This is a genomic window from uncultured Methanospirillum sp., from assembly GCF_963668415.2.
Classification (GTDB): Archaea; Halobacteriota; Methanomicrobia; order Methanomicrobiales; family Methanospirillaceae; genus Methanospirillum.
In genome coordinates this window covers 1,094,226-1,324,911 of record NZ_CAXXDL010000001.1, presented here as the reverse complement: position 1 = coordinate 1,324,911, position 230,686 = coordinate 1,094,226, and the positions used below count along the sequence as shown (strand labels likewise).

General features: G+C 46.8%; 208 protein-coding genes, 8 tRNA genes and 3 rRNA genes (2 of these 219 only partly in view). 118 read left to right on the top strand and 101 right to left on the bottom strand.

Annotated features, from left to right (window positions below; translation table 11 throughout):
• Positions 1-335, top strand: partial view of an anaerobic ribonucleoside-triphosphate reductase gene (gene nrdD / locus ACHZA2_RS06120; RefSeq protein WP_319578962.1) — the 3' portion only. The gene continues 1,861 nt to the left of window position 1, outside the view; 335 of the gene's 2,196 nt are visible here — the last part of the coding sequence; the start codon falls outside the window, past its left edge; it ends in the stop codon at positions 333-335.
• 35 nt (positions 336-370) lie between these two features.
• Here the strand turns inward: nrdD and ACHZA2_RS06115 are convergent, their stop codons facing one another.
• The 5 genes from ACHZA2_RS06115 to ACHZA2_RS06095 form a co-directional block, all read right to left on the bottom strand.
• A complete protein-coding gene (locus tag ACHZA2_RS06115) occupies positions 371-1,708 on the bottom strand; it encodes an NAD(P)/FAD-dependent oxidoreductase (protein ID WP_319578961.1) in 1,338 nt (445 codons plus the stop codon).
• Between the two features lie 66 nt (positions 1,709-1,774).
• The gene (locus ACHZA2_RS06110; RefSeq protein WP_319578960.1) at positions 1,775-2,206 is read right to left on the bottom strand and encodes a CS domain-containing protein; all 432 of its coding nucleotides are present in this window, start codon (positions 2,204-2,206) and stop codon (positions 1,775-1,777) included.
• Positions 2,187-2,819, bottom strand: a complete 633-nt coding sequence (locus ACHZA2_RS06105) for an ArsR family transcriptional regulator (protein WP_319578959.1) — start codon at positions 2,817-2,819, stop codon at positions 2,187-2,189. The genes ACHZA2_RS06110 and ACHZA2_RS06105 overlap by 20 nt, the downstream gene beginning before the upstream one ends.
• Before the next feature lie 47 nt (positions 2,820-2,866).
• On the bottom strand, positions 2,867-4,327 hold the full coding sequence (gene guaB / locus ACHZA2_RS06100; protein WP_319578958.1) for an IMP dehydrogenase: 1,461 nt from the start codon (positions 4,325-4,327) through the stop codon (positions 2,867-2,869).
• 1 nt (position 4,328) lies between these two features.
• Positions 4,329-5,015: a (5-formylfuran-3-yl)methyl phosphate synthase gene (locus ACHZA2_RS06095; RefSeq protein WP_319578957.1), complete on the bottom strand. Its 687-nt coding sequence runs from the start codon at positions 5,013-5,015 to the stop codon at positions 4,329-4,331.
• Between the two features lie 42 nt (positions 5,016-5,057).
• Between ACHZA2_RS06095 and ACHZA2_RS06090 the strand changes: the two genes are divergently transcribed.
• The gene (locus ACHZA2_RS06090) at positions 5,058-5,729 is read left to right on the top strand and encodes a HisA/HisF-related TIM barrel protein (RefSeq protein WP_319578956.1); all 672 of its coding nucleotides are present in this window, start codon (positions 5,058-5,060) and stop codon (positions 5,727-5,729) included.
• Positions 5,723-6,319: a dTMP kinase gene (gene tmk, locus ACHZA2_RS06085; protein ID WP_319580946.1), complete on the top strand. Its 597-nt coding sequence runs from the start codon at positions 5,723-5,725 to the stop codon at positions 6,317-6,319. Before ACHZA2_RS06090 ends, tmk begins: the two co-directional genes overlap by 7 nt.
• On the opposite strand, the gene ACHZA2_RS06080 is transcribed toward tmk, so the two are convergent.
• The 4 genes from ACHZA2_RS06080 to ACHZA2_RS06065 all read right to left on the bottom strand — a co-directional run bounded on the left by ACHZA2_RS06080 (position 6,297) and on the right by ACHZA2_RS06065 (position 13,658).
• Entirely contained in the window at positions 6,297-8,030 is a 1,734-nt protein-coding gene (locus ACHZA2_RS06080; RefSeq protein WP_394698505.1) for a hypothetical protein, read from the bottom strand. The genes tmk and ACHZA2_RS06080 overlap by 23 nt on opposite strands.
• Before the next feature lie 118 nt (positions 8,031-8,148).
• Complete coding sequence (locus ACHZA2_RS06075; RefSeq protein ID WP_319578954.1) at positions 8,149-9,723, bottom strand: hypothetical protein; 1,575 nt, start codon at positions 9,721-9,723, stop codon at positions 8,149-8,151.
• A gap of 174 nt (positions 9,724-9,897) precedes the next feature.
• Positions 9,898-12,495: a valine--tRNA ligase gene (locus tag ACHZA2_RS06070; protein ID WP_319578953.1), complete on the bottom strand. Its 2,598-nt coding sequence runs from the start codon at positions 12,493-12,495 to the stop codon at positions 9,898-9,900.
• Positions 12,496-12,581: 86 nt separating this feature from the next.
• Positions 12,582-13,658 (bottom strand): tetratricopeptide repeat protein, encoded by a 1,077-nt coding sequence (locus ACHZA2_RS06065; RefSeq protein WP_319578952.1) that lies wholly within the window; start codon positions 13,656-13,658, stop codon positions 12,582-12,584.
• Between the two features lie 88 nt (positions 13,659-13,746).
• Here ACHZA2_RS06065 and ACHZA2_RS06060 point away from each other — a divergent pair, with 88 nt between their 5' ends.
• Positions 13,747-14,949: a TIGR00297 family protein gene (locus tag ACHZA2_RS06060; RefSeq protein WP_319578951.1), complete on the top strand. Its 1,203-nt coding sequence runs from the start codon at positions 13,747-13,749 to the stop codon at positions 14,947-14,949.
• 55 nt (positions 14,950-15,004) lie between these two features.
• On the opposite strand, the gene ACHZA2_RS06055 is transcribed toward ACHZA2_RS06060, so the two are convergent.
• Positions 15,005-15,850, bottom strand: coding sequence for a hypothetical protein (locus tag ACHZA2_RS06055; protein ID WP_319578950.1), 846 nt, complete (start codon positions 15,848-15,850; stop codon positions 15,005-15,007).
• A gap of 2 nt (positions 15,851-15,852) precedes the next feature.
• A complete protein-coding gene (locus ACHZA2_RS06050) occupies positions 15,853-16,443 on the bottom strand; it encodes a pyruvate kinase alpha/beta domain-containing protein (RefSeq protein WP_319578949.1) in 591 nt (196 codons plus the stop codon).
• Positions 16,444-16,480: 37 nt separating this feature from the next.
• Between ACHZA2_RS06050 and ACHZA2_RS06045 the strand changes: the two genes are divergently transcribed.
• From ACHZA2_RS06045 to ACHZA2_RS06035, 3 genes are read left to right on the top strand one after another with little or no spacing between them, the layout of a single operon-like run.
• On the top strand, positions 16,481-17,650 hold the full coding sequence (locus ACHZA2_RS06045; RefSeq protein WP_319539678.1) for a redox-regulated ATPase YchF: 1,170 nt from the start codon (positions 16,481-16,483) through the stop codon (positions 17,648-17,650).
• A 44-nt stretch (positions 17,651-17,694) separates the two neighbouring features.
• The gene (locus ACHZA2_RS06040; RefSeq protein ID WP_319578948.1) at positions 17,695-18,015 is read left to right on the top strand and encodes a hypothetical protein; all 321 of its coding nucleotides are present in this window, start codon (positions 17,695-17,697) and stop codon (positions 18,013-18,015) included.
• Between the two features lie 50 nt (positions 18,016-18,065).
• Positions 18,066-19,244, top strand: a complete 1,179-nt coding sequence (locus ACHZA2_RS06035; protein WP_319578947.1) for an NDP-sugar synthase — start codon at positions 18,066-18,068, stop codon at positions 19,242-19,244.
• Here the strand turns inward: ACHZA2_RS06035 and ACHZA2_RS06030 are convergent.
• Entirely contained in the window at positions 19,241-20,068 is an 828-nt protein-coding gene (locus ACHZA2_RS06030) for a CBS domain-containing protein (protein ID WP_319539681.1), read from the bottom strand. The genes ACHZA2_RS06035 and ACHZA2_RS06030 overlap by 4 nt on opposite strands.
• A gap of 159 nt (positions 20,069-20,227) precedes the next feature.
• Between ACHZA2_RS06030 and ACHZA2_RS06025 the strand changes: the two genes are divergently transcribed.
• Positions 20,228-20,935 carry a hypothetical protein gene (locus ACHZA2_RS06025; RefSeq protein ID WP_319539682.1) on the top strand — a complete coding sequence of 236 codons (708 nt, stop codon included), beginning with the start codon at positions 20,228-20,230 and terminating at the stop codon, positions 20,933-20,935.
• Positions 20,936-20,940: 5 nt separating this feature from the next.
• Here ACHZA2_RS06025 and ACHZA2_RS06020 read toward each other — a convergent pair whose 3' ends face one another.
• Positions 20,941-21,522, bottom strand: coding sequence for an HVO_0476 family zinc finger protein (locus ACHZA2_RS06020; protein WP_319539683.1), 582 nt, complete (start codon positions 21,520-21,522; stop codon positions 20,941-20,943).
• A gap of 30 nt (positions 21,523-21,552) precedes the next feature.
• On the opposite strand from ACHZA2_RS06020, the gene ACHZA2_RS06015 reads away from it, so the two are divergent.
• Positions 21,553-22,041, top strand: a complete 489-nt coding sequence (locus ACHZA2_RS06015; protein WP_319539684.1) for a DUF371 domain-containing protein — start codon at positions 21,553-21,555, stop codon at positions 22,039-22,041.
• Between the two features lie 64 nt (positions 22,042-22,105).
• Entirely contained in the window at positions 22,106-22,285 is a 180-nt protein-coding gene (locus ACHZA2_RS06010; protein WP_319578946.1) for a hypothetical protein, read from the top strand.
• A gap of 54 nt (positions 22,286-22,339) precedes the next feature.
• Here ACHZA2_RS06010 and ACHZA2_RS06005 read toward each other — a convergent pair whose 3' ends face one another.
• Genes ACHZA2_RS06005 through ppsA form a run of 5 tightly spaced genes read right to left on the bottom strand, consistent with a single transcriptional unit; the run spans position 22,340 to position 27,795 of the window.
• On the bottom strand, positions 22,340-22,954 hold the full coding sequence (locus ACHZA2_RS06005) for an METTL5 family protein (RefSeq protein ID WP_319578945.1): 615 nt from the start codon (positions 22,952-22,954) through the stop codon (positions 22,340-22,342).
• Entirely contained in the window at positions 22,951-23,892 is a 942-nt protein-coding gene (gene dph2 / locus ACHZA2_RS06000) for a diphthamide biosynthesis enzyme Dph2 (RefSeq protein ID WP_319578944.1), read from the bottom strand. The genes ACHZA2_RS06005 and dph2 overlap by 4 nt, the downstream gene beginning before the upstream one ends.
• Complete coding sequence (gene hpt, locus ACHZA2_RS05995; RefSeq protein WP_319578943.1) at positions 23,876-24,424, bottom strand: hypoxanthine/guanine phosphoribosyltransferase; 549 nt, start codon at positions 24,422-24,424, stop codon at positions 23,876-23,878. The genes dph2 and hpt overlap by 17 nt, the downstream gene beginning before the upstream one ends.
• Positions 24,405-25,514, bottom strand: a complete 1,110-nt coding sequence (gene mfnA, locus ACHZA2_RS05990) for a tyrosine decarboxylase MfnA (protein ID WP_319578942.1) — start codon at positions 25,512-25,514, stop codon at positions 24,405-24,407. The genes hpt and mfnA overlap by 20 nt, the downstream gene beginning before the upstream one ends.
• Positions 25,504-27,795, bottom strand: coding sequence for a phosphoenolpyruvate synthase (gene ppsA, locus ACHZA2_RS05985; protein ID WP_319578941.1), 2,292 nt, complete (start codon positions 27,793-27,795; stop codon positions 25,504-25,506). Before ppsA ends, mfnA begins: the two co-directional genes overlap by 11 nt.
• Before the next feature lie 152 nt (positions 27,796-27,947).
• On the opposite strand from ppsA, the gene ACHZA2_RS05980 reads away from it, so the two are divergent.
• The 6 genes from ACHZA2_RS05980 to ACHZA2_RS05955 all read left to right on the top strand — a co-directional run bounded on the left by ACHZA2_RS05980 (position 27,948) and on the right by ACHZA2_RS05955 (position 32,231).
• Positions 27,948-28,053: transfer RNA gene (locus ACHZA2_RS05980), tRNA-Tyr, on the top strand.
• 10 nt (positions 28,054-28,063) lie between these two features.
• Positions 28,064-28,136, top strand: a tRNA-Asp gene (locus ACHZA2_RS05975).
• Between the two features lie 78 nt (positions 28,137-28,214).
• Positions 28,215-29,054 carry a hypothetical protein gene (locus ACHZA2_RS05970; RefSeq protein ID WP_319539691.1) on the top strand — a complete coding sequence of 280 codons (840 nt, stop codon included), beginning with the start codon at positions 28,215-28,217 and terminating at the stop codon, positions 29,052-29,054.
• 63 nt (positions 29,055-29,117) lie between these two features.
• Positions 29,118-29,549, top strand: coding sequence for a hypothetical protein (locus tag ACHZA2_RS05965; protein WP_319578940.1), 432 nt, complete (start codon positions 29,118-29,120; stop codon positions 29,547-29,549).
• Between the two features lie 11 nt (positions 29,550-29,560).
• A complete protein-coding gene (locus ACHZA2_RS05960) occupies positions 29,561-30,235 on the top strand; it encodes a PKD domain-containing protein (protein ID WP_319578939.1) in 675 nt (224 codons plus the stop codon).
• A 43-nt stretch (positions 30,236-30,278) separates the two neighbouring features.
• Positions 30,279-32,231 (top strand): tetratricopeptide repeat protein, encoded by a 1,953-nt coding sequence (locus ACHZA2_RS05955; RefSeq protein WP_319578938.1) that lies wholly within the window; start codon positions 30,279-30,281, stop codon positions 32,229-32,231.
• Positions 32,232-32,279: 48 nt separating this feature from the next.
• Here ACHZA2_RS05955 and thiL read toward each other — a convergent pair whose 3' ends face one another.
• From thiL to ACHZA2_RS05940, 3 genes are read right to left on the bottom strand one after another with little or no spacing between them, the layout of a single operon-like run.
• Positions 32,280-33,140, bottom strand: a complete 861-nt coding sequence (gene thiL / locus ACHZA2_RS05950; protein ID WP_319578937.1) for a thiamine-phosphate kinase — start codon at positions 33,138-33,140, stop codon at positions 32,280-32,282.
• Positions 33,133-35,082 (bottom strand): DUF460 domain-containing protein, encoded by a 1,950-nt coding sequence (locus ACHZA2_RS05945; RefSeq protein ID WP_319578936.1) that lies wholly within the window; start codon positions 35,080-35,082, stop codon positions 33,133-33,135. Before ACHZA2_RS05945 ends, thiL begins: the two co-directional genes overlap by 8 nt.
• A complete protein-coding gene (locus ACHZA2_RS05940) occupies positions 35,079-35,936 on the bottom strand; it encodes an RIO1 family regulatory kinase/ATPase (RefSeq protein ID WP_319578935.1) in 858 nt (285 codons plus the stop codon). Before ACHZA2_RS05940 ends, ACHZA2_RS05945 begins: the two co-directional genes overlap by 4 nt.
• Positions 35,937-35,985: 49 nt before the next feature.
• Here ACHZA2_RS05940 and ACHZA2_RS05935 point away from each other — a divergent pair, with 49 nt between their 5' ends.
• Both ACHZA2_RS05935 and ACHZA2_RS05930 read left to right on the top strand, forming a co-directional pair.
• Positions 35,986-36,642 carry a hypothetical protein gene (locus ACHZA2_RS05935; protein ID WP_394698504.1) on the top strand — a complete coding sequence of 219 codons (657 nt, stop codon included), beginning with the start codon at positions 35,986-35,988 and terminating at the stop codon, positions 36,640-36,642.
• A gap of 17 nt (positions 36,643-36,659) precedes the next feature.
• Positions 36,660-37,427, top strand: a complete 768-nt coding sequence (locus ACHZA2_RS05930) for an NAD+ synthase (protein ID WP_319578933.1) — start codon at positions 36,660-36,662, stop codon at positions 37,425-37,427.
• Here ACHZA2_RS05930 and ACHZA2_RS05925 read toward each other — a convergent pair.
• The gene (locus tag ACHZA2_RS05925) at positions 37,418-38,122 is read right to left on the bottom strand and encodes a glucose-6-phosphate isomerase family protein (protein ID WP_319578932.1); all 705 of its coding nucleotides are present in this window, start codon (positions 38,120-38,122) and stop codon (positions 37,418-37,420) included. The two genes, ACHZA2_RS05930 and ACHZA2_RS05925, sit on opposite strands and share 10 nt — an antisense overlap.
• Positions 38,123-38,168: 46 nt before the next feature.
• Positions 38,169-38,915: a DUF128 domain-containing protein gene (locus ACHZA2_RS05920; protein WP_319539701.1), complete on the bottom strand. Its 747-nt coding sequence runs from the start codon at positions 38,913-38,915 to the stop codon at positions 38,169-38,171.
• Between the two features lie 62 nt (positions 38,916-38,977).
• Between ACHZA2_RS05920 and ACHZA2_RS05915 the strand changes: the two genes are divergently transcribed.
• Entirely contained in the window at positions 38,978-39,922 is a 945-nt protein-coding gene (locus ACHZA2_RS05915; RefSeq protein WP_319539702.1) for a hypothetical protein, read from the top strand.
• Here ACHZA2_RS05915 and ACHZA2_RS05910 read toward each other — a convergent pair whose 3' ends face one another.
• Positions 39,923-40,408, bottom strand: coding sequence for a peroxiredoxin (locus ACHZA2_RS05910; protein WP_319578931.1), 486 nt, complete (start codon positions 40,406-40,408; stop codon positions 39,923-39,925).
• 41 nt (positions 40,409-40,449) lie between these two features.
• Here ACHZA2_RS05910 and ACHZA2_RS05905 point away from each other — a divergent pair, with 41 nt between their 5' ends.
• Complete coding sequence (locus ACHZA2_RS05905; protein ID WP_319578930.1) at positions 40,450-40,929, top strand: 23S rRNA (pseudouridine(1915)-N(3))-methyltransferase RlmH; 480 nt, start codon at positions 40,450-40,452, stop codon at positions 40,927-40,929.
• A gap of 73 nt (positions 40,930-41,002) precedes the next feature.
• Here ACHZA2_RS05905 and ACHZA2_RS05900 read toward each other — a convergent pair whose 3' ends face one another.
• On the bottom strand, positions 41,003-41,659 hold the full coding sequence (locus tag ACHZA2_RS05900) for a transglutaminase-like domain-containing protein (RefSeq protein WP_319578929.1): 657 nt from the start codon (positions 41,657-41,659) through the stop codon (positions 41,003-41,005).
• A gap of 126 nt (positions 41,660-41,785) precedes the next feature.
• On the opposite strand from ACHZA2_RS05900, the gene ACHZA2_RS05895 reads away from it, so the two are divergent.
• The 3 genes from ACHZA2_RS05895 to hisH all read left to right on the top strand — a co-directional run bounded on the left by ACHZA2_RS05895 (position 41,786) and on the right by hisH (position 44,303).
• Positions 41,786-41,953, top strand: a complete 168-nt coding sequence (locus ACHZA2_RS05895; RefSeq protein ID WP_319578928.1) for a hypothetical protein — start codon at positions 41,786-41,788, stop codon at positions 41,951-41,953.
• 284 nt (positions 41,954-42,237) lie between these two features.
• Entirely contained in the window at positions 42,238-43,701 is a 1,464-nt protein-coding gene (locus ACHZA2_RS05890) for a phosphoadenosine phosphosulfate reductase family protein (RefSeq protein WP_319539707.1), read from the top strand.
• A gap of 2 nt (positions 43,702-43,703) precedes the next feature.
• Positions 43,704-44,303, top strand: coding sequence for an imidazole glycerol phosphate synthase subunit HisH (gene hisH / locus ACHZA2_RS05885; protein WP_319578927.1), 600 nt, complete (start codon positions 43,704-43,706; stop codon positions 44,301-44,303).
• 18 nt (positions 44,304-44,321) lie between these two features.
• Here hisH and ACHZA2_RS05880 read toward each other — a convergent pair whose 3' ends face one another.
• From ACHZA2_RS05880 to ACHZA2_RS05870, 3 genes are all read right to left on the bottom strand, one after another.
• Positions 44,322-44,699, bottom strand: coding sequence for a response regulator (locus ACHZA2_RS05880; RefSeq protein ID WP_319539709.1), 378 nt, complete (start codon positions 44,697-44,699; stop codon positions 44,322-44,324).
• A gap of 124 nt (positions 44,700-44,823) precedes the next feature.
• A complete protein-coding gene (locus ACHZA2_RS05875; RefSeq protein ID WP_319578926.1) occupies positions 44,824-45,501 on the bottom strand; it encodes a 2,5-diamino-6-(ribosylamino)-4(3H)-pyrimidinone 5'-phosphate reductase in 678 nt (225 codons plus the stop codon).
• Positions 45,502-45,503: 2 nt separating this feature from the next.
• A complete protein-coding gene (locus ACHZA2_RS05870; protein WP_319539711.1) occupies positions 45,504-45,782 on the bottom strand; it encodes a DUF1894 domain-containing protein in 279 nt (92 codons plus the stop codon).
• Between the two features lie 199 nt (positions 45,783-45,981).
• Here ACHZA2_RS05870 and ACHZA2_RS05865 point away from each other — a divergent pair, with 199 nt between their 5' ends.
• A complete protein-coding gene (locus ACHZA2_RS05865; RefSeq protein WP_319578925.1) occupies positions 45,982-46,182 on the top strand; it encodes a hypothetical protein in 201 nt (66 codons plus the stop codon).
• A 121-nt stretch (positions 46,183-46,303) separates the two neighbouring features.
• Positions 46,304-46,909: a hypothetical protein gene (locus tag ACHZA2_RS05860; protein ID WP_319578924.1), complete on the top strand. Its 606-nt coding sequence runs from the start codon at positions 46,304-46,306 to the stop codon at positions 46,907-46,909.
• A gap of 96 nt (positions 46,910-47,005) precedes the next feature.
• Here ACHZA2_RS05860 and ACHZA2_RS05855 read toward each other — a convergent pair whose 3' ends face one another.
• Positions 47,006-47,305: a YciI family protein gene (locus tag ACHZA2_RS05855; protein WP_319578923.1), complete on the bottom strand. Its 300-nt coding sequence runs from the start codon at positions 47,303-47,305 to the stop codon at positions 47,006-47,008.
• A gap of 143 nt (positions 47,306-47,448) precedes the next feature.
• Between ACHZA2_RS05855 and ACHZA2_RS05850 the strand changes: the two genes are divergently transcribed.
• Entirely contained in the window at positions 47,449-49,476 is a 2,028-nt protein-coding gene (locus ACHZA2_RS05850) for a M13 family metallopeptidase (protein ID WP_319578922.1), read from the top strand.
• Here ACHZA2_RS05850 and ACHZA2_RS05845 read toward each other — a convergent pair.
• Positions 49,440-51,701 carry a CHASE4 domain-containing protein gene (locus tag ACHZA2_RS05845; RefSeq protein ID WP_319578921.1) on the bottom strand — a complete coding sequence of 754 codons (2,262 nt, stop codon included), beginning with the start codon at positions 51,699-51,701 and terminating at the stop codon, positions 49,440-49,442. The two genes, ACHZA2_RS05850 and ACHZA2_RS05845, sit on opposite strands and share 37 nt — an antisense overlap.
• Positions 51,702-51,945: 244 nt before the next feature.
• Here ACHZA2_RS05845 and ACHZA2_RS05840 point away from each other — a divergent pair, with 244 nt between their 5' ends.
• From ACHZA2_RS05840 to ACHZA2_RS05820, 5 genes are all read left to right on the top strand, one after another.
• The gene (locus ACHZA2_RS05840) at positions 51,946-52,590 is read left to right on the top strand and encodes a hypothetical protein (protein ID WP_319578920.1); all 645 of its coding nucleotides are present in this window, start codon (positions 51,946-51,948) and stop codon (positions 52,588-52,590) included.
• 591 nt (positions 52,591-53,181) lie between these two features.
• A complete protein-coding gene (locus ACHZA2_RS05835; RefSeq protein WP_319578919.1) occupies positions 53,182-53,973 on the top strand; it encodes an aminoglycoside phosphotransferase family protein in 792 nt (263 codons plus the stop codon).
• Between the two features lie 30 nt (positions 53,974-54,003).
• Positions 54,004-54,615, top strand: coding sequence for a DUF308 domain-containing protein (locus ACHZA2_RS05830; RefSeq protein ID WP_319578918.1), 612 nt, complete (start codon positions 54,004-54,006; stop codon positions 54,613-54,615).
• Positions 54,612-55,244: a hypothetical protein gene (locus ACHZA2_RS05825; RefSeq protein WP_319578917.1), complete on the top strand. Its 633-nt coding sequence runs from the start codon at positions 54,612-54,614 to the stop codon at positions 55,242-55,244. The genes ACHZA2_RS05830 and ACHZA2_RS05825 overlap by 4 nt, the downstream gene beginning before the upstream one ends.
• Before the next feature lie 197 nt (positions 55,245-55,441).
• Entirely contained in the window at positions 55,442-55,954 is a 513-nt protein-coding gene (locus tag ACHZA2_RS05820; protein WP_319578916.1) for a DUF308 domain-containing protein, read from the top strand.
• A gap of 112 nt (positions 55,955-56,066) precedes the next feature.
• Here the strand turns inward: ACHZA2_RS05820 and ACHZA2_RS05815 are convergent, their stop codons facing one another.
• From ACHZA2_RS05815 to ACHZA2_RS05805, 3 genes are all read right to left on the bottom strand, one after another.
• Positions 56,067-56,210 carry a YHS domain-containing protein gene (locus tag ACHZA2_RS05815; RefSeq protein ID WP_319578915.1) on the bottom strand — a complete coding sequence of 48 codons (144 nt, stop codon included), beginning with the start codon at positions 56,208-56,210 and terminating at the stop codon, positions 56,067-56,069.
• Between the two features lie 50 nt (positions 56,211-56,260).
• On the bottom strand, positions 56,261-57,514 hold the full coding sequence (locus ACHZA2_RS05810; RefSeq protein ID WP_319578914.1) for a PAS domain-containing protein: 1,254 nt from the start codon (positions 57,512-57,514) through the stop codon (positions 56,261-56,263).
• A 367-nt stretch (positions 57,515-57,881) separates the two neighbouring features.
• Positions 57,882-58,382, bottom strand: a complete 501-nt coding sequence (locus ACHZA2_RS05805) for an HD domain-containing protein (RefSeq protein ID WP_319578913.1) — start codon at positions 58,380-58,382, stop codon at positions 57,882-57,884.
• A 273-nt stretch (positions 58,383-58,655) separates the two neighbouring features.
• Between ACHZA2_RS05805 and ACHZA2_RS05800 the strand changes: the two genes are divergently transcribed.
• On the top strand, positions 58,656-59,621 hold the full coding sequence (locus ACHZA2_RS05800; RefSeq protein ID WP_394698501.1) for a hypothetical protein: 966 nt from the start codon (positions 58,656-58,658) through the stop codon (positions 59,619-59,621).
• 289 nt (positions 59,622-59,910) lie between these two features.
• Here the strand turns inward: ACHZA2_RS05800 and ACHZA2_RS05795 are convergent, their stop codons facing one another.
• Genes ACHZA2_RS05795 through ACHZA2_RS05785 form a run of 3 tightly spaced genes read right to left on the bottom strand, consistent with a single transcriptional unit; the run spans position 59,911 to position 62,574 of the window.
• Positions 59,911-60,669: an ABC transporter ATP-binding protein gene (locus ACHZA2_RS05795; RefSeq protein WP_319578911.1), complete on the bottom strand. Its 759-nt coding sequence runs from the start codon at positions 60,667-60,669 to the stop codon at positions 59,911-59,913.
• Entirely contained in the window at positions 60,666-61,436 is a 771-nt protein-coding gene (locus ACHZA2_RS05790; protein WP_319578910.1) for an ABC transporter permease, read from the bottom strand. The genes ACHZA2_RS05795 and ACHZA2_RS05790 overlap by 4 nt, the downstream gene beginning before the upstream one ends.
• Positions 61,420-62,574, bottom strand: coding sequence for a hypothetical protein (locus ACHZA2_RS05785; protein WP_319578909.1), 1,155 nt, complete (start codon positions 62,572-62,574; stop codon positions 61,420-61,422). The genes ACHZA2_RS05790 and ACHZA2_RS05785 overlap by 17 nt, the downstream gene beginning before the upstream one ends.
• A gap of 134 nt (positions 62,575-62,708) precedes the next feature.
• On the opposite strand from ACHZA2_RS05785, the gene ACHZA2_RS05780 reads away from it, so the two are divergent.
• Positions 62,709-62,921 carry a hypothetical protein gene (locus ACHZA2_RS05780; protein ID WP_319578908.1) on the top strand — a complete coding sequence of 71 codons (213 nt, stop codon included), beginning with the start codon at positions 62,709-62,711 and terminating at the stop codon, positions 62,919-62,921.
• Here ACHZA2_RS05780 and ACHZA2_RS05775 read toward each other — a convergent pair.
• Positions 62,895-63,065: a hypothetical protein gene (locus tag ACHZA2_RS05775; protein ID WP_319578907.1), complete on the bottom strand. Its 171-nt coding sequence runs from the start codon at positions 63,063-63,065 to the stop codon at positions 62,895-62,897. The two genes, ACHZA2_RS05780 and ACHZA2_RS05775, sit on opposite strands and share 27 nt — an antisense overlap.
• A 297-nt stretch (positions 63,066-63,362) precedes the next feature.
• Here ACHZA2_RS05775 and ACHZA2_RS05770 point away from each other — a divergent pair, with 297 nt between their 5' ends.
• On the top strand, positions 63,363-64,784 hold the full coding sequence (locus ACHZA2_RS05770; protein WP_319578906.1) for a DUF1254 domain-containing protein: 1,422 nt from the start codon (positions 63,363-63,365) through the stop codon (positions 64,782-64,784).
• 193 nt (positions 64,785-64,977) lie between these two features.
• Entirely contained in the window at positions 64,978-65,571 is a 594-nt protein-coding gene (locus ACHZA2_RS05765; RefSeq protein WP_319578905.1) for a nuclear transport factor 2 family protein, read from the top strand.
• A 285-nt stretch (positions 65,572-65,856) separates the two neighbouring features.
• On the opposite strand, the gene ACHZA2_RS05760 is transcribed toward ACHZA2_RS05765, so the two are convergent.
• From ACHZA2_RS05760 to ACHZA2_RS05725, 8 genes are all read right to left on the bottom strand, one after another.
• Positions 65,857-67,536 carry a hypothetical protein gene (locus ACHZA2_RS05760; RefSeq protein WP_319578904.1) on the bottom strand — a complete coding sequence of 560 codons (1,680 nt, stop codon included), beginning with the start codon at positions 67,534-67,536 and terminating at the stop codon, positions 65,857-65,859.
• A gap of 718 nt (positions 67,537-68,254) precedes the next feature.
• A complete protein-coding gene (locus ACHZA2_RS05755; RefSeq protein ID WP_319578903.1) occupies positions 68,255-68,518 on the bottom strand; it encodes a hypothetical protein in 264 nt (87 codons plus the stop codon).
• Positions 68,519-68,559: 41 nt separating this feature from the next.
• On the bottom strand, positions 68,560-69,033 hold the full coding sequence (locus tag ACHZA2_RS05750; protein WP_319578902.1) for a hypothetical protein: 474 nt from the start codon (positions 69,031-69,033) through the stop codon (positions 68,560-68,562).
• Between the two features lie 224 nt (positions 69,034-69,257).
• On the bottom strand, positions 69,258-69,512 hold the full coding sequence (locus tag ACHZA2_RS05745) for a type II toxin-antitoxin system RelE/ParE family toxin (protein WP_394698500.1): 255 nt from the start codon (positions 69,510-69,512) through the stop codon (positions 69,258-69,260).
• Positions 69,512-69,655: a hypothetical protein gene (locus ACHZA2_RS05740; RefSeq protein WP_319578901.1), complete on the bottom strand. Its 144-nt coding sequence runs from the start codon at positions 69,653-69,655 to the stop codon at positions 69,512-69,514. The genes ACHZA2_RS05745 and ACHZA2_RS05740 overlap by 1 nt, the downstream gene beginning before the upstream one ends.
• Before the next feature lie 151 nt (positions 69,656-69,806).
• Entirely contained in the window at positions 69,807-69,956 is a 150-nt protein-coding gene (locus ACHZA2_RS05735) for a hypothetical protein (RefSeq protein ID WP_319578900.1), read from the bottom strand.
• Positions 69,957-70,316: 360 nt separating this feature from the next.
• Positions 70,317-71,414: a transposase gene (locus ACHZA2_RS05730; RefSeq protein WP_319578110.1), complete on the bottom strand. Its 1,098-nt coding sequence runs from the start codon at positions 71,412-71,414 to the stop codon at positions 70,317-70,319.
• A 394-nt stretch (positions 71,415-71,808) separates the two neighbouring features.
• On the bottom strand, positions 71,809-73,530 hold the full coding sequence (locus tag ACHZA2_RS05725) for an RNA-binding domain-containing protein (protein WP_319578899.1): 1,722 nt from the start codon (positions 73,528-73,530) through the stop codon (positions 71,809-71,811).
• A gap of 248 nt (positions 73,531-73,778) precedes the next feature.
• On the opposite strand from ACHZA2_RS05725, the gene ACHZA2_RS05720 reads away from it, so the two are divergent.
• On the top strand, positions 73,779-76,010 hold the full coding sequence (locus ACHZA2_RS05720; protein WP_319578898.1) for an AAA family ATPase: 2,232 nt from the start codon (positions 73,779-73,781) through the stop codon (positions 76,008-76,010).
• A gap of 136 nt (positions 76,011-76,146) precedes the next feature.
• Here the strand turns inward: ACHZA2_RS05720 and ACHZA2_RS05715 are convergent, their stop codons facing one another.
• The 4 genes from ACHZA2_RS05715 to ACHZA2_RS05700 form a co-directional block, all read right to left on the bottom strand.
• A complete protein-coding gene (locus tag ACHZA2_RS05715) occupies positions 76,147-77,451 on the bottom strand; it encodes a type II restriction enzyme (protein ID WP_319578897.1) in 1,305 nt (434 codons plus the stop codon).
• Complete coding sequence (locus ACHZA2_RS05710) at positions 77,441-78,397, bottom strand: DNA adenine methylase (protein ID WP_319578896.1); 957 nt, start codon at positions 78,395-78,397, stop codon at positions 77,441-77,443. The genes ACHZA2_RS05715 and ACHZA2_RS05710 overlap by 11 nt, the downstream gene beginning before the upstream one ends.
• A gap of 601 nt (positions 78,398-78,998) precedes the next feature.
• A complete protein-coding gene (locus ACHZA2_RS05705; RefSeq protein WP_319578895.1) occupies positions 78,999-79,157 on the bottom strand; it encodes a hypothetical protein in 159 nt (52 codons plus the stop codon).
• Positions 79,158-79,547 carry a hypothetical protein gene (locus tag ACHZA2_RS05700; protein WP_319578894.1) on the bottom strand — a complete coding sequence of 130 codons (390 nt, stop codon included), beginning with the start codon at positions 79,545-79,547 and terminating at the stop codon, positions 79,158-79,160. It lies immediately after the preceding gene.
• Between the two features lie 364 nt (positions 79,548-79,911).
• On the opposite strand from ACHZA2_RS05700, the gene ACHZA2_RS05695 reads away from it, so the two are divergent.
• Positions 79,912-81,279, top strand: a complete 1,368-nt coding sequence (locus tag ACHZA2_RS05695) for a tyrosine-type recombinase/integrase (RefSeq protein ID WP_319578893.1) — start codon at positions 79,912-79,914, stop codon at positions 81,277-81,279.
• Between the two features lie 342 nt (positions 81,280-81,621).
• On the opposite strand, the gene ACHZA2_RS05690 is transcribed toward ACHZA2_RS05695, so the two are convergent.
• Positions 81,622-82,470 (bottom strand): hypothetical protein, encoded by an 849-nt coding sequence (locus tag ACHZA2_RS05690; protein ID WP_319578892.1) that lies wholly within the window; start codon positions 82,468-82,470, stop codon positions 81,622-81,624.
• 456 nt (positions 82,471-82,926) lie between these two features.
• Between ACHZA2_RS05690 and ACHZA2_RS05685 the strand changes: the two genes are divergently transcribed.
• From ACHZA2_RS05685 to ACHZA2_RS05650, 8 genes are all read left to right on the top strand, one after another.
• Entirely contained in the window at positions 82,927-83,094 is a 168-nt protein-coding gene (locus ACHZA2_RS05685; RefSeq protein WP_319578891.1) for a type II toxin-antitoxin system CcdA family antitoxin, read from the top strand.
• 493 nt (positions 83,095-83,587) lie between these two features.
• Positions 83,588-84,505, top strand: a complete 918-nt coding sequence (locus ACHZA2_RS05680) for a hypothetical protein (RefSeq protein ID WP_319578890.1) — start codon at positions 83,588-83,590, stop codon at positions 84,503-84,505.
• On the top strand, positions 84,502-86,724 hold the full coding sequence (locus ACHZA2_RS05675; RefSeq protein ID WP_319578889.1) for a hypothetical protein: 2,223 nt from the start codon (positions 84,502-84,504) through the stop codon (positions 86,722-86,724). The genes ACHZA2_RS05680 and ACHZA2_RS05675 overlap by 4 nt, the downstream gene beginning before the upstream one ends.
• Complete coding sequence (locus tag ACHZA2_RS05670) at positions 86,717-87,187, top strand: hypothetical protein (RefSeq protein ID WP_319578888.1); 471 nt, start codon at positions 86,717-86,719, stop codon at positions 87,185-87,187. The genes ACHZA2_RS05675 and ACHZA2_RS05670 overlap by 8 nt, the downstream gene beginning before the upstream one ends.
• 64 nt (positions 87,188-87,251) lie before the next feature.
• Positions 87,252-87,677 (top strand): hypothetical protein, encoded by a 426-nt coding sequence (locus ACHZA2_RS05665; protein WP_319578887.1) that lies wholly within the window; start codon positions 87,252-87,254, stop codon positions 87,675-87,677.
• Positions 87,674-88,474, top strand: coding sequence for a terminase large subunit domain-containing protein (locus tag ACHZA2_RS05660; protein ID WP_319578886.1), 801 nt, complete (start codon positions 87,674-87,676; stop codon positions 88,472-88,474). Before ACHZA2_RS05665 ends, ACHZA2_RS05660 begins: the two co-directional genes overlap by 4 nt.
• A complete protein-coding gene (locus ACHZA2_RS05655) occupies positions 88,471-89,085 on the top strand; it encodes a hypothetical protein (protein ID WP_319578885.1) in 615 nt (204 codons plus the stop codon). The genes ACHZA2_RS05660 and ACHZA2_RS05655 overlap by 4 nt, the downstream gene beginning before the upstream one ends.
• A 546-nt stretch (positions 89,086-89,631) precedes the next feature.
• Positions 89,632-90,501: a hypothetical protein gene (locus tag ACHZA2_RS05650; RefSeq protein ID WP_319578884.1), complete on the top strand. Its 870-nt coding sequence runs from the start codon at positions 89,632-89,634 to the stop codon at positions 90,499-90,501.
• Between the two features lie 79 nt (positions 90,502-90,580).
• Here ACHZA2_RS05650 and ACHZA2_RS05645 read toward each other — a convergent pair whose 3' ends face one another.
• Complete coding sequence (locus ACHZA2_RS05645; RefSeq protein ID WP_319578883.1) at positions 90,581-91,063, bottom strand: tetratricopeptide repeat protein; 483 nt, start codon at positions 91,061-91,063, stop codon at positions 90,581-90,583.
• 250 nt (positions 91,064-91,313) lie between these two features.
• A tRNA-Phe gene (locus ACHZA2_RS05640) sits at positions 91,314-91,387 on the bottom strand.
• A gap of 51 nt (positions 91,388-91,438) precedes the next feature.
• Between ACHZA2_RS05640 and ACHZA2_RS05635 the strand changes: the two genes are divergently transcribed.
• Positions 91,439-92,467: a phosphoesterase gene (locus ACHZA2_RS05635; protein ID WP_319539752.1), complete on the top strand. Its 1,029-nt coding sequence runs from the start codon at positions 91,439-91,441 to the stop codon at positions 92,465-92,467.
• A 10-nt stretch (positions 92,468-92,477) separates the two neighbouring features.
• Here ACHZA2_RS05635 and ACHZA2_RS05630 read toward each other — a convergent pair whose 3' ends face one another.
• Positions 92,478-93,257, bottom strand: coding sequence for a hypothetical protein (locus tag ACHZA2_RS05630; RefSeq protein ID WP_319578882.1), 780 nt, complete (start codon positions 93,255-93,257; stop codon positions 92,478-92,480).
• Between the two features lie 43 nt (positions 93,258-93,300).
• Here ACHZA2_RS05630 and metG point away from each other — a divergent pair, with 43 nt between their 5' ends.
• Positions 93,301-95,292 carry a methionine--tRNA ligase gene (gene metG / locus ACHZA2_RS05625; protein WP_319578881.1) on the top strand — a complete coding sequence of 664 codons (1,992 nt, stop codon included), beginning with the start codon at positions 93,301-93,303 and terminating at the stop codon, positions 95,290-95,292.
• 15 nt (positions 95,293-95,307) lie between these two features.
• On the opposite strand, the gene ACHZA2_RS05620 is transcribed toward metG, so the two are convergent.
• The 5 genes from ACHZA2_RS05620 to ACHZA2_RS05600 form a co-directional block, all read right to left on the bottom strand.
• On the bottom strand, positions 95,308-95,790 hold the full coding sequence (locus tag ACHZA2_RS05620) for a HEAT repeat domain-containing protein (protein ID WP_319578880.1): 483 nt from the start codon (positions 95,788-95,790) through the stop codon (positions 95,308-95,310).
• A gap of 11 nt (positions 95,791-95,801) precedes the next feature.
• A complete protein-coding gene (locus ACHZA2_RS05615) occupies positions 95,802-96,629 on the bottom strand; it encodes a hypothetical protein (protein ID WP_319539756.1) in 828 nt (275 codons plus the stop codon).
• 186 nt (positions 96,630-96,815) lie between these two features.
• Positions 96,816-99,011: an elongation factor EF-2 gene (locus ACHZA2_RS05610; RefSeq protein WP_319578879.1), complete on the bottom strand. Its 2,196-nt coding sequence runs from the start codon at positions 99,009-99,011 to the stop codon at positions 96,816-96,818.
• 45 nt (positions 99,012-99,056) lie between these two features.
• Positions 99,057-99,644 carry a 30S ribosomal protein S7 gene (locus ACHZA2_RS05605; RefSeq protein WP_319539758.1) on the bottom strand — a complete coding sequence of 196 codons (588 nt, stop codon included), beginning with the start codon at positions 99,642-99,644 and terminating at the stop codon, positions 99,057-99,059.
• Between the two features lie 5 nt (positions 99,645-99,649).
• A complete protein-coding gene (locus ACHZA2_RS05600; RefSeq protein WP_319539759.1) occupies positions 99,650-100,078 on the bottom strand; it encodes a 30S ribosomal protein S12 in 429 nt (142 codons plus the stop codon).
• 158 nt (positions 100,079-100,236) lie between these two features.
• On the opposite strand from ACHZA2_RS05600, the gene ACHZA2_RS05595 reads away from it, so the two are divergent.
• The 5 genes from ACHZA2_RS05595 to ACHZA2_RS05575 are packed head-to-tail and all read left to right on the top strand — an operon-like array spanning position 100,237 to position 103,287.
• Positions 100,237-100,650, top strand: a complete 414-nt coding sequence (locus tag ACHZA2_RS05595) for a 6-carboxytetrahydropterin synthase (protein ID WP_319578878.1) — start codon at positions 100,237-100,239, stop codon at positions 100,648-100,650.
• Positions 100,637-101,245, top strand: a complete 609-nt coding sequence (locus tag ACHZA2_RS05590; protein WP_319578877.1) for a radical SAM protein — start codon at positions 100,637-100,639, stop codon at positions 101,243-101,245. The genes ACHZA2_RS05595 and ACHZA2_RS05590 overlap by 14 nt, the downstream gene beginning before the upstream one ends.
• Complete coding sequence (queC, locus tag ACHZA2_RS05585) at positions 101,246-101,908, top strand: 7-cyano-7-deazaguanine synthase QueC (protein ID WP_319539762.1); 663 nt, start codon at positions 101,246-101,248, stop codon at positions 101,906-101,908.
• A 4-nt stretch (positions 101,909-101,912) separates the two neighbouring features.
• Positions 101,913-102,413, top strand: a complete 501-nt coding sequence (locus ACHZA2_RS05580) for an NUDIX hydrolase (RefSeq protein ID WP_319578876.1) — start codon at positions 101,913-101,915, stop codon at positions 102,411-102,413.
• Complete coding sequence (locus tag ACHZA2_RS05575) at positions 102,367-103,287, top strand: alpha/beta hydrolase (protein ID WP_319539764.1); 921 nt, start codon at positions 102,367-102,369, stop codon at positions 103,285-103,287. Before ACHZA2_RS05580 ends, ACHZA2_RS05575 begins: the two co-directional genes overlap by 47 nt.
• A gap of 42 nt (positions 103,288-103,329) precedes the next feature.
• On the opposite strand, the gene ACHZA2_RS05570 is transcribed toward ACHZA2_RS05575, so the two are convergent.
• Positions 103,330-103,920 carry an acetate uptake transporter gene (locus ACHZA2_RS05570; RefSeq protein WP_319578875.1) on the bottom strand — a complete coding sequence of 197 codons (591 nt, stop codon included), beginning with the start codon at positions 103,918-103,920 and terminating at the stop codon, positions 103,330-103,332.
• Between the two features lie 286 nt (positions 103,921-104,206).
• On the opposite strand from ACHZA2_RS05570, the gene prf1 reads away from it, so the two are divergent.
• From prf1 to ACHZA2_RS05545, 5 genes are all read left to right on the top strand, one after another.
• Entirely contained in the window at positions 104,207-105,478 is a 1,272-nt protein-coding gene (gene prf1 / locus ACHZA2_RS05565; protein ID WP_319539766.1) for a peptide chain release factor aRF-1, read from the top strand.
• Positions 105,478-107,145, top strand: coding sequence for an arginine--tRNA ligase (gene argS, locus ACHZA2_RS05560; RefSeq protein WP_319578874.1), 1,668 nt, complete (start codon positions 105,478-105,480; stop codon positions 107,143-107,145). The genes prf1 and argS overlap by 1 nt, the downstream gene beginning before the upstream one ends.
• Positions 107,146-107,185: 40 nt before the next feature.
• A complete protein-coding gene (twy1, locus tag ACHZA2_RS05555) occupies positions 107,186-108,067 on the top strand; it encodes a 4-demethylwyosine synthase TYW1 (protein WP_319578873.1) in 882 nt (293 codons plus the stop codon).
• A 7-nt stretch (positions 108,068-108,074) separates the two neighbouring features.
• Complete coding sequence (sepS, locus tag ACHZA2_RS05550) at positions 108,075-109,655, top strand: O-phosphoserine--tRNA ligase (protein WP_319578872.1); 1,581 nt, start codon at positions 108,075-108,077, stop codon at positions 109,653-109,655.
• A 210-nt stretch (positions 109,656-109,865) separates the two neighbouring features.
• Positions 109,866-112,592 (top strand): PKD domain-containing protein, encoded by a 2,727-nt coding sequence (locus ACHZA2_RS05545; protein WP_319578871.1) that lies wholly within the window; start codon positions 109,866-109,868, stop codon positions 112,590-112,592.
• Positions 112,593-112,719: 127 nt separating this feature from the next.
• Here ACHZA2_RS05545 and ACHZA2_RS05540 read toward each other — a convergent pair.
• Both ACHZA2_RS05540 and ACHZA2_RS05535 read right to left on the bottom strand, forming a co-directional pair.
• Positions 112,720-112,793, bottom strand: a tRNA-Val gene (locus ACHZA2_RS05540).
• Positions 112,794-112,801: 8 nt separating this feature from the next.
• Positions 112,802-112,872: transfer RNA gene (locus tag ACHZA2_RS05535), tRNA-Gly, on the bottom strand.
• A 100-nt stretch (positions 112,873-112,972) separates the two neighbouring features.
• Between ACHZA2_RS05535 and ACHZA2_RS05530 the strand changes: the two genes are divergently transcribed.
• The 20 genes from ACHZA2_RS05530 to ACHZA2_RS05435 all read left to right on the top strand — a co-directional run bounded on the left by ACHZA2_RS05530 (position 112,973) and on the right by ACHZA2_RS05435 (position 130,055).
• A complete protein-coding gene (locus tag ACHZA2_RS05530) occupies positions 112,973-113,749 on the top strand; it encodes a TIGR01458 family HAD-type hydrolase (RefSeq protein ID WP_319578870.1) in 777 nt (258 codons plus the stop codon).
• Positions 113,750-113,861: 112 nt separating this feature from the next.
• Positions 113,862-114,974 (top strand): SufD family Fe-S cluster assembly protein, encoded by a 1,113-nt coding sequence (locus tag ACHZA2_RS05525; protein ID WP_319578869.1) that lies wholly within the window; start codon positions 113,862-113,864, stop codon positions 114,972-114,974.
• 3 nt (positions 114,975-114,977) lie between these two features.
• Positions 114,978-115,625, top strand: a complete 648-nt coding sequence (locus ACHZA2_RS05520; protein WP_319578868.1) for a protein-L-isoaspartate(D-aspartate) O-methyltransferase — start codon at positions 114,978-114,980, stop codon at positions 115,623-115,625.
• A gap of 63 nt (positions 115,626-115,688) precedes the next feature.
• Positions 115,689-116,297 carry a hypothetical protein gene (locus tag ACHZA2_RS05515; protein WP_319578867.1) on the top strand — a complete coding sequence of 203 codons (609 nt, stop codon included), beginning with the start codon at positions 115,689-115,691 and terminating at the stop codon, positions 116,295-116,297.
• A gap of 28 nt (positions 116,298-116,325) precedes the next feature.
• Positions 116,326-117,582, top strand: a complete 1,257-nt coding sequence (locus ACHZA2_RS05510; protein WP_319578866.1) for a phosphopentomutase/phosphoglucosamine mutase — start codon at positions 116,326-116,328, stop codon at positions 117,580-117,582.
• Positions 117,583-117,631: 49 nt separating this feature from the next.
• A complete protein-coding gene (locus ACHZA2_RS05505) occupies positions 117,632-118,789 on the top strand; it encodes a glycosyltransferase (RefSeq protein WP_319578865.1) in 1,158 nt (385 codons plus the stop codon).
• On the top strand, positions 118,786-119,859 hold the full coding sequence (locus tag ACHZA2_RS05500) for a glycosyltransferase (RefSeq protein ID WP_319578864.1): 1,074 nt from the start codon (positions 118,786-118,788) through the stop codon (positions 119,857-119,859). The genes ACHZA2_RS05505 and ACHZA2_RS05500 overlap by 4 nt, the downstream gene beginning before the upstream one ends.
• Positions 119,860-119,913: 54 nt before the next feature.
• Positions 119,914-121,191: a GDP-mannose 4,6-dehydratase gene (locus ACHZA2_RS05495; RefSeq protein ID WP_319578863.1), complete on the top strand. Its 1,278-nt coding sequence runs from the start codon at positions 119,914-119,916 to the stop codon at positions 121,189-121,191.
• Positions 121,188-123,731, top strand: coding sequence for an oligosaccharyl transferase, archaeosortase A system-associated (locus ACHZA2_RS05490; protein WP_319578862.1), 2,544 nt, complete (start codon positions 121,188-121,190; stop codon positions 123,729-123,731). The genes ACHZA2_RS05495 and ACHZA2_RS05490 overlap by 4 nt, the downstream gene beginning before the upstream one ends.
• Before the next feature lie 41 nt (positions 123,732-123,772).
• Positions 123,773-124,063 carry a DUF2098 domain-containing protein gene (locus tag ACHZA2_RS05485; protein ID WP_319539783.1) on the top strand — a complete coding sequence of 97 codons (291 nt, stop codon included), beginning with the start codon at positions 123,773-123,775 and terminating at the stop codon, positions 124,061-124,063.
• Positions 124,064-124,183: 120 nt separating this feature from the next.
• Positions 124,184-125,419: a translation initiation factor IF-2 subunit gamma gene (gene eif2g / locus ACHZA2_RS05480; protein WP_319539784.1), complete on the top strand. Its 1,236-nt coding sequence runs from the start codon at positions 124,184-124,186 to the stop codon at positions 125,417-125,419.
• Entirely contained in the window at positions 125,416-125,799 is a 384-nt protein-coding gene (locus tag ACHZA2_RS05475; RefSeq protein ID WP_319539785.1) for a nucleotide-binding protein, read from the top strand. The genes eif2g and ACHZA2_RS05475 overlap by 4 nt, the downstream gene beginning before the upstream one ends.
• Before the next feature lie 2 nt (positions 125,800-125,801).
• Positions 125,802-126,383 carry a DNA-directed RNA polymerase gene (locus ACHZA2_RS05470; RefSeq protein ID WP_319539786.1) on the top strand — a complete coding sequence of 194 codons (582 nt, stop codon included), beginning with the start codon at positions 125,802-125,804 and terminating at the stop codon, positions 126,381-126,383.
• Between the two features lie 2 nt (positions 126,384-126,385).
• Positions 126,386-126,589, top strand: coding sequence for a transcription elongation factor subunit Spt4 (spt4, locus tag ACHZA2_RS05465; RefSeq protein ID WP_319539787.1), 204 nt, complete (start codon positions 126,386-126,388; stop codon positions 126,587-126,589).
• On the top strand, positions 126,589-127,086 hold the full coding sequence (locus ACHZA2_RS05460) for a GTP-dependent dephospho-CoA kinase family protein (protein ID WP_319578860.1): 498 nt from the start codon (positions 126,589-126,591) through the stop codon (positions 127,084-127,086). The genes spt4 and ACHZA2_RS05460 overlap by 1 nt, the downstream gene beginning before the upstream one ends.
• A gap of 46 nt (positions 127,087-127,132) precedes the next feature.
• Positions 127,133-127,465 (top strand): 30S ribosomal protein S24e, encoded by a 333-nt coding sequence (locus ACHZA2_RS05455; RefSeq protein WP_319539789.1) that lies wholly within the window; start codon positions 127,133-127,135, stop codon positions 127,463-127,465.
• A 12-nt stretch (positions 127,466-127,477) separates the two neighbouring features.
• Positions 127,478-127,666 carry a 30S ribosomal protein S27ae gene (locus ACHZA2_RS05450; protein ID WP_109968427.1) on the top strand — a complete coding sequence of 63 codons (189 nt, stop codon included), beginning with the start codon at positions 127,478-127,480 and terminating at the stop codon, positions 127,664-127,666.
• Positions 127,666-129,240: a bifunctional N(6)-L-threonylcarbamoyladenine synthase/serine/threonine protein kinase gene (locus tag ACHZA2_RS05445; RefSeq protein WP_319578859.1), complete on the top strand. Its 1,575-nt coding sequence runs from the start codon at positions 127,666-127,668 to the stop codon at positions 129,238-129,240. Before ACHZA2_RS05450 ends, ACHZA2_RS05445 begins: the two co-directional genes overlap by 1 nt.
• Positions 129,237-129,773: an RdgB/HAM1 family non-canonical purine NTP pyrophosphatase gene (gene rdgB, locus ACHZA2_RS05440; RefSeq protein ID WP_319578858.1), complete on the top strand. Its 537-nt coding sequence runs from the start codon at positions 129,237-129,239 to the stop codon at positions 129,771-129,773. Before ACHZA2_RS05445 ends, rdgB begins: the two co-directional genes overlap by 4 nt.
• Before the next feature lie 135 nt (positions 129,774-129,908).
• The gene (locus ACHZA2_RS05435; protein ID WP_109968424.1) at positions 129,909-130,055 is read left to right on the top strand and encodes a 50S ribosomal protein L40e; all 147 of its coding nucleotides are present in this window, start codon (positions 129,909-129,911) and stop codon (positions 130,053-130,055) included.
• 4 nt (positions 130,056-130,059) lie between these two features.
• Here ACHZA2_RS05435 and ACHZA2_RS05430 read toward each other — a convergent pair whose 3' ends face one another.
• Entirely contained in the window at positions 130,060-130,710 is a 651-nt protein-coding gene (locus ACHZA2_RS05430; RefSeq protein ID WP_319539792.1) for a putative phosphothreonine lyase domain-containg protein, read from the bottom strand.
• 105 nt (positions 130,711-130,815) lie between these two features.
• Entirely contained in the window at positions 130,816-131,295 is a 480-nt protein-coding gene (locus ACHZA2_RS05425; RefSeq protein WP_319578857.1) for a hypothetical protein, read from the bottom strand.
• Between the two features lie 151 nt (positions 131,296-131,446).
• Between ACHZA2_RS05425 and ACHZA2_RS05420 the strand changes: the two genes are divergently transcribed.
• Positions 131,447-132,130 (top strand): HAD family hydrolase, encoded by a 684-nt coding sequence (locus tag ACHZA2_RS05420; RefSeq protein ID WP_319580945.1) that lies wholly within the window; start codon positions 131,447-131,449, stop codon positions 132,128-132,130.
• A 928-nt stretch (positions 132,131-133,058) separates the two neighbouring features.
• Here ACHZA2_RS05420 and ACHZA2_RS05415 read toward each other — a convergent pair.
• Positions 133,059-134,861 carry a S8 family serine peptidase gene (locus ACHZA2_RS05415; RefSeq protein WP_319578856.1) on the bottom strand — a complete coding sequence of 601 codons (1,803 nt, stop codon included), beginning with the start codon at positions 134,859-134,861 and terminating at the stop codon, positions 133,059-133,061.
• Positions 134,862-135,358: 497 nt separating this feature from the next.
• On the opposite strand from ACHZA2_RS05415, the gene ACHZA2_RS05410 reads away from it, so the two are divergent.
• Positions 135,359-135,559, top strand: coding sequence for a hypothetical protein (locus ACHZA2_RS05410; protein WP_319539795.1), 201 nt, complete (start codon positions 135,359-135,361; stop codon positions 135,557-135,559).
• 42 nt (positions 135,560-135,601) lie between these two features.
• Here the strand turns inward: ACHZA2_RS05410 and cofE are convergent, their stop codons facing one another.
• Genes cofE through glyA form a run of 4 tightly spaced genes read right to left on the bottom strand, consistent with a single transcriptional unit; the run spans position 135,602 to position 139,252 of the window.
• Positions 135,602-136,381: a coenzyme F420-0:L-glutamate ligase gene (cofE, locus tag ACHZA2_RS05405; RefSeq protein ID WP_319578855.1), complete on the bottom strand. Its 780-nt coding sequence runs from the start codon at positions 136,379-136,381 to the stop codon at positions 135,602-135,604.
• 2 nt (positions 136,382-136,383) lie between these two features.
• The gene (gene folP / locus ACHZA2_RS05400) at positions 136,384-137,190 is read right to left on the bottom strand and encodes a dihydropteroate synthase (RefSeq protein ID WP_319578854.1); all 807 of its coding nucleotides are present in this window, start codon (positions 137,188-137,190) and stop codon (positions 136,384-136,386) included.
• Positions 137,172-138,011: a bifunctional methylenetetrahydrofolate dehydrogenase/methenyltetrahydrofolate cyclohydrolase FolD gene (folD, locus tag ACHZA2_RS05395; protein WP_319578853.1), complete on the bottom strand. Its 840-nt coding sequence runs from the start codon at positions 138,009-138,011 to the stop codon at positions 137,172-137,174. The genes folP and folD overlap by 19 nt, the downstream gene beginning before the upstream one ends.
• Positions 138,008-139,252, bottom strand: coding sequence for a serine hydroxymethyltransferase (glyA, locus tag ACHZA2_RS05390; protein ID WP_319578852.1), 1,245 nt, complete (start codon positions 139,250-139,252; stop codon positions 138,008-138,010). The genes folD and glyA overlap by 4 nt, the downstream gene beginning before the upstream one ends.
• 233 nt (positions 139,253-139,485) lie before the next feature.
• Between glyA and ACHZA2_RS05385 the strand changes: the two genes are divergently transcribed.
• The 14 genes from ACHZA2_RS05385 to ACHZA2_RS05320 all read left to right on the top strand — a co-directional run bounded on the left by ACHZA2_RS05385 (position 139,486) and on the right by ACHZA2_RS05320 (position 154,740).
• The gene (locus ACHZA2_RS05385; protein WP_319578851.1) at positions 139,486-139,935 is read left to right on the top strand and encodes a hypothetical protein; all 450 of its coding nucleotides are present in this window, start codon (positions 139,486-139,488) and stop codon (positions 139,933-139,935) included.
• 9 nt (positions 139,936-139,944) lie between these two features.
• Positions 139,945-143,394: a chromosome segregation protein SMC gene (gene smc, locus ACHZA2_RS05380; protein ID WP_319578850.1), complete on the top strand. Its 3,450-nt coding sequence runs from the start codon at positions 139,945-139,947 to the stop codon at positions 143,392-143,394.
• A complete protein-coding gene (locus tag ACHZA2_RS05375) occupies positions 143,387-144,097 on the top strand; it encodes a ScpA family protein (RefSeq protein ID WP_319578849.1) in 711 nt (236 codons plus the stop codon). Before smc ends, ACHZA2_RS05375 begins: the two co-directional genes overlap by 8 nt.
• Before the next feature lie 464 nt (positions 144,098-144,561).
• Positions 144,562-146,028, top strand: a 16S ribosomal RNA gene (locus tag ACHZA2_RS05370).
• Between the two features lie 75 nt (positions 146,029-146,103).
• Positions 146,104-146,176 (top strand) — tRNA-Ala (locus ACHZA2_RS05365).
• A 118-nt stretch (positions 146,177-146,294) separates the two neighbouring features.
• Positions 146,295-149,225 (top strand): 23S ribosomal RNA (locus ACHZA2_RS05360).
• A 66-nt stretch (positions 149,226-149,291) separates the two neighbouring features.
• Positions 149,292-149,363 (top strand) — tRNA-Cys (locus ACHZA2_RS05355).
• A gap of 3 nt (positions 149,364-149,366) precedes the next feature.
• A 5S ribosomal RNA gene (gene rrf, locus ACHZA2_RS05350) occupies positions 149,367-149,488 on the top strand.
• Together the 16S, 23S and 5S rRNA genes with 3 tRNA genes alongside form the textbook arrangement of a ribosomal RNA operon.
• Before the next feature lie 13 nt (positions 149,489-149,501).
• Positions 149,502-149,576, top strand: a tRNA-Glu gene (locus ACHZA2_RS05345).
• Positions 149,577-150,203: 627 nt separating this feature from the next.
• Complete coding sequence (locus ACHZA2_RS05340) at positions 150,204-151,142, top strand: substrate-binding domain-containing protein (protein WP_319578848.1); 939 nt, start codon at positions 150,204-150,206, stop codon at positions 151,140-151,142.
• A 33-nt stretch (positions 151,143-151,175) separates the two neighbouring features.
• On the top strand, positions 151,176-151,862 hold the full coding sequence (locus tag ACHZA2_RS05335; RefSeq protein WP_319578847.1) for an ABC transporter permease: 687 nt from the start codon (positions 151,176-151,178) through the stop codon (positions 151,860-151,862).
• Positions 151,863-151,865: 3 nt separating this feature from the next.
• Positions 151,866-152,954 carry an ABC transporter ATP-binding protein gene (locus ACHZA2_RS05330; protein ID WP_319578846.1) on the top strand — a complete coding sequence of 363 codons (1,089 nt, stop codon included), beginning with the start codon at positions 151,866-151,868 and terminating at the stop codon, positions 152,952-152,954.
• Between the two features lie 15 nt (positions 152,955-152,969).
• Positions 152,970-154,079, top strand: a complete 1,110-nt coding sequence (locus tag ACHZA2_RS05325) for a putative sulfate/molybdate transporter (RefSeq protein ID WP_319578845.1) — start codon at positions 152,970-152,972, stop codon at positions 154,077-154,079.
• A gap of 118 nt (positions 154,080-154,197) precedes the next feature.
• Positions 154,198-154,740 carry a hypothetical protein gene (locus tag ACHZA2_RS05320; RefSeq protein ID WP_319578844.1) on the top strand — a complete coding sequence of 181 codons (543 nt, stop codon included), beginning with the start codon at positions 154,198-154,200 and terminating at the stop codon, positions 154,738-154,740.
• A 12-nt stretch (positions 154,741-154,752) separates the two neighbouring features.
• On the opposite strand, the gene ACHZA2_RS05315 is transcribed toward ACHZA2_RS05320, so the two are convergent.
• The 4 genes from ACHZA2_RS05315 to glp form a co-directional block, all read right to left on the bottom strand.
• On the bottom strand, positions 154,753-156,003 hold the full coding sequence (locus ACHZA2_RS05315; RefSeq protein ID WP_319578843.1) for a Coenzyme F420 hydrogenase/dehydrogenase, beta subunit C-terminal domain: 1,251 nt from the start codon (positions 156,001-156,003) through the stop codon (positions 154,753-154,755).
• Positions 156,000-158,072 carry a formate dehydrogenase subunit alpha gene (gene fdhF / locus ACHZA2_RS05310; RefSeq protein WP_319578842.1) on the bottom strand — a complete coding sequence of 691 codons (2,073 nt, stop codon included), beginning with the start codon at positions 158,070-158,072 and terminating at the stop codon, positions 156,000-156,002. Before fdhF (ACHZA2_RS05310) ends, ACHZA2_RS05315 begins: the two co-directional genes overlap by 4 nt.
• Positions 158,073-158,197: 125 nt before the next feature.
• A complete protein-coding gene (locus tag ACHZA2_RS05305) occupies positions 158,198-160,075 on the bottom strand; it encodes a molybdopterin biosynthesis protein (RefSeq protein WP_319578841.1) in 1,878 nt (625 codons plus the stop codon).
• On the bottom strand, positions 160,069-161,271 hold the full coding sequence (gene glp / locus ACHZA2_RS05300; RefSeq protein WP_319578840.1) for a gephyrin-like molybdotransferase Glp: 1,203 nt from the start codon (positions 161,269-161,271) through the stop codon (positions 160,069-160,071). Before glp ends, ACHZA2_RS05305 begins: the two co-directional genes overlap by 7 nt.
• Before the next feature lie 1,258 nt (positions 161,272-162,529).
• Between glp and ACHZA2_RS05295 the strand changes: the two genes are divergently transcribed.
• The 7 genes from ACHZA2_RS05295 (at position 162,530) to ACHZA2_RS05265 (ending at position 170,999) form a co-directional block, all read left to right on the top strand.
• Entirely contained in the window at positions 162,530-162,931 is a 402-nt protein-coding gene (locus ACHZA2_RS05295) for a molybdopterin dinucleotide binding domain-containing protein (protein ID WP_319578839.1), read from the top strand.
• Positions 162,931-164,250, top strand: a complete 1,320-nt coding sequence (locus ACHZA2_RS05290) for a formylmethanofuran dehydrogenase subunit B (protein WP_319578838.1) — start codon at positions 162,931-162,933, stop codon at positions 164,248-164,250. The genes ACHZA2_RS05295 and ACHZA2_RS05290 overlap by 1 nt, the downstream gene beginning before the upstream one ends.
• An 11-nt stretch (positions 164,251-164,261) precedes the next feature.
• Entirely contained in the window at positions 164,262-165,959 is a 1,698-nt protein-coding gene (locus tag ACHZA2_RS05285; protein ID WP_319578837.1) for a formylmethanofuran dehydrogenase subunit A, read from the top strand.
• A 15-nt stretch (positions 165,960-165,974) separates the two neighbouring features.
• Positions 165,975-166,985, top strand: coding sequence for a formylmethanofuran dehydrogenase subunit C (locus tag ACHZA2_RS05280; protein ID WP_319578836.1), 1,011 nt, complete (start codon positions 165,975-165,977; stop codon positions 166,983-166,985).
• 105 nt (positions 166,986-167,090) lie between these two features.
• Positions 167,091-167,306, top strand: a complete 216-nt coding sequence (locus tag ACHZA2_RS05275) for a rubredoxin (RefSeq protein WP_319539816.1) — start codon at positions 167,091-167,093, stop codon at positions 167,304-167,306.
• Between the two features lie 382 nt (positions 167,307-167,688).
• On the top strand, positions 167,689-169,755 hold the full coding sequence (fdhF, locus tag ACHZA2_RS05270; RefSeq protein ID WP_319578835.1) for a formate dehydrogenase subunit alpha: 2,067 nt from the start codon (positions 167,689-167,691) through the stop codon (positions 169,753-169,755).
• Positions 169,756-169,757: 2 nt separating this feature from the next.
• A complete protein-coding gene (locus tag ACHZA2_RS05265) occupies positions 169,758-170,999 on the top strand; it encodes a Coenzyme F420 hydrogenase/dehydrogenase, beta subunit C-terminal domain (protein ID WP_319578834.1) in 1,242 nt (413 codons plus the stop codon).
• A 343-nt stretch (positions 171,000-171,342) separates the two neighbouring features.
• Here ACHZA2_RS05265 and ACHZA2_RS05260 read toward each other — a convergent pair whose 3' ends face one another.
• A complete protein-coding gene (locus tag ACHZA2_RS05260) occupies positions 171,343-171,690 on the bottom strand; it encodes a PDGLE domain-containing protein (protein ID WP_319578833.1) in 348 nt (115 codons plus the stop codon).
• Positions 171,687-172,328 (bottom strand): cobalt transporter CbiM, encoded by a 642-nt coding sequence (cbiM, locus tag ACHZA2_RS05255; RefSeq protein WP_319578775.1) that lies wholly within the window; start codon positions 172,326-172,328, stop codon positions 171,687-171,689. The genes ACHZA2_RS05260 and cbiM overlap by 4 nt, the downstream gene beginning before the upstream one ends.
• Positions 172,329-172,732: 404 nt before the next feature.
• Between cbiM and ACHZA2_RS05250 the strand changes: the two genes are divergently transcribed.
• Together ACHZA2_RS05250 and ACHZA2_RS05245 are read left to right on the top strand one after the other, a co-directional pair.
• The gene (locus ACHZA2_RS05250) at positions 172,733-173,596 is read left to right on the top strand and encodes a hypothetical protein (protein ID WP_319578832.1); all 864 of its coding nucleotides are present in this window, start codon (positions 172,733-172,735) and stop codon (positions 173,594-173,596) included.
• Between the two features lie 104 nt (positions 173,597-173,700).
• Entirely contained in the window at positions 173,701-173,907 is a 207-nt protein-coding gene (locus tag ACHZA2_RS05245) for a histone family protein (RefSeq protein WP_319578831.1), read from the top strand.
• Positions 173,908-173,974: 67 nt separating this feature from the next.
• Here ACHZA2_RS05245 and ACHZA2_RS05240 read toward each other — a convergent pair whose 3' ends face one another.
• On the bottom strand, positions 173,975-176,983 hold the full coding sequence (locus ACHZA2_RS05240) for a beta-propeller fold lactonase family protein (protein ID WP_319578830.1): 3,009 nt from the start codon (positions 176,981-176,983) through the stop codon (positions 173,975-173,977).
• A 269-nt stretch (positions 176,984-177,252) separates the two neighbouring features.
• On the opposite strand from ACHZA2_RS05240, the gene ACHZA2_RS05235 reads away from it, so the two are divergent.
• Positions 177,253-177,639 (top strand): metallophosphoesterase family protein, encoded by a 387-nt coding sequence (locus ACHZA2_RS05235; RefSeq protein WP_394698497.1) that lies wholly within the window; start codon positions 177,253-177,255, stop codon positions 177,637-177,639.
• Here the strand turns inward: ACHZA2_RS05235 and ACHZA2_RS05230 are convergent.
• From ACHZA2_RS05230 to ACHZA2_RS05195, 8 genes are all read right to left on the bottom strand, one after another.
• Entirely contained in the window at positions 177,596-179,215 is a 1,620-nt protein-coding gene (locus tag ACHZA2_RS05230) for an IS1634 family transposase (RefSeq protein WP_319578363.1), read from the bottom strand. The genes ACHZA2_RS05235 and ACHZA2_RS05230 overlap by 44 nt on opposite strands.
• 432 nt (positions 179,216-179,647) lie before the next feature.
• Complete coding sequence (locus ACHZA2_RS05225; RefSeq protein WP_319578829.1) at positions 179,648-180,598, bottom strand: ABC transporter substrate-binding protein; 951 nt, start codon at positions 180,596-180,598, stop codon at positions 179,648-179,650.
• A 95-nt stretch (positions 180,599-180,693) separates the two neighbouring features.
• Complete coding sequence (locus tag ACHZA2_RS05220) at positions 180,694-181,419, bottom strand: ABC transporter permease (RefSeq protein WP_319578828.1); 726 nt, start codon at positions 181,417-181,419, stop codon at positions 180,694-180,696.
• Positions 181,416-182,420 carry an ATP-binding cassette domain-containing protein gene (locus ACHZA2_RS05215; protein ID WP_319578827.1) on the bottom strand — a complete coding sequence of 335 codons (1,005 nt, stop codon included), beginning with the start codon at positions 182,418-182,420 and terminating at the stop codon, positions 181,416-181,418. The genes ACHZA2_RS05220 and ACHZA2_RS05215 overlap by 4 nt, the downstream gene beginning before the upstream one ends.
• A gap of 21 nt (positions 182,421-182,441) precedes the next feature.
• Positions 182,442-183,254, bottom strand: coding sequence for an ABC transporter ATP-binding protein (locus ACHZA2_RS05210; protein ID WP_319578826.1), 813 nt, complete (start codon positions 183,252-183,254; stop codon positions 182,442-182,444).
• A 10-nt stretch (positions 183,255-183,264) separates the two neighbouring features.
• Positions 183,265-184,350: an iron ABC transporter permease gene (locus ACHZA2_RS05205; protein WP_319578825.1), complete on the bottom strand. Its 1,086-nt coding sequence runs from the start codon at positions 184,348-184,350 to the stop codon at positions 183,265-183,267.
• Positions 184,351-184,494: 144 nt separating this feature from the next.
• Positions 184,495-185,226: an ABC transporter permease gene (locus ACHZA2_RS05200; RefSeq protein ID WP_319578824.1), complete on the bottom strand. Its 732-nt coding sequence runs from the start codon at positions 185,224-185,226 to the stop codon at positions 184,495-184,497.
• The gene (locus ACHZA2_RS05195) at positions 185,223-186,179 is read right to left on the bottom strand and encodes an ATP-binding cassette domain-containing protein (protein ID WP_319578823.1); all 957 of its coding nucleotides are present in this window, start codon (positions 186,177-186,179) and stop codon (positions 185,223-185,225) included. The genes ACHZA2_RS05200 and ACHZA2_RS05195 overlap by 4 nt, the downstream gene beginning before the upstream one ends.
• Positions 186,180-186,320: 141 nt before the next feature.
• On the opposite strand from ACHZA2_RS05195, the gene cobN (ACHZA2_RS05190) reads away from it, so the two are divergent.
• From cobN (ACHZA2_RS05190) to ACHZA2_RS05180, 3 genes are all read left to right on the top strand, one after another.
• Positions 186,321-190,154 carry a cobaltochelatase subunit CobN gene (cobN, locus tag ACHZA2_RS05190; protein ID WP_319578822.1) on the top strand — a complete coding sequence of 1,278 codons (3,834 nt, stop codon included), beginning with the start codon at positions 186,321-186,323 and terminating at the stop codon, positions 190,152-190,154.
• Positions 190,155-191,297 (top strand): ABC transporter substrate-binding protein, encoded by a 1,143-nt coding sequence (locus ACHZA2_RS05185; RefSeq protein WP_319578821.1) that lies wholly within the window; start codon positions 190,155-190,157, stop codon positions 191,295-191,297.
• Between the two features lie 207 nt (positions 191,298-191,504).
• On the top strand, positions 191,505-192,371 hold the full coding sequence (locus ACHZA2_RS05180) for an ABC transporter substrate-binding protein (RefSeq protein WP_319578820.1): 867 nt from the start codon (positions 191,505-191,507) through the stop codon (positions 192,369-192,371).
• A gap of 330 nt (positions 192,372-192,701) precedes the next feature.
• Here the strand turns inward: ACHZA2_RS05180 and ACHZA2_RS05175 are convergent, their stop codons facing one another.
• Genes ACHZA2_RS05175 through ACHZA2_RS05160 form a run of 4 tightly spaced genes read right to left on the bottom strand, consistent with a single transcriptional unit; the run spans position 192,702 to position 195,495 of the window.
• Positions 192,702-193,394, bottom strand: coding sequence for a type IV pilin N-terminal domain-containing protein (locus tag ACHZA2_RS05175; RefSeq protein ID WP_319578819.1), 693 nt, complete (start codon positions 193,392-193,394; stop codon positions 192,702-192,704).
• A gap of 3 nt (positions 193,395-193,397) precedes the next feature.
• Positions 193,398-194,105, bottom strand: coding sequence for a type IV pilin N-terminal domain-containing protein (locus ACHZA2_RS05170; RefSeq protein WP_319578818.1), 708 nt, complete (start codon positions 194,103-194,105; stop codon positions 193,398-193,400).
• A 5-nt stretch (positions 194,106-194,110) separates the two neighbouring features.
• Positions 194,111-194,812: a type IV pilin N-terminal domain-containing protein gene (locus ACHZA2_RS05165; RefSeq protein ID WP_319578817.1), complete on the bottom strand. Its 702-nt coding sequence runs from the start codon at positions 194,810-194,812 to the stop codon at positions 194,111-194,113.
• Positions 194,813-194,817: 5 nt separating this feature from the next.
• Positions 194,818-195,495: a type IV pilin N-terminal domain-containing protein gene (locus ACHZA2_RS05160; RefSeq protein WP_319578816.1), complete on the bottom strand. Its 678-nt coding sequence runs from the start codon at positions 195,493-195,495 to the stop codon at positions 194,818-194,820.
• Positions 195,496-196,267: 772 nt separating this feature from the next.
• Between ACHZA2_RS05160 and cobN (ACHZA2_RS05155) the strand changes: the two genes are divergently transcribed.
• A complete protein-coding gene (cobN, locus tag ACHZA2_RS05155; protein ID WP_319578815.1) occupies positions 196,268-200,098 on the top strand; it encodes a cobaltochelatase subunit CobN in 3,831 nt (1,276 codons plus the stop codon).
• A gap of 212 nt (positions 200,099-200,310) precedes the next feature.
• Positions 200,311-201,309: an ABC transporter substrate-binding protein gene (locus ACHZA2_RS05150; protein ID WP_319578814.1), complete on the top strand. Its 999-nt coding sequence runs from the start codon at positions 200,311-200,313 to the stop codon at positions 201,307-201,309.
• A 2,245-nt stretch (positions 201,310-203,554) separates the two neighbouring features.
• On the opposite strand, the gene ACHZA2_RS05145 is transcribed toward ACHZA2_RS05150, so the two are convergent.
• The 3 genes from ACHZA2_RS05145 to ACHZA2_RS05135 all read right to left on the bottom strand — a co-directional run bounded on the left by ACHZA2_RS05145 (position 203,555) and on the right by ACHZA2_RS05135 (position 207,560).
• Positions 203,555-204,013, bottom strand: coding sequence for a hypothetical protein (locus ACHZA2_RS05145; RefSeq protein ID WP_319578813.1), 459 nt, complete (start codon positions 204,011-204,013; stop codon positions 203,555-203,557).
• Between the two features lie 137 nt (positions 204,014-204,150).
• A complete protein-coding gene (locus ACHZA2_RS05140) occupies positions 204,151-206,250 on the bottom strand; it encodes an NHL repeat-containing protein (protein WP_319578812.1) in 2,100 nt (699 codons plus the stop codon).
• A gap of 89 nt (positions 206,251-206,339) precedes the next feature.
• Positions 206,340-207,560 (bottom strand): Yip1 family protein, encoded by a 1,221-nt coding sequence (locus ACHZA2_RS05135; protein WP_394698495.1) that lies wholly within the window; start codon positions 207,558-207,560, stop codon positions 206,340-206,342.
• Positions 207,561-207,750: 190 nt separating this feature from the next.
• On the opposite strand from ACHZA2_RS05135, the gene ACHZA2_RS05130 reads away from it, so the two are divergent.
• The gene (locus ACHZA2_RS05130; protein ID WP_319578810.1) at positions 207,751-208,686 is read left to right on the top strand and encodes a DUF4013 domain-containing protein; all 936 of its coding nucleotides are present in this window, start codon (positions 207,751-207,753) and stop codon (positions 208,684-208,686) included.
• A 665-nt stretch (positions 208,687-209,351) separates the two neighbouring features.
• Here ACHZA2_RS05130 and ACHZA2_RS05125 read toward each other — a convergent pair.
• Positions 209,352-209,735, bottom strand: coding sequence for a DUF5658 family protein (locus ACHZA2_RS05125; RefSeq protein WP_319578809.1), 384 nt, complete (start codon positions 209,733-209,735; stop codon positions 209,352-209,354).
• Positions 209,736-210,332: 597 nt separating this feature from the next.
• On the opposite strand from ACHZA2_RS05125, the gene ACHZA2_RS05120 reads away from it, so the two are divergent.
• Complete coding sequence (locus tag ACHZA2_RS05120; RefSeq protein ID WP_319580944.1) at positions 210,333-211,925, top strand: IS1634 family transposase; 1,593 nt, start codon at positions 210,333-210,335, stop codon at positions 211,923-211,925.
• Positions 211,926-212,707: 782 nt separating this feature from the next.
• On the opposite strand, the gene ACHZA2_RS05115 is transcribed toward ACHZA2_RS05120, so the two are convergent.
• Together ACHZA2_RS05115 and ACHZA2_RS05110 are read right to left on the bottom strand one after the other, a co-directional pair.
• Positions 212,708-214,660: a putative cobaltochelatase gene (locus ACHZA2_RS05115; RefSeq protein WP_319578808.1), complete on the bottom strand. Its 1,953-nt coding sequence runs from the start codon at positions 214,658-214,660 to the stop codon at positions 212,708-212,710.
• 17 nt (positions 214,661-214,677) lie between these two features.
• Positions 214,678-215,745: an AAA family ATPase gene (locus tag ACHZA2_RS05110; protein WP_319578807.1), complete on the bottom strand. Its 1,068-nt coding sequence runs from the start codon at positions 215,743-215,745 to the stop codon at positions 214,678-214,680.
• 188 nt (positions 215,746-215,933) lie between these two features.
• On the opposite strand from ACHZA2_RS05110, the gene cobN (ACHZA2_RS05105) reads away from it, so the two are divergent.
• The 4 genes from cobN (ACHZA2_RS05105) (at position 215,934) to ACHZA2_RS05090 (ending at position 221,434) form a co-directional block, all read left to right on the top strand.
• The gene (gene cobN, locus ACHZA2_RS05105; RefSeq protein WP_319578806.1) at positions 215,934-219,755 is read left to right on the top strand and encodes a cobaltochelatase subunit CobN; all 3,822 of its coding nucleotides are present in this window, start codon (positions 215,934-215,936) and stop codon (positions 219,753-219,755) included.
• A gap of 170 nt (positions 219,756-219,925) precedes the next feature.
• On the top strand, positions 219,926-220,531 hold the full coding sequence (locus ACHZA2_RS05100; protein ID WP_394698494.1) for a hypothetical protein: 606 nt from the start codon (positions 219,926-219,928) through the stop codon (positions 220,529-220,531).
• A 253-nt stretch (positions 220,532-220,784) separates the two neighbouring features.
• Entirely contained in the window at positions 220,785-220,997 is a 213-nt protein-coding gene (locus tag ACHZA2_RS05095) for a nucleotidyltransferase domain-containing protein (RefSeq protein ID WP_319578804.1), read from the top strand.
• Positions 220,998-221,197: 200 nt separating this feature from the next.
• On the top strand, positions 221,198-221,434 hold the full coding sequence (locus ACHZA2_RS05090) for a DUF86 domain-containing protein (protein ID WP_394698637.1): 237 nt from the start codon (positions 221,198-221,200) through the stop codon (positions 221,432-221,434).
• Between the two features lie 133 nt (positions 221,435-221,567).
• Here the strand turns inward: ACHZA2_RS05090 and ACHZA2_RS05085 are convergent, their stop codons facing one another.
• From ACHZA2_RS05085 to hmd, 8 genes are all read right to left on the bottom strand, one after another.
• Positions 221,568-221,777 (bottom strand): hypothetical protein, encoded by a 210-nt coding sequence (locus tag ACHZA2_RS05085; protein ID WP_319578803.1) that lies wholly within the window; start codon positions 221,775-221,777, stop codon positions 221,568-221,570.
• Positions 221,778-222,047: 270 nt separating this feature from the next.
• Entirely contained in the window at positions 222,048-222,578 is a 531-nt protein-coding gene (locus ACHZA2_RS05080) for a hypothetical protein (RefSeq protein WP_319578802.1), read from the bottom strand.
• A gap of 537 nt (positions 222,579-223,115) precedes the next feature.
• Complete coding sequence (locus ACHZA2_RS05075; RefSeq protein ID WP_319578800.1) at positions 223,116-223,949, bottom strand: class I SAM-dependent methyltransferase; 834 nt, start codon at positions 223,947-223,949, stop codon at positions 223,116-223,118.
• Positions 223,946-224,503, bottom strand: coding sequence for a hypothetical protein (locus ACHZA2_RS05070; RefSeq protein WP_319578799.1), 558 nt, complete (start codon positions 224,501-224,503; stop codon positions 223,946-223,948). The genes ACHZA2_RS05075 and ACHZA2_RS05070 overlap by 4 nt, the downstream gene beginning before the upstream one ends.
• 120 nt (positions 224,504-224,623) lie before the next feature.
• Positions 224,624-224,962 carry a P-II family nitrogen regulator gene (locus ACHZA2_RS05065; RefSeq protein ID WP_319578798.1) on the bottom strand — a complete coding sequence of 113 codons (339 nt, stop codon included), beginning with the start codon at positions 224,960-224,962 and terminating at the stop codon, positions 224,624-224,626.
• Between the two features lie 351 nt (positions 224,963-225,313).
• Positions 225,314-225,793 carry a methyl-coenzyme M reductase operon protein D gene (locus ACHZA2_RS05060; protein ID WP_319578797.1) on the bottom strand — a complete coding sequence of 160 codons (480 nt, stop codon included), beginning with the start codon at positions 225,791-225,793 and terminating at the stop codon, positions 225,314-225,316.
• 136 nt (positions 225,794-225,929) lie between these two features.
• Positions 225,930-226,526 carry a coenzyme F420-reducing hydrogenase, FrhD protein gene (gene frhD / locus ACHZA2_RS05055; RefSeq protein ID WP_319578796.1) on the bottom strand — a complete coding sequence of 199 codons (597 nt, stop codon included), beginning with the start codon at positions 226,524-226,526 and terminating at the stop codon, positions 225,930-225,932.
• 113 nt (positions 226,527-226,639) lie between these two features.
• Positions 226,640-227,689, bottom strand: coding sequence for a 5,10-methenyltetrahydromethanopterin hydrogenase (gene hmd / locus ACHZA2_RS05050; RefSeq protein WP_319578795.1), 1,050 nt, complete (start codon positions 227,687-227,689; stop codon positions 226,640-226,642).
• A 282-nt stretch (positions 227,690-227,971) separates the two neighbouring features.
• Here hmd and hmdB point away from each other — a divergent pair, with 282 nt between their 5' ends.
• The 4 genes in view from hmdB to ACHZA2_RS05030 are tightly spaced (at most 29 nt apart) and all read left to right on the top strand, a layout consistent with a single transcriptional unit that may run on beyond the window.
• Positions 227,972-229,021 (top strand): 5,10-methenyltetrahydromethanopterin hydrogenase cofactor biosynthesis protein HmdB, encoded by a 1,050-nt coding sequence (gene hmdB / locus ACHZA2_RS05045; RefSeq protein ID WP_319578794.1) that lies wholly within the window; start codon positions 227,972-227,974, stop codon positions 229,019-229,021.
• A 29-nt stretch (positions 229,022-229,050) separates the two neighbouring features.
• The gene (locus ACHZA2_RS05040; protein ID WP_319578793.1) at positions 229,051-229,542 is read left to right on the top strand and encodes a DUF3236 domain-containing protein; all 492 of its coding nucleotides are present in this window, start codon (positions 229,051-229,053) and stop codon (positions 229,540-229,542) included.
• Positions 229,539-230,336, top strand: a complete 798-nt coding sequence (locus tag ACHZA2_RS05035) for an SAM-dependent methyltransferase HcgC family protein (RefSeq protein ID WP_319578792.1) — start codon at positions 229,539-229,541, stop codon at positions 230,334-230,336. The genes ACHZA2_RS05040 and ACHZA2_RS05035 overlap by 4 nt, the downstream gene beginning before the upstream one ends.
• On the top strand, positions 230,333-230,686 hold the 5' end (the start) of the coding sequence (locus ACHZA2_RS05030) for a Nif3-like dinuclear metal center hexameric protein (RefSeq protein ID WP_319578791.1). 447 nt of this gene lie beyond the right edge of the window; only the first 354 of its 801 coding nucleotides appear in the window; its start codon is at positions 230,333-230,335; the stop codon falls past the right edge of the window. The genes ACHZA2_RS05035 and ACHZA2_RS05030 overlap by 4 nt, the downstream gene beginning before the upstream one ends.

Genomic DNA, 230,686 nt, shown 5'->3' with positions numbered 1-230,686 from the left:
GTGATCTCCCGATCTACTACACGAACGGGACCCACGTGGCTCCAGGGGCAGATATCCCCCTGGCACGACGGGCAGAACTGGAACATGTCTTCTTCCCGATTGTCGACGGGGGAAACATCTTCCATATATGGCTCGGGGAGGCACGACCTGATCCCCGCGGGCTTATGGATATGGCGATGAAACTCTGTCGTAACACCCAGATTGGATACTTTGCCTTCACCAGGGATCTCACCGTCAGTCTTCACCAGTTTACCGAGTACAAAGGAAAGAAAACCCCGGTCTCATCATTTGAGACCCCACATACACCAGCCGATCACCAGGTACTGGTCTCCTGATTATGCCTGGCTCCCTGGCTGGTTTTAACTGAATCCTAACTTTCTTTTCTCTCAGCAATTGTTTCAGCAAGGTACCTGCCGATCCACCCGGTACCGTCAGCAGATGGATGAACCTCAATGAACCGTTCCATCTGGTCGATGGATACACCTGCGTTGATCAGCAGGGCATGGTATGCCGCGATCACCGAGGCATACGGGGACGCTTCTGCCATACCAAGGATCTCGCCAGAATCCGGATCTGCTGTCATCGAAGCCTTACCTGTGGCCCGGTCAGGGATAGCCCAGAAACTTCCCGGTCCGGCAGGTGAGGGTATGGTCACCTTCAGGCCTCCCTGGTCATGATGACCGCAGAAGGCGAGATCATTCCTGAGTTTTATCGCCTGTGGGACGGTTTTAAGAGGAGCCGGAGGCTCTCCTCCGAGTATGATATCAGCAGCAGTCCTCCCCTGCCACCGTGCAACAGGGGTCAGCGACGAGGTCCCGGTCACATCTCCGACTGCATATACACCCGGAACTCCTGTCTCCATCCTCTCATTCACTCTGATGAATCCGCCATGAGTGAGAGAAACCCCACTGATGGCACTCACCTCTGCCTCAGTTCCTGAAGCAATAAGCACGGTGTCTGCCCCGATGACGCTGTTGCCTTCAGAGGTTCTGATCTCAACCCCTGAGACATGATCTTCTCCCATGATCCTGATTACTGCTGCCTGCTCGTTGATGTTTACCCGACGTAGTTCCCGTTTTGCCTCTTTTACCAGGATATCGGGAAACTCTTTGAGCAGGGTCGTTCGGGCAAGGATGGTGACTTGAGAACCGAGGAGTGAGAAGATGTATGCAACCTCTGCTGCGATGACCCCGCCACCGATGATGACCAGTCTCCTGGGAAGGGTGGGGAGTGTGAAGAGTGATTGAGAGGTCTCCACCCCGGGGAGTTCCTCTCCTGGAATGTTCAGTCTTCGTGGATGCGTTCCTGTCGCGATGATGACCGCTTCAGGCTCCAGGCGTTCTCCACTGATAATGACCGTCCGCCCTTCAACACGTGCTTCACCGCTGACGATCGTTACTCCAGCAGTCCGGGTCTCCTCTGCGATAACCCCTGCTATCGTGCTGATGATCTCACGCATCTTTGCGATGAGGGTAGGGTAGTCTAATCCCGGCACACCGGTGATGACACCTGATCGGTGGAGCACATCAAGGTGTTCCATTGTTCTCGCCACGTCGTTCAGGGCACAGATAACCATGCATCCCTGATGAAGGCACTGGCCCCCAAGCCCGTCGCTGCGTCGGTCTGCGAGCAGTACATCTTTGCCTGCACCGGCAAGCCTCATGGCTGCATATCTTCCAGCCGGGCCTCCCCCGACCACCACAATCATGAAGTGTGGTATGCTCTCTCCGGTGATAACTGATGAGTTTCCGAAATGACGTGAAGTAAAAAAAGATTATTCTGTGATATCGGCAGGAATTACTGCTTTAGTGAGGGTGATATCCACGACCCCGTTTGTGATGGTAAACGAGCATGATTCAGGGACGATCTGAAATGAAAGATCGACTGGTGCCCGGGCACCTCCTGCTGTAATAAACACCTTCTCTGCATCGAACTCGATCTCAGGAAGTTCTGAAAGTGATGACGGGAGTGCAATGGTCAGGTATGCAACCTCTCCTGCATCTACGATCTCGTACCCGACTTCGAACGGTTTTTTGAGCGGGATCTCCTGATCAGATGTTTCACTGGTGATGATGGCGCACCCGATGATCCGGGGTGCTTCATACTCATTGTCTCCTGGGTAGCGCATATTCTGGTCGAGACCTGTGACCTGCTCTATCAACCGGGCAAGGTTTTTCATCAGGTCATCATAAGGGTTGTTCGGCATAGTTTCCTCTCAGTCGATAACTCGATCCTGTTCTGCATGCGATTCCCTGTTCAACGAGCGCTTCTATGGCTTCTTCCACGGTAGAAGTATCAAGATCAGTCAGATGTGAGATCTCCTCAACGGTCCGTGCGCCATGGGCAAGTGCAACCGCGACCATCAGCCCGGTATCCCCGTTCCCGGCAAGACGACCCTGTCTGAGTGCCTCGCTGATCTGCTGATCGATCTCCCGTTCCAGCTCCTCCAGCCGCAGAGTGATCTGCTGACGTGCAGAGATCATCTGCCAGAGTTTCAGCAGGGAGATTATGAACTTCTGATCCTCGCTCAGCACGAGGGGAATGAGACCCTGTTGCTGTCTGTCGAGATGTACCTGGATATTGATATCATGTGCCAGGTAGTAATACTTCCTCCGTTTTTCATCATGCCTGAATGAGAGAATACTGGCCTCTTCAAGCATCTGGAGGTGATCTATTACTGCCTTTGGTGATATCATCAGTTTTTCTGATATCTCGGTGACAAAGCATGGCTTATCCCTTATTAATTCAATAATACGCCTGCGATTCCGATTTCCCAGAATATCGAGCAGCAGGGAAAGTTCAGCCTCTTCGTCACTCACTAACGTATAGTTAGTGTCATATTTATAAAAATAATTGGTTGCGTTGATCAGATACGGTAGTTCGGAGCCTCATCAGTGATCGTAATATTATGCGGGTGACTCTCGAGGTACCCTGCCTGTGTGATCCTGATGAACCTCGTTTTTAAGTGCATCTCCTGGATGTCAGCTGAGCCGGTATATCCCATCGCTGACTTGAGTCCGCCGATCATCTGGTAGATGACGTCCTGCACCGGACCCACATACGGGGTAACTCCTTCGACTCCTTCTGGCACGAACTTTGTCCGTCCGATCTCCTTCTTCTGGAAGTACCGGTCACTGGAGACACCGCTGCTCATCACACCAAGGGAACCCATGCCCCTGTACTGCTTGTACTTGCGCCCCTGAATTGTGACCAGGGACCCCGGTGCCTCGTCGGTGCCGGCAAACATGTTACCCATCATCACCGAGTCTGCACCAGCTGCAATCGCTTTGGCAACATCTCCGCTGTACCTGATCCCACCGTCCGCGATAACCGGGACACCGGCAGGAGATGCTATCTCAGCAACCTGGGCGATCGCGGTAATCTGGGGAACGCCTACTCCGGCAACCACACGGGTTGTGCAGATCGATCCGGGACCAATTCCGACCTTCAGACCGTCAACGGTATCTGCGAGTGCCTCTGCAGCTGCCCTGGTGGCAATGTTACCTGCAACAACATCGCAGGAGAGGCTCGCCTTGATCTCTTTAACTCCCTTTACCACGTTCAGGTTATGTCCGTGTGCACAGTCCACCACGATCGCATCTACACCAGCATCTGCCAGCATTGATGCTCTCTTCTGATCGAACGGACCCACTGCTGCTGCAACCCTGAGATTGCCATTTTCGTCCCGTATTGCTCCCGGAAACTGGCTCTTCTCAAGAAGGTCCTGCATTGAGATGATCCCGATCAGGCTCTTGTCTTTGCCAACCACTGGAAGGCGCTCGACCTTGCGTGAATACATCAGATCAAAGGCCTCATCAAGGGTGATCTCTTCGGTTGCAACTAGGGGCTCGTGTGTCATAATTGATGACACTCTTTCTGAGCCACGGCGGCTTGCGATCGCCCTGATATCACGACGGCTGACGATCCCGATCACCTTCCCATTATCGACAACCGGTACCCCACCGATTCCGTGGAACACCATGAGACGTTCAACCTCGGTAACCGTGACCTCAGGACCAACAGTCAGCACGTCCCGCTCGATGATCTCGGCCTCACGCTTGACAGCCCTGACCTCTTCGACCTCCTGCTCGGCTGACATGTTCCGGTGAATGACGGATATACCGCCAGCGCGTGCCAGGGCGATCGCCATTGTCGAGGTGCTGACCGTATCCATTGCCGCACTCACGAGTGGGATATTGAGTGAGATATTGCGGGAAAATTTCGTACAGACTGAGGTCTGGTCAGGTTCAACCTCTGAAGCTGCTGGTTCCAGCAGTACATCATCAAATGTGAGACCCTTTGGTGCTTCCAATTTTTCCAGAAACATGTTAGTGAACCATGCTGATCGCTTTCATAACTAATTCCTCTCTGACTGTAGCCCTGCGGTCTCCTCCACAGACCATCCCTCTGACTCCGATGATCTCGGGATTTATCCGTTTCAGAGTCTCCAGGTCTTCGAACTTGAGTGAGCCCGCTAACGCGGTCTGTAGACCATATTCGCGGTTCATTGCCGTGAACCGGGTGAGGTCTGCCTCGTTCATGAACTCGAAGGTTGACTTCCCATCTTTTATTCCGGTATCAACCATCGAAATATCTGCTCCTGCATCGGCAGCGATAGGAACCAGGTCAAACGGTGATATGGTCTCAAGACGTTTCCAGTCTGAGTAGGCAGCAATCACAACGGTCTTTTCAGGATAGGTATCTTTGACTGCCCTGACAACGGCTTTTATTAATTCACGGGCTTCTTCTTTCCCGTCAAACATCAGACCGATCTTGATATAATCTGCACCTGCTGCTGCAGCACCAAGGGCTGTGAGGGCAGCACCTCCGGGTTTGTAATCAAAATCGCCGATAGCTGCACTGACGGGTTTATGAGTGAGATCTTTGATCGCCCGAATTATCCAGGGAAAAGAAGCACCGAGCGATCCCTCCTCAGGGCGTTTTACGTCAACAATATCGGCAGCAAGCGCCATTTTGGCTTCTTCTATGCTGGCCGGGCTGACTAATAACTGCATACATTTTATGCAACTGGTATCTAAATAGTGATTACGTTTGATATGGACCTTATCCTCGCGGCTGACCTGAAAAGTGGCAGTATTGTTCACGGAAAGAGTGGGAGACGGGACGAGTACCGGCCTGTTCAGACCCCTCTCGCCTCGACTGCCGAACCGATCGGGTATCTAGAGGAGATCAGACCGCGGTATCTGTACATCGCTGACCTGGATCGGATCACCGGTGTCGGGAGTCATGACTCTATTATACCTGCTCTCGCTAGGGAGGTGAAGACCCTCTATCTCGATCGGGGATGCAGATCTCCTGATGATGTGCTGGACTGCCCCGGTGTGATACATATTATCGGAACCGAGACAGCGGGATCAGATCTCTCTGTATTCTCAGGAGGGTTTCTCTCAGTTGATATGAAAGACGGACGTGTGGTTCCCGAAGGGACAGATCCGGTTCAGGCCCTTGTAAATGCGGGTGATTGTGCGTTTGAAGGGTGTATCCTGCTTGACATCGGTGGTGTCGGCACCAGGAGAGGACTTGATCCTGCATTTCTGGAACGCTGCCGGACAGCGTACCCAGGCCGTCTCTTCTGGGGCGGAGGGGTTGCCGGAATGCAGGACCTCACTCTCCTTGACAACTGTGGTTTTGATGGGGCCATCATCGCGACTGCTCTTCATTCCGGTGCGATACCTCTGGAGATGATACGAGGGGGATGCCTGTGCTGATAACGATTGAAGGGATAGACGGGTGTGGGAAGAGTAGCCTGCATGAAGCCCTCGCGGGCAGGCTCAGGGATCTCTCACCGGTGATGACACGCGAGCCGGGTGCAACCTGGATTGGGGACCAGGTACGGCGTGCGATAGCAGAACAGGTTGACCCTATTGCAGAAGCCCTCCTTTTTGTCGCCGATCACGCAGCCCACCTCCGTGAGGTGGTGCGGCCCGCTCTCGCAGATGGAAGGCTGCTCATATCTGACCGGTACATTGACAGCAGGTTCGCCTACCAGGAGGTCTCGCTCTCCGGATTCTTGCCTGACCCGCCTGGCTGGCTTTCAGCGGTGCACAACGGCTGGACGATCATTCCAGACCTGACCTTTCTACTCGTGTTGCCGGTGGAGACCGCCCTCGCCCGGACACAGAAAAGAGGTGCTGCAGAGCATTTTGAGAAGACAGAGGTGCTCACAAAAGTTCAAAACAATTACCTGAACCGTGCCAGGGCAGAGCCCGGACGGTTTGTGATCATTGACGGAGCACTAGCACCAGAAACGATCCTGAATTTTGTCGAAAGTAAGATCAGGAAGAGGGCAGGGAAGTAACTACCCCTGATTGGATTGGGACTACGCGGTAATCTCCGTAACTCAATACCTGTTCTCCTTTTTGTGCCTTTGTAATCAGCCATGATCTTCCGGATGGCTGGGTTTTTTGATCAAGTTCAGATACCCTGTCCCCGAGCCAGAACTTGAGAGTGTAATAGACCATCTTATCCCAGCCGTCTGTCTCTGATGATGTATCCCAGAGGACACCCATCTGGTCGCCAGGTAATGAGTAGATTGCCTGGCAGAAGGGGAGTGTGGATCCAAAACTTCTTGCGGTCTGGATCTCCCAAGCGGTGATCGCCACCGAACTGAAAAGAGTAAGCAGAATTATCAGAACTAGATACGGAACAATCCCTTTTCTGAACCTGATGACAATTCCACAGAGAAGGGTCAGGACCCCCCCTATAAGCAGAGAGAGTAAGGTTATCAGATTCCCTGAAACCAGGGAGTACAGGTAAAATATTGCAGCATTGTTGTTCGGCTGATGAGCGAAGGGGAGCATGACTGCTAAAGTTATGATTACTGTAACGATGAGACTGGCAAGAGCAGGTTTCAGGAAAGTGGTTGTGTCTCCTGCACAAGTCAGTCGATCAAGCCCGATGATCCCTCCGATGATGATCAGCGGGATGATAGCGTCAACATACCTCCCACAGATCGAGTATTCGTATGAGAGGTTACACATGTGGGCGATTGTGAATAAGAACAGAATAATGGAGAAGACAGAGCAGTACAAGAGGGCTGGGATGCTCCCTGATCTGGCAATCTGTTCTTTCTGCCCTGGTGAATATGACCCGAACGCTGGTCGCATATATGAGTATCCTGCGAGAATTGCCAATATCGGAAAGATGATGAACGATCCAAGCAGGAGATAGTCCAGATGCTGCAGGAAGACATAGACCAGATGGACAGGATTGCGGGTCAGCGCCTCAGTTATCAGAGTAGTATAGTAACTGGTACTGTAACCTGACGGGAGTGAACCCTTCATAAGTAACTGATCGACGACCCACATCAGATATAATAGCAATCCCGGACCTGCGATCAAAATCAGTTTTTTCTGCATTGTCTTTGTGACCTGCAGATACCCTTTAAGAAACAACCAGGCCATAGTAAGAACCAGGGCTATTACCATGGAGATACCGGTTCCACGGGTGAAGTAGAGAATAAAAACTGATAGTCCTGTAAAAATATCCCATCTGCATGGATTATCTGTTGAGAATGATTCTTTAACAAACCAGACTGAAAAAAGGGTCAGGGGTATGAACAGTGCCTCGCTCATGAGGACATAGGTGTTCATGGTGACTGCGGGGAGGAGGGCAACAAGCAAGGCTCCTGAAAATGCTACTCCTCTTGATGTTACTGATTTCAAGAGATAATATGCAGGGAAGATGATGCTGGTTGTCAAAATGGCATTGATGGCCAGCATGTTATGATATACAACGTACTTATCGGGACTGAAGAGGTATGCGAGGCTGGCAACAAATGAATATCCGGGTGAGAACGGCCATGGGGGATACGGCAGATGAGTGGTGAGCAGGGCCCCGTTGTAGACCTGCCTGGCAATGATATCATACACCAGTTCATCTTCGAAGATCTGCGGGCTTACTATCAATCCGGATAACAGGATCCTGACACCTGCAATGACCCCGAAAAGACATAACAGAATAATAAACGAACTTTTCTCGCCTACTTTAGAGAGAAGGCTGTCGGGCATCGGTTCTGACATATCCATCGTCTGTTACTAATGGTATGAGGTGAACATCTGATATAATGCACCATGGCATGTGCATAAAAGCCTGACAAATCGCAGCAGAGACAGTCATCCTGAAAAATCAGGATGATTCGGGTCTCCTTGTGAGAAGGGTAATCTTCTCTAGAATTCTTGACATGCCGATATTTGTAGAGCCTAGTCTCTCCCGCCAATTCTTTGGAACATCTGTAAACGCTGTCTGATTCAGGGAGTCATACTGCACGACTGAATAAAAGTCAAGATCATTAAACCTGTCTGGTGGATTTTTAGAGATAAATGACAATAAATCGCCGGGATCAGAATTTTTGATTATCAGTGTCAATGGCATCTCATCCATAGTATGCCGTTCAAACCATCTGATATTCATTGCCCCTCCTATGAATGGTGCAAGTATCCCAGTGTACTCGACTGATCTGACTGTGAGAGTGTCATGGGAAAGATACGTGATTACATTTGCATCCCAGAAATTGGCATAAGCGAATCTCACTCCGTTCTGAGACAAGGTATCTATTAATTTATATTGCTCCTCATTTGGTGATGTATTCAAACCGACAGTCAGGCCTGCCATCATGACAAGGTTCACTGTTACCAGAAATATGAGGAGATATTGTGCCCATGCAATCCTGCTATGTGAGTGATAGATAACGATTATTGCAGCAAGATACGCCAGAACCGGTATCTGACTGATGTAGGCCCATGCATCCATCTCTGAGAAGACAATGATGATTCCCATTGTGCAGACGATGGACAGGAGTGAGAAGATCACAAGTCTTTTGTCAGTTTCCGGTAGGGCTGTTCTTTTAATATAAAATGTAAGAACCACAAGAACTGCCATAATCACTACAATGAGTATTGTTCTTGGAATCTGACCCGGATAGAAGAGATCAGGTATGAGGTATGACTGGAGAATAGTAAAGAAATTTGAGAAATCAGTCTCTGTTCTTGAGAACAGTTTGAAGGTAAAGTCTCCGTACTCAAACAGCATCGGGTTAAAATACTTGATAAAATGTGCCAGTATCGATGCAATCCCTGCAGATGCCACAAAAATCAGTCTGGGCTGGTAGTCTGTGTTCCAGAAAAGAACATACATTACAGCCAGGGGAACCACAAACCAGATCACCAGTAACGAGTCTGATATCGTCACGATGATCAGTATACAGATTGGAATTATTATCCTGGGAAAGGTGTCCCACTTCTTTACAAACGTGAGATACATCAGGATACCAAGGAAGATAACCGTAGAGTTATGAAAGACCGGGAGGAGGTATTTACTGGCGTAATAATACAGATGCCAGATCTGTGTGGACGGACAGCATGAGGCCATCAGGGCGATGAACAGAAGGACCGCAGTTTTATTCTTAAGAACAGAGTATAGAATCAGAGAAAAAACCAGGATTATTGCCAGGAACTGAACATAGCCGGTTAATTTAAGGACGAGAGGACTGAAGTCTGACAAAACCTGGGGGATGAAGAAAAAACAGATATCTTCGAGAATATTTGGATCCGGAGCAGGTAATACAAAATCATTCAGTAACGGATTTCCATGGTTCCAGATCTCCATAGCCATGAGTCCGGGAACGACAGTGTCTGACGTGAGCGGCTGTAACACAGCAACAAGACACTTACAGATCAGTCCGATGACGCAGCATATACACAAATACCCCGCAATCAGTGCCCGGCTATGGGTGCTGCAAAAATCGACCGTCTGTTTCCTGATTTGAAAAAAAACTGAATCCATTTTATATGTAGGTTCTGCTTCAGGATCCCTGAAAGATCTGAAAAAATTTTACTGGTTAATCATCCCTTATCCGGACCGTCACCAGATCAGAAATTATTCTTTCTGCTCAACCGTGATGATAAGATCATCCTGGGCAGTGATGATCTCGACAGCTGCACCAGCCACGGTATAGGACATCTGGGGGATCACTGATCCCTCAGGCACTGCTATCTCTTCTCCTCCCACATTCACGGTCTTGGGGAGCTGAACCAGTTGTTCCTTTGGCAGTGCCTCGATCGCCTGCATGAATCCTTTTGCCTGACCACGGAGTGCCGGGCCGATGATCCCCATATTGAAGGAGACGCCGGTTGCAACCTGCCTGAGTTCAGGCTTCCCTGCCATATATTTCAAGGAACAATTCAGAGCCAGGCTTCCGTCCCCGGCATCATCGATCAGATTCGCAGTGTATACCGTCACGGTTCCGAGCGGGGCATTTAACGCTAGATTTTTGTCATGCTTGTACCTGCGGACCTCGGTGACGATCCGAACAAGCATCTGCCCGTCAGCGAGTGCCTGCGGATCAGCATAGGTGAAGTCAACCCAGGGCTGCTTGTGCACCGAACCTTCAAACGCTGCTGACCATATCTCCTCAGCAAAGTATGGCGTGTACGGGGCCATCATCCGGCAGAGGCTGTTTAATGCGGTCTGAATTGCGACACAGGCACCATCCCTGCCTGAACCGCCGTATAACCTTCCTTTGACGATCTCGATGTAGTTGTCTGCGAGAACATCCCATGCAAACTCTCTGATGGCGCGAAGTCCTCTGTCGAACTGGTATGTCTCGAAAGCATCAGAGATGTCACGGACCGCCTGATCGAGCCGGGCTAAAAGCCAGCGATCTGCGAGGGCCGTAACCGGGGCTTTTTCATTGTAGGGCTCGCGGGAGAGTTGCATCAGGGCGAACCGGGAGATGTTCCACATCTTGGTCAGGAACCGGTTGGCAGCCACAACATCGTTCCAGTTGAACTGGATATCAGAACCGGTTGCAGCACCGGCAGCAGCCCACTGACGCAGTGAGTCTGCCCCGTACTGGCTCAGAATCTCCTCAGGTACCGTGACATTGCCCCGGCTCTTGCTCATCTTGAATCCGTCTTCACCAAGCACCATCCCGTTGACCAGGATCTGATCCCAGGGTCTGCCGCCTACAAGTGAGACCGCACGGAGGATAGTGTAAAATGCCCATGTCCTGATGATGTCATGCCCCTGGGGCCGAATCTGGGCGGGGAAGAGTGGCGGTTTTGTCTGGCTCCCGTCCCAGCCGGTTACATGAAGGACCGATATCGAGGAGTCCATCCAGGTATCAAGCACATCTGTTTCAGCAGCAAACGAGGTGCTGCCACATTTCGGGCAGGGCTTCTTTGGCTTGTCGACGGTCGGATCAACGGGCAGGTCAGCCTCTTCAGGGATTATGACCTCGCCGCAGTCCTTGCAGAACCAGATCGGGATTGGAGTGGCAAAGAGCCTCTGGCGTGAGATACACCAGTCCCACTCCATCTGCTCGATCCAGTTCTCCATCCGCAGGAACATGTGCTCTGGATACCACTTCACCTCTTTTGCGGCCTTGAGCGCTGCCTCGTGTGGGATCCTGACGAACCACTGATTCTCAGACAGGATCTCGATGGGAGTCTTGCATCTCCAGCAGGTTCCTACCCGCTGTTCAAGCGGCTGCTGCCTGATCAGGATACCCTGGTCCTGCATCTCAGCAAGGATTGCTTTCCGGCAGTCTCCTGAAGTCATGCCGGAATACTTTCCAGCGATACCGGTCATCTTCCCGCTCTTATCGATGGCCTTGCGCAGGGGCAGGTTATGTGTCCTCCACCAGAGCACATCCTGCTTGTCACCAAAGGTACAGATCATGACCGCACCTGATCCGAAGGCTGGATCCACAGCCTCGTCGGTGATTATCGGAACCTCATGCCCGAAAAGGGGGACCTTCAGGGTCTTGCCGCCTTTTCCTGCGTACCGTTCATCTGCAGGATGAACTGCCACAGCGACACAGGCTGCAAGAAGTTCAGGCCTGGTTGTTGCGATCTCTACACCGTCAAAATTGAAGAAGTTCAGGGACGTGGTCCTGTCGCTGTAATTGACCTCAGCAAATGCTATAGCAGTTTCACAACGGGGACAGAAGTTTACCGGATGGTTACTCTGGTAGATCTGCCCGGCTTTGAACATCCGCAGAAATGAGAGCTGGGTCTTGCCGTAGTAATACGGCATCATCGTGATGTACTCGTGCGACCAGTCTATCGAGAATGCCATGCGGCGCATGGATGCCCGCATCTTCTCGATGTTTCCGATCGTAAGAGAACGACACATCTCCCTGAACTGCTGGCGGGGCACATCGTTCTTGGTTATTTTATGGGTCTCTTCGACCTTGACCTCGGTCGGCAGTCCGTGACAGTCCCACCCCTGGGGAAACATCACGTTGTACCCTTTCATTCTTTTGTATCTAGCGAGAAAATCGATGTAACACCAGTTGAATGCGTTGCCGATATGGAATTCCCCGGTCGGGTATGGCGGGGGTGTATCTATGACAAATTGGGGTTTATCTGAGTTCTCCTGGAAGTAATGGTCTTCATCCTTCCAGGTTTTCTGCCATCGCGCCTCAACCTCGCGATAATCATAATTTTTGGGAAGTGGATCGGACAAGGGCATTTCTTATCCGTTTGTGGGCTATGGGTAATGTATCTGATGGAAACCTGTCTGGCAGAAATTTCCATCATGCAGAAAAAGGGGATGCCTTATCCCATGGCCCCGCCGGCTGTGCAATGGATGGCAGTGTCAATGTTGGACACATATAATTTTCCCTGCATACTCCGGGCCGTCGCAATTGCTGCTTCAGCATCCGCGTTACGTCCTGCCTTTCTGAGAGCCTCCCCATAACTGATGTACATATCAGCACCTGAAACGCCCTGGGCTATCGCCTTTTCATACGCAGTGATCGCATCGGTGCTCCTTTCTGCTGACATCAGGACATCCCCGTACTCTTTCCAGACAGACGGCTGTGATGCCTCAAGATCAACTGACTTCTGGTAAGCAGTCGCAGATTCATTCACCTGTTTGAGTCCCTTGTAAGCCCGGCCGGATCCTGCCCATGCACCCGGGTTTGTTGTCTCCATTGCAAGTGACTGGTTGAACGCGGCAAGAGCCACATCAAATTTCTTCAGCTGGACGAGGGCATTTCCATATGCATTCAGCACATCTTTGTCCTGTTTGATGGCTAGTGACTGATTATAGGCATTTTTTGCTTCTTCCCAATGTGAGAGGCCAACAAGGATATCTCCGTATTTTGCCAGGAGCTGTGGATCTGATCCTGACTTCTGGATTGCACCCTTGTATGATGTTGCTGCATAATCGTACAGGCCAAGGTTGTAGAATACAGTCCCCTGTTTAATGAGATCTTCAAGACTAAGACCGTCTGACTTCACATCAACCTTTACATCAGTCGGAGTCTGCGGGGTATCGTCGATGCCTTTGAACACCGCATTTTCAGGGACGATTTTACCGAAAGAGTAGGTCACCGTCGCTCCGGGAAGGGTGCATACACAAATCGGGTAAAAGAAACTCATTCTTGTGTATGAGTATGACGGACTGGCCTCTGTTGAGGTGTTCCCGTCACCGAAATCCCATTTTACTGAATCACAACTCTCGCCACCCGGGAGAGTGAACTGCACCTTAAGCGGTATCTTTCCCTCATTGGGGGAGAACGACGGGGTGGCCGTGGTTATTGCGGTAAAGAAGATAAGCAGAGTCAGGGGCACGAGAAGCCACCTGGCAGGCGGGCAGCCTTTGCAGACATGCCGGTGTTCAACGTTCATTGAGGGGTACCGTTTGAGGTATCCGGATAAAGGGTTTCTATCGCTGGATCCTGATACCTTCATCTGATGTATACTCCTATTATGTACTATGATACTACCGGGGAGATGGCAGGCTTTCCTTGCTGCCGTCGTTCTCACCCTTCTTGTTCCTCATATGCCCCCCGGAATGGCGGGATTTTTCCTTATCCTCACCTCCGCGTTCATCTGCATCAGGGTACATGATCTTGCCCTTCCCCTCGCCCTGTTCATCCTGGGGATACTCAGTTTCTTCGGGTTTGTTCCTGCGTTTGTTCTCTGTGCGACCCTCCTGATCGTATCAACAAGGGAACTCATCTTCTTCTATTCGGGTGGAAGACCTGTCGAGTATGCACTCGCTCTCATCGGCGGTCTGCTGGTAAGCGCCCTTGTGATCTTTTACATGACTGCGGGAACCTGGCTTTCTGCGGTTGTTGGTGTGACCGTAGCGATTCTGCTGTATTCAATCCTACAGAAAAACCCCTATGCAATAACCGGTGAACTGATCGGTGTCGCATTAGCCATGCTACTGATCGAGAACCTTGAGTTTCAGGCCGATCTCCCGCTTGTCGCGACCGCTGCATTCATCTCATTCGGGTTTGCGTATTTTGCATACCGTCTCAAGACTGCGGATATAGCCGGTCTCTTCTCAGCCGCACTCGTCGGGATCCTCCTCATCGTGTTTGCCGGAATATCGTGGTTTCTGATCATGCTGGCGTTCTTTATCCTTGGTGCAGCGGCCACCCGGTACCAGATGGAGTATAAAAAGAGCCTTCATGTCGAGCAGGAGAGCGGTGGTGTCAGGGGATACATCAATGTCTTTGCCAACGGACTGGTCTCGGTCGTTGCGGCGGTGTGCTTCGGTGTATCCCAACACCCTGTATTCATCGCTGTTTACCTGGGAAGTGTGGCAACCGCTGCATCTGATACCGTTGCAGGAGAGATCGGTGTCTGTTCAGGACGGCCGTACCTCATAACCACCTTAAAGCCAGTCCCAGAAGGAACGAACGGTGGTGTCTCTCTGACCGGTGAAATTGCAGGCCTGTTTGCCGCAGTCTTCATTGCTGCGTGCGCAGTGCTTCTCGGTGTTGCTGATATGCCGGTATTTCTTGCCAGCGTTGTTGGAGGACTTATCGGTGCAAACATCGACAGTCTGATCGGCGAAATTTTAGAGAACAAAAAGATAATCGGGAATGCAGGGACGAACTTCCTGGCAACCCTTGGAGGTGGGGTCGTAACCGCCCTCCTCTGGATTGTTCTCTCTCCACTCTTCTAATCCTGCCTCTTCATTAAAAAAATTTTGATCTGGTAATGATACGCGAATTGACGCGCTAATACTTGTACCATCGTCCCTTCTCGTCATACTCTCCTGTTTGAGGCATTACCGGGGCGGGGATTGAAAGGACAGAGAGGTAACACTGCTGTTTGTACACGATAAAGAACGAGACCAAAATTATCAGGCTGACTCCCAGCATTCCAGCAGTAACGATGAGGCCTTCAGGGCCGAGGATCCCCTGCCAGTCAGAGAGTGTAAATCCTGCAAAGATCTTCTGCTGTTCTGCAGCCCCGAGATCCATATACTGTGTGAACTTGTCTGCAAGGATCATCCCCCAGACTGTCGCCAGGATCGTTCCCAGTGCCCCTGCAGTAACCATGCTGAAGACAACACAGGTGATGATGGTGGTTATCGATCTCGACGCGATCATCATGCTCTGCCTCAGCGTGGCAAAGATGGCAAGGCCCTCCGAGACTGCAACATTGTCAGCAAAAAATGCAAAGATCACAACCGGGATCGTGATGCCGATGAACAATCCTGCGATCATGGATGGATCGCTCTGCCCGGCGATGGAGAAAGGAATGCTAAAGAGTATGAGCAGCAGGATTACTATCGCACCGGCTACTATAGCAGGAAGCAGAACCGGGAAGAAGAACCTGATTGCAGATCTTCCAAAGACTGCTATAGTATATTCCCCGGATTTCATGCATCCGAGTGCCCCTGCAACAAAGAATGGAAAGAGAACTGCCCCGAGGAAAAGCAGTTTTCCAGCGATAAACTCTCCTCCCGAGAAGGCCAGCCATATGAATGCCGCAATCAGTGCTCCTGCATACAGGCCGGGCAGCCAGAGCACTGGCTTTTTAAGGAGGCTGATTGCATCGGCGAATGGTCTTCCAGCCATGATCACCTGTCCCGTGGCATAGCTACGATCTCTCTGACCTGCAGATCGAAGAACCGGTTCGTGTGTGACGGTCTGATTACGCAGACGGTGTCCACCCCGCTGGCTGTTCCTCCGAGTGCGATCACCTCTTCGGTAACCGGGACTGCTCCCTGATCAGCAGCAATCAGCGTGCACTCAACCGCGACCTTGAGGCCGACAGCGATTACTCTCCTCAGTGCCTCAGCCACAGCCTCGCTCCTGGAGCCGCCGCCGACTTTTGGCGAGGATGAGAACGCGCGTTCAAGGCCTGAAAGGACATGTGTCCCGGTTACAATCTTCACCCCTTCCGCCCTGAGTTCTTCTGCGACCCTGGTGTCAAACTCCCAGACTCCCGGGCTTGAGAACCCTACAGCATGGGTCACAACGATCAGGGAGATTCCGGTTCCCCGCAGCGTATCTGCTGCTATTTTTGCGGTATCACCGCTGGAACTCGGTACAATCAGGTATCGTATTCCAAGTTCTTTTGCCCGCTCGGCAGCTATCTTGAGGGCATCCTGGGTGTTCCCGCTACCGGGTTTATCAAAATACCAGATCTTTTTGGTAGAGTACCCCATACATATCGGTTAGACCGCATAGGTTAAGGTACGAGCTATGATCACCCTTGCACTGGCAGGCAAACCAAACTGCGGAAAATCAACCCTGTACCGGGCGGCTACCCTTGCTCCGGCAGAAATTGCAAACTATCCCTTCACCACGATCGATGCAAACCGGGGGGTCGCATATGTGCGGGTACCCTGTCCCTGTACTGCTCTTGAGCACCGGTGCGGTGTCTGCGTCGACGGGATACGGTATGTCCCGGTCCACCTGATCGATGTGGCAGGGCTGGTCCCTGAAGCTCACACCGGGAAGGGCCTTGGCAACCAGTTCCTCGATCATCTCAGGCAGGCGGATGCCATCATCAACGTTATCGACGCGAGCGGTGCAACCGATATCGAGGGCGCCCCTGATGATATCGGATCACATGATCCGCTTGAAGAGATCCCGATGCTTGAGACTGAAATGACGATGTGGCTGTTCGGGATCATCGAGAAGCACTGGCCAAAGATGCAGCGTCAGGCCCAGGTTAAAAATTACAATATGTATGCAGGCCTCGCCGAACTGCTCGCTGGTCTCTCAATCAGGGAAGAGTTCGTGGTAGATGCCGAACGCGAATCAGGCATCACCTTCAGGTCTGCCCAGTCCGCTGACCTTCAAAAGTTTGCAAGGATCCTTCTGAAATATTCAAAGCCGATGATCCAGGCAGGCAACAAGGCAGACCAGGCACCAGCAGAGCTCGTTGCCAAGGTAAAGGCTGCAGGAATCAGCCTCATCTCGGGCGCAGCAGAACTCGCACTCCGCTCCGCAGCCGAGCATAACCTGATCGTCTATCATCCTGGTGATGCATCCTTTACTATTGCTGATGGTGTGACACTCAACGCTGCCCAGCAGGATGGTCTATCCAAGATTCGTGGATTCATGGATACGTATGGGGGCACCGGGGTGCAACAGATGATCAACCAGGCTGTCTTTGGACTTCTCGATCAGATCGTGGTCTACCCGGTTGAGGACGAGACCCATCTCACCGATGCAAAAGGGCGGGTGCTTCCTGATGCCTTCCTGATGAAGAAGGGTTCAACACCGCGTGATCTCGCGTACCAGGTCCATACCGACATCGGGAAGGGCTTTTTGTATGCCATCGACGCAAAGACAAAGATGAGGATCAAGGAGACCACAGTGCTCAAGGATGGGGATATCATCAAGATCGTGAGCACTGCGAAGTAACATTCGCCACATTTTTATACTATCCACAAGATAAATCCACAAACATGGGAGGTGAGATCTTTCAGGCCCAGGTTCTCAGGAACTTCTTTGATACCATTACGGGGACCGATCGAAATCTCACCAGAATATACATGTGTGTTATCAGCCTCTCCCGACTCCGAGGAGAGGACCCTGACACCATCAGCCGTCTGGCGGAGCAGATGCGGCAGAGCAAGATCAAGAAAGAACTCTCTATCGATGTGCTCGATTACATGTGTGCTGTCGCATCAGAACTTGAGATATCGGCTGTAAAGACTGCATTTGGTGTCAAGGATATAAGTGAAGTAGTGCAGGACTTTGACGGCATCAGCCTCGACTCTCTCTGACTTTTTTCTCCGAGTTCATATATTCGGGCAGGGCAAATACTGATACAAGCATGAAGGTCTGCATTATGTGCGGGGGAGAAGGGACACGACTGCGTCCTCTCACCTTCGAACGCCCGAAACCCTGTATTCCGATCGTCAATAAGCCTTCCATCGAGCATCTGGTATCCCACCTTTCCAATCTTGGTTTTCATGATGTGGTTATCACCCTGGGATACAAAGGCGATGCCATCGAGCAGTCGCTCGGCGATGGAGCCCTGCTTGGTGCCAACATCACCTACGTGTATGAAGAGAGCAAGCTCGGGACCGCAGGCAGTGTTCATAACGCCAGGAAGTACCTCGGTGATAAACCGTTTCTCGTCGTTGGCGGGGATCATGTCACCGATCTCAACCTCCTTGAGTTCTATCGTGAACACCTGAAGAGTGCAGCCATCGTCACCATCGGGCTTATCAGCATCGATGAACCGTCAGAGTACGGTATCGCAGAGATAGATGTTGAGAACCGAATCCGCAGGTTCAGAGAGAAACCGGGACCCGGCGAAATCTTCTCAAACCTGGCCTCGACCGGGATGTACGTCTGCTCACCTGATATATTCGAGTACATCCCTGCAGGAGTAAAGTTTGATTTTGCAAAGAACCTCTTCCCACTCCTGATGGAGAAGAACCTCCCGCTCAACGGCTGGCTGGCACGGGGTAACTGGTCCGATGTCGGGAGTCCTGCCTCGCTCAGGCAGGCCGAGAAGTGGAAGCTGCAGGAGATGAGGTATGCGAACATCAGCGGGGACCTTGACGTGAAGAATGCCAATATCCAGGGTCCTGTAGATTTCGGGAGCTCGATCTACCTTGGGAACAACAGCAGGATAGTAGGGCCGGTAGTGATCGGTTCAGGAACCTCGATTGGAGACAACGTGCTCATCGGCCCGTACACCTCTATCGGCAAGAACTGCGTGATACGAAATAATGTGAGGCTCCTCTCGTCCTCGATCTACAACCGGGTGGTAATCGGGCAGGGCTCTTCTGTCTCCGGAACGATCGTGGATAACGAGACCATGATCGGTGACGGATGCAGCGTGGAGCACGGTTCTGTGATCGGACCACGCTGTGTTATCCGCAACCGGGTGACCGTTCATTCAAACACCCGTATCTGGCCTGATGTCGTGATCGCGGACGGAACAATCGTCACCGAGCATGTGCTCAACGATGACTACGACACCAGGTGCGAAGGCTCTTAATCCCTTTTTTCAGGCGTCTGGACCTGGTCTCCCCCGACCACTATGGCCCCGCCGAACCGGTGTGTCCCTGCAACAAGCGGATGACGGGCGTAATCCATGATCTGGATATCATCTACGGTCCTGAGTTTCATTGTCCGTGCAGTCCGTTCGAGACCTAATTCAAAGTTCTCCGATATCTCTATCAGGTAAGCTTCCAGGATCTTGATCCCGAGTTTTTTGGCAGCAACCGCCCGGTGATGCCCGTCTACGAGAATATTCTGGTCTGGTTTTTTGATAACGATGACCGGTTCTGCAAGCCCTTTCTTTATCTCGTACATCCTCCCCTCAAGCTCGTCCATGTAGATCCTTGACTGGGTCGGAAGGAGTGAGTTGACCATAACCGGCCCTTTTGAGAGGTGAGGCTTGATACCGTGGAGCCTCTCGATGGTGTCCATCAGCTTGTAGACCTTATCAGGAGAAACGTGCTCGATCTGTGACCTGACCACATCGGTATTTGAGATGATCCCGAGGAGTTCGTTCTTCTCGTTCACTACCGGCAGTTTCTGAATCCCTGATCTGATGATCACCCGTGCAACATCTCCGATAGCCATCTCGGGATCTGCAACGATCAGATGCTGGCTCATGATCTCCCTGACCGGTGTTTCAGGGTGAGCGAAGAGGAGGTCCCGGGCCGAGATGTACCCGATGACCACGTTCCCGTCAACAATGGGAAACCCGTCATGCGATGTGACCTTGATGGCATTGATCACGTCACGCGCGATCTGATTCATATTGATCGTATCAACATCGGCGGTCATGTAGTCTCTGACCCGCTTCTTATCCATATTACTGGTAATTCAGTCTTGTCAGACTTCAAGACTTCGGTTCTTATGGGGTAATGCCCTGATCATTTTCTGATCCCTTTCATTTCCTGCGATCTTCCGGTTGATCTGGTCTGAAAATACGGTATTATGTTTATCATATTGCAGAGTGACATACTAGAGATGAAAGGATTCCGGCATAAGACTGTGGAAAAGAAGGAGGAAGTAAACTGGACAAAATATGTGGTTGTTGCTGCATGTGTCCTGTTGGCTGTCTTCATGGTCTTCTCCATGCTCGGTACGTCCTGGCTCAATATCTTCAGTCAGGCAAAACCCGGCAACAGTGCGACAGTTGATTTTACCATCCGTGATGCACAGAGCCGTCCGGTTGTAACCACCACGTCCAATATCTATCTCCAGGCTCAGAACACAGGCGATCTCGTTGTAATGAGTGATAAACTTCCGATCAGGGTGAACATCTCTGAAAACCGTGATCTGGTTCCGATCCAGGTTATGAACCCGTCCAACACCGGTGGTCTCATCGACTTCGGACTCTTCAGACCCGAACTTGATGCAATATCATACGGGCTTGTCGGCATGAAGGTAGGAGACACCAAGACGCTGGAGATCCCGGGTGCTTCCCAGATGACCAGGACGATGTCAAAAGATCAGTTTGCTAATATCACCGGTGACTCCTTTGCAAAAGCAAAAGTAGGATCCCAGGTTCCGATCGCATTCAGCGAGACTCCGCAGATTGCAGTCGACAACACGACCCCGTCCACGTACCTGAGGACCTCGACGATCACGGCTATGTCTGAAGAGAACGTCACCATCAACTACGGATACCCAACGATTGATATTACCTTAACCGAGCTTTCTACCTCATCATAAGGTAATCAAAGCCGGTATGCATATATCCGTTTGATGGTGTTTGCAACCTCAAACTTTCCTCTTCTTTTGGTGACCGAACCATTTCTCATTCTGATGTGCCCGATCCGTGCCTTAACTCCCTTGATGACGTACACATCACCGACGACGAACTTCTCGTCCCCTTCGCACCTGACATAGAGCGGGAGGGTGTGCCATCCGTCATGTACTGAGAAACGGACAACGACCTGATCGATGACCCTGGTCCAGAGGGTATCAATATCCTTTCCAAGAGCCTTGGTGAGTCGCTTATCACCTGACTCTATTGACATCACCTCGACACCGGTGCCTTCACCGTCATCAGATTCGGCTATCAGGAAGTCACCCTCTGCAATCTCCTCGTCCTCTGCAATCTCACATCTGCAGACTGACGAAGTCCCCTCCTTGCTGACAATCGCTTTAATCTGCAGTAGCGTGGGCTCTTTCTGCACCGGGATGCGTGAGACCGTCCCGCATACCGTGCACTTGATCACCTGGTTTGTTGTCCTGCTGAGAACCTCATGCTCGGTCTCTTCGCCGCAGGTGGTACAGAACATATCAATCTGATCCATTCATTATCAATGGAAGATATCTCTGTATAAATGGCAAGGGCAGTTGAACGGTTCTCAGCATTCGGACATCCCGAAGTGACCGCAACACACAGGACCACCTTTGAGATCACTGCTGAAGAGCACCTCTCGCCATCAGGAACCTGCATCATCGCGGTGCGCTCTGAAAAGGGAGCAGCCGATCTATCAGACCGGTTCAGGGAACTGATGCAGTCTCCCGGCTGCCGGCTCACCACCGAACTCAGGTGTGGAGAAGTTATAGCGACTATCAGATCTTCAGGTTCTCCTGATCTCCTGCTTGATCACCCGACTGATCTGGTCTGGCGGAGATCCTCGTTCACCTGCGGACGAACCATCGGTCTGTACAGTGATTACACGGCAGGAACACTTCCCCGTGAACTGATCGCCCTTCTGAAGCAGGGGGAACGTCTTGACGTCACGCTCACAATAGAACTGGATCCTGACTGCGGTGAAGGGGCCGTGAATCGTGTGCTGCCCGGATTTCACCTTCTTGACGAATAAATACGGGACGATTTTATTAGGATCCAGCAATCAATATGTACTCCGAATATTGGAGGATATGAATATGGACAAAATGGGACTTGGAATGCTTATTGTCGGTATTGTTCTGATTCTGGGAGGTGCATACGGCATCTGGTTCTTCCTCCCTGATGTTATCAACGTGGTCAAGGGTGGCATCGGAATCGTGTCCCTCCTTGCCGGCATCATGTTCGCAGGAATCGGTTTCATCCTGGTCAAGGATTAAACCTGTATATCTCCTTTTTTTCGTCGTTGAAAAATTTTCCCAGCCTTTCAGAGGTCAGGCTCTGCGTTTCAGTACCAGGATCTCAACCGGGATATCACGCTTATCCTCAGTATGAAAGAAGAATGTCCTGGGAATGGAGAATTCTGCTGCAATCACGCTGGTAATTTCGGCACGGTCTGCGATATACTGCCTGATAAACTGCTCTGATCCTGCGTTGAATATCCCATACACCACCTCAGCCCGTGCGAGTGCGAGGTCGATGAATGGCCTGTCAGCGTGCTCAACCTGTGCCCCGAATGGCGGGTTCATGATGACTGTGTCAGCCTCAGGAACCTGATTCCAGGTACCGGAATCAGCCAGGTCAGCCCCGATAAATGAGATACCGACTCCAAGTTTCTCTGCGTTCTTTTCTGCTATCAGGGTCGCATCCTGATCGATCTCGACTCCAAGCACCTCACCGGCCCCGAGGAGGGCTGCCCCGATCCCGAGAATGCCTGTGCCAGAGCCGAGTTCAAGCACCCGGATCCCGCTGATGTCACCGGCAAGAAACGCGGTGTAGAGGAGTCGTGCGGCAAGTGGTGCCGGAGTCTGGTACTGCTCCCGCTCTGGGACGGGATGGGAAAATCCTGATACCTGTTCGAGCAGCATCTCGAGTCTGCGCAGTCTCATCTGATCTCGTCGACCTCGTACTCTTCAAATTTCCTGACACCGCAGAGGATCTCAAACTCCTGGGGTGTGAGCACCGGGACCGGCCACCTGACCTGATCATCGTAGGCGAGTCTTGGGCAGGCGGTGTTTACGTAACAGGGTAGTCCCAGATTGAGAAGTTGATCTGCCGTCACCTCCCTGAGCTGGATGAGGGTGGCTTTCGGAGAGAGGGACGCGAGCTCTGCAGCAAGATCTCTTCGTGCCTGACCACTTTTAGGCGAGACGAGAATCCCAATCTCTTCAGCCTGTTTTGCCTTCTCAATGAGTGCATGCCGCCTTCTGAGCAGCCTCTCCCCGTTGATCTCTTCGATGGTCTTTGTATAGGGATCACAGGCGATCACCCGTGCACCTGTTGCGATCTGCACTCCCAGGGGATGAAACACCCCGGTCCCAAGGTAGAGGATCTCTGATGCCCCGGTTCTTCTGGCAGCCTCAAATGAACATCCGAGGATCTGCCCGGGATAGGGGGTCCGGTCTGTTCCCTCTGCAACCGTCACCGTGATCCCTGCCTCTTCAAGAATACAACTGACTGCAGGGATCAGGTGTACATGCTGCACCGTAGTGACGAGGCCGACTCTGCGGGTTGTAAAGAATGGAACCGCTTCCAGAACCACGGTAGGATCGAAGTCCATCCTGAAGATGTCGTAGATGACCCGGTCAGTGCTATCCACCGGGGCATGGCCTAGATGAATAAGCACGTCTGTGTCCCTAAGAAGTTCCAGGTCAAGATCACAGGCCCCGTAGCAGGGATCGCCACTGACAAGGACAGTAAACCCTGCAGACCGCAGGTCCCCGGCAAGTTCAGAGAGACGGCGCTTCAGCCCTTCAGGTGCCTGGAGGGTAACCCTGCATGCCCTCCGCTGTTTCAGTTCTGCGATCAGCTCAGAGCTGGCGATCAACGATCTTCACCGTGTCTGCCACTTCGATCGCGACAAGATAATGGTATGACATGGCTATCTCGGGTATACCCTTCTTGATCGCAAAACAGATCCCGGCAACCTCAACTCCCATCTCTTGTAGTGTTTGAAGGATGCCGTTCACGGTCCCTCCCGTGCTTATCACGTCGTCTACAATGACAACCCGGTCTCCGCGTGATAAGCCGTTGATGAACATCTTCCCCTTTGAGTACCCGGTCTGCTGCATGACCTCCTGCTCACCGGGAAGCCCGTAACTGCGCTTGCGGATGATGTTTACCGGGATATCAGTCATGAGTGAGATTGCTGTTCCGATCGGGATTGCCATCGCCTCTGCGGCCACGATATACTGCACATCACGCAGATCAAGAAAGTGTATCATCCCGACCGCGACCTCCCTGAGCACGACCGGGTCTATCTTTGGAATCCCGTCTGTGATCGGGTGAACGAAGTAATTATACTCACCCTTTTTAACGATCGGGCAGGTCTCAAGTGACTTAATCAGATGTTCGATCATGAAATTCTCCAAATTCTGCAAGGAACTTCTCCACTACATCACGGTGGACATGAGGCATACACACGATCCGCAGATCCCCGCTCCTGGTGTATGAGACAGCCCAGGGTTCAGGTACCTCAGTATTCTCGAAGGTGGCCACGTTCACATCAGGTGTGATCTTCCTTTTGACACCGTATGCCTCCATTCCCTCGGTGAGCCGTCTTGTGTTCTCCATGCAACCTGCAACAACCGCCTCCATCCCGTCCTTTCCAAGATGGGTGAGCACCGCGTATGCACCTGCGACCGAGGCTCCGGGCCTGGTCCCCGTCAGGCTGTAACTCTGCTTTACCGTAAGGTATGGCGTGTCCACCAAAAGGTTACAGAAACAGGACTCATCCCTGACCATCAGCACTCCGGCAGGGATAGTGCTCATACCCATCTTATGGGGGTCCACCGAGATCGATCCTACTCCGGGAACCTTGAAATCAAACAGTGGGGCGTCTTTCAGGAACGGAAGTACGAGCCCGCCGAATGCCGCATCCACATGGAAATGTACATCCTCTTCTTCGGCAAGTCTGCCAAGTTCCGGGATGGGATCTGTCATACCGTACTCGGTGGTTCCTGCAATGCCGATGATACAACAGGTGTTTTTGTCCACGAGTTCTGCTGTCTTTCCGATGTCCATCCTGTACTGCCCGTCAAGCGGCGCAACCCGCATCTCGATCCCCATCATTCTGCAGGCCTTTTCAAAAGAGAAGTGGGCAGAAGCCGGAACGATGATGTTGGGCCTGTCAGACTTCTTGCGTGCCTTGGTGAACCTGAGTACCTGGATATTTGACTCGGTACCACCTGATGTTGAGCAGCCACCTGCATCCGGAGCATGAAAGAGATCTCCGAACCAGTGGATCAGAAGTTCATCAAGCTGGGCAGTGCCTGGAAAGAGACCCGGATCCCCGAGATTCGTCTCCATGAAGAGATTATGCGCACGGACTGCCACCGGATGAGGTGGTGTGCACATCGAGGAGAGGATGTGATCCCAGCAGATGTCCCTGCTACGGTACTCTTCAAGAAGACAGAAGAGGGATTCTGATGAGATACCATCAGAGACCATAGTTCTTTCGTGCACCCTCAAGGATGATGCGCTGCTCGGTGCGGGCCACTGTCTCACGGATCTTTGCTATTGCATCGATGTTGGACGAGACACTGGTGATTCCGTGCTGGACAAGCCAGGTGACCATCTCTGGTTCACTTCCAGCCTGTCCGCAGATTGAGACCTCAACCCCGCCCTCGCGGCATGCCTTGATGGCCCGGTCGATGAGTGCCAGAACTGCCGGGTGCTTTGGCCAGTACATATCTGTCACGTTCTCATTGTTCCGGTCGATGGCGATGGTATACTGGATGAGATCGTTCGTGCCGAAAGATGCGAACCTGATCCCGGCTTTGATGAAGTCCTCAATGATAACAGCACTTGCCGGGATCTCGATCATAATACCGAGGTCTACATTCTCAACGTCAACTCCGGCATTCCTGAACTCTTCCTTTGCCTTGATGAACTCGTTCGGATGAGAGACCATCGGGAACATGATCCCAAGGTTGTCGTATCCGAGGTCCCAGAGCCTCTTGAATGTCTCTATCTGGAGTCTGAACTGCTTCGGGCTCTGGAGGTCACGCCTGATCCCTCTCCACCCGAGCATCGGGTTGTGCTCTATCGGCTCACTCTTGCCGCCCTGCATGTTCCTGAACTCATCGGTTGGTGCATCAAGAGTCCGGACCCAGACCGGTTTTCCAGGAAATGCGTCCAGCACCACTTTGATACCGTTCAGGAGTTCCTGGATAAACTCTTCTTCCCGGTGATTCTCAATAAACCAGCCTGGTGTCTTGTTGAGGCCGAGGATGAGGTGCTCGATTCTGAGCAGACCCACACCGTCTGCGCCGGTGGCTGCTGCACGGGCTGCTGCCTCAGGCATCGAGACGTTCACCTTGACCGAGGTTGCGGTGATGATCTTTGACGGACCTGTAGCAACTGGAGCAGCTGAACTTGCAGTCTCCTGCTTCACGGTCTCGATGACGCCGTCGTATATGAGGCCCTTCTCCCCGTCTACGGTGACGACCTGCCCCTCTTTCAGAAGCTGGGTTCCGATCTTTGTGCCGACAACGGCAGGAGTTCCTAGTTCACGGGAGACGATCGCAGCATGGCAGGTCATCCCTCCTTCGTCGGTGACGATGGCAGAGACCTTTCTCATCGCGGGAACCATGTCCGGATTTGTCATCCTGGTGACCATGATATCCCCATCCTTCACCTTTCCGATGTCCTTAACATCGTACACGATGGCAACCTTCCCGCTTGCGATGCCTGGCGAGGCACCCTGACCCTGCAGGATCACCTGGTCTGCGCTGCCAGTTGATACACTCTGCCCGTTCTTCTTGGCACCCGCCTTGATCGTGGTGATGGGCCGTGACTGGAGCACAAAGATCTGGTCCCCGACAATCCCCCACTCCATATCCTGGGGAACGCCGTAATGTTCTTCAGAAACGATTCCGTAGGTGGCAAGCCGCTTCACATCCTCGTCAGAGAGGACCTGCATCTCCTGGCGGTCAGGTTTTATCTCAAGGGTCTTTGTTCCGTACTCCCCGTCTGCCACGATCTCGGTCCGTTTGGTTGCAATGAACTTGTCAACAATCCGCTCGGTCCGCTGATCAAAGACGTATTTGTCTGGAGAGACCGAGCCTGAAACAACTGACTCTCCAAGTCCCCATGATCCCTCGATGATCGTCATGGACTCACCGGTTACCGGATGGGAGGTGAACATAACCCCTGCCTTCTCTGACGGGACCAGGCGCTGCACGACCACTGCGATATTTACGGTATGGTGATCGAACCCCTGCTTTGCCCGGTAGTATATTGCCCGTGCCCCGTAGAGAGATGCCCAGCAGACCTGCACTCCCTTGAGCAGGTTCTCGATCCCTTTGATATTGAGGATTGTCTCCTGCTGTCCTGCAAAACTTGCATCTGGCAGGTCTTCTGCGGTCGCACTTGATCGTGCGGCAACGATATCGCCGCCGCGTGACATCTTCTGATATGCCCGGGCGATGGCATCCTTCAGATCCTTTGGCATCGGTGAGTCATTGACAAGTTTTTTCGCCTTTTCAGCAGCCTCTTCTAACTGGTCATTATTATCGACATCCAGACCTTCAAGAAGCGCATAGAGTTTATCTTCAAGATTGGTTGCAACCAGGAACCGGCGAAATGCCTGACTGGTTACAACAAACGCGGGAGGAACCGGGAGGCCGATGGATGCCATCTCGCCAAGTGATGCACCTTTGCCTCCGACAGAGGAAATATCCTCCTTACGTATCTCTTCAAGCCACAGAATATCTGGAATACCTGTCATGCACACACCAAAATTACTCTATATACTATTCCTCTACAGTGCGGTAAAAGTGTTGCCTGATCAGAAGGAATAAAATCCCTTCTGAAACGGACGAATGCAGGGCATCGCCGATACATATATATGCGAATTGTACTAATCTATTGAGGCAATATCCCGCCTTAACTCAGACTGGTAGAGTGCGCGGCTGTAGTTTGGATTGCCGCTTGAGGTAACTGCGCAGCTACCGCGATGTCCCCGGTTCAAATCCGGGAGGCGGGATCCTTGTAATGCCCAGATAGTGTAGTGGCCTATCATGTCGGCCTGTCACGCCGACGACTCGGATTCGAATTCCGATCTGGGCGTCTTTCTTTTTGAACACCAGCATCTTATTAACCGCTCTGGAAAAACTATACTCAGCATTTATTCCGGGGTTCATACCTATGATAAAATACGGAACACTATCATTCGTTCTCATTCTGCTGATCCTTGCAGGCTCTCTGGTTGCTGCAGACCGGCTCCCGAATGTGAGCAAGACAACCAATATGCAGGTTCCGGCAACAACGAACCTTCAACTGGTGGGTATGATGGACTCACAGACCCAGGTCCAGATCAATACCCGGAATTTTAACGGGACCGATGCAGAGAGCCAGGGTTTCCTTTCTCCCGGTGCTGTTGAGTCAGATCTTATCTATAAGAATGACATGATGACCAACGGCGGATACCTTGCCCTTGCAAAAGACCAAACCTTCGATGAGGGGAACCAGAATAAGAGGGGATACAACGTTGACTCTGCAATCGTCTCAACGTATGCAACCGATCCTGACAAGGGGTCCCGGATGAGTACCTCCGAGCAGCTCACTCTCACCACCTCTGGAAACTGGACTCCCTTTAACCAGTCTATCCATAACGCTCTGGTCTCCTCTATCGTCAACCGGTACATCGGCGGCTTCAACAGCAACTATGATGCCAGATCGGATGTGAGTCTGACTACCGGCCAGCTGGCAACGATTGCACAGGGCAGATCCACCGGTTATGACAACACGGTACCTGCGGGAATGAGATACACGCTTGGAATCCATCCGGATATGTCCACAGGCCTGCCATACGCCCAGGGTAGTGCATCCACCAACTTTGTGATCACGAACGAGGAAGGATACGAGAACACCACGAACCTCTCATCGACCAAGACCTTTGCCGATTCAACCAAGGTCAGCGGCCTGATCTTCAAGTTTGGAAAGGACTTCAATGTTGAGTCCGGTGTCGAGGTAGGGGCCTCCTAACCCTCCTCTTTTCTGCACTCTGAACAAACTATTTGGACTTATCCCCGAAACTAATCCTGAAAGATGAAGACCGAGTTTTTTGACAGGTATGGCATCTGGCTTCTCATGATCCCGTTTCTGTCTGCCTGTGTGTCGTGTTCCCAGGGGGCATCTGTAACAACCCCGCCATTTGACACCTCGGTCATTGCTTCATCGTCTGTTGCAAATATCCAGAATGTTGCGTATGAGTCACATCTGGGGTCGACAGTTCTTGGTGAGGATGAGAATGTTCCTGCTGACGTGAAGTACTCAGTCAGCATAACCGGTGTAAACCGGACTGATGGTAAGGGCGCTGAGGGAATTGCCAAAACCCGGTTTGTTGTCTCAGTGCTTGAAGGTCGTGGGACTGAACTGAATGCATCATCAGAACACGTATGGCGCGATGAGACTGAAGTGGCCGGCACTATCAGGAATCTAATGAAAAATTTCGAGTATAAATCAGGTATCAGGATCTAGGGGAGTAGTAGATGGCGAAAATATGGGTTGTTGCCCTGTTAGCAGTTATGATAGCGGTTCCCTGCACTGTACTGGCTTATGAGTTCAAAGCAGGTGAACTGGGATACCCTGACGGGTTCATCTGTCATCCTGACTGGAAGTACTTCAGTGCGAGTGAGATGGCATCGAATTTCACCGCTGATCGCGTGAAAGGGGACGTCCCGTTTACTGTCCAGTTCTTTGACACCTCGTATGGTGATCCTGAGTTCTGGTCATGGGACTTTGGTGACGGGAACTCGTCAGATGAACAGAATCCGGTTCACACCTATCTGCTGCCCGGCTCGTATGATGTTGCACTCAAGATCGGCAAGGCATATAACTACGAGACCTCCCTTGCCACCTACAATAACACCAGCCTCGGGCAGTTCACTGATATGAGCTGGTCAAGCACAGCCAGGGAACTGAATTATATCAATGCCTCTCCTGAAGGTTCAGGAACTGATCAGCCGGTTCCTGAAAACTTTTACCCAGAACCAAAGAAAGGGGTAGTTCTTCCGTCAGGACAGATGGGAGTTGTGGGGAGTGCACAGTATGATGCAGCCACCATCACAATGACCCCGAGCACCCAGAAGGGATTCACCGATACCCTGAATATCAACGGTGCGTACAAACTCTCGAAATTTACTCCCTACAATGATGCCTACTAACCTTTTTTCTGACTGAACAGGTGATCCTATATCTTCTGAACGATTGAACAATCCCGGCAGGTATCAGTACCTGAACCCGGTCACCCGACTCCTCCCTGGGATCTCTGTACTTGTCATCCTGCTCGGTGTGCTGACCGCAGGGTGCATAACAGACAAACCTGTCAATATCACATCAGTCCAGGGCAGCCTGAGCTCTGCAGGGGAAGATGCTTCAGTATCTGGTGATGATTCGAAAGCCATTTCACTGGTTGATGCAGCCCTCAGTCTCAACAGCACAAACCCTGACCTCTGGGTACGATCCGGTGATCTCCTTGCGAAGGCAGGGGAGCAGAACGAAGCTCTGTCCGCGTACGATCAGGCACTTGTGCTGGATCCTGTCAACTCTTCGGCTCGGACAGGCCGTGGTCAGATCCTGATCGAATCAGGAGAGCCCGAAAACGGAAGTGCAGAACTTCAGAAAGTCATCAGGGATGATCCCGGGTATGTTCCCGCCTATACTGCACTGGCAGATTTCTATACCGCAAACAAACAGTATGCCGATGCCCTTGCCCTGTACAACAACATCACCAACCTCTCCCCCAACAACTCCCGGATCTGGGTTCGCAAGGCCGAACTCTACATGAACATCAGTAGGTATAACGAAGCAGCAAAGGCCTATGATCGTGCCCTCATCGAGAACAAGAGTGATGCAGACTCCTGGCGTGCTCTCGGCAACCTGCTCAAGTCATCGAAGCGATATGCAGAAGCAGCGGTTGCATATGGCCAGGTGAACGGCCTCAGACCAGGAAACCTGTCAGATCAGAAGACAGAAGCTGACCTGCTTGTGAAAGGCCTCAAACTGGAGAAAGCAGTGGCTGCGTACCATACGCTCTACGAACAAAACCCGAATGACATGGATGTTCTCCTGGCATACAGCAGAATCCTGAACTCGGTTGGCGAGTATGCCCTCTCTCTCAATATCTCCCAGGAGGCACTCAGGCTTGACAATAACTCGGCAGATGCCTGGTCAAGCATCGGATTTTCATACGCGAACCAGCAGAAGTTCAACGAGTCCCTCTCTGCGTTCAACCGGTCGCTCAAACTCAATCCCGCCAACGATGCAACCCGCTCAAACATCGGGTTCCTGCTGCTTCAGGAGAAGCAGTACGACAGAGCACTTGGCGAATTTGAGAATGCGACCCGCATGAATCCTGAAGATGCATCCTCATGGACCTACATGGCAAAGACCAAGAAGGAACTGGGTGACTATAAAGGATCAGCAGAAGCAGGGAAGAAGGCAACAGAAATCGACCCGACATCACCTGATGCCTGGTACATCTTCGGTGATGCATCATTCTGGAACAAGGATTATGACACTGCAGAGTCTGCGTTCAGAAAAACACTCAACCTATCCCCGTCGTACAATGCAGCATGGCAGGGTTTCATCGAGACGATGCGCAAGGTGAACCGGGCTGAAGAGTCTCTTCACTTCTATGACAATCTGCTTGCAAAAGACCCGAACAACACCCTTGCCTGGATGAACGTCGGGTATGCTGCCGACAGGGCACAGAAATTCGACTTATCAGAGAAGGCATACCGCAGGATAACAGAGATCAATCCGAACATGACCGATGCCTGGCTCAGCCTCGCGTATGCTTACTTCCAGCAGGGTTATCCACTGGGTTCAATACCTGCGTATACACAGGCGATTAACCTCAGCCCGAACCTTACCACCGCGTATGTAAACCGGGGAGCTGCCTATCAGATGGTGGATCAGGATGAGAAGGCGAAGGCAGACTTCAACAAATCCCTACAACTGGATCCTGAAAATCATGATGCACTGTATGGCATGGGACGGATCCTGTACAAAGAAGGCAAGATCACCGAGGCATTCCCGTACTTCGAGAAGATCAATGAGGAACTTTACATCTCGCGGATTTATGACAACCTCTACCAGGGGTACACGCGGTTCTCCAATAACTATCACTACTGGCGGTATACCTACCAGTGGATATAAAAACCGGTAGTCCGGTTCTTCAAACCAATTTTTTATATTTCTGAATCTTCACCAGTGATGCCGGTATCCTTCAGCCGGAAGCAGAGATCCGTCAAGCAGAATCTCCTGCTTTTCTGTCACCCTCCCGATTAGCACTGCTGAAGCAGGGAGTTCTTTCCTACTTTTTGGCGGTATTGTAAACAAGAGTTCAAAGTCGCCGCCGCCGTAGAGAGCCATCCGGAGCGACTCTTCTGGTGGATAATTTGGGATACAGGGGATCTCCGAACTACTGACCTTACACCCGGTCCCTGATGCCTTCATCAAATCATGGATCGAGATCGCAAGCCCGTCACTGATGTCCATCATCGCGGTGGCACCGGCCAGTCTGATAGAGATCCCTTCTTTCACCCGTGGCGCCGGCTCACAGAGGTCTCTCCAGTACTGTCTGTCACCCTTCAGACCGGCTATCGCCCGCCCCTGAACTCCCGTAACACCGATCAGATCACCTGGCATCGCCCCTGACCTCCTGACCGGTCTTCCGTCCTCTACCTCACCGATGCCGGTTGAGACAAGGGTCAGTTCGGTGTGGGCATCGAGATCTCCCCCGATATACCTGGCACCATACTTCTGGCAGCATGCCTGAGCCCCATGTACGATCTCCTCAAGCCGGTCTTCACGGTCTAACCCAATGGCAAGGGTGAGATACCGTGGTGCAGCACCCATCGATGCAATGTCGCTGATGGTGACCGCCATTGCCATCCAACCGATCTGCCAGTCAGAAATACCCGCAGGGAAATCTGTTGTCTCATGGAGCATATCTGTAGAAACAACAGGAGTCCCTTTCATCACCGGCAAAATTGCACAGTCGTCACTGCAGGCCTCATCACCAAGCACCGGGCAGATGACTGAAAGCAGCTCCCGGTCATCCATCCCGTCTCACCTGTTTCTCCCGTTGCGCCTGGTACTCTTTGAAGATTCCGTCAAGCATCGCCTCGCTCTGCTTCCTTCTGAACTCCTCAAGACCGTCCTGCCAGGTGCTCATCGCCTCGTAAAACAGGTCGGGATCGCAGGATCCAAAGTCACCTTTGGTGCTCACCGGCACTGACGCACCGGGAAGAACCGGGAGTTCCTCTGTAAACGAGAGTTCAAGCAGTTCCTCAGGGATGGTGCTGGCAGATCGATCACCGATAATGATAGCACCAATCCCTGTCTGTCCCAGGTCATGGATGATGTTCTTCCCCCAGACCCCCGGAGTTCTGACCTGCAGGACATCCCCGCTTTTGATCCCGATGCGCTCGTTCAGAGACCTGATACTCTCACGTGAGAGGTCAGCGATCACCTTGACAATCTGGAGATCTGCATCAGAATCGCTATTTTCTACCTCTTTCATCCGTTTGAGCCGTTTGTGAAGTTTTTTGTTGTTCTTCTCCTCAAACCGAACCCTCTTCTTCAGGTTCTCGATGATAAGGTCTCTTCTGGCAATTTCAGGATTGGCATTGATCTGGCGGCCTCTCGCAGACTTCAGGTTTTTGTTCTCACCTTTCAGTCTCGTGTTCTCTTCTTTGAGCCCTTCGATATCTTTCTGTAGATCACTGACAAGAACCCTGAGATCCTTGACCTGTCCGTCCAGGATCCTTACTCTCTCGTCTGATGAGTCAAGGGTGATCTCAGGCTTTTTCGCCTCTATTGTATGCTTCTCTCCCCGGAGCGCTCCAAGGATCTGGTCGAGAGACTGGCCCCTGATGATCCCGGCCCTGATCTCATCCATATCCACGCCGGGTGGGACACGTTTGAAGATGTTTGTAAACTTGTGTCTCCAGAACCGTGCAGCCTCAATCGCAGCGGTCAGGGCATCGCGTTCGTGGTCATTTCCATACCCGTACTTTCCCGCGAGCTCATACTTCGTCTCAACGCTGATGTCCTGCCTGGGTATGTATGCCACGGCCTGGAATGCCCGTCGTATCTTCTCAACCGAGAAGGGCATCGGTGACACATCTGTTGCGATGATGATCGGTTTTCCTATCTCATACAGGAACTCGATCACGTCCCCCATGTTCATCTGGCGTGAACTGTGGACCTTCATCAGCTCGCCGTTCAGGTCAAGAGCTGCAATCCCTACCGTCGTGCCGGGATCTATCCCGACGATCAGGTACCTCGGTCTCGTGGTAAGCGGTCTGAACTGGATACGCTCAAGCCGTTTGCCTGATATCCTGACCTGGACATCCCCTCCTTTCGATGTGGGAATCCTGACGTCCTCACGTTTCTCCCTGACATGAAAGACCACCCGTGATACACCGCCGAATGCTTTGAACTCTTTCTTCCAGAAGTTGAGCCCTTCACTCTGCAGTTCGTGCTCAATCTCTCTTGCATAGGTGAGCACGTTCCCGTGGATCTTCCTGGCGTACCGGTTCTGACTCCATCCTCCCTTTCCAGGTGACCGGTTTCGCGAGACCACTATCTCGGTCTCGTTCTCAAACGCGATAACCTCAACACCGGCTCCCTGCGAAGCGACCAGGGCTATCGCCCGTGCTTCTGCATAAGGATCAAGCCGGTTGAAGGTGATGTTGTACCTCGCTGCCACCTGGATAAGCCCGGTTTGCTTCTCTCCCCCTGTCACAGATACGAACCTGGTCTGCGGGGGGAGCTGCTCGATGAACCGATACACGTCCTGGGTATGCGGTGCAACCTCCTGGATACTATCCACCGCAAGAATATCCGGCCTGTGCCGGTGGACGAGCCGCATGAGCCTGAAAAGAGAGACGCTCTCCTCACTGGTCACCTTCCCATCAATGACCGTAACGAGTGCGTACTTGGGAGTTACTGTCCGGGACCGGGTAGATCCCCTGATGATGTCGATCCCGAAGACCTTCACCCGATCACGCTGCCTCTGAGTTCATCCGGATCGACCCGTAACTGGTACTTCCGCTGAAAAAACTGGCAGACGGTTCTGATATCGTGATCCAGGATCTCTTCTGCATTGGGATGATCAGGTGCCACCCACTGAGGCCAGTCGATGATCACAGGATGCTGCCCGTCGGTCATGATGTTGTACTCTGAGAGATCCCCGTGCACGAAACCAAGTTTATATGCCCCGGCTATGCCAGCCATGATCTCATCGAAGAACTGTCCGGGATCCGCCAGCGTCACCGCATTCAGGTTTACACCGGCAATGTAGGACATCACAACAACGTTGCGGTTCATCAGGATTGGGATAGGCACAGGAACCGTCCGATGCAGGGTTGAAAGGGCAATATATTCCTGCTCGGCTGAGAAATGGGAAGCAAAGATCCATGGGCAGTGCCCCTTGTCGGGAAGGAATCCCCGCGATCGTTGGACCGTTTTGAACGATCGCTGCCCTATCCGGTGAAATTTCAGGATCACAGGACCTGTTCCGATCGCTTCATACACAAGCGACTCTTTCCCCACACCAACGAGGGTTCCGAGTGCTGATATTGTTCCTTTTTTGGCGAGATGACTTACTGCGAGGGAATCGTATCCGTTGTATAATAAGCAGTATCCGGGGTATGGAATCTGGCTGAACTTGATCATTCCCTTGTCCACAAGTCGCCGTACTCGGAAATTCACCTCGTTTGCAGAGAGTTTTGAATTTTTAATGAGTTCTTCGACCGGTACCCAGTCATACCTGCTCATGAGGTACTCAATTGACTGGAGGACCCTGAGATCATACTTATGAAGAGACCTGACATCATCAGCCGAGAGATGCATCAGCTTATGGGTTTATGGCAGAGAATAGTTAAGACTGATTGGGATTTTTATGCAGTGTGACCGGTGCAGGATGTCTGCCGTCTGCCATCAACGCTACTCGGGTAGATATTTATGCGCAGATCATCTCTCTGCTGACATCGAGGCGAGAGCAAAGCGGGTGATCAGGCAGAATCACTGGCTGGTCAGGGGGGATCGGATCGGTGTTTTTACAGGTATGCGGGGAAGCGCTCCCCTGCTCGTTTTTCTTGAGAAACTCCTGAAGCAGCGGTCAGATATCAGCATCATCATGCTCACCATTCCTGACTCCCGGAGAGAAGAATCTGTACCTGGATTGATTCTGTCAGAAATTGCTGAAGAGACAGGAATAACCCGTTTAGCCCTCCCTGATACTGCAGAGGATATTGCAGTCAGGACCCTGGAGGTCCTCTTCGGTAATAATGTTGATCTACTCCTGTATGATGCTCATCCCGGTATATCGCTCCCGGTGATGCAGCCGTTCAGGGAGATCCCGTCAGAAGAACTGAAGGTGTATGCAGAGCATCACGGGGTATCTGGAGTTGGGTCAAAATCTCCCGGGAATTTATGGAAAGATCCAGATAATCCCCTGCGTAACCTGCTCAGTACATTTTCCTCACGTCACCCGTCTGCTCCCCATGCCCTGCGGCATTACCGCGATCATATCAGGCTTCTTGCAGAAGAGGACTGAAATCTTTTTCAGTTCCGATGGGAAGTGGTATACTGGTGCTTATGCCAGACTGTTCTGATACCGCAGATTCGATCTGCGATCTGCTCAAAAATACGATGGAGAAGTCCAAGGGTAACGGCTTTGTTGTTGGTATATCCGGTGGTGTCGACTCCGCGCTTGTGGCAACCCTCTGTGCTCGTGCTGTGGGTTCTTCACGGGTACTCGGGATATACATGCCAAGCGAGGTCACCCCTCCCACAGATGCTGTTGATGTCTCAACGCTTACCGCCGGTCTCTCGATTCGGGTTGAAACCATCCCTATTGGTCATATCGTGGATCAGTACCGCAGGCTTCCCGGTTTTGTTGAAACCAATTATCTTCTTGGCAACCTGATGGCACGCACCAGGATGACTGTCCTCTACTATGCTGCAAACCGTGACTCGTACCTCGTCTGCGGAACCTCGAACAGGACCGAGTTCATCCTTGGGTACTGCACAAAACACGGTGATAACGCAGCAGATGTTCAGCCCATCGTTCACCTGCTCAAGTCAGAGGTCTGGGAACTCGCCCGGTACCTTGGCGTTCCTGATTCGATCATATCACGTGCACCAAGTGCAGGCCTCTGGCATGGGCAGACCGATGAAGGTGAACTCGGGCTCTCCTATGTTGAGATTGACGCCGCGATCAGAAGTCTTGATCAGAGCGGATGGATACCGGAATCAGAGATAGAGAAAAAAGTAGTATCCCGGTGTGCAACTGCCTGGCACAAGCAAAATCCTGCACCGAATCTGATCAATCAGGTATAAAGATAGAGTCCGGGGTATAACTCCTCGAACTCGCGTGGATGGTTGAGGAACCTGAGCCTCATCGCATCCCCAACCAGGTCGTACAGGCTCTTATCCGGAAATGGTTCAGGGAGATGGGTGCCGGTTGCGTCAACGATCCTGATCTCCGGAATATCTGCCGGGTATGCCGGATTCTTCTTCATGCTCCCGTCTGAAAAGATGTAGTATGCTCCTCCCTTCATCTCTTCGTACGGCAGGTACTGGCTTTCAAACGCCGATGAGACGAGATTTGCCATTGTGAGGGTCTCGCCTGCCGGGTTAATGGTGATATGTCCGTATCCCGGGGGTATCAGGATCAGGTCACCTTTCTCAGCCCTGACCAGCAAAATGTCTGACAGGTCACGCTTCTGGAGCATGTAATACGCTGCCCCTTCCAGTACCTCGTAGATCTCAGGATATGAGAGCCCGTCCGGTGAGAGCGGGTGGTAATGACCCTTTGTCTTGATCCACTCTCTGCAGATGGTGCGGGGAGGAATACGGGTGACATCGTACCTGATCTGCTGTGAGTCGAGCCACTCTTTATCTGAACTATTGCGACAGACCCCCCGGTACATTTCGTATAAGGGTCCTTCGCAGACACAGGAAGGATCTGCCAGCACTGAACGGATCTCTGCCCCTGATCGTATGTCCGGGTTATTGAGAGGGAGATCTATCATATCATATCATCCTCGTACGTGGGAGTATAAATGACCTCGTAAGTATTTACATGTCGGTGATAAATTCCATCCTTGAGATGTCGGTCACCCCTTTCATCGCCTGCATCCTGACATATATCCCCTCTTCACGCAGGGCCGCGATCCAGTTCGTTCCTCCGAGGGCTGCAACACCCATGTACTGGGGATCGACCGCAACCCCGAGGCACGGGGTGTTTGGCAGACCAAGATCAAGGATACCGGTGAAGTAACTCTCGCTGAGTTCTTCAAGCACCTCCTCGACCTTGTCTTCAGCCTCCATGTGGCATTCCCTGATGTTTCCGAGGAGGCTCCCGGTTCCGGTCCGCATGACATTCAGAACCGAGGTGATCTCCTGTGATATCAGCACCTGCAGGGGATCGATGGTCGTGTACTCGTACTTGATCAGGTGAGTAAATCTGCGTGGGATGTTCTCGGTAACCTCAACAACTCCACCGCCGACCGGGTTGAACGGGATTCCCCGCTTTACCAGGAGCCCGTCAAGGGTGGTGCTGCAGAGCGTGAGCAGGCCGCAGTGACCAGACGGAATCGTGTACCCATCGTTGTCCTCGCCCTCGTGCAGTACCCTGATGAGACCGCTTGGTGAGACTCCTGCCTCGCATGTCGCTCTGAACACCGAGAGGGCGTATTCGAGATCCTCTTTGTGAATTAGTGACAGATTATAGACCACCGTTCCGGTCCCCTTTGCAGGTTCAAAGGTAACCTGCATGGCATAATCCTCGATCCGATGGCTGACAAACCTGAGAGGATCGCTCATAACTCAGTTAATCCGGTATATAGATAGAAAAATATTCTTTTTTACGAGTGAATCTGTATACAATGGAACAGAGGATAAGGGAGAAAGCAGTCAGGGCAATTTCTGATATTCTGAAGTCAGCAGGATATGATGTGCATCACGCATCTCCGCCCATTGACCTTTCAGCCGTGTCAGGCAGTACTTATCTGGTTGTTGTCTGTTCAGATGACCAGGAAGAGGTCAGCAGGTTCTCAGAGACCGAGTACACCGTCAAGGGGGATCAGGGAGAGAAGGTATGCGAGAAACTGCTCGTCACCTTTGATCCAGGCATTGAGGTTCAGGACTGCATCGTCTGGTATGCAGAGGAGTTTGCCAGGTATGCAGGTGAGGCAACGCTCTCGCGTGTTATCGGCAGGGAGCTTCTTCTGCCGCTTGGTGAATCGGGCGCTTCTGTCCGCAGCCGCGAGTACCCTGATGACCCCGCGGGCAGCGGCATCAAGATCCCCCACCTCCCGGTCCGCGTTCACCGCGAGGAGGCCGAAGATAAGGCAGGAGTTCCCGGGGTTGCAACCCTGAAATTCCTTCCGTACTGGCTATACCGGTTCACGAGCAGGGGATCAGGATCATTCAAGGAGCAGGAGGTCTCTTTTGATGGTTCTGGTGTCGGTGCGCTGAATGCCATAAACGGCTCGCTTATTGATGTTGATCCTGATACCGTGACCCGCAGGAGTATCCCACAGGGGTCCGAGGTTGTCAGAGCGCAGATCGACAAAGAGGCTGCTGATGAGAAGATTACGGGGGACCTCATCAGAAGCATGACCCGGAAAGTGAAGGCCAGACAGATAAAAGGGGATGCCATCTATTATGAAGAGAAGAATGTCGCGCCAGAGCGGAGCAATATCGCACTGGAACTGCGCGAACTCTTCATACCGGTGTGGCAGATAAAAGGGAAGAAGATCGTTGAGATAAATGCGTATACCGGTGAACGCCTGCGCGAACCGATGGATGACGGGGTGGAGGTCTTCTGATCACCGGCTCCCTGCCGGCATAAGTTCACGAAGTCGCGCAGAGACCGCTTCAACATGGCCCTTGACCCTGACCTTGCGCCAGATCTCCATGATCACTCCGTCCGGGCTTATCAGGAACGTACTCCGTTCAACACCCATATACTCCCGGCCGTACATCTTTTTCTGTACCCAGACTCCGTATGCTTCAATGACTTCGTGTGAGGGATCTGCGAGCAGGGTGAGATGCAGGTCGTGCTTTTGGACAAACTTCCGGTGGCTCTCAACGGAATCAGGACTGACTCCTACCACTGGGACTCCGAGTTCTGCGAGTTCTTCATAGACTGCGGAGAACGCAAGTGCCTCTGCTGTGCAGGCTGATGTGTTGTCTTTCGGGTAAAAGTACAGGATAACCCAGGATCCTCTGAACTCCTCATCCGTTCGCAGGGCAGCATTCTGGTCAGGGAGTGCAAATGCCGGCGCCTTGTCCCCGGCAGTATGTTGTGGCATATACTTTCATTATGTCACCCTCTTCATACATACCATTCCTGATGCAGATCGATATTTGTGCCATCGGAAAGGTGAAAGAGGCATACCTTCGCGATGGCATCGCTGAATATCTCAAACGCCTCTCCGGATTCTGTACCCTCAAGATTGTCGAGTTCTCAGAAGAACGGATACGAGAAGGTGCAGGTGTTCATGAGATCAGTTCAGCCTGCAGGCAGGAGGGCAAATACCTGCTCAAGGCTGCCGGACAGGCAGAATATCTGATCGCATTGGATCCTGGAGGAGTCAATGTGTCAAGCGAGGGCCTTGCCGATCAGGTCAGAAGATGGGAGATCGACGGCCCACATCATATTGCCATCCTTATCGGTGGTCCGCATGGGTTATCTGATGAGGTCAGAGTCCAGGCAGACCTGCTCCTCTCTCTTTCATCGATGACGTTTCCCCACCAGATGGTTCGTCTCATCCTGCTCGAACAGATTTATCGGGCGTACACAATCAACAGGGGACTTCCCTACCACCGATAAAAACCCCAACGGTGCCCGGCTGGGGGCCCCAGGTAGGACCGATGAAAAGGACTTTTTAATGTAAAAAGGGGGGTTATACCGGAATCGGGAGTGATGAACTCGGCCGGTGAGCATGACGGGGAGGTGAGTGGATCTGTGCCGTTGCGCTGATGAATGATGGCACATCCGATGACACCTGGAGTAGATGTATGACCGCATCCCAGGGTTCGGAATAGATGTACGGGTCAAGCCACTCTCCCTGATCTTCCATCTCCGGGTAGGCTATCTGTTCGGTACCGTCAGGGTTGAACTGTGCATCAACACCCGGCTTGTTTCCACGTGGGTCAAGGCGGATCCATCGCCCGTCATCCTCGATCCAGACTGCAGCAAGTCCGTGAAGGACATAGGTTCCATCCTCTTTCTTGAGTCTCTGATAACAGAGTCCAGCAGGAATCCCTACCGATCTGCAGAGAGAGACAAACAGGTGTGATTTGATTACACAGAGTGCATGACCTGCAGCCATCACCTGCGGAGTCTTCCATACCAGTCGGGACTGCCCTGCATCGACTGAATGGGATATTCCATCCCGTACATACGTGTACAGGCATTGGATCTGTTCATATTCTGTACTGGTTCCCCGGATCAACTCACGTGCACGACTCCTGATTGCCGGATGCGTGCATGCTATCACCGGTGAACATGCCAGGTACGGAGTGACCGATACCGGGCGAACGAGTGGGGGGAGAGGCATGCGTGTTCACCTGAGTTATCATCCGGACCCTCTCTATATCTACTTGTTGATTTCCCTGTATTCCATAATGGGGCGATATTTTTGGGTATTCTGATGATCCTGTTCTTCCCTTGAGGGGAGGGTTTTGTGAAGGGTATCCTCATCAAACCTGGTAACATGGCGCATCCACGGGTGTGGCATATCATTCTGCAACCAGGCTGCCGGAGAGATAAATTTGTGAAAGGAGGGTACATCTGTGCCAGTTCACCTCCTGATGAAGCATCAGGATCTGATCAACAGGCCTGTTTCATGTAACATCATACGGCGCGTGTTGTTCGTGGCTAGTTTGTAACCCCCTTAAAAATTTCAGGTTATCATCCTAATGTCGATCATCTCCGATCAATTATTTAGTGATCAAAATTTTGTTCGCTGCGCGTGAGGGGGAGTTGACTATTCTGGTATTCACAAAAACCGACCCTGTTGTCTCTCTGAATATGAATATTGATTACTCCTGAATTATACGTGAAAATGTAAGAGCCGAACGGCTCTGCATTCGGTCCATAACCGTATCTAGGAATGGATCAAACAATTACGGCAGCATGGGTGGACTTTATCACGGCAAAATTCTCCTGCACTGGTGCGATACCTGTCATGCTCCGGTCATGGCAGACCGTTGTGCCTGCGGAGCCGAGGCCCGATCGGTTCCGGTAACCCCCCCCGGAGATGCAAGGCCTGCCTTTCCAGATGATATCTCGTTCATAAATAACCTCTACCGCGACCGGTTCGGAATTACGCTCATCCCGGACGGCTGGGTCGCTCTCGTCAACAAGGTTCCTGACAAGGATCGGATGGAGGAGATCGTGGTCGGCGGGGCCGTGGTGGGAGCGATCAGATACCTTCCCGAGACCAGAAAATGGGATGCACTCCCACGTCCACAAGCCGCTCTGATCCAGAAGCCTGAAAAACGGTACGTGATCGTGGATGATGGTGCCGGCCCTTCCATCAGGGAGGGAGCAAGCCTGCTGGCTCCCGGATTTGTCAGTTGTGATCCCGATATCGCTGCCGGTGATGAGGTCTTCATGCTCACCAGGTCTGGCGAGTGTGTCGGTGTCGGCAGGATGAAGGTGGATGCCAAAGAGGCAGCTGCGATGGAACGCGGGCAGATCGTCAGAAGCCGGAAAAATATCAGATCACAGTTCACCCCCGGCCCTGCAACCTGGGATGAGGCGGTTGCAGCAAACAAAGATGTACTGACCCGGCTTGAGGCTGCAACAAAGCAGTTTATCGATGAGCATATCGGCCCCTATGAACACCTGCCCACCAGTGTCTCTTATTCTGGAGGAAAGGACAGTCTTGCCAGTCTCCTCGTGGTGATGAACACCTACCGGAAACTGCCGATCCTCTTCATCGATACAGGCATGGAGTTCCCCTCCACCTATGAGAATGTCAGGCAGGTGACCGAACGGTATGATCTCGAGTGCCTCAATGTTGACTCAATGGGTGAGTTCTGGCGTGAGTTCGAGGTTCAGGGTCCCCCGGCAGTTGACTGCCGGTGGTGTTGTAAGACGGCCAAACTTGAGCCACTCAGAAAGTTCATCGAGAGTACTTGGAATGAGTGTGTCTCGTTTGTCGGGCAGCGTAAGTACGAGTCCGCATCACGTGCAAAGAATCCCCGGGTCTGGAGGAACGCCTTTGTCCGCAACCAGATCTGTCTTGCCCCTATTCACAACTGGACTGCCATGCATGTCTGGCTCTATATCTTCAGGGAGAAGGCGCCGTTTAACGTGATGTACACCCACGGGGTTGACCGGATGGGGTGTTACATGTGCCCGGCAAGTGACATGGCCATCCTTGAGCGGATTCAGAGCCATGTTCCCGAGCTCTGGAAGGAATGGGAGGAGAAGATGGAGGCGTGGCGTGTCAGGCAGGGGCTTCCCGAGTCATGGATGACCGAAGGAACATGGCGTGTCAGAAATGACCGGACCCAGGAAGAACCTGAGTCATTTGCCAGGCATGATGCCCAGACCGGGCAGGGAAGAAGATCAGGGAGGTCTGAAAGGTGAGCATGATAGCGATCGTGGATTACGGTCTAGGCAACCTGCGCAGTGTCAGCAAGGCTCTCGAAAAAGTTGGCGGGAATGTGAGCATAACCGGAGACCTCGATGAGATCAGAGCTGCAGACGGGATAATTCTCCCCGGGGTCGGGGCCTTTCATGAAGGAATGGCAAGGCTCTCTGATCTCAAGACAGCCCTCCTAGATGCACAAGGGCAGGTGCCTGTCCTTGGGATCTGTCTTGGCATGCAGATGCTCATGGAGTTCTCTGAAGAGCACGGGCTTTCTGCCGGTCTGGGTCTTATACCTGGAACGGTGAAGCGGTTTGAACGAACACCCGGGTACAAAATTCCTCATATGGGCTGGAATCAGATCTCACTGGCGCAGCCTGATGACCCCCTGTATTCAGGAATTCCCGATAATTCCTTCTTTTACTTCGTGCATTCGTACTGGGCGGATACTCCTGATCAGTACAGGGTGACCTCAACCGAGTACATCAACAGGTTTGCATCATCAATACGAAACGGGACAGTCTGGGGAACCCAGTTCCATCCTGAAAAGAGCGGAGAGGCGGGACTTCAGATCCTTCGCAATTTTATCGGAATGTTCTGAAGAATATTTCTAACATTTTTATTTCTGGAGTGCCATCTCAACCGTTGCCTTGAGCTGGTTATCCGTAAAGGGCTTGACGATAAAACCCCTTGGCTTCGTGAGTTTTGCTCTCTCTATTGTCGGATCGTCCATGACTGAACTTATGTAGACGATGGGAATTGAGAACCTGCTTTGGATATCCTCTGCTGCCATGATACCGTCCTTTTCTCCTGGTAGATTTATGTCCATCAGGACGAGTTTCGGGCGCTTATCCGGGGCATACTGCTCCAGTTTTTCGAGTGCCCCCTGGTAGTCCTCAGCCGTTCCCATGACTGTAAACCCAAGTTCGGTAAGCCTCCACGATATCAGATCGTTGATCACCGGATTATCTTCGACTATAAAAATTGCGCCTTCCACTCTGCTCCACCAGTTTCTAGTATTATCTTCCCCTTGAGCTAATAAGGGAGTTGGTTCTGCACGATGCCTCAAATTTGCCTGAAAATTCTAAACGATATTATGAGTCATTTCTCTAAAATGCCTGTTATCGTTTGACTCTCCAGTCGATCTGAACCCCTTGATCCATCTGCTGGATCTGCATGAGTTCGAGCCGTGTGAAGTCGGTCTCCTGTGCCCACCCGGGTCCGTCGGCAAGTGTGGGGGCATCGGATCCTCCGATGATGATATTACCTACAAACATGCTGAGCTGGTCCACCAGATCTGCGTTAAAGAGGCCGGCGATCAAAGTTCCACCCCCTTCAACCATGAGACGCCTCACTCCCTGGCTACCGAGCACCTCCATAAGTGCAGCCAGATCCACCTCTTCAGATCCGGCAGAGATGATCTCTGCGTGAGGCCTGAGCGCAGCAATCCGTTCCTCAGGAGCTGCTGATGAGACAGCAATGATCCGCTTTCCAGGACCTTTGTGAAGAATCCTGGCGTCAGGAGGTGTCCGTCCCCTGCTGTCGATGATGATCCTGATCGGATGCTCGGGCCTTCCTGAACTGAGCCGATCTGCAATCCGCTCCGGTGACTTTACGGTAAGCGACGGGTCATCAGCAAGGATAGTACCTATTCCGACCATGATGGCATCTGCACCTGACTTTATAATATCAACCCGGTCAAAATCATCAGAACCTGAAATCTTCACCTGCCTGCGTTCCCGGGTCGATAATTTTCCATCTGCAGAGACTGCCACGTTTACCAGAATGTATGGTCGCATACCTAAACCTGCTTCTTTCCTCTGAGTTTTTCGATCTCTTCCCTGCCGTCAGGGACCCTGAGTAAAAAAGTTCCATGACAGGGTTTTGTAAACGGGAAGATAACGGCATCCCCGTCTACTGCAACCCTTATTGGGGGAACTCCGATGATCCTGACTTCAAACATCTTATAGCCCGGTTCAACGTCGTATTTCTCTGGAAAACTGGCAAGGTATTCCCGTGCTTCCTTGAAAGAGATCTTCGAAAGAAGTACCTCATAGGGGAGTGATTCTAGGCATCCCATACTAGAGCCTCATTGTTTCCTTGTATAGTGGGTGTAGGATCGAAGAACGAAGTTCCGTTCTGATTACTGATCTCATCTCGGTAGACAGTCAGATCAAAAGACAGGGTCTCCTGATCCGTATCCAGTACTATGGCGTTCGTGGGTATGAGATGTACGGTTCTCTCCTGCCTGTCTGGTTTTTGGTCTTATCATTGTATTCATGAATGATCTACAGGAGCAGACCAAACCAGGCAGTGTACGAGATGATGATCATCAAAACCACAAGCAGGACTGCTCCCTTGAAGAGACAATTTTTACAGATGCCGGTCCCTTCATGGATGCATTCTTCACAGCATTCTGCTTTACAGATACTACACTGATCTGTGGCCTCCCTGTCCGGGTGCAGATGACAGCCATTTGAGCAACAATTTTCCGGATTCATGATGACAGGTGTCCTGAATATAAGCTGGGCAAGCGCTCAGGTGTTTGATCTATACTGGTTGCCTGAAAAGATATGAACTCATGCAGTGAACGGATATGTGATGAAGCGTTCGCTGTTTCTTTTTAGTACCGGTGTCCTGATCCTTCTGTTCACCGGAATCACCTCATGTATGGCTGCGAATACCGAGATGCTCCAGTGTGGAGATAAGACCTATAATCCAGAATACCAGTCCTGCTGTAATGGAAAGGTCTACGAAGGTACTCGTTACTCTAAATGCGGTGACTCATGTTACAACATGGATACACAGACCTGCTGTTCAAAGAAAGTCACTGATGGTCCGTGTTTCCCTGAGTGCGGGGATGGAACCTATAATCCTTCAAACCAGTCCTGTTGCTTAAAACACACCTATGACGGGTTAAAGTGGGGCATCTGTGGCGGGAATACCTGTTACAATCTTACTACGCAGTCCTGCAGTTTAGGTAAGGTCTATGACGGAATGAAGTGGGGTGTCTGTGGTGACAAGAGTTTCAACCTGACCACACAATCATGCTGCAGGGGAAAGGTGTATGAGGGAAAGAACCTGGATCTCAAGCCATGCGGCTCTGACATCTGTTATGACTCCCGGAATCAGACTTGTGCACGTGGAAAGATCCAGCAGAAAGATCCCAATGCAACAGTAAGCTCAGTCCCCTTCTTCAGTCAATAAGAGGCATTCAAAAGCCCAATTTTTTGTGAGTCTGATGGTATTGGTGTAAACCCTGATACTCCCGGTGGTTCGGAAACCAGTTTTTTGGAGATCGGATTATGCCGGAATGGTTTCCTTATATGATTCAAGACCCGGTGCAGTCATCGAGGCGATGAAGGGTATGATCTCATACTCGGAAACACCGTTGATATAGAATGGATCCTCCCTGATGATCGCCCAGAGTATCTCCTCGCTTTCTGCTCGTGCCACAATCACACCGCCGGTCCTTGGGATCCGTCTCCCTGACATCAGAAAGGTACCACGGTCATAGTTCTTCTGGAGGAATCTGGTATGTTCAGGGACGAATGATTCGACAGTTTTGAGATCTGATCTGTAATGAAGAAGGATGAGATACATATAATCTCAATAGATCTGGTTGAATCTTTCATAAATGGTATGCCAGGAGGTGTCGGAAATGAGGACGACAGTGGGATGGGTGCAGCCTCTCCACCTGGTCAGATCAACTCTGCATACGAATATCCGTTCCTTTGTGGGTATGAATGGTAAAGATCCTGCTGCTCATAGTCATCCTCCTTCCCTTCCTGATCACTGCTGGGTATGCTAACATCACCATCGGATCAGGTCCATTCACTCTGGACACCGGAGTCAGCCCTGGCGATGATCTCTTCGGGTACGTGAACAATGCCTGGATAACAGATCACCCGGTTCCTGAAAATAAAAGTTCATACACCGCGTTCACAGAGGTCGAGGAGAGAACCATTGATCAGCTGAAAGCCCTGTTCGATAACGAGTCCGGCCGGTATGCTGCCGGAGAAGAGAGTCTTATTGGGCAATTTTACCAGAGCGGCATGGACACCGGGGTGATCAACCGCGAGGGACTCTCCCCCCTGGCAGGGGAACTGGGCATGATCGATAACATCTCTTCACACGAAGATCTTATGAATGGCTCTGTCATGCTTGTTCAGGAAGGTATCTTTCCGTTCTTTGTCTATTATGCAGATCAGGATCCAACGAACTCAACGAGGATCATTCCCCAGGTTGAACAGAGCGGTCTGGGTCTGCCTGACAAGGAGTATTACATTCGTAACAGCACAGGTGGGAGGAAGATCAGGGAGGAATACCGGCAGCATATAAAAAATGTCTTCCTTCTGATGAATGAGAGTGAGACTGAAGCAGCCCTGGATTCAGAGAGTGTGTACAGGATCGAGGAAGAACTGGCCTCTGCACAGTACAACCCGGTTGAAAACCAGGATCCCTGGAATACAACTCATATCCTCACCTGGCAGGACCTGAACTCTCAGTACCCGAATATCAGCTGGGAAACCCTTGCATCAATCAACGGGTCAGGGAGATCAGACCTGGTAAACCTGCACCAGATCACAGCGATTCACAAGCTGGACCAGATGCTGAAGGTGATACCGCTCAAAGACTGGAAAGCCTTCCTCAGGTTCAGGCTTGTGGATTCACTGTCAGACTCGCTTTCACCGCCGTTTGAGGATGAGCACTTCAACTTTTACGGGCGTATTCTCGATGGAGTGTCTATCCCGGAGCCACGATGGAAACTGGTCCTTGCCACCGTGGATGCAGGGCTCTCTGATGAGGTTGGCAAGCGATACGTTGAGAACTACTTCCATGCCGATGCACGAGAGCAGGCAAGAACCATCTCCCATACGATACGATCAGAACTCAGGAAGAGGATACTGAACCTCACCTGGATGGAGAATGGCACCCGGGAGGCAGCGGTTGAAAAACTTGATGCGATGGATGAGAAGATCGGGTATCCCGATGTCTGGATGGATTATTCAGGGCTGAACCTGACCGGTTCGTACATCAGAAATATTCTTGAAACAAATCATTACTCACTAATTCATGGTCCTCTGGGCCTGGAAAAGATTGGGAAACCTGTGGATAAGACCACCTGGATGATGTCTCCCCAGACTGTGAACGCGTACTACTCACCGGGCAGAAACGAGATCGTCTTCCCTGCAGCGATGCTCCAGCCCCCGTTCTTTGACCCTGAAGCAGATGCCCCGGTCAACTACGGCGGTATTGGAACCGTGATCGGCCACGAGATGACCCATGGTTTTGATGATCAGGGAGGTCAGTATGACAAGGATGGTAACCTCCGTGACTGGTGGAAACCTGGTGACGCTGCAAGGTTTGCAGAGCAGGAAGCCCTGATCATCGATCAGGTTGACCGGTTTGAGGCTGCTCCTGGTGTTTTTGTGAACGGGAACCTCACCGTGGGTGAGAACGTTGCCGACTTTGGCGGGCTCACGCTTGCGTACCATGCATGGAAAGAAACCAGCGATGATGACACAAAGCAACCGGACTCCGGTACCGTCACCCCTGCACAGCAGGTCTTCCTCTCCTTTGCGAGGAGTATGCAGGGATCTGCCACTGCTGAGTTTCTCAAGGCCAGTGTAGTAACTGACCGGCATCCGTGGGGAAAGTTCAGGGCCAATGCGGCACCTTTCAATATTCCTGAGTTTTATGATGCCTTCCCTGATGTGGGTCCCGGGCATTCCCTCTACCGGTCACCGGAAGAGCGGCCTGTTATCTGGTAGTCCGAATCAATGGGTTCGGGCTCATTCTTCGCAGCAGGTAATGAGAAACAGACTTGTGATCCTTTTCCCACGCCTTCACTCTCCACGATTATGGTTCCCTGGTATTTCTCAAGAATATGCCTGACGATGGGAAGGCCCAGGCCATGGGTATCTATCTCGTGCCGTGAGAGATCGGTCTTGTAAAAGTAATCAAATATCCGCTCTATTTCGGTCACACTCAAGCCGTTACCTGTATCACCGACACACACTCTGATGAGATCATCCTGACGATACCCTGAGAACAGAATCGTTCCTCCCTGCCTGTTGTACCTGACTGCGTTCCTGGTCAGTTCCTCGATCACAAGAAGGAGGCTTTTATCAGGAATCCTGGCAAACAGGGAGTCTGAAATATCTGTTTTGACAGAGAGGTTTTTCTCTTCGATCTCATTCCTGTATTGTGTGATCACCATCTCAATTATTGAGCCGATATCTGTGACTCCTATCTTCTCATCTGTCTGGGTTGCGTCCATCTGCTGCAGAATCAGGATCTTGTCAAGCAACGCTCTGATCCGGAATGCCCCAAGTTCAATCCGATTCAAAACCTCAAGTTTTTCAGGATTACTCTCATTCTTTCTGAGATAAGGGAGCAGTCCGATGATCGGGGTGAGCGGGGTTCTGAGATCATGGCCGATCTGGACGATCAGTTCCTTCTTGCGTTGAAGGAGATTCTCGACCAAAGTTGATCGCTCCTGGAGATCGATATTTGTCAGTGCGAGTTCATGCGACTTTTCTGCCAACTGGCGGGTATAATCCTGGAGAACAGTCTGAAAGTCTCCTCTGCCTGCTTCAATGGCTATTGCATTTGAGATGAGGTTGAGAATGACCTGGTCCAGTTCTCCGGGTTCGTATTCTTTCTGATAATAAACACTCAATGTTCCCGGGTTTCCAGGTGTGGAAAAGAATTTGCATCCGTGGTATACCTGGTAATTTCCGGCCTGAACAAGGGGATCGGTCGCTTTAAATTCCGTGTTATCAAGCGGGAGAAGAAGACAGACATCAGGTTCATCCCGGTGTATAAGATATGTAGAGATCTTCCCCCCGGTATCAGATGCCGGAATATAACCCGGAGGGAGATTCGTAGAAGCGATGATCCGGTCTGTCCCACTGGTGAACTGAGAATATATCACGCAGTCGGCATGGAGGAGATCAGCAGTCAGGCATACCATCTTCTGAATGTTCTCCTGTGAGTCTGATCCGAATTCGAGGAACACGTCGAGTATTCTCCTGATATTGTCAGAGATCTCCTTCCGCTCGTTGTGGATCCTGATCTCCTGCCTTTTTGCTTCAAGTTCCTCCTGGTCGTGCTCATAGTGTGAGAGCACAGAGAGGAAGATGAAGGTCATGATGCCTGAGTACAGGCTGGCAAGAATGGCGAGTATGACAAGAGATTCCCCTATGATACTTCGTCCGGCGATTGCGATATCTTTGGTTCGCGTGATACTGAAGGTGATCACGTACTGTTCATCTGAGCTGAGTGTTGTGAATGAGTTGCCAATCTGATCTGATGTCTCTTCAGTTATTGCCGGTATGATCAGGGGGAATCCGTATGCTCTCTGCTCTGTGGGCATCGATCCAGACCTGACTGTCGTAACAGTTACCGGATGATGCAGTGTCCGCTGCAGAGCATCACAGAATGTCCTGTTGATCTGTCTGCCAAAGATGATGGTACCTGCTGGCGGCCCGGAAGCATCTGAATGAAGGATCATCACACTGCAGAAGAGATATGGAGTACCGTTGATAACTCCCAGAGCAGTCCTGGGATCTCTCTCCCGTGATGGGATCAGAAGTTCCAGGGTAGCAGGAGGGATATCCTGAGGGGAGAGATGGGTTTCAGAGTTAAATCCATTCGAGTAGATCGGTCTGTTCTGGTGGTCAAGGATAGTTATCTGATGAATATTGAGGTTTTTAAGCGTAAGGTTGTTGAAGTTGTCATCAGGGAATTGCGGGTAATTGCCGGTTGCAAACGTGTATGTATCATCCCACCAGGCGTAATCCATGAGTACGGTGATGATCTGATGCTCCTGATCTGTTATTCCCGTTTGAAGATATTCAAGGGAGGTATCCAGGGTTTTACGTTCTATTGCATTGTAACTCTCCTCTGAGAAGAACCAGAACCCGGTGATACATCCACATACCGCAACGAGAAGGAACAGGTTCATCAGGATCAGGATGCTGCTACGTTTCATGGTGTACTACCAGGATTAACCAGGTTTGCCGATATCAGAAGATCTTCAGGCTGATTCAGAATAATATTCAGACGTATATGATATTACAGGCATAGGTGCTTGTTCTATGACATTTATATATTCTCACTCTGCTGTGCAAATCATCCCTGCATAATCATATTTCAATTGGTAGATCTCCAGATTGTATACCCTGTAGTCTGAAAGGGCGTGAAGACTTATCTGTAAGCAGTATCCTCTATACGTTATGCAACGGCATTCAAATCTACTGAAACTCTGTATTGTACTTCTGGTTCTGGCCTGTGGTTGTGGAGCAGCCTCTGCCAGTACTTCCAATACAATCGGAGGGGACCGGGCCTGGTATGTGTTTCACTGCCACGCTGATGGGACTGAAATCTCTCTTGACAACGAGATCAAAGGTGTGATCACCGATGGAGAACTCTCTGTCCCGGTGTACACCACCGGAACCCCGTACAAATCCTACACTGCAACCTATGATCAGGAGGGGTTCCATCAGTCTGTGACCCGTCCGCTTACTAAAGTCCCGGTAAAAGGAGAGGTCATGGACATTTATGTGGATATAAGCCCGGTCCCGACTCCACATCCGACATATGCTCCCAAACCGATCGGCGGTGATCAGGGCTGGTATGATATCTACTGCAATGTTCCAGGTGCAACGGTATCCTTTGACGGTGAAGTGAAAGGGGTTATATCAGACAATGTCCTTGTCGTCCCGGTGTACACTACCGGAACTCCGTATAAAACGATTACAGTAAGTGCCCCTGATTATGTAACGGCTTCAGAACCGATCGACCAGCACCCGGGAAATGGTGAGACAGTGGATCTTTACATCACCCTGAACCGTGAGAACGATATCCCGATGATCAGTTAAATCGGGCCTTTCTTTTTTTGTCTCCCCTTGGTCCATATGTCCGGGTTTTTACCTTCAGGCAAGGTGATGACCCTGACATTCAGGGTTGGGCGGCATTGCGGCAGAGAAAGACCAAAGCGAAACGATGCGGGAAGGCGCCGCTCTAAAAATAAGCCCTCTTTCTCTCTTGAATAATAAATAAAATGAATATATTAGATCTTTAGATCAGAGAGCGGCAGATGAGCGGGTATGAAGCAGGGGTATACCCCTGGGGTGATGGTGGGATTCAGGTATCTGATCCCCGGATCTGCCGCATTGCCGCCCACAGTGATATACTAAGCCTGAATTGGTGCCGGTTTTAAAAACAGGGGTTATATGTCAGAGTGGCAGATCAGCATACTCCGCCGCATGCTGCCGCTTTTGCCGCCCGTATTCACAGGATCCAGTACAGAGTAGGGCGACCAGAGACCCGGTTACCTGAGGAGACTATATCTCGAGGAATCTATCTGCTCAGCATGAATGGATCGAATAAGTTAAGCATGCACGGGAGAATTTATTCAACGGGAAACCGTACTGCCAATTTTCATGCATATGGTATGGGGATGTAAAAAAATGGCTGACAATATTCAAAGTACCTCCCTCTTTGCGGAGATTGGAGATGACGCAGAATTCAGGAACCGATATGGGGATCAGATCGGCAGCGGAATGAGTGCAGTGATATATGCACGTGATGGGATCGTTGCCAAAGTCTTTCGTGAGGGACAACCGAAGAGGCAGGTGTTTCAGGAGGCTTTTACCATGGCAGTGGTCGGAGACCTGAGAATTCCCTCACCCACAGTCTACGGTGTCGAGTCCTTTGGCGGAAGAACGGTTCTTCTGATGGATCACATTCAGGGTAGTTCACTCCTTGACATAATGGTTGCAGACCCGGAAAAGACCGGAAAATGCCTTGACACCGTGGTAAACCTTCAGGCCATGATGCACAAGGCAGTTACAACTGACTTTCGCCCGATAAAACAGGTTCTGAAAGGAAATATCATCGGAAGTCCTGGTCTCACTCCTGCAGAAAAGGAACGTCTTCTTGGGATGCTCCCGGATTTTCCTGATGATTATGCCCTCTGTCACGGGGATTTCCATGGTGGAAATGTCCTCTTTGACGGGAAATCGTGCATCATCATTGACTGGGCCGAAGTCTCCTGTGGCTCTCCTGAAGCCGATGCAAGCCGGACGTATCTGGACTACTGCATGTATCAGAATGGTCTGGAAGAGGTATATCTGGAGAAGTACTGTGCGTCAACTGGCAGGAACAGAGAAGAGATACTGGCATGGCTTCCTCTTATGGCAGGGGCTCTTTACGGCTACCTCTCTGAAGAAGGAAAGAAGATTGCACGGAAAAAATTCTAACACAACAACGATGGTACCTGGAAAATGCCTATGAAAATTTACGAGGAGTCTGACCTCTCCTTAGAGGTTGTTATCCTGATCGTCCTTGGGATATTCATGCTTCTCTTTGGTATTCTCCTCTTCAGTATTCACACCGGAGATCTGCCGTACTCACCTGACAGTATGTACGGACTTCTGCTTGTGCTGGTATCACTGCAGGTGATAACCATGGGGAAGACTCCGTTTGGCGATCTCAGGCGTTCATGGATGGTTGTAATCCTGGGGATCTGCACGGCAATTCTTGGCATGTTAGCCTGTTTTGTCCCCGGACTTGTTACTGATATTGTGCGGATACTGATTGGACTCCTGTTGTTTGGCGGGGGGATTGCTCTCCTGTTTCAGTTGTTCGTGTCAGAGGAGAAGGCAAAGACATGGATAAACCAGCCGGGCACAATCCGCCAGCTCATCCTGGCATGCAGTCTGGTCTATGGGATGTCAGTAGTATTGGGGCTTGTAACGCTCCTTCCGGGCCTTGTCACCAATCCGCAGACCTCTGCCCTGCTCATTCTGTATGGCATCGGATTCCTCTACCTCTCCTGGTGTATCCAGAATGTCAACCGGTTGTATCCTGTAGAACAAGGAACTACGGGAGGATCTGCATGACTCCGGGTGCAATTCCATTCTGTGAGAGGTACCCGGTATTTAAGGAAGCTTCACTGCCACTCCCGGTTGCACTGGTAGTTGTGGTTGGAATCCTGATGATATTCCTCGGACTTCTTCTCTTCCCTGTAAATCTCGGACTGATACCGTTCTCCCCGGACGGTCAGCTCGGGCTCCTGCTGGTTATCAATGCTATTCAGATAATGGCGATTGGGGAGACCCCTCTGGGTCAGTACAAACGCTCATGGCTGTTGACAGTGATCGGCATCGGGTTTGCATCCATGGGGGTTGTATCATGTATCGTTCCAGGCATCCTGACCGATGTGATCAGAACCCTTCTGGGTGCCCTGAACATCATCGGGGGTATTATTCTCCTGTCAAACCAGGTTCTCCCGATGCTGAATAGGGATGGAACTGCGTCTGCTAATCCGACTGAAATTCCACCGATCCTAAAAAGACTGAATAATACTCAGTTGATGCTTCCTATCTTCTCGATCGGGTTTGGTCTCACCACACTCGTTCCGGGCCTTGTATCTGGGATGATTATTGCCGGAATACTCATCATTGAGGGGCTGCTTCTCCTTGTACTGGGCTCAACTCTTCAGAAGATCTTAAAAATGCAGGAAGGGTGAAACCCGGACTCCGGGTTATCATCCTTTCAAAACCCCAACGATGCCCGTTGGGGCCCCAGGTAGGACCGATGAAAAGGACTTTTTCATGCAAAAGGTCAGACTGATGCGAAATTCAGAAACCAGGTTGCCATGGGACGAAGTCAGAGCCTGTATCGTTAAGAAACCTTTATCCCTCACCGCTCACTATTCTCCTCAACATGGAAACCGATAGAATTCTAGCAGTGTTCATGAGCATCGTTGCCCTGTTGTTTGGTATCGTTGCCATTACAGCACCGGGAATGGTCTTTGACTTTCTGGTTCTCGTTATTGGTATCATCTTCCTGCTTGTCGGAATTTTGACTGCAGGTGTTGCACTCTCTGCAGAGAGTGGACCGTCAAAGATGATCCTGTTCGGGTCAGGTCTGATCAGTATCGTGATCGGGCTTCTTGCTGTCATTTCCCCTTATATTGCAACCGTTGCTGTCGGGTATCTGATTGCTCTGTGGCTGGTGATCAACGGTCTGCTCACCATCGCGTATGCTGTCTCAATTCAGTGGGAGAAACACCGTATCTTCTCCGGATTTGTCGGAGTGATCAGTTTTCTTATCGGTATTTATCTGTTTGTCAGCCCGGGTACGGGGACAGCCCTCCTGACCATGGTGCTGGGCATCTTCTTCATTGTATATGGGATTCTCTCTCTGATAGCGAGCCTCTTCTACTGGAAGATATAATCCCTTTTTTTGCAATCAGGCTGATATAAGAGGAGGGGAACCCCTTCTCTGCTAAACCCGGATAAGAAGAGTGTGAATGGCTTATAATCTCAAGCCGGTTGTGCAGAAAAATTTACGATGCGTACTTTTCAGGGTCAGCATCAAATGTCTTTTTGCACCCCGGGGCACAGAAATAATATTTCTTTCCCTTATACTCACTTGTGAACTTCGCAGTTTTTTCGTCCACTGTCATCTTACAGATCGGATCGATTGCCATCTTCTCCTCCGTACTGCCTCATTGGATATGAAATGATAAAGGTATTCTTATCAGTCAGAACTGGTAAACCGGTACCCTGATGAAGGGATTCTGATCTCGAACCGTGCTCCATTCCCCGGGGTTCCATTCTCTGTAATGCTTATTTCAGTCAGTGAGAGGATCTCTCTGACCAGAAACAGGCCCATCCCTCTCTCCCGTGCATAACTCTTCTCAAAGATTTGGTCTTTCACTTCAGCCGGAATCCCTACTCCGTTGTCTTCGATTATCAGGGAAAGGGAGTCATCATTCTCTCTGTATCTCAATGAAAGGTGTGTTGCCTTTCTACTGTGGAGAACTACGTTTTCCAGAATGGTAAAAAAAGCGTATTCAAGCAGTGGATCAGCATAGCACTCAAGTTCATCCAGTTTCATCTCACGTGAGAGATAGGAGAGATCGAGATGTGAGATGGCATTGAGCATAACGATCGAAAGGCTATGCCAGGCCGGGTTTTTACTTCCCAGGTCCTGGTAGGATTTGGCATACTGGAGTATGTCGCCGGTCTTTTCGATCAACGAGTGGATTGGATCAAGATATGGGAGAAGGCTGTCATCTGTGTTCAACTCCTTGAGCAGTTCAAAGTAGCCGGTGAGTGCATAGTTGGCATTCAACGACTCCTGGATCGTAACGTTGTTCAGGTATACGAGTTTCTCCTGTGCCTTTTTAGCGATAAGTTCGACACTCTTGTGCTCGGTGATATCCTGAATACTACCGATGCTGTAGAGGAGATCTCCTGCCTGGTCCACCACGATACAGTAGATCTCCTTTATCCAGAGTTCTTTTCCACCCTTATGCCTGAACCGGAATTCATCAACCCCTTTCCCCCCTCCTTTATGAAGGATATCCTGCAGGTTCTTCTTTATTGAGACAAGATCATCTGGATGAATCCTGGCATAGGTATCTTCAACAGTGAATTCTTTCGTCTCTTCAGGGGTATATCCGGTAATCCCGGTGATTGCAGGACTCACATACTCATAAGTATCTTTCTGATAGTTTCTTTTAAAAAAAGCGACGATTGAGTTCTCAAGCACTTCCTGAAAACGTGCACGGTTCTCCATCAGTTCGCGTTCACGTTGCTGAAGTTCGGAATAATTCTGATGAAGTTCTTCTTCGGTCGCAAGAAGCTCCTCATTCATAGCCTGGAGTTCTTCGTTTTTTCGCTTGAGTTCGATTATCTGCTCCTGTAACTCCGGATAGTAACTCTTTCGATGAGAAGAGGCCCCAAGGCCGATGATCTTCTTCCACTGTTCTTCAGAGTTATCGCTCATAATTACCATCCGGTGCAAGGGCAGGGAGATCGGCTCCAGACAACACGGAGACTATTACCTAGTTGATTATTCTTATTCACCAGGCGGATAAATTTATGGTTTTATCCTTCAGATAGGAGTTCTGGTGTCAATCTCCAGACTCTGTATATTGATATGGCAAGGGTCACCTGATCCCGGTTTCCAGTGTGGTAACTGGATTGTAAGTTTTCCTCCCATTGAAATTTTGTTATTGACCTAAAGTATAACTGAAGATGGAATAGCTCCAAATTTTCGTCCAATTGTCAGGTGTTGATGTAAATAATCAAAACAAATCACTTCAACGGATGAAAAATCATCTCCAGTTAATAACTAGGCCATTACCGAATTTTCAGGCTGATAACCCCCCGTGGGGATACATCTCCATGAGTAACCGGGTCCCCATTTCAGTTTTGAAGATCTTCTTATGAATATTCTGAACGGATTCAACACTCATGGAATCCTCGAAAATATTGACAAGAAAGTCAGCTTCAACGAGAATCTGAAAATCGATCCCATCAATAGCAGCGTATGAATGATGATTTCCAATGATGAAACAGACCCTTTCGACAACATCAGGGTCAAGATGATATGGCGACATGATCTCGCGGGCAATGGGAGGTCCTTCAATTTCCTGGTGTTTTCCTGAAGATGAGTTATACTTTCGTTCTGCCTCTTTTATTCCGATATCATGAAGTATGGCTGCAAGGCTGAGGATAACTTTTTTCTGCTCATCCAGGTTGCTTTCTGATGAGATGATGTGAGCAAAGGAGTGTACTTTCAGGGCATGATTGATCCTTCTGACATCGCCGTCAAAGTACCTGATCATGTCAGCCATTATATTGGTAATCATGAGATTTCACAACCGGTTTCGATATGAAAGGTTATCATCGCAGCCTGATTAAGAGGATGCTTTCCGATTTGATATCGATTACATGTCCTCTATCATCGATTGCAATAGCCGCGAACCTTTCATCTGTCATTCTTCATTGTGAGGATGAGCCTCAAGAATAGTTGCTCCGGCACCCCGGGTTCAGGTCCTGATAATCGGATCCTCTTTATGTTCATGGCGGGTATCAGCAACTTTTTCTCTCTCCCCGTACATTAAAAACGGATGTTCTTGACAATGATTAAATTTCGTGAAAAAATACTCCTTTTCACAATCGTATCTGCAATGGTATTGCTTCTGTTTGTGACTCCTGTTATCGCATATGATGATGATGACTTTGATTATCCGATCACTGCATATGCAAACCCGAATAATCCCTATGGCTGGGGCAATGCTCCTCCATATTTGACTGATGTCGAGTCAACTCTGACGATAGAGCCGGTAGTTACTCGTACTCCATCTTCTACGGTTTCTTCACCATCGGTTTCAGGCAATGTACGGGTTACTATATCCCCATTCTCGGTTATGGTGGGTGATAAACAGATCAACCAGGTCATCGGTTTTATCACAGGTACCAGGCAGGGGGTAACGCTCACCATCGCAGGGAAGGGGAAGTCTGATTCAGAATATTCTGATATTACTGAAGTAACACCTGATGAGAACGGACTCTTTGCCTGGGCTGTTCCAACCTCTCAAACTGCTCTCGATCTCTTCAGGGTATCTGCACGGTCCGGAGGTTCTGAAGTGGTCTCCAATGCAATCAGGTTCACAAATGAGAGTGAGGAGTCTGCATCAGAACCGGTTATCTCTCCGGTCAAACCCACCTCAACCATCATCAGACCTTCACCCTCCCCGATTCAGACAATAGTCCCGGTTGCGTCGGGTACTTCCTCCGGCTTCGGGCTCTCCCGTCTTTCGATCAGTGCAAGTACTACAACACCAGCCGTAGGCGATACGGTGACAGTAACCGGCAGACTGACCGATCAGAATGGAAAAGGGATTAGCGGGGCTACTGTTACCATGGACGAGAGCGGGTATTCTGGAGAAGATCCATTGACCACAACCCAGACCGGGTCTGATGGAAGATTTACCTTTACTGTGGGGGTCTCGTATCCGTATACCGTCGGAATGGCAGCCCACTATGATGGTGATGAGTCGCATTCATCTGCAGATAGCAACACCATCATGTTTACTGCTCATTAACCAACGATCTCATTTTTCGGCAGTTATTTCCGGTATAATAGTATTTTTATCGGTTTCATGAGCATAATCATGAGTGAAGTAAAACCAATTTAAGAAATCCGTAAAATTGAATCCTAATGCCTCTCGTCTCTTTATTTCCGTATCTATTGTCTGGGAAATGTCCATCTACATGTACGTAACGGGGGGCACCAGTGTGTGAAATGTGAATGTATCGGATAATCTTAGGTTTTTCAGCGAATAACAAAATCTAAAACCTCTAAACTGGGTCCATCCCTGGTTGTAAGATTCGTCATCCAGATGCAATAATTTTGGTTATATCCTGGATCAACTCGATAGATGTTGGATGTGCCATATTTCGGGGATGGCTGGCTGGAATTGAAAACTCCTTTCTAACAGTTGCAGGTCGTCTGGTCAGAATAACAATCCGATCTGCAAGATATGCAGACTCTTCAGGGTTATGGGTTACAATGAGAAATGCAGTATCTAATTGATCCCTGATACGAAGCACTTCATCCTGAAGTTCTCGTCGTGTAAATGGATCAAGAGCACTGAACGGTTCATCCATCAGAAGAATGTCTGGCTTGACTGCAAGAGCACGGGCTACAGCAACTCTTTGTTTCATCCCTCCCGAGAGTTGGTGAGGAAGGGCCTTTGCAAACTCCTCCATTCGAACAAGAACCAGGAGTTTTGAAACAACCTCGTCGACCTTTTCAGAAGAAGATCTGACTTTCAAATGGAGTCCATACGCAATATTTTCTCTCACTGATAGCCAGGGAAAGAGACCGTGATCCTGGAACACCATCGCAGTTTTTACCTGTTCTGATGAATGCCTCTGTTCTTTATTTTCACCATTGCCAGTCCCTGAATCAGCGGTATCAAGCCCGGAAATTATCCTAAGGATCGTGGATTTACCACACCCTGATGGACCCATGAGACATACAATCTCATGTTTTCGAAGAGTCAGAGAAACATTCTCGATTGCCTTGCAAGCACTATTATCATCAAAAAAATGCTTTGAGATATTTTCTATCACAAGGACGTTGTTCATTCTTTTCCCTGCCAGTCAAAGAATCGGATTTGGCCAAGTTTGAAGAGGTAATCTGATGCAATTCCGATGACACCTATTACAATCATACCTGCAACGATAACCTGTATCTGGCCGAGATTATAGGCATACATAATAAGGTACCCAAGCCCTGCACTCGTTCCGGGGAGCATTTCGGCAGCAACCAGGCACATCCATGCAACTCCGAATGCAAGCCTGAATCCTGTCCAGATAAAAGGGAGTGCTCCGGGAATAACAACAGTGACGAATTTCTCCCCTGTTGTAGCCCCAAGGGTTTGTGCAACCTCGAGCCATCGAATTCTGACATTGTGAACTCCTTCGATTGTGCTGATCAGAACAGGGAAAAAAGATCCGATGAAGATGATAAAGATGAGTGAGCCAAACCCGATCTTGAACCAGGCAATCGCCAGAGGCATCCACGCAATAGGGGGGACTGGACGAAGAACCTGTATTAGTGGATTGAAATATTCGTCAAACCGCCTGGACCAGCCATTCAGAAGTCCAATTGGAACAGCGATTGCAACAGCCAGAAGAAACCCGATGAGAACACGTTGGAGACTGATAATTCCGTTTTCGAGAAGTGATGCTCCTCCAAACAAAGGCTCCATCGGATGTATAAGAATGGGAATGATCAGTTCCCAGCCGGGAAGAATAAAACTATTTCCGACATATATCGAAAGTATCTCCCACGTTAGTCCGATTAGAACCGGAAGTGCCAATCCACGGAGAATATTAGGTACCTGTTTCATTGATACTCCATCGTGGTGGAAGGCCATACAGAACAATCTGTATACCTTCATAGTTGAGTGCTTCCCTCATCATCTCCTCTTGAATAGAACTTTGTGGCACTGCAAGAATAACCGGATTTCCAGCAGTTGATCGCTTTTTTATTAAGGTAATAAAAGAATCCCAGTCAGTACAAGATGCTGTGTTTCCAACAACAAGTCCTGTACCTCCTGAATTGATAGATTTGATAATCGATGCAGAGTTTCCTGTTGATATCTGGAGTAAGGCCGGGACACTTCCGATATATGCTGCATCCATTGCATCTTGTCCGATACCTGTCATGACACCACCCCCAACTGAGCCAGGTAATAACTCGACCTTTGCTATTATCTGATTATGAACGATGAGATTGCAATTATTTGGGCGAGCAGAATCATCCGACTCAGGGGCCAGACAGAAATCATACGAGGTACAGATCTCTTCATGTTCTTTTATCGCTACATATAGCGGGGCATACAGGTCCGAAGATGGGAGATATCCAATTCTGATTGTGGGTGTTTGTTTGTCGATCCTTGGTTTAGAACCGTTTAGAAGTTGATCTGCACGAACATTTACTGCTTCAGGCAAACTGGATGTATTGTTTTGCTCTGCTTTTTTATCAGTCTGCATTGGAAGACCGATCGCTGAAATATCCGGATTTGTGGCAGAATCTGTAAATGTTATATGACGAAACGCTGTTGCTTCGACATCATGCGGATTAAGGTACATTCCGGCAGAGAGGATCGGTTTTGAGCCATAGACCCAATCTGCAGTGATATTGATGGCATGAGCAGGATCTTTGGCTATCTGGTTTATGCCTATTGTTGTTATTGCAGAGAGGAGTGCTGAAACCTCCGGATTCTCCTCAATAAATTCGTTTCTCATGACAAGAACATTACAGGCAGTGGACTCCCATTTATGTTCTGGTGGTAAATCATTGTCCCGTGCGATTACTTTTCCTATATTGCCACACTCACTCGTTGAGACTACAGATTCCCAGACAAGAAAAGCATCGACCTGACTGGTATTGAGAAGCTGAGGCATCATCCCTGATGATGCATATACGAGTGTTACGTATGGGTTTTCACTTGGACTTAAAAGTTCATGACTTACTGGAATCATGGAGAGAATTAAGAGCAAAATGCAGAGAAAGCCACATACAATCAGAATAAGTCTGGCTTTCATATGCTGGAGTGGTTCCTCAACTGATAGTAGTAAGATGACTTCTCATCTATTGAAAGATTTGTCTAGATGGTTTGTTGTCCCTGGCTCTTGAACATGTCATTCTCACCCCGGATATCATCAGTTTTGCTCAAACATTATGGCAGAATGGAGTGGGAACCTATGATGCTCTTCATTATGCATCTGCCCTTTCAGCAGGCGAAGCATTTCTCATGGTTGATGATACCTTGATCAAAAAAATGGAATATGAGACCGGACAGTCACACTCTCCCGGTCAGAGCCGATAAACCGCTCAGATAATCCAGCGAACTTGCGATCAATCCCATCGGGTCCTCGACCTCCCAGACCTTACCCACGGCTGCCGGGTGTCCGACGACTTCACTGGCAAATACCACCGATACGGCTGCCAACTGTAGATATCGCCGGTACATGATGAGTAACCCAACACCATTTTGCCCGGCAATACAAGCCGAGATAATGGCGACTACAACCTCAATCCTCTCTTCCTGTTATCCGTATCCAGATAATACCCGGGAATTTTCTCCTGATCACTAATGATAGTTATAATAGTAAACTGGCAATTTCGGTGTTCGGTTATCGGATTTCCCTCTGGTCATGTTGAGTGAAGATTCTATCCATCCAATACTGTTCGGCTATCATCGCTGATTTTCGGGTTTTTTGAAAGACCCAATCGTAAATTATAATGATGAGAACATAGATGCCTTACTATGTTACGAAACAATTCTGTCTCTTTTCTTATGATCCTTCTCCTGATACTCATGTTCTTTTCCTGGGGAGTACATGGTGAGAACAGCACGAATGTCAATGAAATGGCTCTCTGGGATACAGTAAAAAATGCTTATGTTTACTCTTATCCACTCGTTCTGATGGATGCCATGGTGCAGAGATACACGAACACGGTGACACCAACGAATGTTAAAGCTCCGGTAAATCAGTTTATTTACAATAATATTATGGTGAACGCTGATTTTAAGGACGTAGTATCTCCAAATGTCGATACTATGTACTCAGGAGCATTCCTGGATCTGAATAAGACAGCCCTGGTCTTTGTCAAACCCAAAACCGACCGCTTTTGTTCAGCCCAGATATTTGATGCATATACAAACACTGTTGATGTGATCGGGTCAGGCGGAGATGCCAAAGATCCCCTTGATGAACAGATCTGTCTGATCACCGGGAAAGACTATCAAGGTGATATTCCAGAAGGAATGAAACAGATCTCTGTTCCAACCGACATTGCATGGCTTCTTGTCCGCATCATAGACAATGGTCCTGATGATCTGCCGAATATTGAAACGATCCAGAGCCAGATGGTTCTGGTCCCCCTGAAGGATTATCTGAGTAACCAGACCTATGTCCCGCCAAATGGCACATATATAGAGAAGAATGACTTCATCCCTCCGGATCATGTCCGCAATATGTCCCCTGATGAGTTTTTTAATACTGCAAACCGGTTAATGATCACAAATCCACCAACATCCGCTGATGCCCGGGTCATAGCAACAATGAAGTCTCTCAATGTTGGTCCGGGACTTACCTTTGATGAAAAGATACTTGGGAAAGATTCAACCTGGCAGTGGAATAGTATGCTTGATTCACTGGTACCGGTCTTAAACAAAAAATGCGCCAAATTTATGCTCTCAACTGGGAAGTGGAAGTACTTCGGGGATCCGGTAGCAGATTTTGGAACTGAATACGATTACCGGGCATTGATTGCATTTGTTGGTTTTGGTGCTAATCCTCCTTACGTGGCCATCTATCCCAAGACAGATCTGGATTCCAATAATCAGCAGTTATCAGGGAACAACAGCTATAAAATTCACTTTGACAAAGGGATGCTGCCTCCGGTTCTAAACGGTGGATTCTGGTCAATTACCGTATATGATAGTGATAATCTGTTGATCGCGAATGAGATAAACCGGTATTGTATCAATGACAGGACTAATCTTACGTACAATCCGGATGGTTCACTGGATATCCTTCTCCGGGCAGAAACTCCTGGTAATGTGCCCGAGAGTAATAGGCTTCCAGTCGGAACGGGTGATTTCCACCTGTTTATGCGGGTCTATCTACCAGATATGGAAAAAATCAGTACCACCTGGGCAGCACCTGATATTGTGAAACAGTAGGCCTTGAGGTATCTCCCCGGGAAATCCTGATAAGGCTACCATGTCAGGTATCTAACAATTTTCGGTTGGTTTGTGAAGATACAGGGAGAGTTCATTATCGAATTATTGTTATTCTACCCGGGTTTCCTCACCAATATCGTTCATTATAACCTGTTCACAACAATTATATGGAAAAAAGAAGAGTCTCATTATCATGATCCAAAGCAATACATTCTCTTTTCTTTTCCTTTTTCTTGTATTCCTTACGCTTTTTTCATGCGATGTTTATGGCGAGAACAATATTGGAATTAATAAGGCGGACGTAGGAAATACTACTCTGCAAGATAATAATGGCAATCAGTCAATCCAGATATCTCCTGAAGATCGTCAGGAAATCCTTGATCTTATCTACACCTACTCTTATACTTACGACTCCAAAGATCTTGATTCCTTTATCAGTCTATTTACAAATGACTGCATTTGGGAAGTATATTCAGACAAAGGTACTGAGTTAGAATTCCAGGTGAAGAGCCGCAATCAGTTGAAAGAAGCGATGGAGAAGCGGATGGCAAATATAACCGAAAAGGGGATTCAAACCAGACATTATCAGACCAATACGATCCTGAAATCGATGTCAGTAGATACAGTGGAAGGAGTTACCATGCTCAACCTTATGTGGCAATACCCGGATAATGAATTACCAACCTTTGTTCAGACTGGGGTTTATCATGATGAGTTTGTGAAGATCGAAGGAATATGGAAGTTTGCAAAAAGGACTGCATTGATCGACCAAAAGCAATCAGATTAAATTTGTAGGTACGGACTCTGGTATTTCCAGGCCTCTCGGCCCGGGTATTTTTCATTTACTTATCGACGTGGTTGAGAAAGTCTCAACAACACTGATTCATTACCTCATGGCCATTAATCGTTCTGCATATTCAGTGAACAGACGATATGTCCAAAACCGGTTTAATGGTGATGTCCAGTATTGTAACATCCTCAATATGAATATTTTCATTTTCGGTCTCTCTCAAAGTGCTACAAATAAAATCAGTTAGAACAGATTCCAAAAAAGGGATGGGATAACCATTCTTTAAGCATTATGGTAATCGATGCGGATGGGGCCCATGAATGAATTGAAGATCAGATCCTGATTCTCCAGATACATCAGAAGTGCATATGCTCCATTTCCAAAGTTACTTTTTCCGAAGATCGTCTGATGGACAGTTTTGCCGGTATCCCAGTCAAGTCCGAGTATTTCCCAGCCGTCTGGTAACCGGTACCCATTAATAAGGGCCATGTTACCAGACTGACTGTGAATGGGAACCATACTCGTCGATGAGACATCTGGCCGTGCCCATACGGAAGACCAGGCATTCTTTGATGAATTCCATTCAAACCGCTCAGCACCATATGAGGTGTCATATGCCGGACCCATGAGCGAGACCTGAAGGATCTTGTTCTGACCGAGAAGATCACTGCTCACATTAACCGGCATGTTATTCACCACAAAGGCCCCATGCCCGTGGACTACGACGGACTGTTCAGACTGTATCCACTCGGGAAGGGTCTTGAAACCGCAGGTTACCGGGATCTGGCCCGCGATACGCTGTGATCCCTCGGGGATTTCGTCTCGCCAGAATGCAGTCAGGTTCATTTGTTTGGCACCATCGGTTATGACTACCAGTTTATCCTCGTCATCACCAAAGCCCATGAGCGTCGGAGTTGATCCTGTGCCGATACCGACCTTAATAATCGGGGGCTGCTCCGAATAGGTGTATGGGCTCGACCATGCACCATCTGCTTCTTCTCCGGAAAGGTTTGTGCCGGTCCAGGCAAGTTTTCGCATGATTTTATCGCTTGCCACATAGATACCATTGTTTTCATCGACTGCAGGTGAGTTAGTCAGGATTTCATCGTCCCCGAATCGGTATAGTGAGGCAGAGGCAGGATCGAGATTTCGATCAATAACTGCTACACCATCAGTGAAGGTGATAATGAGGTGGCCGTCGTACGTCATGGAAAGGCCAAATAACATTGTGCTATTCGGATAATTGTCACCCTGGAGCGTTGTGATTACATCTTTTATCTCGTACAGTTTCTTTATACCTGCGGATGGGTTGTCCGGATCGGTCAATGCAAATGCATAGAGATCACCGGCGAAATCGGAATAAATTACATTTTTGTCATCTACTACCGAGTAAAACCCATTTTTAAAGCGTAGATCGTAATTTTTACCGAAGAGACTTATCAAAGAACTGTTCATTGAGGTTGCGTTCATTCCCACCGCAGAAGACTCGCCAAAAGTACGGAAGTTCTCATCCGGAACAGCCGCTAGCTTGTTATCTGTTGCATCGGCAAGTGCTTCATATGATGCCACTTGAGTCCAGTTCTTGCCAGTTATATCCACGTAACCTACGTGATTGGTGCCGACAACCCACATGTAATTCTTGTCAGTGGAAGCAAGAGTCATAATGTTTACGGGACCACCATAGACAATCGGGTTTTTTGCCGGGTCAATCTTGTACACACCTCGGGGAGGTCCGTAAGGTGTAGAGTCACTCTGTGACGAGTCAAAATGAGTGAGGGCATACAGTGGAGATGACAGGAAAGGATTGGTAACCGGTCCATTCACAATAGCAGATTTGTTGATGGAGTCTTCCGCTGCGAAAACCGGGGTCGTGATGCCCGTACATACGATGACACACACCAGAATGATAATCATAAATCTATTTTTAGGTCTTGTTTTTACAAGGTCAGTTGTAATCCTCATTTGATCACATGGTGTCTTTGCATAGTTAGGGTTTAAATATATATATCCGCAATTCAGTATACTCTGAAATAAATATTTCCAATAATCCTTATGTCAAATACTATAATGTGGTATAAATTTCTCATGAAGATGGCGGAAATGATACAATAGCAGTTTTCCGCTCTGGAATTGATGCTCATAAGATTTGCCTGAAGAGTAAAAAGCAGGTAGAATCGGGATACAATTTAAGCAGCCTTATTTCATTTTTTATTTGAGACTAACCAATACAGGATGCTTCATGTCATTTTCCTTGAAACCTCATTTTAGGCTCCATGAAAGTCCTGGATCATTCCATGATTTATACAAATAACTTTGATAGGATCCTCCTGTGCATCTGGTCTTTTTGTATCATATGCTTTAGCCTCAAATTTTCCATGATAATGAAAGCAACTCACTTTAAATGGGTTACGTGGTGAATTAAGAACGAATCAGATCAATCCCCGAAGCAGGACTGATCCCATGACTGCAGATACCCGGAAATCCGCTCTTCAAACCATAAAGAAAGCATGGCATTTATTAAATATGGGAAAACCGATATGACTCGGTGGTCATATCCTCCCGGTCAGGACCGCCAACTCGCTCAGATGATCCAGCGAACTTGCGATCAATCCCATCGGGTCCTCAACCTCCCCGGACTCATCCACGGCTGCTAGGTGTCAAACGACTTCACTGGCAAATACTAGTACTCATCAACACCGAATGACCCCGAACTCTTCACCAGGAGATCAGACATGATTCCGGTCCTGGTGTCAATGACCCGGACCACTGCTGATCTTCCCTCGGTAAAGAGGCTGTTACTGTATGACCTATCCTCACCAACCACAGCAGTGTTCAGGAATGAGGCCCCGGTCCCTGTTATGGACGTGGTGATTCCGCTTGCCTGAGAGAACTGCCATGATAAGGCGAGAAAGATCACTCCCGCTATAATCAGTACTTTGTTCATATCCATCGCTCCGGTGATGGCGTAAAAAGAGGGTATTTTGGCTATGCCAGAACGGCAACGGTGTCGGCCCATGCTTCGAGCCCGGTTCGGATGGCGTCGGCTTCGTAGCTGCTGACCGTAACCGAATCACGCTTGAGGGTGACTGAAAAGTTCTCCCCGCTCTTGTGATGGCACTTCAGGGTCACACAGAAGGTGTCCTTCGGGCGGTCATGTGATGGAGTACCTCCCATCGCTGTCCCAAGTGCAGCCGTACCAACGATGGTACTGACGTTCGTGGTAAATCCGGTTGATGTTGGAGCCTTCACTGAGATTCTTCCAACGGTCTTGGCCTGAGCATCCTCATAGACGACTGCCCCGGTGTAACTTTCAGTCCCCTTCACAACCGCTGCGACAGTCACTCCTGCTGATACATACGAGACACATCCCCACGGGTTGTTGTCCAGGATATCCTGTACAAGGGCGTTGAAGGTTGTAAGATCAGCGATCGGTACTGTAAGTTTGCGGACAACAGACATCTACTGCCTTCTGTACGAAATCTGCCATTGTTCGATTGTCCCCTGCCGCTCTGGTCGCGGCTACGTAGTTATTTGAAGTGAGTTTATATAGGGTTTTAAAAGAGGAAGAAATGGAGTGAGGAGGGTGGAGGGATTGGGGAAAAGGGGAAAAATTTTGTACGTGCGATGGAAATATGGTTAGGTTATCTCAATAAATTTGAGAAAAGGTTTATTTTTGAAATGTTCTATCTGTCATAGACCTTACTACGAGGCCCAATTTTTAAAACTTGGATTACCTGATCACCATCATTCAAATCGTGAATGATCCGGAAATTCCCAACCCGTTGATGATAATAGGGATACCCTTCACATGATTCAAGGTAATGATGAGGGTCTTCCACAATAGTATCAATTTTATTCATGATACGGGTTGCTTGAGATTTTGATAATTTCCGAAGTTGCTTCAGAACCTTATCAGAATAGATTATTGAGTATCGCATTAAAGGCCGAGCGCTTTTCGTACTTGTTCAGGGGTGTAGACACGACCCGCCTGAATATCTTCTTTTGCTTCGGCTATATCTTTCAAATCTTCCTCGGAGAGCATGCCATCGGGATTACATTTTCTCTTGATCAACGCTGGCATAAGTTATACAATATTGGCGTATGAGATTATCTAAGTTTGTATTTGGGCTCTCTTCCCCTTCCTAAACTATTCTCCAGAGACTATTATCTGTCAAGATCAGCGAAGAGTTCGTCAGGACTTCCAGATTTCAAGGTCCCATGGTGATATGCCTTCATGGTCTCGTCTCGCTCTCTCCTATCTCGGTGCGTCGCTCCTCAATAATTCGCTTCTCGAGTTCTTCGAAGAGGACTTCTTTTCCTTCCCGGTCAAGTTCACCGATTTGCCGCAGAATCTGTTCTATTGGTGAAAAAGCCTCGGTCATTCGTACCTCCGAATTATGTGAGAGATCATATGGTAATATCGCTCAAATTCCTTCTGCCAATGAATTAATCGTTCATTACTGAAATCAACGTTTGGTGCGAATCATCATCTATTATAATATGTTGTTAATTCTACCACTCACGTAGAGGCTGTCCAATGAAAAGATGTAGATTGGACAGATTGTCAATCAAATAATTCGCTTTTTGTCGAACTACCAATTTTTACAATAGAATGATAGATACACGCACTGCAAAGGATGGGAATCAACATCCAAACTACTCAAAATTACAGTTGATAGACGAAGAAGAACTAAAAACTCGATAGCATTCGCTACTTAATGGGACATCTGCATTTTATTTTTTCAGTAATATTTTGATAGACCCTGACCCTTTCCTTGGTTTTTTACTAAATTTGCAAGTAATACAAACTGATATGAAATGAGATTCAATGTCATGTAAAATTCTTCAGATCTTTTCTGAATCCATTTTACACTGAAATTAAACATTCGTTTCATGTGTGAATGAGTTCTTTCACAATCTGCCCTTGATTTGTATTCAACTCTGAAATTTGGATTAAGTAAGTTCTGATTGCGAAGATACATCCCGACCTGTTTCTCCCTTCCATTATTCGTGAGAAATAGCATTTTTTCCTCAATAGAATCTCGAATGTCTCCCCCTTTCTTCCACATTTTATTTACCCAATGATCAATTCTCTCAATTGTCCCCTCTATGTTCAAAATTGCGTTCTTGCTTGGATCGATTAGTGGTTGAATTCTGAAAATTCTCCAGTATCTCGCATAAATCATGAAGGAATCATAGCCACCATCAAGTTGAACTTTGATCATGCTTGGATTCATCGTACCAACAATTTCAGCTAATGGGATTGCATATGGGGAATCATGAGCATTACCTTCAGAAAATATTCCATAAAGTGGAAAGTTGTTTAAATGAAATATGTGATATTTGTGCATCCTGCAAGCGTAATGGGGATTATATTCTGCATATTTATCATACCTTGAGGCTTCAATAGGGGTTGAATCAACCATTCCGTGACCATTCTGAATAGATTGACATGCAATGGCTCCGTTTAGGTACATGATCTTCTTAAAGCCGTCTAATCGCAAACGATTGTAAGCAAAATCATGTAAATTACTTGCAGAGGGAATATGATATTTTCCGGGCTCTATTTCAGGAATTCCAAGAGCAATGCAATCTTCAAGTGTTAGTGATTTGATGAATTTTCGATAGGATTGTTTTCGAAAGGAATGGACAATCAAGAGTTTGAATAATAATATTGGTGAATATAACCATTTTCGAGTTTGGCTGTAATTGAGATGGTTGTGCAATTCAATTTCAATCTGGGTAAGATCCATTTTTCCAAGTAATGTACTGATTGAAACACTATTTGTTGGATTTACAGTCCCATGTAATGTCCTTTTTTCGTTTGAGCCAACGAGCATAGAGGCCAGTTTCAATAGTATATAATGGTGCCGAAATCGGTCCCACGGCAATTAACGAAATGAAAAAAGAGTGGAGAGTCGAGAAATTTTATGACCTATTTAAATAATAGGGCCTTCGTTGGACGGCCTCACGTATCAGGAATATAATTTCCGACATGATGAGAGTAGTGAGGGTTTTAACAATGTTAAAGATCTGTTAAAACATCAAATGGCTCGGGAGAATTCTTCTTTTAGAAAATAAATCCTCAAATGATGTGATATTCATCTAGGGGTTCTTAACAATGTTAAGAACTCTGTTAAGAACTCAAGAGGAGGATTATGAGTCTTTGTTTTTCAATTGCCTCGACATTTAATGATATTTTCTATTCTGACCTCATAACAATCTGAAAGATTGTTATGACCCCCACAGACGGTATACCCTCTGAGAGCCAATACCCTCTGCCTTGAGAAAACCTCCTTCTTCAGACCATTTTCTCAGGTACCGTGATGCTTCAACCTGTGCTGATGCGGTGTCACCGAGACCTAACAACTGTCGGCATTCTCTATTGGTTATCGAGCCATGATCCTGGACAAATCCCCGGACCAACTCTGCATACCTGGCTGCATCTATTCCCTTGGATGATGAATATGCAACCTTCCCGATGAGATCATTTGCAACGGTTTTTGCAAGATAGTAGGTTGCCGGTTTTGCGTGTCCTTTTCGCTCGAGAATTCCTCGAGAGGGGTGGTTCATAGTATCGAGAACAGCAATTGCATCATCCCGGTCCAACTGGAGTAGATCTGCAGCATCAGCCGTACTGATGAAACGGTGATCTTTCAGATAGGTCAGAACTATGAGCCCATCAAGCCCGATATCTTTCCCTTCTCCATGCCACCGGGCAACAAGACTTGCCATGGCATGATCAAACGTTCCGTCATAAATATGCAGAGTGACCTGGGAACCATCGGCCTCATACCGGGGCATCCGTTTCCCGTACTCGAGCATTGGGATGAATATCTTCCGTCTCCCGGTCCCTGCTGACTCGACAAGCCTGAGTTTGAGAAAGGCATTTGCCAGAGTCCTATTCCGTGGAGTTGATTCATGGCGGAGAATGTTCTGAAGGGTAATCCCTCCGATGAATCCTCCCGGACTGGTCACCACCAGTTCCGATGCTGCATGACGAATGAGTACTTCACCCGGATTGGTATAGTCCCGGTGGGTTACAGCATTGAGCACTACTTCTCGGACGACATCGAGAGGAAAGGCTGGAATGCGGAGTTTAAAGAGACCGACAGATATCTCCTCTTCCGGATTGATGGGCCCCGAGAAGATACTTTCAATCTTCTCGATGACCTGAAGAAGCCCTACTCTCCAGAGATCATTGCGGGCTACTTTTGTCTCTGTCGGCTGGTGAACATAATGCACCTGGCTCTGTGGACAGAGATCTGAGATGATATCCGGCTTTCCAAAGAGGAGGAGTCCTGCGTTGGTTACCGAGTCTCCCCGAACGGCTTCGAGGCCTCGAAGAAAGGCATCGTCTGACATTTTGAGGAGTTCTGACTCGGGATTTTTACTCCGCAACATCGCTCGTGCCCGGGCGATCTCAAGCGGGTCCAGGTCTTCAGGAATAATCCCGGGAACCGGTTGTCCACTCCAGTCTACTGCTCCGGTTGATGCCCTCATGGATGCAAATGAAGCCGGGTCCATGGGCATGCAGTTTTTCCCAACCCGCTGTTTGAACAGACCCTGTGATGTACCGTATGGTGGGTTGCTCCCTTTCGGAATCCGGACGATGAGGAGATGTCCGGTTCCTTCAGGGACGTTCAGTTCTTCGACCTCGGCCTGGATATGAGGGTTGGTCCGGTCAAATATTCCCCTTCTCCATGTGTCGAGATTGTATCCTTTTGCCCCGTGAATAGCCTCAGAACGCCCGAGTGTTTTGTCTGAGACCCCGAAGACAACGACACCTCCATCAGCGTTAGAGAAGCAGACCGCATACTCGATGGCTACTTTCATATCGCCTTTTGGGTCATCCCATGGTTTGAAATCGAGAATGCTGGACTCGAGATCATCGGCTATGGAATGATCCAGGTGATCCAGAAGACGGAGGATGTCATCGTTTGTGGGGATGGTCATGGGTGGGTCTACCTATATGTTGTTTGAGAGAGGGGATGAGGGTTCTCAAAGTGTAATGGTCTGATATTTCATATTAGAGATTACGTCGATTTGTACTAATTAATTTGTTTCTGGAAGTTCATTAGCAATAATATGATGATATCTTTCAATTTTTAGGTTATCAAAACCTTTTGTTTTCTATCTAATTAAAAAATCGGAAGAATTAATAAACAAGAAATCGAGTGTAAGTTAATCAATAAGGCGTTTTCATGATCAAAAAAATTAAGAATATAAAGGAGTTTCATATATTTCATGATTTTTTGTGGCAAAGCGATCTGGTCGAATTTAATCAATATAACCTTATTTATGGATGGAATGGATCTGGTAAGACAACGCTATCAAAATTTTTTCGTCAGATAGAGCAGAGAGCAATATGTCCTGAATGTGAAGGATTTGTTCTTGAAACTGAAAATGGAAGAATCGACGAAAATAACATTGCTTCCTCCTCAATAAATTTAAAGGTATTTAACGAAGACTTCATTAAAGAGAATATTTTTACAGACTCTGGAAAGGTAACTCCAATCTTTTATTTAGGTCGTGAAGATATAACCGCGAAAAGGACCTTAAACTCGTTAAAAACTAAGTATGACGATAATTCCCTTGTAAGAGATGAAATTAAGAAAAAATGGGAGAACAAACTAACACAAATTGAAAAATTCTGTACTGATAAAGCTAAAAATATTAACGAATTTTTGCATTCTGCGGGAGAAAATAAATATAATAGATATGATAAGCGCCCATTTAAGACGAGATGTGAAACCCTAAAAAAAGATCAATATATTTCCAAGATCTGTTCTCCTGAAAGAATTGATGAATTAAAGATAATTATTAATTCGAATCCTAAAGATAAAATCCATGAGATTCTGCTTGACATCTCAGATTTAGATCTTTTGATAACTAAAATAAATGGGACTTTAAAGAAAACAATTACTTCGAAAGTTATTGAACGCTTGAATCTCAACGATGATCTAAATAATTGGGTAAATCATGGTTTAATTCTTGTAAAGAATAATGAATTTACAAAGTGTCCATTTTGTGATAAAGAATTACCTCCTGATTTAATCGAACAGTTGGAAGGACATTTCAACAAAGAGTATGAAATATTAGTCAATGAAATCGATATTTCATTAGGGTCTCTCTTAGCAATAAAACGAATACTAAATATCCCTCTTCCAAGAAAAGCAGACTTTTATGATGAGTTTTCATCTATATATGAAAAGGATAAAGAATCATTACTTGAAGAAACGGATAAATTAAATAATTATTTAGATATCTTACATACCTCTCTAGAAGAAAAACGAAAAAATCCATTTATTGAGAAAGATAGTCAATATCCTGCAACCAAATTTGAGATTAAAGAAAAAATCATAAGTGTTAACTCAGTGATTAATCATCATAATCAAAAGACAGAACATTTTTCGGCACAGATTAACGAATCTCGAGAAATAGTCGAGAATCATTTTGTTGCTTCCAATTTAAATGAACTTCTTTTATATGAACATGAATTGAGTCAATTGAATGGCGAATATGATGCAATTAATCAAGAAATTACGAACCTTCATTCTCAAATAATTAACCTTGAAAAGAGCATCATTGAACACCGAGCACCTGCCGAGGAGATAAACTCCGATTTACATAGTTATCTTGGACATGAAGAAATCAAATTTGAAGTGAGAGATGAGGGTTACCAAATAGTGAGGAACGGAAATAGGGCAGAGGCTTTGAGCGAAGGTGAAAAAACAGCAATCTCGTTTATATATTTTTTAAAGACTTTGCGTGACAAAGATTTTGACATTCATCATAGTGTAATAGTAATTGATGATCCGATATCCAGTCTTGATTCAAACTCCCTTTATACTGCATTTGCATTTTTAAAAAATAGAACCGAAAATGTAAAGCAGTTATTTATATTGACTCATAATTACTCGTTTTTTAAAGAAGTAAAGAACTGGCGTATGGATAAAACAGAACGAGCACTCAAATCAAGTTTGTATATGTTAAAAAACACTATCTCTAATGGTCGTCGAGTGGCTGGGATTTATGCTCTTGATAAATTATTAAAAGATTACACGTCAGAATATCATTATTTATATAGTTTAGTCTATACTAATGCCCATTCTCCGAATCAAGAATTAGAATCCTATTATCTTCTTCCAAATATTTCTAGAAGATTACTAGAATCTTTCTTGGCATTCAGATATCCGAAAGAGATTGGGAATTTTGGGAATCAAATAAAAAAATCTAGAATCAGTGATGAGAAAAAAACTCGGATTATGCGGTATACTGATGCCAATTCGCATAGTAATCACATTCGAATAGATATAGAGGCGGATTTATCGTATTTGGAAGAAACTAAAGAAGTAATGAATGATATATTAGAATTGATAAAAAATGAAGATGAAAAGCACTTTAATGAAATGAAATTAATGGTTGATGGATAAAATGATCTCTAAATTATTTGTTTATGTAAAATCGATATAATTATTTTATCTACAAATCTTTTGATACGTCTTTAATTTCCTAATCGGTTTTAACTACTCAATATCCTGGAATCAAATAACTGAAAAATTGCCCTATTTAACGAAAAATCACCGCACCCTTCATCCAATATAACCACTTCTTTACTGTTGAGGCTCTTCGTTTTGCGGTGGTATCATTACAATCCTTTATGGTATGTTTCTGAATGATTGCAGCAATGGTTTCCGCTGATACTAAATCAACGTTTAATCCAACCGTATCCAATACTGAGAAAACATCATAAAAAATAGGTTTTCGAATCATCTGTCTGAAGAGAAACTCATTTCGAAGTCCTCTTGACATATATTGAGCGAGTCGGCTTCCTTCAGAAGTTAGAACAAATTGTCCTTGCTCTGAACTCCTTGTAAGTAACCCGATATAAACCGCAGCATTGGCGTAATAATCAGCCTGCCTGACATCAAACTCAAAAAAATGTGCTATCGCTTCTTTTGAAGTAAGCCCTTGTGACCAGTTCACAATGATATCAATAACCTTATCTAAATCATTAGCCTGGGGAAAGGGAACATGAGGTTCTTGGTCTATTGATGTCGAATTAAGAGCTTCATGAAGATGGATTTTTCCAAGCGGTGGCTCTTTGAGTGTGTAGCATCGGCGATGCACAACATCAACCTCACCATACAACTCACCGAACTTTAACTGAAAAAAATAATAGAGTCCATTGGTGTAGGTAAAAAAAATGGGAATTATTTGTTTTGATGTTAATGTGAGCCAGTTCAGGTATGGATACATGAGTTGTCTGATATGAAAAGTATCAGCCCTTCCCATTTTAGCCTCCATAAGAATTATTGAGGAAGGGCTCTCATATCCTGCGTCTAGTTCAATCTGCACTCCATTTATCTGGATTCGGTTATTAGACTTTGTCGGAAGAATGATCTCGAAAGAACCGGTTCTTTGCCTCCCCCTAATCGTCTGGTAAATATCTGTTTGACCGACAAACGTTCGGAGAAGAGATGCATGATAACAAAAATCAATAGCTAATGATTCACTGGTTATTTTTCCCGGCTGCATCGTCTCAAGCATAGTGACGTATCCGGATGGTTCATACTCCTCTGGTTCTGTTGAATCATATAAATGAGAAAAAGTGAAGTATGATTTTAATTTCGGATCTTGAAAGATAACGTACTTCCCATTTTCTACCGGCAGAATCGCCAGATTGTTTTTCTTAAATATTGAAGGTCGCGATAGGTCTGTATCCATCTTCGCAAGAAGACGTGGCTCTTTGCCTCCCGATGCTTGTTTTAGAGCCTCTGCCGTTAAAAAAGAATATCCGGTTTCTGCAATTTCAGAAAGTAAGGGAATCTTTAAGAATACATCATCCCAGGCTGCGTCCTTATTAAGTACCATGAATATCGGGCGGTTGGTAATTCATCACGATGATCTCACTAATCTCTCCTCGTTTCCCCCCAACACTATTTATTGAGCGCTTAGCCATAACCCGATTTATTAGATATGGTTTGTAAAGATCATCAAAAAAATGGTCTGTTGGGTTCTCGTTTTTTGGATCTGAGTTACTCAACATTGCCTTCGCTCCTATCTTATCAATAACTGCAAAAAACTTAGAAAGCCGAATCTGATCCAGTTCTGAAAATCCCTCCTTTGAATAAGATGTAAAGGAAGATGTCTGATTTAATGGGCGGTAAGGGGGATCAAGGTACACGAATGTCCGGTCATCCACATATTCTTGACAGATGCTAAAATCACCGAGAAGGATAGTCGTTTGGGATAGGAGTTTTGATACTTTTAGCAGGTTTGATTCATTGGCGATTTTAGGGTTTTTGTATCTTCCAAAAGGAACATTAAACCCACCTTTAGAGTTGAGCCTGAAAAGGCCATTGAAACAGGTTTTATTTAAGAATAGGAGTTGAGCTGCTCGCTCAATCCATTTTGTCTCATAGATTGAAAAGTCAATATCTCTCCGTTTTTCATTTAATTCATCCCTGACTTCATAGTACATGAAACTTCTTTCATTCTCATCAAGGATATCATACCTCTCCTGATAGTGAGATAACAGTGAAATGAGGGCTTTTACATCTTTTTTAACAACACTATAGGTTAGGATTAGTTCCTCATTCACATCACAAATGAACGATTCTTTTATCGGGAAATGTTGAACAAGGTAAAATAATACCGCTCCTCCTCCTATAAATGGTTCTACATAACGATCAAGAATCCCTGTTCTCAATTCATATGGGAATCGAGAATCGAATTCCTGGAGTAGTTGGTTTTTTCCTCCGGCCCACTTGAAAAATGGCTTTGCTGGTCCTTTCTCTTGATTTATGTTTCGACTCATTTAAGCAGTATTCAGAAATGTAACTGTGAATTATTCAAATCTTAATTATAATGATCTAATATTAAGGCTCAACATACATGTTGTAAAAGATCTTTGGTATCCTGATACTTTGCCTCCGCTATTACAAATACTGGTCCCTGAGTTTCTCTTATTGAAAAGGGTTTCACTCCTCCCTCCTTCTCTTCATTCACTACTTATAGTACCACGGTAATTATCTCCGGAACATCCTTCGAGCCCCCTCAATCAATTCCCCTCATCCCCCTCCTTAACCTCCACCTCTGGACAGTCCTCAATCAGGACCTTGGATATCTGCCGCTTAAACAAATTACAGTAAAACCTCTTCCCGGACTTCCAATCTTTCCGGGTAAGATGTGGGCAGTTTCTCTCCTTGCAATGAGAACCATGAGCCCTGGGCCATAGGCTCATGAATTCACCTGCTCAGAAAGAAAACCGGAAGGGCAGGAGTTCAGATAACCCGAAACGATCCCGGCCAACTTGCATATTCTCCTCCGTTTTCCCCGTCTCCTATTCTGGGGCGGACCGAGCATCTCCCACACAAGATGAGGGCACTGCCTGGCAGCACACCAGGAGGTTGCCGGCCTCATCCAAATCTCCGGACACTAAAAAGCCCGAAATTGTATCGTGACCAGAATATCTCTCCCCGGAATTCACCCGACTCCGGGAATGGTCCATATGTTCCAAATCCTATCCACTTCCATGACCCCATGATAAGGTAGGGGCCGATATACATCATAAACATCTATTTTTCCTGAAACCCACGTTTTTCTGCAGCTTGAACTTCCCGTGTATAGCACTGGTCACATAATCCCAGGTGCTGCTCTTCATCCCACCAGATGATTCGGGAGGTGTCACACACATGGCACCTCCCGAGATCTTTCCCGATTTTGATCATCACCGTGGTATCTATCGCTCCGGGGATCGTCGTAATCTGTTTAGATACCCGCCGTTTAGCCAGATCATAACAGTTCTTGCAGAGCATTCGATTCTGCCTCGGTGGCCCTCGTAGCCTCTCCTGGGTCATCCGCTCCTGATAGTATGTGGGGCTCCTCCCACATACCGAGCAGCGTTTCCGGTTCGGCCACCCTTCCACTGAGATGAACTCCTCGATCTTCACCCCGGCAAGTTTCATCGGGATGTAGTCCGGAGTATCGGGTGGAAACCCCCACTCTCTTACCGCATCTTTGATCTTCTTCCGCCCTGATCATCACCATTATCTGGCACTGTATCTGAACCGAAATCATCCCCCTCTACCCAAACCTAGAGTCCTTGAATCCGGGATTTGTAAAGGTAGATATCCCAGGTGAAAACCTTTGATCGAAATTGTGTATTCACCCCATCGTCACCGGTGCTGACGGTATGGTCAAGAAATGATATCTTGAAATCTGATGAGAAAATGATATTTCATTGAGACAATTCTAGAATCGGGTTTGAAAGTTGCAAAAAAAAGAACCTCATCAATCAATGTGGGGTCTATGTAACAGTGTTAAAGATAATTGAGAACGAGTAGCGGAGCAATAATAAATAATATACAACCAATCTCATCGGTTGGTGAAAAAAAAGTAAAACCCGAAGTGTTTTACAAAAATAAATGCCCCAGCCCGGCATTAGAACAAAAGTATAATGCCTCAGGGAATAATTATATATATGTGGTTACAAAAAGCCCTAATCAGCGTTTTTACCGCTCAGATGAGCAATATCGACAACAAATAGAAAAAACATTGGCCCAGAAAAGAAAGGCGTCTGAAATTACGGATTCCGATGAACAGATCATACGTGCTTTCATTGCAGAGCTCAGAGCAACTAAAGGAATCAGTGATGTAAGAGCAGCTAAGTTGTGTAGTAACATCACGGGGTTGAGAAGATGGACTCCACCGTTTGATGAGATGACTACTCCTGATGTATATCTCGCATCTGACAAGATCCGGAATGCAGGGTTTAAGAAAAATTCTGAAGCAGATATCATTAGGGCGCTGAAGCGTGTTTGTTTGTGGATTTGTGAAAATGGCCAAGCAGCACCTGGACTACAGATTGAAAAAGTCCGGCTTATCAAGACTCCAGGATATGACTCTGCTACGAAAGATGTGTCTGACCTTCTTACTCCTGAACAAGTGATGGATATGATCACTCACGCTAGAAACATTCGCAACCAGGCTATCATCTCGACTCTGTACGAGGGTGGGTTTAGGATTGGGGAAATTGGGAATTTGCAATGGTCACAAATAAAATTTCATGAGGAACATGCGACCATTAGCACCGACTTTAAAACTGGAAAACAGAGGGCGATTCCCCTTTACAATAGTCTTGGATATCTAAAGAGTTGGCTAAATCAATTCCCTGGAAATTCTAGCGCGCAAGGTGCATTTGTCTTTGTTGCTCGTGGCGTTGAACCATTTACTTATGATGGACTACGCAAGGTAATTCAGCGTGCAGCAGATAAGGCAGGAATCACCCGAAAGATCACTCCCCATACCTTCCGCCATAGTAGGATCACCCATTTGATCAAAGAAGGGTGGAAGGAATCAGTGATCAAGAAAATGATGTGGGGGTCTGTGGAGTCTGATATGTTCAAAACTTACCTTCACCTCTGTGAGGATGATGTAGCTGATGAGGCAGCCGAACGTATGGGTGTGAGAAGGCGAGGACGGCCAACAAATGAAAGCAAGAAACTTGAGCCTATTCAGTGCCTCTCGTGTGGTACTGTCAACCCTTTCACACATCGTTTCTGTAGTGCCTGCGGTACCCCACTAACACCGGAGGCAGGGGATAGAATGAAATTGTTCATAAAAACCTTTGAAAGTGATCCACGGTTTAAAATAGCCAAAGAAGCAGCTGAAAAGGCTCTTATGGAAATGGGAATATAATTTCACCCTCTCCTTTTCTGAGTTGCAGTCTCAAATTCAGATCTTCGAAAAATTGATGTAAAGATAGACTTCTCATCTGATGCTTTTCTTCCCAGGGGTCTGTCCCCTGTATGTGGTACAACTGGTACAAGTGTTCCACTATAGGACTTAATTTTCTTAACATTTCTCTTAACTGTGTCCTCTCGTCTCATATATGAAAATTGAAATTACGAGAAAATCGACTATTTTTATTGGATGGTAAAAGATGCAAGGCTTTTGAGTTGCCTTCTGTATAAAAAAAGTGTCAGTCTCGGTTTAATCAAAAAGGATTAGTGGTATTCACTCGAAAATTTAAACATCCTTTCAATCTGAAGCCTTCATTTCAGGAATGAGTGACATATTAGGTACATTCAATTTTAAATATTGTTCAATGCGGTATGACAAAATATCGTCGTCTCCCTTTAAATCAAAAAAGAAAGAATCGATCTCATTGGCGCATTTTAGTATCTTCTGTCTTAATTTTGGATATATTGTTGCGTCTAATATGAATCCTGCGTAAATAGTGCAATAAACTAACCAAGTTTCAAAATCCTCTTCATTTCCTGATTTTTTACTCTCTGATAATAATAAAGAAATTAATGTAAGAAGGGATTTATGCCCTTTTGAAATTGAACCGGTTACGAATAAAGATGGTGAAACGTTTAAAGCCTTTACAAAAGTTGTTAATAGTTCTTCAGATATTACTACCTTTTGAATTCTTTTTACCTGGAATTCCCCTTCAATGAAGTTAATAAATATCCAAGGTAAAAAATCTTTTATAAAATAGTGGTATTTTTCCGTTTTTGTCATTGCAATTTGATATATTTTATCTGAACAAAAAACGGCACTAATATCATCGGCTAATCCTGTATCCCATTCAGATTCAAGGATCAACCCACATAGATAATTAAAAGAAGATTCTTCTTTTTCATCAAGACTCCATCTGTTTGCCATTCCTGGAGTATTTTCTTTCCTTAGAATCCTATCAGACTCTAATTTCTCTAAATGATTTTTAACTCCTGTGATTGCGGTTATCTTAAATTTGTATCTTAAATATTCACGAATTTCGGGCTCATAGCATGCGCCTCCAGAACGAATTACGTATTTGATTATTTCCTTTTGAGTACCTCCTGGTGTGAGTCTGTTTATTTTATTTGGGTGATATTCAGTCACAATAGTTGTTAGGATTACTTCTGTAGTAAATTAGGATAGTACCTCATCAAAGGAAACTCTATCACAGTATACTATGCGTTGTGGTATGCTTTTAATAACTGAAAGACCCACCATTACTCATGCCACCTGAAACGACAATCCCTGTAAAACGTGCAACGGTAGCCCGTTTAGTAAAACATGGCACAATGAGGGAAACGTATGATCACCTGATTAACCGGATTTTGGACAACTACGAATCCGATCATATGAGATGTTACAATGCGACAAACACATGAAAAAAGTGATAATGCTTCATTTATCCCTCCCACCTTGGAAATAACAAACGAAGAATTGCGAAATATTCCTGACCCGATTATGAAAATGCTTGCCGAAGACTATGTTCGCCGCGGTTTCTGGAAAATTGTGGCGTGTGACGTTTAGGGTATCGGTTTTTATACTGCGTTAGGGTTGGAGTACGTGATCGACAGAATGAGAATTATAACAACAGCCTCAGGAATCCAAGAGGTTCACACTAGTGTGACTGTGCGTCTGGATCTCTATGAGAAGGCTAAAGAAATGAAAATTTCTCTTAGGACTATTTTAGAGAAGGCATTGATTGAAGAAATTCTAAAGAAAGAAGCGTGATCCAATGAATCATTTGAACTATAATTCCTTGTTTGATGTGACGGCATCAACAAGGATAAGCACATCTTGTAACAGTTTATGCAATTATATTTTGGATTTATTTTGGGATAATACTATCTCACCTCAAACGTTGTCCGATTTTAAAAAAAGAGCCACATGGCATCCATTGTATAATGATTATAATGGGGTTTTTCTATGTTAAACCTTTTAACCGACAAGATCACTGACATCAGATCTGACCTACTTCCCGAACTCGAAAACCGATTTGGTGAGATATACTCTGAAATAACTAACAACAAAATCTTTTTTAGGTTTCGTTCTGAAGAAAACGCTCTGTGCGGGCAAGCCGCTATCGCAGAGTATGTAAAAACGCGAAGAATCCCTGGAAATGTCATTAATAATTCAGACAAAACAATAACTCTCTCCGTAAGGGGGAATAATGACTGAATCCCCTTCATCTTCGTTTCTTCCTCCCCAGTTTCAACGGGACGATTTGAGATTTGTTTTAATCCCTCCAGGAGAAAAGGGACCGCGATCACTTGGATGGAATAAACTTGAAAATGGGATGCTATGGAATGACATACGATTACATCAACATATCCGGGCTGGAGGAAACTATGGGTATTATCCTGCTCCTAAATCGTGCATAATTTCACTAGACGTTGATAATGCGGGTATATTTCATCAGGCTGGGGGCTATGAGTTAATTGGTGATACTTTCAGGTATACAGCATGGCAGGATTGTCATAAGTACAGAGCGATTGTAGAATGTCCCGACATCCCACCTGAATGGAAAGGGCATAAAACGAGTATCACACAGGAAGATAGGAGCACCATCTTTGAGATATTCTTTCCAGCAAACAAAGAGAAGACCGGTGGTCAATGTGTTGGTCCTGGCAGTACTCACCCAAATGGAAATAGATATCTTCCTTTTGACCATAAAGCCCCTTTCTGGGTATTATCTTGGGTTGATATTTGGGAGATTGTTGAGAAATTAAGTCCTGCAACTATCAAACCAACCATCCCTGAATCCATAAACAAACTCCAGGGGCATGGTCATAGCGTGTCTTTGACAGACCGGTATGGCTTATCTGTTCGTGATCATTACCCGGACAATCCCCACATTGCAGGTGATGAAGTCCGTGGAGCACATCCGGTTCATGGAAGTACAACCGGTGAGAATGTTTCAGTAAATCCTGCAAAAGGAACATTCTATTGTTTTAGGTGTGGTAGAGGCGGTGATGCGGCAATATGGGATGCTATCAATCGAGGAATCATACGGTGTGATGAGCCTTATGATGTCGAGGCTTTGAAAAGGCATGTCGAAATCCTTGATTATGAGCGACCTGAAGTCCGATATCTTGAGCGAATAGAGTGGAAGCGTAAACAGCAAAAAATGGTGAAAGTATGAGTGAAGTGGCATCAAAACCTCCCATGTTCACCGATCTCGCTCTTGATGCACTACGTATGGCTAAAGGTCGGTCGTTGGCAAAAGTGAAGGAGTCTGGTGCATATCTTATTAAAAGGGTGCCTGATAAAAAGGGGGATCTGTTTTCTGAATTTTGGGATATCGCAGTTTACTCTCTAATTAAACAAAAAAAATCAGAGGATGTTATCTCCTTACTTTCAACGCGAAACAAGCAATTAGGGCCTGACCTGGAATTATCTTATGGAAAATTACAGGAAATCAAGGAATTGGCATACTCCTTTATAACTGTTTCAAAGCGGGATGATCCACCAGAAAAATCTGAAGAAGAGGAACAACAAAGACACCTTCCCTTTTTTGAGAAGGATAGGAAATTATTCCTCACATGCATCACCCCTAATGAAACCTTTCAGTATGCTCACCTGGAGGGGAATAATGTGGTATTCTCAAATCAGGAACTTGATCCCAAAGGTGTGATCTCTACTCCTCCTGAATTACCAGTCCACCAGGATCGGGGAACAACAGTTTTTGTTGTAGGTCTACCAAAAACAGACCTTCTTACTAAAGCACGTGAGGTGTCTCCAGATGAATTGTTTTCTCGAATGAAAAATCATTTTTATAAATACACTGATGCTCCTGAAGTTGATTATGAGGTTTTTGTATATTTCTGTCTATATTCCTGGTTTTATTCAAAGTGTGGTACTGCCCCATATCTCCGTTTTCTTGGAGATACAGGAAAAGGAAAATCAAGGTTTTTAAAGGTAACTTCAGACCTCTGTTTTTACCCTATTAAAGCCTCAGGCTCTTCTTCTCTGAGTGGAATCATGAGATTCAAAGAGCGTTGGATGGGCACACTCCTTATCGACGAGAGTGATTTAAAGGGTGATCAAGCAGACCCTTTGATAAAATATCTTAATTTGGGTTTTGAGCGAGATAATTTCTTCATTTTGACAGATAAGAATGATGTGGGGAAGTCTCATATCTTTGATCCGTTTGGGCCAAAAATTATTGCAATGCGTCAACCATTTCGAGATGTTGCAACAGAAGGTCGATGTCTCTCTTTCTCACCTAATGAAACTGCACGTGATGATATTCCTTCTGAGCTCCCCACAGCATATTACAATGAAGTTGAGGACCTAAGGGTCCTGATTGCTCGGTTTACTCTTAATCACTGGCATGATGTAGATGAATCCTGCATGATTTCTTGTGTTGGCATGGATATCGAACCTCGTCTAAAGCAAATGGCACGGCCATTATCTATTATTCTCAAATTATTCCCTGATGGAGAGGAAAGGTTTAAAAATTATCTCAATGTTAGACAAAAAGAGATCAAACAGACAAGAGCGGAGAGTTGGGAAGGAGGAATGTTCAATTACGCTCTTCAACTCGCATTAGGTGAAGAAGACCTGATGATTGATCCTGAATTCGGACGTTATTATAATGAAGGAAAAATCCAGTGTGTTCTTCCGAAAATGATTGCCGAGTCCTTAAAAATAAGCCCAAAGGCAGTTACAAGGGCGTTAGAAGGAATAGGGATGGAAGTCAGGCAACGTCGGGTAACTGTATGTTCAAAAAGTGGAACTTCTTCAAAGAAGGTTCGACCTCTGACTGTCCCAAACAAGCAAAAATGGAAAGAGATGACTCAACGGTACTATCTGATTGATACCGAAGGAAACCTTCCACCTTGTCCTGATTGTCTGAGAGGGCCTGAGTATAACACCAGGCAAAATGATCTATCGGATACTGATGCAGCGGTTCAATCCTCCTCCTCTGAAAGTAATAACGGTCTGCCCTCTGATCAAAATGGAACACATGTACCAGATGTACCACATACAGGAGACACCCGACAGAGTTTTCATGATTCTAGAAAAGGTGAGGACCAAGAGGATTCTGATCATAGTGGAACACTTGTACCAGTTGTACCACATACAGGGGACAGACCCCCTACATATCAAAAGTGGATCACCTACCACGGATTGCCTAAAGATACAATCCCCTCTGATTTCTCTCAAATTCAAAATACATCCGAATTGCATGGGCAAAAATGCCACTGTAAGGGATGTTTAGACCCAGAAAGATCTAATCCCATTTTTTGGAATACCAAATTGCCTGAATATGCAAGATCCCGAATTTGTCTTGTTCATTATAATGAAATGATGGCTCTATGGAAAGCCGAGCAGGGAAGTGACGAAAAATATGACTGAATTATATAATGCACCTCAATCAGAAGTTGAAAATTTTATTAAAGGTTATCCGCTCGTCTTGATGAATTTCATTGTATCGTTGACAAAAGATGGATCAAGCATTGAACTCAATACTGGTGTTACTTCAGGATCGTTTAGAGATCCTGAAAAATTCAAACCAATTTTGTTACCCAGTGCTTATGCAGCTTCTGAGATTCTCCAATCCTGGGTCTCTAATCAAAAGTGGGTAGATTTCATCGAATCAGAACAGGATGAGTTATATCTCTTTGATCTTCAGGTAAACTACTTCATGAGTGATGATGATCAGTTATCGCTACTTGCATTTTATACTTCATTATCAAGCCGAGGATCAGATTTTGCGATGTCACTCGAAGGAGAACGGGCACGATTGCTCATCCAAGAGATGGTAGGGACAGAGTTAGAAAATATCAAGATGCCTGGATCGATTGGATCGATTCAATAATTGATATGAAATGGCAGCCAAATGCACTATTTGTAACCATTCTGACCGAGATGCTATCAATCGATTGATAGTATCTGGAGCCAGTAACCGATCCATACTGGCTCAGTACTCCACTTTAAGTCTGGGGGCAATCCAGCGACACAAGAAACATATCCCAAAGCATCTGAGCAAGGCGAAAGAAGTCGAAGAGATAACCGAAGCTGGTAATTTGCTTAGTGATCTCGAAGGGCTCAGAGAATCTGCACTCGGATTTCTTAACGAGGCCAAAGAGGCAAAAGATCTGAAATCTGCTGCCAGTCTTATAAATGCCGCTTGTAAAGTCATTGAGACGTTAGGGGAGGTCAGGGGAGAGTTAGATCGAAAAGCTACGGTAAATATCATTTATTCACCTGCTTGGATACAGACCCGGACAGTAATTTTGTCAGCTCTTGAGCCTTTTCCAGAAGCCCGTGTATCAGTAGCTCAAGCACTCCAGGAGATGACCAAATGATTCAGACTGATCTTAGATATGCTTTAGATCCTTGTGCTTTCAGCTCTGAAATTTGTAAAAAAGATCCTGACCCCTGGCAACGAACCGTTTTGTTGTCGAATAAAAGACTATTAATGAATTGTACCAGGCAAGCTGGGAAAAGCACTGTTGCAGCAATAAAAGCATTACATCGGGCAATTTACTACCCTGGTTCAACCATCATAGTGATTTCGAAAACTGAACAACAATCGAAATTACTACTTGATAAATTGAAGGTATTTTATAAATTGGTCCCGGATCAGCCACAACCAGAGGAAGAAAATAAAACCAGTCTGAAACTTAAAAATGGATCTTGGATCAAAGCCCTCCCTGGTAATCAGCCTGATAATGTCAGAGGTTTTTCAGCAGTCGATCTATTGATTGAAGATGAGGCTGCGTTTGTCTATGACCAACTGTACTATGCAATTCTCCCCATGTTGGCAGTATCAAGAGGAAAATTAATCCTGATGAGTACTCCTAATGGGAAAAGGGGTCACTTTTATCAAGAATATATCGGTGATGGAGATTGGATAAGGGTTAAGATCCCTTGGCAAGATTGTCCCCGAATTTTTCCCTCGGATATTGAAGAGTATAAACGGAGTCTGGGACAGTGGCATTTTAAACAGGAATTTGAGTGTGAATTTGGAGAAACCCTTGATAATGTGTTTAGTTTTGATTCAATAATGAAAGCAATGACGGAGGACATTGAACCATTATACCCGGTTATGTCTGGATTGTCAGACGATGGTGAACCTCTGTATGAAGGAGGGGTTTTATGATATCTTTTATTGGTGTAGATTTGGGGCAAGCTGCTGATCGAACTGCTATCAGTGTTATGCGGACTGGAAAGGAAAAAGACGAGATCATACACCTACAACGATTACCTATTGGTATGAGTTACCCTGACCAAGTGCGCTTAATATCTAAAATACATCACGATGTTCAGCGTCGTGGTGACATTGTATACCTTATAGTGGATGGCACTGGTGTAGGTAGACCTATTATAGATCTGATCAGGGAGTCGGGTATCGATTTAATATCTGTGACAATTCATGGAGGTGTTGATGTCCGACAAGATGGCGATGATTTTTTCGTGCCAAAAAGGGATCTTGTCTACTCTCTTATTGTCGCCTTACAAACTGAAAAATTGAAGATCATTCGATCTCTCCCTGACTCAGAGGCCCTGATCCATGAGTTATCAAATTTTAAGATGAAAGTCAATATAAAAACCGGTAATGAATCATTTGAAGCGTTGAGAGAGGGGATTCATGATGATCTGGTATTAAGTTGCTCCTTATCCTGTTGGTTTTCATCCTGGTTGGCTAATCTACCTGTTTATGAAACGGTTTTGATAGATGATGAATACGATCGTAGAATTTCTTCATATTAGGTGATTATATACAGATATTTTCTCTATTCGATAATCGGGAGCATATCTTGGGAATTTATCAAAAATATGGGGAGGCACCAATCCCATTATCTGAAATTTTAAATTCATTAGGTAAGGATGTCTTTAATGACTTAAAAGGGCTCAGATATTTAAGAAAATCCGGTTATCTTGCAAATTCTGGTACATTTAGTACTCGACGCATGTCAACTCGGGACAAAATATGCTTTGAATTTACACCTACCGGTATTGAGGCACTCAAGATTTGTTATTTGATAGACAATTGTCCTCTCTCCTGCAAGAGAAGTAATCCGTCCTTTAAAAAATGTAGATTATGTTTTAGCTCTACTCGAAAACGGCCTTTTCTATCCCAAAATGTTTGATTCACATACTGGGATTCTATTTTTAATTTCTCTTGAAGGTATTTTCACAATCCTTCAATTTCTTTTGGATATCCGTTAGTTAAAAATTTCAGGTTAGATGATAGTTACACTCTCGGTATAATTCTAGATTATAAATACTATAGCGAAGTATAACTCTAGTTATACTATGAAGACCGCCATCAGTATGCCTGATGATTTGTATCAGGCTGTTATTGAGTATGCCAGTGGGAAAAAGTTCAGTACAACGGTTTGCAATCTTCTCCGAATTGCATTGCATCATGATGAGGAAGTTATACCTGTCAATCATACTGAAGTTATACCTTCTAACGTCGCTGACCTTCGCTCAAAGATCGTCGATATTGAAACCACAACACGGAAGAACAATGAGGACATTCAAGGGGCATGGTGTCAGATTGAAGATCTCCAGAGTAGAGAAAAAACCACAAGTGTTCTTGTTAATAATTTCGATGAACGATTTAAGCACATTGAGGAAGACCTATCACTTGTAACCAATCAGATTAAAATCATCCATTCACAGGAGATTAGTATGGCTGATTCATTTGACTCTCTCCTTCACCGGGTGGATGATCTTTCAAGGAAGGATGCTGCAATTAACCTGGCATTGCCCCAATTAAAGGATATCATCATAGAGATTGATGCTATCAATGTCCGGTTATCTATGCTTGAAGGAGTAGCACCTGGGAGATGCTCCCTTGATGTGTTAGCAGGTAAAGCAATGGCCGCGAAAGGCAGAATAAATAGTGAATTGATACCAAACGCGACAAATGTAGATGAAAGAGGTACAACTAAAGTACAACCTGAAGTTATACCGGAAGAAAAGATCATTTTGACGGAAGAAATGAGACACGATGTCAAAGAGAAGATATCCGCCCTGCGAAAAATAGGAAAAACTTATGCAGACATATCCAGGCTCACAGGTATTGGTGAGAGTATGTTAAAAAAGTTAGGAAATGGTTATTCTGTAAAAATGGTATCAAAATGCGGATATGGGATCCTTACAGAGGTTGTTACATAACTCATATATGGTTATGTAATAAAGCAGAATTGATATCAATTCCTTAAAAAGGGGGTTAGTAGATATCCCCTACTGTATCTTAACTGGATTTCGCTTGATTTTTATCATAGGCCTTCCACATTTTCTCTTTGGTTTCCTTAGAAAACGAATCATATTGCTCTTTAGAAATTTTTCCTTCTTTCCATCTATGGAGGCATGCTGTGTCAGCAGCGTCATACTTGATTACTGCAACACTATACTTCCCTAATGACTCAAAATTTTCAGCCATGTGAATTAAAGAGTAATAATCGTTAGGATCAATTTCGACAATTCGTGAATATGCAATATTCGACTCTTCATATTTGCCCAAATTAGATTGACAATAAGCTCTCCCACGAAGTGCATCTACATTTTTGGGTTCAACATCAATAATTTTTTGATAAATCACTAATGCGTCGTCATATCTCCCTGAATTTGATAATTTCTCCGCCTTTTGATATAAGTCGTTTGTGTTTTCTGTACAACCGGGTATTATGAAAAGCAGAAAGGCCACAAGAATAACCCAAATTAAAAATCTTCCCATTGAAATAGTGTTATAGTCATACTTTGTTAAAAATGACTCGATACTTCTTCGGAAAGCATCCCTGTTATTGGGCTTGTTTCAAAGAGTATATGTAATTAAGGTTAGTTGGAAATGGAGAAGCCGCAAATGTCGTTTTAATTAAAGAATTGAGTAGCATTCAGAATTCTTTACTTACACTTATTGACTATTCTGAAAAGAATTACTTTGTTTCTGCTAACAAATACACAAGAGCATTAGAAAATAGTAAGAGTGCCCCAGCCCGGATTTGAACCGGGGACAACCAGATCTTCAGTCTGGCGCTCTCCCAGTCTGAGCTACTGAGGCGCGACTATACAGATACTCACTCTGCATTAATATATTTGTCGATATCGTTTGATGGAGGGATCATCAAATCGCTCGTATTATCTGGTTCAGAAACCAGAAATTATTGTAATGTTCTTCAGAAAGCGGAAGAATGGGCCTGATATTGCATCCATATCTGCAGACATAGCCCTTCGGACCGCACATATCGTTCATCTCACCCACAATGACTTTGATGCCGTCGGCGCCGATGCCGTGCATCGCATGAGATTCCGGAAAGAAGGTGTTGTTACCCTCTGGAGCTCGGTCGGAAAATTCCCGATGTACCTGGAGATAATATCCCAGATTGCAGGGAACGGAGACACACTGAGTATCAGTGATCTCTCATACCGCCGTGGTGTAGAACAACATCTTCGGAAGATCAAACAGAAAGGATGGAGGATCGAGTGGCGGGACCATCATCGCTGGAACGAAGATGAGATCGGTCTCATCCGCAAGATCGTAGATCACCTGCATATCGATACCGGGAGATGTGCCTGTGGAATCTGTACTGTTGATCTGGCACCTGAAGATGTCATTGCCGAGGAGATTGCACTGGTTGTCTGTGATTATGATCTCTGGAAGCAGAAAGATCCCAGATCAGCAGTTCTCGGACTCATTCTTCAGAGGGCAAAGAACCGTGAGCATGTCCGTGATATGCTGATGATGGGTGTGTTTGATGACAAACAGATAAGAAGCGAGTACGAGGACATCATGCGGGAGATGCAGAAGGTAATGAACCGGACCCTACGTGCTGCGAGTGTTCTTGGCACAAAGTACAGAATGGCCGTAAGCCCGATGTACGGATATCCGAGTGAGACTGCCGCATTCCTGCGCAAGGAACTGAAGTCTGATATTGAGGTCCTGGTTTCAGAGTCAGGAAAGTTCTCCATCAGATCTGTTCCCCCGATAAGCCATCTTATTGCCCGGGAGTTTGGTGGCGGAGGCCATCCCCATGCAGCAGGTGGGTTTTTCAGATTCACCCTCTGGGACAAGATACTTCTCAGGATAGTAAAAAAGAACAGGCACTTTCAGAAGATATCTGAAGTCGCCGAACGTCAATAATTCCCCTTCATCAATCAGAGGGGATCGTTGTTGTTGCACCTTCGGCAATACGGCTCCAGTACTGCCCCTCTGATCCCGTACCATATCCCCCCACCTGAATCCGATCCGGGTCCAGGTGCTCCAGCGCTTTTTTAAACCCGTCCTCGTCGGGATCTACGAGGATGAGGGTCCTGATATCATACTGATCGACGAGTTCATCTAGAAATTGGACCCGGTTGCAGGTCAGAGCAATCGTACTCTGAAATTCGAGAAGATCTGCCTGTGATCTGAGAGATCCATCTGGTATGACAAAAAAGGTCTTTTGAGAGGAGAGAAGTTCCGCCTCAATCGGACTGACCTCTTTGGCATGAAGGATATGGCCGGCAATATTCTTGTCCCGCATGCTTCTGAGCACCTTCGCGTAGACCTCACAAAAATCGGCAGAGGCCTCTTCATCATCCAAGTCTGGGCATCCTGGCAAAAGACCCGGTGATGGGAGAATTGATCTCACTAACCCTGCAGTTTTGGTCATCACCTGTGCATCCGCCTCGAACACTGATGTGTTTACATGACACCCTTCAGAGGAGCAGCCAAGTGCCTCCTCAAATCGTGCCTGCATAAACACCCCTCCTCCTGCCGGAGAAGTTATCCTGGTATCAACCTGCAGTTTGAGGGATCTGGTAAGATAGTAGGATATCAGATCAGCTTCCTTACCCTTCATTACCCTGATAAATCCGGTGAGTTCTTGTATATCCGGCTGATCGGGCTCTGATCCGAGAGATGTCGTTTTAAACCGGATTTTTTTAGCCATTTCTAATGATCTTATTTATAATATCAATCCCAAAAATGTAGTGATGAACAGCCGGCCTCTGCTAGTTACTTGTGGACTGCCATACACCAACGGTCCATGTCATCTCGGGCATCTCCGGACTTATGTTCCAGCCGATTTTTACGTGCGGTTCATGCGGAGAAAAGGGGAGCGTGCAGTCTTTGTCTGTGGTTCTGATAACCACGGGACACCGATTGTTGTCAGTGCTGAAGCAGAGGGTGTCACACCACGGGTGATCTCTGAGCGCTATCATGCCCACTTTGCAGAGACCTTCAAACGCATGAATATTCACTTTGATCACTTCGGGATGACCGATGACCCAGCTACGCACGCCCGTACCACACACATTGTGAACCGATTGATCAAAGCAGGCCATGTTTACCCCAAAGTTATCCAGCAGGCGTACTGCCCCAAGTGTAAAAAATTCCTGCCTGACAGGTACCTTGAGGGAATCTGCCCGCATTGCAGCAAACCTGCACGGGGAGATGAGTGTGATCAGGGATGTGGGAAGCACCTGGAACCCGGTGAACTTCTTAAGCCGACCTGCAAGATATGCGGAACTGCTGCCGAGTTCAGGGAGCAGGAGCACTTCTTCTTCAGGCTCTCCTCCTTTCAGGATTATCTCAAGGATTTTCTGAAAGATCTCAAAGGAACAGACAATGCCATCAACTATGCCCTCGGCTGGGTCAATGAAGACCTCCGTGACTGGTGTATAACTCGGACCCTGGAATGGGGAACAAAGTTCCCGGGTCGTGATGATCTGGTTGTGTATGTCTGGGTTGATGCCCCGATCGGGTACATCGGGTTTACTGAGGAATGGGCAGAGGAGACCGGTTCAGACTGGAAAGATTTCTGGTGCGATGACAAAGCACAGATCACCCACTTCATCGGGCAGGATATCACCTATCATCACTGTGTCTTCTGGCCGGCAATGCTGAAGGGTGCAGGATACGGGAAACCGTACGCAGTGGTTGCATCAGGCATGGTCAAGATCGATGATCACAAGTTCTCAAAGTCACGCGGGTACGTGGTCTGGACCAACGATGATTACCTGGATCAGGGTCTTCCAAGCGATTACCTGCGGTATTACATCCTCACCTATACCAGTCATACCAAGGAGATGAACTTCTCCTGGAAGTTGTTTTTGGAGCGGGTGAACTCTGAAGTGGTGAATACCCTCGGTAACTTCGTGTACCGTTCGCTTCACCTCTCCCACAAACAGTTTGGCGGAATACCGGATGTCCCCGTTGATCCGTCAGTACAAGAGAAGATTGCTGAAACCCTTGACACGGTCTCAACCCTGGTTGAGTCATACGACTTTAAGGGTGCAGTTGATGCCATCCTTGCACTTGCAGCGTATGGCAACACTTATGTGCAGACCAATGAGCCGTGGAAGTTAGCAAAAAATGATCTCTCTGCAATGGCCCGGGTGATGCGGAACTCTCTCCAGATATCAAAGGCTCTTACCCTGCTAATAGAACCGGTTATGCCTGACCGGGCAGAAAAACTCTGGACACAACTGGGCATGACCACCCCTCTTGCAAAGGCAGGGTTTGATGAAGCCCTTGTGGATCTGGTGCCAGGATCAGTTCCACAACCGACAATACTGTTTGAGAAACTGGATGAGAAGAGGATCAATATTCTTGATGTTGAGTTTAGGCAACGAATCGATGCTCTTACAGCAGCACCTCAACCTGATAATCAGATCAGTATCGATGAGTTTGCCAAAGTTGAACTCAAAACAGGGAGAGTAATCTCAGCAGAATCTGTGCCTAAATCCAGCAAACTTCTGAAGTTACAGGTCGGGTTCGGATCTGAGACCAGACAGATCGTCAGTGGCATTGCCCAGTTCTACAAACCTGAGGAACTTGTAGGAAAGGACGTCATTGTGGTGATGAATCTCAAGCCAGCCAAAATTTTCGGTATAGAAAGTAATGGGATGATCCTTGCAGCAGGCGATGAGGCATCTCTCCTTGTTCCGTTAAAACAGGTGGAGCCCGGAACAAAGATCAGATAATCAGATACTTTTTAATTATCCATTCAGAGCCTTCAGACTCTGGATCATCTTTTCTCTGACTGCCTGATCAGGCTCACGGGCCAGTGCTGATTTAATCTCTTTTCCTGTGACAGGTTCACCAATTGAAGCAAGTCCTGTTGCTGCAATGCCTCTCGTGTACTGGTGTTCATCACCCAGCAGGCGGATTAGGGTAGGAACTGCTTTGACATCTCTGATCATTCCGAGAGCCTTTGCAGCCATGTACCTGACGTGGTCCTTCTCATCATCACAGGTCTGGATAAGCTCCTGAACTGCTATGTCAGCCCTGAGCAGTCCGAGCGTTTCAGCAGCCCGGTATCTGATCCTCCAGTCTGGATCTTTCAGAAGCTTCACAAGAGGTTCTGTTGCCTCTTCCCCATGCAGGACAATCTTCTGAACTGTAGCAGCCCTCTGTTCTTTTTCAGGATGGTGTAACCCCTGGATCAGAACGGCCATCTGATCGGTTGAATTGGAACTCATGCAAAAAAGGTTCAGGTGGTCGAGGTGTATCCGACCGTCTGTGCAAGGTCGAATAATCCCCGTGCCTGTGTATTCTGTCTGTCGTAGATCTTGGTGGTTGTATTTGTGGAAGATGGATCTTTACCGTAGGTCTCAAAGTTTGTATCCTGATAGACTGAAGCTGAACCGGTTGCCAGCTTGTCTTTGGTATCAGTGTCAAGACCCTGAGCATCGAAGGCATACCGCAGATTGACAGGTGTCTTCGCATCTGCAGATATCATTCTTCCACCCATCTGAGTGACTGCAGCAACTTCTTTGACGTCCATCAGACTGCCCGCGCTGACGTATCCGCCAAATCCTGCTGCTCCACCAGATCCGGATGCAAACACACATTTCACTTCAGTATTGTTGGAAGTACCCCTTCCGTACTGAGTGATCGTACCCTGCTCATCGTAGAGCATCTGACCACCTTCGCTCTCATTAGCAAGGTAATTGATTGTGTGTCTGACTCCCAGGTTATCGGTTCCCTGCGATGCATTTGAACCGTCCATACTGAAGTCTTTCGTGTACCTGGTAGTACCGTATGCTGCAAGCGTGTTTTCCCGGTATGTGGTATCTGTCCTGACTTCATCCCCGTGCAGGGTTGCAGAGTTCAGATTACCCTCAGGTGTATTCGTCTGCTCCCACTCCATGTCATGATCGACAACAAGGGTGCCAATACAGGTGGCATCAATCGTTGTTGTGAGACCTGTCTGATCATAGAGTGCAGACGTCGGCCGTATCGCTGCTGCAATCCCTGGCAGGATAAATAGGCCAACCATGAGCAAGGCGAGAAGCCTGCTCCACTCCCTTTTATTCATTCTTATCAACCCCATCAGATGTCTGGCCATCTAATCCCAGATTATAACTGGACAGGAACATTTTGTCTGTCATAGATATATATTTTCCTTATTCGCATGGAGGAAATAAGGGAAAATCCGGGCTATAATTAATAAATAATATAATATCGGTGAGATTAAAAAAGGAGTGATGCGGTTGGGTTCAGGTTACGCGAGGTAATCTGATGCTTTAGGCATCTCTTCTTTGAGACCCTTGCGCTTGCGGATCTCAAGAACAACTTCCTTGACCATACCGGCTGGAACAAGTTCAAACCCTGCGAACTCTTGGTTCCACATGGCACGTCCTTCAGTTGCGGAGCGGACGTCACCAGCAAATCCAAAGAGTTCTGCAACCGGTGCCTTACCGACAACGGTGATGGTATCTCCTTCGCTGGTCATATCAAAGACCTGACCACGGCGGCTCTGGATCTGGGCGGTTGCTCCACCCATGTAGTCCTGTGGAACAGTGATGTGCAGTTTCTGCATTGGTTCAAGGAGTGAGTCGTTTCCAAGGAGAAGACCTGCCTTGATTGCACTTCTTACTGCAGGAATGACCTGGGCAGGACCACGGTGAATTGCATCCTCGTGGAGCTTGACATCAACAAGTTTCATCAGGAGGTTCTGGACCGGCTCGTCTGCAAGCGGACCACCGTCGAGTGCTTCATGGATACCTTCGATGATAAGTTCCATGGTTTCATTGAGGTACTGAATACCCTTGGTCATATCAAGGAGCATATTGGTGCCGTAAATGTCCTTGACATTCTTGGCCTCATCCTTCTCGAATCCTGCCTTGACCATCGCGTCACGACGCTCAAGCTGCTCCAGGTTCATCGAGATCTCATGGTTCTTGATCAACTCAACAACATGATCGGGCATCGGTTCGAGAATGAAGTAGAACCTGTTGTGGCGGTTTGGAGACTTTCCTTCAACAGCGCTCTCGAGCTTGTTGACTATAGTCTCACGGTACACCACGATAGGCTCTGAAGTGATGATCTCCACGTTTTTGTCACGCTTGATACGTCCGGTGATGATCTCCAGGTGGAGTTCTCCCATTCCTGCGATGAGGTGTTCACCAGTCTCTTCATTGATGTTGACACGAAGGGTTGGATCTTCCTTGGCGACCTGCCTGAGCACTTCAACCAGTTTTGGAAGATCCTTCATGTTCTTTGCTTCAACAGCAACGGTGACGACAGGCTCACTGTAGTGTTCGAGTGACTCGAACGGGGTCATATCCATCAGACTTGATACAGTTGATCCAACAACTGCGTCTTTCAGGCCGGTGACTGCAGCGATGTTTCCTGCAAAGAGTTCAGGAACCTCAACACGTGTCGGACCCATGAAGATACCAACCTGCTGAAGGCGGTTTACCTTCTTGGCGGATTGCATGACGTAGACTTCGTCTCCACGCTTGAGTTTTCCACCGAACAGACGCCCGGTTGCAACTTCTCCTGCGTGTGGGTCAAAGGATATGTCAGTCACCATCATGCAGCTTGGTGCATTGGGGTCACAGTTGTACATACCCTTGCCTTCGGGTGAGTTGATATCTCCGTGCCAGATCACACCTACACGCCTCTTCTGCGCTTCCAGCGGATTTGGCAGGAATGTTACGACCATATCAAGGATAACCTCACAAAGCGGGCTCTTCTTTGCGAGCTCTTTCATCTCACCAGCCTTGCAGTGGTCATATACATCCTTGAATGAGATTCCACTCTTCTTCATGTATGGGACAGAGATTGCCCAGTTGTAGAGTGCAGATCCGAATGCAACGGTTCCCTGTGCAGCATCGAGTTTCCACCCGTTGTTGTACATCTCCTCGTTCATTCCCTTGATGAGCTTGTTGACCTTGTCGATCACTTTACCAAGGCGGATCTGCATCTCCATCTCGTCAACCTGCAACTCATTGATAAGCCGGTCAACCTTGTTGATGAACAGAACTGGCTTTACCCGCTCTTTGAGTGCCTGACGAAGAACAGTCTCGGTCTGTGGCATGGTACCTTCTACCGCGTCCACAAGCACGACTGCTCCGTCGACTGCACGCATGGCACGGGTGACATCTCCACCAAAGTCCACGTGACCCGGGGTATCAATCATGTTGATGAGATACTCCTTGCCCTCGTACTCGTGGACCATTGAGACGTTTGAAGCATCGATGGTGATCCCACGTGCCTGTTCTTCTTCATCAGAGTCCATCCAACAGGCTTTCCCTGCAAGATCCTCACTGATAATTCCTGCTCCTGCCAGGAGGTTATCAGACATGGTTGTCTTCCCGTGATCAATGTGGGCGACGATACCGATGTTCCTGATATGGTCCGGCTGGTTCATGAGCTGCGTGACGCGCTCAACCGTTTTCTTCCCTCGGCTCATATTACACCTGAAATTCTCTGAAAAAAGTATTGAGAGATATGTTCTCTAACGTGCAGACTTGGCAACACGTTCCCGCTCTTCCCGCTTGCCAACTGAGTAACACTTTGGATCGCCGTTTGCTGCAGCGATCAGTTCATCAGCAAGGGCTGCTGCGACCGGCTTCTTCTTCTTGTGGCTTGCAGAGTATACCCCTGCTCCGATAAGGCCCACTGAAGTGTTGACACGGCGCATTGGTGCTGTATCGACAGACTTTGGAACATTGATTCCTCCGTACTTCAGTCTGACTGATTCTTCACGGGGGCCGGCGTTTGCAACAGCATCAACAAGAACCTCGACCGGGTTCTTCTTGGTCTTCTTGTTGATGATCTCAAAGGCATCCTTTACGATACGGATTGCCAGTGTCTTCTTGCCGGTGTTGACCTCAGTTCGCATGAGCTGGTTGATAAGCCGCTCAACGATCAGCATGTTTGACTTGTTGAACTCCTGCCTTGTGAGTCTGCCACAGGAATGTGGCACCATCATCGAGGTGAGGTTCACGTATCGTGCAATACCCGGGTCCTTGATATTGACCTCAGTCACGTCCCACTTGTTAAAAAGGAGGCGTGCCGGGGCCGACGCTGTTTCTTCACTCATCACGTTCACCTGCGCGGCTTCTCCTTCCGCCCTATGACCATCTCATGAAGACAGACATTGTTCACCTTGGTGACCACGTATCTGACCCCTGGGATATCTCCCATTGAACGGCCCAGACGGCCACCGATGCCTTCAATCTCGACTTCGTCGTGCTCGTCGATGAAGTTGATTGCACCGTCACCAACTGCAAACGCAGAGACCTGACGGCCGTTCTTGATCAGCTGCACACGGACACATTTCCGGATTGCTGAGTTTGGCTGCTTGGCTTCAACACCAATCTTCTCAAGAACAATGCCGCGTCCCTGGGGCGCGCCTTCAAGAGGATCTGATTTTAATTTCAGTCCGCCTGCCGTGCGGGCGAAATGCGGGTCGTGCCAGCGGAATCTATGCCAGTCGCGCTTTAACTTTCGTGCTGCGAATTTTCCCTGTCCCATTACATCACTCTGTAAAAATTTCGACGGAAACACCGGGTATCGGTGAGGTTTTGTCCAAATGCACGACAGATGCGTATTACCGTGCTAAGTTTGAAACCTGTCTGTATACGTTACCCCTTATGCAATATAATAGTTGTATTCCTGTCTAACATAATGATATGCAGATCAGGCTCTACAAGGAAGTCTCCTTCGATGCCAGTCATCGACTTCTTCACTACCAGGGCAAATGTCACAACCTTCACGGACATCGGTGGAAGGTTGAGATCTGGATCACTGGTAGGACTGATGACCAGACAAATATTCTGGTTGATTATAATGAGATCAAGCAGGCGGTTCACCGGTATGATCACCAGATCATTCTGAATCAGGACGATCCGATGGTTCCGAGGATAGAGGAGTTTCATCCTGTGATTACGACTCCCGGGGACCCGACCAGCGAACTCCTGGCAGAACTTATCCGGGACTCAATCGAGGCTGCATATGCTCCGAGTGGCCGGGATGTCAGGGTTGAGACGATCAGGGTCTGGGAGTCTCCGTCCTGTTATGCAGAGTTGAGGCATGAAGATCGCTGAAATTTTTAGCAGTATTCAGGGTGAAGGCAGTTCATCAGGGTATCCAACTGTCTTCATCCGCTTTGCCGGATGCAATCTCCGGTGCAGGTACTGCGATACCCCTGCCGCGCAGAATGATTGCGGAACTGAAATGGATCCTGGATCGATAGCAGAAGAGGTGAAGCGGACAGGGGTAACTCATGTGTGTGTTACCGGTGGAGAACCACTCCTCCAGAATGATCTCCCTGCGCTTCTGAAGATTCTCCACGACACCGGGTATGAGATATCTATCGAGACCAACGGGACAGTGGATTTCAGGTCGTGCCAGGATTATGCAACGATCTGCATGGATGTCAAGTGCCCGTCATCAGGTGAGAAGAGTGATCTGAATCTTCTCAAATGGATACGCCCGGAAGATTCGGTTAAGTACGTGATCGGTACCGACGAGGATATCAGATATGCTCATGAGACTCTGAAGCAAAATGCGGTGAGAGGAACGATCTTCTGGTCACCGGTCTTCGGAACAGATCCGATGAATATTGTATCGTTTATTCTGGATCAGAACCTTCCGGTCAGGTTTCAACTGCAACTTCACAAGATTATCGGGGTACAATAATTGAAAGCAGTGTGTCTTCTTTCAGGTGGCATGGATTCGTCTACCCTTGCTTACCTGGCAAAGTCTGAAGGGTATGATATCTATGCCCTTCATTTCACCTATGGGCAGCGTACTGAAGATAAGGAACGGGAATGTGCAAAGCGGATAGCCAGGCATCTCAATGCGGCAGAGTTCCTTGATGTAAATCTTGCATATCTGGTTCAGGTGGGGGCATCAAGCCTGACAGACCGGTCAATGCCCGTGAAATCCCATGAACAAGCAGGGGACGGGATTCCCCAGACCTATGTGCCGTTCAGGAATGCGAACCTCCTCTCTGTTGCAACAAGTTTTGCCGAGGCCAGAGGTGCAGATGCGATTTACATCGGTGTTCAGGCATCTGACTACTCCGGGTATCCTGACTGTCGGCCGGAATTCATCGATGCATTTCAGCAGGTGATAAACCTGGGAACAAGGCCTGATACTCACATCTCATTGAAGACTCCCTTCGTGAGAATGAACAAGTCAGAGATCCTGAAGATTGGAATGGATCTGGGGGTGCCGTACGAAGATACCTGGTCATGCTACCAGGACGGGGAGAAGGCCTGTGGTGTCTGTGGCTCCTGCCACTTTAGAAAGGAAGCATTTGACTCGATCGGGATCGAGGATCCGATCCCCTACCGGTGAATTCATGGAGATCTACCGGGGGAGACGCCTCACCATAGAGAAATCAGTCTTTTCTTTGCCTAACGGAAAGCAGCGTGAAGCAGTGGTAGTCAGGCCGAGCGGAGCTGTAGTAATATTCCCGATCGATGGGGAGCACTGTTATCTAATCAGGCAGTGGCGCTTTGCTATTGATCAGTATATCCTCGAGGCTCCTGCCGGTACCATGGAGGCCGGAGAGGATCCGATAGAGACAGCACGGCGTGAATTGATAGAGGAGGCAGGTTTTGCAGCTCGTGAACTCATCCCCCGCGGCTGGATCTACACGACGCCTGGCTTCACTGATGAGCGGATCTTTATTTATGAGGCCCGGGGGCTCACGCCCTCACACGAGTATGCTCCTGATGATGACGAGATCATCGAGCCGGTTCGTCTGTCAATCCCTGAAGTCTGCCGAATGGTCAGGGATGGTGAGATTGTTGATGCCAAGACGATTGCTGCGGTGTTTCACTGCACTGGGAGACTGTAACATGGTGGCCCAATCCTTTCTTGTTCTCCTCCTTCTCCCTTTTTTGCTCTGTGTCGGGTGCACAGGTCTTCAGAATCAGGACTCTCTACCTACATATTCAGTATCTGATGCAGGTCTTCTCTCTCTATCGCTTTCTGATGCTCAAGTTTCCTCTACCCTTTTGGAGTCAAAAGGAAATGTATCGGTTGAAGATCTGACATTTGTCACTTTTGAGGGTAATGTTTCCGCAGTTCTGATCACTCCTGCCCAACCTGTTGCCTGTCTGGTTTGGGCTCCCGGGGCGGGGGTTCCTGCAACCGGGCATATCGATCACCTGATACCTTATGCTGAGCAGGGATATGCCGTTCTCGTAGTTGATATCAGAGGGAATGGGGGAAAAACTCCTGGATATCCTCTGAACATCGAGCAGGATTATGCAAAGTATTCTTCCAGGGAATGGCCTCAGGTTTATCTGATTATTGCAGATTTGATCGAGGCAGAGCGATACCTCCATCATCGATATGGATCAGTCGTTCCTGTCTGGATGGTTGGAGAGTCAAATGGAGGGCGATATGCAGCTATTTCCTCAGTTATTGATTCGGATGTCACCGGTTTTGTGGGAATATCAACATCTGGCTATGGTATGGCAGGAAATCAGTACCAGGGAGATGCAAGATTGTTTCTGCTGAGCATCGATCCCGATGTTGCGTGCCCCTCGCTAGGTCCGCGCCCTGCACTGATCTTTCATGCACCACTTGATACTATCATTCCTGAGAAATCCGGAAAAGATCTCGCAAGTATTATTGGTCCATCAGCAAAATTCTATGAATTTAATGGAACTCATGGGGTAAATGGGGAAGTTGATGCCATTCTCCTTAAGCAACTGCAAAATTGACATCCCACTTACGGTAATTCATTAGATATCTCGAAAAAAGGTTCAAACTGGGAAGATCTTCTTCCCGTATACTTCATTAATCGTCTGACCAAGGCCTATGTAAAGGGCAAGAAGTCCGGCGATTATTCCAGTAAGACCCGCAAGAGGTTTGAGTATGGCTATTCCGGTAAGATCGCTGGCGATGAGAAGTGCCACCAGAAGGACCACGAAGAAAAGGGTGACATTCAGGATCCGGTGCATCTTAAATGAACAAACGAACAGGCCTACTGCAAAGACTCCCCATACTGCCAGAAATGCTGCCATATCGGTGGCTCCCGGAGCTTTTGCAAGACCCATAGTTGGCAACATCAGGATTGACGCAAATGAAATCCAGAAAAATCCAAAGCTTCCGAAGGTAAGCATTCCAAAGGTATTATTTTTCTTCCACTCAAGGATTCCGGCAATGACCTGAGCGATTCCTCCGTAAAATATTGCCATAGCGATGATGGGGCTTGCAAGGGGGGTAAATCCTGCATTATGCAGACTCAGGAGAATTGTTGTCATCCCGAATGCACATAATCCGAGTGGTGCAGGGTTTGCTGTATCATCTACGAGAAATATGTTGTTTCTACTCTTTTCTTCAATATGATCCATGATTACACCAAAATATGTCTATCCAGTCTGGTTCACTTTTATAATAATTTTCGCACCACTAATCTTTTCAAAAAAAGTATAATGCACCAGAAAATGCCTTACTTTGAACGGTGTGTGGTGCACTAATGGATGTTCATGTGTTTTCTGACTAAATTTAAAAAATTTCTCTGTTCTTTTGACAATTTTCAGATGTTCATGATGGTTTTTTCCTGATGTCCTACTTCACCGGATATCTTAAGTTCCTCACCACTCAATATATACCAGCTTACAATACAGGTTTGGTGCCATGAGCGAAGCGGTTGAACATGATGACGCACGGCGGCGTTATGAATTTAAAAAGATGCTTGAGCGGCTGGAGGCGAAAGAGGGCAGTGGAACCGAACTGATCTCTCTCTACATACCTCCGGACAAGCAGATCTATGATGTAACCGCCCAGCTGCGGGACGAGTTTGGCCAGTGTGCCAACATCAAATCGAAACAGACCCGGACAAATGTACAGAGTGCTATATCCAGTATTCTTGCCCGGCTCAAATACTATAACAAGCCACCGGAAGAGGGAATGGCTGTCTTCTGTGGGAGTGTGAACAAGCATGGAGATCGCCAGGATCTTGAGTGTGACGTGGTGCTTCCGCCCCAGCCCATCAATCTCTATTTGTACCGGTGCAGTTCCAAGTTCGAACTTGAACCTCTCCGTGACATGCTGGAGGAGAAGGCTGTATACGGCCTTCTGGTCCTTGACAGGCGGGAAGCATACTGGGGATTCCTCCGAGGCAACCGGATCGATCCGATCGGCGGAACAACCTCCACGGTTCCTGGAAAGCAGCGCAAAGGTGGTCAGTCAAGTATACGATTCGAGCGGCTCCGTCTGATCGCTATCAATGATTTCTATAAGAAAGTAGGCGAGCGTTCTAGTGAGATATTCCTGAGTGAGAAAGACTACTTCAACCGGTTTAAGGGTCTGCTCATTGGTGGTCCATCCCCGACAAAGGAAGAGTTTGAACAGGGTCAGTTCCTGCATCATGAGGTGCAGAAGCGGGTCCTTGGACTCTTTGATGTTGCATACACCAATGAGAGCGGGCTTCCCGAGCTTGTTGATGCTGCCGAGGATGTCCTTAAAGGGCAGACCGTTATTGAAGAGAAGCACATCATGGAGCGGTTCTTCAAGGAACTTGTCAAGGACAACGGCCTTGCCGCTTATGGAGAACAGAGTGTTAGGGCAAACCTTGAACTCGGTTCAGTTGATATGCTGCTCCTTTCTGACAAACTCCGCAAGTCACGTCTGATCATCAAATGTGATGCCTGCGGGTACACCGAGCAGAAGACGGTCCAGATGGAAGCGGGAAAAGATCCAAGTGACCTTGACTTCGGGCCCTGTCCGAAGTGTACATCCCCGCTTCAGCTTGAAGAGGAGTTTGACATCATCGATGAACTGACCCAGCTTGCTGATCAGAGCAACAGCAGCGTTTCCATCATATCAGATGATTTTGAGGAAGGGTCTCAGTTATACAGTGCATTCGGCGGGATAGCCGCAATACTCAGATACAGGACAGGGTTTTAATGTACATTTCCTTGTGCGAACAGGTTGAAAAAGTTCTTAAAGAATACACCGGCAGGGATGATGTTCTCCTGGTTGATGGTGGAGACCATGCAGATCTCGCATCAACTGTGGCATTTGCCATGGCGAAAGAGAAGCGGATGGCTCCCGCACAGATAGCCGGGGAGATCACCGATGCCATATCAGACCGACTCTCAAAGGAGTTGAATGTCCGTACCGAAGCCACCGGGCCGTACATCAACTTCACGTTTGAGGGACCCTATTGTGCTGATGTGCTGAAGGCTGCAGTAAAGCCAGGATATGGGAGTCTTCCTGCAAAGAGTGTACGGGTTGTTCTTGAGCACACGAGTGCAAACCCGAACGGCCCGCTTCATGTCGGTCATATCAGGAACACCATTATCGGTGATACCCTTGCCCGGTGTTTCCGCAAGGCAGGCTACCCACTTGAAGTGGAGTACTATGTCAACGACATGGGCCGCCAGATCGCGATCGTTGCCTGGGGGATTGATCGCCAGCATGCGGATGTGTATGGAGAAGGAAAAGGCGATCATCTGATAGCCGAGGTCTACATCGAGGCAAACAAGCACCTCACTGCTGATCCGTCACTCACTGCAGAGATCGATGCCCTGATGCAGAAGGTCGAAGCCGGAGACGAAGAGATCATCCGTAAATTTAAAGGCCCGGTCAGGCGCTGTCTTGATGGCTTCAAGGAGACCCTTGCCGGACTTCATGCTCACCATGACCGGTTTGTGTATGAGAGTGATTTTGTCAGGAACGGCGATACCAGCAAAATACTCGGCCGAATTGGTCACATGCCTGAAGCAGTCCATGAGGAGACCCTTGCACTTGATCTCTCAAAGTACGGGTTTGAGAAGAAGTACATCCTCAGGCGGTCTGACGGGACCAGTGTATATGCCGCACGTGATATTGCATTCCATATCTGGAAGGGTCACAACTTTGACCGTGTGATCGACGTCCTGGGTGCTGATCACAAACTCATCGGCAGACAACTTCAGGCAACCATGGACCTGCTCGCGGAGAACGCCCCTGAGATCGTCTTTTTTGAATTTGTCTCGCTCCCCGAAGGTTCCATGAGTACCAGAAGGGGGACGTTCATCTCTGCAGATGAACTGCTTGAAGAGGCCGGTCGGCGTGCAATGGAAGAGGTAACTACCCGACGTCCTGAACTTGATGAAGAGGCCCGGCGTGCGATCGCTACTGGAGTTGCAGCGGCAGCGATCAGGTACGATATTGTCAAGACGATCCCTGAGAAGAGCACGGTCTTTGACTGGAAAGAGGCGCTTGACTTTGAAAAGCAGAGCGGCCCGTACATTCAGTATGCCCATGCCCGTGCCTGTAGTATTCTTGACAAGGCCGGAGAGTTCCCCCACTGTTATGAGATCGAAGGTGATTGCGAGATAGATCTGGCCAAAAAAATTGCCAGGTTCCCCAAAGTTATCGACCAGGTAGTCACTGAACTGAAACCGTATCTGCTGGCAATCTATGCCCGAGAGCTTGCCGACATCTTTGGTTCATTCTACCATGCAGAGCCGGTTCTCAAGGCACAGGGAACCGTGCGGGATCGGCGTCTTACTCTGGTTGAGGCTACCAGGAACACCCTGAAAGAGGCTCTTGAAACACTGGGGATAGATGCGCTCCGGGCGATGTAAGATACCAAACGGGCACAGCCCCGAGATATCACTCCGGAGGATGGGATATCTCTTCTTTGATCCCTCCTCTTCTGCTTCGCTCAAACCCTGCCTCTGGTGCAAACGTGCACTGACCGGGGGAGAGATGTGCTACAAGCACCAGTTTTATGGCATCTCCAGCCATCGGTGCGTTCAACTGACTCCGACGCTCCGGTGCAACCACCGGTGTCTCTTCTGCTGGCGTTCTTTTGAACATGAGCATCCTGCCGAAAAAGATCTTCCACCGGCAGAGATTGTGAACCGGATTCCGTTTCTTCAGAAGAAGGGGCTTGCCGGGTACAAGATCTCTCCCAAAGTTACCCCACAACGATGGGATGAAGCGATCAATCCGGACCAGGTTGCGATCTCCCTGTCAGGAGAGCCGACCCTGTACCCGTATCTTCCTGAACTGATTGAGATGCTTAATCAGAAGGGATGCACAACCTTCCTCGTATCAAACGGGACAAACCCTGATGAACTCAGGGCGTGCAGACCGTATCAGAAGTATGTCTCGCTCACTGCGACTGACCGGGACACCTATCTGAAAGTTGCCCAGCCACTTGAGGACTACTGGGATAGGCTGCAGGAGAGTCTGGTCTCACTGGGCAGAGAAGCGGACCAGGGAGCAAGAACTGCGATCCGCATCACGGTTGTCAAGGGGATTAATGATCATGATCCTGAAGGGTTTGCCAGATTGATCCAGGAGAGCGGTGCCTCTTTCGTCGAGGTGAAGTCGTATATGCATGTCGGATTCAGCCAGCGTCGCCTCACGATCAAGCATATGCCCCTTAATCAAGAGATCGAGGCATTTGTGCAGGCGATGCTTCCGCATTGTGACTACACCATACGGGGGGAAAACTCCCAGTCCAGGGTTATCTGTCTTGAGAAGAGCGAGAACGCGTGAGGATATTATGAGATTTGATATTGAAGAGTTCAAACAGCGGGCAAAGGAAGATTATGAGGCAGCGTGGCATGCAGGCCCGTCGGTCCTGACACCCCCGTCGGTAGATCGGACATATCCAAGGCTTCAGTACAGGCAGGCAACCCCCCATCCGGTCTTTGCAACGATCCAGAAACTCAGGGATACGTACCTTGCGATGGGGTTTGACGAGGCTGAGAACCCGATCATCGTTGATGAACAGGAGGTCTACCGGCAGTTCGGTCCTGAAGCGATGGCAGTGCTTGATCGTGTCTTTTACCTGGGCGGTCTTCCGAGGCCGAATGTCGGGATCGGAAAGGATCAGGTCGAGAAGATATCAGGGATCATCGGTCGTCAAATATCAGAAGAGGATGAAGAGGCTCTCCGGAAGACTCTGCACGCCTATAAAAAATCGGAGATCGACGGTGATGACCTGACACATGAACTCGCAGCAGTGCTCAAGACCGATGATGCGCTGGTTGTCGAGATCCTTGATCAGGTCTTTCCTGAATTCCGTGAGTTGAAACCCGAATCCGGGCGCCAGACCCTCCGGTCTCATATGACCAGCGGGTGGTTTCAGACGCTCGGTTCCATCTGGGAGAAGGTTCCTCATCCGATCATGCTCTTCTCAATCGACCGGTGTTTCCGCAGGGAACAGGCCGAAGATGCCCAGCGTCTGATGAGTTACCACTCTGCATCCTGTGTAGTTGCAGGAGAAGATGTCACCATGGAGGATGGGAAAGCAGTTGCCCGGGCTCTCCTCTCCTCATTTGGATACACAGACTTTGAGTTCAGGCCTGATGACAAGCGATCAAAGTACTATATGCCTGACACCCAGACAGAGGTGTATGCGTCCCATCCTAAACACGGGTGGGTGGAGGTCGCGACCTTTGGTATCTACTCCCCGTCATCACTTGCAGGATATGGGATCGGTGTCCCGGTCATGAACCTTGGCCTCGGAGTTGAGCGCCTTGCGATGATCGCTTCCGGATCAAATGATGTCAGGGAGATGTGCTTCCCCCAGTTTGCTACAAAGCAGTATTCAGATGCTGATATTGCCAGGGCAGTCTCGATTGAGAAGGAACCATCGGCAGCCGGTCGTCAGATTGTCCGTGCTATCTGTGATGCAGCTCTTCCAAATGCAACCGCAATAGGGCCGTGCTCGTTCAAAGCATGGGAGGGTGAAATTTTAGGCAAAAATATCTCTGTCTTTGTCGAGGAGCCAGAGGAAGGAGCAAAACTCCTCGGCCCTGCATGTATGAATGAGATATTTGTACAGGATGGTTCAGTTCTTGGAGTACCGGACACAGAAAAGTTCGCCCAGGTTAGAAAGGAAGGAACTCCTGTCGGTCTCTCGTTTCTCCATGCCGCTGCTGCTGGCGCTGTGGCTTCTATTGAGATGGCAGCTATGTGCGGAGAAGGAACAACGGTGCAGTATAAGATGGCCCGACTCCCGGGAGATATTAACCTGAAGATCGCTCCCTATGCTATGCGGTACATCACCGATAACAACAGAAAGGTCGACGTCCGCGGACCGATCTTCCTCACGATCAGATCAGAGATCAACCCATAATGTACATCTCCGGAAAAAAGTCCGGTTGATTATTCTATTTTTGATATACTTCAGATCTGATATTTTTTCATGTGTCCTGTAATCCATTTTTTCGTCTTCCCCGGGCGCATCTTCCGGAAAGATTATCATGAACAGGAACAACATTCAAACAATTGAAACTCTGAGGTTTCTACTGAAGTAATCCGGTTAACGGATGTTGGGGCTTTAAATATGGATGGGATTCGTGCAATAAGGCCTGTATTGGCACTGGTTGTTCTGCTCTGTGCGTTGATAATGAGTGCGGCAGCGGTTCCCCCGCTTCCGGCTGAGTTCTATGGATCAGTCACGCAACAGGGCAACCCGGTTCAAGCAGGAACAGTGCTGACAGCAAAGATAAATGATCAGATTTGTGGGCAGTATACTCTGAAGGAAGCCGGCAAATATGGGGGGGCCGGAATCTTTGATGATAAGCTGATGGTTGTGGCATCAGAGAATGATCTCAAGATCGGTCCTTTATCTGTCAATTTCTTTATCGGCGATACAAAGGCAGATCAGGTCGTCCCCTTCGAATCAGGAAAGGTACAGAAACTGGATATGAGTGCCGGAGGATCACCATCAGGGATTGTTGCAGACTTTGAGGGTACCCCGACGAACGGTGCAGCCCCTCTGACTGTCAAATTCACAGACAGATCCACAGGCAATCCGACCATGTGGAACTGGGACTTTGGTGATGGTGTAATCCCGATGGATGCATCCTGCTCTGGTGATGTATGCAACAACATAGCGAATCCGATTCATACATACAATACTCCGGGAACGTACACCGTCAAACTGACTGCAAGCAGCCAGATCGGAGGTACGAGTGTCAAAGAGAAGGTCGGGTACATCACGGTGAGTGGAAGTGGTGCAGGACCAAAGGCTTCCTTTACTGCAGATAAGAGGAGCGGACCAAATCCGTTGACAGTTCAGTTTACTGACACCTCTTCAGGCAGTCCTACGATGTGGTTCTGGGACTTTGGTGACGGTACAAACGCCTCAATTGCATCTCCCTCTCATACCTACCAGCAGGCCGGTGTGTACACGGTCAAATTGACCTCCTCAAGTCAGCAGGGAACTGACACAAAGACTGAGAAGGACTTCATCGCTGTCACCGGCGATATCCCCCCACCGGTTGCCATGTTCGAAGCAACACCACTTTCGGGTTCAGCCCCTCTGACGGTCAAGTTCACAGACCTCTCCATCGGACCGCCGACCACCTATTACTGGGACTTCGGCGATACAATCACCTCGAATGAGGTAAACCCATCGCATACATACACCGGACCGGGAAGTTATACTGTGACGCTCACTGTATCCAACAGTGGTGGTAGCCACACGATGAAACGTGATAATTACATCCTTGTGGGTGGCAGCCCCAGTGGTGTAGTGGCCGACTTTGAAGGAGCACCGACGAGTGGAGCTGCTCCTCTGACCGTGAAGTTTACTGACAAGTCTACCGGTAGTCCAACGATGTGGATCTGGGACTTCGGTGATGGTGTAATCCCGATGGATGCATCATGTTCCGGTGATAGTTGCAACAACATTGCAAACCCAATACACACGTACACTGCTCCCGGTGTCTACACGGTGAAACTGACTGCAAGCAGTCAGACCGGTGGAGTGAGCACAAAGACCAAAGAAGGGTACATCACAGTCTCCCAGTCAGGTGGAGTTATTGCTGACTTTGAAGGCACCCCGACAAGCGGTGGTGCTCCGTTGACTGTGAAGTTCACCGACAAGTCCACCGGTGGTCCAACGATGTGGATCTGGGACTTCGGTGATGGTGTAATCCCGATGGATGCATCGTGTTCCGGCGATAGTTGCAACAACATTGCAAACCCGATTCACACGTACACCGCTCCTGGTGTCTACACAGTCAAACTGACCGCAAGCAGCCAGACCGGTGGAGTAAGTACAAAGACCCGTGAAGGTTACATCACGGTCTCTCAGTCAGGCTCAATTATCGCTGACTTCAGCGGAACACCAACTGCGGGTAGTGTTCCACTGACCGTCCAGTTCAGCGACAGGTCTATTGGTGGTCCAATAATGTGGGCATGGGACTTTGGCGACGGTGGTACCGATATGGTTGCAAATCCATCTCATGTGTACCGGAACCCGGGAACATACACGGTGAAACTGACCGCTAGCAACACTCAATCTACCAACTCGGTTACAAAGTCCGGGTATATCTCTGCCTCACAGCCAGGTCCCGGTGGGTCGGTGAAGATCACCTATGCACCTGACCGCTCACAGGTGTACCTGAACAACCAGTTACAGGGTGAGACCAGGTTCCTGCAGACATTCAGAATTGGAAATCTCCCGGGTGGAGTGAACCAGCTTCGGATAACCAAGCCAGGATTCACTGATTATATCAAAGATGTATCAGTTGAAGCAGGAAAAGAGATTGAAGTCATTGCAGACATGAAGATCAAACCGACGAACAACGGTATTGTGAGTGTCTATACATATCCTGCCGGCTCGTCGGTGTATGTGGATGGAAACCTTGCCGGTACAGGCCCGCTCTGGCTTGCTGATGTTACACCCGGTGTTCATTCACTCAGGGTAACCTCACCGAACTACCTTGACTGGAATCAGCAGGTCAATGTGGTCGGAGGTGGCAGTGTCACATATGTCACCGCTGCCCTCTATCCGTCCTGGTGGTTGCCACAGTATGGGTACGTGATGATATCGTCGCTGCCATCAGGTGGACTTGCATATCTTGACGGGGTTGCACAAGGCAACACCCCGCTGACCCTCTCGCAGGTCAAGCCCGGTGTTCACACAGTCCGGGTTGAACTTGCCGGTTACCAGCCGTTTGAGCAGCAGGTCAATGTCATGGAAGGAAGGACAGCGTATGTGATAGCCCAGCTGAGTCAGGGCGGGGTTATCCCGATGAGTGCGATGTCGGCGGGAAGTTAGAAAAAATCCTGTGAATTGTAGCCTGATGGCTACATCAATCTTTTTTAAGCAATTTTTAAAATCTGAAGTAATTATGTGAAACCGTACTAAAAGGTTTCATGAAATTTAACAAAAGGGATATTAATCATGGGCTCGCTGAGATTCGAACTCAGGATCTCCGCCGTGTGAAGGCGACGTCATAACCAACTAGACCACGGGCCCAAAAGAAATGCATCGATCGGGAATTGAACCCGAGCTATTGGCTTGGAAGGCCAAAGTCATGCCTCTAGACCATCGATGCAGATGCTCTACAAAGTGGGATCTCTCGCCTATTATACTTTACCTCTGCGTGTGATAAAAAGGAGAGAGATTCTGAAATATTTATGTTATAATATATGTGTATGGCTGTTCACGCCGTGCTTCTGGATATAGATGGAACCCTGTTTACTGGAATGGATCCATTACCTGGTTCTACTGAAGCCATCGATTTTCTGCAACAACAGAAGATCCCATATCGTTTTATCTCTAACGGGACCCGGCGATCAAGGAAAGCAGTTCTGGAAAAGTTAAAGCGACTAAACCTGCCTGTCCGGGAAGACCAGATCTTTACCCCTGCAGGAGCAGCGATACAGTATCTTCAGAACCATGGCATCTCATCGTGTACCCTTCTTGCAACAGATGATCTCAAAGAGGACTTCATCAATGCCGGAATATCCCTCGTTCATAACGCACAAGTTGTCATCGTTGCAGATGCCGGGGATGCCTTCACCTATCAGTCGGTAAACCTGGCATTCCGCCTGGTGATTGGTGGTGCTGACCTGATTGCTCTTGAGAAGGATCGGTACTGGATGGACTATGCCGGTCTTTCCCTTGGGGCCGGTGCCTTTGTCGCCGGGCTTGAGTATGCGTCAGGGAAATCATCACTCCTAATGGGGAAGCCATCTCCGGATTTTTTCAGAGGAGCACTATCCAGCATGGACGCTGAACCGGGGACAACCCTGATGGTAGGTGATGATATAATTACGGATATCGGTGGTTCAATGGCCTGTGGACTTAAAGGAGCACTGGTCCAGACTGGAAAATTTAGCAGTGAAGTTCTGGAGAGATCTCAGGTAAAACCAACCCATGTACTACGATCAATCATGTTCCTTCCAGAACTCATCCAAAGGGAATCATGAAGAACAATCAGGTATGTTATTACCCCATGCCTCTCAAAACAAGAATAACTGATTCACTCAGCCCCCTTCCTTCGTTTAGATGGGAACCTGATGTACGTTAATTCGGTGGATTATGCCTGACAAATTACAGATGACTGATCTCCCGCCTGAAGACAAACGGCGACTCGCCCTGACCGGTCTGGAAGTTGATATGAAAAATCGCTCCGGAAGTTTCTTTCAGAAGGATCAGGATGTCTGCCATGTAACCTCTGATTGTAGTGGAATAGAATTTCTAACCCTGGGTAAAGCCCTGGAGTTATATCCGTGGGTGAATGAGTATGTCTGGCGGGCCGTGTCAAAGGAGAAGGATAAGTTCACCCGATATGTTGCTGCACAGAAAGATCCGCGTGGGTTTGTCATCATCGCAAAGAAAGGAACCCGGAGTGTTTACCCGCTTCAGGCATGTCTCCTGATGTCTGACTCTCCGGTACAGCACGTGCATAATATCATAATTGCAGAAGAAGGATCCGAACTTCACATCATATCAGGATGTACATCGGCATCTGCACGAAGCAGTGGAACTCACATCGGAGTTACCGAGTTCTATGTCGGTAAGGGCGCAAAAGTCACCTCGACCATGATCCATAACTGGGGGAAGAATATTGCAGTTTACCCCCGGAGCGCCTCAATCGTCGAAGAAAATGGTGTCTTTCTCTCGAACTACGTCTGCATGGAACCGGTCAGGAAGATCCAGATGTCACCAGTCTGTGATCTGGTTGGAGAGAATGCAGTGGGCAGGTTCTCAAGTGTGGTGGTTGCTCCTCCTGGCTCACATCTGGATCTGGGATCCACAGTCAATCTGAATGCACGTGGAACGAGTGCCGAACTGCTGACCCGTGCAATCACTACCGGAGGTCTCATCTTCTCCCGTGGTATGATCCTGGGGAAGGTCAAAGGAACCCGTGGTCATATCGAATGTAAGGGACTTATCCTGAAAGACGGCATAATTCATGCTATCCCTGAGATCAGGGGTGAAGTGGTCGATACCGAACTCTCCCATGAGGCAGCGGTTGGTAAGATAGCAAAGGATGAGATCGAATACCTCATGGCTCGTGGCCTCGATGAAGAGACCGCAACAGCGACGATCATCAGGGGTTTCCTGGATGTGAGGGTTGAAGGTCTCCCTGACGTGCTTCAGGATCAGATCAATGCAGCGATCGATGCTGCAGAGAAGTCAGGATTTTAAACTATGAATCAGGATCGGGCTGATGAACGGGCTATGATGGTTCAGACCCAGATCCGCTCCCGGGGAGTGAAGGATGCACGAGTGCTCCGAGCCATGGAGATAGTACCCCGGCACCTTTTTCTCCCTGATGAGTACTCTGCCATTGCATACCGCGATCACCCGGTACCTATCGGTCATGAGCAGACCATCTCACAACCCTATATTGTTGCCCTGATGACTGAACTTCTGGCTCCTGAACCAGGTGACACCGTCCTTGAGATCGGAACCGGGAGAGGATACCAGGCAGCGGTACTTGCTGCAATGGGTGCCCGGGTTGTAAGTCTTGAACGGATCCCGGCACTTGCCGATGCTGCCAGGGTCTGTCTGCAGAGGGCCGGTGTGGAGAATGTCTCGGTTTTTGTGGCTGACGGCACTCTTGGATGGGTAGAGAGGGCCCCTTATGATGGCATCATCATCACGGCGGGCACCCCCGCTGTACCCCCTGCCCTCATTGAGCAACTTGCACTTGGCGGCCGACTTGTGGCTCCGGTCGGTACCGCAGATCTACAGGAACTTGTCCGTCTGACAAAAAATTCTGATGGAATCAGGAAAGAACAATTTGGAGGGGTACGGTTTGTCCCTCTTATCGGCAGAAACGGCTGGAAATTATAGTTATTCTTTGCGTTCTTCCGGGCTGATCTACAAAGTATACAAAATTTAGGAACGGGGAAAATTATGCATATCATCAACAAAGCAGTAACTCTGATTGAGTCAATGGTAGAGGATTGTGGTATCTCCGATAACCCAGTCATTCTGGAACAGGAGAATGAGGTTGTCAGGTGTGCATACGAGCGGGGGGCCCTTCTCCGGGTAACCTTCGGGGGAAGATCGGCCGGTATTGCAACAGATGATCCTGTCCGCACAACAACGAAGCCTTCTTTCATGTTTGGTGCAACGCTCGGAAAGCCTGCTTTGAGATCTGCAGCGGCCGGTATCCTGAATGCTCTTACCGGTTTTCTCTGCACATCACGCCGACTTCATGCATGTCTTCCTGAATGCCATGACATGTGTCTCAAAGAACTTGAGCGGACAATTTCCGGGAAAAAGATCTGGTGTTGTGGGGGGATGGATCAGATCCGCGAGCATTTTGCATCGCAGGTTGTAGATTCTCTCCAGGATGCAGATCTGATCCTTGTCTCATCTGACGGCATGATAAGTGATGAGAACGGAGTTATCCCGGAAATGCCTGATGAAAAGTACCTGTTTATCGGCCCCTCTACCGCGGGTGTGGCAACTCTTACCCATGGATGTCATTACTGTCCGCACGGCAGGACGAATATCTAATGGTTAGACCGCGTACCTGATCAGTACTATGCTCTTTGGCTCGTCAGGGATCCGTCGTCTGTATGATCAGGATCTGTTCACTCTTGCCATGCAGGTGGGAATGGCAGTGGGCAGCAGGGCAGATAAGGTACTGGTTGGAATGGACTCTAGAACGACCGGCCCTGTTCTGTCAAGTTCTTTTATGGCTGGTATGTGTAGCACCGGTGCAACAGCCCTTGAAGGAGGAATTGCACCCACACCTTCAATAGCATACAGTTGCCGTTCTTTCCAGGCAGCCTGTATGGTTACGGCCTCGCATAATCCTGAACCCTATAATGGATTGAAACTCTTCAACCCTGACGGCTCTTCATTTCAGGCAGTTCAGCAGGAAGAGATCGAGGATGCTCTTTCTGATATCTCAATAAAAGACTGGCTTCATCAGGGTGAGATGAAGAAGTGTGATCCACTCACCCCTCATCGAGAGGCGATTCTGAAGAAGATTACTGTAAAGGATGATCTCCCTGTCATCCTGGATTGTGGAAATGGAGCAGGATGTGTTCTGACCCCTCATCTGCTCTCTGATGCTGGTGCATCTGTCACCACGGTCAATGCCAATCCGTCAGGTATTTTCTCCAGGCCGTCTGAACCGCTTCCTGAGCATCTTCCTTACCTCCCTGCCCTGATGAAGAAGACAAATGCCCGGTGTGCTGTTGTCCACGACGGGGATGCAGATCGGATGATGGCTTTTGATAACACCGGTACTTATATTCCTGGCGATCTTCTCCTGATTCTCTTTGCGAAATATCTTGGAACAAAAAGGGTTGTGACCACATATGATGCCTCGATGGCAGTGGAAGAGGTAGCCGAGGTGAGAAGGACACCAGTGGGCGATGCATTTGTCTCTGAACAACTGGTGAAGTGGGGAGACTTCGGTGGTGAACCATCGGGTGCATGGATCTTCCCCCATATCTCGTACTGTCCTGACGGTCCCTTTGCAGCCGGGCTCTTCTGTGAAATGGCAGGGGAGTGGGATATCGCTGAAGAACTTGCGTCAATACCCCGGTATCCGATCATCCGGCGTTCTCTTGAATTACCCCAGTCCCGAGAGGTTCTTTATGCACTGGGGGCGGCAAACCCGACTGACGGTATTCGCCTTGAAGAAGAAGATGGCTGGTGCCTGATCAGGGCCAGCGGGACTGAACCAAAGATACGGTTCACTGCTGAAGGCCGTACTTCTGAAGATGCAAAGCGGATGCTGGAAAGGGGCGAAGAGATGGTAAGACTGGCATTAAAGGGTGAAGCCTGATGGTTCAGTGCGTGACTGTCAAGTGAATAGCGAGATCTTTAATAAATTAATGATAAAAAATTCAGTGGTGATTATCGGTCCCTCTCCTCGTTTTCTTTCAGGTATCAGTTATTACACGCTCCGCCTTTCCAATGCTCTCGCAGATCACAACAAGGTCACCAGCATTCTCTTCAGGCATATGCTCCCTCAACGACTCTTTCCGGGTTGGAAGAGAGTGGGGACTGATTTGACATCCCTGAAATTTAGTGAGACGATTAAATTACGGGATATTCTGGACTGGTATAATCCAGCCACCTGGATCAAGGCTTCGAATGAGTTCCGGAATGCCGATGTTATCATTCTGGAGTGGTGGACTTCCAGTGTAGCACACATGTACCTTGCCCTGCTCCTTTTGAACCACACAAAAAAGCCGGTCATGATAGAATTCCATGAAGTTGTTGATCCACTCGAGTTTTCTGTCGGTCCCATTCGTGTGTATGCCAGGGTAATGGGGAGGCTGATCAGGCGGATGGCCTGTCGGTATGTGGTCCATTCTGAACATGATCGCCAGCTCATCGCTTCTCACTACCGGATTCCTGAATATAAAATCGGGGTGATCCCTCACGGTCTTTATGATCAGTATCCGGTTCTTGATCAGGAAAATTCCAAGAGATCTCTCATGGCAGAGGATTTTTTTGTCTTTCTGTTCTTCGGGTTAATCAGGCCATATAAGGGGGTCATTCATCTGATTCATGCCTTTGAGATGCTCCCTGATACAGTCAGGGATCACTCACTCCTGTACATCGTTGGGGAGGCTTGGGAGGATCATGCTTCGCTTGATGCAGTCTCCCGGTCACCTGCTAAAGACCGGATACGACTTCTGAATAAGTATGTTTCCGATGATGAGATTCCCCTCTATTTCTCGGCTGCTGATGCTCTGGTTCTTCCGTATACACGGGCATCACAGAGCGGGGTTGCACATATTGGTATATCATATGGTCTCCCCATCATTGCATCACAGGTAGGAGGACTATCAGAGAGTCTCTCCGGATATGATGGATCCACACTTGTTCAGTCAGGCGATGAGAACGAACTTGCCCATGCTATGGAACATACATATTCGCTAGGTTTTCGACGATATCCGGTTCCCGTGGATCTTCGATGGGATAGTATAGCAACCAAATATGACGCTGAAATATCTTCCATGCTCAATAGAGTACGAACATGAGAATTGCGATCTTATCCTGCCTGGATTTCAGTATTCCCGGGGGGGCTGAACGATTCTTTATCGATATGGCGATGGCACTTGATGCCACGATTGTGTGTCTGAGTTACTCCCCCTCCCTTGGTGACTGTTATCCTCTGGCAAAAAAAGTAAAATTTCACCCTCTCAATGTCTCACTGCCTGCCGAACCCCTGAAACAACCGGCTGGGATGCATCTCTTTCGCTCCCTCAAACTCGAATATGATTTTTATATCGTTACCGATGACATGGCTTTGCGTTTTCTTACCCACGATATGCCACACTGCTATGTTATGCTCACTCCCCGGAGGGCCCTCTATGATATGTACTATCAGACCATCGCCGATCTCCCGATGGCAAAGCGTCTGATATATGTACCTGTTCTATCGGTCTTCCGTTTTCTGGATCGGAGATTTGTCAGGAAGCATGTCACTCACATTGCTGCCATCTCTCACAATGTCAGAAACAGGGTCTGGAAGACGTATCAGAAGGAGGCACATGTTCTGTATCCACCGATTCATCTTGAGAATTACAAGAACTTAGGATGTGGTGACTATTGGTTGTCAGTCTCCAGGGTTGACAAGTGGAAGAGGATAGAACTGCAGATCGAAGCATTCAGAGAGATGCCTGATAAAAAACTGAAGATTGCAGGTAGGATATATCCTGCATTTGAGTACCTTGTAAAATCAGCACCCTCGAATGTTGAGTTTTTGGGAGTAGTCAGCGATCATGATCTGATAACCCTCTATGGAACATGTCGTGGATTTCTGACAACCGCGATCGACGAGGACTATGGGCTTACACCGTTAGAAGCGATGGCATGTGGCAAACCTGTGGTGGCTGCAAAGGAAGGAGGATACCTGGAGACAGTGATTGACAAGCATACGGGTCTTCTGGTATCACCGGATCCCCATTCAATCAGTGAAGCCATAATTCTGATAGATAAGAATCAGGAACTGTATGCAGAGGCATCGAGAGCCCAGGCTGAACGATTCGATTACAAGTTATTTAAAGAACAACTATCCACGTATGTGCATACGCTGACAGGAGCATGAAGATCATATTAATACCCTGTTTTTACCGGCTTTTGATCCCGGAGATGCTGTAACATGGAGTGGGATGATATCCGTGTTCTTATCACCGGTGTCAGTGGATTTGTTGGCTCTTACCTTGCCCGTGATCTGGTAGATAACGGAGCATGTGTGTATGGGCTGGTCAGGCGCCGGGCTGACGGGACTATTCCAAAGAATATCTCTCATAAAAAGATCGAGAAAGCGATCAATTTTGTTGAGGGAAGCCTTGAAGATATCTCTGGCCTTGTCCATGCTATCGATACTGCCGAGCCGGATTATATCTTCCATCTTGCCGCCCAGTCATTTGTTCCCCGGTCGATCTCCCATCCGCTTGAGACTGCCCAGATAAACTGCATCGGGACGATCAACCTGCTTGAGGCGGTCAGGCAGAAAGAGGTTGATCCGGTGATACTATTTGCCGGTACAAGTGAGGAGTATGGTCTTGTTATCAGTTCAGAAAAGCAGCATGAATCGTTAAAACAGAAGTACGGCACTATCTTCCCTGAACCGGTCCGGATACCTGAACTCCCGATATCAGAAAGTAATCCGTTCAGGCCCATGTCCCCGTATGCAGCCAGTAAGGTGTATGGTGAGATTCTTTTCAGGAATTACTACCATACATATGGTCTGAAGGGGCTGGTCTCCCGCTCTTTTAATCATGAAGGTGCGGGAAGAGGTGATCAGTTTGTCACCTCTGTGATAACAAGACAAGTGACCCAGCTGAAGTGCGGAGAGATTGATCAGATCTCAATCGGTAATGTAAATGCGTGTAGAGACTGGTCTCATATTGATGATATCATCGATGGGTATCAGATCGTTGCCCGAAAAGGACAGTATGGGGATGTCTACAATGTTGGCTCGAACCGGACCTGTTCTGTGTTGAGTTACATCCTCATGAGCATCGAAGCTTCAGGGCACAAGGTGCATGAGATTAATACAAATTGTTCTGACAAGACAGTGACCGATCCACTGGAGTCTGATAAATCCCGTGTGTTCGGTGTAGAATTTGAAAAATCCAAGATTGATCAGATGATCCTGACTGATGAGATCTCCTTTGACATTGAGGATGGCGGGATTCTCGTCAGGACTGACGGTCCTGATATCAGGATCCGGTTTGACCCGGACAGGTTCCGTCCGTCAGAGGTTCCCATTCTCTTTTCTGATATTTCCAAGGTGAAAAAACTTGGATATCAGGTCAGGTATCAGGTCAGGGATATTATTCGTGATCAGATAAATTTCTTTATGGATTCCAAGAACCGGTGCTTGCTCACCTGTTCTGACGACGAGAACAGATCGCAGGAGAAAACGATATGAACCCGATAAATTTCATACAACCACGTGTACTTCTGATTGGGGGGGCTCTCGCACTCATCTCCCTCTTTTCCCTACTTATCAGGATTATCCCGGTCTTCTCCGGGAATACTGACATTCTTTCAAATGTGGGGATGGATGATCCGACATACCAACTTCGGCGGGTTGAACTCTGCATGGAAAACTTCCCGAGCATCGCCTGGTTTGATCCGATGACATACTTCCCTCAGGGCCAGCCGATGCACTGGGGTCCGCTCTTCCCCCTGATCAGCAGTGCTGTGTGCCTGGTGCTTGGTGCTCATGCACGCCCTGATATCATATCTGTCTGCCTTCTCATCCCTTGTGTGATGGCAGCCATTCTGGTTCCTGTTGTGTTCTTCCTGGTACGGATGATTGCAGACTGGAAGGCCGGACTGGTAGCAGGTTTTTTCATTGCAATCTGTCCAGGCCAGTTCTTCTTCAGATCCTATTACGGGTATTTTGACCACCATATCGGAGAGGTTCTTTTTAGTACCCTCTTCTGCCTTGGGTACCTGGGTGCGGTAGTCTACTGCCGGAAGCATCCTGTTGATATTGCTGATAAGGAGACCTGGAAGACTCCTGCGATACTGGGGCTTATCTGTGGTATTTTGTATGTCCTCGGGCTTGCCCTCATGCCAACGATGATCCTCTTTGCTCTGCTTGTCGGGATGTTCACACCAATCTGGTTTATCATCCAGCGGTACATCGGTCATCTCGGCGCTTCAGCGGTTGTAGTAAATACCGTAACATTTCTGGTTGCAATAATTGGGTTTCTGATCATCGGTGTTCATGGTGAAGGTGGGCTCAACTACTATACGACCGGGCATCTGGTTGCATACTCCCTTATTATCCTTGGAACCTGGATCCTCTTCGGATTCTCATGGGCTCTTCGTGAGCGTCCGTTCTCCCATTACATCCTGTCACTAGTCGGAGTCTCGGTTCTGGGAATTGGACTCTTTGCTCTGTTCTCACCTGAGTTGTTCAATTACCTTCTTGCAAACGCAAATGCATTCTTCGGTCAGGAGATCCACTGGAAGACGATTCAGGAAGCAAGACCCTGGACGTTTGATGATGCCTGGAGAACATTCCAGTACAGTCTGATCCTGTTTGTGATCGGTATCGGAGTCCTTCTGAATAAACTTCGAAAAGAACTCTGCCCATCGTATGTGTTCATCCTGATCTGGTCTCTTGTTGTCCTCTATGCAACAATGCAGCATATCAGGTATGAGTATTACCTGGCTGTGCCTGCCGCCATTCTGGGAGGTATCTCCGTGGGGTATGGCATTGATCTCGTTCGAAGGAGTTCACATTCCCAGGTAAAAGAGGAGCCTCCTGCTCATTCCAAGGGTGGAAAGCAGAAGGAATCTCAACCGCCAAAGAGGTCTGGAAGTGTGTCAGTCTCTACCGGGAGTATGATATTCCTGGTCGTGGTGATTCTTCTTGGAGCCCTCTTCACCTACAACTCCATCGGGCGTGATCTTGCGATCGGCCAGTTTACTTTGAACCCGGACTGGAGGGAGGCTACCGGCTGGATGGAGAACAACACTCCTGATCCAGGCGTTGATTACTTTACAATTTACCAGAAGGATGCATGGCAGCCACCGACGCAGGCATATGGCGTGATGTCATGGTGGGATTATGGTCATATCATCACCTATCTTGCAAAGAGGATGCCCAATGCAAATCCGTTCCAGTACGGAGTGGCAGGAGATTATGGGGCGGCCAGGTTCTTCATCACCACAAATGAATCTGTTGCATCTGGGATCCTTGATCACCTGAAAACGAGGTATGTGGTCACTGACTACGAGATGGACACCGGCAAGTTCTGGGCAATGGCAACATGGGATAATCCTGATGTTGGTGCATCCCCATATCAGCGAAATTTTATCCTGCCCAATCCGGACAACCCGAACACTGGTCAGAACTTCCCGTTCTTCATGGAGCCGTACTATCAGACGATGGTCTCGCGTCTCCACAATTTTGACGGCTCCATGACCCAGCCAGGGCAGGTGCACTATATTCAGTACATGAAGCCAGAGTACTCCAAGACGAGTGACCCGGTGATTGTCAACGGATCACAGATGCCATACGATGCAGGGGCTGCAATGCTGGAGAGTTCGAAGTCTACAGTAGGTCCGGAGTATGAGACTGCGCTTGTAAACTATATTTACACTGAACCGGTCTCAACAGTTCCAGCTCTTCAGCATTACCGGCTTGTTCATGAGTCTCCAACGCGGGCATCTCCGGAAGGCCTTCCTGATGTCAGGTACGTCAAGGTCTTCGAGTATGTTCCCGGGGCAGTTATTCATGGCGAAGGTATCATCGAGATCCCGGTAAAAACCAACACCGGACGGACATTTGTATACAAGCAGGAGAGTGTCAACGGTACGTTCACGGTACCATATCCGACCAACACAAAAGTTGGGGATGTGACAACCCAGGGCCCATACCGTATATCCTCTACCGGAAAAGAGTATCAGGTGACTGGTGATCAGATCCTCTCCGGATCTGTTGTCTCATGATATCAGGAATCCTTAAGTGATCTGAAGAGAAGGAAGGGAGCATGAACACGGTACTGGAGATTGGATCCCCTGTGCGGTATCCCCGGACAGGAACTACCGGAACAATTGTACGGATTGAAGAGAGAAGCGGGCATTCATTCGTGGAGCTTGACAGCACGGGAATGCTCTACCGGACAGATATGCTTGTGCCTGCAATTCTTTCGCAAAAGACGATCAAGAAGGAAGACCTGAATGAGGAACTCAGGCAGGTTGAGAAGGAACGGTCAGATCCCCGCGAACAATCATTCCAGGAGATGCCCAATCTTGATAGCGCATGTAACGGGGCTGGATAATCGTCTTCCGTCTCCAAATTTTTCCGTTGTGTTTTGGAACATCACTTAAATCCGGGCATCTGTAGTATGCTCACGTATAAGTACCAATCTGTTCAAATAGGTAAGGAGGTTTGATTACTGGTGCCAGAAGAAATAATACCGAGTACAAATATCGGCGTTGTCGGGCATGTGGATCATGGAAAGACCACACTCGTCAATGCACTCACAGGAGTCTGGACCGACCGGCATAGCGAGGAGATGAAACGGGGTATCTCCATCCGGCTCGGATATGCAGACGCTGTCTTTTACAAATGCAAAAAATGTCATGGACCTGAAGGATTCACCACCAAGCCTGAATGTCCACGATGCGGAGGAGAGGCTGAACCCGTTCGGGCAGTCTCTTTTGTGGACGCACCTGGTCACGAGACCCTGATGGCAACAATGCTCTCCGGGTCTGCCCTTATGGACGGGGCGATGCTTGTTATTTCAGCATCAGAACATTGTCCGCAACCCCAGACCAAAGAACATCTGATGGCACTGGAACTGGTCGGGATCAAGCGGATTGTTATCGTCCAGAATAAGATCGATGTAGTTACCCAGAAGGATGCTGTCCGGAATTACGAGGAGATTAAGGCATTTGTTAAAGGAACCATAGCAGAAAACGCACCAATCATTCCTGTGTCAGCCCAGAAAGATATCAATGTCTGGGCACTCCTTCAGGCCCTTGACGAGACCATCCCTGAACCGTCACGAAAACCAGAAGCAGATCCGATCATGCTGATCGCACGTTCTTTTGATGTAAATAAACCCGGATGCAGCTGGAAGGATGTCAAAGGAGGTGTGGTTGGAGGGTCACTCATACGGGGTGTCATAAACGATGGTGACGAGATCGAGATCAGGCCAGGCATTCAGAGTCTGGTTGAGAACAAGATCAGATGGGATTCAATCATCACCAAGGTGACTGAGATCCATAAAGGGCAGAAGAAGGTCCATATCGCAACCCCGGGTGGTCTTCTTGCCATCGGAACCAAACTTGATCCCGCCATTACCAAGAGTGATATGCTCTCCGGGCAGGTGCTCGGTCAGGTGGGGAAACTTCCACCGGTCTGGGACAAGATGTGGTTCTCAGTTCGGCTCATGGAGCGGGTTGTGGGAGCAAACAGCGAGCTCGATATCGAGCCTCTCAAGGCGCGAGAGCCTCTTATGCTCTCGGTTGGAACAGCCGTTACCGTAGGACTTGTCACTAGTACCAAGAAGGATGCTGCAGAGGTCACACTCAAGAGACCGGTCTGTGCTGAGGTTGGGTCACCGATCGCAATCAGCAGGCAGGTCGGAGGACGATGGCGTCTGATTGGGATGGGCACGCTGATCGAGTGACCGTTCTGATCGATACAAATGCGTTTCTAATGACCTCCCAGTTCAGAATTGATCTGCTTGAAGAGCTGAAATGGATGATGGGGGTCATGCAACCATGCGTTCCGGATGTTGTAGTCCGTGAACTTGAAGGCCTTGCACGCGGCAGGGGCAATGATGCATCTGCTGCCCGTCTCGGCCTTCGGTTTGCACAGTTATGTACGGTGGTGCCGATGGACGGAAACGAAGGTGAGTCGGTTGATGACCAGATCCTTTCGTTTGCTAAGAGAGAACGATGCAGGGTTGTGACCAATGACCGCGATCTCAGGAACCGTCTGTTGGATGAAGGTTTAGAAGTAATTTCACTGAAAGGGAAGCAAAAGCTCGAGATCATCAGGAGATAGAGATGTATTACAGACTGAAGATGGTTGATAAGGTCAGGGTTCCGCCAAACCGGCTTGGCGAGGATCTGGAGACTGTAATTCTGGATGTACTTCAGGAACAGCTTGAGGGGAGTATTGACAAGGAGATCGGTATTTTCATTGCTGTGACCAGAGTTACCCGGATTGGGGAAGGAGAGATGATCCCTGGTGATGGTGCGGTCTTTTATGATGTAGACTTTGAAGGTCTTGCGATCAGGCTTACTCTGCAGGAGATCATTGAGGGCATTGTTGTTGAGACGACCAGTTTTGGTGCGTTTATCAGCCTTGGCCCGATTGATGCGATGCTTCACGTCAGCCAGATCTCTGATGAATACATCAGTTATGATGAGAAGAACTCGCAACTCATCTGCCAGGACTCCGGGCGACATATCGGGGTCGGGGATGTTGTCAGGGCCCGTGTTGTCACGCTCTCCCTGAGCGAACGTGAGCCACGTGAGAGTAAGATCGGTCTTACTATGCGTCAGGCAGGTCTTGGAAGCCTTGTATGGCTTGATGAAGATATGAAGGCTGAGCAGAAAGAGAAAGAGAACAGCGGGGCGGTCTGATCATGGCTGCAACCAAGAAGAAACAACTTTCTGTATGCCGTGAATGTCACCGGGTTGTCGAAGGGGCTTCCTGTTCGATCTGCGGTACAAACAATCTCACCACCGACTGGACCGGGTATCTGGTTATTATCGATCCCGAACATAGCGATGTTGCTAAACGAATGAATATCACCCTTCCCGGGAGATATGCGCTTAAGGTCCGCTGATGTTAAAACTCCCCGAAGATCAGCGACACCTGTTCACGCGACCTTTTGGCACCCTCTACCCCTCTCTTGATCCGGTTCTCCCGCTTCTTGCTGGAAGACTCTTTTTCAGTGTGGGTGACGTGGTAACCGAGCATCTTCTTCAGGCAGGGTATCCTCCGGTGATTGCGATCATCGATGGTCAGACCATGAGGCGTCCCCATGATGGCGTAACTATTCCTGAGTATCAGATCATCAATGTGAAAAATCCTGCAGGATGCATTAGTACAGATCTTGAACAGGCAACCCAACGAGCAGTGAACGCTGGAAGAATCGTAATACAGGTTGCAGGTGAGGAAGATCTTGCTGTCCTCCCTCTTGCTCTTGCCTCCCCGAACGGCTCCCTGATCCTGTATGGCCAACCCGGAGAAGGGGTTGTAGTTCTGGAGATCTCACCTGATATCCGTGAGCAGGCAGGAATTTTTCTTGAAAAATTTGAGAGTGTCCCCGAATCTTCCTGACCGCGCAGGTATATATTTGATAACCGCATACCAATAGAGGATCTCTATGGAGATTTCTATCACTTCTGATAAACAGAATGAACTCCTCTCACGAAGAGAACTTGAGTTCACTCTCAATTATACCGGTGCAACACCATCGCGGAAGCTGGTTCAGGCCAAGCTTGCTGCAATGATGAATGCAGGAAAGGATCAGGTTGTTCTTGATTCAATGAAATGCCGGTTTGGAATAAGTGTTCTGAGGGGGTCCGCCCGGGTGTACCAGAACAAGGATGACCTGGTGAAACTTGAACGCGGGTATCTCATGACCCGCGGAGGGGTAGCTGAGGAAGTCTTTGGTGCTCAGGATGCGCCGTCTGAGGACGCTGCGGAGGCATCTTAAGGAGGTTGAAGTATGGCAGCAAAAGGTAAGAAAGAGAAGACATCTGTCAAGCGTTCTGCATACTTCACCGTAAGCGGAAAGACTGCAACCCCGTCACGCCGGTACTGCCCACGCTGTGGTCCTGGTGTCTTTATGGGCGAGCACAAGGATCGCGCAAGCTGCGGCAAGTGCGGATACACCGAGTTTAAGAACAAAGCCTGATGCAGAAATCAGGCCCAGTGCTTGGGATCGAAGGTACTGCCTGGAATCTCAGCGCTGCTGTTTTTGATGACGATCTCATTACCCTGAAGTCAAAGCCCTATAAGCCGGTTCAGGGAGGGATCCATCCACGTGAGGCAGCTCAACATCACGCTGCAGAGATCGGCGGTTTGATCAGTTCTGTTCTAAATGAGAGCCCACGTCCGGTAGCAGTCGCGTTTTCTCAGGGTCCCGGGCTTGGCCCCTGCCTGCGGATTGTCGGAACTGCCGCCCGTGCCCTTGCATTGTCACTGAATGTTCCCCTGATTGGGGTGAACCATTGTGTGGCGCATGTCGAGATCGGAAGATATGCATCAGGATTTGAGGATCCGATCGTACTGTATGCAAGTGGTGCAAACACACAGGTCCTCGGGTACCTGAACAACCGGTATCGTATCTTTGGCGAGACCCTCGATATTGGAATTGGTAATGCAATCGACAAGTTTGCCAGGAGTAAAGGGCTCTCCCATCCTGGTGGTCCGCAGATAGAGAAACTTGCCAGGGACGGGTCGTACATCCCTCTTCCCTATACGGTGAAAGGGATGGATCTGGCCTTCTCGGGTCTTATCAGTGCGGCAAAAGATTCTGTCGAGCCGATCGCTGACGTCTGTCATAGTCTGCAGGAGACTGCCTTTGCCATGTGTGTGGAAGTGACCGAACGGGCTATTTCACAGACCGGGAAGGATGAGATGATCCTTGTCGGAGGGGTTGGTGCAAATCGTCGTCTGCAGGAGATGCTCCGCCTCATGTGTGAGGCAAGGGGAGCTTCATTTGCAGTTCCTGATATGAAGTTCATAGGTGACAACGGGGCGATGATCGCATATACCGGGCGGCTCATGCTTGAGCATGGATCAGTTCTGCAGGTGAAGGATTCGCGGGTTAATCCATCATTTCGTGCAGATCAGGTTCAGGTCACCTGGCGAAATGCAAACCTGGCAAAGAACCCGCCCCTGGTGTCTGACGGTGTTGGTCTCATCAGGGGTGCAGAGGCTGTTGTTGAGATTGGCAACCAAACAGCAACTAAACGCCGGGTGGGTAAAAAGTACCGGCATCCTGATCTGGATCATCGTCTGATATCTGAACGGACAAGAGCAGAAGCCAGGCTGATTGCCGAAGCACGGAGATTCGGGGTTCCTACTCCGATAATGAGTGACATTTCTGCAGATACCATCGTTATGGAAAGGGTTGATGGGCTAAAACTCAAAGATACCCTTTCTCCTGTGTCTCTTATGGAAGCCGGCCGCATGGTTGGACTTCTCCATAGAGGTGGTCTTATTCATGGTGATCTGACAACCTGTAATATGATCATCAGGAATGAGCACTGCTATCTTATTGACTTTGGACTTGGATACAATTCAACAGAGATTGAGGCGCGTGGAGTGGATATCCATGTCCTGTTTCAGGTGCTTGAGAGCACGGCACCTGATGAACTGGAGTTGAAGAAAGCATTCAGTGAAGGGTACAGGCAGACTTTTCCTGAAGCTGATGATGTTCTTATCCGTGAGCATGAAATTGATCTACGGGGCCGGTATCTGTGAAAATCACCTTTGTCACCAGTAATCTGCATAAAGCACGGGAAGCAGCTGGCATCTTCTCCGGAATTGCTGAGGTGGAGCATGTTGAACTGGAATGTCCTGAAGTCCGGAACGAGTCTGTTGCAGAGGTTGCAAAAGGCAAAGCAGCATATGCTTACAGTATACTTAATCGTCCGGTGATCACTGATGATACCGGCTTCTTCGTCTCAGCACTAAATGGTTTTCCCGGTTCATGTGCGGCATATGTTCAGAAGACTATCGGGAATGAGGGGATCCTCCACCTTCTCTCTGATAAGACTGATCGGTCGGCCTGGTTTGAAACTGGTATTGCCTATGCTGATACAGATGGTATCTCTGTGTTTGTAGGCAGGATTGACGGTACCATCGTATCACCGAGGGGAAGCCAGGGGTTCGGCTACGATCCGATATTCTCGGTTGCCGGTAAGACTCTAGCAGAGATGAATGCAGAGGAGAAGAATGCAATCTCACACAGGAGTCGTGGGCTGCTTGCACTTCGGGAGTGGCTGATCAGCTAGGTGATCCCTGTATGTTTGCGGCGGTGGTGTTCATCCATGCTGATGGTAATGAAAACCCGACGGATGTGCTTCCATAACACTTATGTGAAGTAAGAACCTTCTTTATAGGACAGATAGTTCGAGTGGAGTAATATCATGGCACGTTTTCCTGAGGCAGAAGCACGTCTGCTTAATGTTAAAGTATGTATGCACTGTAACGCACGGAATCCTGTTCGTGCAACGGCATGCAGAAAATGCGGCTATAAAAATCTGAGACCAAAGAACAAAGAGCGTAAAGCCTGATAATTCAGGCGCTATAATACGTTACTCTTTTTCCTTTCGATGCATATTCGCCTTTAAAGGTCTCGATATTTCGCTTGTATCCGATCCGATCAGTGATTCCGATAGAGCGGAGCTTCTCGCGCACCTGCATGACCTCCTCTTCATTCTCCCAGTCAGCCGTGTAGACATACAGAACCTTACGCTCATCACGTGAATCAGGATTTTTCTTTGCGGTTGAGACTTTTGCAGAGATTCCCAGTTCTTTCTGCCAGGTTAAATCACGGATCTTCTTCCAGATCTCATCAACCTGGTCTGGTTGGACAAAGATAAGCCACTTTCCTGCCCGTTCATCCTCTGTTGCATGAGGGTCAGTGTCTGGTCCATCCTGAATGATCCAGTATGACTGGGTTGTTTTCGTGGGGACTACCCCCTCTCCTTCAATGATAAGCCGGTACATCTCATCAGGTGATGCAAACCGTTCCTGCAGATGAGTTTCTAGTTCTGGATACAGTTCCTTAAATTGGGTAAATATCTCGTTGAATTCATTTTGAAATGATGTACCTTCTTCTACAAGATGATAGAGTGGTGTTTTTCTGAGATGAAACTGCGTGGTAAGATAGTGCTCAAAGATCCCGTACGCAATATCTGCCAGGGCCTCGATCTCACTCCTGTCCATGTACAAGGATTGTGAATTGTAGCAAAAAAGATAGTTATTTGGCGAGAGGTGGTCCGGAGTTCTTCCCGGTGTTGTGCCGGGGAATTGACCGGGATCCCGGGAACTTCAGGGGAACGCTGGTGTGAAATTCGGGTACAGGTGGCTGATACTCTTCCATGCCCGCTTTGCAGCGTCCAGATCTGCATATGCCTGATCACCGATATCCTCACGGAAATCCATCTGGATATGATTTGGACCGGTCTGTTCCTTGTAATCCTGCATCTCCTCTGCTGCTTTCATGTCATAGAACAGGAATTTTGTGATGTTTCGTGCTTCAGCATAAAAATCCTGTTTTACGTTCTTCTTCACCAGGTCATAGTAGGCTGACTGGAGTTCCATGAGATTATTTTCTGTAGGAAATGGGTTGGTCAGATTTTTTATTGCAAAATCAGCGCGCTCCTGAAAGGCTTTGTCATCAAATGGCTGTGAGGAATTTGGTATTTTTAACTGGGGTGAGATGGTTGAGGGTTCCACTCCGCTCACTACGGATACTGAAATAAGAAGAACAACGGCAATTAATCCTATTGCCAGATATGAGACTTTCATACATGAGGTTTTACATCTGGCTAGATGAACCTGATCCTATCTGGTTATTGTGAGTCTGATATGGGTGTCAATGAAGTTGTACGTATACGATCTGCGATGAAGATATCCACGTCCATGTTGCTTTTCGTATGCTACCAGTCAGTGGGGTGGTATCATCCTGAAATATGATCTGTTTCTGACCGATCTTGACAACACACTGTATGATTTTGCCGCAGCAATGGAAGGTGCCAGTCAGGCAGTTGTCACACTGATTGGCAGAGGTGATCCTGGAGATCTGATCCGTGGATTGATCTTCTCTCCCTATGGTGTTGAGAGTGATCAGGCGCTTGTAGAGTATCTGAACCTGCAGGGCCTCAATGATGAACAGGTTCTCAAATCTGCCTGTGATGAGTTTGTGAAAATAAAAAATCAGAATGTCATTCCGTTTCCCGGTGTCGTTACCGGGCTCCTGGAGATACATAATGCAGGGATTTTGATAGCAGCTGTAACTAATGCTTCAGTTCATCATGCAGAAGAGCGACTCAACCTGATCGGAGTCAGGGATCTGTTTCAACTTGTCATTTCTCCTGAATGTATCGGGAGGAAGAAACCGGACACTGAAGTTTACAGGCTGGCAGCAGAGATGATGGTCTGCCCTCCCCATCGGATATGCGTTCTTGGTGATAATCTGGTCAATGATATTGCCCCTGCTCAGCGCTTGGGCATGTATGGAGTTCACGCCCGGTACGGCGATCGTCTTCCTGCAGAATTTGCAGGTGGTGTTGTTGCTGACGCTGTAGTCGATCATTTTGAGGATGTTATTCCTATCCTGGGAGTATCTGGCCAAAAAAGGTAGTTGATGCCAGATTTCTGAATCCCTGATATCTGCGTGATGTATTTTTCTTTCACTGATGGGATTTCCACTGGTCAATTTTTTAAACCTAATTTCTTACATTAGGCATTCTATTCTCAAAGGATTCAGATGATTGTTCTCTCTTTATCTTTCTCCAATTATTGCTTTATTTCAACATTCGTTAGAATTTGTAGAAATTTTACTTTGGCTGTGAGATGGAGTTTTTCGGGTTTGATCATTTAAATTGTGGAATTCATCTTGAAAAACCTAATAATATCAAAATGAGTTACTTTTTAAAAATTGGCTGTTGTTCAGAATATTCGTGAGGTATCATCTCATTATACATGATATGGATTGTGGATATTGGATCTTCATCGGCCTGTACTCTGGGCGCGGCACAAAGAGTTTAATAACCCCTTTTTTTCTACTGGAATCTCCAATATTGTATCTTCTATTTGTATGCGTGCCTCGAAATTTGGTGTTTCTTCCTGATGGTTTCACTCCTCTGTTCAGTTCATCATACAAATCTCCAATTGATCAGCATTTCATTGTGTAATTTGTCATAAATTAGGCAATGTTTCAGGCAATCTGGACACCTGTAGACCTGCTGTTAATGGTTAATTCCTCAATCTTCTTGTGGTAGATGATTGTGATCCTCCTCTGTAACCCATGAATCGGTGTGATTACCTATTGAATGGGCTTTTATCTAAAATTTGAAACGGTTGCCATTCTGTTGATTAAATGGCTAGTTGTCAACTAATAATTCCTGAAGAATAGGAATTGGTGACAACAAGTGTCATCAAATTTCTTAACCGACTATTGAACTTATTTTGGCTCACTTCTGGGTTGGTTAGTACCAGTTCTGAAGTAATCCAATCTGGAACCTTGAGTTTGAAAAAAAGATGAGTTCGGTTCCTCGTTGTATCAAAAACTAGTATGCTGTGATGTACCTGCTCTTATATGCGGTACTCATCTTTCCTGACCGGCTGATGGTAAGCCGCACGGAATACACACCTTTCTTCGTAAAGGTATAAATTGGGTTTTTCTGGTACGAGTATCCCCCGTCACCAAAATTCCATGCCCATGTGGATGGCTGACCGATAGAGGTATCGATGAACTGAGTTCTCAAGGGGACTCTTCCACTTACCGGTGATGCAATGAATGAGGCTGTCAGAACACCCGGCTGCGGAGTTGGCGTGGGCGTGACGGTTGGTGTCGGTGAGACCGATCCTACGGCAGCCGCTGCATTAAGTCTTCCTCCTGTTGCAACCTTTCCGGATAATGAACTGAGTCTGTCAACGGTGTTTAGGATCCTATCCCTTATCTGATTCTTTGTCATTGAGGGATTTGCTGCTTTCAGAAGGCCAGCTACCCCGGAAACGTAGGGAGTTGCCATGGACGTTCCTGAAAGATACTGATACTGGCCGTTTTTATACGTACTTCTGATGTTCACTCCTGGCGCTGCAAGGTCGACTGATGAGGTACCGTAGTTTGAGAAACCTGCGAGGTTGTCTTTGTTGTCCGTTGCTGCAACTGATATGATGTTACTGCTGCTCAGTGCTGCCGGGTACTGTGGATATTGGTCCGAGTTTTGCCCGCTGTTTCCTGCAGCACATACCACTACGGCAGAAGATGCATCAATTGCATCTTTAAGGGCCTGAGTATACTGAGTTCCTCCCCAGGAATTCGAGATGACCTGTGCACCCATCCGGTTGGCGTACAGGATTGCTGATATCGCATCTGATACCCGTCCGTTTCCTGAAGCATTCAGGAATTTGAGTGGCATAATCCTGGCGTTCCAGCACACTCCTGTAATTCCAAGGTTGTTGTTACCTACAGCAGCGATGTTTCCGGCACAATGGGTCCCATGGCCATGATCATCCATCGGATTATTGTTGGATGATGCGAAGTTCCATCCCCTGACGTCATCCACGTACCCGTTCCTGTCATCATCGATCCCGTTGTTTGGTATCTCCCCGGAGTTCTTCCAGATGTTTGCTGCCAGATCTGAGTGGGTATAATCAACCCCGGTATCAACCACAGCAATAATCACTGAAGAGGATCCGGTTGTGGTTCCCCATGCATCTGCTGCCTTGATATCGGCCCCGGATTTTCCATAAAATGGCGCCTGACCTGTGTTCTTCAGACCCCACTGAAGTGGGAAGTCAGGATCATTTGGTGTCCTCATGGAAGCCAGTTCAAGACTCTCCACCCTTGCTGATACCTTGTCTGCCTGCTCTGGTGGTAGTGATACCAGATAATCAGGCTCTGCATAGAGAACGTTCGGGTTTGAGGTGTACTCCTGGATAGCCTTTGCTACCGGAACACCCTTGACCTGTACAACCTGCATCCCAGGAATGCCAGCCTCAGAGTAGTCAGTCATCACCGATGCACCGACTTCAGCATTTGTTGTAGACATCACAGAGGGCAATGCTGACATAGTGCTCATCGTGTCGGTTTTGTATCTCACGATCACACGTTCTGGTGCGTACTCTGCAGAAACCTGAAGTGATGGTGTGGATTTTATCTGCACTGAGTTCTGTCCGGTGGCAGTCACTCCTGAAGAAACTGAAGTATTGATTAGGTTCTGAGCATCTGATATTTCCTCAAGAGGAGAATTATTCTCCAGAATATCAGATGTTTCCAGGTTCTCTTTACCTGCCAGAGCACTTTGACTCACAATTGCGAGTATAAAGAGTGTCCAGCACATCGCTGAAAAAATTCTATAATTCATTCCCATCATCCCGCTTACTCAAATCCTGATCCTCTATTAACTTTATAGTACCTAGAAGTTTCTCATACCCTGATACCTCTGCATAAATCCTCAAACATCTGGTACTAGCAACAATTTCATATGAAATGAGCTTTCGGCACCTTTTTTCCAGGTTTCATGGATTTGGGACTGAATTATGGTTCTGGATCTGGTGGTATCATGATCGCTGAAATTGAAATACCGGTAGGACTACATCAATATAACAGATCCGGGATCCGGGTTTAGGGAGCTATCCGTCTATGGGTGAAATACTCTGCCCGAAATGCAATTCGAAAGATACTGAATTTGACGATCTTGTTACTACTGATAGCGGCAGCATGATTGCAAAATGCAGTTGTAATGCGTGTAAGCACAAATGGGATGCCCCATTTGGTCTCTAACTCCTTTGACGCTGGTGTGCCACATATTTCTGGGTGGTTCAGGGATCCCTTCTGATCAAAAACAAATTGAGGACAAAGATGGACGAAGATAACTGGTGTAAATCGAAGTCATGTAGTATCGGCACAATTCTGTTAGCAATACTGATTCTAGCATGGGGTATCGTATGGCTCGGTAATGATAGCGGGTGGTGGAACATCCAGTTTCCGTTCTGGCCGGTGCTGGTAATCCTGATCGCTCTTGGCATTCTGCTTCATGAAGTTCGCAAGAGTTTCAGGTGAAAAAAAGATACAGTTTTTCTGGTTGTATGAGTTATCTGGTGTTTAAGGAGACCTTCGTTGAGCATTTTTTGAGATGATCCCCATGAACAGGCACTCATCAGCTGCTATCTGCTCAACACCCTCAAAATTTCCTACCGGTATATCAAGACCTCTTACCAACACCGCCGGTATTCCCTCATCTGCTTCACCCATTAAAAGTTCAGCTGCTGATGCAATATTGTCCGCGATTGCTCTTCTGGTAACCTTGAGTTCTCTGCCAAAGAGATCTTTTTTCCCCCGTTCATCAAGAACAGATGGAATTCCGGAGCATCCTATTGCAACTCCGCTGCATCCGTAGCGCATCGGGTGAGTTCTGCTGTCGATGACGAGAACTGCTACAGAGACATCTTTCAACCGGAAGATCTCTTCCCTGATCTTCCTTGCACTCTGATTTGGATCTGCAGGAAGAAGAGATACCATTCCATCCGGAGCATTTGATCCGTCAACGCCGGCATTAGGAAGAAGGTTACCCTTTGATGTGCAGAGAAGAAATCCCGGAATGCCCCCGACTATCTCATCAGACTCTCTGAGTACGATCTCAGCAAGCCTGGGATCCAGTTCATACTGAGCAGCCAGTTCCTCTGCTTCTTGTGAGGGATTTTCCTGATCAAGAGACACAAGCCTTCCTTCTGCAGTTGCAAGTGCAGACTCGGCGATCACCAGAATATCGCCATCAGCCAGGGTCAGTTCCAGTTTGGCCATTCCTGACAAGAGCAAAGGTAGGATATCTTCACCGTGATGAATGAGTCCGGTTTTTATTCCAAAAAGGCTATATGAGGGCATTCTTATGCCATCCTTAGTGCTGACAACACTTCTATGAGATCTTTTGTCTCTGGTATGTCATGAGTCCGGATCATAGCAGCACCTGAAAGGACCAGATGAGAAGTTATTGCCAGGGTTGCAGAAAGGCGGTCTTCGGGCCCTTGTCCTATCACTGAACCGAGAAAGGACTTTCTTGAAACTGCTGCAAGAAACGGACGATTGAGTTGTGAGAGCTCTTGAAACCGCCTGCAGAGTTCAAAATCAGCATCAGGAGTTCTCTCAGGGATCCATCTCCCAACGCCAGGGTCCAGAATAAATTCACTTATCCCGGCAGTGAGGGCCCGATCACTGACTGCCTGGAGTGAGTGAAATGTATCCTGGAAGTTTAGACAGTCGCCTGGTGTCTGATTTGTTGCCATCAGGATTCCCGGCACTTTCTCCTCTGCCATGATTTGTGCCATCCCGGGATTAATGAGTCCTGAAATGTCGTTTACCACATGGACGTCATGATCGAGTGCTGCATCCAGAACATCAGGATGCATGGTATCAACACTCACCGTGATTCCTGATCCATCGAGAGTTTTTAACGCTGAGATGAGCCTTTCCTTCTCTTCATTTACTGTGATAATTCTGCTACCTGGGGCAGTACTTCGTGCTCCGATATCGATAAGATCTGCACCCTGGGTAACCATCTCCTCTGCTGTAATCCGGATCTTCTCATCAGGTACATACGAACCGGAAAAAAAAGATTCAGGGCTGATGTTTATTATGCCCATCAGTACGGGTCTGCTGCCATCGACCCGTATTTTATTTATTGTGCAGGTCTGCATCGCGAGAGGGCTGCTTCCAGGGTATTCTCCATCAAAGAGACGATGGTCATCGGCCCGACTCCTCCCGGTACCGGTGTTATCGCCCCAGCGACTGAACTGACTGCCTGGAAGTCAACATCTCCACACAGTTTACCATTTACATGGTTAGTTCCTACATCGATCACAGTTGCTCCGGGTTTCACCATATCAGCAGTGACCATGGTTGGTCTTCCAGCAGCACTAACGAGAATGTCAGCCTGTCTGGTAATCGCTGCGAGATCCCTGGTTTTACTATGGCAGATCGTGACAGTAGCATCAGCCAGCATAAGGAGAAGTGCCATTGGCCTTCCAACATCCACACTCCTCCCGATGACCACAGCATGGGCACCCGATGTCTGAACCCCGTACTCGTTCAGGATAGTCATGATCCCTTTGGGGGTGCATGATCTCGGCCCTGGTAATCCGCCGACAAGTTTTCCCATGTTCTGGGGATGATATCCATCGACATCCTTCTCAGGATATACCGCGTTTATCACCTGGGGGGTGTCGATCTGGGATGGTAAGGGTAGTTGCACAAGAATTCCATCAATCTCCGGATCTTCATTAAGCATCTTCAGACGGTCAAGGACTTCGCTGGTGGTTGCTCCTTCTGGGAGTTCCACATTTACCGACCTGATTCCCACCTGGTCACATGCCCGGTGTTTCATCCGTACATACATAGCCGACGCAGGGTCATCGCCCACGAGAACGGTGGCGAGCGTAGGGGTAACTCCACGCTCCGATATCTCCTTTTTCAGGAGTTCAAGCCTGCGATCCGCGAGTCCTTTTCCGTCAAGTATCATACAAGGTCCGGATATAATGGGAATTTACTGGCCATTTCCTTTACTTCATCACAGGTCTTTGCCTGAAGTGCCTCGTTCTTGATATCCTTTATCACTGCAGCAATCCAGTCTCCAATCTGCCTCATATCCTCTTCCTTCATCCCCCTGCTGGTTACTGCAGGAGTTCCTATCCGCAGACCACTGGTGACGAACGGACTTTTGGTCTCGTTTGGAATGGTATTCTTATTTACCGTAATGCCTGCGCAGCCGAGTGCTTTTTCCGCCTCCAGGCCGGTGAGCCCGAAGTTGGTCAGATCAAGAAGGCAGAGGTGGTTATCGGTGCCGCCTGATACCAGTCTTACCCCATGGCCTTTCAATGTCTCGCCAAGGATCCGGGAGTTTTTCACAACCTGCTCGGCATATTTTTTGAACTCCTTTGTGGATGCTTCCTTAAAACAGACCGCCTTTGCTGCGATGATGTGCATAAGTGGACCGCCCTGCATTCCCGGGAACACTGCTTTGTCAAGAGGCTGTGCCCATTCCTTGTCACAAAGAACAAATCCTCCACGTGGGCCTCGGAGGGTTTTGTGTGTGGTTGAGGTGGTAAATGTTGTCTTCCCAACCGGACTTGGATGAATGCCTGTTGCACAGAGACCTGCAATGTGAGCAATATCTGCAACACAGTATGCATCGACATCATTTGCGATCTCGGCAAATGCCTTGAAATCAATCTCCCGTGGGTAGGCACTGGCTCCACAAACGATCATTTTAGGCTTGATCTTTTTTGCCATCTCGGCGATGACACCGTAGTCCATCCTTTCGGTATTTAAGTCAACACCATACTGATGGGCTTCATAGATTATGCCGGAAAAATTCACTGGAGATCCATGTGAGAGATGGCCACCCTGAGAGAGGTTCATTGAAAGAATTTTGTCCCCGGGTTTAATAGCACTAAAGTATACTGCCATATTGGCCTGAGAGCCTGAATGGGGCTGCACATTTGCGTGTTCTGCACCAAAGAGGGAGCAGACACGATCCCGTGCCAGGTTTTCTGCCTGATCATGAAACTCACAACCACCGTAATATCGTTTTCCAGGATATCCTTCAGCATATTTATTGGTCAGGATCGATCCCATGGCTTCGAGAACTGCCTGGCTGACAAGGTTCTCTGAAGCGATAAGTTCGAGTCCGTTAATCTGACGGGATTTCTCTTTTTCGATGATCTCTGCAATTTCTGGATCGATCTTTTCCAGATAGGCCATGTGCATACAAATACTCTCTAAGAGGGTAATATGGTTTCGAGGTGTTGTTCCTGATTTTTTTTATCCGATCTCTGATCTAATAAGTTCCCTTGTGGTCAGGGTTCTGAAAATCATCAAAACACATGGAATGGTGCACTAAAATTCGCTCATTGTGCATGCTAATATATATGTATTATGCGAATATTGGTACATATTCTGGGATTTGGTCAAAAGAACGATGGAGGTAGGAAGATATGAGTGATGATGGGTATGAGAACTCTTCACCGGAAGACAGAACCGAACGGTTAGAACGGCGTGTGTCAGAACTGGAAGCACTCCTCAAAGGTCTTACTGATGAGATGCTGGATATGAAAGCTGTTGTCATGAAACTGAAGAAGGATCAACGTCCTGCACCGGTTATTCAGGCAGTGACACCTCCTGCACCATCCCGTAATAAAACACCACGATCAGAGGATGAAGGTTCCCGCGAATCTGTGGTATCAAGCACTCCATCACAGCCTCCCCGTGAGAAAGTTACTCTGAAGATGCAGCCCGATGGAACTTTGGCACCAGTTCGTGATACTGGTGATGACATCATCATTGCGTCAGCCCGTGATGCCAGAAACCGGGGAAAGGATGGGGGCGATCGGAACCGGAGCGATCTCATCATTGCTGACGATGTGGATCTGACCGAGCAGAAATAACGAAACTTGGTGCCCGGCTTGTATATCACTCATCTCGAGACTGATAACTTTAAGTCGTTTGGCAGAAAGACCAAAATCCCATTTTTTCCAGGTTTTACTGTAATTTCCGGGCCTAATGGCTCGGGAAAAAGTAACATCATCGATAGCATTCTTTTTGTTCTTGCCTTGTCCACATCACGTTCTCTCCGGGCTGAACGCCTGACCGATCTGATCAACCTTAATTCAGGGAGAAATACTGCTGAAGTCGAACTGACCTTCTCTGATGGGACTGTCATTAAAAGGCGGATAAAGCGGACTGACAGTACGTATTACAATTATCTGTACCTGAACGGCCGTCCATGTAGACAGGGAGATCTTCTGGAGTTCCTGGCTCAACGGGGCATTATCCCCCATGGCTACAATGTCGTCATGCAGGGTGATATCAACCGGATCATCGAGATGAGTGATCTGGAGCGGAGAAAGATCATCGATGAGATAGCAGGGGTGGCGGAGTTTGATCAGAAGAAAGCCCTTGCATTTGAGGAGCTTGACCGGGTAAGGAGTAATATCCAGGAACAGGATGCCCACCTGGAAGAACTAACAATACGGCTGTCCCATCTGGAAAAACAACGTGTCCAGGCCCTCAAATATCGTTCCCTGCAAGATCGACTCAAGTATCTGACGAGCTGCCGTTCCGCTGCCCGCTTAACTGCAAAACAAAAAGAACGCGGAACAATTCAGGACAGCACCCATGAGGAAGAAAAGGCTCTGTCCCAGGCCGATGCGGATATTTCATGGACAACTCATGAGCGTGATTTTGTAAAGAGTGAGATCGCTGGTGTAGATCAGGAGATAAGTGCGAAGACCGGGAGCGAATATATGACTCTCATCTCCCGCATTGCTGAAGCAAAGGCTGCCATAGAAGGGTTTAAGCGTGATATTGAACGTCAGCAGCGGGAAAAAGATGAGAATGACAAACGCCTCGGTTCGATCTATGGTGAGACGAAGCGACAGGATGAGCGTCTCGTCCAGAAAAACAACGAAATCCGTGATCTGACAATCGATCGGACCAACCTTGCCATGACTCTTGCATCTGCGAAGAGTGAATCCGGCCGTATCGGGAAAGAGATAGAGAAACAGACTGCTGAACATGAGCAGGATGAGCAGGCATTGCAACTTCTCCGAAAGAACATGATCTCCAAGAAGGATCAGCGTAGTGACCTTCTCCGTGAACAGGATATCATGATCGAGCGTTCCCGGATGAGAAGTGCTGAAGAGGATCGTCTCCGATCCAGAGTTGCCCTTCTCCAACGTGATCTTGTATCCGGCAAGGAGACCGAAGAGGAAGCCGCAAAGAATCTTCAAGCGCTGGAGTCTGAAAAGCGTGAGTATGATCGCAGGGTGGGTCTCCTTGATACAAATCTCTATTCGAAACGGGATGCGCAGGAGCGTTTGAGAAAAGAGATTCGTGATCTGAAGATCGAGATCAATCGCAAAGAAGCCCAGCAGCAGGCACAGGGACGGTACGGAAAAGCGATAGAAGCTGTTCTTGCAATGGATGGGGTATACGGAACCATTGCGAGTCTTGCCCGTTGTAAGCCGGAGTATTCAACAGCTCTTAATACTGCCGCAGGAGCAAGGCTCCACTTTGTGGTGGTTGAAGACGACCATATCGCATCTGAAGCCATCCAGTACCTGAAGGACAATAATCTGGGAAGAGTTACTTTCCTTCCGCTTAATAAGCTCAGGCCCAAACCGCTTCCTGAACCCCCCCATGGCTCTGAAATTATCGGGTTCGCTACAGATCTCCTTGATTATGATCCCCGGTTTGATCCTGCATTCAGGGTCGTTTTCGCTGGGACAGTCGTGATAGACTCTCTTGATCACGCTAGGAAACGAATCGGCTCTTTCAGGATGGTCACTCTGGACGGATCTCTCCTGGAGAAAAGCGGGAGTATGACTGGTGGAAGCATCCGAAAAGAGGCAGGAGGGTTTGGTAGTTCTTTTGAAGATGAACTCCGCCGGTTATATACTGATCTTACGAAGATGAGCGATGAAGAGGCTGGTCTCAATGAGGCTCTTACGGTATCATCTGCTGAACGCGATGAGGTTCAGAAGAGAAGGATGGATCTGGAAGGGCTTGTTGCCAGGTCCCGTGCCGGGGTGGATGTCGCTATCAGATCCAGGACTACTATGGAGGAGGAGATCAGGAGTCTTGAAGATCAGATTGCAGTGGCCATCGCATCGGCGCCTGGAGGACCTGAGGTTCTTGCAGTTCTTGAAGGGAAAATTCAGATAATCAGTCAGGAAATTTCGGCAATGCAGGGAGATATCGATGAGATTACCTCCCGTTTAGAAGGGACAGGAGTACCTGCCCTGTTTGAGCAGATGGATCAGGCATCCCGTCAGGTTGAGGAGGTTGAACGCCGCCTCCGAAATAAAGAGAATGATATTGCTGAAGCCCAGCGTGAGCGTGGTTATATCGAACGGACCATCGCAGAGCAGAAGCAGCAGATGGATCAGATCAGGGAGCAGAGTCAACGATATGATGCCGGGATGCTTGATTGTCGCTCCTCTATATCAGGAAAGGAACAGGAGATAAAAGAGACCGAGACAACTCTCTCCCGGTTTTCACGTGATATCGAGGATCTCCAGGTAAAGAGAAATGCTCTTGTCAGCCAGATGGATGACTTTGAAGGGAAAATCAGAGATCTCACCGGAAAGCGTGAACGCATTGTTGTTAAGATTGAGAGTCTTGTCCAAAAAAGAAACGAGTTATCTGAAGAGATCGCCTCTCTGATCGAAGAAGCGGCCGGAGTGACTACTGACATGGCCCTTGAAGCGATCGAGGAGGAGATGGGCTGTGTCGCTCTTGAACTTGATCGAATCGGCGATGTGAACATGAGGGCCATCGAGGAGTATGATCAGGTCAATGCTGTTGCCACTGAACGAAAAGAGCGCCTTGAAGTGCTGGGTAAAGAGCTTGAAGAGATTATTGCACGCATAGAGATCTTTTCAAAGAAGAAATTTGAAGCATTTAATCTGGCATTTTCAGAGATTGCCAGGAACTTCAGGGAGATATTTGCAAGACTGACGGTTGGGAGTGGTGAGCTCAAACTGGAGAATGAAGAAGATCCCTTTGCCGGGGGCTTATCCTTTGCGGTCCAGCCCCGGGATAAAAAAGTGCATCATCTGGCTGCACTTTCGGGTGGAGAGAAGTCACTTACTACACTTGCGTTTATATTCTCGATCCAGAAGTATATTCCTGCCCCGTTTTACGCCTTTGACGAGGTCGATATGAATCTTGACGGTGCAAATGTGGAACGGATTGCAGATCTGATAAAAGAACTCTCTCAGAATTCTCAGTTTATCAACATCTCCCTTCGCAAACCGATGATAGATTGTGCAGACCGGATCATTGGAGTGACAATACGACCTGATAAGTCAACTCTGGTGACCGGAGTCTCCATACATGATTGAAGATCCAGTTGAGATTCTGGTGCAGATGGCAGAACGGGGGGAGATAGATCCCTGGCATGTAAATATTATCGAGGTTACTGACCGGTTTTTTACCGAGATGGAACGGCAGCGAACCCTGGATTTGCGGGTTTCAGGCAGGACTCTCTTCTATGCTGCAACTCTTCTCAGGATAAAGTCTGATTATCTTTCGTTTGAGGAAGAGGATCCTGTACCAGAAGATATTGGTGAGAATGATGAGGAAGATGGGGGGTTCTTTGGTGAGTCCTCAAGGATGTCGGGAAATCCGATACTATCACTGGAGCATGAGATAGTCAGGCGATTGGATCGGAAAAGCATGCGTAAGCAGCCGATCACCTTGTATGATCTGATTGCACTGCTTCGGAACGCAGAAAAAGAAGATCGTCGACGCCAGCGTGATTCATGGGCTAGGGATGATGGCTGGTTTGCAGAGGATATTGTATCTATCGCACATGAGGAGGGATATCATGAGAGTATTGATGATGTCCTTCTGCAATGTTGCGGATGTATAGAAGATCAGGGGGTTGCAACTCTCCGTGAGGTAGCTGGCAAACTGGGCTGGCCTGTCTCACAAGTGTATATTCCACTTCTGTTTTTGATGCATGATGGCAAGGTAGGCCTTCGGCAGGAGCAGATGTTCGGCGAGTTGTACATCGAAAAACATGTGGGCGATCCTGCGGCTTGAGAGAAGATGAGTTGCCTTGAGTGGACCGTCATGCTGCGCTCATCTGACGTGGTTGAGATCTTCGCTTAAGAAAATAAAAAATTTAATGATTCTATTTTTAAAAAAAATTGATTTATACAAGATTTCATCATGTTTGTCCGGAGTTGAATGCGACATCAGATCGCACACATTTCGCGAATGAAATCAGTGCGCATGGGTAACGCTTATATGCGCCGGAGTGTAAGTAGTAAATCCCACTCGCGTTAAAGTGAGTGTGAAACGGCTCAAACGTTGTTGTTTGGGGGTTAATGCCTGCAAAGGTATATAAGCCTTCGAACACAACGTTAGAGGCCGTTTAGATGGGAGCCCGAACTGTGAACAGCGATGTTGCAACGGGTTCGACATAGGAATACTGATGGTGTGGACATCTGTCCGCACCCGCCAATAGTCCGAGCAAGTGTGCGTTGCGAAAAGTAACCAAACAAATTCTGGTTGATCCTGCCAGAGGCCACTGCTATCGGGGTTTGACTAAGCCATGCGAGTCGAGAGGTGCAAGACCTCGGCGAACTGCTCAGTAACACGTGGACAATCTGCCCTGAAGAAGAGAATAATCCCGGGAAACTGGGGGTAATGCTCTATAGTCCGGGCGAACTGGAATGTTCTCCGGATGAAAGATCCGTCGCTTCAGGATGAGTCTGCGGCCGATTAGGTAGTTGTTGGGGTAAAAGCCCAACAAGCCTGTAATCGGTACGGGTTGTGGGAGCAAGAGCCCGGAGATGGATTCTGAGACACGAATCCAGGCCCTACGGGGCGCAGCAGGCGCGAAAACTTTACAATGCGGGCAACCGTGATAAGGAAACCCCGAGTGCCACCACAGGGTGGCTGTCCACCAGTGTAAACAACTGGTGAAGAAAGGGCCGGGCAAGACCGGTGCCAGCCGCCGCGGTAATACCGGCGGCTCGAGTGGTGGCCGCTTTTACTGGGCTTAAAGGGTCCGTAGCTGGATCTGTGTGTCCCTTGAGAAATCCATCGGCTTAACTGATGGGCGTTCAGGGGAAACTGCAGTTCTAGGGACCGGGAGAGGTGAGAGGTACTGCCGGGGTAGGAGTGAAATCCTGTAATCCCGGTGGGACGACCTATGGCGAAGGCATCTCACCAGAACGGCTCCGACAGTGAGGGACGAAAGCTGGGGGAGCAAACCGGATTAGATACCCGGGTAGTCCCAGCTGTAAACGATGCGCATTAGGTGTGTCAGTGACCACGTGTCACTGAGGTGCCGAAGGGAAACCGTGAAATGCGCCGCCTGGGGAGTACGGTCGCAAGGCTGAAACTTAAAGGAATTGGCGGGGGAGCACCACAACGGGTGGAGCCTGCGGTTTAATCGGACTCAACGCCGGAAATCTCACCGGATAAGACAGCTGAATGATAGTCGGGATGAAGACTCTACTTGACTAGCTGAGAGGAGGTGCATGGCCGTCGTCAGTTCGTACTGTGAAGCATCCTGTTTAGTCAGGCAACGAGCGAGACCCACGCCAACAATTGCCAGCTTGACCTTCGGGTCGATGGGGACATCGTTGGGACCGCCTCTGCTAAAGGGGAGGAAGGAATGGGCAACGGTAGGTCAGCATGCCCCGAATTATCCGGGCTACACGCGGGCTACAATGGTTGGGACAATGGGTTCCGACACCGAAAGGTGAAGGCAATCTCCTAAACCCAGTCTAAGTTCGGATTGCGGGTTGTAACTCACCCGCATGAAGCTGGAATCCGTAGTAATCGCGTTTCACCATAGCGCGGTGAATATGTCCCTGCTCCTTGCACACACCGCCCGTCAAACCACCCGAGTGAGGTCTTGATGAGGCGACGCCAAATGGCGCTGTCGAATCTGGGTTTCGCAAGGGGGGTTAAGTCGTAACAAGGTAGCCGTAGGGGAATCTGCGGCTGGATCACCTCCTAACGATTTATAAGCGGTATTATTGCAACGGGTGCCGGACAGACCATAAAACCATCAGTATTCCAAATAAAATGGTGGGCTCGTAGCTCAGTTGGAAGAGCGCGGCGTTTGCAACGCCGAGGCCTGGGGTTCAAATCCCCACGGGTCCACTGCCAGTGCACCAGGTGATGCAAATCGCCGGGGAAGGGCTTGAGACCCCGTGAAATCGGGGCGATGATAGGCCGTGTATAGGAATTGCTGCGTTTAGGACGTTAAATGGGTTTGACGGAACTGGACGAGCTTTATACCTGTCAGTGGATGGCTCGGTTTGGGAGCCGACGAAGGGCGTGCCAAGCTGCGATAAGCCCCGGGTAGGCGCATGGAGCCTATGAACCGGGGATTCCCTAATGGGCCATCCTGATACGTTACGTATCAATCCTGTATAGGATGGGGAACGCCCCGAATTGAAACATCTTAGTAGGGGCAGGAGAAGAAACCAAACGGGATGTCGTTATTAGAGGCGATCGAAAGCGACAGAGTTCAAACTGAATCCTTCGGGAGATGTGGTGTTGATAGGCCCGCCGTATGGGACATATTTCCAGAACAGAAGTTGTCTGGAACGGCATACTACAGAGGGTGACAGTCCCGTATGTGTATGGAAATGTGCTCTGGCGGAGTCCTGAGTAACGTGGGTCGGAATTCCCGCGTGAATCTGGGGGTCACTAACCTCCAAAACTAAATACTCCCCAAAACCGATAGCGTAATAGTAGCGTGAGCGAAAGCTGAAAAGCAACCCTAGAAAGGTGTTGAAAAGTGCCTGAAACTGACAGGTGATAGCGTGTTATGGCGCGAAAGGATCTTTCAAGCGAAGGAATCCGCAGTGATGCGGTAGTACGGGTTTGAATGCCGGTGTCATAACGTACGTTTTGAAGAACGGGCCAAAGAGTTTATTCTGCTGGCGAAGGTTAATTCTTAAAAGGAAGGAACCGAAGGGAAACCAACAAGTCCGTAGCCGTAAGGTGTGGGACGGCGTATTAATAATGCGCGGAGTCAACAGGATAAGACCCGAAGCCTGGCGATCTATGCGTGGGCAGATTGAAGCGTGCCGAAAGGTGCGTGGAGGATCGCAAGCGGTTTTGATATGCAAATCATTCGCGTGACCTGCGTATAGGAGTGAAAGATTAATCGAGCCAGGCATCCGCTGGTTCCTCTCGAAACATGCCGTAGCATGACCTGACCGGAGATCGACAGTGAGGTAGAGCACTGATTGGGGAAGTGGGTGACGAAAGTCGTCCCTCTCCTGTCAAACTCCAAATTCCCTGTCATCTAAGATGGTCGGAAGTCCGCATTACGGGGTAAGCTTGTAATGCGTAAGGGAGACAACCCAGACCGTGGTTAATGTCCCTCAGTGCAGGCTCAGTGTAAACACTGAAAGTGGTCCTGGGTCAAAGACAACTGGAAGGTGAGCTTAGAAGCAGCTACCCTTTAAAAAGTGCGTAACAGCTTACCAGTCAAGATTCAGGGCGCTGAAAATGGACGGGGCTTAAGCCTGCCACAGATACCACGGACCATACGTAAGTATGATGGCGTAGAGAGGCGTTCTGCATGGGCGGAAGCAGGGTCGTAAGGTCCTGTGGACCGTGTAGAAATGAAAATTTTGGCAGTAGTAGAAGCTTAAGTATGGTGAGAATCCATACCGCCGCAGGGGCCAGGTTTCCTCGACAATGTTCGTCAGTCGAGGGTTAGTCGGTCCTAAGTTGCACCGTAACTCGAGTGTAGCGAAAGGGAAACAGGTTAATATTCCTGTACCTGCTCCAGACAATCCTGACGCTTCCGGATATGCTCAGCGGGACTGTCGTCCCGTCTAAGCGGTATATGCGACTCGGAGTACCGTAATGGTGAGAAGGTTGCTAACCCGTTATGGGGTAACAGAGCAAATTCCAGGAGCCCGTGAAAAGGGTGGATGCAGTCCGTACCAAGAACTGACACAGGTGCCCCTCGCTGAGAAGGCGAAGGCGTGTCGGAATTAATCGTGTTAAGGGAACTCGGCAAATTAGCCCTGTAACTTCGGGATAAGGGGTGCCTGCCCAGAGATTGGGCAGGTCGCAGTGACAAGGGCGCTCCGACTGTCTAATAACAACATAGCAGACTGCAACTCCGAAAGGACTAGTATAGTCTGTGATTCCTGCCCAGTGCGAGTATCTGAACACCGGGTTCAACCGGACGAAGGACTCGTAAACGGCGGGGGTAACTATGACCCTCTTAAGGTAGCGTAGTACCTTGTCGCTTAATTGGCGACTTGCATGAATGGAATAACGAGAGCGCTACTGTCCCTAACACGAATCCGTTGAACCTTTTGTACTAGTGCAGAGACTAGTGACTCCTTATGGGAAGTGAAGACCCCGTGGAGCTTTACTGCAGCCTGTCGTTGGATTACGGTATTACCTGCGCAGGGTAGATGGGAGGCGTCGATCCAACTCTTGTGGGAGTTGGTTAGCCAACGATGAGACACCATCCTGGTTTTATTGTAATTCTAACTGAATTGTTTCAGGACATCGATAGGTAGGCAGTTTGGGTGGGGCGCCACACCCTCGAAAAAATATCAAGGGTGCCCTAAGGTCAACTCAAGCGGGTCAGAAACCCGCTGGAGAGTGTCAAGAGCATAAGTTGGCCTGACGCGATTGCGCATAGCAAGCAATCGCGAGAGGAAACTCGGGTCTAACGAACCAATACGCCCTTTTGGTGAGGGCTATTGACTACAGAAAAGCTACCCCGGGGATAACAGAGTCGTCGCCGGCAAGAGCACATATCGACCCGGCGGCTTGCTACCTCGATGTCGGTTCTTTCCATCCTGGCTGTGCAGCAGCAGCCAAGGGTGAGGTTGTTCGCCTATTAAAGGGGATCGTGAGCTGGGTTTAGACCGTCGTGAGACAGGTCGGTTACTATCTATAAGGAGTGTCAGAAGTCTGAAGGGAAGAATGAAATAGTACGAGAGGAACTTTCATTCGGCGCCTCTGGTCGATCGGTTGTCTGACAAGGCACTGCCGAGCAGCTACGCGCCAAGAGATAAAAGCTGAAAGCATCTAAGCTTGAAACTTACCCCAAAAAGAGACTTCAACAAGACCCGGATAGAAGATCCGGTTGATAGGATCGGGATGTACGCACGAAGGCAACGACGTGTTCAGTCCGCGATTACTAACAGTCTTATTCTTCCAGTTCTTCAAACCCAGACGAAATTCTAAACGCAGCACATTCCAATACATAGTCTTGACTAACTCAAGCTAAGCCAAGGTGGCGGAGCGGCCACGCGGTTGACTGCAGATCAACTATACTCCGGTTCAAATCCGGACCTTGGCTCTCAATAGCGGCCAAAGCAGGTGTGATACACCCGGTCTCTTTCCGAACCCGGAAGTTAAGACACCTCACGTAGAAGCCAGTACTGAGGTACGCGAGTCCTCGGGAGAACCTCTACGCTGCTATTGTTCTTATTCTAACGCTGATATAGTGTAGTTCGGTCAATCATGTTGGACTCTCACTCCATCGACTGGGGTTCAAATCCCCATATCAGCATCCTGACAGTTTGTCCAAATCCATAATACTCCTTTTTCCATCAGATTACTGACCACTCAATAATGTCCCTGATCGCTCACCTCAGTGATAACGATCGGTTTCATGGTTTCAACTTCGATTACCTAAGTTGATCAAACAGAAGCATACATACAAAAACGGCATGATGATTCTCAGCAGGCCCAATTTATGAAAATGCAATTCATTTTCATGACAACATACAAAAGAAGTGAACAAACCCATATCACATGTCGGGTGAAAGACCATCAAGTCAGAAGATGTCGAGATGGCTATTGAAAACATCTAACTTTTTCCTCGAATATTTTTGGTCGAACTTTTCCAGACCCACCCGGTGATGAGTATATTTTTATTTCTACTGCTTGCGCAAAATTCCTTAAGTCATACTTTTTTTACTATATGACTAACTTTCCGATATCTTACAATTGGTAATTATTTACTTTCAAAGATCTTTTTCACCACAAATCACCGCATCTTCCATATTTATTTTTATTTTATTATATAAGACAATTAAAAACACCAAACGATTCTAAAATGTAATTTAAATAAATCTCTGTCAATAATATCAACTTGATTAAGTTTATATGATTGTGAAAAAGAGGGTATTACGATATGATGAAGAGAGCAGTACTTGGGACTATTCTACTGATTGCTGCATTGCTCCTATGCAGTGGAGTAGTAGTTTCTGCAGAGAAGATCAAGGATATCAATGGGACTAAGCATGCCGAAGATCGGCTCTTGATCGGAACTACTACCAGCCTTGATGCAACCGGGGTTCTTGATGAACTTGCCAAGCAATTTGAGGCTGAAAATAATGTCAAAGTTGAATGGATCGCTGTAGGAACCGGCCAGGCCATTGGATATGGAAATTCTGGAGATGTTGATATCGTCATGGTTCATGACAGGGCTGCAGAGAACAAGTTCCTTGATTCTGGTAATGGACTTGATCGGAGAGTCTTTGGATCCAACTACTTCATGATTGCAGGCCCGGAATCTGATCCAGCCAAGATCGCAGGTAAGAGTGCAACTGAAGCATTCAAGACTATTGCAGATGCAGGAAAGACTGACAGCAAAGTTGTCTTTGTCTCACGCGGAGATGGATCCGGAACCCATGCACGTGAAAAACTCCTCTGGAAAGGTGCCGGTCTCGATTACTCTGAAGTAAACAAGACTTCGTGGTATATCGATGCAGCATCAGGAATGGGTCAGACCCTCAACATGGCAAACGAGAAGGATGCGTATGTATTAACTGATTCTTCGACCTACAACACAATGGCTGGAAATCTCACTCTCAAACCAGTAATCACTGATGGTTCTGATCTCCTTAATGTGTATGCAGTAATTCGGGTCAATCCGGAAAAATTCTCCGATGCAGGCATAAATGTTGACACTGGAAAGAAATGGGAGAACTTCCTCATCAGTGATGCAACCCAGAAGTGGCTGGCCGATTTTGGAACTGAAAAGTATGGAAAACCACTCTTCGTTCCGGCAAAAGGCGATGCTGCAAAATTAAATGTTACTGATGAAGAAATTTCCAGTCCGGTTGCGTAAACCTTTACCGGTTAGACCTCTTTTTTTATACTGATGGAAGACCTCGCATCAGCGATCTATACTGCAATTACGCTGCTAATTACATGGAATCCTGATGTTATTGAGATAACAGCACGAACCCTGGAGATTACATTTACATCAGTGGCAATAAGTACAATAATTGCTCTTCCTTTAGGGACCCTGATAAATTTCAACCAATTTAGAGGAAAGAAGACATTAATCAGCCTGATTCAGACATTATACTCACTCCCAACTGTGATAGTCGGGTTAGTCTGCTATATGCTCCTCTCACGTACAGGTCCACTCGGGTTTTTAGGATTTCTTTTTACTCCAAACGGTATGATCTTTGGTCAGACCATTCTTGTAATCCCGATAATGACTGGATTGACAATAGCAGCCCTGCAGAACATAAATCCAATCATAACTGATACAATCCGGTCACTTGGAGCCACAAAATACCAGTTTCTCATGAGTCATATCAGAGAAGCAAGATTTACAATAATGGCAGCGGTTGTGATTGGATTCTCCAGAGCAATATCTGAAGTTGGAGCAGCTATCATGATCGGTGGAAATATTAAAGGTCATACCAGAGTTCTGACCACTGCGATATCCCTCCAGACATCAATGGGAAATTTTACTCTTTCTCTGGCTCTTGGAATAATCCTTCTGGGCATTGCGTTGATCATCAATTTACTAATGGGTTACCTCCAACAGCGGTGAATCATGATACAATTACAAGAGATATCAAAATCCTTTGGAGATCGTCTAATCCTCAACAATATAACTGCAGAAATTCCATCCGGGAAAATTTTTACCATCATCGGTCCATCAGGACAGGGGAAAACCACTCTCCTCAGACTTATCAATCTCCTCGATACTCCATCCAGCGGCCACATCACCGTTAATGGTATTCCTCTTTCGAATCATAAAAACACCACCGATACCAGACGTAAAATGGGAATGGTTTTTCAGACTCCGGTAGCATTCAACGAAACTGTGTCGGCAAATATCGCTATGGGTTTGAAATATCGGGGTGTTTCTAAGGAAGAGATTAAGAGGCGAGTGCTCGAGAAGATCGATGAGATTGGGTTATCCGGATATGAACATAGAAAAGCCCGAACTCTTTCAGGTGGAGAGATGCAACGTGTCTCACTTGCCCGTGTCATGATCACAAACCCTGATCTCCTTCTTCTGGATGAACCAACTGCGAACCTTGATCCAGTGTCTACAACAAAAATTGAGGAACTCATCAGATACTACAACCGGACCTGCGGGACTACTGTAATCATGTCATCACATGATCTCTATCAGGGTCAACGAATGGCTGATATTATTGCTGTAATGATGGATGGGAGATTTGTTCAGTTTGGTGAGACAACTCATGTTTTTTCAGAACCGTGCTCGGCAGATGTAGCACGGTTTATTGGAATTCGAAATATTCTCCCGGGAGTAGCAAGCCCGTTTGATAATGGTCTTGTTCAGGTAGATCTCGGTGGTGTGATAATTTACTCAATGAGCTCTATTCCACAAAAAGAAGTGATGGTTGCTATAAGGCCGGAAGAGATCACATTGCATATTGATGAGAGAGGAAAAACCAGCGCAAGGAATGTCCTGTCCGGAATAATTACTGATGTTCAGCCTTATGGTGTCATCAATCATGTTCTGGTCTCTTGTAATGGCATAGTTCTGGCATCACAAGTTACGCTACAATCAGTCCGGGAGATGAATCTCAAACGGGGAATGGAGGTTCAGTTGTCATTTAAAGCACCTTCTGTTCATCTGATGCCACAAAACCTGACTGTTCAAGTATAGTCATATCAGAATTGTATGATATCGCTAGGAGATTTTACAGGATCTGTAGGAAATTTTGGCACAATACTCCCACTCTTAGTCGCAATATCTGTGACATCGGGGATGTCACTCTCCCTAATGCTCCTTTTATGTGGAGGATGGTACATCCTTTCAGGAATTATCTATAAAGTACCCGTCTCTGTTGAACCGTTAAAAGCAGTTGCAGCGATCTCCATTGCCGGGCATTTCTCTCCAGAAATTATCATAGCATCTGGAATTTTAATTGGAGTTTTCTTTATATTTCTGGGTGTTTTTCATGGGATGGACTTGATACAACATCATATCCCGTCATCAGTAGTAAGAGGCCTCCAGTTAGGTCTTGGATTCATCCTTTTAAAAAGTTCATTACTTGATTTTGGACTATTGGATAAACCATCATTTATCATTGGAATCTTGTGCATAGTTCTTGTGTACCTTTTCAGAAGGATCAGACAAACTCCTGATTTTTCAGCACTCTTATTATTTGTATTGGGAATTGCCTGCGTTTTGTATAGTTATGGAATACCGCAATTGAACCCTCCTGTTCTTCCAACATTGGTTCTTCCCGCCATATCTGATTTTAATACTGCAGGGATGAATCTGGTTCTCCCCCAGATACCGATAACGATCGCGAATGCAATTCTTGCAACATCTCTTCTTATCAGTGATCTCTATCAATACAAAGTCTCCCCAAATAAGTTGAGTATTTCTGTAGGGTGTATGAGCCTGACAACCTCTATGCTTGGGGGATTTCCATTATGTCACGGAGCCGGGGGTGTTGCGGCCCATCGCAGGTTTGGAGGAAAAAGCGGATATACGATGATAATAGGAGGAGTGATCCTTATCTGGCTTGCATCACTTTTTACAAATCCTGCCCTGATTCAGAGTTTCCCCCAGGGACTATTTGGAGTGCTCCTGATGGTTGTGGCGGCAGAGTTAATCGCTCAGGGAATCCGTACTGATAATCGCTTCATCTCCGGATGTATGGTACTCATAGCCATATTTGGTGGAATGGCACTATCATTTATTGGGGGGGTTATCATTGCAATGGCATACCCACATCTGGAAACTTACATTTCCAGGAAAGGACTCCAGAGAAGGATATGAGGATGAATACATATCATCATTTGATCAGTGTATAAGACCAATCATACACCGGTTCTCGCATTCAAATCGTATGGCTCTTATTGATCTGAAACAAATTGAATAATAATCAGGTAGTGCAGTGAAAGTAATCAAGATCCCATCTCTCCTCTCAAGTGTTATCATTACCGCCCTCTCCGGTATTGACCTGATGGAGTTCACCCTTATTAATCATTGCCATTACTGTAAGGGACCCGTTAAATTTCATGATGTCAGATTGAAGCGTTTTGCTACAGTCATCGAAAATGGGGAGAAACGAATAATCAGTGTTCGGGTCTATAGATATTACTGCCAGGAGTGTGGAAAATTATGTTATGCCCGTGCTCCGTTTTACCCGAATACAAAATTTGGATCACCTGTAGCTGATCTCTGTATGACACTGGCCTGGGATCACTCTTTTAATCACGCTTCAAAAATACTCAATTCTGTAGGTGTAGTGATAGACCGGGGAACTATCAGGAATTTTTTGGCACATGAGATCCCTCCGGTAAGTTATGCCAAGATATACGGACTACCTATTCCTCTTTCAATATGTTATCTGTCAGACCTCTTCTCCCGTAAATACTGGAATTACCCGGTGACACAAGAGGAGATACTGGAGGTTTGTGGGTTTCCAACAAAATAGGATGAGTCTGTTTCAATACTCTCCCTGATCACGAAATACCTCAATAACTTTTTCAAAGGTATTTCCGTAGTTGTGTTCCCACTCTTCCCACTCATTCACTTTTGAAACGACAGGGATTCCTCGATGTTCACCGGCATGGTATCCGAACATCGTCTCTAATTCTGTCTGAAGTGCATGCATATACAAGGAATTGGGGATTTCCATAGGACAACGCTCCTCACATTGACCACAATTGATGCAGGAGTCTGCGATATGTGAGGCTCTGATGAGATGAAACATAAATGGGGGAGGAACCTGCCCGGGCTTGACGAGCCAGGGTTTTTTGGTTTGACAATCTTCACACACACAAAGGGGACAACCTTCAGTACACTGATAGCACTTGATACACCGGGACATATCAAGCATCATGCTCTTCAGTAACTGGTCACCAGGTGGGATTTTTGAAAACTGATCAGTGCGACATTTCAAGCTGAGTGCCTGCATTGCTTCTTCAACACGGGATCGGGCTTCAACTCCATGAGGGTCTGCAGCCTCAACCATGATAGCATGATTATTGATTGCTGATTCAAGAGTTACCGCGCCCTTTTTGCTGCATACCTCTATGCATGTGGTATTCCCGGTATATTCGCCGATTACTCCCCAGTCTCCACAAACAAGATCACATTGCCTGGGAATTCTCGTCTGGCACCGCTGACAGCACAATCTCCGTCCATATCCCTCTTGTTCAAGGTCTTCGATTGGCAGTGAATACATAGTATCTGAAGTTTCAACCTGGCACATTCCATGTGCAAAATAGATGGAACCAACAGTGTCTGGATCAAGACCATATCTCTGACGAACCATTTTCCTGGCAATAATCGGATTTATGGTCCCGCTGCAGTTTAACCCAATGAGGATGAGATTATCAAGATTTATCCGATTTCTTTTAGCAAGTTCGATGATTGCCTTTGCTTCACACCCTTTTACGACTACTGCAACATTCTGCCCGGGATTGCTCTGAAGGTACCGGTATAGATATTTGGCATTGAGGAGAGTTCCACAATACAATGACCCTGAACATAAAGCAACCTCATGGTGGTCAGTTAATACTGCCATAGAAGCATCATAGATGTCAGCCCCTTTTTTCATCACTACGGCGGCATCAACGATCCTGCTTTCGAGTAGATGAACAAGTAATCCTGAAACAAATCCTCCAGAACTTCCTCCTTCCCGGATTATCGGATCTGTTGACCAGGCATAATACACATCCCCTGAGCGGATCATTCCTTTTCTTCCTGATATTTCTTGATGGATATTGCAGCCACTTTATACTCAGACATGTATGGTAGCGGTTCTGATGAGTTTAATTCCACGTTTGCAGATACTCGTTCGATAAAGTGAAGAGGGATAAATGCGGTCCCCTTTTTAATATCCCACAATACCCGCACTTTACAGACAAGAGAGCCTTTCCTGAATGTCACCTTGATCAGATCATTACTGCTGATCTTCAGAATTTTCGCATCTTCAGGATTCATCTCCAAATATCCTTCATTCACCTCATCATTCAGGTTTTTACATCTCCTCGTCATAGTACCTGACTGCCAGTGCCAGATCAACCGGCCGGTGGTTAATCGGAAAGGGAATTTTTTATCAGGGAGATCTGCAGGTTCTTTCCATTCTACGGGGAAAAAGACACCTTTTCCATCAGGATGTGCAAAATGATCAGTATACAGGATCTGAGTTCCCAACATAGCTGATTCAGTACATGGCCAGTGTATGCCCTCAGGTCTGCTGACATTCTCCCATGTCATTCCCCGGTATTGTGGAATGGCAGAGCACATCTCCTCGAAAATTTCTTTTGCATCATTGTAATCGAACTGCTCAACATATCCCATCTTTCTGGCAAGAGCAGTGATAATTTCATAATCTGGTTTAGCTTCACCAGGTGGATCAACCGCTTTTCTGATTCGTTGGACTCTGCGTTCAGTATTTGTTTGAGTTCCATCCTTTTCTGCCCAGCATGCTGCTGGAAGAACAACATCAGCGTACTGACAAGTTTCTGTGAAAAAAATATCCTGAACTACGAGAAAGTCAACTTTTTTTAGTCCATCGATAATTATTGTAGGATTAGGTTCAGAAACAACTGGGTTTTCTCCGATAAGATACATGGATCTGATGTGTGGGGATGATGATCTGAGCTGCTCAAACATGGTATTGATATCATATCCTTCGCGAGGTTCACAGATGCCATCAGGAAATCCCCATAATTTGGATATCCTCCTATGAGCAGTTCCATCGGTTATTGCGCTGTATCCGGGGAAAAAATTTGGAAGACAACCGGCATCACAGGCTCCCTGCACATTATTCTGACCACGTAATGCATTAACGCCAGTCCCAGGACGACCGATGTTTCCGGTGAGCATCATCAGATTTGCAATAGATTTTACATTATCTACCCCGGTTGTCTGTTGGGTAATGCCCATTGCGTATAATATTGTGCATTTTTTTGCCGTTCCGATCCATTCAGCAGTTTTTCTAATCAGGTCCGGAGTTACCCCACATAGCCCCCCTGAAATCTCCGGTTCATAGCGTCTCTGCAGGACGACCTTTTTTACTGCTTCGAACTGGTTTGTTCGTTCAGAGATGAATGATTGATCATGCCAACCGTTCCTGATGATCTCTCCCATGATACTATTGAGGAGAAGAACATCTGAACCGCTGTAAAACTGAATAAAGAGATCAGATTGGACTGCAGTTGGAGTGAACCTGGGATCTGCAGAGATTACATGAGCACCGCGTGAACGTGCTTTGATGATCTGTCTTCCAACAAGGGGATGCTGTTCAAGAGTATTACTCCCGAGACAGAGGATGCAGTCAGACTCACTGATATCTGGAATCGAATTGGTCATCGCATTGCATCCAAATGCAAGGTTAAGGCCAACCATTGTGGCGGAATGACAAAGGCGGGCACAGTGATCGATATGACGGGTCTTCAGAACCCCCCTTGCAAATTTCATTGCAAGATAATTATCTTCATTCGAACACCGTGCTGATGTGAGTACTGCCAGTTCCTCTGGTTTATATGAAGAAAATTGCTTGGCGATCAGATTAAGGGCAGCTTCCCAGTCTGCTTCATAAAAAATATCCCCTTTTCTGATCAAAGGCTTTTTTAATCTATCTGGATTTCCTATGAACTGGTGACAATACGTTCCCTTCGGACAGACACGTCCTTCATTTACCGGTGATCGATAATATGGAGCAGTTCCGATAACCTTCCCATCCTCCACCATGAGATTTAGTGAACAGCCAGTACTACAATACGGGCATGTGGTAGTGACCTGAGTGAACGTCATCGATAATATCTCTGTAATAAATAGGGAGATGATGGTAGTTATTATTCATTCCCATGTAAGAAATTGAAAAGAGAATTGAGAGAGTTCTTACATAGGAAATGTCAGGGATCCTGATAGATCCAAGGTTAGCCACACCTTCGTATCACTCCTGTTTTCTCAATCTCATATCCTCCTAGTTCAGTGAGTACTCTCTTGAACTCCGGGGTTTGTATGAGATCAGCAATTGCCCTGATACGAGAATCGCTTTCATATAATTTTCTGGTCGTTACAAGTTCGTATCTTTCAACACCAACCGGGATGAATGAAAGTGAAAAAGAATGAGCTGCACTATAAACTGCCATACCAAGATCAGCATCACCGCTTTTCACTGCAAGACAAACGCCGAGATGAGTGGTCGCTTCTCTGTCATATCCATCAATCTGTCCGGATACGATTCCCTTCTGCTTCAGGAGATGATCAAGAAGCATTCTGGTTCCTGATCCCCGCTGGCGGTTTATAAACCTATGAGTTGTAAGTGCATCAAAGTCTAGTGAGTCCCGGGAGACCATACCCTGTACTCGTTCTGCCACACATATCAGAACCAGTTCTTCACCAGGGAAATACTTCTGCAGGTATGGAATGTTATATTGTCCATCCTCTGCAAGCATATGCATCGGTGCAAGGTGGCAGTATCCCCGTTTTAACGTTAAAAGACCTCCCATACTTCCTACGTGTAATGAAGCAATTTGGATTCCAGAAGGTCTGATCAAATTGGCAAGATGATCAATAACCGGATCATGACTCCCTGTGATCATCACAACCTGTTCTGCAACGGAAGGGCTTACTGTCAGATAAGCGGTGGTTTTTTCACCTGCTTCCAGCCCCTCTTGAGCGGATGGGATCTTCAGATATGCATTTGCTCTCACCATGCTCATCTGAACTCCTGAACCACGGGAGAGTGGAGAAGCAATCCAATCATCGTGTATTTTTCCAACAGTCGTTAAAACAAATTCATCTGTTCCTATCGATGAGTGCAATGCACTTGCCAACTGAACTGGAATGGATTGAGGTTCCGGAATGGTAAATCCATACCAGGAAAGGAGAGGCACAACAATCTCACGGAGTATGGTATGGCAGGCAATTGGGTATCCTGGCATACCGATGACCGGCCTGCAATTAATTTTTCCTAATATAACCGGTTTTGCAGGTTTGATAGCGATGCCATGAATGATTACGGAGCCTAACTCTTCAATAACCTGGGCTGTAAAATCTTTGGTCCCTTTGGATGACCCTGCAGAAATGATAACAACATCATGCGTTTCTGCGGCTTTTTTTACTACATCACGGATCTTGTCCAGATCGTCGGGTATGATTGGGTAGTGGGTGACAGATACACCGGCTTCAGAGAGCATAGCTGATGCCATGTACATATTACTCTCAATTACCTGGCCAGGAAGCGGTTTCGTCCCGACTGGTATGATCTCACTTCCGGTTGGGATCAGGGCAATCTTGAGATCTAGAACTGGCACTTCTGGTACCCCATAACTGATCATAGCACCGATATCGACCGGTCGAATCCGGGTGAGGGAAGGAATGACCATTTCTGTCTCTGCAATATCCTCCCCGACTGGTCTGATATGTTGCCATGAGTGAGCTGCAGCGAAGATCTGGTATGAACCGTTCTGTTCCATGACATCTTCTATCATGATCACAGCATCAAACCCGTCAGGAATTACATTTCCAGTATTAACTCGTTTAAAATTCGCGAGGGTGAGCGGGTTTTGATCTGTCGCTCCTGCAGTTTCAGCACTATTTACGGCAATACCATCCATGGCTGAAAGATGTGCAGCAGGAATAGATAACGGAGATAAAACGGCTTCTGCAGTAATCCTCCCACTTGAGTTCTGAACCGGAATTTTTATAATGCCGGGAATACATGAAAACTGACCCTGGAATATTTTCAGGGCCTCATCAAGGGATGTGAGTGTGAGATACCGGGTCGCTCCATCAAAATCCTTTACCATATAAGAACCTCAACAATCTCTCCTGCTTCGTATCCTTCAACAGATCCAGGTATTCTGATAATTCCATCACTTAAGAGAAGAGTATTCGTAAGTCCGGATTTTCCCAGTACCGGGAGAATAAACTTTCCATCAAAGACACCCCTGACATAATCTTCTCTTCCCTGTACTGATTTTAGAGGGACCATTAATGGGGCATGGATATATCTTTCAGAAGAGGTGACTCCCCTCATTCCCTTGAGGAGTTCCCGAACAAGAACAAGGAGTATAATATATGCTGATGCCGGGTGACCGGGAAGTCCAATTACCGGCTTTCCATTTGCAGTTCCGATAATAGTTGGTTTTCCCGGTGAGATGGCAATACCATGAACCAGAACCTCTCCGCGGGAGGCGATGATATCAGCACACATATCCCGTTCCCCTTTTGAGCTACCTCCGGATATCAGAACAGCGTCACATGAAGCCAGAGCCTCGTCAAGTGCCTGAGTCAAGGAGTCGCGGTCATCAGGGATGATACCGTACACGACCGGAATACAACCTTCCTCTGATACAAATCCGGTACAAAGCCAGGTGTTTACATCCCGGATCTCTCCACCTTTCGGTTTTTCATCGACCGGTACCAGTTCATTCCCTGTTGAAATGATACCTATACGTGGTCGAGATGTAACAGTAACACTGTTGCAGCCACAGGCAGCCAGCACTCCGCAGACCCGTGAATTGATTATTGTTCCAACTTTAATTGCCGGTCGATGAGTTCCAAAATCTTCTCCTTTGGAGATCTTATTCTCACCTACAGAAACAGGCTTGTGTATGAGAATCTGATCATCAAGTTCCTCACAATATTCGATCATGACAACTGCATCGGCCCCACATGGAAGAACTCCTCCTGTGGGTATGTATACACAGGAGCCAGGCTGAAGAGAAATACTCCTGTCTTCTCCCATTGCCACCCTTCCTGATAATGATAGCATAGTCGGAATCGATTCGCTGGCACCGACGGTATCTGAAGCATGAACAGCGTATCCATCTACTGTTGAGCGATCAAACCCGGGGATATCCACATCAGAGGTAACATCACAGGCTAGTGCTCTTCCGATCGAATCTGATAACGGTATGATCTCAGGTTGTGTTGGAGTTGCGATCTTTCTAATAATTTTGATTGCTTCTCCAACAGAGATGACTGAAAGAAACCGGGTCATGAGAAACGGCCTGGTTGACAGGTACGAATTTTAATTGAGTGCTCACTGCAAAATCTGGAAATTTCCCGCTTTGTAATGCCAAACGTATCAGGTATCTCTAACGCTTTGTTACAGGAAAGATCTGAAGGTACCCCTTCCTGCTCAAAGATAGACTGTATCTTCTCTTCATCCATATCATTCAGTCCTAACTGTATTGGGAGAATAGTAGTGATAAACCTCTCATCCTTATTCCGGGTCTGGGTTCGCAGACATACTGTTCAAATATCTCGCACTGAATAGTCAATGTTTGATTACCAGGTTTTTATTTTATCTTTTTTCATTTGAAGTATATGATTACTCTATACTTAAGAAAAAATTTAGACGTTTCGATTAAAAAAATCCTGGCATATCATCTATAAATCATCAAGTCTGCGGCACCTTGTAAGTTCATAGGTTTCTTGAAGAATGTTGTCACGGATATCACTTGGTATATCAATAAAATCGGATTTTATCGGATTACTGGGCACGCAACCAATAGTAAAGATCAAAAAATAAAAAAATTGGATAGTAAATGATTATTATCTAATCCTAGCTGGTCTTCTCACCATATTTCACAAAATGTGGTCCGCAACTGCCATATGACTTATATATTCAAGGGCCCCATCATGTATTGCTCGGTTAAAAAGGTCGAGCAGAAACAATAAAGGTGTTCCGGCAGAATCAACCCGAACCATGAGGTGTTTTCCCGAGTTCATGCTTCATGGTGATTCTGCCTACCGAGGAAAAGTGCAGAAGATTTCTGCAGCTATTTGTTTGCCGGTCATAGTATATCAACCAGATTGGGATTCTGGTTTTCCGGATAGAATTCTAGCAAATTCAATTTGATTGCACGATTCATACTGATTCACTATAAATATCCATAAGTGCGGCATACGATCTGGGAATTAGTCTTGGCATGAAAATCCCCAGAAAAAATATATGTGTGGTGCTCAGAATTTGGAAGATATTTGCGAGATAGCGCAAAGAACATTTTTGTAGATCAATTCAACACACAATCAATTTTAACAATCTATTATTTATATTCTGTAACTCTGATCACCAATTTTCACAACTTTATTAGATCTGAATGATGTTACTTAAATAGTACTTCAGAAGAAGTTCTATTACTGTAACGTGACAGTGTAGTTTCAGGCCGGCCTGCGAGTCACAGCATGGTGGGATCAACCAGAATACTACAACTGACCACATTCAGAGCATTTGTACCAAACTGAGGAACACAATGAGCTCGATTACGATCAACCTGATATCAGGTCGCACCATCCAACAGGGAGTCTCGATGGAAGGTGGCAAGGAGAAGAATAACTACCGCCTTGCCTGTGGAATCATCGAGATGGATGAAGCCGAATTTAAAAAACTCGGCGTTATGAAGAACACCAACGTGAAAGTGTCAAGCGAATTCGGGAGTGTTGTAGTCAAGGCAATAGCAGCAACACAGGGACCGCACCCGGGCATAGCATTCATTCCGATGGGACCCTGGGCAAATAAGGTAACCAGCACTGAGACCTACTCGACTGGCATGCCCACGTTTAAAGGAGTGCCGGTAACTGTTGAACCAGCTCCAGAAGAAAAGGTCCTCTCCTCAGTCGAACTCGTTCGCGAATACTGTTTTGGTGATAACTGATGTCAAAAACGATCACTGATGTAGTCTGCCCGTTCTGTGGTACGCTCTGTGATGACCTTATCGTCACCACCGATGATGAAGGGAAGAAGATTCTGGGTGTTGACAACGCCTGTGCAATCGGGGCCGAGAAGTTCATTCACTCGTCTGACCATTCCCACCGGGTCACCAGACCACGCAAGATGCAGGAAGACGGTTCTTTTAAAGAGATATCATACGAAGAAGCGATCGAACACACTGCAAAGATCCTTTCAAACGCAAAAAAGCCACTGATGTACGGCTGGTCTTCAACTTCATGCGAAGCAGACAGTGTCGGCCACGAGATTGCAGAACTCTGTGGTGGTATTGTTGATAACACTGCAGCAGTCTGTCACGGAACCACCCTAATAGCTGTTCAGAATGTGGGTATCCCAAGCTGCACACTTGGAGAAGTCAAGAACCGTGCAGACCGGATCATCTTCTGGGGATGCAACCCGGCACACGCTCACCCACGCCACATGTCCCGGTACTCTATCTTCCCACGTGGATACTTCACCGGGAAGGGAGCAAAACAGAGGAAGATCATCGTCGTAGACCCACGTCCAACCGACACTTCAACCCTTGCTGATATCCATCTCCAGGTTGAGCAGGGATATGATTACGAACTCCTCCAGGCACTTCGTGCAGCTCTCCGTGGCGAACCTCTTGTCGGTGATATCATCGCAGGTGTTCCAAAGGAGACTGTATACGAAGCTGTTGAAGTTCTCAAGTCCGGACGGTTCGGAGTCATCTTCTTCGGTATGGGTGTTACCCAGTCGCTTGGAAAAGACCACAACATCGATGCAGCCATCTGTCTGACCAAGGATCTCAACGACTACACCAAGTTCTCGATCGTTGCAATGCGTGGTCACTACAATGTGACCGGATCAGGTCAGGTGCTCGGCTGGCAGTATGGATTCCCATACTCTGTTGACCTGTCACGTGGATTTGCACGATATAATCCCGGAGAGACCGGCTCTATCGAGGTCCTCAAACGCCAGGAGGCAGATGCAATCTTTGTGCTTGGTAGTGACCCGGGTGCACACTTCCCGATGAAGTGTGTCAAGGAGATCTCCAGACTCCCCTCTGTTGCAATCGATCCACACATCACACCAACCACTGAAATCTGTGACGTACACGTCCCGGTAGCATTCGTCGGTGTTGAAGTCGGTGGTAACTGCTATCGTATGGACAACGTCCCAATCGAGGCACGCAAAGTTGTAGAACCACCAGAGGGCATGATGACCGACCAGCAGTTCCTCACTGAGGTTCTCGCGAGAGTAAAAGAGCTCAAGGCTAACTAGAGGGAGAGAACATGAGCGAATATATCATCAAAAACGGAACTGTCTACGACCCGAAGACCGAGGTCAAGGGAGAGGTCAAGGATATCTGTATCAAGGACGGCAAGATCGTAGACAAGGTCTCTTCCAAGGCAAAGTCCATCGATGCCAAGGGCAAGACCGTCATGGCAGGTGCAGTCGAGATTCATGCACACGTAGCAGGACCAAAAGTCAACGAAGGCCGGAACTACCGACCTGAAGATAAACTCTTCTCCTACCAGCCAGGCGGAAAGCACACCCGCATGGCAGGTGGATTCTCTATCCCAACCACGTTCAAGACCGGGTATGAGTATGCCAAGATGGGATACACCACCGTCATGGAGGCAGCAATGCCACCACTCTACGCCCGCCACGTGCATGAGGAGATCAAGGACACACCGATCATCGACGAGGGTGCATTCCCGGTCTTTGGAAACAACTGGTTTGTCTTTGAGTACCTCAAGAACAACGAGATGGACAATGTCATGGCATACATCTCCTGGCTGCTTAAGACCACCAAGGGATATGCAATCAAGATTGTGAACCCCGGTGGTTCAGAAGCCTGGGGATGGGGAGAGAACTGCACAACCATTCATGACCCGGTTCCGTACTTTGACATCACCCCTGCCGAGATCATGAAGGGGCTCCTCACTGCCAACGAGAAGATGGGCCTCCCACACTCGATCCACGTTCACACCAACAACCTCGGCAACCCGGGAAACTACACGGATACTCTTGATACCTTCAAGCTCGCCCAGGGTGTCAAGCCGAACAACAAGTTTGGTCGTGACCAGGTCTTCCATCACACCCATGTCCAGTTCCACTCCTACGGTGGAGACAGCTGGCTGAACTTTGAGTCCAAGGCCAAGGAGATCATGGACTATGTCAATGCAAACAAGAACATGACCATTGACCTAGGCTGTGTGACCCTCGACGAGACCACCACGATGACCGCTGACGGTCCGTTCGAGCACCATCTGACAACCCTCAACCACCTCAAGTGGGCAAACGTGGATGTCGAACTTGAGACCAGCTCAGGAATCGTGCCATACGTCTACGATCCGAACGTCAAGGTTTGTGCAATTCAGTGGGCAATCGGTCTCGAACTCGCTCTCTATACGAAAGATCCAATGAGATCCTTTATCACCACCGACCACCCGAACGCAGGACCATTCACCAGGTACCCACGGATCTTCAAGTGGCTCATGTCTGACAAGTCCAGACAGGAGATGCTCAAGGGATTCAAGTACTCTGACAAGGTCATTGCAGCAACCAACCTTGCATCTCTCGACCGTGAGATCACCTTCTACGAACTCGCACAGATGACCCGTGCAGGTCCGGCAAAATCCCTCGGATTAACGAATATGTTCGGAGGACTCGCCCCGGGCATGGAAGCAGATGTTGTCATCTACGACATCAATGAAGCCAAGATCAAGGATCCAGAAGAGATCGAGAAGGCATTCAGTGCTGCAACCCATGTCTTCAAGTCAGGTACCCTTGTTGTAGACAACGGTGAGATCGTCAGCAACGGAAACAAACGTACCCTCTGGGTTGATGCAAAAGTTCCAACCAATGAACAGGTTGAGCGTGATGTGCAGATGAAGTTCCTGAAGTATTACAGTGTCAACCTGAACAACTACGAAGTTTCAGACCACTACGTTGCAAACCCGTACGTGATCGAGGTTGAGAACTGAAGGGGGGAAGGGAAAATGGATACTGTAAAACTTACCGCAAAAGTTGTTCCTGAACTCTACCTTGAGGCTGAACACATCTCTCCTGATGTGTTTGCAGGCAAGAGCACCCAGGAGATTGGGGATCTTTCTGTTCACATGGGGAACCAGACCTACAAGATCGCAGACTACTTCACTGTTGAAGGAAAGGCCGGAGCCACCGCTGCAGATACGAAGATCGTTGTTGCAGGCGATGTCAGTAAGGTCAAATATATCGGCATGAAGATGACCGCCGGAGAGGTCGAAGTCCTTGGTAATGCAGATATGTATGTCGGTGCCTGGATGGCCGGCGGAAAAATCCTTGTCAAGGGCAATGTAGATTCATTTGCAGGAATTGCGATGGTCGGTGGAGAACTGATCATCGAAGGGAATGCAAAGAACTACATCGGTGCAGCCTACCGTGGCGACTGGCGTGGTATGCAGGGTGGTAAGATCGTCATCAAGGGCAATGTAGGATCTGATGTCGGTTCAAACATCAATGGCGGGACCATCGATATCGGTGGCAACGCAGATGTTCACCTTGCAACCCATGCAGATGGTGGAACGATCATTGTTCGTGGTGTCGCAAAAGGCCGTGTCGGTGGCCAGATGGTCAAGGGAGATATCTACTGCCTTGGCGGTGTCGAGCGTATGATGCCCTCATACAAGTACGACCACACCGAAGAGGTTGAATTTGACGGCAAGATGATGAACTTCCAGGTGTACTTCGGTGACCTTGGAGAACGTCACGGCAAGAAGAAAGGCGAGATCATCTACGGGAAGATCTATCTCGGATCAGTAGAAAAATCAGATGCAACAGAAGCAAAGGTTGCTGTACATTCAGAGAAGAAGGTTCGTCTGAACGATCTGCAGACGAATCAGCTGGCATCAGCACTGAAAGAGATGAAGGAGCCCAGTGTCCAGGAAGTCAGGGCATACATCTTTGACAACTTTGACGTTGACATGAAACCTTCTCAAGTCTCCCGCCTGATCTCAACCCTGAAGCGGTAATCACCGCTTCATATCCTCATTTTTTAAATTCCATACAATTCACGATTTTTGATTCCTCTTTCATGACAGAAAAGATATGTGCTTTATTGCACCAGGAGATGAATTATGAAAAAAGTAGCCTCCACCTCTAATCCTGACATGGATGTGTACCGGTGCAATCCGTGCAGGTATTATTACTATCCTGAGATCGGTGATCCTACCCAGAACATTCCGCCTGGAACACCGTTTACAAAACTCCCTGATACATGGAGATGTCCTCCCTGTAAGGAACCGAAGTCAGCGTTTGTCAAGGTTGAGAGACCAAAAAACCGACAGATCTGATGGAAATATCTCAATCAATTCTTCATTAAAATTATCCCCCAAATGGATAGAAATTGTATTACTCTGGTTTTTTTCATAGATTGCATGAAAAACTTCCTTTTTTGATAAAATTCATGCCCGTACTCATTGCTCACAGGAGGCCCTGTGAAAATCGGGGGATTCTCTATAAATGCGCATCCATTATCAAAAATATTCTATATTTATTGCCAAAATCTTTGTTTTTGTTTCATATATTTGAAATATTATCAATTAATCCAGATTTGTCAGCATATGATTGCAGCTCGCAGTGTCAAATTACCCACCGCTATTCAACAACTTCCAGGAAAAATTCAGAAGGCTTATCTTACTGAATATACCACTTGATATTACCGAGGAATCGTTAATGGAACTAAGCTATGTTCAGACAACATGCCCGTACTGCGGCACCGGCTGTTCGTTCAACCTTGTGGTTAAGGACGGAAAAGTCGTTGGGACTGCACCGTACCAGCGTTCACCGGTGAACGAGGGGAAGGTCTGCCCGAAGGGACTGTATGCCCATGAGTTCATCAATTCCCCAGACCGTCTCACTACTCCCCTGATTAAGAAGGACGGGAAGTTTGTAGAGGCCACCTGGGATGAGGCACTCAAACTCATCGCTGAAAAGTTCAAGACATTCAAGCCCGATGAGTGTGCTGTTCTTTCCTCAGCCCGTGTCTCAAACGAAGACAACTACGCGATGATGAAGTTCGCTCGTGGTGTCTTCAAAACCCGGCATATTGATCACTGTGCCCGCCTCTGTCATGCATCTACGGTAGCAGGTCTTGCAAATATTTTCGGCTCCGGTGCAATGACCAATTCCATTCTCGATATCGCTCAGGCAAAGTGTGTCTTTGTCATCGGTTCCAACACATTTGAGAACCACCCGCTCATCGGTCGTAAGATCATGACGGCAAAGGCAAACGGTGCCAAGGTTATCTATGTAGATCCCCGGAAGACGCCGACCGGAAAACAGGCTGATCTCTTCCTGCAGTTCTACTCTGGAACTGATGTCTGTCTCCTGAACGGCCTGATGCAGGAGATCATCAGGAACGGATGGGAAAACAAGGAATTCATCGAGAAGCGCTGTAACGGGTTTGAGGATCTCAAGAGCGAGGTAATGAAGCCTGAATACAGCCTTGAGAACGTCTCTACCGTCACCGGTGTTCCGGTCGAGGATCTGAAGACTGCAGCAGAATGGTATGCAAAGTCAGGCGCAACAGCCATCCTCTACTCGATGGGTATCACCCAGCACACCACCGGAGTTGACAACGTCAAGTCCTGTGGAAATATCCAGATGCTTACCGGAAACCTCGGACGCCCGGGAACCGGTGTGAACGCTCTGCGTGGACAGAATAACGTGCAGGGAGCCTGTGATATGGGAGCCCTTCCGGTCGTGTTCACCGCATACCAGAAAGTCATCGATCCCGCAGCACACAAGAAGTTCGAAGATGCATGGGGATTCCCTGACGGTATTGCAGAGGGTAAGAACGGGTACGAAGTAACCACCATGATGGATGTCCTCACCGACAAGCCCGGTGAACTGAAATGCATGTATATCATGGGTGAAAACCCGATGATCTCTGACCCTGACCTCACTCACGTCGAACATGCACTCAAGTCCCTCGACTTCCTGGTCTGCCAGGATATCTTCATGAATGAGACCAGTGTGCTCGCAGATGTCGTTCTTCCGGCAACCTGTTACGCAGAAAAAGACGGGACCCAGACCTCAACCGAACGCCGTGTCCAGATGTGGAGAAAGGCTCAGGACCCACCAGGCGAAGCACGGTTAGACTGGCAGATCATCGCCGACATTGCTAAGGCAATGGGATACGAGAAGCAGTTTGCCTGGAAATCAGTTGAAGAGATCTTCACCGAGATGGCATCACTCACTCCGTCCTACGCAGGGATGAACTACGAGCGTCTGAGCAGACCTGAAGCTCTCCACTGGCCATGCCCGACCAAGGAACACCCGGGAACTCCGATTCTCCACGGTGAAAAGTTTGGTATGCCTGATGGCAAGGGTCTGATGACTGCCATTTCGTTCAAATACCAGACCGAACGCCCAGATGCTGAATATCCGTTCCTGCTTACCACCGGACGCTGTATCTGGCACTGGCACACCGGAACCATGACCCGGAGATCTGAAAACCTCGAACGCGAAGAACCAACCGGATGGGTTGAGATCAACCCGGAGGATGCAAAGGCTCTCGGCATTAAGAACGGCGAGATGATCAAGGCGATCAGCCGCCGTGGAGAGATCCAGATCACCGCCCGTGTCACTGATACCATCAAGAAAGGTGTCATGTTCATACCGTTCCACTTCGTGGAGTGTGCAGCAAATATGCTGACCATCAACGCTCTTGACCCAATCGCCAAGATTCCGGAGTCAAAAGCCTGTGCAGTAAAAGTTGAGAAGATCCAGGAGGCCTGAAGATGGTAGCAAAAGGTGATATGGTTTATGCATGGGCAAAAGATGCAGAGATCCTGAAGAAAGGAGAGTGTGGTGGGGCAGTCACAGCACTGCTTAAACATGCACTCGAATCCAAGACCGTTGATGCGGTCCTTGCAGTGAAAAAAGGTCAGGATATCTACGATGCAGTTCCTGCATTCATCACCGATCCGGCAGAGATAGCATCAACTGCAGGTTCCCTGCACTGCGGGACTCTTCTGATGCCAAAGATCCTGAAGAAGTACCTTGACGGCGCTAAGGACATGAAGATCGCAGTCACCTGCAAGGGCTGTGATGTCATGGCATTCTACGAACTGGCAAAGCGGAATCAGATCAACCTTGACAACGTCATCATGATCGGCGTCAACTGTGGAGGATCAGTCAGCCCGGTTGCTGCCAGGAAGATGATCACCGAGAAGTTCGAGGTCGACCCGAACATCGTTCACAAGGAAGAGATCGACAAGGGTCAGTTCATCATTGAGTACGAAGGCGGGCACAAAGGCATCAAGATCGACGAACTTGAAGAAGAAGGATACGGTCGCCGGTCCAACTGCCGCCGCTGCAAGATGAAAGTTCCCCGTGGTGCAGATCTCGCCTGCGGTAACTGGGGAGTCATCGGAGACAAGGCTGGAAAGGCAACCTTTATCGAAGTGTGTTCAGAGAAGGGTGCAAACCTCGTATCTGCAGCATCATCCAAAGGTGCAATCGAGACTGCAACCCCTGACCCGAAAGGTATCGATATCAGGGGCAAAGTTGAGAAGGCAATGCTCAAGCTTGGTGACGACTGGCGCAAGAAGGACTTTGCCGGACTTGGAACCGGGAAAGAACGTCTCAAGACCATCATGGACGAGAGTTCCCGGTGTATCAAGTGCTTTGCCTGTGTTGACAACTGCCCGATCTGTTACTGTGTCGAGTGTTCAACCAAGAAACCCTGGTTCGTCACCCCGGGACAGTTGCCCCCAGGCCTCATGTTCCATCTGATCAGGTTCGCACACATCTCTGACTCCTGTATCAACTGCGGTCAGTGTGAAGAACTCTGTGCAATGGATATCAGAAATGCACTCTTCATGCATGCACAGCAGGTTGAGATCGAGAAGATGTTCGGACATGTTCCTGGAAAGGATATGACCCCGCCAATCCATGCACTTGCAGAGGAGAGGGCAGAACGTGCACGTCTTGAGTCAACCGGCACAGACTCGATCTACGAGAATATATTTACTGAGTAAAAATGTCTCACAGAGGTACTCTGAAAAAGAGTATCTCAATTTCTTTTTTTGTCACGGATATTCCTCATTAAAGTTAGTAACCTGCTGCGTTAGCCTATTGATTTTAGCGTTACTGAGTTACATGCAACACCAAGATGAAATATTTTCATCACCACCGGTAATGATATTCACGATCCCCGTTATTCAGAGAATTCATTGAGAGATAGCATAATGGAGGCACTACGTAAAGAATAATGCAAAAAAGACTGAAGTCGTCCATTCTCAATAGAGAATGTTCACATAAATGGGAGATAATGATTTATTTATAAAATAAATTTGTTAGTACAATCAACTTGATACTGAGTTACGACTTGGTCTTATCACTGCCCTGTTTTACAAGCCAGGTTGCCCCGGTAACAACTGCAAGCGTCAGGAAAATCCCTACAATGATCGCAATCACACCACCGAGCGGTCCCATCGCCTCACCGAGCGAGTAGTCAGGCATTGGTGATTCATAGGTAAATGTACCGGTACCGACAGCTTCTGCGTCACCGTCTTCTGGTGCTGCTCCTGTCAGATCTTTCTGTCCTGAAACCATCAGTGCGGTGCTCTCAAGGCCATCGGGATCTCCGGATGCCAGGAACACTGCAAGCACACCGATAACCAGTGCGATAATAACTCCTACAATCAGGAAGGTCTTGTTATCCATCATACAGCAACAACTCCTACTGCCGAGTTCACAAGATCAGGCCGTGCTTTTGAGAGAAGATAGATCACAACTGCCGTGACAATACCTTCAATTATCCCTATCGCTGCATGGTAGATTCCCATAGCCAGAAGTCCTGGAACAAGCGGGAATGTACCGGCGAAAAACATCTCAACCGCACATGCAAGGGATGGGATCAGGCAGGCAAACCATGCTGCAACTCCTGCAGAGATAAACGGATTCTTCAGAACTCCGTTGAGCCCATGGAATGTGTAGTACCCGACAAATCCTCCGATGACTCCCATGTTGATGATGTTTGCCCCCATCGTGGTAAGACCTCCGTCACCAAAGATGAGACCCTGAATAACGAGCACCAGAGACAGGATAAACACTGCAGCAAACGGAGAACCGAGAACGATTGCTGCAAGTGCTCCACCAACCAGATGGCCACTCGTTCCCATACTCACCGGGAGATTGAATCCCTGTAAAGCAAAAATTCCTGCTGCCAGAACTGCAATCAGGGGGATCTTATCCTCGCTCATCTCACTCTTTGCCCATCTGATGGCCAGGGCCAGAAATATCAGAGCAATAATCCAGTACACTGCCGCTTGCGGGATTGGTATAAATGCGTCTGGGATATGCATACAGTTTCATCTCGTACCGATGTCGGTTTACATGTTAGTACTAAATTCTATTTACGTGTGATCATTTTATCTAATGTAATTTTATGCCCCTGAAATCATTCTGTAACACGATTTTTATTTACGAATGAATTGACTGGTCGCAATCACATCGGTGAATCATAATCAAATTCAATATAAAAAATCTATTAAAATTACTAATTGGCGCGTATCTCAAAGATACAAATATTAGATTATTAAAATCCAGAAAGTTTTAATCTATTATCTTCTGAGATTTCTGTTAATTTGATCAGATCTTAATAGTAAGAATAACACGTTAGGGAGAATATTTCACACGTTTATTATATTCGTCACACGAATCGTATATTGCTGATATCTATATGTCAGCGTCCAGTAGGAGGACATACATGAATTATGGACACATCGTTCTCGTAGCCATCGCAGCCATGATTATGCTGCCAGGTTTTGTTTCAGCAGACTGGCTTCCAAACCAGACTCCTGAAAACCAGGTCTTTTCCATCGACACCGTCATCGACGCAACCGGTGCAGTGGATGACAAGTCAACTATGAACTGGATCATCGCATCCCCGGGCTCTATCCCTGAAGGTGCCGTTGAAGGTGGTCAGTCGATCTCCATGACCAACTACAAGGATGCCATCCTGACCAACGGTGGAAAACTTGCAGAGAACAAGAACTTTGACTTTGACTCCCACGACAAGCAGAATGGCCTGTACAATGTAGAGTCCCAGAAGGTTCTGACCTACGCAAGCACCGAGGGTTCACACCTGGTTGGTGAAGAGGAGTACACCCTCGATGCAGCAGGAAATTACTCAGGCACTGATGATGATATCCGCTGTGTATTCTCAGAAGGTAATGCAGCAGTGCTCCCGGCATTCTGTAACATCGTATCTGTAAAGAGTGCCCTCGTCAATGTAAACAGCGCACAGGTCTCAACACTCGGTCAGATCCGTTCAGTCACCGATGATGTAGCCAACCCGGCAGAAGTCAACTACCAGATCGCAGTCACACCTGATGCCAACTCGGGAAGCGGATTTGCAGAAGGTACGGTCAGGACAGTATTTGCCGGAAGCATCATGGAAGCACGGGACGGCGACGACGATAACTATGCCCGTGACGGCACAACCGAGGACGGAGAAGCAACCTGGAACAAGACCTCTGCAACCAACACCTGGAAAGATTCAACCACGGTGACCGGGGGTATCAAGACCATGCAGAAGGCCTTTGCATACCAGTCCGGAATATTTGTCTAATTACGATCCTGTAAAAGAACTCTTTGGACAGCCTCGTAGAGAAAACGAACCTTAACCTTAAAAAATATATATTGGGGGATAAATATACCTGAATAATGAAAACTATGTCCGATTTACCAATTGCAGCAGTTACCCGAATTGCCAAAGCAAACGGGGCAGAGCGTGTAGGTTCAGATGCAGCCGACCTTTTAGTAAAAGTAACAGAGGCATACATCGGTAAGGTCGCAAAAGAGGCCAACAAACTCGCAGCTCATGCCGGAAGAAAGACCATCAAGGCAGAAGATATTGAGATGGCTATTGAGAATCTCTAACTTTTTTTCTAGATTCGCCGTAATAGATTAGCGACTTTGATCTCAAAAATCAGGATATCCTGATTGATCACAGATCGTATGTACTGATGGCCTCCCAGGTTTTATTCCACCAGTCATCCATGTTCTGACTGAACCGTGCATATCGCTCATCCAGAGGGAGGTCTTCGGGATGATACGCCTCATACTCCAGTATCACGATCCTGTTATTTCCTGTATCACTAATCAGAACCTTCCGGTCATTCAAAGATACAAGATCAGCAGGGCGTTTCAATCCGGGAATCGTTGGAATACTCCCATTTGAAAGGATTTCTGCATGTGGGCTGAAGATCTGTATCCGGTTATTTCCAGCATCACCAACCAGAATATTTCCATGAGGATCTGTACTAATCCCTTCAGGTTCGGTAAGATATCCTTCACCAGAACCATGTACACCCCATGTGGATATGAAATTCCCGGTCGTATCATACACCTTGATGCATGAGGAGAGAATATCCGTGACATATACCATCCCATTCCGTACCGTGATGCCATATGGTCCCATGAGATGACCCCCAACATTGCCATATACGCCCCATCTGCAAATTTCAACCCCTTCGGTGGAGTATTGTATGACCTTATTATTTGCAAAGTCTGTCACATATACAAGACCCTGTTTATCAACTGCGATACTGGTGGGCCTGGCTAACCTACCCCCTTCCTGATTTGAAATGTTCCATTGCTGAATAAATTGTCCATCTGAGGTAAACTTCTGGATCCGGTGATTGTTTGTATCAGCAACATACACGAACCCCGACTTGTCTACTGCAACATCTGAAGGATTGAAAAAAGCACTAGGTTCTGATCCTCTGAAACCCCATCCCCCAAGCAAAATTCCATCTACAGAGAACTTCTGGATCCGATGATTACCATAATCTGCAATGTAAATACTCATATCCGGGCCGACAGACACTCCGCCAGGAAGCGAGAGACTATCAGGTCCTGAAGAAGGCAAGGTCCACGAAGAGGAACGAGTAAACCTGATCAGTTCTGGTGATGCAATAACTTGAGGTTCTTCAAAAACGTCACCAACAAACTCTCCAATATCGCTGACATAGAGTTGGGCCTGTTCATCGAGGCGAGTTATATCCATAAGCATCGGAAACAGGGATGCTAATAAAGGCCTTGATGATTGTACCTTGTCGCTGACATGGGGTTGAACCCGGCTCTTTCCTTTTGCCGGTTCAAGTTTGATGACAGCATTTCCATAACAGTTTGTAGTGTATATATCGCCGGAAGATGAGAGAGAAAGCCCATTCATCCGGATTTTTTGCGACCCGGTGCTGGTTTCAGGAATAATATCCTTAATAAATGTTCCATTTAAATAAAATTTTTGGATACGATAATTATTCACATCCACAACATACAGAAAACCATCCCGTCCAATCTGAATCCCCATCGGAATCTGAAATTTACCAGGAATATCCCCCTTCGATCCCCAGGACCTTATCCAGGTACCGTTTGAACTGAACTGCTGTATCCGGTTATTCTGTGAGTCGGTGACATACACCATCCCGGCTGTATCTACCGTAATCCCCCAGGGCTCCCTGAATTCACCGTCCTTAATCCCCTGCTTTCCCCACGATTCCAGTATTCTTCCGGTTGTATCGAGTCTTACGATCCGGTTATTTCCAAGGTCTGCAACATACAGTGAACCGTCAGGTCCGAAGGCCAGACCCGAAGGACGGTTGAACTGTCCATACCCATTCCCATGACTACCCAGTGATGAGAGGTATCTGCCATCAGGAGAGAAGAGCTCAATCCTTCCAGCTCCCTGATTGGCTATGTAGATAGTACCTGCCGAATCACGGACTATCCCTCCCGGATTGTTGAATCTTCCATCAGGCACGGAGCTGTTATTTATGGTTAGGAGAATTGTCCCCCTGATATCGGTTTTATATGCTGTATGTCCATTGTAATCAGAAATGAACAGAGTCTTGTCATCACCATAGGTGATATGAGATGGGTATTTCAGGCCTAATACCGGGATCACAACCGGTGTAACATATAGTAGGGATGAGTCAGACTGTTGTTCCGGGGATACATTGATTCTCACCGTAACGTGGCTTGATGACCCGGAAGGAGGTGACTGGCCTGCAACTCTCGTTCGGTGAATGAGAGATATCTTCTTCGTCTGCGAATCTCCTACAACCATATCTCCATCAGGCGAAAATGCAAGAGCCGGGAACATTACCGAAGAGGTCGGAAATATTGCCCGATCAATCAGGGTTCCATTCGTGCTCATGATAGAAACATCGTTATGGCCTGAAGCAGAGCAATACAGATTGCCATCCGGGCCGATGACCAGATCTGCCAACATAGTGTCAGAGTAATACCCTATCTTATTCAGGCTCCAGTCGCAAATTCGCGTTCCATCAGGGCTATAAGCCAGCAGATTCCGTGAACCTGGACTGATCATATATATCGTACCTTTTTCATCTATTGCCATCGGGCCCGGAGATTGAGGGGTATTGGATTGTTGTGTTAAATTCCAGGTCTGTATCAGGTTACCTCGGGGATCGAGTACTCTCATAGTTTTATCTACCGGTTCAGTAACATAGATGAATCCTGTCGAATTCACCGCAATATATCGGGTGCCAAAATGCAAGGTGCTTGAATTTGCCGAAATCGTAAAAACTGATCTCTGATCTCCCTGTGGATTAAACACAAGGATCCGGTCTGTTCCAGAATCAGCGATATACAGATCTCCTGTTGAATCCAGTGCTATTCCTCCCGGCGAGAAGGTGAAACCTACACCATCAACCCAACCTCCGATAGATCGAAGATATGTCCCATTCAAAGAAAATTCTGTAACCTGATGATTGCCCGGATCTGATACATAGATTGTTCCATCATCTCCAACCTCCAGGTCAGCAATTTGATCCAGTTCTCCAGGAAGTGAACCAAAGGAGCCAAATTTTTCTGAAACAGTATATGTGAATTGATTTGAGGTTGCATTGGTAACCTGAACTGAAATGGTGGCTCCATTAATACATGGAATTATTGAAAATATTAAGATTGAAAGTGTAATTAAGGCCATATTCTTGCTATTAAATATTGAATATCGAGAATCTGTGTATCTAACTCGAAAAAATAGCATATCTCCTATTTCGTATTTAAGGGTATAAATAATATTATATTTTCTTAAAATAATCATATCAAATTAGAATATGAAAATTTAGGTTTTACGTTTTCATTTGTTTTCTTAAAAAAAATTCATTTAGTATTAGTAATTTAAAGGTATTTCCATGATAACTCGATTGAAAAAATTTATCTCTGAAATAATAAAATCAAAACATCATAACAAAATTGAAGAGATATATACTGGAGAGAGTCTGGTTTATTTCTGATACTCATTTTTTTCATAAAAATGTATTTCATTGGTGCAGAAGAGGTTCATTTCATACTCAAACCTCAATGAATTTAAAAATTATCAAAAATTGGAATCATGTGGTTAAACCTTGTGACAGAATTTATTTTCTAGGAGACTTTGGATTAATATCCACATTGCGCAAACACAAATTAAATGGGCACATAATTTTTATCAAAGGAAACCATGATAAAACCACATGGGCGAAACAACATCTCGTATCATATCGTGGACATGTTTTTTTGCTGATTCATAATCCTAATCCGACATTCCGCAGAGATCTCATAACGAATAATATTTTTCACAATGCGGCCCCAAGAACCTAATAATTTTTATGAGGATGTCATTAAGATTCAAAACTTTCGTGACTATCATTCCCTCGATTCGAAGTGATATTTCTTTTACCCTTCTGAAAAGGAAAAATATCCATCTCATCGTTGGTTTTTGTGTTGGCTTTCCCGTCTGATCAGGTATGGTTTCGTTCGCTTCTCTCAGCCCTTTCCTCAGTCTGTATTCAGCAACAGCGTAGACATAAAGGCAGAGAACCATTACCATTGCCAACGCCTGAATTCTTCCAATATTCTTCAAAAACACGTCTGAAACCCTGAATGTTTTATCTTTCAGGAACCTGAATCCCTTCTCCACCTGTGACTGTCCCTTATAATAACTCAAAGATGTATCAGGATCCAAATCCAGATCATTCGTCGCAAGAATAAACCTTCCAAGGATTGATCGTTCTTGTTCGATAAGTACCTGGTTGAGAGATATTTCTGCGTTAACAATGAACTTTGTCACAAGCTGTTCATCTTTCTTAGGTCTTCCCCGTTTTTTCTCTAATCGCTCTCTGACCTGGTCAATCGTGAATGAACTGAAAATTACTTTAGGATGGTTCTGTATCCATTCTTCTGCAACCATTTTTGCATCTGGTTCACAAGCAAATCTTTGAGAACATAAGTGTTTGAGCGATTTTTTTGTCTTCTCAAATTCAATCAGGATTCTCTTCTCGAAATCAGGTTCTTTCTTCTTTTGTTGTTCATTTGAATGAAATACGGTCCAGTTCTGGGGTATTCCTGCATATTCAGATTTTGCAGTAAACCATGAGTATCGCTCATCCTTACATGGGATGAAGAGTTCCGACGTATTCCTAAGAACTATCGCTTCAGATATCGTCATTGGAACTCTGCTTACCCAGAATGTGTGAAGACCTAATGTCTGGATATTGTCTTCAGTATAAAATGCAGCATCCGCCACGTGAATCACTTTTTCACCGGTATTTAGATTCATACGGACCTTATTGATTATTTCAAGTAATGCTTTCTTGTCAGATTCGTTCCCTGAAAAGGTTTGAAGCATGAGGGGGATGCCATATTGATTTGTTGCCATTCCCAGAGAAAACCGTTTCAGATCCCAACGACCATCCTTGGGATGACCATGAGTTATTGAGATTTCCTGACTTTGGCTTTCTCCATCATATTCGCCATACACACTGAAATTTGTTGTATCGGCATTAACAAGATGGATTGAGAACTCTTCATTTTCCAGCGAAGGGAGAATGATCTGATTGAAGAGTTCTGTTTCACCGTATGCATGTATTGTATCAAGAGTTCGACCAATTACATCATCATTGAAGTTGGTTTCACACACATCTTGGTGAAATAGTCGTTCAACGGCAATGTCTGTAAAAAAACCTGGAAAAAGATAAAGACGGCGTTCAATATATCCGAGGCCATTGATTACCATTCCTTTAAGGGCATCACCGTGAGTGAGTTTATGTTGTCCATTTTTAGGGATGAGATTGTCTACGATCTCACTAATTTTTAATGAATCATAACATCCAGCAACCAGTCCTAAATGACCGATTGTTCTATCTGAACCTGAAACGAAGATATCATCAAAATCCATTGAATATACAGTGATCGACGTACTTAGATAAATAATTTACCTTTTTATATAATTAAAGAAGTTGCGAAGATCTGCGGAATGTCGGCTAATGATTATACCCAAAATTTTAATGGAGATTGGATTATTCATGGGCACACTCATGGCAATAGTCCCTTTATCGATAAAAAACGAAGGAGAATAAATGTTAGTTGTGAGGTGATAAATTATACTCCAATTAATTTTGACGAAATATTCATCCAAATTCAATTAAGTTCATTTTTCAGAGATAATATTCAATACAAAATCAATTGATTTCCCTCAAATATTGTCTATGACAAAAATCTGCATGATTAAAGATCACACAGATACTTCTTAATATATCCAAATTAAAAAAAGAAGAATTTCTTATCCTTCAAGGTTTGAAAACCCGGATCTCGATATAATATTTGAGTATTAAAGAACCGGTGAGTAATACTCCCCTTTCTCCATCCCTGACACAAACTTCTCAGCATACTCTTTGAGCACATCATCAGGACTGACATCCTGAAGTTGATCCGGATACAGGGCTTTTGCAACATACACGAGACCTGCCGGACTCCTGGGACCATACGCGAGATCGCCATTTAAGGCAAATACCTGATTATTCTTGACTGCTGATAGTGTCTCAAACCCAGAACGGTGCAACACGTCATCTCTCACCTGTGCAAGAGTTTTTTCAGGTTTTAGAGAGACAACCTTGATGATTACTCCGGGATTTTGACTTATGATCCACTCCGGTGTGACCTTTGGCCATTGCTCTCTCAGAGCGGAAGCGAGATTTGTTCCTTTAGCAACACTCAGTTCCTGATCTACTCCACTATCCATTCCATTTGCTGAATAATCTGAGTATCCCTCGATATACACAGATGGAATCTGCTCAGGTGCCAGATTTGCAACCTTTGAACTGACCAGACCCTCCCATTTTTCTTTGAATTGCGTATATGCTTCAGCCTTATCTGCTGCATCGATGAGGGTGCCAAGTGACCTGACATCGTGATCGAGTGTCTTGATCTTGTAACAGTCGAGATATGTCAGGTTTATCCCTGCATTCAAGAACTGATCCTGATTTTTAGGTTTTGAACTTGAGTACGTTATCACGGCATCTGGTTTTAACTGAAGCACTTTTTCAAAGTTGGGAGTCTGCCAATCGCCGACACTGACTGCATTGGGTATGTGAGACATCAGAGTGGTATCTGTCATAACACTATCAGTCAGACCGACAATCTTGTCACCTGCTCCAAGTGCCACCATCATCTCCGCAGCATCACTGTTCAGACAGACTACCCGCTCTGCAGGGGCTGGGAGATTGATTAATTTCCCTTCAGAATCAGAGAATGAGATATCAGCAGAACTAACAGCACCCACACAGCTGAAACAGATCAGAAGTGCAATGAGAATTTGTAACAATGTTTTGAATTTCATAGTAATCGTCATTTATTCTTGTTTTATTCACACGAGGCTCACAGTTTTACCTTTCTAAATGCATGCACAGATAGACCGAGAATCAGGACACAGAGTAGAGACAGAAGTGCGATCTGAGTGAAGGGAATCGTTTCTGTCTGAACCATCCTGATACCGTCGATTGCATAGCTGAGCGGATTCAGATGGGCCAGTGGTTGCAGCCAGGGAGGCATCTGATCATAAGGCATCATTGCAGATGATGTGAAGAATATCGGCATCGAGATCATGGCATTTACTGCAGCATACTGATCATGATCACCGACATAGATCGCAAGAGTAGTGGCACAGGCTGAGAGGAGGGCTCCGAATATGAACAGAATCAGGTATGTGAACATTAGTTGGACTGGTGAATACAATTTAACCCCAAGCAGGAATGCAATGGAGAGGATGATCGTTGACTGAATCAGCCCCCTGATTGTGATTACAAGGATCTTTCCAAAGAGGATCGATTCACGGGGTGGTGGTAAGGCCAGGAATTTGTTGAAGAATCCAAGCATCCGGTCCATGATAAGAAGTCCTCCACCTGCAAGAGATGCCGAAAGAGTTGTCATGGCCAGGATACCGGGAGTGACAAAATCGATATAATGGTCAGTAAACCTGATTGGAAGAGCAAGTCCGACAAAGACCAGCCAGGCGGCAGGCATAACCATTGCAGAGATAAATCCCCATCTCCCTCTGAACCACCTGATGAGATCTCTTCTGCAGTATACCAGGATTGGATTCATCCCCGCCTCCCGGTAACATTCCTGAATCTGCTCAGATTGAACGGAGAGGTATCTTCAGAACTGCCAACAAGATGCAGAAAAACATCATCCAGCGAGGGCCTTCGAACTGACATGGCAAGAACCCTGACTCCCTGCTCCGTCAGGGCGTCCTTGATCAAAGGTAGGGCAGAATCACCGTGATCTGCATAAAAGATCAGTTCATCAGCCTCTGCCTTTGCAAATCTGACACCTGGCACATCAATCGGCGCAAAATGTCCGGAGATGGTGATTGTTACCACATCCTGCGAGATCATGGCTTTCAGACTGGCAGGGGTGTCAATCGCCCTGATCACCCCTTTGTCCATAATGGCGACCCGGTCACAGTACCGGTCTGCCTCATCCATGTAATGGGTTGTAACAAAGATGCTCATACCGTTACTACGAAGAGACCTGATATGCTCCCAGATCTTCTTTCGTGCTGAAACATCGAGCCCCACGGTCGGTTCGTCGAGAAAGAGAACCTGTGGATCATGGACTAGAGCCTGGGCAAGTTCAAGCCTTCGCCTCATTCCACCAGAGTAAACCTTGGCAAATTCATCAGCCCGGTCAGATAACTCAAGAATCTTAAGAACCTTATCGGTCTTTTCTGCCGGATTTTTGACGCCATACAACTCAGCAAACATCATAACATTCTCTCTGCCGGTCAGTCTGACATCCACGGCCATATCCTGGGGAACATAACTGAGTGATTCACGAACTGCTCTTGGATCTCTCTGAATGTCATATCCGCAGATCTCTGCTGATCCTGAGCTTGGAGCAAGCAAGGTTGTGAGCATGAGAACAGTGGTTGTTTTTCCTGATCCGTTCGGACCGAGAACACCGAAGATCTCGTTTCCAACCGAGAGGTTCATCTGGTTTACTGCACAGAGGTCGCCGTAATTTTTTGTAAGGTTCCGTATTTCTACGCGATTGCTGCCTGAATTGGCAGATTGAGACTTCTCATACATATCTACTCTATCCATGAATCACCTGGAGGACTGGCATTATTCCCGTGCTGAACTCATTTCAGGACATGAATGCTGTTCTGTGGGGTTGTTCCAGACAGGGAGGACATATCTGCCGGAACCGGTTGTGACAAACTGCATCGGAACGCCATATACCGAGATGATATTCTCCTCGGTCATGACCTCTTCTGCTGATCCGATACTTACAATCCTTCCTTTATCGATGAGCATAACCCGGTCTGCATAATGGTACGCGAAGTTAAGATCATGCACTGCGACAAGGATTGATTTGGAATGCTGCTCAGAGAGCTCCCTGATCATTGAGAAGACATCAATCTGGTGTCTGATGTCTAGAGCACTTGTCGGCTCATCAAAGAGGAAGATCTCCGGCTCCTGTGCAATTGCTCTGGCGATAAAGACCCGCTGCCGTTCCCCCCCAGAGAGTTCGGTGAGCATCTTTTCGGCCATTGGGGAGATGGCAAGTCTCTCCATTGCAGCCTGAACTACGTCCAGATCATGCTGTGTAAGAGACCATTCGACATGAGGTCTCCTTCCAAGTATTACAGCCTCAAGTACTGATGCAGAGGTGAGATACTGAAAGTCCTGGGGTACATACCCTATGGTTCGTGCAACCGCATTCCGGGTGTATTCGTCGATATTTTTGCCTTCCAAAAAAACCGAACCACTCTGTTGGCTGATGATACCGGCTAGAGTTTTAATGAGTGTGCTCTTTCCTGATCCATTCGGACCGATGATGCAGAGTACTTCTCCCGGGATGAGGTCGAAGCTGATTGAGTTCAGGATCTGGCATTTTCCGTACCTGACTGATAAATCCCTGACTGTGAGTCTCATGCTGCCTCCATCAGGTGATCACCCGGTGCTGTCCCCGAAGAATGAGGATCATGAAGAAGATCCCTCCTATGATATACATGATCACTCCGACCGGGATCTCGATAGGGTCCATCACCGTTCTGGCTGCAGTATCTGAGATCAAAAGGATGAATGCTCCGAGAAGGGCCGAGCAGGGTATCAGATACCGGTTGTCATTGCCGATGATCATTCTGCCAATATGCGGACCCATAAGGCCGATAAATCCGATTATTCCGGTAAAGGCAAGGCATGCTGAAGAGGCAAGTGTGGCTACAAAGAGGCCTGTCAGTCTGAGCCGGTTGACATTTACTCCCAGATTTTTCGCTACATCGTCTCCTGCAGCAAGTGTATTGAGATCCCAGGCCCGTGACTCTAAATATAGAAAACAGAGCAGGGTGATTGGGGTTACAATCAGTACTGCTCCCCAGTTTGCTCCCCACATACCTCCCATGAGCCAGAGTGTGATCTCCCGAAGTTTCTCATCGTTGGTGAGATACTTCAGAATCATGACTCCGGCTGTGAAGATATACCCGATGACTACCCCGGAGAGGATGAGGGTGGCACTTGACGAGCCTTTCATCCGGGAGATAGCATAGATGAGGAGGATCGAGAGCCATCCGATCAGGAATGCTGAAAGAATAATTGTTCCGTTCTGGTATTGTGTGGGAATGAATGGAAACAGGGCAGGGCCGAAGACGATGGCCATCGCAGCTCCGAACGATGCTGCTGAAGAGAGCCCAAGAGTGAAGGGGCTGACAAGAGGGTTTTTTAGAAGTGCCTGCATGACACAGCCAGCGACTGCAAGACTCATCCCGGTTAGAATCGCTAAAATGACACGAGGCATCCGGAAATCAATCACTACGATCTTTTCTGATTTAGCTCCTTCCAGGGCTGCTGGATCAGTTATCATCTGGTACAGAATAATGAGTATTCGTTCAAACGGGAGATGGAATGATCCTGCATTGAGAGCATAAATGCAAGTGAGAAAAAGGAGGATGAGGAGAGTTATTAATACAATAAATTTTCGTCTTCTTCCAGAAAGAAAGAGGCTTATTGGGTTTTTCTGATATGCGGTCATGCCATGATTCCTATCGATACCGAAACGTTGATTAAAATACGATACTATTTTTGGGTTATGGATTAATACTTTTTTTTATTTAGTCATATGAAATAGAAAAAGTAAAAAATATCGTTTTTAATGTGGGTAATATGAAACTGATAATTAAAGCCTGGTGGTAAATTTTCTAAAAACAACTACACAACAACCAAGAACCCCCCCACATAAACAGCCCATAATAGCAATTTGAGAGTATGGAATAATTCCGGTAGCGATGCTTCTGACAGAATCGATTGCGAAACTAAGTGGATTAAGATGAGCGATTATCCGAAGCCAGTCAGGCATGACATAGTACGGCATCAGGGCACTTGAGGTAAAAAAGAGAGGCATTGATATCAAGGCATTAACTGCCCCATAGGAGTCATATTCTCCGATCATCAGGGCGATGGTGGTTGCAATTGAAGAAAAGAGGACCCCTATTAGGATAAGGATTGCCAATATTGCGAGATACCGGGCAGGGTCGAGGATTGAGCCACCGATAAGGGCTGATATGATCAGGATGATCATTGCCTGTATCAGGCCCCGAGTGGTGATAAACATGATCTTGCCAAAGAGGATACTCTCATGAGGTGCGGGTAGGGCGAGAAATTTGTTGAGAAATCCCAGGATGTTATCATAGAGAAGGAGTGATCCCCCCGCCATTGAGGCGTTGAAAACGGTCATGATGACGATTCCGGGTGTCAGGAAATCAACGTAATTATCGGTGAACCGGATTGGCAGGGCAAGTCCGACAAAGATCAACCAGGCAGCTGGTAGCATGAGTGTTGAAACGACAGCAATCCTCGCCCTGAGCCATCGGGTCATTTCCCGTTCAAAAAAATAATATACTGCGTTCATCGGGTCCTCCTGAGCATAGTCCTGAATTTTACATCATTAAACCGGCCCTTCTCTTCCTGTATGGATACAGATTCCAGAAATACATCATCCAGCCGGGGCTCACGAAGGGAGATAGAATGGAGCTGTAGTCCCTGTCTTCCTATATCAGCAACCAGTTCAGGAATTATTTCGCTTCCAGAATCTGCTAGAAAGAACAGTTCATCACCCTCCTGCTTCTTAAACGAATATCCAGGGGTAATTGTGGGGGTGTATTCTCCAGTTATCCGGGCAATAATGACATCCTTAATGAGATGATTCTTTAAATGAGCCGGAGTTCCTATAGCAACAACCTGCCCTTTATCAAGAATGGCTATCCGATCACAGGCTGCATCTGCTTCTTCTAGGTAATGAGTAGTGACAAAAACGGTCATCCCATTCTTACGAAGACTGTTGATGTGCTCCCAAATTTTTTTCCGGGCAGCTACATCCAGTCCGACGGTGGGTTCATCAAGAAAAAGGACTTCGGGTTCATGTACAAGGGCCTGGGCCAGCTCCAATCTGCGTCTCATACCCCCTGAAAAATTTTTGACCGGTTCATCTGCCCGATCAGAAAGATCCATGACCGCAAGGGCGTCGTCAATACGGTTTTCACGATCTTTCACCCCGTACATTTTTGCATAGAACCTGACATTTTCCCTCCCGGTAAATTTCGCGTCAACTGCCATCTCCTGCGGAACATAACTTATTTTTTCTCTGACTTTTCCTGGATTTTCTCTTATTTCATGTCCGCAGACGAACGCTTTTCCTTCGGTCGGCTCAAGTAGGGTGGTGAGCATCCGGATGGTAGTAGTCTTCCCGGATCCATTCGGTCCCAAAAGGCCGAATATTTCATTTTCAACCTCAAGTGAGAGATCCCGAACAGCACAAAGGGGACCATACCATTTGGTGATATTCTGCAATACTATTGAATTCAATCCGGCTCCACATCCATAATTATACCTATTATGTGGGATAAATGACAAATTAATCATATATGGTATAATCATTTTTTAAAAATGTATTATCAAATCAGTAATTTACCACTATGATCATCTGTAGATGATGGAGATCCGTTCATGACAACACTAGGAATTATTAAGAAAGAGTCGGTTCGTTGTTTGACAGAAGCTGCAAAAGATGTTCAGGAAGATCTTCTCACATATTCCATCACTGCTTCAACTCTGTCGGCTGAACAGGAGGATGGAATTCTGGAAGCGTGCAGAAATGCATCAGCGATAATAATTGAGAGAGGAGTTCAATTCAGAAGTCCTGATATAGAGTCAGAAATACAAGCCCGGGCATCGGTAATTCCAGTTATCCTTATGGGAAGAGGAGACCTTGTATGTTCAAAGTCACTACTATCCCTGGAGCAGCAGGAGATCTGTTCTCAGTATTTTATCAACGGGGGCATTGACAACCTGAAAAGTCTCTTTCTTTATATTCGTAGCCTTAAGGGAGAGATACTATCTGTTCCTCCTCCACAAACCTTTCCCCGACAGGGAATAAACCATCCCCGATATGAAGGTTCATTTCAGACCATTGATGAATATCTTCAGTGGTACCAAGCTCGTGAGGCTGATCTCATTGGAATTCTTATTGACAGGTCATTCTGGGTAAATGGCAATCTTGCGGTTGAAAATACCCTGATTGAGTGTCTTGAGCATCGGGGTATCAACGTCATTCCTGCTTTTACCGATTCTTTCTGCGATCCTGGATTGGGGGCAATCGGCCTTCAGGAGACAATTCTTCGATATTTTGTTCAAGACGATGAGCCCAGGGTTTGTGGAATCATCAAATTAATCTCACCGGTGACTGACCCGGTAACCCCGGTTGATGAGGCTAAAGAGCCGTTCATTAGGAGTCTCGACCTGATTAAATCAATGAATATCCCGGTTTTTCAGCCAGTGGTCTCCTATTATCAGTCGTTGGAAGAGTGGAAGGATCTAAAAGGGCTGACAGATGATGTTCCATGGGCTGTGTCTCTTCCAGAATACGAAGGGGTCATTGAACCGGTCATGATCGGTTCCAATTTTGAGAGACCTGATTCTGATGGGACCCGGGTTGCTATTCCGGAACGATGTGAGCGGGTGGCAGATCGGATATCGCGATGGATTCGCCTGGCTAAGAAAGAGAAGGCTGATCGTCGTGTTGTATTCATGCTCAATAACAGCCCGTGCCATGGGGTTGAGGCAACAGTCGGGAGTGCATCCCATATGAACGGTCTGCAGAGTATGGTTCAGATCCTGAACCGGATGAAGATAGAAGGTTACACTATAACTGATATTCCGGAGGATGGACAGGCTCTGGTAGATCTTATACTCGAGCGTCGGGCTCTCTGTGAATTCAGATGGACAACTGTTGAAGATATCATAGCCAAAGGAGGGGCCATTGCCCGAATCACTCCGGAAGAGTATCACAAGTGGTATGACACACTGGACCTCGTTTTCAGAGAGAAGGTCGAGAGTGTCTGGGGTCAGCCGCCAGGTGAAGGAATGGTGTATGACGGGACCCTGCTCATCACCGGAATACAACTCGGAAACATTCTCATCTGTTGCCAGCCTAAACGTGGATGTTACGGGCCGAAATGTGACGGGAAAGTCTGCAAGATCTTGCATGATCCCTACTGCCCACCTCCACATCAGTACCTGGCTACCTATCATTATCTGGAAGATGAATTTGACGCTGATCTCCTGGTTCATCTCGGCACTCATGGCAGTCTTGAACTGACTCCAGGTAATGGAGTTGGAATGTCCAGGGGTTGTTCTCCTGATGTTTGTATCGGTACTAAACCCTATCTGTACATCTATAATGCCAATAATCCTCCAGAAGGAGCCCTTTCAAAAAGAAGGACTTATGCAACGCTGATTGATTACATGCTCTCGGTAATGGATCAATCTTCGCTGTATGAGAAACTCGAAGAATTGGATGAATTACTCACCGAATATGAGACATCCAGGGCAGATCATGCACGTAAACACGCCATTGAACATCAGGTCAGAGATCTGGTTCACGGAATAAATTTTGACATTGATATGCATCTGGAACCGACTGATTCATTTGAGGTTCTTAAAGGTAAAGCACATGAGGCACTCTCTAAAATCAGAAATACTCAGATAATCAGGGATGTTCATATTTTTGGGGAGATTCCAGAGGGTGAGAGCAGGATTGAATTTATCAATAATATTCTCAGGTTTGATATTGGAGTCCTCTGCATACGAAGGGTAATTGCTACCATCCTGGGATATGATTTTGATGATCTGTATGAGCATCAGGATGGGTTCTGTTCTGCTTCCGGGAAATCAAACGGGACAATCATTGAAGAGTTAGATATCCATGCAAAAGAGTTTATTATCGCTACGCTTGAAGATCCATCATGTTGTCTCTCAGAACTGTATGATCAGTCCCTCACCAAATCCCAGGTAGATCAGTTACATCTGATTCAACTTCGTATCCTCGATATCAATGAACGTCTTGCCCAGTCAAAGGAGATTGATGCTCTACTAAACGGGATGGAGATGGGCCATACACCTCCCGGACCATCTGGATATCTGAGCAGGGGTCAGGATGACATTCTGCCAACTGGGCGAAATTTTTATTGTTCTGATCCCTACCGGACACCGACCAGATCCGCCTGGATGGTAGGGAAAGGGCTTGCAGATTCACTCATTAAGAAATACCAGAAAGAAGAAGGAAAACTACCAGAAAATGTAGGATTCTTCTGGATGGCTATGGATATGATGTGCTGCAACGGTGAGACACTGGCAGAGATGATGTACCTGATCGGGGTTGAACCGGTCTGGAATCCCAGTGGTCAGGTTCGGTCATTTCGGATTATACCTCTTGAAGAACTTGGCAGACCACGGATTGATCTCACCATTGAGATGACTTCCACCCTCCGGGACTGTTACCCTACTACGTATGAACTCATGGATGATGCAATCTCTGCGGTTGCCGCCCTTGATGAGCCGCCGGAGATGAATTATATCAGAAAACATTCCCTGATGAGCATGCCTGATACGAATCAGGACTGGCGGGAATCTACACTTCGGATCTTCAGTAATCCGCCCGGGGTTTATGTGACCGCAGTGGCTCTTGCGGTTCACGCCAGTGCCTGGGAGACTGAAAAAGACCTTGTTGATGTGTTCATGACCACCGGTGGGTATGCGTATGGAAAGTCATATGCCGGGAAACTCAAACCAGAACAGTTTGCCAGAAACCTGTCTACCGTGAATATAACATTTGATAAGACCGGGACAGATTCCTGTGATATTCTCGGTTGTTGCTGCTATTTTGGATATCACGGAGGAATGACCACCGCTGCACGTCACTACAATCCTGATGAGGTCAGGGTATATTATGGAGATACCAGGGAGCCGGATCACCCGTATGTACATGATATGGCTGACGAACTCCGCAGGATGGTCAGAGGGAAAATTCTCAATCCGAAGTGGATCGAGGCAATGAAGAAAGCAGGATATAATGGTGCTGCTTCGATCTCTACCAGAACTGAACATATTATGGGATGGCAGGCATCGATTCGGGAAGTTGATGACTGGGTCTTTGATGAGATCACAAAGACATTTGTGCTTGATCCGGAGATGAAGGAGTTTTTTGAGGAGAAAAACCCGTATGCATTCGAAGAACTGACCCGCAGACTTCTTGAGGCACATCAGCGTGAACTCTGGGATGCAGATCCTGATGTTCTGGAAGGTTTGAAAAATACGTATCTTGAGGTGGAGTCCTGGCTTGAGGATGAGGTGGGAGAAGGAGATCATCAGGGAGGAAATGTGGATATTATCACGGCCCGGGATGTTGATGGGTGGGGGAAGAGTATTAGCGAAATGGCTCAACGGGTAGATAAAAAGATCCTAAACCGGTTTTTGAATGTAGAATCAGGTAAGAGGATTTAATTGATTCCATTTAAACCATTTATACGATTGGGGGTGTTATTCCTCTTAAGAAAAGATGTCATCAGGAGAGAAAAACCGAAGTTCTCCTTAAAACCCCCGGCCGTAACGTGTCTCCTTGTATTATTCTGTATCTGTGTCGTATTCAGTATCGGTTGTGTATCTCATAATCCTCCAGTCAATAATGAAGTTCCATCATCAGGTTTCACAAACATTACTGTAACAGACTCTCTGAATAATACGTATTCTTTTTCAAAGCCAGTGGAAAGAATTGTTGCTCTCAATCTTGACACTATTGAAACACTTATCGTTTTAGGGGCAGGGGATCAGGTAGTTGGTGTTCCACAAAGTATCCTTGAAAAAACTAACCTGAAACAATATCTTCCAAATGCAGTTAACGTTGGTGAATCTGGAAGTCCTAATGTAGAAAAGATTACGGAATTACATCCTGATGTAATTATTCTTATGAATACAGCGGGAGAAACGGAAAAAACTAAATTTTCAATCCTTAATGTTCCAGTTCTCTCCTATAATTGTTATATTTTCTCTGAGCTTCCATCATCGGTAAAAAATCTCGGAATATTAACCGGAAAAAATGAGAATGCTTCTTTGTACCTGACATTTTTTTATCAACAAGATGAGATGATTCAAAACCGGATTACCAGTATAGGTAATGAAAAACAGCCTGACGTGTACCTTGAAATTGGGAGTGAATATACAGCGGCAGGGAAAGAGAGCGGAGGGGATTCATTGTTGTCTCATATGAAAGCCAATAATGTGGCTTCAAATCTCCCTACACAGTGGCCGAAGGTTACTCCTGAATGGGTAGTGAAGACAAATCCTGCATTCATTATTAAGACTGTCCATACCTATGTCGGAGAAGAAAAGGATTTTGTAAAAATATTATCTGATTTGAAATCCCGTGCAGGATTCTCTGAGATTGATGCCTGCAGTCAGAATAGGACCTATGTGATTACCAGTAATTTTTTGTATGGCCCTAAAGGGATTATTGGGCAGGCCTTGCTTGGGAAGATTCTCTATCCTGAAATGTTTAGCGATATTTACCTGGATGATCTGATTAGCAGGTATGAAGGTCTATTTAATGTTAAAATTGACGAGAAAGAGGTAGTATTCCCAAATATTTAATTTTTAAAGGATAAGTGAAACACAATGAACAGACCATTTCGAACAGGGCTTGAAATTCTGGTAATTCTAATCTTCCTGTTAACATCTGTTCTATGCAGATGTGTATCGGAATCACCGAATGGAGGGAATAGGAATCAATCAGATATTGTTGTACATGATGCACTTGGCAATGTCTTGATATTTTCATCTCCCCTACAACGAATTGCTGTGGCCGGGGCTGATATTGCAACGGTTCTCCTGATGATTGGAGCAAAAGATCAAGTGATTGGGGTTGGTGAATCGATTAAGAAAGATCCACAAATATATCCTTATTATCAGGAGATAGAGTCTCTCGGAGATAGTTCAACTCTGAATCCGGAACAACTTGTATCTCTAAACCCTGATCTTCTGTTAGTGTATGCAAGTTCACAACCGTCTAATCTGGAAAATCTGAAAAAGACGGGAGTACCCATCGGATATTTTGACTGCTATAAGCAAAACAGACTTGTTGAAGATATACAGGCACTTGGAATTATTACCGGAAAGAAAGAAAAAGCAGATGAACTGGCTGAGTATATTGATTCGGTGACAACACTCGTAAAAAACAGAGTTGCAAAAATCTCCCCTGATTTACGTCCAAAGGTCTATTTTGAACTCGGAGATTATACCGCTGCTGCCAACCAGTCCGGCGGAGACTGGCTTATCACAACAGCAGGGGGGAGGAATATTGCAGAGAACTCAACGGTTCAATGGGTAAAAGTAACTCCAGAATGGATAATCTCTCAAAACCCTGATATTATTATCAAAAATGGATATTCAGAACCGGGAAAAGATCTTTCGGATATCTATGCTCAGGTTGCGAATCGTTCAGGATTTAATACGATTCAAGCAGTCAACTCCCACCATCTTTATGTTATTTCTTCAGATATGCTCTATGGTGCTCAATCATGTATCGGTCTTTTGTATGTAGCAAAAGTGATTCATCCGGACCTTTTTGCAGATATTGATCCCAATAAGTATCTTGATGAATTTTCACGGAGATATTATCCTGAAGGAAATGCAAGTCCGATTTTGTACCCCCCCATTTTAAAGTAAGCGATCTCAATTTTATTTAAAACCTGATTTTTACCGGGTTTTGAGATGTATAGAGATGAACCGGATGAAAACGGGGCATTGGACTTGAATTATCTTTATTCCACTTCAATCAGAAAATAAATTTAATCCTTACATTATTACATTTGAATCAACGAACTTTAAGTGGGTACACGATCTAAATTATCAATCATTGTAAAGAATAGTTACATTCTCCTTTCAATTTACAATCAGAATCTTGAAAATTATGCCCGGTTGTAGGCACCATATAAGAATTGGATCATCAATCCTTCTATGTCACCTGAACGGAAAAAAGAGATACTTTTTGGAAGATTAGGTCTTTGAGACCGTGAATGGTGGTATATTGATCTTTCCAGATGAAACAACCTTCTTTGATTTTCGGTCAATGATATCGTAAACAAGGTAGTCACCCTCTGTGACACCCAATGATGAAGTAGCTCCATCTACCCGGAAGTCTAGAGATTTGTAATTTGGATATGTTGAGGTCTGTACCATCTTTCCAAAATCAAAGTGCAGGACGAACTTTGTACCTGGCGATATTACACTTGAATTTCGGTCAGGGAATACTTCGATATACCGGATCCAATTCTTCATATTCGGATCCTTTATATTTGCCTTATCTCCTCGTTGAGTCGTTGAAGAATTGGGTGTAAGAGAATTATCTATTAATGCAGTATCTGATGGATATTTCAGTGATGAAACACGGATTTGAACATCACTGACTGGCATCCCTTCTCCACCCTGATTTTCGAAAAGGACATACGCATTTGGTGCTTTGTCAGCAACACAGGTAGCATTCCAATCAGTCCAATCAGTGTCATAAACTTCAGAAACTACAACTTTGGTTGCAGCAATGGAAACAGCAGGAGCTTTACTCTGACCCCCTGCAAGCCCTCCAGCAAATCCGGAAACAACAGCGGCGATAATGATGGTAACCACCAGCATCAGAAGAATACCGATAACTGGAGAAACTGCATCATTAGTCTTAAAAATTAGTCTTTTCATAATTTACCCTTCCATTTGAATCGACTTTTCAAAGATGTACTTCTGACTTGGGATGTCAAGCCATTTCACATCCAGTTTTGTTTTATTAGTGATTGATTGATTCAAGAGTTCAATACCATCATTATACGCGGTTGCATCATAGGGATAGACTTTAGTTGAGTCAATGAGTCCTAAAAATGCTGCAACGCCACTTTTTGTGCTTACACGGACTGCCTGGCCTGTAGAAATCGAAACCTGACCCCACCAGACTGGGGACTCCTGACCCGCAGCGATTTGTGCAGCAGTCAATGATTGTGAGGCAGAAAGCATAGAATCACGGAAGTAAGGGAACCTGGTATATTTGGCAGTTGCGCCTGTTCCAGAGGTTCTTGCTGCAACAGATGTCGGAGTCTGGGTATGTTTGACCACTGTTCCATTAGGTAAAGTTAACCAGGTGATAATCTGAGTATCCTTTGAATTTATCGTATCTCCACCTTTATGGGTAAAAAAGAGATCAAAACCTGTGGTCTCATATCCCACACCATTCGTGACCACGGGGTATTGAGTTTTTATATCAAATGAGGCCTGTGGTGCTTTTTGTTGTGAACCGGCAAGTCCTCCGGCAAAACCACTAACAATGGCAGCGATAATTATCGTCACCACCAACATGAGTAAAACTCCAATTACTGGTGAAACTGCAGAATCTTTGTATAATATTTTTGAATTCATCATTTCACCTATGAAGTGGTCACCGAAAATTCTGGAACATTAATCTGCCCACTTGAGATAACCTTTCCAGTTGGTTTGTCGATAATCTGGTACGTAAGTACATCACCTTCATTGATGACAAATGGGAATAATCCACCTTCATACAACCAGCAGACTGATTTTACTCCGTCAGCATCCTGAGCGGCATAATCTGCATGCATAACAAATTTATCCCCGGGTTTGATGATGCTCTGCTTATCTGGCAATCGCTCTAAATATTTGGACCAACTTTTAGAGAAACCTGATATTAACGATTTGTCTCCAATGGTTCCACCATCCCATGGGTTTGCTAACGGGCTTTTGGCATTAGAAACTGTGCTCTTTTCGTTTGGTTTTTGTAGCGAAGAGAGTTTCATCTCAATATTTCCAAGATTGAATGAATCTCCACCTTTTGATTCAAAAGTTACATAAATATCGGCTGCAGTTCCTGCGTTGGTAGGAACAGGAAATCCGCTTGAACCGTTTGTAGATGTGGGGGCAGTATCTACAGCCCCTTTCACGTCAAATGAGGTAGCCACGATCGATGCCTGGGGAGTTTTTTGCTGATTCCCTACCAAACCTCCGGCAAAACCGCTTACTACCGCGGCAATGATGATGGTAACCACCAGCATAAGCAATATTCCAATTACCGGAGATACTGCTTGTTCTTTCAGATTTAGGCTGTGTTTCATCTTATTCACCCTTGCAGGTTGATCGTTTTATCCAAGATATATTTTCCACTTGGCACATGGAGCATTTTGATCTCAACCGGAGTCTTATTCTCAACACACCCTCTTAGGATTTCCACACCTGCATCGTATGCAGTAGTATCTCCCGGGTATAGGCTGGCTTCTGGTACTAGACCCAGAAATGCTGCAGTCATTCTAATCTGATAGGTTCGGGCAATATCTCCCGGAGCCCAGGTTGCTTTTCCAAACCAGGCCGGGTTTTCATAGCCTGCATCCACCTTTGTGGCACTATCACATGGAAAAGCATATTTCTGATTATCATAGAGATGAGGAACCCGTGAGTACATAGGGTAAGCTCCCCGTTCCACTGTGGAACTGGCACTTTGGATATGTTTTACAACGGTTCCATTGTAAAGGGTAAGGAATGTTATCAGTTGGCAATCCTTCGTGTTGATGAGATCTCCACCATTATGGGAAAAGGAGATATCATATTGATTAGTAGCAGTGGTACCATCATCATTTACCCCATACCCGAATTTTACATCAATACTTGCTTGAGGTGCTTTTTGTTGCGACCCAGCAAGTCCCCCAGCAAATCCGCTGACTACGGCAGCGATGATTATTGTCACCACCAACATCAGTAAAACACCGATAACTGGTGATACTGCACTTTCCTTCTTATTCATAAGTTTCCCTTCATGTAACCCTCAAGTAAATCCAAGGAGAGTTGTACTTAGTATGATGTTATGTTAATTTTAAGTAATCGATAATACGAAAATAAGATTATGATGCAACTTTGCACAAACTTAAATAATATTTATGAATAAACTAATCCGCGACAATATTTTTCCTTCAAATATTCTCAATTAAATAATTTTTGAATGATATGTGTGGTATGACGCATACGGAATTCAATATTATTCACACAAAACATGTACAAAATAATCATTAATATGGTATATGCAGTCCGTGGCGTTTTTCTAAAAATATAATCTGGCCAATTATCTTGCCGTATCCCTCCAAAGGCTATTGTAAGTCGATTCTGGGGTGATAATTAATTTTGTTACGTGGTATAACCGGGTAAAACAGTTGAAGAGGCAAATCAATCACTGAATCTCATACCTCAAATGATGAACACATCTATTGGAAAAACAAGAGATCTATTTATTATATGTCATTAATCTCTAGAACCCGGGACAATTGCCGGATTTCTAACTCTGGGTGAAAATATATTCTTAAATTTTTCAGATATTAATCCCCGATAACTCACCTATTGGATATAATAAAGGTTCTTCGACATTACCAACAGGACTAGACAGTACTATTATTTATTGGCATCATATATAACAAACCAATTTTCGAGCTCTAATAATTTTTATTCTGTTTGTTTACGAATTACTATAAAACAAAAAATCGTACTAATAAATAGTTGAATAACCTAATTTGATTCTAATAATTATGACGATTCTTCTCATTCTTCGAAAACGAAATGCTCCGGTCATTCTAGAAGCGATAGCAAAAACAGAAATATCCTGCATAATTCATACCGAAAGACTTGAAAATATGGATGATGCAAAAAGAGCAGACTTTTTAGATACTATCCGTCAGGCAGAAGCAATCATCATAGAATCAGGACTGGTATCCATTGACAAGACGATTGAAACTGCGATAATGAGCCGGTATCATCAGATCCCGGTACTCATTTTAGGAGCCTCCATCCAACCAACTCCGGATTCAATCCTGACTTCAGTTCAACAGGAATTATGTAACCAGTACTTTATCTATGGAGGCCCTGAAAACCTCTCACTATTGCTGAGATATCTTCAGGCTCTTGCAACCCATGCAGAAGAAACAATTCCTTCCCCGATTCCAGTACCACGCCAGAGAATCTGGCATCCTGAAGATGAGCAGGTATTCCGGTCCTATGAACAGTACTCCGTGATGCTGAAAGGAGAAACAAGGGGTACTATTGGTCTTCTCATTGATCACTGTCACTGGGCATCCGGGAATCTGGCAGTGGAACGAGTGCTCATTCAATCTCTAGAAGATCAGAATCTCCGGGTAATTCCGGTTTTCACCGATGCACTGACCGATCCATCGTATGGTTCTATCGGAATCAAAGAGAGTATAACGGAATTCTTACTGGATGGAGAGACTCCCCGGGTGGATGCAATAATAAATCTCCTTTCTGTTGTAACAGATCCATTCGATCCGGTGGATGAACGACGTGAACCGTTCAGGATGAGTAAAGATCTGATAAAGGAGATCAACATCCCGGTATTCCAGCCCATCGCCGCGTTTCACCAGTCATTAGAAGAATGGAGAGCACTGAAAGGTCTTGTTGATGATGTCCCCTGGGCCGTTTCACTCCCTGAATATGATGGTGTAATCGAACCTGTGATGATCGGAACAACCTTTGAAAAGAAGGGGGATGATGGAACCCGTATTGCCATCCCGGAACGATGTGATCGAGTGGCCCGTCGTATTAGCAGGTGGGTCCGCCTGAAAAACACCCCAAAATCAGAACGAAAAGTCGTGTTCATGCTGAACAACAATCCCTGTCACGGGGTTGAAGCAACTGTTGGCGGGGCAGGGCATATGAATGGCCTTGAAAGCATGGTCAAACTGCTACGACGGCTTGCTGATGAAGGGTATACCGTTACTGATATTCCAGAGGACGGGCAGGCGTTGATCAAGATGATCCTTGAACGGCGGGCATTCTGCGAATTTAGGTGGACCACCGTCGAGGACATCGTGGTGAAAGGGGGAGCCATCGCCCAGATAACACCTGAAGAGTACCATACATGGTATGACACTCTTAACCCTGAATTCAGGGAGAAGGTAGAATCACTCTGGGGAGTTCCTCCAGGCCTCGGGATGGTCCATGATGGAAAGATGCTCATCACCGGCATAAGGTTTGGAAACGCTCTTGTCTGCTGTCAGCCTAAAAGGGGATGTTACGGGCCGAAGTGCGATGGAAAGGTATGCAAGATCCTCCATGATCCACTCTGTCCTCCTCCTCACCAATACCTGGCAACATACCACTATATCCAGGAGGATTTCAATGCTGATGTTTTGATCCATGTCGGCACTCACGGAACCCTTGAACTGACTCCCGGAAAAGGTGTGGGGATGTCATCTGCATGTTCTCCTGATGTCTGCATCGGAGATATCCCGTACCTCTATATCTACTGTTCAAACAATCCACCCGAAGGGGCACTCGCAAAACGCAGGACCTATGCGACGCTGATTGATTACATGCTCTCCGTGATGGATCATTCACAATTGTACGAACGGCTTGAGGATCTGGAGAACATGCTCGTCGAATATGAGACAGTTTCAGAGAATCCGGCACGACGGCATGCCATTGAACACATGGTCAGGGATCTGGTGAAAGAGATCAACCTGGACAGTGATATGCACCTGTCAGAGACTGACTCGTTTGATGTGTTGAAAGGAAAAGCCCACGAAGTCCTTTCGAAGATCAGAAATACCCAGATAGGCAGGGCATCGCACATTTTTGGAGAAATACCAGAGGAAGAATCCCTGGTCGAGTTCGTCAATAATATCGTCAGGTTCGATATCGGTGATATGTGCATCCGCCGGGTGATTGCTGAAAACCTCGGACTTGACTTTGATGAACTCCTTGGTCACCAGGACCAGTTTTCACACAAATATGGAAAGTCCTACGGTGCACTCATCGAGGATCTGGATGAACGTGCCAAGGATTTCATCAGGATGACAATCGAAGATCCGGGTTCGGATCTTCGGACTGTCTTTGAAAAACCCCTGTCAAAAGATCAGGCAGATAAATTCAGGCTGATTCAGATGCGGATCCTGGACATTCATGAACGCCTTGAACAATCAAAAGAGATAGAAGCGCTCCTGAACGGGATGGAGATGGGTCATACGCCCCCGGGACCATCGGGATACCTCAGCAGGGGACAGGATGAGATCCTTCCCACCGGCAGGAACTTCTACACCACAGATCCGTACAAGACACCAACCAAGTCAGCCTGGATTGTAGGTAAAAACCTGGCAAATTCCCTGCTTGATCGGTACATGAAAGAAGAGGGAAGACTTCCCGAGAATGTCGGGTACTTCTGGATGGCGATGGACATGATGTGCTCTGACGGTGAGGGGTTCGCCCAACTCTTCCACCTTATCGGAGTAGAACCGGTCTGGAATGCTGCCGGCCAGGTAAAAACATTCAGAATTGTTCCTCTTGAAGAATTGAAGCGGCCCAGAATTGATCTCACCATTGAAATTACCTCTACACTGCGGGATTGTTATCCGACCAGCTATGAACTGATGGATGAAGCCATCCGTACTGTTGCTTCATTGGATGAGCCAATTGAGATGAACTATATCAGGAAACATGCCCTGATGGCACAGGAGCATACCGGAGATGACTGGCGAAATGCGACTCTGCGTATCTTTTCCAATCCACCAGGTGCCTATGTTACCGGCGTCGCCCTTGCAGTCCATGCGAGTGCATGGGAGAATGACAAAGATCTCGTAGATATTTTCATGGCCACCCATGCCTTTGCCTATGGGAAGGAATATGCGGGCAAACTCAAGCCTGAACAGTTTGCCCGAAATCTGGCAACCGTTGACGTGACATTTGACAAGACCGCATCTGATACCTGTGACCTGCTTGGATGCTGCTGTTTCTTTGGCAATCATGGGGGAATGACCCTGGCAGCTCGTCATTTCAACCCGAATGAGGTAAAGTCCTATTATGGAGATACCCGTGAACCGGAGCATGTCTATGTCCATGATATGGCAGATGAGGTCAGACGGGTGATGAGGGCGAAGATGTTCAACCCCAAGTGGATTGAACGGATTAAAAAATCCGGATACCAGGGAGGGACGGCAATCGCAACCCGTACTGAACACCTGATGGGATGGCAGGCTGCAACTGGTGAGATCGATCACTGGATATTTGACGAGATAGCAAGTAAATTTGTCCTAGACCCCGAGATGAAGGAGTTCTTCCAGGAGAAGAATCCGTATGCATTTGAGGAACTGACTCGTCGACTCCTTGAAGCAAATCAGCGTGAGTTATGGGATGCAGATCCTGAAGTCCTCGAAGGATTGAAGAATACGTACCTGGAGGTTGAATCCTGGCTTGAAGATGAGGTCGGTGAAGGAGATCATCAGGGAGGAAATGTCGACATCATCCCAGCCCGGGATGTTGAGGGGTGGGGAGAGTCAATTAAGGCTATTGCTGATAAGATAGACCCGAAGGATCTGTATCACTACCTCTCATTCGGAAGGAATCATTGATTCAAATTCATCTGATATTTTTCCATTGATGTAACTCAGTTAAGAAAAGGGATATTATGAGAACGAAAATCAATTACTCCTCCGATCTGGTTATCAGACCTGATTCATTCACATCCGTACATCGATTATCATCACATTTTTTTGTACCTATCATTTTTGTAATCCTGCTTGTTGCTGGAACTTTTACTTGTGGTTGTCTGGATACTCAATCTGTGCCTGGTACAAATAGTAATGACACAGGGGTGAATTCATCAATCACGATCATTGATGATCTGGGTAGATCAGTTTCATTCACTAAATCGGTCTCACATATCGCGAGTTTAAGTTCTGATGCTACAACGCTCCTCCTGGTAATCGGAGCAGGCAATGCACTCACCGGAGTATCAGGCACACCACTCACGTTCCCCTATATGGCTGAAAAGATGCCAAATGCGACTTTGCTCGGGGGTACCTATGGAACCACTCCGGATGTGGAGCAGATTGTTACCCTGAATCCGGATGTTGTCATTTTGATGACAACGACAAATTCGATCGTTGCCGATAAACTAAACCAAACCCATATTCCCTACATTTATGTGGACGGATATAAACTCGCAGATATTCCCAAAGAAGTTTCATTACTGGGTAAGTTAACCGGACAAACCGAGAATGCTTCAAAATATAATTCATTTTACCAAAAATATCAGGATATAATCAAGGACCGGATAGGATCCACACCGGAATCATTGAGACCCACGGTGTACTATGAAGGTGGAAGTAGTTTTTCCACTGTTGGAAACACGAGTGGAGGGGATTCTCTCATTAAAATGGCGGGAGGAAGAAACATTGCAGGGGATATCAATGTCCCGTGGCCTCAGGTCTCACCCGAATGGGTCATTCAACAGAACCCGGATGTATTTATTAAAATTGCATACCCGGGTAGTCTGAATAATTCAACAATTCAGGATATCCAGGCAGTATGTCTGAATCAAAGTACCCTGTCACCCATAAATGCGATAAAAAACGGGAGGGTATATGTCATCAATCAAAAGATAACCTATAATTCGATTGGGATTGTAGCTCTGATGTATATGGCAAAGGCCATCTATCCGGATAAATTTAGTGATATCGATCCCGGTGAGATGTTATCTGAGTATGATCGTGAATTTCTCCCTGGATCAACGATCGATAATCCATATTACCCGGCATTATCTGATAATAATTCCAAATAATTGTACTCTTTTTTTTAACGGTTTGGAATAATACATGAATGTGCCCAAAAAATATCAGAACGCCTGCATAATTCTCATGAAGATGATTTCTATGGGATATCCACTTCCTACAGTGCCATAATACTGGCTAATGAGATGGATCATACGGTGTAAGATAATCTGAAGTCACATACCTGAAACAAGGGACAATATGATGTGATAATAATTCTAAAAAACCGCATGATGTATCCAATAGACTCCCCTGATGAAAAACGGTATATTCATCAGGTATGAGTGAATAATGTGCAGAATAAGATGTTATCTTTTAGGATTTGATCCTGGTTAAAAAGAAGCCCAAATATCGTTTTTATATGGGGTCTCCAGGCCCATATCTTCATTGCAATTGATAAATACTCCGTATTCAATACGGCGAGTGCTGGCGACCCCTTAGCAAAACGATTAAAACGTGCATATCGAAAATTGAAGCGTAAATTTACAATATTGGACTGACTCGCAGAGGTAATCATATTGAAAATCCTAATTTAGCCATATTTTCGATAACTAAGCCTTTTAATGGAGATTTAGAAAAGATAAAGATCATTACCCTTACCCCCTATCCACCCGGGGTTTCTAACGTATTTTTATCAAATTGATCTCCGTCAATTTGGGGGAGATTTCTTCGATTATCAATATTGCTGTCCTGAAAACCAGTTACACTTATTCATTACCTAAAAAAAATCCAATCCTGGCTAATCTTGTTTAAGGCTGATGAAGTCTGAAGTTCAATGAATTCACTAGTGAGAAGTGCCATAAATATCATAAAAATCGTGAGTTCATTCAATATCTCCAAATAATTCGATTGTAATGGATTATCAAAAAAATATCCAAATAATAATCAACGCAATTATTTTGGAATAAATTATTCCTACAAGAAATTTATGATTATCGGGATTTTTCTCGCCGCAAACGTGTATCCAGATATGCAATGGAATATCCAAGAATGAAGGCTATGAGTATAATTAGAAGGCTATAATACGCAAAGGAAGAATAATGATATAATTTTGGGACACCCTGAAAAACCAGATCCTTATTGATACTCTCCAGTGTATATGGAGCAAAAAAAGATAATCCCAGTGTTTGGAACCAGAAAAAAAGCATGATTCGGGCTCCGGAATTAAAATAGGTATCCGATGTTCCATATCCAGAAATAAGATAAATTGCGGAGCATATCAGGGAAACATATGCTGCATATGCAAGGATCAGTAATCCCCAGATAGGTCCATTCCCACTCAGAAATGAGGATGGGAAAACAAATCCGGGAATAGTATGGATATCCCCGAATAATGTGATCTCATAATCCCGAAGCCGGTTGCTGGTAAGTATCAGGATAGTCAGGATCATGATGATTAGGGTGACCGGGAATACCCCGGCACTTACGGTGAGCCAGTGAGATAACGAGGAAATATGTGAGTGAGATCTATTCTTCCGGTTATTATCCTGATTTCCAGTATATTCACACATGGATTCCTTCGGCTCATCAACAGGTATTCGTGGTAATTTTTCCCAGGAAGGGGTGATGAGATACATGATGATACTGATGATGATTGAATAAAGAAGGATGAGGATTGTAATGCCCCAATAGGTATCGAAATGAAATATAGGGAACGTGTAGGGAAGATAATGGAGGTAAGGACTGAAAATAGCCCAACAAGTAACCGGAAGGAGAAGAATAAGTACCGCTGCATAAATTATCCCTGATACTATTGGATTTCGATCGAGTAACCGGTTTTTCCCCCGGTAAACCATGAAATTTTCATCCATGGTCCGTTTATACAGATCATATTTCATGGAGTAAATCCCGAAAAACAGAAAAAAACCTCCCAATACTTCAAATAACAGGTTTGCTCCTGATGATCTCCCCTCGATGTATATTGTGAAAAAATGAGCATATTCAGGATAATGCACCGGAATGAACTCATTCATGAGCCAAATCAGAATGTAGAAGACCGATACCGAAATCGGAATTAGTATAGCCAGATACTTGAGGAGTTCTATACGTTTGACATGATGTTCCCCTACGTAATTGGTACAGAAATGATTGGCAGGGTCCGGGTTTTCAGGTCCTGATGAATGTATCTGCACCATTGTTTCAGGAATGGGTATTGAATCTCTCTCATTCATAGTGGTTACCTCTCCGTCTCTTGTTATTCAATGATTTTTTAATAGAGAACTGTTTTTTCTGAAATGGATGTCGAAAGTAACCGAACTACATTCCCTCAACTAAGTTAAACTGTGTAGTCGCAACCGCGTCAGTAGTAACGCTTGAGACGCGGACGATATACTCGTCTGGATGAAACCAGTATGTGTCAAGTGTGAAAAACCAGGTATTCAGACCTTCAGTGCCTTTCTGGACCTTGACTGTACCGGTTACACCACAGAACTCACCGCCCTGTGACTTATCGGTGGGTTTGAATGAGGACGAGATTACCTCAACAAATAAATCATTGTCGTCGTATGCCAGGTTGGTGGTGCCAGAAATTTCAACCTTCTCACTATGATGTTTCTGACCGATCGGATTGATGGTTATCTTTGGATCCTCAACGATGAACTGTAGTTTGATGTAGGTGTCATCCACCATGGCGTTGTTGTGTGCTGCAGATACCGGAACTGAAATACATGCACTTACGACAAGCACCATCATTACCACTGCGATTCTTCCGTTCATCACATTTCACCTGTTCTTCATTACTATAGTTCAGATAATTGACACCGCGATCTTGTTTTCCAGAGAATGAAAGGTATTTGAGGCTTCATTCCAGGAAATCGAATTCTTTGAGATGGAATTTATATGTAAATTAATTATCAAACTCCCCTCGCTCCAAAAACAGCAGATTGAATCTGATCATAGTTACACTCATACAATTGATGAGCAATCCATGAGATCTCTTCACTCCAGGTTACAATCCCCTGTATCACCGGATCCGGTGGTTCAATGGTGATGATACTTCCATTTGCGGTTCCCTGTTCTTTGAGACTCCATAACAGCTTCAGAATACTTCCATTTGAGTTAGAAACTGCGTATATATCTCCATCAGAATTTTTGAAAAGACCATACACACCAGGTCGGCCCTTTAAATCAGCACTATAGGGAATGATCTCTCCAAGAGCCGTTCCGTTATCGGTAAATACCTGAATTCTAAAGTTTCCGGAATCAGAAATATAGATTAGTCCGCCTGAATCAGCAAGTATCCCGGTCGGACGTGAGAATCTACCGATATCACTCCCTTTTGAACCCCATGTACCGGTCCAGGTTCCGTTTGCGGTAAATGTCTGTACCCGGTGGTTCATGGTGTCAGTAACATAAACAGTCCCTTTCTGATCAACTGCAACCCCCCAGGGCTCATTGAACTCCCCATTCAAAACTCCCTTATGGCCCCATTCATTGATTCTCTGTCCATCCGGACTGAATGCGACAATACGGTTTTTATTGCTGTCTGCGACATACAAAAGTCCATCCGGGCCAAGAGCAAGACCTGCAGGTGTACTCAGATTACAATATGTTGTACAGTTCGGATCGATAGTGGAGAGATTTTTTCCATCCCTTGAAAACGTATCAATTCCTGTGTTGGTTGAGATATACAAGTTTCCTGAAATATCCTGAACAATTCCAATAGGCTCATATATCGGATTCTGTATCGATCGTGACCGGTCATATCCTGCACACATACAATATTCTGGTTTTTGCAGGTCAGACTTTGAAATTCCATGATTGATCGAGAATATGGCATGCCCAAGCGGATCGGTTTTGACCACGCCGTCATTTTCCGCGGCAGTTGCAAAGATTGAGCCATCGGTATCCTGAATAGCCGACATAGTATAATGAATAAATGGCGAACGTATTACCTCAACCGGTACATTCCAGGTTGTGTAGGAATTGTTCTGCAGAAAAGACTGATTCCAGGTCTCATTCTCCACTACTGGTGGTGTTTTCCAGGACAATGAATTATTCTTCTGAAAACATGTGATCGAATTCTGATCTGATAAAATTATATCATCAACAGAATTCAACGCAAGATGTGAAAACCTGCGACCAGTTTCCGGGAGATTCTCTCTCCGGATCAGGGTTCCATGGGTATCAAGGATTCGCAGGCTATTATCCCCGAGGATGTAACAATAGAGATATCCATCATGCCCAAGTGCAATATCGGTAGCCCAGTATTTATTCGAAATATTGGCTCTTTCTAATGGGAAAGAACCGGTTAAGTCTCCTTGATCTGAATAGGTGTAGATGTATTCTGACCAAAAATCACAGACATATATCGTATTATTGGCATCAATGAGGATCTGTTTGGGTGGATGTACTTCCCCACCAGATCCTGGGAATTTCCATGATTGTTTAAATTCTCCATTTGATGAAGTCTTCCATATGGTCCGGTTACCAGGATCAGCGACATAAATATTGTTTCTACTATCAAGAGCTATGGTTTTCTCTCCCCAATGCCTACCCACGAGTGTTTCAGGTATTTCATAGGTTTTTAGTTGACTACTGGTTCGGTTATATATGGAAATGCGATTAAACAGCAATTCAATCATGTAGAGGTTTCCGTCTCTGTCAGTCACTAATCCCCCTGGATTTATCAATAACCGATTGTCAGGAGTCCATTCACCCCATGATTGTAAAAAGGTCCCATCTTCTGAAAATGCCTGAACCCGGTTGTTTCCATGATCTGATACATATATGGTCCCATCAGGTCCGGTTGCGATATCAGTAATATCATCAAACTCTCCGGGTTCTGATCCATATCTCCCCCATTGTGCATATTGGGTGTATGAAGACTGGTTGGGGGAACCATAATCCTCCTGAATTCCAGTCCCTGAAGTGATAGGGATGAGTATTAAAAAACAGGCCATACCAATGAGTATCCAGAAGAACCAGAGAAACCTGTTATATCCTTGATTCATGATGATTACACACGTTTTGATCCATACATTCGCAAAATAAACCTGAATCTCGCGTAAAATGGGAATCCCTATATATCAGATATATGGACTCAAATCTTGTGAGATACCTCCGTAAACCTGACTGAATCCAGGATATCAGAAAACTCCTGACTATACTGATCATAACCCGCTGCATAGGATGTCATATGGAATGAATACCGAATTCCATTCGCATCAACCCAGACAAGATCTTCATACAGGAAGACCTCAGGCTCACTCTTCATGGTAAGAGACTGACTGCCCCAGTAAATCGCATTATTTGGTTCAGATATTAACTGCATGTGCACGATAGTTCCGGTCCTGTTGTCAATCCGGATCGGTGACTGGTTGAGCAGGTCATAATCCATAAGAGTCTGCTGGGCAATATCAGACTTCACTGCTTCTTCAAGGGATCGGGATTCTACCTGACTTCCAGTGACCTTTATCGGCCACATGTAGTGATGCGAGCGTTCTGACATCCTCTGACTGAACGTCCCCTTTTCGCCGATGGATGAACGGTTTTCTTCGCGTTTATTTCCCGAAGTAATGACATACGATTCCTTTGATTCTTTTACAGTTCTGGTTGTCTTTATTTTCCAGTCAACAGGGAAGAGAAATGTGATTCCCATACCCTCATTTCGGTACTGTGACCAGGAATTATCAGGAGTTGGGAAGATGGTCTCACTCTGACTCATATTAGTCGTTTCCGCGGTCAGTTTGTCCGGCGAAAGTCCAACAGATGATAAAAATCCCTGCATGAAGAGAAAACCGAAACCCAGTATGAGTATAATGGTTACAATTCCGAAATATTGCGTATGATTTGTAAAAATCTGAAATATCTGAAATCCCCTGACAGCAATGATGGTCATCCAGATGATCCCAATGAGCGGAAAAAAGGGGATAATATAGAGGGTAACAAAGAACGGAACAAATACGCGGGTGATAAATCCGGCAACAATGGTTAATACAAACTGACCGATGATACAAAGAGCCAATGGAGTCTGTGCATAACACCAAATGAGTGTAATCTTCTGAATCGTTGCAGGTAATCTGAAAAGACGAATACCCAGATATGTAACGATGATGAGAGTAAGAATCAAACCGATATAGCGCAGGAGGAAGATCACAAGAGTCTGACCATATCCGGGGAACAGATCCATGAATAACGCCGGAGTCATTCGGGGATTCATAAACGAAAAGACGATGGTAGAGAGTGCATAACTCAGTACGACGCCCGGCGATCCAATACAAAACAGCGAGAGCGAACGCTTAACTCCTTCTTCCTGTTTCATCGAAAAAAACGATGCCGGATGAACGAGCAGCTTTCTGATTTCTGAATAGACAGACATACACACCAATTCTATAAGAATCGCAGGTTTTTCTTCCGTTACGATAACCCAGATCCAACTATAATCCTCACAAGAAAAGCATATAATAATTATTAAATGATATCAAATTCTCAAATAGTATTACTGATCCCTCATGCATACATCAGAGAGAATAACATCAACATTTCAGTATGTTATTGATGGAGTAATTCGTCAACCAAAGACATTGATTCTCTTATCAATACTTGGAATAGGGAATTTCCTGATCGACGTAGGACAAAAATCACTGGTTCACAAATACTGTCACGGATTACAATTGGGAGATCCGGTATTTCTCCCCCAACCTTTTCTCCAGTACGCATTGTATGTTGTAATCATCATGATCATTGTCGGGATGCTATTGATGATACTGCAGTCCGGGTATGTTGTCCAGATATACCGGGGTATCTCCCCAGCCCCGCCAGTCAGGGATGTGAAGGCTCTTTTCCGGGATGGGTTTTTTCTCTCGATAATTGGTCTAGGGTATAGTATCATTCCCGTATTGATCGGGGTCTGGACCGTTCTTCTCCCATTACAACAAAAGATGGGTGAATTTCACAATATTTCGTCATCTTCCGAGCCCTTTGTGATCTCACCTGAACTACTCCAGACCATAGGTATTATAATCGGGGGATTTGTTCTGTCCATGCTGTTATACATAATTTTTTGTACTATCAGTTTTGTCGGTCTTATCCGGTTCAGCCGAACCGGTAGTATCAGATCTGCATTTGAAATACCTGCACTCCTCGCAAAGATAGGTGATATTGGATGGGTTCGGTATCTCCTGTCTCTTCTTCTCCTGCTTTTTTTTACGGCCTTGTTCTCTGGTGGAATTTATCTGATAACCTTGGTTTGTGCGATCTTTGGAATAATTACGGAGACTGTTTTTCCAGGTATAAATGAAATAATGCTTGGTATTCGGATCCTCGTGTCAATTTTCCTTGATGTTCTGATAGTTGTTTTTAATGCCAGGTATCTCTCTTTGCTGTATGATGCCGGAACAGAATCCGTCCAGGAACCTGCAATAAGTTCAGAGACCCGAGAATTCTGACCATAATTACATAGATTATCGATAAACACCGTTTTTTAGTAACACTCTCAAAATCCGGAATCTGATGTGAAAAAAACGAGTCAAGGAAAGGAGAAATGCCAGACAACCCGATCCTGGCTGTTTACATACTTCGTGGCACTACTTGGGCCTGAACCTTTTCCTTTTGCACGAAACCGGTTGGAAGAGGTGATTCTCAGAGTTTCAGTACTGGGGATCCTGATCTGGATTGTGATAACAAATTGGTGATACCGAATGGGTCTTATGAATCAGTACTGTTCAGAATCGTTTTCCCTGTGATGATATCCAGGGGGTATTAATGAAATTTATACTCATCTCCACGATCAGGTTTAGAATCAGGGTGACACAGATAATAATAGAAACAAACGATCAATAGTCTTGATTTATAATTGGTATTGTGAGAATCCAAATATTGTTAAAAAATCCAGAGTTTGATTAAGAAGGTCTCATCTGTATGGGGTTTCCTCCAGCTATCAAATCATCATTGTATACATGGGAAATTGTAGGTCTGAACTGTTCCCAATTAATAGTTCTTCAATTTGCCGTAAATGATTTCCTGGTGCACTCTATTTCGTGAAAGTTATGAGATCGGAAAAATGAGCCATAATTCGTACATACAACGAAACTAATTTTATAAATAAAAGGATCTACCAAAGGCCGAAAAGAACCAGGATGTTGTTTCCAACTACCGCAGCATTCTGCAGCAGAACAAGTCCCCCAGCAACCCATGCAGCCTTTGGACTATACCGGTCTGACGTGGTTAGCGCAATATACAGCCATAGGAGAAACAGCATCTTTGCAAATGTCATAATCGGCCAGAACCAGATTGACTCAAGAAACTGATTAAACAGAGGATTTAATTCAGTACCTCCATGATCAATCACCAATCTGGTGGTCACGAGATCCAGAATCTGCACCCATACTATCACAGCAATCACTGCGATCCATGTGCTTGGATCTGATCTGGAAGATGGGATTTCACCTGACCAGCATTTCAGTCGTGTAGATCTTATACCTGCATTGATATCCATGCACGGTGATCAGTTCACCGGCATAAAAAGAAATGCATAGCACTATGGAGCTCAAATGGACGATGCGACCAGTATTGTGAATAATATTTTTTGGATGTGAATGCAGGTATACCAAAAGATAGTGATTATGAATTGAGATGATTAATATTCAATAGGTACTACTTCGCTTACAGAACCTGACTGCTCATTGGGTATTGTGAGAATGTAATGAAGATCACGCATGTCAATTTTTTTCAGCTTGTAATATGATCCCATTACCATAGCCCTGAAAAAGGTCAAAAAATTTCATTGTTAGATATTTAAAAGAATCATCAGCTCATCTCTCATTACAGAGACCAGAATTTTACTTCACAATTCAACTATTTTTGTGGTAATGGTCATTTGAGAATATCAGATCGATTGATCCAGGTTCTATAATAACCTGCTATTTGATTAACCCATTTTGTAACCTCACCTCCCGACACATAAGCGCATAAGGTTGTGAAAAACTCTATCCTCCTATTCCTGATACAAGATATTCCTCTATAAAGCGATTCTTTCACTTTTCCTTAACAATTAAATATAAATTTATTATGCGCTTATATCATAGTGGCAGAAATGAAGTCCACCATACGTATCAAGAAGATTAATGGGAAGGAGTACTGGTACGAAGACACCCCGTATTATGACAAAGAGAAAAAACAGATCCGCCACAAGTCAAAGTACCTGGGGAAAAATATCGACGGGCAGCCAGTGAAGGTCCGTAGTGATGAAATGATTCCTGCTCGGTTGTCCGTATCTTCTGCTCCAAAAGCTGCGTATTTTCATGGGAATCTGCTCCCTCTTCAAAACATCACCCCGGAACTCTCAATTCAGGCTACTCTTGAAGAATTTCTGACTGAAATTGAGACAGATACGCTCTTATCTCTTGTGTACAACCGTATCCTACGCCCTACTGCAATGTCTAATATTCAGTCTTGGTACGAAGGGTCCTCTCTCTGGATCAATAACAATAAGTTACCGCTGAGTGGACAACGAATCAGCGAGCTCCTATCAAATATTGGTCAAAGTAACATTCCTGAAGAGTTTATGGAACGGTTTGCCGCTCAAATCGAACCAAACGCAACTCTTCTCTACGACATCACCAGTCTGTCGAGTTCTTCAAAACTATTAGAGTGCCTCGAATATGGATATAATCGGGATAATGACGGTCTTCCCCAGATAAATCTCTCCCTCGTTGTAGACAAGGACAAGGGAATACCTGTTCGTTATGATGTATATCCTGGAAGCATTGCAGATATTTCAACACTAAAAAATACTATCATTCGGCTAAAAGATGCCGGTTCGCAGCAATTTCGCTTGGTTATGGATAGGGGATTTTTTTCGCAAACCACCCTTGCAGAACTGATTGACGAAAAAATTCCATTTATCATCCCAGCTACGATCCAACTCACTTCCGTTAAGGAGTTGATGAGTAAAGCTCAAACGCGAGTTAAACAGGCTGAATATCTTCAGAAACACGAGAAAGGACCAATATTTGCAATGCCTGTAACTCTTGAGCATCAATTTGATCTAGATGATAGACCCAGAATCCTTAAAGTCAATGGATATTGTTTTTATGACCCTAAAAGAGAACAGGATGAACGGGATTCATTTTACCAACAGTTATTTGACGCACTTGAAAAACTCAAAGGGTGTCGGCCACAGAACTGGAGAAAACCGGAAACGGTTGTTCAGGGAGTGGCAAAAAAATACGTCAGATATCTGAATTGGAAGTTTGTTGATGGTCAGTTTGAGGTCTCAATAAAACAAAAAGCGGTGACACAACGTCTTAACCGAATGGGACGATTCATACTTTTTTACAGCGGGGAGATGGATTGGCTTTCCTGCCTCACCATGTATCGTCAGCGAGATGCAGTCGAAAAATGCTTCCTGCGGATGAAAAATGATTTGGAAACACTGCCACTCAATGCACGGAGAGAGGATTCAGTGAAAGGATATTTGTTCATGGTGTTCATAGCCCTAATTATTCGAATGAGGCTTCAAATGATCTTGAAAGTGACCGGGCTTGCGAAACAATATTCGGTCGAAAAACTACTATTAGAACTCGAAAAGATCAAATTATTCGAACTATCTCAGGGGGAAATCATGAAATCTGAAGTCAGTAAGAAAAACAGGGAGATTTTAGAGGCACTTAATTTATGTGCCTAAGGATCCGGGAGGTGAGGTTGTAATAAAAAAGCCTAGCATCATAAAATCTACTATTAGAATGACCATTAAGCATATCACATTGAAGAAGTATGAATCATAAAAAATTGTTTTATATTGTAAAAATATAGAAATTAGAACCATTCCAAACCGATTTAAAAAAAGCAGAATCACTAAACTGGTAGCAATATACATTACTGTTGTCAGTCTTATGTTCGATTTAATTAGGTGAAAGTTTTTTTGTCCTATAAATATTCCTTCAATAAAAGCAATAAGTAAACTGCTATCAATGATCCAGGAGTTGTTAATTATATTATTTTCTAATTTTAAAAAGAACATACAACTTATTGTCATAAAACAAATAAAAAAATTGACCATTAATCCGATTAAGAGATATAAATACGTGGATTCTCCTTTTTTATGTAATACATACAACTGCTGCATTCCCAGAGCAAAAATGATTAATATCAACGCTCCAATTGGTGGAAAAAGGGTAATTGTTACATATATAAAATTAAAAAACCCAATAATCATTGTAAAAGTAATACCAATGGGAAGGTAAGCACCTACTGGCGAAACCCGTTCTTTTTTTGAGTTATTCATAGATTATCATTGAATCTTTTCATTTACGAAAAAAATAGAGGATATCTAATACTCACCCATTATTTTTGCATGAAAAAGACCTTTTCACCGGTTCTACCTGGGGCCCCCAATGGGCCACCATTGGGGTTTTAGAAAATAGTATGTGCTTAAATTTAATAAATTATACAAACCCGAACCATAACTCATACCCCAATCCCTTTCACAGCCTCTGCAATGGTATCAGCCTGCAACTCCTCAAGTTTCAGGTACTTCGCTCCCATCCCATCTGAAATCTTATGGGCAAGCCCGAATGCGATATAACTCTGTTCGGTATCTATTACCACCGATGAGATACCAGACTCTTTTATGAGCAATGCAACCTCATTAGCATCATCAAGCGGAGCACCGGATCCCATACTCACATTTGCTTTCCCATCAGAGATCAGGATCAGTCGGGGAATGGTGTGGGCATTGATCATCTTCTCACGCTGCAGAACCTCCAAACCCTTAGAGAGACCGGAGGCAAGAGGCGTTTTCCCACCAACCGGAAGAGTCTGCATACATTTTCGTGCAAGTTCTACACTGGAGGTAGGGGGAAGGAGAACCTCTGCAGAGTTACCCCGGAAGACCACAAGCCCAACCCTGTCGCGTTTCTGGTACGCATCGATCAATAGTGAAAGAATGGCACCTTTTACAGCGGTCATCCGTTGTTGTGCCCCCATACTCCCACTTGCATCAACAACGAAAAGGACGGTATTGCCCATCTTCCTCTCTCTGACCTTCTCCCTGAGATCGGAGGGCTCAATCTTCACCGCGAGATCGCCACTTCTCCCGATCTGATGAGGAGCAGCAGCCCTTATCGTTGCATCAAGAGCGATATCAGCGGTCAGTCTATCAGGAATCCTGCTTCTGACATATTTCCCGTCTCTTGACTCTGTTACACTCCGTCTTCCACTGCCTTCACGCTTGAACGAATCAATACGTCTGGGAACAGAGAGAGGTTTCTGGTTGACCTTGAACGGCGACCCCTCTGCAAACATGGTGGTTGTTGAACCATCCGGAACAGTGTTCTCCTGAGTGTTCTGATCCTGTTCGGTCTGTTCTTCCTGCTCCTGTGGTTGCTGTTGTTGCTGCTGGGACTTCTGAATTGACTCTTCTATCTTGTTCTGATCCATCTGTTGATCAGAAAAGGGCTGATTGTGCATCCGGTGTGAGAGGACAAGTTCTGCTGCTTCCCGCACATCATCCTCGTTCACATCTGTTCTCTCATGAAATGCTGCTATGGTCTTTGCTGTCTTGACCATGATAATATCTGCACGGTGCCCGTCAACAGCCATATCCAGGCAGATCTGTGCGATCATATGCAGCATCTCATCAGAGATGCAGACCTTTTCAAGCAACTCCTGTGCCTTGATTATCTGTGTCTTCAGGGCATCTTCTTCGGTACTGAATCTGGCGATAAACTCATGCGGATTCAGATCGTACATCCTACGACGGCGGATGACCTCAACCCTGATCTCAGGATCGCTGATCCCTTCGATAGAAACGCAGAGTCCGAACCGGTCAAGGAGTTGCGGGCGAAGATCTCCCTCTTCAGGGTTCATCGTACCGATGAGGATAAACGAGGACGGGTGTTCATATGAGATACCCTCCCGTTCGATGATATTGACGCCCATTGCTGCTACATCCAGGAGCAGATCAACGATGTGGTCGTTAAGCAGGTTCACCTCATCGACATACAGAATATTCCGGTTTGCTTTTGCGAGAACACCGGGCTCAAACTTCCTCTCACCCTTCTTGAGTGCATACTCGATGTCAAGACTGCCAACCACCTTATCCTCGGTTGCACTGATCGGAAGTTCAACGACATGCATCTGAACTTTTTTTGTTACGTACGTTCCATTTTTCTTCAGACAATCGTCACAGAGATCGCCTGAATGATCAGGATCACATCCAAAGATGCAGTTATCTACGACATTTCGTTCAGGGAGCAGATGTGCAAGAGCCCGGGCAGCGGTGGATTTAGCAGTACCCTTCTCACCTGCGATCAGAACACCGCCGATCCTGGGATTGATGGCATTGAGGAGCAGGGCCTTTTTCATCTGCTCCTGACCAACGATAGCAGAAAAAGGGTAAATTTCATCAAAATGATGCATTCAGGTCATCCCTCCGGTTAATGAGTGTGGGGATGAGCATGCTGGTGTGCATGGGTATGGGTGTGCTGGGTCTTCTGGATAGACTGATCCACTTTGGCTGTATCCATCCGCTGCTCTGAGAACGGTCTTCTCCTCATCCGGTGGGAAAGTACCAGCGTTGCTGCCTCCCTGACATCCTCTTCTAATACGCTGTTTCGCCCATGGTACGCTGCAAGTGTTGATGCGGTCTTCATCATGGTGATATCTGCACGATGTCCGTCAACACCCATATCGATACAGATCTGAGCGATAATGTGTAGCATCTCATCAGAGATCGTGACAGATGGCAGAAGACTCTGTGCTCTGACGATCCGGTCCCGAAGTTCCTGTTCAGGCCCGGCCCATTTGTTCAGAAACTCCTCAGGATGCTCCTCGTACGCCTGCCTTCGTTTGATCACTTCGACCCTGGTGTCTGCATCCATGATCCCTTCGATATCAACACAGAGGCCAAACCGATCCAGAAGTTGGGGTCTGAGTTCTCCCTCTTCCGGGTTCATCGTCCCGATCAGGATAAAGGAAGCCGGATGAACATACGAAACTCCTTCACGTTCAATGAAGTTCATCCCCATTGCAGCAGCATCAAGGAGCACATCTACGATGTGGTCATTGAGCAGGTTCACCTCATCGACATACAGAATATTTCGGTGAGCCTGGGCAAGGATACCAGGTTCAAACTTCTTCTCACCCTTCTTGAGTGCATGCTCGATATCGAGACTGCCAACAACCTTGTCTTCTGTTGCACTGATCGGAAGTTCGACAACTCGCATTTTAGCGGTCTTCGTTGAAAGTTCAGATCGCTTCTGGCAGTCCAGGCAGAGCCCTTTCGAATCAGCAGGATCGCACCCGAAGATACAACCATCGACAACCTCACGGCTTGGAAGCAGGCTTGCAAGGGCTCGGGCAGCAGTAGATTTAGCAGTTCCCTTCTCCCCTTTGATCAGAACCCCTCCGATTTTGGGATTAATTGCATTGAGAAGCAGGGCTTTTTTCATCTGTTCCTGGCCGACGATAGCTGAAAATGGATAAATATCTTCGAAATGGTGCATAATTACTCCAAGTAAAAAATGTTGTATGCAATATTACTAATTTTGTTTTCGTTATATTAAATTGATCTAATTGATAATCTAGCACACGGAATAACAATATTCAAAAATATGTAGCACTGATATCAGTATAACCCGACCATTTGAGTGTGGTAGTTTTTCTGGTTCTGGGCTTGTCTAATTGTGATAATATGAAAATAATTTCGATAATGGGTGGAAACCTGGGGAGAATTCTTCGACGTGCGGCAGATAAAGCAGATATTGATCTTACTTTTTATCAAAACAGGATAGTTGCTGATAATCCTAATAAAATACCCCTAATTCTGGATGAGATGAAAACTGCAGATCTTATACTTCTCTATCTGCATTCCGAGCCATTTTGGGAGGAGATAAAACCACGACTCAAAGAGATTGGGAAAAGTGTTCCTCTCATCACCGTTGGAGACGATCCATCATACTGGGCCTTCTCATCAGTTGATCCAACCATCATCACAACTTGCCAGAAATATATCATGTATGGAGGTGAAGAGAACTTTCTCAACCTCATCAAATATATAAAATGCGAAATATTTCATGAAAAGATCACATATGATGGGGCAACGCCTGTTCCTTTTCAGGGTATATATCACCCAGATGCTGGGAAGTCGTTTGATTCATTAGCCCACTATATATCCTGGTACAAGGTAAATGACCTCATGTATCCATGGGTTGGAGTTCTTTTTTCCCGGTTATCATGGACAACTCATAACACAGGAATAGAGGACACCTTAATTAGGAGCCTTGAACGGAAGGGATTAAACGTCATTGCTGCTTTTTCTCATGGAGTTATCGATCAGGATCTTGGATCTATCGGGATAGCCGAAGTTATAAGACAGTACTTCATGGATGGTTCAAAACCGGTGGTATCAGCAATTGTCAAACTCATAATGACACCTATCGGGCCTATTGATGATCCTGAATTTGCACATATGGAGATCTATTCTGGAGTAGATCTTTATAAAAAACTCAATATTCCAGTATTTCATCCCATCATCTCCACGTACCTAACACTTGAGCAATGGGAGGAGTCTGCCGGGCTAACATCTGATGTCGCCTGGGGAGTCGCAATGCCGGAGTTTGAAGGAGAGATTGAGCCAATATTCATCGGAGCACGCTCACAGAGTTCATCTGATGAATTCTCATCACAACCGGCACGTGACAGATCTGATAAAATAGCAGAACGGGTAAAGAACTGGATCAATCTGGCAAATAAACCGGTACACGAACGAAAAGTTGCCTTTATCCTTAATAATAACCCCTGCGCCAGTGTTGAGGCAAATATTGGAGCAGCTTCTCATCTCGACTCGCTCGAAAGTGTAGCCAGAATTCTGAACTCCATGAAATCAGCAGGATATTCAATACAACCTCCTGCAGATGGAAAAGAACTCATTACCACAATATTAGAAAGAAAAGCAATCTCTGAGTTCAGGTGGACAACAGTTCAGGATATTATCGCAAAAGGAGGGACGCTCTCTCTCATGGACATGGAGACATATCTCCAATATTTCAATGAACTTCCAGACTCAATACAGGAAAAGGTTAATGCAACATGGCAAGAACCACCTGGGCTGAGTATGTCATTTGAAGGCAGACTCCTCATCACTGGTGTTCAATATGGGAATGCTACCGTAAGCGTTCAACCCAAACGTGGATGTTATGGAGCACGATGTGATGGTGAAGTCTGTAAGATTCTTCATAATCCAGACTGTCCGCCACCACATCAGTATCTGGCAACGTACTATTATCTGACTCATATTTTCGGTGCTGATGTCATTGTTCACGTCGGAACTCATGGAAATATGGAGTTTCTTCCAGGAAAGGGGGTTGGTCTTTCTCAGGAATGCTTCCCGGATATTGCTATCGGAACTGTTCCACATCTGTATATCTACAATTCAGATAATCCTCCGGAGGGAACAATCGCTAAAAGGAGGACATATGCCACTCTTGTTGATCACATGCAGACTGTGATGACCCAGAGCGGTCTTTATGAAGAGCTGGAAGAGATTGATAATCTTCTTTCTCAGTATGAAACTGCCCGTACAGATCCAGCCCGGGCACATGCACTCCAGCACCTCATAAGGGATGCAGTGACATCTGCCAATCTTGACAAGGATATGCATATCACTCATGAAACGCCGCTTGAGGAACTTGTGTCAAAAGCACATGAATCACTCTCCAGAATTAGAAACACTCAGATCCAGAGTGGTATGCACATATTCGGAGAAGTTCCTAGCGGTGAGAAAGAGATAGAATTTATCAATTCAATTATCAGGTTTGATTCAGGAGATCCTTCCCCACGAAGGATTATCGCAAAAATATGCGGTTATGAACTCACCGAGCTCCTGACTAATCCTCAAACCTGGTCTGATCGGGATCAGAAATCATATGGTGCAGTGCTTGAAAGCCTGGAGTCGATCACAAAAAAGTTCATTTCAGAGGTAATTTCTAACCCCCATATACCAGAGTATGATACTCTATTCGGCCTTCCTCTGAATACTGATCAGATACACGATCTAGTATCCATACAATCCAGAATATTGGACATTCATTCACGGATAGGGGCATCGGACGAGATCAACGCACTTTTACACGGATTTAAGGGAGGGTATATCTCTCCAGGTCCTTCAGGTCTCATCTCCCGTGGTCATGAGGATGTTCTTCCAACCGGTAGAAACTTCTACTCGCTTGACCCTCATCGTGTTCCGACCCTGGCTGCATGGAGGGTAGGACAGCGACTCGCCGACGCAGTGATTCAAAAACATCTGGAAGAAGAGGGATCTGTTCCTGAAAATGTTGCCTTTTACTGGATGGCCAGTGATATCATGTCAGCAGATGGGGAGATGTATGCCGAACTTCTCTGGCTTCTCGGAGTGAAACCAGTATGGAGTCCGGGCGGGCAGGTAACCTCGTTTACTATTGTTCCTCTTGAAGAACTGAAAAGACCGAGGATCGATATTACTGTTCGAACCTCTGGAATACTGAGAGACAATTTCAGTAACTGTTACGAACTTGTCGATGAGGCGGTGATGGCAGTTGCCTCGCTTGACGAACCGCCAGAACAGAACTTCATCAAAAAACATACAGCAAAGTTGATCGATGAGGAGGGGTTTACTCTTCGGGATGCTACGCTGAGAATCTTCTCATCCCGTCCTAAAACATATGGAAACGGTGTTAATCTTGCGGTTTTAGCCAGTGCATGGAAAACAGAGGCAGACCTTGCAGATATCTACGTTGCATGGAATGGGTATGCATATGGAAAAGATATCAAAGGGAAAGATGCACATCTTGAACTCGCTGCGAATTTGTCAACCGTTTCAGTGACGTTTAACAAAGTTCAGTCTGATGAGTACGATCTACTCGGCTGCTGTTGTTATTTTGGAACCCATGGGGGGATGACGGCAGCAGCAAGGCATTATTCGGCTCATGAAGTCAAGCCTTATTATGGTGATACCAGAGAGCCCGAATCAGTCGGAGTTCGGGATTTGAGTGATGAGATAAGAAGGGTTGTCCGAACAAAACTGCTCAATCCAAAGTGGATAGACGGGATGAAAGAACACGGGTACAAAGGTGCTTCCGACATGATGAAGCGGATAACCCGTGTGTATGGATGGGAAGCTTCTACTCAGGAAGTAGATGACTGGATCTTTGACGATATTGCCGAAACATTTGTCAATAATGATGAAATGCGCCAGTTTTTTGAAGAAAATAATCCATACGCTCTGGAAGAGATTGCCAGGCGTCTCCTCGAAGCAGAGCAACGTGGACTATGGAATGCAGATCCTAAAGTGCTCGAAGATTTGAAGAATAATTATCTGCAGGTTGAATCCTGGATGGAAGAGCAGGTTGGTGAAGGGGATTTCCAGGGAGGAAGTGTTGATATCATCACATCCGACGAGGTCTCATCCTGGGGAGGCTCAATGAATGATCTCCTTGCCAAAGTCCATGCAAAATATCCGGATAAACAAGGTCAATGACCATGTTTAGAGATTGAACTCTATGTATATAACGAAAAAATACCGGGATTGGAGCATTTGATGAAAAAATGAACAAAACTACGAATATCTCAATACCCCATTTCATATATTGTCTGACCATCATGATTCTTGGAGTCTTTCTGTGTGGTTGTACAGCCAATTCAGATCCCGTGAACTCATCCGATGATCCAGCCATAATAACTCCGAATACAAGTTCAGAACCTGGTGAGATATCTCCAGAACCTATCACTCCGATCATCACCCCAACGCCTGAACCAACTCCGGTGAGATCGAATATCACTGATTGGGATCCCTATGCGGTCTTACCTGCCTGGGAACCCCCAATCAATCACACTTCCATCAACCGGGACCAGTCCAACCAGAATACTCGTCAGATACTCAATACTTCATACTCAGGTTCAGTCGGCCTTGCTGGGTTTGCAGTTGGAAAAGAACTCAACATCACAAGCGGTCCGTTCTCTATCACATACACAGTACATCCAAATGTCACATCACCTCGGGATGTCTGGGTAAAGATCACGATCTTTGATCCCTGGCAACAGGTTATTGCTGAAGGTGGATACAACCGGGGATTTCCAAACCAGGAGACTCAGGAGATGACAATCTACCGGACCGGAAGGCACTATATGAGTATTGAAGGTGAATTTGCCAGGGTAGATTATACCGTGAAGACAACTGATATCGGTCCGGTTATCACACCAACTTCGGCACCAGCACCGGAAGATATGGGTCCTGAAGGAGAAGGCCCATATTAGTAGGAAATGTGAGAGGGGGTTTCATACATGGGAAGAACCTGTCAGAAAAACACAGATCAGTTCAGAACTTTCCAGCATGTAACAGTCTGGGGAATACAGAATTCTCAACTCCCAAACCTCCTCTCCAATATCTTCAACAGAAGACTGATTTTTTATAACGATATAATTGGCGATACGGATACACGATTATAGATCTCCTGCATAGGTGAGAAACAAAGGAATTATTTTCAGATACTGCCGCTAAAAGAAGAGTATGATCCAGCTTATTCTTGATAAGAAAAAAAAGATCGAGCGGATTTGTGCAAAGCACCAGGTACGGTCCCTCTGTCTTACCGGATCATCCATCTCCTGCACCTGGGATCCCAATACGAGTGATATCGATTTTATTATTGAATTTCAATCGATGAGCCCTTCCGATCATGCAGAACACTACGTAGCATTCTTGAAGAACTTGAAGATCTGTTGAGTCGGCCCATAGATCTGATTGAGATGAGTGCGGTCACAAATCCACACCTGCGAGAATCATTTATAGGAGCACAGGAATCTCTGTATGCATTCACCTGATATCAAGGTCTATCTCTTTGATCTCAAACAATCATGTGAGTATATTCATACCTTTACATCCGGTTGTGATCGTGATTCATACATATCTGATCCTATGCGAAAATCAGCAGGGAACGCCAATTTATCCTCATCGGTGAAGCGTTTAACCAATTGCTCTTGAATTTTCCAGAAGAAAAAAATTTATTTCCAGAGGCGCCTCGCATCATATCCTTCAGAACTCGTCTCACTCATGCGTATCGCACAATATCTGATGACGTAGTCTGGGGGATAATGAAGAATTCTCTTTCTTCGTTCTGTACGAAGATCTACCTGTTGTATCAGGAAAGGTGTCCAGAATAAGGGAGAACCATGTATACTCATGACTCATACTCATGACTCCAAAAATTTGTAATATCTGCTCATGAGGCAGGTGATTTGAATGAGAATTAAAAACAAAATTAATCCTCTCCTTATCTGATATACTCATCACTGATCACCGGGCACACCCACTCAATATTACTTTTTTCTGCTGCTGCCAATCCATGGCTCTCATATTTATGGGTGATAATTCATGCATCGGTTTCAGTACCTGATTGATCCACTCTCCTGGAGAATCAAGATTCAGTGATACTTTTCCTTCTGCATCGGATGCCTCATTACAGGTAGTATCGTTCTCCGGGGGTTCTGCCATCGCTGGTTTCATAGTAGATCCACAGAGGTGTGACAATTGGAGAAGACCTTAACGCCTAACGGACCAAAGTCTGGAGTGCTAATAGACCATAAGGAAACAATCTTTCATTTCTAACTCCGAAGTTTGGTTGAGGTAATGATATCAACATCATGCCGGGCGGAAAAAATTGAGTGGACATGTTCAGGGAACGAACATCAAATATATCGGTTGTTCCCCTGTCCAGACTCGTTCTTGTCCCAATCCCTGGGAACAGATCCGTACCCTTTCTTTCATACGAACAGATCAGGATATGTACGCCAGATTCTGGCCTTCCTGCACAATCTGATTTATTTCATACAGGTACCTTCGGCATATACTGAGTGCCCGTTCTTTGCCTGGCCAGGTATCAAAATAGAAACTATTCATCTCTCTTTCTGGTGGTTGTGTATTCCGATCTGGCTGACTGGTCTCGTCGGGTGAGAGTAGTTGTTTGATCCAGATAATGAAACTTGAGATACCAGATGGCGAATCTGTTGCAGTGTTACGGTTAGGTTCTTCCCCATTGGCTTGTGAAGGAACCATCTGCGTCGTGACATGATATGCCAGGTTCCTCTCATCTGCAAAGAATGCAAATACCGGTGAAGTTTCCAGGGAATTTTTATACCAGATGCGCCACGGTTTGGTCTCAACCTCCTGACTAATCTCCTCAAGAATAGCCTGTGTTGCTCTATAGAATGCATGAATACTGGAATCAAACTCATCAGGCTGGTTACAGACCTTCTGCATCTGGTCAAGATATGACTGCGCCTCTTCAAGTCCATGTAATTTTTCCATGAATATCATACGGAGTGTGAATATTAATAATTATTTTATGAATCCTGGTGGGAGATAATTTCCTTAAAATGAGAATACTTATTCGCGATCTGGTTATGAAACCCTGAATGAAACTGCATTGTAGCGATCTCGTATGAATGTATTGGGTGGAATATTCTGGTGTATGTACGATACATATTCATACAATATTTGCAAAATATGTTACTGATCTATCAATGACTGACAGAGGAGCCGATCACAAACCAACTGCTACCCATCTAGGTTGTAACGAAACAGATGACGAAGTAAATCAGAACACTCAAAAAATTGTTCTCAACAGGCATATTCATGAACATAGTCATGGAGGAAGACCTCATTCACATGAGCATGATGACGATGAAGATGACGACCATGAATGATGAATCTGTAAATTCCCGATAATACTGGGATACCTTTTTTCGACTCTCACTAGAGGGTGACTCACATAAGACTCCTGGGACTCTGCAGATCTCGTGAAACATATGCAATTCTCCGGAATTGATGGATCTGACCAGCATACTAGGGATGTAATCCGGTCACCAGAATATTCCTGGAAAAGATATCACCGAACCAGGAATCAAAACCGAAAGAAGGGATCCGGACACCTGTATTCTGGGTTATCCGGGTAAACCCGGCCTCTTCAAGCATATTCAAACCAGACTCAAGTCGTTGAAGTGAAGAAGACCTGAAGGAGTTAATATTATTCCACTCAGATAGGGAAACTCCTGGACTGACACAAGGTCCTATCTCTGATAAACCCCTGGATGTGAAGAAGTGGGATGTATTAAATCTCCCTAAACCTGGAAACCTGGGCACTCTATCGATCAGGATCACTCTGCCACCCGGACGAAGTACACGCCTGAACTCATGAACCACACGCTGTGGGTGCAGCACCGACCAGAGCACATCACAACAGAGCACAAGATCAAACGAGTCATCATCAAAAAGAAGGAGTTCAAGATCTCCTCGTTTCAGCGTAGGTCTGGCATTCTTTTCTGCTGCAAACTCACGTGCTGCAGCGATCATAGGATGAGAGAGATCTATCCCGGTTACGATGTGACCCATCTCACAGAGCATGACCGAGAAGAGCCCGGGACCACAGCCGGCATCCAGCACTGCAATAGAACGGGTGCCAATCAGATCATGGAAAAGGAGTTTCCATTTGACAATTGACGTATCTTTCTCATTCTCATAAAATTGCCGCATATGCAACGAATACCCGGGAGCAGCCTGATCCCAGAACGAAGATATCTGCATCTTTGTCTGCCACCCGTCAAAAGGAAGAGGGATATATGCATTCGCTCCGATTCTGTCTCCAGGATAAGGGAATTTGTCAACACCTCTGGGTATCATACAATCCAGTCAAACCGCTCAGGAATTGTCTGTAGTTCTCCCAGAACACTATCCAGCATCTGACTGATATCTACGACCTCACACCCATCACTCTGGTTTGGAAATACTGACACCGATGCGACACAAAGATGTGCCTGTTCCATCTTTGAGATGATCTCGTCACTGAGGTTTCCGACAAGGACAAGATCGGGATCGAGCCTGGATATCAACGCAATATCAGGATCATCAGGTGGCCCCACAACCGGGCACAACGGCCCTACAGGAAAGAAATTATCATTTTTTGCTGAATCCTCATCAACTCCTGCCAGAAGGGGAAGGATCTTCAGAGCATATGCAGCCATGATAATCTGCGACGACGAGTCGAGAATAACAATTCGCTGGAGAGGAAGAGTCAGATTGATCCTTCGGTTCTTAAAATCAGAAACGGGTAACGAGATCCAGGGAAGGCCATTGGCATGTGCAAATACCCCTGCTGCTACAAGAGTGCTCAGCCAGATCGTTGTCAGAAGATATGCAGAAAGGCAGTATATTGTATTGGTATCAGAACGGTTCATGCACTCATTGCCCTCGAATATAATGTTTTATCATCTGCTTACAGCTGGGATCAAAAAAGATAATTTGATCAGATCCTGACGATGAGTAGATCATGTGTCAATGTATGTATCGACACCATGTTACAGATGAAAGTCACTGCTTTCAGGACTCTTGATCCGAAGACTCTGTTCAACTGGCATGACAAATATTCGTCCGTCACATCCTCCACCGTTGTATCCCCCTTCACAAAGAGCATGTATTGCCAGATCAACCTGTTCATCATCCACAGTCATCTCCACTTTCGTCTTGTAAAAAAATCCATGAGCATTTCGTTCCTGGTTCAGGTTTTCGGTAAAATCTCCAGATATCCGCCTGTACCAGGTATCATAATAACTGATTGAACCATGTTCTATCTTGCTTATCTTGTCAAGGACAACCGGAAGCCGATCTGGTTTAATCACTGCCTCGATCTTTTTCATACGTATTACTTGATCTGCTCTGATGATGAATATTACGTTTTATACAAATAGTAACACAAAAGTCATGTATGATCTGATATATAAAATATCACTGCAGACGAAAATCGAATGAGTCAAACTCATTATAGAAGAAACAGGGGGGATTCCTGCAAAGATGCATGTTCCAGTTGCTCATACCTGTGGTTTAAGAATTATGCACATCCCAATGCTGTTGTACTTCCGCCCTGAGTGATGTAATTCCTTTGCAGTAGTACAAATACTACATTAATCATAATTGGTATGAATAGTTTCTCATATTGAACTGGAAAAAATCATGGGTTGGCTTGATATATGGCCCGAATCACGGAAAAATTATGATCCTATGGGATCGCCTGAAAGATACGCGGTCTCAATCCTCTCGTGTGAGTCGGTCAGGCCAAGGAGCAGTCTCTCGGGATCCTGACCGTCCCTGATATAATCAGAGAGTGAGGGTTTTGTCTTGAGGAACTTCCCGACGAGGATCTGATACGGGAGATCAGTGAAGAACTCCTCACAGTAGATACCAATCCGATCAATCGTCTCTTCGTTGATGGCTTCAACAGTCAGGTCTGCCATAAGAACATGCATATCCACGATCTGATCTCCTATCGCAACGCCGGTGAACTCAGGCGGTTGGATCTCACATGAATGAACAGTCTTTCCGGGATGGTCAGAGGCAAACGCCGGGCCGTGAACCAGCATCCGTCTGACCCCCTGAATTCTGGAGAGGCCCTCAATAAAAGGTCCGGCATGATCGGGATGAAGCATCCGTATCGGGACAATACGGCACTGGGGATGGAAGGAATCGTCCATTATATCTCCTGTTTGCGGACCTCACCTCAGATAGTATGACGGCCGCTTGTGTACTATGTACATTCAGTGAGCAAAAGTATTACGAAATCTCATTGGGTAACACGAGAGCAAAAAATTGTCCTGATAAGATCTCTGCCTATCTGCCCTGAGAGTTACATCCGGCAGAACAGGGAAAGAACAGAAATTGTTTCCACCTAACTGAATTAACCGGTAACAGGAGCGAGTCAGTATAATCGTTCATCATCTCCTGACCAAAGATGATCGACCAGGGTTGTGAACCACTCGACATCTCCGAGATCGCCTGGCATGCAAGGGGAATTGCTGCCCTGACCTCAGGCGAGAGTCCGATATGCATATCCGGATATGTCACCAGCCCTGGCTGACACCAGAGCAGAAGAATCTCTATTACATCCTTCATCATGATCAGGGTTTCAGCCACTCCTCCGGGCCGATGATCCGTTATTCTTCCGGCAGGAAGATCAGATATGCTGATCAACGTGAGTGTGCCGGGTTTTGCCCCGAAATCTGCTGCATCAACCACAATAAGGCGGCGGGTTATCATGGGATCAAGCAGTGAGAAGACGAACTCATTTCCACCGGTTCCGGCATCCACCGCCTTTACCCCTGCCGGGAGAGAACACTTCTTCAGGCTCTGTATTACTGCAGGCCCGAATCCATCATCTGCATAGAGCGGATTTCCACATCCGGTGATGACTGTTTCAGGAAAGAACATTACAAACCTTAATTCTCATCTGGTATCATGTCATGAACAGGAGATTATGAGAAAAGATCTCCTGTGACCTTGATGTTCTGGCCTCTTCGCGAGAGTTCATCTGATTGATGGCGTTACTTACACATTCCATCAGGAGTACATGCTTTGTTCTTCCTCTTCTCGAGAGCCTGAAGAACGGTTGGCAGGATCTCACCAACGGCTCCAAAGTTCATGGAGTCTGCAGTACCGAGGAATACACCGGGGTCAAGATGTTCTTCGAGATTTTTAATCCCGACTTTGTTCATGAGTGCAGTCACCTGCTCAAGTGACTCCTTTGCCATCATCTGGGTGAAACTGGCCGGAGCTCCAAGAACGTTCATGACAGACTCACGGTAGGTGAGCAATCCTGCATAGGTCACAGCGGTAAGGGCTGCACACATATCGCATACCGGTCCGAGAAGTTCTGCGGGAAGCTTAAACGCCTCTCCACGTGCAAGGGCTCCGATCTCATAGAGCTTCTTGATCGTCTCTTCATTTGCATATCCCTCTGAGATGAATGCCTGTCCTTTCATCTCAGGAACTGCGCCTGGATGGTAAGACGAGACATTGACCTTCTTTGCAATGTTTAGTTCTTCAAAGATGGTGTAGAACTTGGTGGTAGGGATGGTGCATGCATGGGTGATGATGGCGCCCTCCTTGATATCGCCTGCAAACTTCTCGATGATACCTTTCTGCATGTCGCCTTTTGGCAGCCAGGTGATGATCCAGTCAGCATCGGCCACTGCTTCCTTGTCATCGGTTGTAACCTTCAGACCGACTTTTTCCGGGTGGGTGAAGTGAATTGCACCTTTTGGTGGTTTTGGAAGATCCTTGGCGACCTCTTTTACCTTCTCCCTGATCTTTGGCATGATACTTTCAGGATTGGTCTTGTGTGCGGCTATCACATCCTCGTATGCGAAGTCGTCAATGACGGTAAACTGGTTGTCAAAGATCGGATCTGATACGACAATATCCTTGATTCCTGCCAGTTCGCGAAGTTCGGCCCCCATGATGATGGTCGAGTGGGTCATCGCTATCTCTGGCTTCTTTACCTTCTCAGCGACTGCACAGGCTCGTGAAAAGTTCGTGATTCCCGCTGCGGCATGTGTCCGGTAACATCCCGCTCCAAGTATTGCAACTTTCATAATTGATACCTTCACTGGATAGTACTACATTCGAATTAATTGGATATACTTTTACAAAGTATTACCAAAAAACTCTGTAGTAATATTGACTCAGCGCCATTGCTTAAAGCACTATCTATTTGTTTCTACCGCAAAAAATCATCAATTGGGCTAACTGAGATGTAATATAAAAAATTGGCTTCTCTTTATGTATCAATACGGTTACTGGTGAAATGGATGGGGGGACCAAATGGCTATGTATTAATCTTAAAGATACAAATGATAGTTTGCTTACAAGGTGTTATGTTGATAAGAAATCTTATGAAAAATATTCTTGACGGACACCGGCCTGACGATGAAGAGACTCTCAGGTTATTCAGGATCAAAAACCGGGATGAGTTTAATGAACTCATGGAGACTGCATTCGAAGTTCGAAGAGACCAGAGCAGAACTGTAAAACTCACCTCCACCGTGCATCTCACAAACATCTGTCAGGTAACACCCAAGTGTGGATACTGCGGGTTTGCAGCAGGTACTTCTGCCGAAGGCTATTTTCACCCGTTTTACAAATCAGAGTCAGAGATCCTTGAGGCTGCAAAAAAGATTGAGGAGTCAGGAATTCCACGGGTCAGTTGCTCCGGAGCCCATGGGTATCAGGGCAGGCAGGCTGTTGATGCAGCCAGGATTGTGAAAGAGAACACATCACTTGAGCTTCTAGTCAATGTCGGTGCTGATCTGAGCAGGGATTCACTCTCCCACATTTTGGGATACGGGACCGATACAGTCTGCTGCAATCTTGAGACGGTGAATGAAGTACTCTTTCATGCAGTAAAACCCGGAGAGAGGTTTGAGGACCGGGTCAGATCGTGCGAGATGATATCTGATCAGGGCGTTGAGCTCTCGTCAGGTCTTCTGGTAGGTCTTGGAGAGTCTTATGAGAACCGTGTTGCACACCTGAAGTTTCTCCGCCGGTTTAAAACCCTCGGAGAGATCCCGATCATGGGATTTAATCCGTACCGGGGAACTCCGATGCAGGATCATCCTCCCTGCAGTCTTGATGAACAGATGAAGACGATCGCAATCACGCGGATTATGTATCCTGAGATCAGAATCACCGTGCCCACACCGACGATCGGGCCTGAAAATGTGAAATACTCACTCCTTGCCGGTGCAGATAATGTGGCGACAGTGATTCCTGACTCGTATCCCCTTGATATCAAGGGGGTTGGCTCTCCGGCATTTGGAACACTGAACGAGGTGGTCAGAGTGATCAGGGAGATGGATCTGACACCAGAACTGCGGCATCTGACTGTCCCGGTTGTATCTGCCAAACCTCTTGTCCCAGGAGTATGAGGGAAGAGGTTCGTTGATTTGGTGATGCCATGGAACTGGAACAGATAGTTGAGAATGCCTACTACGAGTCTGTAACCGGTGTCAGAACCGGGGATACAAAGAACGAGTGTCGGGAGATTCGCAGGTACATCAGGGACGCTGAAGAGATCGTCATCCCGAACCACAATGAGGAAAAGGTTGTTGCCATCAACGAAGTGCTCGAAGAGTTCGGGCTCTCACAGGCGAAACATCTGCAGATCCATACAGACGCCTGCGATCTGAGCAGGATGCCGGCGATGACCAAGGCTATCATGGCCCTTGATATCTGTTCATGCGACCTGGTTATTGCACGGGGGAGGCTTGGTATCCCTGGTTCGGGTTCGATACTGGTGATTCTCGATAAGAAAGGGAGAATTCTTACGGCTTCCCTCTCGCCGCCCCATATCGTCCATGGAAAGCCGGTTTCAGAAGCTGTCCGGGACGAGATGACTGCAGCTCTGGAGAGGATCGGGTTCACCAGGTCAAGGGGGAAGAGCGAGTGATCGACCCGTTCCGGTATGAAGATGGCATAACCCCGACGGTGAAGACCTTCTTCTCGCAATATCTGCTTCAGGATCTGCTTGATCAGATAACACTGAAAAAGGCCCTGGCAGTTTTGAAATGGCTGGAGAGTACTGGGCCGATGCCAAAGGCCTGTCTGATCTGCGGTGCATATCTCACCGGCGCAAGGCTTGCAAACACCCTGGCCAGAACCGCTTCTGTAACAGTGCTCGACCAGTTCCCGCTCGTGAAGAACCTGCTTGATCCAGGTGTTGCATATACAACCTCTATCGATGATCTGCCGACTGGAGGGTGGGACCTCATCATGGACACAACCGGGCTTGGTGGAATAGATCCTCTCATGCTCAGAAGGTTTGAGACGCCACCGATCTTTGTTGCTGAGGATCCCTGCTCTGATGGGAGCGATGCGGTCATCCTGCAGGCCAATCAGTGTTACAAACTCATAGGCAGCATGGCATCAGAACGGAAAGGAGTTCTCTGCACCGGCGGACTCAGTACCAAGACCTCTGGAACCATGACACTCATGGTTGAGATCATGAGACGTTCAATGGAGGATGCCACACGGCTCGAAGGGGTGCTGTACAGCACAGGCTCATGGGAGCATTTTGAACGCCTGCTCTTTAAAGAGCAGAATTACGAGGAGTTTAGAAAAAAACTACAGAGATCTGCCCTGATCGTCTCGTCCCTCATGCCGGTGAACCCTGATGAGGTGATACAGACCCATGTATCAGCACTCTCATCCACGATCACAGATTTCTCTGAGTTCAGGCCATGAATGGCAAAGAGTTATTCTACAGGATTGAAGAGAAGATTCCACTCAAATTAGCTCTCCCCACAGACCGGGTTGGATACATCGGGAAGAAAGATCCAGGAGATCTTGAGATATTACGGATTCTTCTCCTCATGGATTATTACCCTGAAGAAGGCCTCGATTATACCGGGTACGATCTTATCGTCCTTCATCACCCGCCACGTGTACCTCCTCTGATTCCTGCCTATGTCATCCATTCGAACTGGGATCTTCTGTATGGCGGAGCGTGTGATGCACTTGCAGACTGTATGAAGATCTCATGTACTGATGTGCTTGACCCAGCAACAGGACTGGGAAGAATCGGGGAGATTGAA

Excerpts from the sequence above, each read along its gene's own strand:
- ACHZA2_RS06115 (WP_319578961.1), bottom strand. The coding sequence starts at position 1,708 with ATGATTGTGGTGGTCGGGGGAGGCCCGGCTGGAAGATATGCAGCCATG.
- ACHZA2_RS06110 (WP_319578960.1), bottom strand. The coding sequence starts at position 2,206 with ATGCCGAACAACCCTTATGATGACCTGATGAAAAACCTTGCCCGGTTG.
- guaB (WP_319578958.1), bottom strand. The coding sequence starts at position 4,327 with ATGTTTCTGGAAAAATTGGAAGCACCAAAGGGTCTCACATTTGATGAT.
- ACHZA2_RS06095 (WP_319578957.1), bottom strand. The coding sequence starts at position 5,015 with ATGCAGTTATTAGTCAGCCCGGCCAGCATAGAAGAAGCCAAAATGGCG.
- ACHZA2_RS06090 (WP_319578956.1), top strand. The coding sequence starts at position 5,058 with ATGGACCTTATCCTCGCGGCTGACCTGAAAAGTGGCAGTATTGTTCAC.
- ACHZA2_RS06080 (WP_394698505.1), bottom strand. The coding sequence starts at position 8,030 with ATGCCCGACAGCCTTCTCTCTAAAGTAGGCGAGAAAAGTTCGTTTATT.
- ACHZA2_RS06070 (WP_319578953.1), bottom strand. The coding sequence starts at position 12,495 with ATGCCCTTGTCCGATCCACTTCCCAAAAATTATGATTATCGCGAGGTT.
- ACHZA2_RS06065 (WP_319578952.1), bottom strand. The coding sequence starts at position 13,658 with ATGAACGTTGAACACCGGCATGTCTGCAAAGGCTGCCCGCCTGCCAGG.
- ACHZA2_RS06060 (WP_319578951.1), top strand. The coding sequence starts at position 13,747 with ATGATACTACCGGGGAGATGGCAGGCTTTCCTTGCTGCCGTCGTTCTC.
- ACHZA2_RS06055 (WP_319578950.1), bottom strand. The coding sequence starts at position 15,850 with ATGGCTGGAAGACCATTCGCCGATGCAATCAGCCTCCTTAAAAAGCCA.
- ACHZA2_RS06050 (WP_319578949.1), bottom strand. The coding sequence starts at position 16,443 with ATGGGGTACTCTACCAAAAAGATCTGGTATTTTGATAAACCCGGTAGC.
- ACHZA2_RS06045 (WP_319539678.1), top strand. The coding sequence starts at position 16,481 with ATGATCACCCTTGCACTGGCAGGCAAACCAAACTGCGGAAAATCAACC.
- ACHZA2_RS06040 (WP_319578948.1), top strand. The coding sequence starts at position 17,695 with ATGGGAGGTGAGATCTTTCAGGCCCAGGTTCTCAGGAACTTCTTTGAT.
- ACHZA2_RS06035 (WP_319578947.1), top strand. The coding sequence starts at position 18,066 with ATGAAGGTCTGCATTATGTGCGGGGGAGAAGGGACACGACTGCGTCCT.
- ACHZA2_RS06030 (WP_319539681.1), bottom strand. The coding sequence starts at position 20,068 with ATGGATAAGAAGCGGGTCAGAGACTACATGACCGCCGATGTTGATACG.
- ACHZA2_RS06025 (WP_319539682.1), top strand. The coding sequence starts at position 20,228 with ATGAAAGGATTCCGGCATAAGACTGTGGAAAAGAAGGAGGAAGTAAAC.
- ACHZA2_RS06020 (WP_319539683.1), bottom strand. The coding sequence starts at position 21,522 with ATGGATCAGATTGATATGTTCTGTACCACCTGCGGCGAAGAGACCGAG.
- ACHZA2_RS06015 (WP_319539684.1), top strand. The coding sequence starts at position 21,553 with ATGGCAAGGGCAGTTGAACGGTTCTCAGCATTCGGACATCCCGAAGTG.
- ACHZA2_RS06010 (WP_319578946.1), top strand. The coding sequence starts at position 22,106 with ATGGACAAAATGGGACTTGGAATGCTTATTGTCGGTATTGTTCTGATT.
- ACHZA2_RS06005 (WP_319578945.1), bottom strand. The coding sequence starts at position 22,954 with ATGAGACTGCGCAGACTCGAGATGCTGCTCGAACAGGTATCAGGATTT.
- hpt (WP_319578943.1), bottom strand. The coding sequence starts at position 24,424 with ATGATCGAACATCTGATTAAGTCACTTGAGACCTGCCCGATCGTTAAA.
- mfnA (WP_319578942.1), bottom strand. The coding sequence starts at position 25,514 with ATGGTCTCTGATGGTATCTCATCAGAATCCCTCTTCTGTCTTCTTGAA.
- ppsA (WP_319578941.1), bottom strand. The coding sequence starts at position 27,795 with ATGACAGGTATTCCAGATATTCTGTGGCTTGAAGAGATACGTAAGGAG.
- ACHZA2_RS05970 (WP_319539691.1), top strand. The coding sequence starts at position 28,215 with ATGATAAAATACGGAACACTATCATTCGTTCTCATTCTGCTGATCCTT.
- ACHZA2_RS05965 (WP_319578940.1), top strand. The coding sequence starts at position 29,118 with ATGAAGACCGAGTTTTTTGACAGGTATGGCATCTGGCTTCTCATGATC.
- ACHZA2_RS05960 (WP_319578939.1), top strand. The coding sequence starts at position 29,561 with ATGGCGAAAATATGGGTTGTTGCCCTGTTAGCAGTTATGATAGCGGTT.
- thiL (WP_319578937.1), bottom strand. The coding sequence starts at position 33,140 with ATGGATGACCGGGAGCTGCTTTCAGTCATCTGCCCGGTGCTTGGTGAT.
- ACHZA2_RS05940 (WP_319578935.1), bottom strand. The coding sequence starts at position 35,936 with ATGCATCTCTCGGCTGATGATGTCAGGTCTCTTCATAAGTATGATCTC.
- ACHZA2_RS05935 (WP_394698504.1), top strand. The coding sequence starts at position 35,986 with ATGCAGTGTGACCGGTGCAGGATGTCTGCCGTCTGCCATCAACGCTAC.
- ACHZA2_RS05930 (WP_319578933.1), top strand. The coding sequence starts at position 36,660 with ATGGGAAGTGGTATACTGGTGCTTATGCCAGACTGTTCTGATACCGCA.
- ACHZA2_RS05925 (WP_319578932.1), bottom strand. The coding sequence starts at position 38,122 with ATGATAGATCTCCCTCTCAATAACCCGGACATACGATCAGGGGCAGAG.
- ACHZA2_RS05920 (WP_319539701.1), bottom strand. The coding sequence starts at position 38,915 with ATGAGCGATCCTCTCAGGTTTGTCAGCCATCGGATCGAGGATTATGCC.
- ACHZA2_RS05915 (WP_319539702.1), top strand. The coding sequence starts at position 38,978 with ATGGAACAGAGGATAAGGGAGAAAGCAGTCAGGGCAATTTCTGATATT.
- ACHZA2_RS05910 (WP_319578931.1), bottom strand. The coding sequence starts at position 40,408 with ATGCCACAACATACTGCCGGGGACAAGGCGCCGGCATTTGCACTCCCT.
- ACHZA2_RS05905 (WP_319578930.1), top strand. The coding sequence starts at position 40,450 with ATGCAGATCGATATTTGTGCCATCGGAAAGGTGAAAGAGGCATACCTT.
- ACHZA2_RS05900 (WP_319578929.1), bottom strand. The coding sequence starts at position 41,659 with ATGCCTCTCCCCCCACTCGTTCGCCCGGTATCGGTCACTCCGTACCTG.
- ACHZA2_RS05890 (WP_319539707.1), top strand. The coding sequence starts at position 42,238 with ATGGGTGGACTTTATCACGGCAAAATTCTCCTGCACTGGTGCGATACC.
- hisH (WP_319578927.1), top strand. The coding sequence starts at position 43,704 with ATGATAGCGATCGTGGATTACGGTCTAGGCAACCTGCGCAGTGTCAGC.
- ACHZA2_RS05875 (WP_319578926.1), bottom strand. The coding sequence starts at position 45,501 with ATGCGACCATACATTCTGGTAAACGTGGCAGTCTCTGCAGATGGAAAA.
- ACHZA2_RS05870 (WP_319539711.1), bottom strand. The coding sequence starts at position 45,782 with ATGGGATGCCTAGAATCACTCCCCTATGAGGTACTTCTTTCGAAGATC.
- ACHZA2_RS05865 (WP_319578925.1), top strand. The coding sequence starts at position 45,982 with ATGAATGATCTACAGGAGCAGACCAAACCAGGCAGTGTACGAGATGAT.
- ACHZA2_RS05860 (WP_319578924.1), top strand. The coding sequence starts at position 46,304 with ATGAAGCGTTCGCTGTTTCTTTTTAGTACCGGTGTCCTGATCCTTCTG.
- ACHZA2_RS05855 (WP_319578923.1), bottom strand. The coding sequence starts at position 47,305 with ATGTATCTCATCCTTCTTCATTACAGATCAGATCTCAAAACTGTCGAA.
- ACHZA2_RS05850 (WP_319578922.1), top strand. The coding sequence starts at position 47,449 with ATGGTAAAGATCCTGCTGCTCATAGTCATCCTCCTTCCCTTCCTGATC.
- ACHZA2_RS05845 (WP_319578921.1), bottom strand. The coding sequence starts at position 51,701 with ATGAAACGTAGCAGCATCCTGATCCTGATGAACCTGTTCCTTCTCGTT.
- ACHZA2_RS05840 (WP_319578920.1), top strand. The coding sequence starts at position 51,946 with ATGCAACGGCATTCAAATCTACTGAAACTCTGTATTGTACTTCTGGTT.
- ACHZA2_RS05835 (WP_319578919.1), top strand. The coding sequence starts at position 53,182 with ATGGCTGACAATATTCAAAGTACCTCCCTCTTTGCGGAGATTGGAGAT.
- ACHZA2_RS05830 (WP_319578918.1), top strand. The coding sequence starts at position 54,004 with ATGAAAATTTACGAGGAGTCTGACCTCTCCTTAGAGGTTGTTATCCTG.
- ACHZA2_RS05825 (WP_319578917.1), top strand. The coding sequence starts at position 54,612 with ATGACTCCGGGTGCAATTCCATTCTGTGAGAGGTACCCGGTATTTAAG.
- ACHZA2_RS05820 (WP_319578916.1), top strand. The coding sequence starts at position 55,442 with ATGGAAACCGATAGAATTCTAGCAGTGTTCATGAGCATCGTTGCCCTG.
- ACHZA2_RS05815 (WP_319578915.1), bottom strand. The coding sequence starts at position 56,210 with ATGGCAATCGATCCGATCTGTAAGATGACAGTGGACGAAAAAACTGCG.
- ACHZA2_RS05810 (WP_319578914.1), bottom strand. The coding sequence starts at position 57,514 with ATGAGCGATAACTCTGAAGAACAGTGGAAGAAGATCATCGGCCTTGGG.
- ACHZA2_RS05805 (WP_319578913.1), bottom strand. The coding sequence starts at position 58,382 with ATGATTACCAATATAATGGCTGACATGATCAGGTACTTTGACGGCGAT.
- ACHZA2_RS05800 (WP_394698501.1), top strand. The coding sequence starts at position 58,656 with ATGATTAAATTTCGTGAAAAAATACTCCTTTTCACAATCGTATCTGCA.
- ACHZA2_RS05795 (WP_319578911.1), bottom strand. The coding sequence starts at position 60,669 with ATGAACAACGTCCTTGTGATAGAAAATATCTCAAAGCATTTTTTTGAT.
- ACHZA2_RS05790 (WP_319578910.1), bottom strand. The coding sequence starts at position 61,436 with ATGAAACAGGTACCTAATATTCTCCGTGGATTGGCACTTCCGGTTCTA.
- ACHZA2_RS05785 (WP_319578909.1), bottom strand. The coding sequence starts at position 62,574 with ATGATTCCAGTAAGTCATGAACTTTTAAGTCCAAGTGAAAACCCATAC.
- ACHZA2_RS05775 (WP_319578907.1), bottom strand. The coding sequence starts at position 63,065 with ATGTACCGGCGATATCTACAGTTGGCAGCCGTATCGGTGGTATTTGCC.
- ACHZA2_RS05770 (WP_319578906.1), top strand. The coding sequence starts at position 63,363 with ATGTTACGAAACAATTCTGTCTCTTTTCTTATGATCCTTCTCCTGATA.
- ACHZA2_RS05765 (WP_319578905.1), top strand. The coding sequence starts at position 64,978 with ATGATCCAAAGCAATACATTCTCTTTTCTTTTCCTTTTTCTTGTATTC.
- ACHZA2_RS05760 (WP_319578904.1), bottom strand. The coding sequence starts at position 67,536 with ATGAGGATTACAACTGACCTTGTAAAAACAAGACCTAAAAATAGATTT.
- ACHZA2_RS05755 (WP_319578903.1), bottom strand. The coding sequence starts at position 68,518 with ATGAACAAAGTACTGATTATAGCGGGAGTGATCTTTCTCGCCTTATCA.
- ACHZA2_RS05750 (WP_319578902.1), bottom strand. The coding sequence starts at position 69,033 with ATGTCTGTTGTCCGCAAACTTACAGTACCGATCGCTGATCTTACAACC.
- ACHZA2_RS05745 (WP_394698500.1), bottom strand. The coding sequence starts at position 69,512 with ATGCGATACTCAATAATCTATTCTGATAAGGTTCTGAAGCAACTTCGG.
- ACHZA2_RS05740 (WP_319578901.1), bottom strand. The coding sequence starts at position 69,655 with ATGCCAGCGTTGATCAAGAGAAAATGTAATCCCGATGGCATGCTCTCC.
- ACHZA2_RS05735 (WP_319578900.1), bottom strand. The coding sequence starts at position 69,956 with ATGACCGAGGCTTTTTCACCAATAGAACAGATTCTGCGGCAAATCGGT.
- ACHZA2_RS05730 (WP_319578110.1), bottom strand. The coding sequence starts at position 71,414 with ATGCTCGTTGGCTCAAACGAAAAAAGGACATTACATGGGACTGTAAAT.
- ACHZA2_RS05725 (WP_319578899.1), bottom strand. The coding sequence starts at position 73,530 with ATGACCATCCCCACAAACGATGACATCCTCCGTCTTCTGGATCACCTG.
- ACHZA2_RS05720 (WP_319578898.1), top strand. The coding sequence starts at position 73,779 with ATGATCAAAAAAATTAAGAATATAAAGGAGTTTCATATATTTCATGAT.
- ACHZA2_RS05715 (WP_319578897.1), bottom strand. The coding sequence starts at position 77,451 with ATGGTACTTAATAAGGACGCAGCCTGGGATGATGTATTCTTAAAGATT.
- ACHZA2_RS05710 (WP_319578896.1), bottom strand. The coding sequence starts at position 78,397 with ATGAGTCGAAACATAAATCAAGAGAAAGGACCAGCAAAGCCATTTTTC.
- ACHZA2_RS05705 (WP_319578895.1), bottom strand. The coding sequence starts at position 79,157 with ATGTTTATGATGTATATCGGCCCCTACCTTATCATGGGGTCATGGAAG.
- ACHZA2_RS05700 (WP_319578894.1), bottom strand. The coding sequence starts at position 79,547 with ATGAAACTTGCCGGGGTGAAGATCGAGGAGTTCATCTCAGTGGAAGGG.
- ACHZA2_RS05675 (WP_319578889.1), top strand. The coding sequence starts at position 84,502 with ATGAGTGAAGTGGCATCAAAACCTCCCATGTTCACCGATCTCGCTCTT.
- ACHZA2_RS05670 (WP_319578888.1), top strand. The coding sequence starts at position 86,717 with ATGACTGAATTATATAATGCACCTCAATCAGAAGTTGAAAATTTTATT.
- ACHZA2_RS05660 (WP_319578886.1), top strand. The coding sequence starts at position 87,674 with ATGATTCAGACTGATCTTAGATATGCTTTAGATCCTTGTGCTTTCAGC.
- ACHZA2_RS05655 (WP_319578885.1), top strand. The coding sequence starts at position 88,471 with ATGATATCTTTTATTGGTGTAGATTTGGGGCAAGCTGCTGATCGAACT.
- ACHZA2_RS05650 (WP_319578884.1), top strand. The coding sequence starts at position 89,632 with ATGAAGACCGCCATCAGTATGCCTGATGATTTGTATCAGGCTGTTATT.
- ACHZA2_RS05645 (WP_319578883.1), bottom strand. The coding sequence starts at position 91,063 with ATGGGAAGATTTTTAATTTGGGTTATTCTTGTGGCCTTTCTGCTTTTC.
- ACHZA2_RS05635 (WP_319539752.1), top strand. The coding sequence starts at position 91,439 with ATGGAGGGATCATCAAATCGCTCGTATTATCTGGTTCAGAAACCAGAA.
- ACHZA2_RS05630 (WP_319578882.1), bottom strand. The coding sequence starts at position 93,257 with ATGGCTAAAAAAATCCGGTTTAAAACGACATCTCTCGGATCAGAGCCC.
- metG (WP_319578881.1), top strand. The coding sequence starts at position 93,301 with ATGAACAGCCGGCCTCTGCTAGTTACTTGTGGACTGCCATACACCAAC.
- ACHZA2_RS05620 (WP_319578880.1), bottom strand. The coding sequence starts at position 95,790 with ATGAGTTCCAATTCAACCGATCAGATGGCCGTTCTGATCCAGGGGTTA.
- ACHZA2_RS05615 (WP_319539756.1), bottom strand. The coding sequence starts at position 96,629 with ATGAATAAAAGGGAGTGGAGCAGGCTTCTCGCCTTGCTCATGGTTGGC.
- ACHZA2_RS05610 (WP_319578879.1), bottom strand. The coding sequence starts at position 99,011 with ATGAGCCGAGGGAAGAAAACGGTTGAGCGCGTCACGCAGCTCATGAAC.
- ACHZA2_RS05605 (WP_319539758.1), bottom strand. The coding sequence starts at position 99,644 with ATGAGTGAAGAAACAGCGTCGGCCCCGGCACGCCTCCTTTTTAACAAG.
- ACHZA2_RS05600 (WP_319539759.1), bottom strand. The coding sequence starts at position 100,078 with ATGGGACAGGGAAAATTCGCAGCACGAAAGTTAAAGCGCGACTGGCAT.
- ACHZA2_RS05595 (WP_319578878.1), top strand. The coding sequence starts at position 100,237 with ATGCAGATCAGGCTCTACAAGGAAGTCTCCTTCGATGCCAGTCATCGA.
- ACHZA2_RS05590 (WP_319578877.1), top strand. The coding sequence starts at position 100,637 with ATGAAGATCGCTGAAATTTTTAGCAGTATTCAGGGTGAAGGCAGTTCA.
- ACHZA2_RS05580 (WP_319578876.1), top strand. The coding sequence starts at position 101,913 with ATGGAGATCTACCGGGGGAGACGCCTCACCATAGAGAAATCAGTCTTT.
- ACHZA2_RS05575 (WP_319539764.1), top strand. The coding sequence starts at position 102,367 with ATGCCAAGACGATTGCTGCGGTGTTTCACTGCACTGGGAGACTGTAAC.
- ACHZA2_RS05570 (WP_319578875.1), bottom strand. The coding sequence starts at position 103,920 with ATGGATCATATTGAAGAAAAGAGTAGAAACAACATATTTCTCGTAGAT.
- prf1 (WP_319539766.1), top strand. The coding sequence starts at position 104,207 with ATGAGCGAAGCGGTTGAACATGATGACGCACGGCGGCGTTATGAATTT.
- argS (WP_319578874.1), top strand. The coding sequence starts at position 105,478 with ATGTACATTTCCTTGTGCGAACAGGTTGAAAAAGTTCTTAAAGAATAC.
- twy1 (WP_319578873.1), top strand. The coding sequence starts at position 107,186 with ATGGGATATCTCTTCTTTGATCCCTCCTCTTCTGCTTCGCTCAAACCC.
- sepS (WP_319578872.1), top strand. The coding sequence starts at position 108,075 with ATGAGATTTGATATTGAAGAGTTCAAACAGCGGGCAAAGGAAGATTAT.
- ACHZA2_RS05545 (WP_319578871.1), top strand. The coding sequence starts at position 109,866 with ATGGATGGGATTCGTGCAATAAGGCCTGTATTGGCACTGGTTGTTCTG.
- ACHZA2_RS05530 (WP_319578870.1), top strand. The coding sequence starts at position 112,973 with ATGGCTGTTCACGCCGTGCTTCTGGATATAGATGGAACCCTGTTTACT.
- ACHZA2_RS05525 (WP_319578869.1), top strand. The coding sequence starts at position 113,862 with ATGCCTGACAAATTACAGATGACTGATCTCCCGCCTGAAGACAAACGG.
- ACHZA2_RS05520 (WP_319578868.1), top strand. The coding sequence starts at position 114,978 with ATGAATCAGGATCGGGCTGATGAACGGGCTATGATGGTTCAGACCCAG.
- ACHZA2_RS05515 (WP_319578867.1), top strand. The coding sequence starts at position 115,689 with ATGCATATCATCAACAAAGCAGTAACTCTGATTGAGTCAATGGTAGAG.
- ACHZA2_RS05510 (WP_319578866.1), top strand. The coding sequence starts at position 116,326 with ATGCTCTTTGGCTCGTCAGGGATCCGTCGTCTGTATGATCAGGATCTG.
- ACHZA2_RS05505 (WP_319578865.1), top strand. The coding sequence starts at position 117,632 with ATGATAAAAAATTCAGTGGTGATTATCGGTCCCTCTCCTCGTTTTCTT.
- ACHZA2_RS05500 (WP_319578864.1), top strand. The coding sequence starts at position 118,786 with ATGAGAATTGCGATCTTATCCTGCCTGGATTTCAGTATTCCCGGGGGG.
- ACHZA2_RS05495 (WP_319578863.1), top strand. The coding sequence starts at position 119,914 with ATGGAGTGGGATGATATCCGTGTTCTTATCACCGGTGTCAGTGGATTT.
- ACHZA2_RS05490 (WP_319578862.1), top strand. The coding sequence starts at position 121,188 with ATGAACCCGATAAATTTCATACAACCACGTGTACTTCTGATTGGGGGG.
- ACHZA2_RS05485 (WP_319539783.1), top strand. The coding sequence starts at position 123,773 with ATGAACACGGTACTGGAGATTGGATCCCCTGTGCGGTATCCCCGGACA.
- ACHZA2_RS05470 (WP_319539786.1), top strand. The coding sequence starts at position 125,802 with ATGTATTACAGACTGAAGATGGTTGATAAGGTCAGGGTTCCGCCAAAC.
- spt4 (WP_319539787.1), top strand. The coding sequence starts at position 126,386 with ATGGCTGCAACCAAGAAGAAACAACTTTCTGTATGCCGTGAATGTCAC.
- ACHZA2_RS05460 (WP_319578860.1), top strand. The coding sequence starts at position 126,589 with ATGTTAAAACTCCCCGAAGATCAGCGACACCTGTTCACGCGACCTTTT.
- ACHZA2_RS05455 (WP_319539789.1), top strand. The coding sequence starts at position 127,133 with ATGGAGATTTCTATCACTTCTGATAAACAGAATGAACTCCTCTCACGA.
- ACHZA2_RS05450 (WP_109968427.1), top strand. The coding sequence starts at position 127,478 with ATGGCAGCAAAAGGTAAGAAAGAGAAGACATCTGTCAAGCGTTCTGCA.
- ACHZA2_RS05445 (WP_319578859.1), top strand. The coding sequence starts at position 127,666 with ATGCAGAAATCAGGCCCAGTGCTTGGGATCGAAGGTACTGCCTGGAAT.
- ACHZA2_RS05435 (WP_109968424.1), top strand. The coding sequence starts at position 129,909 with ATGGCACGTTTTCCTGAGGCAGAAGCACGTCTGCTTAATGTTAAAGTA.
- ACHZA2_RS05430 (WP_319539792.1), bottom strand. The coding sequence starts at position 130,710 with ATGGACAGGAGTGAGATCGAGGCCCTGGCAGATATTGCGTACGGGATC.
- ACHZA2_RS05425 (WP_319578857.1), bottom strand. The coding sequence starts at position 131,295 with ATGAAAGTCTCATATCTGGCAATAGGATTAATTGCCGTTGTTCTTCTT.
- ACHZA2_RS05415 (WP_319578856.1), bottom strand. The coding sequence starts at position 134,861 with ATGAATTATAGAATTTTTTCAGCGATGTGCTGGACACTCTTTATACTC.
- ACHZA2_RS05410 (WP_319539795.1), top strand. The coding sequence starts at position 135,359 with ATGGACGAAGATAACTGGTGTAAATCGAAGTCATGTAGTATCGGCACA.
- cofE (WP_319578855.1), bottom strand. The coding sequence starts at position 136,381 with ATGCCCTCATATAGCCTTTTTGGAATAAAAACCGGACTCATTCATCAC.
- folP (WP_319578854.1), bottom strand. The coding sequence starts at position 137,190 with ATGCAGACCTGCACAATAAATAAAATACGGGTCGATGGCAGCAGACCC.
- folD (WP_319578853.1), bottom strand. The coding sequence starts at position 138,011 with ATGATACTTGACGGAAAAGGACTCGCGGATCGCAGGCTTGAACTCCTG.
- glyA (WP_319578852.1), bottom strand. The coding sequence starts at position 139,252 with ATGGCCTATCTGGAAAAGATCGATCCAGAAATTGCAGAGATCATCGAA.
- ACHZA2_RS05385 (WP_319578851.1), top strand. The coding sequence starts at position 139,486 with ATGAGTGATGATGGGTATGAGAACTCTTCACCGGAAGACAGAACCGAA.
- ACHZA2_RS05375 (WP_319578849.1), top strand. The coding sequence starts at position 143,387 with ATGATTGAAGATCCAGTTGAGATTCTGGTGCAGATGGCAGAACGGGGG.
- ACHZA2_RS05340 (WP_319578848.1), top strand. The coding sequence starts at position 150,204 with ATGATGAAGAGAGCAGTACTTGGGACTATTCTACTGATTGCTGCATTG.
- ACHZA2_RS05335 (WP_319578847.1), top strand. The coding sequence starts at position 151,176 with ATGGAAGACCTCGCATCAGCGATCTATACTGCAATTACGCTGCTAATT.
- ACHZA2_RS05330 (WP_319578846.1), top strand. The coding sequence starts at position 151,866 with ATGATACAATTACAAGAGATATCAAAATCCTTTGGAGATCGTCTAATC.
- ACHZA2_RS05325 (WP_319578845.1), top strand. The coding sequence starts at position 152,970 with ATGATATCGCTAGGAGATTTTACAGGATCTGTAGGAAATTTTGGCACA.
- ACHZA2_RS05315 (WP_319578843.1), bottom strand. The coding sequence starts at position 156,003 with ATGATCCGCTCAGGGGATGTGTATTATGCCTGGTCAACAGATCCGATA.
- fdhF (WP_319578842.1), bottom strand. The coding sequence starts at position 158,072 with ATGACGTTCACTCAGGTCACTACCACATGCCCGTATTGTAGTACTGGC.
- ACHZA2_RS05305 (WP_319578841.1), bottom strand. The coding sequence starts at position 160,075 with ATGGTAAAGGATTTTGATGGAGCGACCCGGTATCTCACACTCACATCC.
- glp (WP_319578840.1), bottom strand. The coding sequence starts at position 161,271 with ATGACCCGGTTTCTTTCAGTCATCTCTGTTGGAGAAGCAATCAAAATT.
- ACHZA2_RS05295 (WP_319578839.1), top strand. The coding sequence starts at position 162,530 with ATGAGCTCGATTACGATCAACCTGATATCAGGTCGCACCATCCAACAG.
- ACHZA2_RS05290 (WP_319578838.1), top strand. The coding sequence starts at position 162,931 with ATGTCAAAAACGATCACTGATGTAGTCTGCCCGTTCTGTGGTACGCTC.
- ACHZA2_RS05285 (WP_319578837.1), top strand. The coding sequence starts at position 164,262 with ATGAGCGAATATATCATCAAAAACGGAACTGTCTACGACCCGAAGACC.
- ACHZA2_RS05280 (WP_319578836.1), top strand. The coding sequence starts at position 165,975 with ATGGATACTGTAAAACTTACCGCAAAAGTTGTTCCTGAACTCTACCTT.
- ACHZA2_RS05275 (WP_319539816.1), top strand. The coding sequence starts at position 167,091 with ATGAAAAAAGTAGCCTCCACCTCTAATCCTGACATGGATGTGTACCGG.
- fdhF (WP_319578835.1), top strand. The coding sequence starts at position 167,689 with ATGGAACTAAGCTATGTTCAGACAACATGCCCGTACTGCGGCACCGGC.
- ACHZA2_RS05265 (WP_319578834.1), top strand. The coding sequence starts at position 169,758 with ATGGTAGCAAAAGGTGATATGGTTTATGCATGGGCAAAAGATGCAGAG.
- ACHZA2_RS05260 (WP_319578833.1), bottom strand. The coding sequence starts at position 171,690 with ATGATGGATAACAAGACCTTCCTGATTGTAGGAGTTATTATCGCACTG.
- cbiM (WP_319578775.1), bottom strand. The coding sequence starts at position 172,328 with ATGCATATCCCAGACGCATTTATACCAATCCCGCAAGCGGCAGTGTAC.
- ACHZA2_RS05250 (WP_319578832.1), top strand. The coding sequence starts at position 172,733 with ATGAATTATGGACACATCGTTCTCGTAGCCATCGCAGCCATGATTATG.
- ACHZA2_RS05245 (WP_319578831.1), top strand. The coding sequence starts at position 173,701 with ATGTCCGATTTACCAATTGCAGCAGTTACCCGAATTGCCAAAGCAAAC.
- ACHZA2_RS05240 (WP_319578830.1), bottom strand. The coding sequence starts at position 176,983 with ATGGCCTTAATTACACTTTCAATCTTAATATTTTCAATAATTCCATGT.
- ACHZA2_RS05230 (WP_319578363.1), bottom strand. The coding sequence starts at position 179,215 with ATGGATTTTGATGATATCTTCGTTTCAGGTTCAGATAGAACAATCGGT.
- ACHZA2_RS05220 (WP_319578828.1), bottom strand. The coding sequence starts at position 181,419 with ATGAATCCAATCCTGGTATACTGCAGAAGAGATCTCATCAGGTGGTTC.
- ACHZA2_RS05215 (WP_319578827.1), bottom strand. The coding sequence starts at position 182,420 with ATGGATAGAGTAGATATGTATGAGAAGTCTCAATCTGCCAATTCAGGC.
- ACHZA2_RS05210 (WP_319578826.1), bottom strand. The coding sequence starts at position 183,254 with ATGAGACTCACAGTCAGGGATTTATCAGTCAGGTACGGAAAATGCCAG.
- ACHZA2_RS05205 (WP_319578825.1), bottom strand. The coding sequence starts at position 184,350 with ATGACCGCATATCAGAAAAACCCAATAAGCCTCTTTCTTTCTGGAAGA.
- ACHZA2_RS05200 (WP_319578824.1), bottom strand. The coding sequence starts at position 185,226 with ATGAACGCAGTATATTATTTTTTTGAACGGGAAATGACCCGATGGCTC.
- cobN (WP_319578822.1), top strand. The coding sequence starts at position 186,321 with ATGACAACACTAGGAATTATTAAGAAAGAGTCGGTTCGTTGTTTGACA.
- ACHZA2_RS05175 (WP_319578819.1), bottom strand. The coding sequence starts at position 193,394 with ATGAAAAGACTAATTTTTAAGACTAATGATGCAGTTTCTCCAGTTATC.
- ACHZA2_RS05170 (WP_319578818.1), bottom strand. The coding sequence starts at position 194,105 with ATGATGAATTCAAAAATATTATACAAAGATTCTGCAGTTTCACCAGTA.
- ACHZA2_RS05165 (WP_319578817.1), bottom strand. The coding sequence starts at position 194,812 with ATGAAACACAGCCTAAATCTGAAAGAACAAGCAGTATCTCCGGTAATT.
- ACHZA2_RS05160 (WP_319578816.1), bottom strand. The coding sequence starts at position 195,495 with ATGAATAAGAAGGAAAGTGCAGTATCACCAGTTATCGGTGTTTTACTG.
- cobN (WP_319578815.1), top strand. The coding sequence starts at position 196,268 with ATGACGATTCTTCTCATTCTTCGAAAACGAAATGCTCCGGTCATTCTA.
- ACHZA2_RS05145 (WP_319578813.1), bottom strand. The coding sequence starts at position 204,013 with ATGAACGGAAGAATCGCAGTGGTAATGATGGTGCTTGTCGTAAGTGCA.
- ACHZA2_RS05140 (WP_319578812.1), bottom strand. The coding sequence starts at position 206,250 with ATGAATCAAGGATATAACAGGTTTCTCTGGTTCTTCTGGATACTCATT.
- ACHZA2_RS05135 (WP_394698495.1), bottom strand. The coding sequence starts at position 207,560 with ATGAAACAGGAAGAAGGAGTTAAGCGTTCGCTCTCGCTGTTTTGTATT.
- ACHZA2_RS05130 (WP_319578810.1), top strand. The coding sequence starts at position 207,751 with ATGCATACATCAGAGAGAATAACATCAACATTTCAGTATGTTATTGAT.
- ACHZA2_RS05125 (WP_319578809.1), bottom strand. The coding sequence starts at position 209,735 with ATGGATATCAATGCAGGTATAAGATCTACACGACTGAAATGCTGGTCA.
- ACHZA2_RS05120 (WP_319580944.1), top strand. The coding sequence starts at position 210,333 with ATGAAGTCCACCATACGTATCAAGAAGATTAATGGGAAGGAGTACTGG.
- ACHZA2_RS05115 (WP_319578808.1), bottom strand. The coding sequence starts at position 214,660 with ATGCATCATTTTGATGAAATTTACCCTTTTTCTGCTATCGTTGGTCAG.
- ACHZA2_RS05110 (WP_319578807.1), bottom strand. The coding sequence starts at position 215,745 with ATGCACCATTTCGAAGATATTTATCCATTTTCAGCTATCGTCGGCCAG.
- cobN (WP_319578806.1), top strand. The coding sequence starts at position 215,934 with ATGAAAATAATTTCGATAATGGGTGGAAACCTGGGGAGAATTCTTCGA.
- ACHZA2_RS05095 (WP_319578804.1), top strand. The coding sequence starts at position 220,785 with ATGATCCAGCTTATTCTTGATAAGAAAAAAAAGATCGAGCGGATTTGT.
- ACHZA2_RS05085 (WP_319578803.1), bottom strand. The coding sequence starts at position 221,777 with ATGAAACCAGCGATGGCAGAACCCCCGGAGAACGATACTACCTGTAAT.
- ACHZA2_RS05080 (WP_319578802.1), bottom strand. The coding sequence starts at position 222,578 with ATGGAAAAATTACATGGACTTGAAGAGGCGCAGTCATATCTTGACCAG.
- ACHZA2_RS05075 (WP_319578800.1), bottom strand. The coding sequence starts at position 223,949 with ATGATACCCAGAGGTGTTGACAAATTCCCTTATCCTGGAGACAGAATC.
- ACHZA2_RS05070 (WP_319578799.1), bottom strand. The coding sequence starts at position 224,503 with ATGAACCGTTCTGATACCAATACAATATACTGCCTTTCTGCATATCTT.
- ACHZA2_RS05065 (WP_319578798.1), bottom strand. The coding sequence starts at position 224,962 with ATGAAAAAGATCGAGGCAGTGATTAAACCAGATCGGCTTCCGGTTGTC.
- ACHZA2_RS05060 (WP_319578797.1), bottom strand. The coding sequence starts at position 225,793 with ATGGACGATTCCTTCCATCCCCAGTGCCGTATTGTCCCGATACGGATG.
- frhD (WP_319578796.1), bottom strand. The coding sequence starts at position 226,526 with ATGTTCTTTCCTGAAACAGTCATCACCGGATGTGGAAATCCGCTCTAT.
- hmd (WP_319578795.1), bottom strand. The coding sequence starts at position 227,689 with ATGAAAGTTGCAATACTTGGAGCGGGATGTTACCGGACACATGCCGCA.
- hmdB (WP_319578794.1), top strand. The coding sequence starts at position 227,972 with ATGTTGATAAGAAATCTTATGAAAAATATTCTTGACGGACACCGGCCT.
- ACHZA2_RS05040 (WP_319578793.1), top strand. The coding sequence starts at position 229,051 with ATGGAACTGGAACAGATAGTTGAGAATGCCTACTACGAGTCTGTAACC.